This window comes from Nocardioides okcheonensis (assembly GCF_020991065.1).
Classification (GTDB): domain Bacteria; phylum Actinomycetota; class Actinomycetes; order Propionibacteriales; family Nocardioidaceae; genus Nocardioides; species Nocardioides okcheonensis.
The window spans coordinates 2,655,708-2,883,327 of record NZ_CP087710.1 but is presented as its reverse complement, the minus strand read 5'-3'; the positions used below and the strand labels follow the sequence as shown (position 1 = coordinate 2,883,327).

The 227,620-nt window shown below is 73.2% G+C and carries 215 protein-coding genes, 4 tRNA genes and 2 pseudogenes (1 of these 221 running past the window's edge); 89 read left to right on the top strand and 132 right to left on the bottom strand.

Translation table 11 applies throughout. The annotated features are described in order from the left end of the window. A protein-coding gene (locus LN652_RS14000) for a DUF2231 domain-containing protein (protein ID WP_230441233.1) crosses the window boundary here: on the top strand, positions 1–58 show its final stretch. 416 nt of this gene lie to the left of the window's left edge; 58 of the gene's 474 nt are visible here — the last part of the coding sequence; the start codon falls outside the window, past its left edge; it ends in the stop codon at positions 56–58. A 12-nt stretch (positions 59–70) separates the two neighbouring features. Here LN652_RS14000 and LN652_RS13995 read toward each other — a convergent pair whose 3' ends face one another. From LN652_RS13995 to LN652_RS13975, 5 genes are all read right to left on the bottom strand, one after another. Further along, complete coding sequence (locus LN652_RS13995) at positions 71–952, bottom strand: phosphotransferase family protein (RefSeq protein ID WP_230441232.1); 882 nt, start codon at positions 950–952, stop codon at positions 71–73. Next, positions 949–2,838 (bottom strand): glycoside hydrolase family 13 protein, encoded by a 1,890-nt coding sequence (locus tag LN652_RS13990; RefSeq protein WP_230441231.1) that lies wholly within the window; start codon positions 2,836–2,838, stop codon positions 949–951. Before LN652_RS13990 ends, LN652_RS13995 begins: the two co-directional genes overlap by 4 nt. Positions 2,839–2,846: 8 nt before the next feature. Further along, positions 2,847–3,803, bottom strand: a complete 957-nt coding sequence (locus LN652_RS13985; RefSeq protein WP_230441230.1) for a sugar ABC transporter permease — start codon at positions 3,801–3,803, stop codon at positions 2,847–2,849. Position 3,804: 1 nt separating this feature from the next. Next, the gene (locus LN652_RS13980) at positions 3,805–5,415 is read right to left on the bottom strand and encodes an ABC transporter permease subunit (protein WP_230441229.1); all 1,611 of its coding nucleotides are present in this window, start codon (positions 5,413–5,415) and stop codon (positions 3,805–3,807) included. Between the two features lie 112 nt (positions 5,416–5,527). After that, on the bottom strand, positions 5,528–6,814 hold the full coding sequence (locus LN652_RS13975; RefSeq protein ID WP_230441228.1) for a sugar ABC transporter substrate-binding protein: 1,287 nt from the start codon (positions 6,812–6,814) through the stop codon (positions 5,528–5,530). Between the two features lie 129 nt (positions 6,815–6,943). On the opposite strand from LN652_RS13975, the gene LN652_RS13970 reads away from it, so the two are divergent. Next, positions 6,944–7,963: a LacI family DNA-binding transcriptional regulator gene (locus LN652_RS13970; protein WP_230441227.1), complete on the top strand. Its 1,020-nt coding sequence runs from the start codon at positions 6,944–6,946 to the stop codon at positions 7,961–7,963. Between the two features lie 21 nt (positions 7,964–7,984). Here the strand turns inward: LN652_RS13970 and pntB are convergent, their stop codons facing one another. From pntB to upp, 3 genes are all read right to left on the bottom strand, one after another. Further along, positions 7,985–9,406, bottom strand: a complete 1,422-nt coding sequence (gene pntB / locus LN652_RS13965; protein ID WP_230441226.1) for a Re/Si-specific NAD(P)(+) transhydrogenase subunit beta — start codon at positions 9,404–9,406, stop codon at positions 7,985–7,987. A 4-nt stretch (positions 9,407–9,410) separates the two neighbouring features. Beyond that, the gene (locus LN652_RS13960) at positions 9,411–10,940 is read right to left on the bottom strand and encodes a Re/Si-specific NAD(P)(+) transhydrogenase subunit alpha (RefSeq protein ID WP_230441225.1); all 1,530 of its coding nucleotides are present in this window, start codon (positions 10,938–10,940) and stop codon (positions 9,411–9,413) included. 271 nt (positions 10,941–11,211) lie between these two features. Next, a complete protein-coding gene (gene upp / locus LN652_RS13955; protein WP_230441224.1) occupies positions 11,212–11,853 on the bottom strand; it encodes a uracil phosphoribosyltransferase in 642 nt (213 codons plus the stop codon). 133 nt (positions 11,854–11,986) lie between these two features. Here upp and LN652_RS13950 point away from each other — a divergent pair, with 133 nt between their 5' ends. Further along, the gene (locus LN652_RS13950) at positions 11,987–12,472 is read left to right on the top strand and encodes a tRNA adenosine deaminase-associated protein (protein WP_230441223.1); all 486 of its coding nucleotides are present in this window, start codon (positions 11,987–11,989) and stop codon (positions 12,470–12,472) included. Next, positions 12,469–12,918, top strand: a complete 450-nt coding sequence (gene tadA, locus LN652_RS13945) for a tRNA adenosine(34) deaminase TadA (protein WP_230441222.1) — start codon at positions 12,469–12,471, stop codon at positions 12,916–12,918. The genes LN652_RS13950 and tadA overlap by 4 nt, the downstream gene beginning before the upstream one ends. Positions 12,919–13,077: 159 nt before the next feature. Here the strand turns inward: tadA and eda are convergent, their stop codons facing one another. The 3 genes from eda to zwf are packed head-to-tail and all read right to left on the bottom strand — an operon-like array spanning position 13,078 to position 17,085. Continuing rightward, complete coding sequence (gene eda, locus LN652_RS13940; protein ID WP_230441221.1) at positions 13,078–13,728, bottom strand: bifunctional 4-hydroxy-2-oxoglutarate aldolase/2-dehydro-3-deoxy-phosphogluconate aldolase; 651 nt, start codon at positions 13,726–13,728, stop codon at positions 13,078–13,080. Next, positions 13,712–15,586 (bottom strand): phosphogluconate dehydratase, encoded by a 1,875-nt coding sequence (edd, locus tag LN652_RS13935; RefSeq protein WP_230441220.1) that lies wholly within the window; start codon positions 15,584–15,586, stop codon positions 13,712–13,714. The genes eda and edd overlap by 17 nt, the downstream gene beginning before the upstream one ends. Continuing rightward, on the bottom strand, positions 15,583–17,085 hold the full coding sequence (gene zwf / locus LN652_RS13930; protein ID WP_230441219.1) for a glucose-6-phosphate dehydrogenase: 1,503 nt from the start codon (positions 17,083–17,085) through the stop codon (positions 15,583–15,585). Before zwf ends, edd begins: the two co-directional genes overlap by 4 nt. A gap of 88 nt (positions 17,086–17,173) precedes the next feature. Here zwf and LN652_RS13925 point away from each other — a divergent pair, with 88 nt between their 5' ends. From LN652_RS13925 to LN652_RS13910, 4 genes are all read left to right on the top strand, one after another. Beyond that, positions 17,174–18,352: an ROK family transcriptional regulator gene (locus tag LN652_RS13925; RefSeq protein ID WP_230441218.1), complete on the top strand. Its 1,179-nt coding sequence runs from the start codon at positions 17,174–17,176 to the stop codon at positions 18,350–18,352. 32 nt (positions 18,353–18,384) lie between these two features. After that, positions 18,385–18,846, top strand: a complete 462-nt coding sequence (locus LN652_RS13920; protein WP_230441217.1) for a GNAT family N-acetyltransferase — start codon at positions 18,385–18,387, stop codon at positions 18,844–18,846. Positions 18,847–18,961: 115 nt separating this feature from the next. Next, positions 18,962–19,792, top strand: a complete 831-nt coding sequence (locus tag LN652_RS13915; RefSeq protein ID WP_230441216.1) for an acyl-CoA thioester hydrolase/BAAT C-terminal domain-containing protein — start codon at positions 18,962–18,964, stop codon at positions 19,790–19,792. Positions 19,793–19,801: 9 nt separating this feature from the next. Then, positions 19,802–20,392, top strand: coding sequence for a GNAT family N-acetyltransferase (locus LN652_RS13910; protein ID WP_230441215.1), 591 nt, complete (start codon positions 19,802–19,804; stop codon positions 20,390–20,392). Positions 20,393–20,395: 3 nt separating this feature from the next. Here the strand turns inward: LN652_RS13910 and LN652_RS13905 are convergent, their stop codons facing one another. From LN652_RS13905 to LN652_RS22160, 4 genes and pseudogenes are all read right to left on the bottom strand, one after another. Next, on the bottom strand, positions 20,396–21,796 hold the full coding sequence (locus LN652_RS13905) for a wax ester/triacylglycerol synthase domain-containing protein (RefSeq protein WP_230441214.1): 1,401 nt from the start codon (positions 21,794–21,796) through the stop codon (positions 20,396–20,398). Further along, the gene (locus LN652_RS13900; RefSeq protein ID WP_230441213.1) at positions 21,793–23,226 is read right to left on the bottom strand and encodes an HAD-IB family hydrolase; all 1,434 of its coding nucleotides are present in this window, start codon (positions 23,224–23,226) and stop codon (positions 21,793–21,795) included. Before LN652_RS13900 ends, LN652_RS13905 begins: the two co-directional genes overlap by 4 nt. After that, positions 23,223–23,474, bottom strand: a complete 252-nt coding sequence (locus tag LN652_RS13895) for a hypothetical protein (RefSeq protein ID WP_230441212.1) — start codon at positions 23,472–23,474, stop codon at positions 23,223–23,225. The genes LN652_RS13900 and LN652_RS13895 overlap by 4 nt, the downstream gene beginning before the upstream one ends. A gap of 11 nt (positions 23,475–23,485) precedes the next feature. Next, positions 23,486–25,039, bottom strand: a pseudogene (locus LN652_RS22160) (lysophospholipid acyltransferase); the annotation flags it as partial. Positions 25,040–25,269: 230 nt separating this feature from the next. On the opposite strand from LN652_RS22160, the gene LN652_RS13885 reads away from it, so the two are divergent. From LN652_RS13885 to LN652_RS13870, 4 genes are all read left to right on the top strand, one after another. Continuing rightward, a tRNA-Ser gene (locus LN652_RS13885) sits at positions 25,270–25,359 on the top strand. After that, on the top strand, positions 25,315–26,106 hold the full coding sequence (locus LN652_RS22050) for a sigma factor-like helix-turn-helix DNA-binding protein (protein ID WP_329958494.1): 792 nt from the start codon (positions 25,315–25,317) through the stop codon (positions 26,104–26,106). Before LN652_RS13885 ends, LN652_RS22050 begins: the two co-directional genes overlap by 45 nt. Continuing rightward, positions 26,103–26,810, top strand: a complete 708-nt coding sequence (locus LN652_RS13875; protein WP_230441209.1) for a hypothetical protein — start codon at positions 26,103–26,105, stop codon at positions 26,808–26,810. The genes LN652_RS22050 and LN652_RS13875 overlap by 4 nt, the downstream gene beginning before the upstream one ends. A gap of 582 nt (positions 26,811–27,392) precedes the next feature. Beyond that, on the top strand, positions 27,393–27,692 hold the full coding sequence (locus LN652_RS13870) for a virulence factor (RefSeq protein WP_230441208.1): 300 nt from the start codon (positions 27,393–27,395) through the stop codon (positions 27,690–27,692). Here the strand turns inward: LN652_RS13870 and LN652_RS13865 are convergent. Further along, positions 27,676–28,143, bottom strand: a complete 468-nt coding sequence (locus tag LN652_RS13865; RefSeq protein WP_230441207.1) for an aminoacyl-tRNA deacylase — start codon at positions 28,141–28,143, stop codon at positions 27,676–27,678. The two genes, LN652_RS13870 and LN652_RS13865, sit on opposite strands and share 17 nt — an antisense overlap. Positions 28,144–28,261: 118 nt before the next feature. On the opposite strand from LN652_RS13865, the gene LN652_RS13860 reads away from it, so the two are divergent. From LN652_RS13860 to LN652_RS13840, 5 genes are all read left to right on the top strand, one after another. Then, the gene (locus LN652_RS13860) at positions 28,262–28,906 is read left to right on the top strand and encodes a hypothetical protein (RefSeq protein WP_230441206.1); all 645 of its coding nucleotides are present in this window, start codon (positions 28,262–28,264) and stop codon (positions 28,904–28,906) included. Positions 28,907–28,930: 24 nt separating this feature from the next. After that, positions 28,931–29,971, top strand: coding sequence for a zinc-binding dehydrogenase (locus LN652_RS13855; RefSeq protein WP_230441205.1), 1,041 nt, complete (start codon positions 28,931–28,933; stop codon positions 29,969–29,971). A 64-nt stretch (positions 29,972–30,035) separates the two neighbouring features. Continuing rightward, the gene (locus LN652_RS13850) at positions 30,036–30,659 is read left to right on the top strand and encodes a DUF305 domain-containing protein (protein WP_230441204.1); all 624 of its coding nucleotides are present in this window, start codon (positions 30,036–30,038) and stop codon (positions 30,657–30,659) included. A gap of 34 nt (positions 30,660–30,693) precedes the next feature. Then, a complete protein-coding gene (locus LN652_RS13845; protein WP_230441203.1) occupies positions 30,694–31,332 on the top strand; it encodes a TetR/AcrR family transcriptional regulator in 639 nt (212 codons plus the stop codon). Between the two features lie 40 nt (positions 31,333–31,372). Next, positions 31,373–33,913, top strand: coding sequence for an MMPL family transporter (locus LN652_RS13840; protein WP_230441202.1), 2,541 nt, complete (start codon positions 31,373–31,375; stop codon positions 33,911–33,913). A 59-nt stretch (positions 33,914–33,972) separates the two neighbouring features. Here LN652_RS13840 and LN652_RS13835 read toward each other — a convergent pair whose 3' ends face one another. The 3 genes from LN652_RS13835 to LN652_RS13825 are packed head-to-tail and all read right to left on the bottom strand — an operon-like array spanning position 33,973 to position 37,368. Next, complete coding sequence (locus LN652_RS13835) at positions 33,973–34,734, bottom strand: phosphotransferase family protein (RefSeq protein WP_230441201.1); 762 nt, start codon at positions 34,732–34,734, stop codon at positions 33,973–33,975. Positions 34,735–34,756: 22 nt separating this feature from the next. Further along, complete coding sequence (locus tag LN652_RS13830) at positions 34,757–36,652, bottom strand: YhgE/Pip domain-containing protein (RefSeq protein WP_230441200.1); 1,896 nt, start codon at positions 36,650–36,652, stop codon at positions 34,757–34,759. After that, positions 36,649–37,368, bottom strand: coding sequence for a hypothetical protein (locus tag LN652_RS13825; protein WP_230441199.1), 720 nt, complete (start codon positions 37,366–37,368; stop codon positions 36,649–36,651). Before LN652_RS13825 ends, LN652_RS13830 begins: the two co-directional genes overlap by 4 nt. Positions 37,369–37,554: 186 nt before the next feature. Here LN652_RS13825 and LN652_RS13820 point away from each other — a divergent pair, with 186 nt between their 5' ends. Next, positions 37,555–38,331 carry an HAD-IIA family hydrolase gene (locus LN652_RS13820; protein ID WP_230444748.1) on the top strand — a complete coding sequence of 259 codons (777 nt, stop codon included), beginning with the start codon at positions 37,555–37,557 and terminating at the stop codon, positions 38,329–38,331. A gap of 24 nt (positions 38,332–38,355) precedes the next feature. Here LN652_RS13820 and LN652_RS13815 read toward each other — a convergent pair whose 3' ends face one another. The 5 genes from LN652_RS13815 to LN652_RS13795 form a co-directional block, all read right to left on the bottom strand. Further along, positions 38,356–38,595 carry a hypothetical protein gene (locus LN652_RS13815; RefSeq protein WP_230441198.1) on the bottom strand — a complete coding sequence of 80 codons (240 nt, stop codon included), beginning with the start codon at positions 38,593–38,595 and terminating at the stop codon, positions 38,356–38,358. An 82-nt stretch (positions 38,596–38,677) separates the two neighbouring features. Further along, a complete protein-coding gene (locus LN652_RS13810; RefSeq protein ID WP_230441197.1) occupies positions 38,678–39,655 on the bottom strand; it encodes an FUSC family protein in 978 nt (325 codons plus the stop codon). Then, a complete protein-coding gene (locus LN652_RS13805; RefSeq protein ID WP_230441196.1) occupies positions 39,652–40,110 on the bottom strand; it encodes a potassium channel family protein in 459 nt (152 codons plus the stop codon). The genes LN652_RS13810 and LN652_RS13805 overlap by 4 nt, the downstream gene beginning before the upstream one ends. A gap of 47 nt (positions 40,111–40,157) precedes the next feature. After that, complete coding sequence (gene cls, locus LN652_RS13800) at positions 40,158–41,624, bottom strand: cardiolipin synthase (RefSeq protein WP_230441195.1); 1,467 nt, start codon at positions 41,622–41,624, stop codon at positions 40,158–40,160. Beyond that, complete coding sequence (locus tag LN652_RS13795) at positions 41,621–42,445, bottom strand: YhjD/YihY/BrkB family envelope integrity protein (protein ID WP_230441194.1); 825 nt, start codon at positions 42,443–42,445, stop codon at positions 41,621–41,623. Before LN652_RS13795 ends, cls begins: the two co-directional genes overlap by 4 nt. A gap of 124 nt (positions 42,446–42,569) precedes the next feature. Between LN652_RS13795 and LN652_RS13790 the strand changes: the two genes are divergently transcribed. Beyond that, positions 42,570–44,477, top strand: coding sequence for a hypothetical protein (locus tag LN652_RS13790; RefSeq protein ID WP_230441193.1), 1,908 nt, complete (start codon positions 42,570–42,572; stop codon positions 44,475–44,477). A 45-nt stretch (positions 44,478–44,522) separates the two neighbouring features. Here the strand turns inward: LN652_RS13790 and LN652_RS13785 are convergent, their stop codons facing one another. From LN652_RS13785 to LN652_RS13775, 3 genes are all read right to left on the bottom strand, one after another. Then, complete coding sequence (locus LN652_RS13785; protein WP_230441192.1) at positions 44,523–44,789, bottom strand: GlsB/YeaQ/YmgE family stress response membrane protein; 267 nt, start codon at positions 44,787–44,789, stop codon at positions 44,523–44,525. 108 nt (positions 44,790–44,897) lie between these two features. After that, positions 44,898–45,464, bottom strand: coding sequence for a hypothetical protein (locus tag LN652_RS13780; RefSeq protein ID WP_230441191.1), 567 nt, complete (start codon positions 45,462–45,464; stop codon positions 44,898–44,900). Positions 45,465–45,593: 129 nt separating this feature from the next. Continuing rightward, the gene (locus LN652_RS13775; RefSeq protein WP_230441190.1) at positions 45,594–46,493 is read right to left on the bottom strand and encodes a cation diffusion facilitator family transporter; all 900 of its coding nucleotides are present in this window, start codon (positions 46,491–46,493) and stop codon (positions 45,594–45,596) included. 169 nt (positions 46,494–46,662) lie between these two features. Between LN652_RS13775 and LN652_RS13770 the strand changes: the two genes are divergently transcribed. The 3 genes and pseudogenes from LN652_RS13770 to LN652_RS13760 all read left to right on the top strand — a co-directional run bounded on the left by LN652_RS13770 (position 46,663) and on the right by LN652_RS13760 (position 49,998). Then, complete coding sequence (locus tag LN652_RS13770) at positions 46,663–47,925, top strand: MFS transporter (RefSeq protein ID WP_230441189.1); 1,263 nt, start codon at positions 46,663–46,665, stop codon at positions 47,923–47,925. Positions 47,926–48,194: 269 nt separating this feature from the next. Then, positions 48,195–49,414 (top strand): annotated as a pseudogene (locus tag LN652_RS13765) (IS30 family transposase). A gap of 251 nt (positions 49,415–49,665) precedes the next feature. After that, positions 49,666–49,998, top strand: coding sequence for a hypothetical protein (locus tag LN652_RS13760; RefSeq protein ID WP_230441188.1), 333 nt, complete (start codon positions 49,666–49,668; stop codon positions 49,996–49,998). Between the two features lie 79 nt (positions 49,999–50,077). On the opposite strand, the gene LN652_RS13755 is transcribed toward LN652_RS13760, so the two are convergent. Genes LN652_RS13755 through LN652_RS13735 form a run of 5 tightly spaced genes read right to left on the bottom strand, consistent with a single transcriptional unit; the run spans position 50,078 to position 54,118 of the window. After that, complete coding sequence (locus LN652_RS13755) at positions 50,078–51,082, bottom strand: aldo/keto reductase family protein (RefSeq protein ID WP_230441187.1); 1,005 nt, start codon at positions 51,080–51,082, stop codon at positions 50,078–50,080. A gap of 50 nt (positions 51,083–51,132) precedes the next feature. Next, positions 51,133–51,813 carry a Pr6Pr family membrane protein gene (locus tag LN652_RS13750; RefSeq protein WP_230441186.1) on the bottom strand — a complete coding sequence of 227 codons (681 nt, stop codon included), beginning with the start codon at positions 51,811–51,813 and terminating at the stop codon, positions 51,133–51,135. Positions 51,814–51,852: 39 nt separating this feature from the next. Continuing rightward, a complete protein-coding gene (locus LN652_RS13745; RefSeq protein WP_056909170.1) occupies positions 51,853–52,080 on the bottom strand; it encodes a biotin/lipoyl-binding carrier protein in 228 nt (75 codons plus the stop codon). 50 nt (positions 52,081–52,130) lie between these two features. Then, positions 52,131–53,339, bottom strand: coding sequence for a hypothetical protein (locus tag LN652_RS13740; protein ID WP_230441185.1), 1,209 nt, complete (start codon positions 53,337–53,339; stop codon positions 52,131–52,133). An 11-nt stretch (positions 53,340–53,350) separates the two neighbouring features. Further along, positions 53,351–54,118, bottom strand: a complete 768-nt coding sequence (locus LN652_RS13735; protein WP_230441184.1) for a carbon-nitrogen hydrolase family protein — start codon at positions 54,116–54,118, stop codon at positions 53,351–53,353. 37 nt (positions 54,119–54,155) lie between these two features. Between LN652_RS13735 and mobA the strand changes: the two genes are divergently transcribed. From mobA to LN652_RS13715, 4 genes are read left to right on the top strand one after another with little or no spacing between them, the layout of a single operon-like run. Further along, positions 54,156–54,734 carry a molybdenum cofactor guanylyltransferase gene (gene mobA / locus LN652_RS13730; RefSeq protein WP_230441183.1) on the top strand — a complete coding sequence of 193 codons (579 nt, stop codon included), beginning with the start codon at positions 54,156–54,158 and terminating at the stop codon, positions 54,732–54,734. 59 nt (positions 54,735–54,793) lie between these two features. After that, a complete protein-coding gene (locus LN652_RS13725) occupies positions 54,794–55,117 on the top strand; it encodes a DUF6457 domain-containing protein (RefSeq protein ID WP_230441182.1) in 324 nt (107 codons plus the stop codon). Between the two features lie 3 nt (positions 55,118–55,120). Then, positions 55,121–56,089 carry an NAD(P)H-quinone oxidoreductase gene (locus LN652_RS13720; RefSeq protein WP_230441181.1) on the top strand — a complete coding sequence of 323 codons (969 nt, stop codon included), beginning with the start codon at positions 55,121–55,123 and terminating at the stop codon, positions 56,087–56,089. Positions 56,090–56,130: 41 nt separating this feature from the next. After that, positions 56,131–56,772 (top strand): bacterial proteasome activator family protein, encoded by a 642-nt coding sequence (locus LN652_RS13715; RefSeq protein WP_329958433.1) that lies wholly within the window; start codon positions 56,131–56,133, stop codon positions 56,770–56,772. A 239-nt stretch (positions 56,773–57,011) separates the two neighbouring features. On the opposite strand, the gene LN652_RS13710 is transcribed toward LN652_RS13715, so the two are convergent. Genes LN652_RS13710 through serS form a run of 4 tightly spaced genes read right to left on the bottom strand, consistent with a single transcriptional unit; the run spans position 57,012 to position 60,532 of the window. Next, positions 57,012–57,581 carry a hypothetical protein gene (locus LN652_RS13710; RefSeq protein WP_230441180.1) on the bottom strand — a complete coding sequence of 190 codons (570 nt, stop codon included), beginning with the start codon at positions 57,579–57,581 and terminating at the stop codon, positions 57,012–57,014. 10 nt (positions 57,582–57,591) lie between these two features. Next, positions 57,592–58,407: an HAD family hydrolase gene (locus LN652_RS13705; protein ID WP_230441179.1), complete on the bottom strand. Its 816-nt coding sequence runs from the start codon at positions 58,405–58,407 to the stop codon at positions 57,592–57,594. Positions 58,408–58,434: 27 nt separating this feature from the next. After that, a complete protein-coding gene (locus LN652_RS13700) occupies positions 58,435–59,274 on the bottom strand; it encodes an HAD family hydrolase (RefSeq protein ID WP_230441178.1) in 840 nt (279 codons plus the stop codon). Next, positions 59,267–60,532 (bottom strand): serine--tRNA ligase, encoded by a 1,266-nt coding sequence (serS, locus tag LN652_RS13695; RefSeq protein ID WP_230441177.1) that lies wholly within the window; start codon positions 60,530–60,532, stop codon positions 59,267–59,269. Before serS ends, LN652_RS13700 begins: the two co-directional genes overlap by 8 nt. A gap of 59 nt (positions 60,533–60,591) precedes the next feature. On the opposite strand from serS, the gene LN652_RS13690 reads away from it, so the two are divergent. Next, the gene (locus LN652_RS13690) at positions 60,592–62,169 is read left to right on the top strand and encodes a YegS/Rv2252/BmrU family lipid kinase (protein WP_230441176.1); all 1,578 of its coding nucleotides are present in this window, start codon (positions 60,592–60,594) and stop codon (positions 62,167–62,169) included. Positions 62,170–62,175: 6 nt separating this feature from the next. Here LN652_RS13690 and LN652_RS13685 read toward each other — a convergent pair whose 3' ends face one another. The 6 genes from LN652_RS13685 to LN652_RS13660 all read right to left on the bottom strand — a co-directional run bounded on the left by LN652_RS13685 (position 62,176) and on the right by LN652_RS13660 (position 69,821). After that, positions 62,176–62,850 (bottom strand): response regulator, encoded by a 675-nt coding sequence (locus LN652_RS13685; protein ID WP_230441175.1) that lies wholly within the window; start codon positions 62,848–62,850, stop codon positions 62,176–62,178. Continuing rightward, positions 62,847–65,348: a sensor histidine kinase gene (locus LN652_RS13680; RefSeq protein WP_230441174.1), complete on the bottom strand. Its 2,502-nt coding sequence runs from the start codon at positions 65,346–65,348 to the stop codon at positions 62,847–62,849. Before LN652_RS13680 ends, LN652_RS13685 begins: the two co-directional genes overlap by 4 nt. Before the next feature lie 23 nt (positions 65,349–65,371). Continuing rightward, a complete protein-coding gene (kdpC, locus tag LN652_RS13675) occupies positions 65,372–65,947 on the bottom strand; it encodes a potassium-transporting ATPase subunit KdpC (RefSeq protein ID WP_230441173.1) in 576 nt (191 codons plus the stop codon). 36 nt (positions 65,948–65,983) lie between these two features. Next, a complete protein-coding gene (gene kdpB, locus LN652_RS13670) occupies positions 65,984–67,906 on the bottom strand; it encodes a potassium-transporting ATPase subunit KdpB (protein WP_230444746.1) in 1,923 nt (640 codons plus the stop codon). 167 nt (positions 67,907–68,073) lie between these two features. Next, on the bottom strand, positions 68,074–69,732 hold the full coding sequence (kdpA, locus tag LN652_RS13665) for a potassium-transporting ATPase subunit KdpA (RefSeq protein ID WP_230441172.1): 1,659 nt from the start codon (positions 69,730–69,732) through the stop codon (positions 68,074–68,076). Further along, a complete protein-coding gene (locus LN652_RS13660; RefSeq protein ID WP_211734286.1) occupies positions 69,732–69,821 on the bottom strand; it encodes a potassium-transporting ATPase subunit F in 90 nt (29 codons plus the stop codon). The genes kdpA and LN652_RS13660 overlap by 1 nt, the downstream gene beginning before the upstream one ends. Positions 69,822–70,006: 185 nt before the next feature. Between LN652_RS13660 and LN652_RS13655 the strand changes: the two genes are divergently transcribed. Further along, positions 70,007–70,627 carry a hypothetical protein gene (locus LN652_RS13655; RefSeq protein WP_230441171.1) on the top strand — a complete coding sequence of 207 codons (621 nt, stop codon included), beginning with the start codon at positions 70,007–70,009 and terminating at the stop codon, positions 70,625–70,627. Between the two features lie 28 nt (positions 70,628–70,655). Here LN652_RS13655 and LN652_RS13650 read toward each other — a convergent pair whose 3' ends face one another. Both LN652_RS13650 and LN652_RS13645 read right to left on the bottom strand, forming a co-directional pair. After that, entirely contained in the window at positions 70,656–71,414 is a 759-nt protein-coding gene (locus LN652_RS13650; protein WP_230441170.1) for a DUF4118 domain-containing protein, read from the bottom strand. A gap of 83 nt (positions 71,415–71,497) precedes the next feature. Continuing rightward, positions 71,498–71,890, bottom strand: coding sequence for a DUF4446 family protein (locus LN652_RS13645; RefSeq protein ID WP_230441169.1), 393 nt, complete (start codon positions 71,888–71,890; stop codon positions 71,498–71,500). A gap of 69 nt (positions 71,891–71,959) precedes the next feature. On the opposite strand from LN652_RS13645, the gene LN652_RS13640 reads away from it, so the two are divergent. The 8 genes from LN652_RS13640 (at position 71,960) to LN652_RS13605 (ending at position 78,955) form a co-directional block, all read left to right on the top strand. Continuing rightward, positions 71,960–72,796, top strand: a complete 837-nt coding sequence (locus LN652_RS13640) for a prephenate dehydratase (RefSeq protein WP_230441168.1) — start codon at positions 71,960–71,962, stop codon at positions 72,794–72,796. 14 nt (positions 72,797–72,810) lie between these two features. Beyond that, positions 72,811–73,416: a TMEM165/GDT1 family protein gene (locus tag LN652_RS13635; RefSeq protein ID WP_230441167.1), complete on the top strand. Its 606-nt coding sequence runs from the start codon at positions 72,811–72,813 to the stop codon at positions 73,414–73,416. Beyond that, entirely contained in the window at positions 73,398–74,534 is a 1,137-nt protein-coding gene (locus LN652_RS13630) for a GNAT family N-acetyltransferase (RefSeq protein WP_230441166.1), read from the top strand. The genes LN652_RS13635 and LN652_RS13630 overlap by 19 nt, the downstream gene beginning before the upstream one ends. 221 nt (positions 74,535–74,755) lie before the next feature. Beyond that, on the top strand, positions 74,756–75,682 hold the full coding sequence (locus tag LN652_RS13625) for a hypothetical protein (protein ID WP_230441165.1): 927 nt from the start codon (positions 74,756–74,758) through the stop codon (positions 75,680–75,682). A 101-nt stretch (positions 75,683–75,783) separates the two neighbouring features. Then, complete coding sequence (locus LN652_RS13620; RefSeq protein WP_230441164.1) at positions 75,784–77,010, top strand: arginine deiminase; 1,227 nt, start codon at positions 75,784–75,786, stop codon at positions 77,008–77,010. A gap of 77 nt (positions 77,011–77,087) precedes the next feature. After that, positions 77,088–77,462: a cyclic nucleotide-binding domain-containing protein gene (locus LN652_RS13615; protein ID WP_230441163.1), complete on the top strand. Its 375-nt coding sequence runs from the start codon at positions 77,088–77,090 to the stop codon at positions 77,460–77,462. Between the two features lie 4 nt (positions 77,463–77,466). Further along, entirely contained in the window at positions 77,467–78,450 is a 984-nt protein-coding gene (locus LN652_RS13610) for an adenylate/guanylate cyclase domain-containing protein (RefSeq protein ID WP_230441162.1), read from the top strand. A gap of 19 nt (positions 78,451–78,469) precedes the next feature. Continuing rightward, positions 78,470–78,955 (top strand): GNAT family N-acetyltransferase, encoded by a 486-nt coding sequence (locus LN652_RS13605; protein ID WP_230441161.1) that lies wholly within the window; start codon positions 78,470–78,472, stop codon positions 78,953–78,955. Between the two features lie 426 nt (positions 78,956–79,381). On the opposite strand, the gene LN652_RS13600 is transcribed toward LN652_RS13605, so the two are convergent. Beyond that, positions 79,382–80,314, bottom strand: coding sequence for a DUF5926 family protein (locus tag LN652_RS13600; RefSeq protein ID WP_230441160.1), 933 nt, complete (start codon positions 80,312–80,314; stop codon positions 79,382–79,384). A 40-nt stretch (positions 80,315–80,354) separates the two neighbouring features. After that, positions 80,355–81,176 carry a glycerophosphodiester phosphodiesterase family protein gene (locus LN652_RS13595; protein ID WP_230441159.1) on the bottom strand — a complete coding sequence of 274 codons (822 nt, stop codon included), beginning with the start codon at positions 81,174–81,176 and terminating at the stop codon, positions 80,355–80,357. Positions 81,177–81,399: 223 nt separating this feature from the next. Here LN652_RS13595 and LN652_RS13590 point away from each other — a divergent pair, with 223 nt between their 5' ends. Next, positions 81,400–82,149, top strand: coding sequence for a hypothetical protein (locus LN652_RS13590; protein ID WP_230441158.1), 750 nt, complete (start codon positions 81,400–81,402; stop codon positions 82,147–82,149). A 6-nt stretch (positions 82,150–82,155) separates the two neighbouring features. On the opposite strand, the gene LN652_RS13585 is transcribed toward LN652_RS13590, so the two are convergent. Together LN652_RS13585 and LN652_RS13580 are read right to left on the bottom strand one after the other, a co-directional pair. Beyond that, a complete protein-coding gene (locus LN652_RS13585) occupies positions 82,156–82,509 on the bottom strand; it encodes a UBP-type zinc finger domain-containing protein (protein ID WP_230441157.1) in 354 nt (117 codons plus the stop codon). 25 nt (positions 82,510–82,534) lie between these two features. Then, a complete protein-coding gene (locus tag LN652_RS13580) occupies positions 82,535–83,014 on the bottom strand; it encodes a DUF2087 domain-containing protein (protein WP_230441156.1) in 480 nt (159 codons plus the stop codon). 294 nt (positions 83,015–83,308) lie between these two features. Here LN652_RS13580 and LN652_RS13575 point away from each other — a divergent pair, with 294 nt between their 5' ends. The 3 genes from LN652_RS13575 to LN652_RS13565 are packed head-to-tail and all read left to right on the top strand — an operon-like array spanning position 83,309 to position 85,238. After that, positions 83,309–83,800 (top strand): hypothetical protein, encoded by a 492-nt coding sequence (locus tag LN652_RS13575; RefSeq protein ID WP_230441155.1) that lies wholly within the window; start codon positions 83,309–83,311, stop codon positions 83,798–83,800. Positions 83,801–83,849: 49 nt separating this feature from the next. Then, positions 83,850–84,473, top strand: a complete 624-nt coding sequence (locus LN652_RS13570) for a LysE family translocator (protein WP_230441154.1) — start codon at positions 83,850–83,852, stop codon at positions 84,471–84,473. 3 nt (positions 84,474–84,476) lie between these two features. Further along, positions 84,477–85,238, top strand: a complete 762-nt coding sequence (locus LN652_RS13565) for an endo alpha-1,4 polygalactosaminidase (protein ID WP_230441153.1) — start codon at positions 84,477–84,479, stop codon at positions 85,236–85,238. A 55-nt stretch (positions 85,239–85,293) separates the two neighbouring features. Here LN652_RS13565 and LN652_RS13560 read toward each other — a convergent pair whose 3' ends face one another. Continuing rightward, a complete protein-coding gene (locus LN652_RS13560) occupies positions 85,294–86,280 on the bottom strand; it encodes a TerC family protein (protein ID WP_230441152.1) in 987 nt (328 codons plus the stop codon). 177 nt (positions 86,281–86,457) lie between these two features. On the opposite strand from LN652_RS13560, the gene LN652_RS13555 reads away from it, so the two are divergent. Further along, a complete protein-coding gene (locus tag LN652_RS13555; RefSeq protein ID WP_230441151.1) occupies positions 86,458–87,897 on the top strand; it encodes a dihydrolipoyl dehydrogenase family protein in 1,440 nt (479 codons plus the stop codon). 241 nt (positions 87,898–88,138) lie between these two features. Here the strand turns inward: LN652_RS13555 and LN652_RS13550 are convergent, their stop codons facing one another. Next, positions 88,139–89,359 carry an ATP-binding protein gene (locus LN652_RS13550; RefSeq protein WP_230441150.1) on the bottom strand — a complete coding sequence of 407 codons (1,221 nt, stop codon included), beginning with the start codon at positions 89,357–89,359 and terminating at the stop codon, positions 88,139–88,141. A gap of 61 nt (positions 89,360–89,420) precedes the next feature. Beyond that, positions 89,421–89,684 carry a hypothetical protein gene (locus tag LN652_RS13545; RefSeq protein WP_230441149.1) on the bottom strand — a complete coding sequence of 88 codons (264 nt, stop codon included), beginning with the start codon at positions 89,682–89,684 and terminating at the stop codon, positions 89,421–89,423. Positions 89,685–89,729: 45 nt separating this feature from the next. Between LN652_RS13545 and LN652_RS13540 the strand changes: the two genes are divergently transcribed. Then, positions 89,730–90,611: an Fpg/Nei family DNA glycosylase gene (locus LN652_RS13540; protein ID WP_230441148.1), complete on the top strand. Its 882-nt coding sequence runs from the start codon at positions 89,730–89,732 to the stop codon at positions 90,609–90,611. An 86-nt stretch (positions 90,612–90,697) separates the two neighbouring features. Here the strand turns inward: LN652_RS13540 and LN652_RS13535 are convergent, their stop codons facing one another. The 3 genes from LN652_RS13535 to aat all read right to left on the bottom strand — a co-directional run bounded on the left by LN652_RS13535 (position 90,698) and on the right by aat (position 92,454). Then, positions 90,698–91,087, bottom strand: a complete 390-nt coding sequence (locus tag LN652_RS13535; protein WP_230441147.1) for a hypothetical protein — start codon at positions 91,085–91,087, stop codon at positions 90,698–90,700. 116 nt (positions 91,088–91,203) lie between these two features. Then, a complete protein-coding gene (locus LN652_RS13530; RefSeq protein WP_230441146.1) occupies positions 91,204–91,695 on the bottom strand; it encodes a hypothetical protein in 492 nt (163 codons plus the stop codon). Between the two features lie 75 nt (positions 91,696–91,770). Next, positions 91,771–92,454 carry a leucyl/phenylalanyl-tRNA--protein transferase gene (aat, locus tag LN652_RS13525; protein WP_230441145.1) on the bottom strand — a complete coding sequence of 228 codons (684 nt, stop codon included), beginning with the start codon at positions 92,452–92,454 and terminating at the stop codon, positions 91,771–91,773. Positions 92,455–92,516: 62 nt separating this feature from the next. On the opposite strand from aat, the gene LN652_RS13520 reads away from it, so the two are divergent. After that, positions 92,517–93,197: an EcsC family protein gene (locus LN652_RS13520; protein ID WP_230441144.1), complete on the top strand. Its 681-nt coding sequence runs from the start codon at positions 92,517–92,519 to the stop codon at positions 93,195–93,197. Between the two features lie 13 nt (positions 93,198–93,210). On the opposite strand, the gene LN652_RS13515 is transcribed toward LN652_RS13520, so the two are convergent. The 9 genes from LN652_RS13515 to LN652_RS13475 form a co-directional block, all read right to left on the bottom strand. Then, entirely contained in the window at positions 93,211–93,774 is a 564-nt protein-coding gene (locus LN652_RS13515) for a GNAT family N-acetyltransferase (RefSeq protein WP_230441143.1), read from the bottom strand. Positions 93,775–93,827: 53 nt separating this feature from the next. Then, the gene (locus LN652_RS13510) at positions 93,828–95,018 is read right to left on the bottom strand and encodes a hypothetical protein (protein WP_230441142.1); all 1,191 of its coding nucleotides are present in this window, start codon (positions 95,016–95,018) and stop codon (positions 93,828–93,830) included. Further along, complete coding sequence (locus LN652_RS13505; RefSeq protein WP_230441141.1) at positions 95,015–96,118, bottom strand: hypothetical protein; 1,104 nt, start codon at positions 96,116–96,118, stop codon at positions 95,015–95,017. The genes LN652_RS13510 and LN652_RS13505 overlap by 4 nt, the downstream gene beginning before the upstream one ends. Continuing rightward, positions 96,115–97,203, bottom strand: a complete 1,089-nt coding sequence (locus tag LN652_RS13500; RefSeq protein ID WP_230441140.1) for a hypothetical protein — start codon at positions 97,201–97,203, stop codon at positions 96,115–96,117. The genes LN652_RS13505 and LN652_RS13500 overlap by 4 nt, the downstream gene beginning before the upstream one ends. Before the next feature lie 224 nt (positions 97,204–97,427). Continuing rightward, the gene (locus LN652_RS13495) at positions 97,428–98,369 is read right to left on the bottom strand and encodes a hydroxymethylglutaryl-CoA lyase (protein WP_230441139.1); all 942 of its coding nucleotides are present in this window, start codon (positions 98,367–98,369) and stop codon (positions 97,428–97,430) included. After that, positions 98,362–100,296 (bottom strand): ATP-binding protein, encoded by a 1,935-nt coding sequence (locus LN652_RS13490; protein ID WP_230441138.1) that lies wholly within the window; start codon positions 100,294–100,296, stop codon positions 98,362–98,364. The genes LN652_RS13495 and LN652_RS13490 overlap by 8 nt, the downstream gene beginning before the upstream one ends. A 121-nt stretch (positions 100,297–100,417) precedes the next feature. Then, positions 100,418–102,007 carry a carboxyl transferase domain-containing protein gene (locus tag LN652_RS13485; RefSeq protein WP_456238064.1) on the bottom strand — a complete coding sequence of 530 codons (1,590 nt, stop codon included), beginning with the start codon at positions 102,005–102,007 and terminating at the stop codon, positions 100,418–100,420. Between the two features lie 19 nt (positions 102,008–102,026). Then, entirely contained in the window at positions 102,027–103,214 is a 1,188-nt protein-coding gene (locus LN652_RS13480; RefSeq protein ID WP_230441137.1) for a sensor histidine kinase, read from the bottom strand. Continuing rightward, positions 103,211–103,906, bottom strand: coding sequence for a response regulator transcription factor (locus LN652_RS13475; RefSeq protein WP_456238063.1), 696 nt, complete (start codon positions 103,904–103,906; stop codon positions 103,211–103,213). The genes LN652_RS13480 and LN652_RS13475 overlap by 4 nt, the downstream gene beginning before the upstream one ends. A gap of 223 nt (positions 103,907–104,129) precedes the next feature. Here LN652_RS13475 and LN652_RS13470 point away from each other — a divergent pair, with 223 nt between their 5' ends. Then, complete coding sequence (locus LN652_RS13470; RefSeq protein ID WP_230441136.1) at positions 104,130–104,780, top strand: SACE_7040 family transcriptional regulator; 651 nt, start codon at positions 104,130–104,132, stop codon at positions 104,778–104,780. A gap of 233 nt (positions 104,781–105,013) precedes the next feature. Here LN652_RS13470 and LN652_RS13465 read toward each other — a convergent pair whose 3' ends face one another. Both LN652_RS13465 and LN652_RS13460 read right to left on the bottom strand, forming a co-directional pair. Then, positions 105,014–105,739, bottom strand: coding sequence for an SWIM zinc finger family protein (locus LN652_RS13465; protein ID WP_230441135.1), 726 nt, complete (start codon positions 105,737–105,739; stop codon positions 105,014–105,016). After that, positions 105,736–108,447, bottom strand: a complete 2,712-nt coding sequence (locus LN652_RS13460) for a DEAD/DEAH box helicase (RefSeq protein ID WP_230441134.1) — start codon at positions 108,445–108,447, stop codon at positions 105,736–105,738. Before LN652_RS13460 ends, LN652_RS13465 begins: the two co-directional genes overlap by 4 nt. A 181-nt stretch (positions 108,448–108,628) precedes the next feature. Between LN652_RS13460 and LN652_RS13455 the strand changes: the two genes are divergently transcribed. Both LN652_RS13455 and LN652_RS13450 read left to right on the top strand, forming a co-directional pair. Beyond that, positions 108,629–109,819: a dipeptidase gene (locus LN652_RS13455; RefSeq protein WP_230441133.1), complete on the top strand. Its 1,191-nt coding sequence runs from the start codon at positions 108,629–108,631 to the stop codon at positions 109,817–109,819. Positions 109,820–109,860: 41 nt separating this feature from the next. Then, positions 109,861–111,444, top strand: coding sequence for a DHA2 family efflux MFS transporter permease subunit (locus LN652_RS13450; RefSeq protein WP_230441132.1), 1,584 nt, complete (start codon positions 109,861–109,863; stop codon positions 111,442–111,444). Positions 111,445–111,717: 273 nt separating this feature from the next. Here the strand turns inward: LN652_RS13450 and LN652_RS13445 are convergent, their stop codons facing one another. After that, positions 111,718–113,898: a RecQ family ATP-dependent DNA helicase gene (locus tag LN652_RS13445; RefSeq protein ID WP_230441131.1), complete on the bottom strand. Its 2,181-nt coding sequence runs from the start codon at positions 113,896–113,898 to the stop codon at positions 111,718–111,720. Positions 113,899–114,057: 159 nt separating this feature from the next. Between LN652_RS13445 and LN652_RS13440 the strand changes: the two genes are divergently transcribed. After that, positions 114,058–114,573, top strand: coding sequence for a hypothetical protein (locus LN652_RS13440; protein WP_230441130.1), 516 nt, complete (start codon positions 114,058–114,060; stop codon positions 114,571–114,573). Between the two features lie 79 nt (positions 114,574–114,652). Here the strand turns inward: LN652_RS13440 and LN652_RS13435 are convergent, their stop codons facing one another. From LN652_RS13435 to LN652_RS22045, 9 genes are all read right to left on the bottom strand, one after another. Further along, positions 114,653–115,669 (bottom strand): SGNH/GDSL hydrolase family protein, encoded by a 1,017-nt coding sequence (locus LN652_RS13435; RefSeq protein ID WP_230441129.1) that lies wholly within the window; start codon positions 115,667–115,669, stop codon positions 114,653–114,655. Positions 115,670–115,759: 90 nt separating this feature from the next. Beyond that, positions 115,760–116,581 carry a 2-phosphosulfolactate phosphatase gene (locus tag LN652_RS13430; RefSeq protein WP_230441128.1) on the bottom strand — a complete coding sequence of 274 codons (822 nt, stop codon included), beginning with the start codon at positions 116,579–116,581 and terminating at the stop codon, positions 115,760–115,762. Between the two features lie 232 nt (positions 116,582–116,813). Then, a complete protein-coding gene (locus tag LN652_RS13425) occupies positions 116,814–117,275 on the bottom strand; it encodes a universal stress protein (RefSeq protein WP_230441127.1) in 462 nt (153 codons plus the stop codon). Positions 117,276–117,360: 85 nt separating this feature from the next. Next, positions 117,361–119,304, bottom strand: a complete 1,944-nt coding sequence (locus LN652_RS13420) for a M13 family metallopeptidase (RefSeq protein WP_329958432.1) — start codon at positions 119,302–119,304, stop codon at positions 117,361–117,363. Between the two features lie 39 nt (positions 119,305–119,343). Continuing rightward, on the bottom strand, positions 119,344–120,321 hold the full coding sequence (locus tag LN652_RS13415) for an NADPH:quinone oxidoreductase family protein (protein ID WP_230441126.1): 978 nt from the start codon (positions 120,319–120,321) through the stop codon (positions 119,344–119,346). 325 nt (positions 120,322–120,646) lie between these two features. Next, positions 120,647–121,858 (bottom strand): M15 family metallopeptidase, encoded by a 1,212-nt coding sequence (locus LN652_RS13410; protein ID WP_230441125.1) that lies wholly within the window; start codon positions 121,856–121,858, stop codon positions 120,647–120,649. A 9-nt stretch (positions 121,859–121,867) separates the two neighbouring features. After that, positions 121,868–123,256 (bottom strand): MFS transporter, encoded by a 1,389-nt coding sequence (locus LN652_RS13405; RefSeq protein WP_230441124.1) that lies wholly within the window; start codon positions 123,254–123,256, stop codon positions 121,868–121,870. After that, positions 123,253–123,816, bottom strand: a complete 564-nt coding sequence (locus LN652_RS13400) for a TetR/AcrR family transcriptional regulator (RefSeq protein WP_230441123.1) — start codon at positions 123,814–123,816, stop codon at positions 123,253–123,255. The genes LN652_RS13405 and LN652_RS13400 overlap by 4 nt, the downstream gene beginning before the upstream one ends. Before the next feature lie 9 nt (positions 123,817–123,825). Beyond that, a complete protein-coding gene (locus tag LN652_RS22045; RefSeq protein WP_329958431.1) occupies positions 123,826–125,292 on the bottom strand; it encodes a fatty acid desaturase in 1,467 nt (488 codons plus the stop codon). A 246-nt stretch (positions 125,293–125,538) separates the two neighbouring features. On the opposite strand from LN652_RS22045, the gene ppgK reads away from it, so the two are divergent. Then, positions 125,539–126,294 carry a polyphosphate--glucose phosphotransferase gene (gene ppgK / locus LN652_RS13385; protein ID WP_230441122.1) on the top strand — a complete coding sequence of 252 codons (756 nt, stop codon included), beginning with the start codon at positions 125,539–125,541 and terminating at the stop codon, positions 126,292–126,294. A gap of 57 nt (positions 126,295–126,351) precedes the next feature. On the opposite strand, the gene LN652_RS13380 is transcribed toward ppgK, so the two are convergent. Next, positions 126,352–126,855: a MarR family winged helix-turn-helix transcriptional regulator gene (locus tag LN652_RS13380; protein ID WP_230441121.1), complete on the bottom strand. Its 504-nt coding sequence runs from the start codon at positions 126,853–126,855 to the stop codon at positions 126,352–126,354. Positions 126,856–127,007: 152 nt separating this feature from the next. Here LN652_RS13380 and LN652_RS13375 point away from each other — a divergent pair, with 152 nt between their 5' ends. Further along, positions 127,008–129,128: an MMPL family transporter gene (locus LN652_RS13375; protein WP_230441120.1), complete on the top strand. Its 2,121-nt coding sequence runs from the start codon at positions 127,008–127,010 to the stop codon at positions 129,126–129,128. 161 nt (positions 129,129–129,289) lie between these two features. On the opposite strand, the gene LN652_RS13370 is transcribed toward LN652_RS13375, so the two are convergent. Continuing rightward, the gene (locus LN652_RS13370; protein ID WP_230441119.1) at positions 129,290–130,669 is read right to left on the bottom strand and encodes an NAD-dependent malic enzyme; all 1,380 of its coding nucleotides are present in this window, start codon (positions 130,667–130,669) and stop codon (positions 129,290–129,292) included. A gap of 80 nt (positions 130,670–130,749) precedes the next feature. Between LN652_RS13370 and LN652_RS13365 the strand changes: the two genes are divergently transcribed. Continuing rightward, on the top strand, positions 130,750–131,031 hold the full coding sequence (locus tag LN652_RS13365) for a GNAT family N-acetyltransferase (protein WP_230441118.1): 282 nt from the start codon (positions 130,750–130,752) through the stop codon (positions 131,029–131,031). Between the two features lie 2 nt (positions 131,032–131,033). Here the strand turns inward: LN652_RS13365 and LN652_RS13360 are convergent, their stop codons facing one another. From LN652_RS13360 to LN652_RS13335, 6 genes are all read right to left on the bottom strand, one after another. After that, entirely contained in the window at positions 131,034–132,077 is a 1,044-nt protein-coding gene (locus LN652_RS13360) for a hypothetical protein (RefSeq protein ID WP_230441117.1), read from the bottom strand. Further along, positions 132,074–132,550, bottom strand: coding sequence for a glutathione peroxidase (locus LN652_RS13355; protein ID WP_230441116.1), 477 nt, complete (start codon positions 132,548–132,550; stop codon positions 132,074–132,076). The genes LN652_RS13360 and LN652_RS13355 overlap by 4 nt, the downstream gene beginning before the upstream one ends. Before the next feature lie 21 nt (positions 132,551–132,571). Further along, positions 132,572–134,260 carry a methyl-accepting chemotaxis protein gene (locus LN652_RS13350; protein WP_230441115.1) on the bottom strand — a complete coding sequence of 563 codons (1,689 nt, stop codon included), beginning with the start codon at positions 134,258–134,260 and terminating at the stop codon, positions 132,572–132,574. 228 nt (positions 134,261–134,488) lie between these two features. Further along, positions 134,489–136,213 (bottom strand): methyl-accepting chemotaxis protein, encoded by a 1,725-nt coding sequence (locus tag LN652_RS13345; protein WP_230441114.1) that lies wholly within the window; start codon positions 136,211–136,213, stop codon positions 134,489–134,491. A 231-nt stretch (positions 136,214–136,444) separates the two neighbouring features. Next, a complete protein-coding gene (locus LN652_RS13340) occupies positions 136,445–136,741 on the bottom strand; it encodes a hypothetical protein (RefSeq protein WP_230441113.1) in 297 nt (98 codons plus the stop codon). A 28-nt stretch (positions 136,742–136,769) separates the two neighbouring features. Continuing rightward, a complete protein-coding gene (locus LN652_RS13335; RefSeq protein WP_230441112.1) occupies positions 136,770–137,171 on the bottom strand; it encodes a VOC family protein in 402 nt (133 codons plus the stop codon). 75 nt (positions 137,172–137,246) lie between these two features. On the opposite strand from LN652_RS13335, the gene LN652_RS13330 reads away from it, so the two are divergent. Then, entirely contained in the window at positions 137,247–138,005 is a 759-nt protein-coding gene (locus LN652_RS13330) for a TetR/AcrR family transcriptional regulator (RefSeq protein ID WP_230441111.1), read from the top strand. Between the two features lie 16 nt (positions 138,006–138,021). On the opposite strand, the gene LN652_RS13325 is transcribed toward LN652_RS13330, so the two are convergent. From LN652_RS13325 to LN652_RS13270, 10 genes are all read right to left on the bottom strand, one after another. Continuing rightward, a complete protein-coding gene (locus LN652_RS13325; protein WP_230441110.1) occupies positions 138,022–138,519 on the bottom strand; it encodes a hypothetical protein in 498 nt (165 codons plus the stop codon). After that, entirely contained in the window at positions 138,516–138,878 is a 363-nt protein-coding gene (locus tag LN652_RS13320) for a response regulator (RefSeq protein WP_230441109.1), read from the bottom strand. Before LN652_RS13320 ends, LN652_RS13325 begins: the two co-directional genes overlap by 4 nt. 16 nt (positions 138,879–138,894) lie before the next feature. Beyond that, positions 138,895–139,362 carry a chemotaxis protein CheX gene (locus tag LN652_RS13315; protein ID WP_230441108.1) on the bottom strand — a complete coding sequence of 156 codons (468 nt, stop codon included), beginning with the start codon at positions 139,360–139,362 and terminating at the stop codon, positions 138,895–138,897. Continuing rightward, entirely contained in the window at positions 139,359–139,748 is a 390-nt protein-coding gene (locus LN652_RS13310; protein ID WP_230441107.1) for a response regulator, read from the bottom strand. The genes LN652_RS13315 and LN652_RS13310 overlap by 4 nt, the downstream gene beginning before the upstream one ends. A 1-nt stretch (position 139,749) precedes the next feature. Then, complete coding sequence (locus LN652_RS13305; protein WP_230441106.1) at positions 139,750–140,640, bottom strand: CheR family methyltransferase; 891 nt, start codon at positions 140,638–140,640, stop codon at positions 139,750–139,752. Then, the gene (locus LN652_RS13300) at positions 140,637–141,761 is read right to left on the bottom strand and encodes a protein-glutamate methylesterase/protein-glutamine glutaminase (RefSeq protein WP_230441105.1); all 1,125 of its coding nucleotides are present in this window, start codon (positions 141,759–141,761) and stop codon (positions 140,637–140,639) included. The genes LN652_RS13305 and LN652_RS13300 overlap by 4 nt, the downstream gene beginning before the upstream one ends. Before the next feature lie 25 nt (positions 141,762–141,786). Next, entirely contained in the window at positions 141,787–143,457 is a 1,671-nt protein-coding gene (locus LN652_RS13295; protein WP_230441104.1) for a methyl-accepting chemotaxis protein, read from the bottom strand. Then, complete coding sequence (locus LN652_RS13290; protein WP_230441103.1) at positions 143,454–143,885, bottom strand: chemotaxis protein CheW; 432 nt, start codon at positions 143,883–143,885, stop codon at positions 143,454–143,456. The genes LN652_RS13295 and LN652_RS13290 overlap by 4 nt, the downstream gene beginning before the upstream one ends. 9 nt (positions 143,886–143,894) lie before the next feature. Beyond that, positions 143,895–146,132, bottom strand: a complete 2,238-nt coding sequence (locus LN652_RS13285; protein WP_268932175.1) for a chemotaxis protein CheA — start codon at positions 146,130–146,132, stop codon at positions 143,895–143,897. A gap of 277 nt (positions 146,133–146,409) precedes the next feature. Further along, positions 146,410–146,496 (bottom strand) — tRNA-Leu (locus tag LN652_RS13270). A 248-nt stretch (positions 146,497–146,744) separates the two neighbouring features. Between LN652_RS13270 and LN652_RS13265 the strand changes: the two genes are divergently transcribed. The 7 genes from LN652_RS13265 to pknB are packed head-to-tail and all read left to right on the top strand — an operon-like array spanning position 146,745 to position 155,442. After that, on the top strand, positions 146,745–147,461 hold the full coding sequence (locus LN652_RS13265; protein WP_230441102.1) for an FhaA domain-containing protein: 717 nt from the start codon (positions 146,745–146,747) through the stop codon (positions 147,459–147,461). Further along, positions 147,454–147,930, top strand: coding sequence for an FHA domain-containing protein FhaB/FipA (locus LN652_RS13260; RefSeq protein WP_230441101.1), 477 nt, complete (start codon positions 147,454–147,456; stop codon positions 147,928–147,930). The genes LN652_RS13265 and LN652_RS13260 overlap by 8 nt, the downstream gene beginning before the upstream one ends. Continuing rightward, a complete protein-coding gene (locus tag LN652_RS13255; protein ID WP_230441100.1) occupies positions 147,930–149,180 on the top strand; it encodes a PP2C family protein-serine/threonine phosphatase in 1,251 nt (416 codons plus the stop codon). Before LN652_RS13260 ends, LN652_RS13255 begins: the two co-directional genes overlap by 1 nt. Before the next feature lie 19 nt (positions 149,181–149,199). Continuing rightward, a complete protein-coding gene (locus LN652_RS13250; RefSeq protein WP_230441099.1) occupies positions 149,200–150,606 on the top strand; it encodes an FtsW/RodA/SpoVE family cell cycle protein in 1,407 nt (468 codons plus the stop codon). Next, complete coding sequence (locus tag LN652_RS13245; protein WP_230441098.1) at positions 150,603–152,063, top strand: peptidoglycan D,D-transpeptidase FtsI family protein; 1,461 nt, start codon at positions 150,603–150,605, stop codon at positions 152,061–152,063. Before LN652_RS13250 ends, LN652_RS13245 begins: the two co-directional genes overlap by 4 nt. After that, positions 152,060–153,607 carry a serine/threonine protein kinase gene (locus LN652_RS13240; RefSeq protein WP_230441097.1) on the top strand — a complete coding sequence of 516 codons (1,548 nt, stop codon included), beginning with the start codon at positions 152,060–152,062 and terminating at the stop codon, positions 153,605–153,607. Before LN652_RS13245 ends, LN652_RS13240 begins: the two co-directional genes overlap by 4 nt. Then, complete coding sequence (gene pknB / locus LN652_RS13235; protein WP_230441096.1) at positions 153,604–155,442, top strand: Stk1 family PASTA domain-containing Ser/Thr kinase; 1,839 nt, start codon at positions 153,604–153,606, stop codon at positions 155,440–155,442. Before LN652_RS13240 ends, pknB begins: the two co-directional genes overlap by 4 nt. On the opposite strand, the gene LN652_RS13230 is transcribed toward pknB, so the two are convergent. Continuing rightward, positions 155,414–156,166, bottom strand: coding sequence for a DUF881 domain-containing protein (locus LN652_RS13230; RefSeq protein ID WP_230441095.1), 753 nt, complete (start codon positions 156,164–156,166; stop codon positions 155,414–155,416). The genes pknB and LN652_RS13230 overlap by 29 nt on opposite strands. Before the next feature lie 82 nt (positions 156,167–156,248). Between LN652_RS13230 and LN652_RS13225 the strand changes: the two genes are divergently transcribed. Continuing rightward, on the top strand, positions 156,249–156,701 hold the full coding sequence (locus tag LN652_RS13225) for a cell division protein CrgA (protein WP_230441094.1): 453 nt from the start codon (positions 156,249–156,251) through the stop codon (positions 156,699–156,701). A 369-nt stretch (positions 156,702–157,070) separates the two neighbouring features. Here LN652_RS13225 and LN652_RS13220 read toward each other — a convergent pair whose 3' ends face one another. Further along, complete coding sequence (locus tag LN652_RS13220) at positions 157,071–158,024, bottom strand: rhomboid family intramembrane serine protease (protein ID WP_230441093.1); 954 nt, start codon at positions 158,022–158,024, stop codon at positions 157,071–157,073. Positions 158,025–158,036: 12 nt separating this feature from the next. Further along, positions 158,037–158,549 (bottom strand): peptidylprolyl isomerase, encoded by a 513-nt coding sequence (locus LN652_RS13215; protein ID WP_230441092.1) that lies wholly within the window; start codon positions 158,547–158,549, stop codon positions 158,037–158,039. A 144-nt stretch (positions 158,550–158,693) separates the two neighbouring features. Here LN652_RS13215 and LN652_RS13210 point away from each other — a divergent pair, with 144 nt between their 5' ends. Beyond that, entirely contained in the window at positions 158,694–159,530 is an 837-nt protein-coding gene (locus tag LN652_RS13210) for a hypothetical protein (protein ID WP_230441091.1), read from the top strand. A 402-nt stretch (positions 159,531–159,932) separates the two neighbouring features. Here LN652_RS13210 and LN652_RS13205 read toward each other — a convergent pair whose 3' ends face one another. The 14 genes from LN652_RS13205 to dnaA form a co-directional block, all read right to left on the bottom strand. Then, positions 159,933–160,313 carry a DUF3817 domain-containing protein gene (locus tag LN652_RS13205; protein ID WP_230441090.1) on the bottom strand — a complete coding sequence of 127 codons (381 nt, stop codon included), beginning with the start codon at positions 160,311–160,313 and terminating at the stop codon, positions 159,933–159,935. A 10-nt stretch (positions 160,314–160,323) separates the two neighbouring features. Then, positions 160,324–161,097, bottom strand: a complete 774-nt coding sequence (locus tag LN652_RS13200) for an SURF1 family protein (RefSeq protein WP_230441089.1) — start codon at positions 161,095–161,097, stop codon at positions 160,324–160,326. A gap of 109 nt (positions 161,098–161,206) precedes the next feature. Then, positions 161,207–161,878, bottom strand: a complete 672-nt coding sequence (gene leuE, locus LN652_RS13195) for a leucine efflux protein LeuE (protein WP_230441088.1) — start codon at positions 161,876–161,878, stop codon at positions 161,207–161,209. A gap of 84 nt (positions 161,879–161,962) precedes the next feature. Beyond that, a tRNA-Ala gene (locus LN652_RS13190) sits at positions 161,963–162,038 on the bottom strand. Between the two features lie 21 nt (positions 162,039–162,059). Further along, positions 162,060–162,185, bottom strand: a complete 126-nt coding sequence (locus LN652_RS13185; protein WP_230441087.1) for a DLW-39 family protein — start codon at positions 162,183–162,185, stop codon at positions 162,060–162,062. A gap of 40 nt (positions 162,186–162,225) precedes the next feature. Beyond that, positions 162,226–162,299: transfer RNA gene (locus tag LN652_RS13180), tRNA-Ile, on the bottom strand. A 65-nt stretch (positions 162,300–162,364) separates the two neighbouring features. Continuing rightward, a complete protein-coding gene (locus LN652_RS13175; protein WP_230441086.1) occupies positions 162,365–162,907 on the bottom strand; it encodes a DUF3566 domain-containing protein in 543 nt (180 codons plus the stop codon). A gap of 3 nt (positions 162,908–162,910) precedes the next feature. Continuing rightward, entirely contained in the window at positions 162,911–165,601 is a 2,691-nt protein-coding gene (gene gyrA / locus LN652_RS13170) for a DNA gyrase subunit A (protein WP_230441085.1), read from the bottom strand. A gap of 61 nt (positions 165,602–165,662) precedes the next feature. Further along, entirely contained in the window at positions 165,663–167,846 is a 2,184-nt protein-coding gene (gene gyrB, locus LN652_RS13165; RefSeq protein WP_407941558.1) for a DNA topoisomerase (ATP-hydrolyzing) subunit B, read from the bottom strand. A gap of 313 nt (positions 167,847–168,159) precedes the next feature. After that, the gene (locus LN652_RS13160; protein ID WP_230441084.1) at positions 168,160–168,729 is read right to left on the bottom strand and encodes a DUF721 domain-containing protein; all 570 of its coding nucleotides are present in this window, start codon (positions 168,727–168,729) and stop codon (positions 168,160–168,162) included. Further along, positions 168,719–169,921 carry a DNA replication/repair protein RecF gene (recF, locus tag LN652_RS13155; protein WP_230441083.1) on the bottom strand — a complete coding sequence of 401 codons (1,203 nt, stop codon included), beginning with the start codon at positions 169,919–169,921 and terminating at the stop codon, positions 168,719–168,721. The genes LN652_RS13160 and recF overlap by 11 nt, the downstream gene beginning before the upstream one ends. Continuing rightward, positions 169,922–170,896: a phosphogluconate dehydrogenase (NAD(+)-dependent, decarboxylating) gene (gene gnd, locus LN652_RS13150; protein WP_230441082.1), complete on the bottom strand. Its 975-nt coding sequence runs from the start codon at positions 170,894–170,896 to the stop codon at positions 169,922–169,924. Between the two features lie 77 nt (positions 170,897–170,973). Beyond that, positions 170,974–172,110, bottom strand: a complete 1,137-nt coding sequence (gene dnaN, locus LN652_RS13145) for a DNA polymerase III subunit beta (protein ID WP_230441081.1) — start codon at positions 172,108–172,110, stop codon at positions 170,974–170,976. A 453-nt stretch (positions 172,111–172,563) separates the two neighbouring features. Further along, positions 172,564–174,030 carry a chromosomal replication initiator protein DnaA gene (dnaA, locus tag LN652_RS13140; protein ID WP_407941499.1) on the bottom strand — a complete coding sequence of 489 codons (1,467 nt, stop codon included), beginning with the start codon at positions 174,028–174,030 and terminating at the stop codon, positions 172,564–172,566. Positions 174,031–174,515: 485 nt separating this feature from the next. Between dnaA and rpmH the strand changes: the two genes are divergently transcribed. The 8 genes from rpmH to LN652_RS13100 all read left to right on the top strand — a co-directional run bounded on the left by rpmH (position 174,516) and on the right by LN652_RS13100 (position 179,786). Then, on the top strand, positions 174,516–174,653 hold the full coding sequence (rpmH, locus tag LN652_RS13135) for a 50S ribosomal protein L34 (protein WP_011758123.1): 138 nt from the start codon (positions 174,516–174,518) through the stop codon (positions 174,651–174,653). A gap of 26 nt (positions 174,654–174,679) precedes the next feature. Next, complete coding sequence (gene rnpA / locus LN652_RS13130; protein WP_230441080.1) at positions 174,680–175,033, top strand: ribonuclease P protein component; 354 nt, start codon at positions 174,680–174,682, stop codon at positions 175,031–175,033. Then, on the top strand, positions 175,030–175,284 hold the full coding sequence (yidD, locus tag LN652_RS13125) for a membrane protein insertion efficiency factor YidD (RefSeq protein ID WP_230441079.1): 255 nt from the start codon (positions 175,030–175,032) through the stop codon (positions 175,282–175,284). The genes rnpA and yidD overlap by 4 nt, the downstream gene beginning before the upstream one ends. A 36-nt stretch (positions 175,285–175,320) precedes the next feature. Beyond that, positions 175,321–176,265 (top strand): membrane protein insertase YidC, encoded by a 945-nt coding sequence (gene yidC / locus LN652_RS13120; RefSeq protein WP_407941556.1) that lies wholly within the window; start codon positions 175,321–175,323, stop codon positions 176,263–176,265. Between the two features lie 69 nt (positions 176,266–176,334). Beyond that, the gene (locus LN652_RS13115; RefSeq protein ID WP_456238062.1) at positions 176,335–176,868 is read left to right on the top strand and encodes a Jag family protein; all 534 of its coding nucleotides are present in this window, start codon (positions 176,335–176,337) and stop codon (positions 176,866–176,868) included. Next, positions 176,865–177,602, top strand: coding sequence for a 16S rRNA (guanine(527)-N(7))-methyltransferase RsmG (rsmG, locus tag LN652_RS13110; RefSeq protein WP_230441077.1), 738 nt, complete (start codon positions 176,865–176,867; stop codon positions 177,600–177,602). Before LN652_RS13115 ends, rsmG begins: the two co-directional genes overlap by 4 nt. Positions 177,603–177,849: 247 nt before the next feature. Beyond that, positions 177,850–178,794, top strand: a complete 945-nt coding sequence (locus tag LN652_RS13105) for a ParA family protein (protein WP_329958430.1) — start codon at positions 177,850–177,852, stop codon at positions 178,792–178,794. Next, a complete protein-coding gene (locus LN652_RS13100; RefSeq protein ID WP_230441076.1) occupies positions 178,791–179,786 on the top strand; it encodes a ParB/RepB/Spo0J family partition protein in 996 nt (331 codons plus the stop codon). The genes LN652_RS13105 and LN652_RS13100 overlap by 4 nt, the downstream gene beginning before the upstream one ends. A gap of 1,511 nt (positions 179,787–181,297) precedes the next feature. Here the strand turns inward: LN652_RS13100 and LN652_RS13095 are convergent. Next, the gene (locus tag LN652_RS13095; protein WP_230441075.1) at positions 181,298–182,077 is read right to left on the bottom strand and encodes a lysophospholipid acyltransferase family protein; all 780 of its coding nucleotides are present in this window, start codon (positions 182,075–182,077) and stop codon (positions 181,298–181,300) included. A gap of 47 nt (positions 182,078–182,124) precedes the next feature. Beyond that, entirely contained in the window at positions 182,125–183,339 is a 1,215-nt protein-coding gene (locus LN652_RS13090; protein WP_230441074.1) for a pyridoxal phosphate-dependent aminotransferase, read from the bottom strand. 41 nt (positions 183,340–183,380) lie between these two features. Here LN652_RS13090 and LN652_RS13085 point away from each other — a divergent pair, with 41 nt between their 5' ends. Continuing rightward, complete coding sequence (locus LN652_RS13085; RefSeq protein WP_230441073.1) at positions 183,381–184,025, top strand: GNAT family N-acetyltransferase; 645 nt, start codon at positions 183,381–183,383, stop codon at positions 184,023–184,025. Positions 184,026–184,138: 113 nt separating this feature from the next. Here the strand turns inward: LN652_RS13085 and trxA are convergent, their stop codons facing one another. From trxA to LN652_RS13050, 7 genes are all read right to left on the bottom strand, one after another. Continuing rightward, entirely contained in the window at positions 184,139–184,462 is a 324-nt protein-coding gene (trxA, locus tag LN652_RS13080; RefSeq protein WP_211734528.1) for a thioredoxin, read from the bottom strand. A 102-nt stretch (positions 184,463–184,564) separates the two neighbouring features. Then, positions 184,565–185,572: a thioredoxin-disulfide reductase gene (gene trxB / locus LN652_RS13075; protein ID WP_230441072.1), complete on the bottom strand. Its 1,008-nt coding sequence runs from the start codon at positions 185,570–185,572 to the stop codon at positions 184,565–184,567. A 92-nt stretch (positions 185,573–185,664) separates the two neighbouring features. Beyond that, positions 185,665–186,414, bottom strand: coding sequence for a hypothetical protein (locus LN652_RS13070; RefSeq protein ID WP_230441071.1), 750 nt, complete (start codon positions 186,412–186,414; stop codon positions 185,665–185,667). Positions 186,415–186,461: 47 nt separating this feature from the next. Continuing rightward, on the bottom strand, positions 186,462–187,130 hold the full coding sequence (gene sigM / locus LN652_RS13065; protein ID WP_230441070.1) for an RNA polymerase sigma factor SigM: 669 nt from the start codon (positions 187,128–187,130) through the stop codon (positions 186,462–186,464). After that, complete coding sequence (locus tag LN652_RS13060; RefSeq protein WP_230441069.1) at positions 187,127–189,064, bottom strand: protein kinase family protein; 1,938 nt, start codon at positions 189,062–189,064, stop codon at positions 187,127–187,129. The genes sigM and LN652_RS13060 overlap by 4 nt, the downstream gene beginning before the upstream one ends. A gap of 61 nt (positions 189,065–189,125) precedes the next feature. Then, the gene (gene murJ, locus LN652_RS13055; RefSeq protein WP_230441068.1) at positions 189,126–190,754 is read right to left on the bottom strand and encodes a murein biosynthesis integral membrane protein MurJ; all 1,629 of its coding nucleotides are present in this window, start codon (positions 190,752–190,754) and stop codon (positions 189,126–189,128) included. Next, on the bottom strand, positions 190,751–192,961 hold the full coding sequence (locus tag LN652_RS13050) for a DUF6049 family protein (protein WP_230441067.1): 2,211 nt from the start codon (positions 192,959–192,961) through the stop codon (positions 190,751–190,753). The genes murJ and LN652_RS13050 overlap by 4 nt, the downstream gene beginning before the upstream one ends. 126 nt (positions 192,962–193,087) lie before the next feature. Here LN652_RS13050 and LN652_RS13045 point away from each other — a divergent pair, with 126 nt between their 5' ends. Then, positions 193,088–194,533 (top strand): CCA tRNA nucleotidyltransferase, encoded by a 1,446-nt coding sequence (locus LN652_RS13045; RefSeq protein WP_230441066.1) that lies wholly within the window; start codon positions 193,088–193,090, stop codon positions 194,531–194,533. Between the two features lie 6 nt (positions 194,534–194,539). On the opposite strand, the gene LN652_RS13040 is transcribed toward LN652_RS13045, so the two are convergent. Continuing rightward, positions 194,540–195,169 carry an HAD family hydrolase gene (locus LN652_RS13040; protein WP_230441065.1) on the bottom strand — a complete coding sequence of 210 codons (630 nt, stop codon included), beginning with the start codon at positions 195,167–195,169 and terminating at the stop codon, positions 194,540–194,542. 267 nt (positions 195,170–195,436) lie between these two features. Between LN652_RS13040 and LN652_RS13035 the strand changes: the two genes are divergently transcribed. Beyond that, entirely contained in the window at positions 195,437–196,387 is a 951-nt protein-coding gene (locus tag LN652_RS13035) for a hypothetical protein (protein ID WP_230441064.1), read from the top strand. 114 nt (positions 196,388–196,501) lie between these two features. Here the strand turns inward: LN652_RS13035 and LN652_RS13030 are convergent, their stop codons facing one another. Together LN652_RS13030 and LN652_RS13025 are read right to left on the bottom strand one after the other, a co-directional pair. Continuing rightward, the gene (locus LN652_RS13030) at positions 196,502–197,584 is read right to left on the bottom strand and encodes an inositol-3-phosphate synthase (protein ID WP_230441063.1); all 1,083 of its coding nucleotides are present in this window, start codon (positions 197,582–197,584) and stop codon (positions 196,502–196,504) included. A 38-nt stretch (positions 197,585–197,622) separates the two neighbouring features. Next, the gene (locus LN652_RS13025; RefSeq protein WP_230441062.1) at positions 197,623–198,201 is read right to left on the bottom strand and encodes a PadR family transcriptional regulator; all 579 of its coding nucleotides are present in this window, start codon (positions 198,199–198,201) and stop codon (positions 197,623–197,625) included. A 72-nt stretch (positions 198,202–198,273) separates the two neighbouring features. On the opposite strand from LN652_RS13025, the gene LN652_RS13020 reads away from it, so the two are divergent. Then, positions 198,274–200,622 carry a transglycosylase domain-containing protein gene (locus LN652_RS13020; RefSeq protein ID WP_230441061.1) on the top strand — a complete coding sequence of 783 codons (2,349 nt, stop codon included), beginning with the start codon at positions 198,274–198,276 and terminating at the stop codon, positions 200,620–200,622. Between the two features lie 7 nt (positions 200,623–200,629). Next, positions 200,630–201,886, top strand: coding sequence for a hypothetical protein (locus LN652_RS13015; protein ID WP_230441060.1), 1,257 nt, complete (start codon positions 200,630–200,632; stop codon positions 201,884–201,886). Here LN652_RS13015 and LN652_RS13010 read toward each other — a convergent pair. The 4 genes from LN652_RS13010 to LN652_RS12995 form a co-directional block, all read right to left on the bottom strand. Continuing rightward, a complete protein-coding gene (locus LN652_RS13010) occupies positions 201,797–202,876 on the bottom strand; it encodes an alanine racemase (protein ID WP_230441059.1) in 1,080 nt (359 codons plus the stop codon). The two genes, LN652_RS13015 and LN652_RS13010, sit on opposite strands and share 90 nt — an antisense overlap. A gap of 4 nt (positions 202,877–202,880) precedes the next feature. After that, positions 202,881–204,017, bottom strand: a complete 1,137-nt coding sequence (locus LN652_RS13005; protein ID WP_230441058.1) for a lipid II:glycine glycyltransferase FemX — start codon at positions 204,015–204,017, stop codon at positions 202,881–202,883. Positions 204,018–204,192: 175 nt separating this feature from the next. Continuing rightward, complete coding sequence (locus tag LN652_RS13000) at positions 204,193–205,002, bottom strand: deoxyribonuclease IV (RefSeq protein WP_230441057.1); 810 nt, start codon at positions 205,000–205,002, stop codon at positions 204,193–204,195. After that, entirely contained in the window at positions 204,999–205,931 is a 933-nt protein-coding gene (locus LN652_RS12995) for a serine/threonine-protein kinase (RefSeq protein WP_230441056.1), read from the bottom strand. Before LN652_RS12995 ends, LN652_RS13000 begins: the two co-directional genes overlap by 4 nt. A 221-nt stretch (positions 205,932–206,152) precedes the next feature. Between LN652_RS12995 and LN652_RS12990 the strand changes: the two genes are divergently transcribed. The 5 genes from LN652_RS12990 (at position 206,153) to rplI (ending at position 208,694) form a co-directional block, all read left to right on the top strand. Next, positions 206,153–206,710, top strand: coding sequence for a hypothetical protein (locus tag LN652_RS12990; protein WP_230441055.1), 558 nt, complete (start codon positions 206,153–206,155; stop codon positions 206,708–206,710). Between the two features lie 195 nt (positions 206,711–206,905). Continuing rightward, positions 206,906–207,196, top strand: a complete 291-nt coding sequence (gene rpsF, locus LN652_RS12985; protein ID WP_211734562.1) for a 30S ribosomal protein S6 — start codon at positions 206,906–206,908, stop codon at positions 207,194–207,196. A 113-nt stretch (positions 207,197–207,309) separates the two neighbouring features. Continuing rightward, complete coding sequence (locus tag LN652_RS12980; RefSeq protein WP_230441054.1) at positions 207,310–207,915, top strand: single-stranded DNA-binding protein; 606 nt, start codon at positions 207,310–207,312, stop codon at positions 207,913–207,915. Between the two features lie 81 nt (positions 207,916–207,996). Further along, complete coding sequence (gene rpsR / locus LN652_RS12975; protein ID WP_056603689.1) at positions 207,997–208,233, top strand: 30S ribosomal protein S18; 237 nt, start codon at positions 207,997–207,999, stop codon at positions 208,231–208,233. 14 nt (positions 208,234–208,247) lie between these two features. Further along, entirely contained in the window at positions 208,248–208,694 is a 447-nt protein-coding gene (gene rplI / locus LN652_RS12970) for a 50S ribosomal protein L9 (protein WP_230441053.1), read from the top strand. 283 nt (positions 208,695–208,977) lie between these two features. Here the strand turns inward: rplI and LN652_RS12965 are convergent, their stop codons facing one another. From LN652_RS12965 to LN652_RS12955, 3 genes are read right to left on the bottom strand one after another with little or no spacing between them, the layout of a single operon-like run. Next, positions 208,978–209,409 (bottom strand): hypothetical protein, encoded by a 432-nt coding sequence (locus LN652_RS12965; RefSeq protein WP_230441052.1) that lies wholly within the window; start codon positions 209,407–209,409, stop codon positions 208,978–208,980. A 37-nt stretch (positions 209,410–209,446) separates the two neighbouring features. Next, a complete protein-coding gene (locus LN652_RS12960) occupies positions 209,447–210,631 on the bottom strand; it encodes a hypothetical protein (protein WP_230441051.1) in 1,185 nt (394 codons plus the stop codon). A 53-nt stretch (positions 210,632–210,684) separates the two neighbouring features. Beyond that, positions 210,685–212,010: an MATE family efflux transporter gene (locus LN652_RS12955; protein WP_230441050.1), complete on the bottom strand. Its 1,326-nt coding sequence runs from the start codon at positions 212,008–212,010 to the stop codon at positions 210,685–210,687. Positions 212,011–212,568: 558 nt separating this feature from the next. Between LN652_RS12955 and dnaB the strand changes: the two genes are divergently transcribed. Further along, the gene (gene dnaB / locus LN652_RS12950; RefSeq protein WP_378519473.1) at positions 212,569–213,966 is read left to right on the top strand and encodes a replicative DNA helicase; all 1,398 of its coding nucleotides are present in this window, start codon (positions 212,569–212,571) and stop codon (positions 213,964–213,966) included. 100 nt (positions 213,967–214,066) lie between these two features. Then, entirely contained in the window at positions 214,067–214,942 is an 876-nt protein-coding gene (locus LN652_RS12945; RefSeq protein ID WP_230441048.1) for an HDOD domain-containing protein, read from the top strand. A gap of 138 nt (positions 214,943–215,080) precedes the next feature. Here the strand turns inward: LN652_RS12945 and LN652_RS12940 are convergent, their stop codons facing one another. Then, on the bottom strand, positions 215,081–217,435 hold the full coding sequence (locus LN652_RS12940) for a bifunctional FO biosynthesis protein CofGH (RefSeq protein ID WP_230441047.1): 2,355 nt from the start codon (positions 217,433–217,435) through the stop codon (positions 215,081–215,083). A gap of 144 nt (positions 217,436–217,579) precedes the next feature. Here LN652_RS12940 and LN652_RS12935 point away from each other — a divergent pair, with 144 nt between their 5' ends. The 3 genes from LN652_RS12935 to LN652_RS12925 are packed head-to-tail and all read left to right on the top strand — an operon-like array spanning position 217,580 to position 220,136. After that, on the top strand, positions 217,580–218,314 hold the full coding sequence (locus LN652_RS12935; protein ID WP_230441046.1) for a response regulator: 735 nt from the start codon (positions 217,580–217,582) through the stop codon (positions 218,312–218,314). After that, positions 218,311–219,642, top strand: a complete 1,332-nt coding sequence (locus tag LN652_RS12930; protein ID WP_230441045.1) for a GAF domain-containing sensor histidine kinase — start codon at positions 218,311–218,313, stop codon at positions 219,640–219,642. Before LN652_RS12935 ends, LN652_RS12930 begins: the two co-directional genes overlap by 4 nt. Continuing rightward, entirely contained in the window at positions 219,639–220,136 is a 498-nt protein-coding gene (locus LN652_RS12925; RefSeq protein WP_230441044.1) for an NTP transferase domain-containing protein, read from the top strand. The genes LN652_RS12930 and LN652_RS12925 overlap by 4 nt, the downstream gene beginning before the upstream one ends. Positions 220,137–220,303: 167 nt before the next feature. On the opposite strand, the gene LN652_RS12920 is transcribed toward LN652_RS12925, so the two are convergent. Then, positions 220,304–220,729, bottom strand: coding sequence for a PNPOx family protein (locus tag LN652_RS12920; protein ID WP_230441043.1), 426 nt, complete (start codon positions 220,727–220,729; stop codon positions 220,304–220,306). A 133-nt stretch (positions 220,730–220,862) separates the two neighbouring features. Here LN652_RS12920 and LN652_RS12915 point away from each other — a divergent pair, with 133 nt between their 5' ends. Then, positions 220,863–222,386: an AMP-binding protein gene (locus tag LN652_RS12915; protein WP_230441042.1), complete on the top strand. Its 1,524-nt coding sequence runs from the start codon at positions 220,863–220,865 to the stop codon at positions 222,384–222,386. 112 nt (positions 222,387–222,498) lie between these two features. Next, positions 222,499–223,485: an LLM class flavin-dependent oxidoreductase gene (locus LN652_RS12910; protein ID WP_230441041.1), complete on the top strand. Its 987-nt coding sequence runs from the start codon at positions 222,499–222,501 to the stop codon at positions 223,483–223,485. Here the strand turns inward: LN652_RS12910 and LN652_RS12905 are convergent. Further along, a complete protein-coding gene (locus LN652_RS12905; protein WP_230441040.1) occupies positions 223,482–224,468 on the bottom strand; it encodes a TIGR03619 family F420-dependent LLM class oxidoreductase in 987 nt (328 codons plus the stop codon). The genes LN652_RS12910 and LN652_RS12905 overlap by 4 nt on opposite strands. 59 nt (positions 224,469–224,527) lie before the next feature. Between LN652_RS12905 and fgd the strand changes: the two genes are divergently transcribed. From fgd to LN652_RS12885, 4 genes are all read left to right on the top strand, one after another. Continuing rightward, positions 224,528–225,550 carry a glucose-6-phosphate dehydrogenase (coenzyme-F420) gene (gene fgd / locus LN652_RS12900; protein ID WP_230441039.1) on the top strand — a complete coding sequence of 341 codons (1,023 nt, stop codon included), beginning with the start codon at positions 224,528–224,530 and terminating at the stop codon, positions 225,548–225,550. Between the two features lie 85 nt (positions 225,551–225,635). Beyond that, positions 225,636–225,950, top strand: coding sequence for a hypothetical protein (locus LN652_RS12895; RefSeq protein WP_230441038.1), 315 nt, complete (start codon positions 225,636–225,638; stop codon positions 225,948–225,950). 79 nt (positions 225,951–226,029) lie between these two features. Further along, positions 226,030–226,962, top strand: coding sequence for an NADP-dependent oxidoreductase (locus LN652_RS12890; protein WP_230441037.1), 933 nt, complete (start codon positions 226,030–226,032; stop codon positions 226,960–226,962). An 83-nt stretch (positions 226,963–227,045) separates the two neighbouring features. Continuing rightward, positions 227,046–227,507: a BLUF domain-containing protein gene (locus LN652_RS12885; RefSeq protein ID WP_230441036.1), complete on the top strand. Its 462-nt coding sequence runs from the start codon at positions 227,046–227,048 to the stop codon at positions 227,505–227,507. Positions 227,508–227,620: the final 113 nt, after the last annotated feature.

Sequence of the window (227,620 nt, the reverse complement as noted above, 5' to 3'; positions counted from 1 at the left end):
GTCGTCGGTGTGGAAGGACATCGTCGCCAACACCACGCCGAGCGGCGGCGACGACTGAGGCGTCGGGCGCTCAGCGCCCGTCCCACGCCCCGACCAGGTCGAGGCACCACGTCAGGTGCCGACCCGGGTGGTCGGCCAGGCAGCTGGCGGTGACCAGCCCGTACGCCGCCCGGTGCAGCACGAGCCGGTCCGGGTCGTGGCCCAGCCGGCCGACCGACAGCTCGTCGAACGCCGCGGTCGCCGCCGCCGCGCCGGGACCGAACATGTCCTGGAGGCACGCCGCGACCGCGGCGTCGAAGGCCGGGTCGCCCACGGTGGAGACGTAGCCGAAGTCGAGCAGCCCGGTCGGGCGCCCGTCCTCGAGGAGCACGTGCACCGGGCCGAGGTCGCCGTGCACCAGGCGCGGCGGCACCGGCTCGAGCGCGCGCAGCGCGGCGGCCAGCCGGTCGACCACCCCGGGCGCGACCGCGTCGCCGAGCAGCGGTGCCCGGCGCTCGACCAGCGCCGCCATCGACCACCCGAACGGGACGGCCGGGTCGAACGCCGCCTCCCCGTCCGGGACGGGGAGCGCCGCCATGTCCGGGTGGGGCTCGACCCGCGCCAGCCACTCGAGGACCTCGACCACCGGCTCGGGGCGGGTGCCGTCGAGCGCGAGCGCCCGGCCGCGGAGCCAGGGGTGCACGGTGACGACGAGCCCACCGACCTCCGCGACCTCGAGGACCTCCGGCACCGCGAACGGCGCGCCCACGTCGCGCAGTCCGGTCGCGACGGCGGCGTAGAACGTGCGCAGCCGGTCGACCTCCGCGCGCGGGCGCCGGTCCCACGCCTTGACCACGCGCTCGTCGTCGAGCGCCGCCACCACGCCCTCCATCCCGCGCCCGACCTCGTGGGTGACCGGGAACCCGGCAGCCCGCAGGCGGTCGAGCGCGCCCCGGTCCGCTCCCGGGCTCACCCGACGCGGTGGACGGAGACGCCGGTCGTGCCGGGCAGCCGCAGCACGCCGTCGACGACGCCGGCCGCGTCGCCCGCCAGGGCGGTGAGCGAGGCGTCGGGGCCGAGCGCACCGGCCGGCAGCGCCACCGCCTCCGCCGGACGGCGTACGGCGTGGACCAGCAGCGTCTCGTCGGGGTGCTCGCGGAGGTAGGTCATCGAGTCCTCGCCGGCGTGCAGCCACCGCAGGCCACCGCGGCGCAGGGCGACGTGGTCGCGCCGCAGCGCGATCCACTGCTGGTAGGCCTCGAACGTCGCACGGTCCCAGGTGTCCGGACGGTCCCAGGGGTAGGGCGTGCGCGCGTGCTCGCCGTCGACCGCGGTGAGGCCGAGCTCGTCGCCCATGAAGACCACCGGCACGCCCGGCATCGTCATCTGCAGGCCCAGGCCGACGAGGTGCAGGTCGCGACCGGTGCCGTCGAGGTCGGTGCCCCCGCCGGTGCCGCCCCCGGTCACCGTGCGGAAGCGGGGGGTGTCGTGGGAGTCGAGGTGCATCGTCGAGCCCTGCCAGGACGCCCACGGCATCGCCCCGTGCACCTCCCGCATCGTGGCGACGGCGGCGGTGCCCGGCAGCACCGGGATGTCGACGGGCAGGCCGAGGTAGTCCAGGCCGTGCGGGAGGCCGGGACCGTCCGGGGCGCCGCCGTTGAGCCAGCACCAGACCGGCCGGGTGAACCCGGCGTAGTCCATGGTGCCGTGCCAGCCCGGGCCGGTGAGGTCGGCGGTGGCGTCGTGGCCGTGCTCGGCGAGCAGCCAGGCGTCCGGCGACACCTCGTCGATGGTGCCGCGGATCCGCTGGGCGACGGTGTGCGCGAGGTCGTCGCCGCCCAGGCGACCCGTCATGTTGGCGACGTCGACGCGCCACCCGTCGAGGCCGCGGCGCAGCCAGTGGGCGACCACGGAGTCCTCGCCGGCGTAGAGGCGCCGGGCCATCTCCTGCGAGGTGTGGTCGAGCTTGGGCAGGCTCTCGATGTCGAGCCACGCGGCGTAGCCGTGCGGGTGCTCGTCGGAGAAGCGGTAGAACGCCCGCTCGGGCGCGTCGGGGTCGGCGAGCGCACGCAGGAACCAGTCGTGGTGCTGGCCGGTGTGGTTGGTGGTGAGGTCGCCCATCAGCCGCAGGCCGTGGTCGTGGACCGCCTTCGCGAGCCGCTCGAGGGCCTCGTCGCCGCCGAGGAGCGGGTCGACGCGGTCGAAGGAGACGGCGTCGTAGCGGTGGGTGGACCAGGCCTCGAAGACGGGCGTGAGGTAGAGCAGCGTCGCCCCCAGCACGTCGAGCTGGTCGAGGTGGTCGGCGACGCCGTCGAGGGTGCCGCCGTAGAGCTGGTACGGCACGTCGGGACCCTTGTGCACGACCGGCTGGTCCCAGTCGCACTCGATCGCCCAGTCCGGCACCGGGGCGTCGGTCTCGGTGCGGCCGAACCGGTCCGGGAAGACCTGGTAGCCGACCTGGTCGGCGACCCAGTCCGGCAGCCGGTGGTCGGTGCTGATCCGGAAGTCGCCGCCGTCGGAGACGTCGCGGTCGTGCACGCCGGTGGCGGTGAGCCAGCGGAAGTCGTGGGGGCCGCGGGAGACGAGGAAGCGGTAGGAGGTGAGCCGGTTGACCAGCCGCAGGTCGACCTCCCACCACGCGCCCGCCGCGTCGGTGGACACCTGCTCGGCCTGCCCGATCGCGGGCTCGCCGTCGCGCACCGCACGGAGCACGACCCGCGTCGCCCCAGGCGTACCGTCCTCGTCGTGCGGGACCCGCACGCGCAGCGTCACCCGGCCGCCGAGGACCGAGGTGTCGCCGACGACGTAGTGGACGGAGCCGTCGTGGTGCGGGTCGAGCGGGTGGGGGTGGCGCGGCATCGGCGGGGTCAGCCCTTCACACCGCCGGCGGTGATGCCGCCGACGATGAACTTCTGGAGGTACAGGAACAGGAGCACGACCGGGATCGCGGTCATGATGGAGCCGGCGGCGAAGACGCCGAGGTTGTTGGAGCGGTCGGCGTCGATGAGGCCGTAGAGACCGGTCGCGAGGGTCTTGTTGCCCTCGTCGCGCAGGAAGATCGAGGCCATCAGGAACTCGCCCATCACGCCGACGAAGACCAGCAGGCCGCAGACCGCGAGGATCGGCTGGAGCAGCGGCAGGATGATCCGGAAGAAGACCTGCACGTGGCTGGCGCCGTCGATCATCGCCGCCTCGTCGAGCGACATCGGGATCGAGTCGAAGAAGCCCTTGATCAGCCAGACCTGGCCGAGCGAGCCGCCGCACATCATCAGGATGTAGCCGGGCAGCGTGTCGAGGCCGACGGCGGGGATCACCTCGCCGATCTCGGTGAACATCAGGTAGAGCGCGACCGCGGCGAGGAACTGCGGGAACATCTGGATCAGCAGCAGCGCGAGCAGGCCGCCGCGACGGCCCTTGAACCGGAACCGGCTGAACGCGTAGGCGGCGAACGTGCTGAACAGCAGCTGCACGAAGACCACGCAGATGCACACGATGATGCTGTTGCGGTACCACGTGCCGAACGGCTGCTCGTCGATGAGCTGGGTGAAGTTGTCGAGGCTGAACGACCTCGGGATCATCGTCGAGGTGACGACGTTGCCGAGCGGGTTGAGCGACGCCGAGACCAGGTAGGAGACCGGGAAGAGCGCCCACACCACGGCCAGCACGCCGACGAGGTGGCGCCAGCCGATCTCGCGGAACCAGCGCCCGGGGGGCATCTTCGTCCTCGGTGCCGGGTCGCGGCGACGACGTCCGCCACCCGCCTCGGTGGGCGGGGCGTCCTCGACGATGGTGGCGCCCGGCGGCGGGCCCTGGACCTGGGTCATCTCAGTTCACATCCTCGAGGGAGCGGGTGGCGCGGAACTGCAGGGCCGCCATCACGCCGGTGATGACGAACAGGACCACCGAGACGGCGGACGCGAAGCCGATCTGCACGCCTCCCGCGCCGAAGGCGAGCCGGTAGAGATAGCTGATCAGGATGTCGGTGCCTCCGGCCGTCGGGTTCTCCGGCGTGAACGGGCCGCCTCCGGTGAGGAGGTAGATGGCACCGAAGTTGTTGAAGTTGAAGGCGAAGGTGGCCACCAGCAGCGGCGCGACCGTCACCAGCAGCAGCGGGAAGGTGATCCGCCGGAAGCCGGCGAACCCGCCGGCCCCGTCGATCGTGGCGGCCTCCCGCAGGTCCTCGGGGATCGCCTGCAGGGCACCGGTCGAGACCAGGAACATGTAGGGGAAGCCCATCCAGAGGTTGGTGATGAGCACCGCGATCTTGGCGGTCGTGGCGCCGCCGAACCAGTTGACGTCGAGGCCGGTCAGGTCGTTGATCAGGCCGAAGTCGCGGTTGTAGAAGCTCGACCAGAGCAGCAGCGAGATGAAGCCGGGGATCGCGTAGGGCAGGATCAGCAGCGCCCGGTAGATCTTCTGGCCGCGCACCCGCGGGTCGTTGAGGGTGATGGCGAACAGCAGGCCGAGCAGGAACGTGCCGACCACCGACAAGGTGGCGAAGACGACGTTCCAGACGAAGATCTTCGCGAAGTCGGTGCGGATCTGGGAGTCGGTGGCGATCCGCTCGTAGTTGCGGGTGCCGACGTTGGCGGTCCACGACTGGTCGGAGATCCGCGTGCCGTCGCCGTCGACGAAGTACTCGCGGTCACCCTGCTTGGCGACGGTGTAGACCGTGTCGCTGGTCGTGTCGGTGATCGTGTCCGCGTCCTCGTCGTAGACCAGCGTCGGCGCTCCCTCGAACGCCTCGCTCGTGCCGTCGCGGACGATGAAGGTGTCGTCGTCGGTCGGGACGGCGATCTCGTCGAGCGCGTCGGACGCGGCGCTGATCTGCTTGATGTTCAGGATCGTGTAGCCGTCGACCGCGGTGACCCGGCCGTTGTCGAGGGTGACCCCGGACGGGTCCTCCTCGAGGCCGTCGGCGGTGCCCTCGAAGACGGACTCCGGGTCGTCCTGCGGCACCAGGAAGTAGGTGAACGGCCCGGACGCGGGGTCGCCGTCGGTGGCGACGGTGAGGTTGTACTGCGGCGAGTCCGCCGACCGGGTGACCGACGAGCCGACGATCTGGTCGACGGTGGTCTGCTTGTCGTTGCGGGTGCCGTCGCCGTAGTTGGTGAACGACGTCTTCGCGGTGAGCGCGATCGGGTAGACCACGAAGAGGGCCAGCATCAAGGTGCCGGGCACGAGGTACTTCGCGGGCAGCGCGCGACCGGTCGCGTAGGTCGCGACGAGGATCGCGGCGACCACCCAGATGGCGCCGAGGAAGAACCAGGACCCGTTGCCGACGAGGGCCGGGCTGAGCGCGATCGCGGTGCCGACGACGACACCGAGGAACAGCACCTTCACCAGCAGCGCAGGGACGCCGTCGCGACCGGGCTGGGTGAAGCGGCGCCGCGGCTCGGTGTCGGTCGAGGGGTCGCTGGTCTGGAGGTCCGCCATGTCACTTCCCCTTCACGGGTCCGAGCGGGCTGGGGGGGGTGGGCCGGGTGCGGGCGTGCGCGGTCCGGTCCCGGCGGGCGGCGTGGGCCGCCCGCCGGGTCCGTGCGGTCGATCAGCCGGCGTCGGCGATCGCCTTGGTGATGGTGTCGCCGGCCGACTGGATGGTCGAGACCGGGTCCTTGCCGCTGACGATCGCGGCGTAGGCCTTGCCCAGCGGCTCCCAGACCGAGGCCATGGCCGGGATGGCGGGCATCGGCGCGGCGGCGTTGGCGGCCTCGGTGAACACGCTCAGGTCGGCGTCGTCGACCTGGTCCTGCACGGCGGTCATGGCCGGCGGGAGCTGGGTGCCCTCGTAGAGCGACATCATGGCGTCCTCGCTGTTGACGCCGTTGTTGACGAACTCCTGCGCGATGTCCTTGTTCTTGCCGTTGGCGGCGACCATGAACGCCTGCGCGCCCATGAACGGCGCCGCCGCCTCCTCGCCGTCGAAGCCGGGGACCGGCTGGATGGCGTAGTCGAAGCCGGCCTTCTTCACGTCGGCCAGGGCCCACGGGCCGGAGACGAGGAAGGCGGCCTTGCCGCTGGTGAACAGGGCGATCGAGTTGTCACCGCTGATCGAGGTGCGCAGCACCTTGGCCTTGGCCAGGCGGGAGATCTCCTCGGCCGCCTTGACCGAGCCCTCCTTGCCGATGCCGACGTCCTGGGCGTCGTAGCCGGTGGCGTCGTCGTAGGAGAAGATGTAGCCGCCGAACGAGGTCAGGATCGGCTCCATGTGGTAGGCGTCGCCGAGCTCCCCGACCGGCAGGTTGAGCGCGGAGTCGACCTTGCCGGCCTTGACCGCCGCCTCGCCCGCGGCGATGGCGTCGTCCATGCTCGCCGGCTCGTCGGGCACGACCTCGGTGTTGCGGTAGAGGGCGAGCGCCTCGATGCCGTAGGGCACGCCGTAGAGCTTGCCGTCGTAGGTCGTCGCCTGCACGGCCTTCTCGGAGTAGCCCGAGAGCTCGTCGGGCGCGAGGTTGAGCGGGTCGATGGCGCCGTTCTGGACCAGGTTGCCGATCCAGTCGTGGGCGCCGACGACGACGTCGGGGCCGTTGCCGGCCGCGTCCGCGGTCACGAAGCTGCCCTGCAGGTCCTCCGAGATCGCCTGGACCTTGACGTTGATGCCGTTGGCCTCGCCGAAGTCCTCGGCGACCTGCTTGACGGCGTCGATCTTCAGCGCGTCGGTCCACACGAGGAGGTCGGCGTCGCCGCCACCACCGTCGGCGGACGGGCTCGAGCTGGACGTGCTGTCGGCGTCGGACGAGCCGGAGCCCGATCCCGAGCCTCCGCCGCAGCCGGCGGCGGTGAGGGCGAGCACCGCGACGGCGACGGGGCCGAGGGTGCGGGACAGTCTGCGCATGGGTCCTCCGAGGGGCGACAGGTGTGAGGGTCGCCACAACCTAGCAGCGGTTTGCAGTCATGGAAAGTGTCTGCAAAATTTCCCACACCAGTGGCGACGGGAGTGGCGAGGGTCACTAGAGTGACCCGCGTGAGGATCAGGCTGAGCGAGATCGCGGAGCGCTCCGGCGTCAGCATCAGCACCGTCAGCCGGGTCCTCAACGAGCAGCCCAACGTGAGCCCGCAGACCCGGCGCCAGGTGCTCACCGCCATCGACGTGCTCGGCTACGACCGGCCCGTACGCCTGCGGCCCCGCGCCGGCGGGCTGGTCGGCCTGGTCATGCCGGAGCTGGAGAACCCCTTCTTCCCGCGGCTCGCGCACCACCTCGAGCTGCACCTCTCCCGGGTGGGCCTGTCGACCGTGCTGTGCAGCCAGACGCTGGGCGGCGTGCACGAGGACGACTACGTCGCCAACCTGCTCGAGCACTCGGTGGCCGGCATCGTCTTCGTCTCGGGCGTGCACGCCCTGGTCAACAGCGACCCCGCCCGCTACCAGCGGCTGCTCGACCTGGGCCTGCCCGTCGTGCTCGTCAACGGCGCGCTCGCGGGCCTTGAGGCGCCGTGCGTCTCCACCGACGACGTGGCCGCCGTCGAGCTCGCCGTGCAGCACCTCGAGCACATGGGCCACCGCCGCATCGGCGCAGCGCTCGGCCAGCTGCGCTACGTCCCGGCGCAGCGCAAGAAGGACGCCTTCCTCGCCACCGTCGCCCGACGCGGCCTGGTCCCCGACGACCTCGACGCCGCGGACCTCGTCGAGAGCACGACGTACTCCGTGCAGGGCGGGCAGAGCGCCGCCGAGCGGCTGCTCGACCGCGGCGTCACCGGGATCGTCTGCGGCTCCGACGTGATGGCGCTCGGCGTCGTGCGCGCGGCGCGCGGGCGCGGGCTGCGGGTGCCGGAGGACGTGTCCGTCGTCGGCAGCGACGACAGCCAGATGATGGAGTTCTGCGACCCGCCGCTCACGACCGTGCGGCAGCCGGCCGAGGCGCTCGCCCAGGCGGCGAGCCAGGAGATCGCCGAGCAGATCGCCGGTTCCCCGCCGCACGGGGGCGAGGTGCTCTACCGCCCCGAGCTGGTGGTGCGTGGCTCGACCGCCAGCGCGCCGGACTGACGCCCGGCCCCGTCCCTGCGGTCAGCCCAGCGCGGAGACGATCTCGGTGACCTTGTCCTTGGCGTCCCCGAACAGCATCTGGGTGTTGTCCTTGAAGAACAGCGGGTTCTGCACGCCGGCGTAGCCGGTGGCCATCGACCGCTTGAACACGACGACGTCGCGCGCCTTCCACACCTCGAGGACCGGCATCCCGGCGATGGGGGAGCCGGGCTCCTCCATCGCGGCCGGGTTGACGGTGTCGTTGGCGCCGATGACCAGGACGACGTCGGTGTCGGGGAGGTCGTCGTTGATCTCGTCCATCTCGAGCACGATGTCGTAGGGCACCTTGGCCTCGGCGAGCAGCACGTTCATGTGCCCGGGCAGGCGGCCGGCGACGGGGTGGATGCCGAAGCGCACGTCGACGCCCTTCTCGCGCAGCTTCTTCGTCATCTCCGCGACCGGGTACTGCGCCTGCGCGACCGCCATCCCGTAGCCGGGCGTGATCACCACGCTCGAGGCGTTCGCCAGCAGCTCGGCGACCGCGTCGGCCTGGATCTCGCGGTGCTCGCCGTAGTCGCGGGCCTCGCCGCTGACCGCCCCGTCGGAGCCGAACCCGCCGGCGATCACGCTGACGAACGAGCGGTTCATCGCCCTGCACATGATCCAGCTGAGGATCGCACCGGACGAGCCGACGAGCGCGCCGGTGATGATCAGCAGGTCGTTGCCGAGCATGAACCCGGCCGCGGCCGCGGCCCACCCGGAGTAGCTGTTGAGCATCGACACGACCACCGGCATGTCTCCGCCGCCGATGGCCGCGACGAGGTGGAAGCCGAGCACCAGCGCGAGGACGGTCATGAGCAGCAGCGCCCACAGCCCGTCCCAGGCGTAGGCGTTCATGAACCAGACCATCAGCAGCACGGAGGCGACCAGGATGGCGAGGTTGAGCAGGTGTCGGCCCGGCAGCGTCATCGGGGCCGACGACATCCGGGCGCTGAGCTTGAGGTTGGCGACGACCGAGCCGGTGAAGGTGACCGCGCCGATGAAGACGCCGACGAAGACCTCGGCGTTGTGCACGCCGTCGGTCAGGCCCGGTGCGTCGGCGCCCTCGATGAAGGTGTTGTAGCCGACCATCACCGCGGCCAGGCCGACGAAGCTGTGCATCATCGCGATCAGCTCGGGCATGCCGGTCATCTCGACGCGCCGGGCGAGCCGGAGCCCGATCAGTGCCCCGACCGTGCCGGCGACCAGGACGATCACCAGGCCGGTCACGACGGGGCCCTGGTCGACGTAGTCGCGCCCGAGCAGGTCGAGGACCAGCAGCAGCGTCGCGACCAGCGCGAGCGCCATGCCCGCGATGCCGAAGGCGTTGCCGCGTCGCGCGGTCTCGTGCCGGCTCAGCCCGGCGAGCGCGAGGATGAAGAGGAGCGCCGCGAGGATGTAGGCGCCCTGGACGAACTCGACCACCGGCTCAGCCCTTCTGGAACATGTTGAGCATCCGCCGGGTGACCGTGAAGCCACCGAAGACGTTGATGCTGGCGAGCAGGACCGCGATCCCGGCGATGACCTGGACCACGACGTTGTCGGTGGGCGCCTGGAGGACCGCGCCGACCACGATGATCCCGCTGATCGCGTTGGTGACGCTCATGAGCGGGGTGTGGAGCGCGTGGTGGACGTTGCCGATGACGTAGAAGCCGATCACCACCGCGAGCACGAAGACCGTCAGGCTCGGCAGGAAGCTCGGCGGGGCGGCCGTCGCCAGCGCGAGGAACAGCACCGCCGCGAGCCCGGCGGCGTACATCCGGCGGCGGGGGTCGGGCGGGGCCTTCTGCACGACGGGCTCCGTCGCGGCCGGCGCGGCAGCTGCCGGCGCGGCCGAGACCTGCACCGGCGGCGGCGGCCACATCGTCTCGCCGTCGCGGGTCACGGTGATGCCGCGCTGGACCACGTCGTCGAGGTCGAGCGCGAGGACGCCGTCCTTGCCCGGGGTGAGCAGGGTCAGCAGGTTGACGATGTTGGTGCCGTAGAGCTGGCTGGTCTGCGCGGCCAGGCGGCCGGCGAGGTCGGTGTAGCCGAGCACCGTGACCCCGTTGGCGGTGACCACCTTCTCGTCCTTGACCGTCGCGGCGACGTTGCCGCCGTTGGCGGCGGCCATGTCGACGACGACCGACCCGGGTCGCATCGCCGCGACCGTCTCGGCGGTCACCAGCAGCGGCGCCGGGCGGCCGGGGATGAGCGCGGTGGTGATGACGATGTCGGCGGCGCGCGCCTCCTCGTCGTACATCGCCGCGGTCGCGGCCTCCTGCTCGGCGGTCATCTCCTTGGCGTAGCCGTCGGAGGAGACCTCCTGCTCCATGTCGACGGTGACGAACTGCGCGCCCATCGACTCGACCTGCTCGGCGACCTCGGGGCGTACGTCGAACGCCCGCACGACCGCGCCCAGCGAGCCCGCGGCCCCGATCGCGGCGAGCCCTGCGACGCCGGCGCCGACGACGAAGACCCGCGCGGGCGGGACCTTGCCGGCCGCGGTGACCTGGCCGGTGAAGAGCCGGCCGAACTCGTGGGCCGCCTCGATGACCGCGCGGTAGCCCGCGACGTTGGCCATCGACGACAGCACGTCCATCGACTGGGCGCGCGAGATCCGCGGCACCGCGTCCATCGCGAGCGCCGTCACGCCGGCCGCGGCGAGGCGCTCGACCAGTTCGGGGCTGCGGGCCGGGGCCAGCAGGCCGACGACGGTCGCGCCGGGCCGCAGCCGCGCGAGCTCCTCGTCGGACGGCGCGTTGACCTTCACCACCACGTCGCTCGACCACACGTCGTCGGCTTCGCCGAGGCGCACGCCGGCGCCCTCGTAGGCCGTGTCGGGCTGGTCCGCCGCCTCCCCCGCGCCGTGCTCGACCACCACCTCGTAGCCCAGGGCGGCGAGCCTCGCCGCCGTCGTCGCCGTGGCCGCGACCAGCGTCTCGCCGGGACGGGACTCGCGGGGGATGCCGATGCGCACTGCTGCCTCCTGCGTGGGGCACGGGTGTCTGGCCGCGCTCAACGTACCGAACACCGGGTGCCTGCCACGGGAGTCTCAGGTGACCGTCGTCACGGGTGGCGGGGTTGGATCGATCCAGTCCGGGACCGTCGTCCCCAGCCCCACCAGTAGTCCGCTGCGATCGGCCGCTCACGGGGCCTCCTGGACCGGCCGATCGCAGCGGACTATCGGGAGGGGTGGGGACAGGGGTGGGGACAGAAGTGGGGAGTACGGACGGTGGGGGGTACGGGCGTCAGTGCGCGACGCCGTAGAGCCGGTCGCCGGCGTCGCCGAGGCCGGGGACGATGTAGCCCTTGTCGTTGAGCTTCTCGTCCTGCGCGGCGGTCACGACCGTGACCGGGACGTCGAGGCCCTCGAGGCCGGCCTCGAGGTTGGCGACGCCCTCCGGCGCGACGAGGAGGCAGATCGCGGTGATGTCGTCGGCGCCGCGGTCGGTGAGGAACCGGATCGCCGCCGCGAGGGTGCCGCCGGTGGCCAGCATCGGGTCGAGGACGTAGCACTGGCGCCCGGACAGGTCCTCGGGCAGGCGCTCGGCGTAGGTCGACGCCTCGAGCGTCTCCTCGTTGCGGACCATGCCGAGGAAGCCGACCTCGGCGGTCGGCAGCAGCCGCATCATCCCGTCGAGCATGCCGAGCCCGGCGCGCAGGATCGGGACCACCATCGGCTTGGGCTGGGCGAGGTAGACGCCTGTGGTCGGGCCGACCGGGGTCGTGATGCCCATCGGCTCGACGCGCACCTCGCGCGTGGCCTCGTAGGCCAGGAGGGTCACCAGCTCGTCGGTCAGCCGACGGAAGGTCGGCGAGTCGGTGTTCTCGTCGCGGAGGACGGTGAGCTTGTGGGAGACGAGGGGGTGGTTCACCACGTGCAGGCGCATGGCCCTCACCCTAGTGGGCGCGGCGGTCCCGGATCGAGGCAGGAGCGGACCAGACCCGAGCCGGAACGGGGTTGGCGGGCCCCTGGGTTTCTGCGACTCTGGACGGGTCCGACGAGGCGTGGGGAGGTGGGCCGTGTCCGAGCAGAGCGACGAGGTCGACTTCGCGCTGGCCGCCTTCCGCGAGGACGGCGCCTGGCAGCTCCAGGACATCGCCTCGCCCGCCTTCGAGTCCGTCGAGTCGCTGAGCCACGCGCTGCGCCGGCTTCCGGGCGACGCGGGGGCGGTCGGGATGGTCGCCGTCGACGAGGACTTCTTCGTGCTGGTGCGGGTCGAGGGCGCCACCACCCGCGTGCTGCTCTCCGACGTGACGGCCGCCGACGAGTGGGAGCTCGCCCAGTCGGCCATCGACTTCCTCGGCCTGCCGCCCCCGGAGGACGACGACGTCGAGGTGCCGGCCGGCGACCTCGACCTGCTCGCCGACCTCGGGCTGCACGCCGTCGACCTCGGCGCGATCCTCGACGACGTCGAGCTCTACCCTGACGAGGTGCTCTCCGACATCGCCGGCCGGCTCGGCTTCGGCCAGCTCTTCGACGACACCGTCGGGCTCACGTCTGCATGAGCCACGAGGAAGCGATGCGCCTGGCCCTGGCCGAGGCGCAGGCCGCGCTCGCCGGTGACGACGTCCCGGTCGGCGCCGTCGTGCTCGACGCGGCCGGCGAGGTCGTCGGCACCGGCCGCAACACCCGCGAGGCCGAGGGCGACCCCACCGGCCACGCCGAGGTCGTCGCGCTCCGCGCCGCCGCGGCCGCCCGCGGCGAGTGGCGCCTGACGGGCTGCACGCTGGTGGTGACGCTCGAGCCCTGCACGATGTGCGCCGGCGCCCTCGTCCTCGCCCGCGTCGACCGCCTCGTCTTCGGGGCCTACGACGAGAAGCTCGGCGCCGTCGGCTCGCTCTGGGACGTGGTCCGCGACCGCCGCCTCAACCACCGTCCCGAGGTCGTGGGCGGCGTCCTCGCCGAGGAGTCCACCGCGCTCCTCGACGGCTTCTTCGCGCGCCACCGCTGACGTACGCCCGCCTGCTCCGGCCCGCCCGCCCGGGGATAGTCCAGTGAGGGTTGGCTCCCCGCCGCGGTAGTCCAGTGAGCGTTGGCTGTCCGGGAGGCCGGATGCCAGCCATCCCCCACTGGACTACACCCCGTGGGGGCGCGGGCCGCGGCCGCCTCCCTAGCCCGCGAGGGCGGCGGCCTCCCGCGCCCGGCGCTCGACCTCGGCCCAGTCGCCGCGGCCGACGACGTCGGCGGGGGTCAGCCAGGAGCCGCCGACGCAGCCGACGTTGGGGAGGGCGAGGTACGCCGGGGCGGACGCCGCGGTGATCCCGCCGGTCGGGCAGAAGCGGGCGTCCGGGACGGGGGCGGCGACCGACTTCAGCCACGGCGCCCCGCCGGCGGCCTCGGCCGGGAAGAACTTCATGTCGGTGAACCCGGCCTCGAGGACCGCGAGCACCTCCGACACCGTCGAGGTGCCGGGCAGGAACGGCAGGCCGGTGGCGGCCATCGCGTCGAGCAGCGCGGGCGTGGCGCCGGGCGAGACGAGGAACTGCGCGCCGGCGTCCTGGGCGAGCTTGGCCTGGCCGGGGGCGACGACCGTGCCGGCGCCGACCAGGATCTCGGGGACCTCGGCCGCGATGGCGGCGATCGCGTCGAGCGCGACCGGGGTGCGCAGGGTGAGCTCGATCGCGGGCAGGCCGCCCGCGACCAGCGCCCGCGCGATCGGGACGGCGTGGGCGAGGTCGTCGACGACGACGACCGGCATCACCGGGACGACGTCGAGGACGGACCGGGTGGAGCCGGCGGACGGCTCAGGCAGGCTGGACAACGGGCACCTCCGGGGTGGGCATGTCGAACGCGGGGAAGACGCTGGCGCCGGCGTCGGCCGGGCCGACGGTGGCGCGGAACGCGGCGAACAGCTCGCGGCCGGTGCCGGCGAACTCCTCGCCGACCGGCGCGCGGCCGGTGCTCGGGCGGTGCCGCAGGACGTCCTCGTCGGCCACCGTCAGCCGGCCGCCGTCGGCGTCGACGGTGATGACGTCGCCGTCGACGACCCGCGACAGGGGACCGCCGAGGGCCGCCTCGGGCGTGACGTGGATGGCCGCCGGAACCTTGCCGGACGCGCCGGACATCCGCCCGTCGGTGACGATCGCGACCTTCTGGCCGCGGTCCTGCAGGACGCCGAGGGCGGGAGTGAGCTTGTGCAGCTCGGGCATTCCGTTGGCCGCGGGCCCCTGGTAGCGGATGACCGCGACCACGTCGCGGCCGTCGAGGCGACCCTCGCCGAAGGCGGCGAGGAAGTCGGCCTGGTCGTCGAAGACCATCGCGGGCGCGGTCACGACGCGGTGCTCGGGGCGTACGGCCGACGTCTTGATGACGGCCGTGCCGAGCGGTCCGGTGAGCACCTTGAGGCCGCCGTCGACGGAGAACGGCTGGTCCGCGGGCCGCAGCACGTCGTGGTCGAGGCTGGCCTTGGGACCCTCCTCCCAGGTCAGGTCGGTGCCGCGCAGCACCGGCTCCCGCGTGTAGTGCAAGAGCCCGCGTCCGGCGATCGTCTGCACGTCCTCGTGCAGCATCCCGGCGCGCAGCAGGGTGTGGACGAGGTACGCGATGCCGCCGGCGGCGTGGAAGTGGTTCACGTCGGCCTGGCCGTTGGGGTAGATCCGGCACAGCAGCGGCACGACGGCCGACAGGTCGGCGAGGTCCTGCCAGGTCAGCGCGATGCCGGCGGCGCGGGCGATCGCGACGAGGTGGAGCGTGTGGTTGGTCGACCCGCCGCTGGCCAGCAGCGCGACGCACGCGTTGACGATGGTGCGCTCGTCGACGAGCTCGCCGACCGGCGTCGGCTCGCCGCCCTGCCGCGTGATCGCGACGGCGCGCGCGGCGGCGGCGCGGGTCAGCGCCTCGCGCAGCGGGGTGCCGGGGTTCACGAAGGACGACCCCGGCAGGTGCAGGCCCATGACCTCCATCAGCAGCTGGTTGGAGTTGGCCGTGCCGTAGAAGGTGCAGGTGCCCTTCGAGTGGTACGACGCCGCCTCCGCCTCGAGCAGCTCCTCGCGGGTCGCCTTGCCCTCCGCGTGCAGCTGGCGCACCCGGGCCTTCTCGCCGTTGGGCAGGCCGGACGGCATCGGCCCGGCCGGGACGAACACCGTCGGCAGGTGGCCGAACGACAGCGCGCCGATCAGCAGCCCGGGGACGATCTTGTCGCAGACGCCGAGCAGCAGCGCGCCGTCGAACATGTCGTGGCTGAGCGCGATCGCGGTCGACATCGCGATCACGTCGCGGCTGTAGAGCGAGAGCTGCATGCCGTCGCGGCCCTGGGTGATGCCGTCGCACATCGCCGGGACGCCGCCGGCGACCTGGGCGAGGCCGCCCGCCCGCACGGCCGCCTTCTTGAGCACCGGCGGGTAGTCGACGAACGGCTGGTGGGCCGAGAGCATGTCGTTGTAGCTGGTGACGATCGCCAGGTTGGGCTTGGTGCGCCCGCGCAGCGCGGTCTTCTCCGCGGGCTCGCTGGCGGCGAAGCCGTGGGCGAGGTTGGCGCAGCCGAGGTCGGTGCGCGCGGCCGGACCGGTGCCGGCGGCGGCGCGGACCCGGGCGAGGTACGCCGCGCGGCTCGCGCTGCTGCGCTCGACGATCCGGGCGGTCACCTCGGCGACGACGGGGTGCATCTGGTGGGTGGTCATTCGATCTCCTGCCAGGCCCGGCCCTCGCGCTCGAGGAGCATGGCCGCTGCGGTCGGGCCGGACGTACCGGCGGGGTAGCGCTTGGGAGGGACGCCGGCGGCCTGCCAGCGCCGGAGGACGGGCTCGACCCACGTCCACGCGGCCTCGACCTCGTCGCGGCGCATGAAGAGGGTGGGGTTGCCCTTGATGACGTCCATGAGCAGCCGCTCGTAGGCGTCGGGCGACCGCTCGGAGAACGCGGTCGCATAGCTGAGGTCGAGCGAGACCGGGTGGAGGCGGATGCCGCCGGGACCGGGCTCCTTGGCGGTCATGTGCAGCCGCATCCCCTCCTCGGGCTGGAGCTGGATGTGCAGCCGGTTGCCGAGGACGGCGCCCTCGGAGTGCGGGAACATCGCGTGCGGCGGCTCCTTGAAGACCACCACGATCTCGGAGAGCCGACGGCCCATCCGCTTGCCGGTGCGCAGGAAGAACGGCACGCCCGCCCACCGCCAGTTCTGCACCTCCGCGCGCAGCGCCACGAAGGTCTCGGTGCCGCTGCCGGGGGCGCCGGGCGCCAGCCCGAGGTCCTCGTCGTAGGACGGCACGACGGCGCCGTCGACGACGCCCTGGCCGTAGCGCCCGCGGACGGTGTCGCGGTCGACGTCCTCGGCCGTCATCGGCCGCAGCGCCTGCAGCACCTTGAGCTTCTCGTCGCGCACCGTCTCGCGGCCGACGTACGTCGGCGGCTCCATCGCGACCAGGCAGAGCAGCTGGAGCAGGTGGTTCTGCACCATGTCGCGCAGCGCGCCGGACGTGTCGTAGTAGGCGCCGCGCTCGCCGACGCCGAGCGTCTCGGCGACCGTGATCTGGACGTGGTCGACCCAGCGCGAGTTCCACAGCGGCTCGAGGAAGGTGTTGGCGAAGCGCGTGACGAGGAGGTTCTGGACGCTCTCCTTGCCGAGGTAGTGGTCGATCCGGAACACCTGGTGCTCCTCGAAGACCCGGCCCACGGCGTCGTTGACCCGCCGGGCGGAGGCCAGGTCGGTGCCGATCGGCTTCTCCATCACCACGCGCGACGTCGGCTCGACGACGCCGATCTCGTCGAGCCGGTCGCAGATCGGGCCGAAGAGGGCGGGGGCGACGGCGAGGTAGAACACCCGCACCTGGCCGCGGTCGTGCTCCTTGAGCAGCCCGTGCAGCAGGTGCCAGCCCTCGGGGTCGGACGCGTCGACGGTGAGGTGGTGGACCCGCTCGAGCATCCGGTCGACGGCGACCGGCTCCAGCTCGGCGGCCGGGACGTGCCGGCCGAGGGCCTCGCGGGCCATCGCGCGGTAGCCGTCGTCGTCGATCTCGCTGCGCGAGGCGCCCACGATGCGGAAGTCGCGGGGCAGCTGGTGCTCGCGCTCGCGGTGGTAGAGGGCCGGCAGCAGCTTGCGCAGCGCGAGGTCGCCGGTGCCGCCGAAGACGACGAAGTCGCACGCCGGCAGCTCGGTCGCGAGCTCGGTGGTCGGGAGGGTCACCTGATCCACGGTAGAGGACGTTGGGTTCTTTGTAACCATGTCTTCGGTCTTTTTCATGCATAAGTAGCCGGGGCTTAGGATCCCAGCGATGAACGAGACCGCCGGCGACCTGCTCGCCCTGCTGCGCAGCGGACGCGCCCACACCCGCTCCGACCTGCGCCGGCTCACCGGCATGTCGCGCACCGCCGTCGTGGCCCGCGTGTCCGCGCTCGCCGACGCCGGGCTGGTCCTGCTCGGCGAGGAGCTCGCCAGCACCGGCGGCCGCCCGCCCGGCAGCCTCGTCTTCGACGTCCACGCCGGCGTGGTCCTGGCCGTCGCGATCGGACGCTCCCGCAGCCAGCTCGCCACCTTCGACCTCGGCGGCACCGAGCTCGGCTCGGCCTCGGTGGAGCACACCGTCGGCGCCGGGCCCGACGAGGTGATGCCGCCCCTGGCCGAGCAGCTCGCCGGACTGGTCCGCGACGCCGGCCGCCCGGTGCTGGGCGTCGGCCTCAGCCTCCCCGGCACCGTCGACCCGGTGCGCGCGGTGAGCATCGACTCCCCGGTGATGGCCGGGTGGGACGGCGTCGACCTGGCGCCCTACCTCGCGCCCGTCACCGACGCGCCCCTCCACGTCGGCAACGACGCCGACGTGCTCGCGCTGTCCGAGCGCCTGGGCCACGCGGCGTCCTACGACGACCTGCTGGTGCTCAAGGTGTCGACCGGCCTGGGCCTCGGCATCATCGCCGACGGTCGCGTGGTGAGCGGCCACCTCGGCGGCGCCGGCGAGATCGGCCACGTCCGCACCGAGGCCGCTGCCGGGCACGCGTGCCGCTGCGGGGGCGAGGGGTGCCTGGAGACCGTCGCCGGCGGGTGGGCGCTGGTCGCCCAGTTCGTCGAGCGCGGCCACGAGGTCAGCCACGTCCGCGACCTCACCGCCCTCGCCCTGGGCGGCGACGCCGACGCCAAGGCGATGCTCCGCGAGAGCGGCCGGCTGGTCGGCGAGGTCGTCGCGGCCGCGATCACCCTGCTCAACCCGCACGCCCTCGTGGTCGGCGGCGACATGTCGGCGGCCTTCGACGTCTACGCCGCCGGCCTGCGCGAGAGCATCTACGCCCGCGCCACCGCGCTCGCCACCCGCGACCTGCAGGTGCTGCCCTCGACCTACGGCGACCGCGCCGGACTCGTCGGCTGCGCGGTGCTCGCGCTCGACAAGGCGCTCGCCCCGGCCGCGGTCGACGCGATGCTGCTCGAGGGCGTCCGCCTCGGCGACCCGGTCGACGACTGACCCGCCCGCACCACGCGGCGTACGCTCGCGCCATGACGCAGGTCCGCCGCGCGACCCCGGCCGACGCCGGCGTGCTCGCCCGGCTGCTGTGGGACTTCAACACCGAGTTCGAGTCCGAGACCGACGACGCCGACGTGCTCGCCGGCCGCTTCGCGCGACTGCTCGCCCTCGAGACGGCCTACGCCGTGCTCGCCGAGGACGACACCGGGCCGGTCGGCTTCGCGCTGGTCACCCTGCGGCCGGCGATCTGGTTCGACGGGCCGGTCGCCACCCTCGACGAGCTCTACGTCGTCCCCCACCTGCGCTCGGCCGGGATCGGCACGCAGGTCCTCGACCTGTCCCGCGCCCTGGCCCGCGAGGCCGGCGCCCCGGAGATGCACATCAACGTCGACGAGGTCGACGCCGACACCCGCCGGTTCTACGAGCGCCACGGCTTCGTCAACGTCGAGGACGTCGCCGACGGGCGGATGCTCTGCTACGTCGGCACCGCCTGAGGAGCGTCAGACCTCCGAAGTCCCCGGATATCCGGGGACTCTCGTGGTTCGCACCCGAGATCGCGGGTGCGAACCACGAGGTCCGGGTGCAAAGCATCGCTGCCAGACTCGTGCCGTGGAGTCTCAGTCGCTGACCGGGATCGAGGGCGTGCGGTGGGTGCCGGACGTCCCGACCGGTGTCGCTGCGCTCGTGCTCGCCGGTTCGAGCGGACGGGTGGACTCGGGGCGGGCCAGGCTCCTGGCCCAGCACGGCGTCGTTGCGGAGTCGGTCCAGTGGTTCGGCGGCGCGGGGCAGAGCTCAGGGCCGTACGACGTCCCGCTCGAGCTGTTCCTCGGCCGGGTCGCGGACCTGGCCCGGGAGAACGACACGATCGTCGTCGTCGGTACCTCCTTCGGTTCCGAGGCGGCGATGCTCATCGGCGCCCACAGCCCCGATGTCGACGCGGTCGTCGCGTTCGCGCCGTCGGACGTCGTGTGGGCCGGCGTACGTCCTGACGGCGCCACGACCTCGCACTGGACCTTCGGCGGATCCCCTCTGCCCCACGTCCCGTTCATCGACACGTGGGAGCCAGCCGACGACCCGCCCGCCTTCGTCACCCTCTACGAGGAGAGCAGGCGGCGATCAGCGGCAGCGACCTCGGGACCCGCGCTCCCCGTCGAGCACATCGACCGACTGGTGCTCGTCGCGGGCGGTGACGACCAGGTCTGGCCGTCGCTCGAGATGGCCCGCGCGATCGAGGCGCGACGCGACGCGCACGGACGCGGCACGACGCTCGTCACTGACCCGCGGGCGGGGCACCGCACCGTCCTGCCCGGGGAAGACCCGGTCGTGGGCGGCGTGAGGATGCGGCGCGACGGGACGGAGGAGGCCGACCGCAGGCTGGGCCGGGCGGCGTGGCCCCACGTCGCCGCTCTGCTCCGCGGGCCAGGCGCCACAGCGGACTAGGGTCGTCGCATGCCCGAGTTCACCTGGCGCCCGGCCAACGAGGCGACGGACGCGGACGTCGAGGCCGTCTTCGAGGCGGGCGGCGCCCGCAAGTGCCGGTGCCAGGGGCTCAAGGTGCCGGGCTGGATCTGGCGCGACACCACCCAGGAGCAGCGCGACACGGCGCTGGTGGAGCAGACGGCCTGCGGCACGGGCGGGCCGACGTCGGGACTGATCGGCTACGTCGACGGGGAGCCCGCCGGGTGGGTCGCGGTCGAGCCGCGGGAGAACTACCCGCGCATCTGGAGCCGCAGGCAGCCGTGGATGCGGATGGACCCGGACCGCGAGGGCGTCTGGTCGGTCACCTGCTTCGTCGTCCGCAAGGGCCACCGCCGGGCGGGACTGATGTACGAGCTCGCCGCCGCCACCGTCGCGTACGGCGAGCGGGTCGGCGCGCGCGTCCTGGAGGGCTACCCCACCGAGCCCGCCGACGGGAAGACGGTCATCTGGGACGAGGCGTCGGTCGGGCTGCTGCAGGTCTTCCTCGACGCCGGCTACGAGGTGGTCGCGACGCCGACCCTGCGCCGCCGCGTGGTCCGCAAGGAGCTCGCCCGGGGGTGAGGCTCAGCGCCCCGCCGCCACCATCTCCCCGACCGCCTCCTCGAGGCTGGCGCGCAGCGCGGCGAGGTCCGCGACGGCGCTCGCGTCGACGTTGACCCCGAGGCAGGCGGTGTCGCCGAGGGTGGTGAGCACGACGGTGAGCGCCGAACCCGGCAGCGGCCCGAGGACGTAGGTCCCCCGCACCTGCGCGCCGGCCATGTAGCGCCGCTTCGGCGGGCCGGGCAGCGTCAGCACGAAGGCGTCGGGCGGAGCTGCGACCCGGAGCGCGGAGGCGCCGACGAACGACGGCATCCGGTTGAGCAGCGGGGCGGCGGCGTCGAGGACCTCGAGCGCCCGCTCGGTGTGGAGCGACAGCACCTCGCCCCGCACCGCGGCGACCCGGTCGACCGGGTCCTCGATCGCCGTCGGACCCGAGATGACGGCGCCGGCGAAGCGGTTGCCGAGGTCGTCGGCGCGGCTCAGCGAGACGCGTACGCCGACCGGCACCTCGCGCACGTCGCTGCCGCGTCGCTCGTGGTAGCGCCGGAGCCCGCCGAGCACCAGCGCGACCGCGACGTCGTCGAGCGTGGCGCCGCTCCGGCGGGCCACCGTCCGCAGCGGCTCGAGCGGTGCGTCGAGGGTGAGGAACGCCCACGACCGCCCGGTGCGCGGCGCCAGCTCGGGCGACGGCGGCGCGGCCTGGGTGAGCAGCCGACGGACCGACGCGCCGTAGCGCAGGCCGGACGCGACCACCGTCGACGGCCGGGTCGACAGCAGCGACCGGGCCGCGCCCCAGGCGGACCCGGCGAGGACGGAGGCGTCGCCGCGCAGGCCCGCGACGGCCAGGTCGACCGGGTCCACCTCGGCCGGCGCGGCGTCCTCGTCGCCGAGCGGCTTGCGGGGCGTGTGGGCCCGGCGGCCGGACTGGAGCATCGAGAGCAGCTGGACGGTGCCGAGCGGGTCGGCGAGGGCGTGGTGGATCTTGAGGACGTAGCTCGCTCCGCCGTCGGTGTCCTCGAGCAGGACGCCCTCCCACAGCGGGCGCGACCGGTCGAAGGGGCGCAGCGCGACCTGCGCCGCCTCGGCCAGCACCTCGTCGCGGCCGGCGACCCGCTCGCGGCGCAGGTGGTAGCGCAGGTCGAAGGTGGGGTCGTCGGCCCAGGTGGGCGGGGCGGTCGGCACGACCGGGTCGACCACCCGCTGCCGCAGCCGGCGCACCAGCCGGGTGCCCCACTCGGTCGCCGCGACGAACCGCTGCCAGTCCGGCGCCCGGTCGAGGTCGATGACGACGGTCGTGGTCGACGACTGCACCGGGTGGCGCTCGGCCCGCCACAGCAGCGTCTGCACGGGCGTGAGCTCGGCGCCCGACGACCAGGTCGCGGCGCTGCCCCAGCGCTCGAGGTCCTCGGAGGTCGTGGGACTCACTGCGGCCACCTCGCGAGGGTGTCCTGGAACTTCTGCCGCAGGGCGGCGATCCGGTCGTCCATGTCGTCGGCGCTCCAGTCGGTCTCGGGCTCGAGGACGCAGACGTCCACGACACCGGGGTTGAGCACGAGCGAGCTGCGGCGCATCAGCTCGCCGGTGTTGCGCAGCACCACCGGCACGACCGGCACGCCGGCCTGCGCGGCCAGGTGGAACGCACCCTTGCGGAACGGCCCCAGCACGGGGGTCGCCGACCGGGTGCCCTCGGGGAAGATCATCAGCGAGGTGCCGCCGCGGATCCGGTCGACGACGCCGTCGAGGGTCGCCCGTGCCGACGCTGAGTCGGACCGGTCGATCCAGGCCGGGTCGATCACCACCGACCCGACGAAGGTGCGCGGGTCCCACCGCGCCTCCTTCTTCGCCACGATGGTGAAGTCACGCTCGAGCAGCTGGCCGAGGACCGGGATGTCCAGCGCGCTCTGATGGTTGGCGACGAAGATCGCCGGCCGGTGGGTCCACAGCCGCTCCCGGTGCAGGACGTCCACCGACACCCCGGCGATCGCCATCGGCAGGTGGGTGGCCAGCTTGACCGCCGTGTTGCGGGCCTCGCTGCGGTCGCCGCGCAGCAGCCCGTAGGCCAGGCCGGCACCGACGCCGGCGTTCATCCCGGCCAGCGCGGCGACGGTCCGGCCGGCCGCGACCAGCGAGCCGCCCACGGGGTCGGCGAGGTCGAGCACCGGCCAGCCCAGCCGCGCGGCGGCGGCACGCAGGTCGCGGTGCGGGTTGAGCGCCGTCGGGTGTCCGACGGAGGAGAGGAAGGCGACGTCCTCGTAGCCGTTGCCGTAGGCGTAGGACTCCGCCAGGTCGACGCCGTGCTCGCGCGCGAAGGCGCGGACGCCGCTGGCCTTGTGGCGTCCCCAGAGCATCGGGCCGTCGGTCTCGCCGGTGAACTGGCCGTCCTCGACCACCAGCCGCGTGCAGATCAGGTGCTCGACGCCGAGGTCCCGCGCGACCGGCGCGATCTGGTACGCCGTCGCGGCCGAGGCGACCGCGACGGTGTGGCCGGCGCGCTGGTGGGCCGCGACCAGGGCGCGCGACTCGCGCCGGATGGTGCCGGCGATCTTCGCACGGAAGAGCCGCTCGCCGAGGTCGGCGAAGGCCTCCTCCGACTCCCCGCGCATCGCGGAGAAGGCGACGTGGGCGATCCGGGTGGGGTCGCCGCCGAGCTCGCCGTCGACCGCCGTGACGACGGTGCGGAGGAACTCGGCGGGCGACACCTCGCGGCCCTTGAGCCGGTCGCCGTAGAAGGTGGCGGCGGTGTAGCCCGCGACGAGGGTGCCGTCGAGGTCGAAGAACGCCCCGACCTCCGGGCCCTGCGGGCCGGCCTCGATGGCGTCGATCGCCTCGCGGGCCGCGGTGGACAGCCCGCTCACACGGGGTCCTGCGCGGGCGACTGCTGCGGGACGGGCGGCGGCACCACCTGCACGGGCTCCCCCGCGATCTCGCCGACGATGTTGACCCGGCGCACGGTGTCGCGCAGCTCGGCGGCGAACGCCTCGCGGGCCGAGCCCACGCCGGCGCCCTCGTCGAGCAGCCCCTTGTGGCGGGCGAGCGCGAGAGCGGTGCGGAAGAGCTGAGCGAGATCGACTCGGCGCTCGCGACCCGCCGCTGCAGGGCCCACTGCTGGCCGACCGCGAGGGCGTCGGCGAGCAGCGCCTCCTCGTCGACGGGGCCGTCGCCGTGCTCGGCGAGCCGGTCGGCGACGACGAGGTAGGCGTCGAGGAACGGGCGCAGCACCAGGTGCGCGAGGTGGGGACGGGCGGTGACGAGCAGCTGGCGCGCCTTGACCGGCGTCAGCTCGGTGACGCCCTCGCCGACCAGCAGCTGCAGCTCGGCGCGCAGGTCGTCCTCGAAGTCGGCGCGGGAGGGGAAGAAGAACTCGAACTTGAGCAGGTCGCGCATCCGCTTCGCCTCCTCCCAGCCCACCTGGAGCTCGCCGCCGGGCGGCAGGTCGGCGCCGGGCTCGAGCTCGCTGACCGTGAGCAGCGCGAGCTCGCCGATCGCGCGCTCGACGAGGATGTGGATCACGGTGTTGCGGTAGAACGCCGCGACCAGGTGCTGGTCGTCGCCGATCTTCCAGACCGGCTCGGTGCCCTGGTCGTACGCCGTCAGCACCCCGCTGCGGGCCAGCTCGGCCAGCGCCCGGCGGATCGTCGAGCGGTCGCGCAGGTCGGCGGCGCCGGCGACCGGCCACCGGCGCGACTCCACGTAGGCCGCGAGCGGCTCGACCGTCTCGAGCACCTCGTCGACGGTGAGGGCGCGGTCGGCGCCGAGCAGCGCCAGCGACACGATCGCGGTGACGGTGACGGGGGTGGCGCGGTTGAGCCGGTGGGAGATGTCGAGCGCGACCCGCTCGACCGCCTGGTGCCCGGTGACGCCCTCCGCGGCGAGCTCCGCCATCCGCTCGCTCAGCGAGAACGGCTCGCCGACGGTGAGGTAGGCCCGCCCGAGACGGTTGCGCTGCAGCCGCGCGAAGCGTACGAGCCAGCGCCAGTCCTCCGGCGTCTTGCTGGCCCCGCGCGCCTCCTCGGTCATCAGCGAGACCTCGTGGAGCTGGTCGTAGACCACGGACACCGGCACGACCTGCACGTCCGGGGCGTCCGGCCCCTCGACGGTGTCGGTGAGGTACTTGAGGATGCCGTGCACCGGGGGACGCAGCTTGCCGGTGCGGGTGCGGCCGCCCTCGATCGACCAGGCCAGGTTGCGCTTGTTGGCCACCATCTGGCGGATGTAGGAGCGCAGCGCGAGCCGGTAGACCGGGATCTCCTGGGTCGAGCGGCGGATGAAGATGACGCCGGTGCGCTTGGCGATCGTGCCCAGCACGGGGAGGTTCAGGTTGGCGCCGCCGAAGGTGTAGGTCGGCGAGAAGCGCCGCGCCATCAGCACGTTGGGGATGACCATGCCGTCGAGGTACGAGCGGTGGCTGAACGCGAGCGCCAGGCTGTGGGCCCGGTCGACCTTGCGCAGCCGCTGCATCTGGTCCTCGTCGACGAGCACGTCGTAGGCGCGCAGGAACCAGTCGCCCATCCGCGCCCAGCCCTGCGAGGTGCGGTCGTCGTGGTCGGCCGCCATCTCGTGGAGGTAGCCGGTGACCTCGTCCCACACCTCGGGCTCGGGTCGGCCCTGCTCGTCGGCCCAGTCCCGGACGGCGGCCTGGAAGCGCTTGTCGTGGAGGAGCTCGGTCACCTCCTGCGGCGGCGCGGCGGGGAGCCGCTCCCCGACGCTGCGGGGCAGGCCGGCCCGCGCGAGGTCTCGGACACGTCGGACGGCGGTCACGGCCCCTCCTTCCTGCCGCGCCGGGGCGCGAGCACGGGCGTGCGCCGAAAGTTACCTGCGTCACCCACACCCTGACCATGGCCCGACCGGGACCGACCTCGGTTTCATCCTCGGCACCGCCCTCTAGTAACGTTCGGCGCGGTGACGTGTCCGAGCGGCCTAAGGAGAACGCCTCGAAAGCGTTTGTGGGCGCAAGTCCACCGAGGGTTCAAATCCCTCCGTCACCGCCAGGGGCTCCCGACGAAAGTCGGGAGCCAAGCCGACGAAAGTCGGAGAGAGCCGCCTCAGGCCCGAGAAATCGGTCGCCGGGGGCGGCTCTCGGCATTCCGGGAGGCGCTGCGGCTCTCCGCGAGCGAGCCGGGTGCGCTGCGCCGGGAGTCCGGTCGCCCGATGATGACGAGACGCCCTGCCGCAGGTGGCTGAGGCAGAGCGCTTGGCGCACTCCTGCCGACCGGCAAAAGATCAGTGTCCGGTGCAACGCTGCAGGGTCCTGCGACGACTGGACAGATGTGAAAACTACGGAGAGGCACGGGCCTGCCTTGCAGTTCGAAGATGCGTACCGAGAGCATCGGCTGACGCTCCTGCGCTTGGCGTACCTGATGTCCGGTTCACACGACGTGAGCGAGGACGTAGTCCAATCCGTGTTCACCTCCGCACACGACCGCTGGGACCAGATCGACAAGCCGCTCCCATACCTGAAACGCGCCGTGGTCAACGCCGTCAAGGACGTCCAGCGGCGTCGCTTCCGCCTCCTGTCGAGGACCCCCGAGAGGCCTCCGGTCGCTCTTCCACCGGAAGTGGACGAGACATGGGCCCACGTCGGACGGCTCTCATGGATCCAGCGCGCCGTCGTCGTCCTGCACTACTACGAAGACCTCCCCTTGAACGAGGTAGCAGCCGTCCTCGACCGCCCGGCGGCAACGGTGCGCTCCGACCACCGCCGCGCACTCGACAAGCTTCGAAAGGCACTGGCATGAACGACACCCACGACAAGCAGGGCATCGAACAACGCCTGCGGCATGACCTGCACACGGTGGCAGACACGCTCACCGAGGATGCCTTCGCAACCGCACCCCAGCGCGAGCGCCGTCCGCGTCGCAACCGACGACTCGCCCTCAGCGTGGGAGCGCTGGCCGTTCCATTGGCGCTGGCAGCGGGAGCGTACGTACAGGACGGACCCGAGTACGTCGACACCATCGCTCCTGAACGGATCGTGGCGACCGGGAGTGTGGACGGCAGTCGCTACCTGCTCATCGAGTCTGACCGCACCGACGCGTGCGGACAGCCGGTCACCGGCGTGGAACTGGTCGAAGAGCGCAAGAACCTGCTCGGCAGCGAGTGGAACACGACTGGCTACGAGTACGGGGAGTACGTCGATACCGGTTGTGGAGGTGTCGTCATCGACACGGCGCGCTACCTCAAGGACCCGGCCCTGTTCGCCGACTCAGGAGCCGAGGTGGGCGACTCGTTCGTATGGATCTACGCCGTCCACCCCGACGTGGACACCGTGCGCATCACGTCCGGTGACTACACCAAGGATCTTCGTGTCTACGAGGTCGACGGAGCCGGATACGCCCCCTTCGAGATCCCCGAGAACATCGACGAGTACACCTCCGAGCTGCTCATCGACGGGCAGGTAGTCCCCGGCTCCACAGAGGAGCAAGAGGTGATGCGACCGTGAAGGCCCTCGGACAGCTGCAAGCCGTCATCGGGCTCCTCGTGCTCGTGGTCCTCGTGACCCTCTGTGCACAGCGGGCATTCGGTAGCAGACGAGGCAGTCGGAGAACCACACACGGCAACCCTCTCGAAGTCATGGACGAGGTGTTCGCCCCGGCGCGGCACAATGCTGTGACGGAACTACGGGCACAGCAGAACAGGGGTCCCGTCACCCCAGTCCCAGATGACGACCCGACAACACACACGTCGTCGATCCAGCCCCGAACCGCCGACGAGCCGTAGCCAGCAGGCTGCTGATAACGACCGCGACAGACGCCGGTGCGTCCGTGATCGCCCTCAGCCCTCAATCAGCCAAGACCCAAGCTCCGCTAGTTCGAACGGCGCTGAACCCGCAGGTCAGAACCGGTTCACGGGGAATGGAGGGGGTACCTCACGGGGAATGGGGCCTACAGGCCCTGCGGAAAACCGCCGATGACCTGCACCAATGCACTTTCGTCGGGAGCCCGCCAGTCGATCGGGCCGGTCCCCCAGGGGCCGGCCCGATCGTCGTTCCCCGGACAGCACGCCCGGTCCTAGGCTGCCCGCCATGACGGAGTTCCAGGTCACCCGGTGGCGCGAGCTGCCCTCCATGGTCGCCGCCCGCGCCGGCGACGAGACGGTGAAGGCGGAGCTGGCGCCGCGGTTCGCCGAGGCGATCGACGAAGCCGCGATGCGGCTGGGTGACACCGGCGCGGACGACTACCTCGCCGGCTGGGAGCGGAGCCCGTGGACCGAGGCGGACGGGAGCCCCGCCGAGGTCCTCGACCGGGTCACCGCCGAGCTGGACGCGGACTGGCCGGCCGACCGGATCGCGGCCTTCCTCGACGGGCTCACGCCGGGTCGGTGACGTCCGCGACCTGCGCACCGAGGTGGCGCACGACGTCGTCGGCCGCCAGCGTCGCGGCCACGCCGTGGGCACCGGCGCCGAGCGAGATCGTGCGGCCGACGATGCGCTCGTCGGCGACGACGGGGAGCGGGACCAGGGTGCCGAACGGCGTGATGGTGCCGCGCTCGTAGCCGGTGACCTCGCGCGCGGCGTCGGCGTCCGGCATCGAGATCCGGTTGACCCCGAGCAGCGCCCTCAGCCGGGGCCACGAGATCTGCCGGTCGCCCGGCACCAGCACCAGCAGGTGGTCGCCCTCGCCGCGCCGCACGACCATCGTCTTCACGATCGCCGACGGCTCGACGCCGCGTACCGCCGCGGCCTCCGCCAGCGACCCGACGCGTCCGTGCCGGGTGACCTCGTGGGGGATCCCGGCCTCCGCCAGGGCCCGCAGGGCGGGTGTCTGCTCGTCCACGCCGTCGAGCGTAGCCACCACATCTGGTGAACCCTCGACACGAGCGACCTCGTCGGGGGCGCCGGGTGCCACGGTGCAGTGTCCGGAGGCGCCACTGCCCGCTCGAGGGGGACCACCCATGACCGTACGCACCCACGCGCGCCGCGCCGCCGCCGCGAGCGCCGTCGTCCTCACGGTCGTCGGGGCCGGGGCACCGGCGGCGCACGCGGACACCGAGACCCGGCAGCGCAGCGTCGTCGCGGAGTGGCTGCAGCTCGGCGCGGTGCCCCAGGCCGGCGGCAACGTCCACGTGGGCCGCGTGCAGGCCTGGCAGACACCCGGCTCGCCCGCCGTCGACGCCGTCTACGGCGAGACGCTCGACTACACCTGCCCCGCCGGCTTCGTGCCCGACGGCCTGTGGCTCGACGCGATCGCCCAGCTCAGCGAGACCTGCACCTTCGTGGACAACCTGGTCATCGAGACCGGTGAGCTCGACCTCCACGTCCAGGGGAAGCTCCGGTCGGCTCGCCTGACCGGAGCCCTGGGCTACATCAGCGGCGAGGCCGCCGGCCCACCCGGCACCCTCCCCGTCGACCTGCGCTGGGCCGCCCCCGGCGACAAGACCCTTGACCGCCAGGTGGTCGGCAGCCGTCCGCGAACCCTCCTGGTCACCACGTCCCGCGAGGCGGCGGTGACCGGCACCGTCGGCGCCACCGCCGTCGGTCCCGGCGACGGGACCAGCGCGGGCGAGGTGCTGCGGCTGCGGACGGTGCAGCGCGACTGACCCCTCGGTGCGAGGATCGCGGTCGTGCGAGCCGTGGTCTACGACGAGGTCAGGTCCCAGCCCGAGGTGCGGGACGTGCCGCCGCCGACGGCACCCGACGGCGGCGTGGTCGTACGCGTCGCGGCGACCGGGCTGTGCCGCAGCGACTGGCACGCGTGGGCCGGGCACGACGACGTCGCGCTCCCCCACGTGCCCGGCCACGAGCTGGCGGGACACGTCGCCGAGGTCGGCTCCGGCGTGACCCGCTGGCGCGTCGGCGACCGGGTCACCGTCCCCTTCGTCTGCGGGTGCGGCCGCTGCGAGTGGTGCCTGCGGGGTGACGCGCAGGTGTGCCCCGACCAGCAGCAGCCGGGCTTCACGCACTGGGGCTCCTTCGCCGAGCTGGTCGCGCTGCACGCCGCCGACACCAACCTGGTCGCGGTCCCCGAGCCGGTCGACCTCGCGACCGCGGCCGGGCTCGGCTGCCGCTTCGCGACGGCGTACCGCGCGCTGGTGGGCCGCGCCGCCGTGCAGGCCGACGAGTGGGTCACGGTCGTCGGCGCGGGCGGGGTCGGGCTCAGCGCCGTGATGATCGCCCGCGCCCTCGGCGCCCGGGTGGTCGCCGTCGACCGCAACCGGGAGGCCCTGGCGCTCGCCGCCGACCTCGGCGCCGAGCACACCGTCCTCGCCGACGGGACCACCGACGTACCGGAGACGGTCGCAGGCCTGACCGACGGCGGCAGCCACGTCGCGGTCGACGCCGTCGGCAGCGAGCAGACCTGCGCCGACGCGATCCTCGCGCTCCGTCGCCGCGGCCGGCTCGCGCAGGTCGGCCTGCTGCCCCCGGTCGACGGGCACCCGCGGGTGCCGATGGCGCGGGTCATCGCGTGGGAGCTCGACCTGCTGGGCAGCCACGGCATGGCCGCGGTCGACTACCCCGCGATGCTGGCCCTGGTGGAGTCCGGCGTGCTCCGCCCGCAGCGCCTGGTCGAGCGGGTCATCGGGCTCGACGAGGCCGCCGCGCTGCTGCCGGTCTTCGACACCGCGACCGTCGCGGGGATGACCATCGTCGACCCGACCCGCTGAGGACGTTCGGCACTGTCCGCCCGCCGCGATCCGACCGACCATGGTGGGGACGAGGAGGCCCACGATGAGGCGCACGGTGGCGGTGGCGGCAGCGGTCGGGGTGCTGGCCGGACTGGGCGGGACCGGGATGGGGCTCGCCCTCGCGTCGGACGGACCGGACCGGGGTCCCCTGGCCCGGACGTCGATGATGGGCGGACCGGGCTCGACGACGATGCGCGCCGCCACCAACGAGGCGACGTGGCTGCGCGAGATGGTCGCCCACCACCGCGAGGCGATCGCCGCCGCCGGCGAGCTGGCCCGCTCCGACCGCCCCGCGATGCGCGCGTTCGGTCGGCGCATCGTCGCCGACCAGTCGGCGCAGGTCGAGGAGATGGAGGCCTGGCTCCGGGACTGGTACCCCGACGAGGCGACGGAGGACCCGACCTACGAGCCGATGATGCGCGACCTCTCCGGCCTCGACGGCGACCGGCTCGACCGCGCCTTCCTGCGCGACATGGTCGGGCACCACATGGCGGCGGTGATGATGGCCCAGCAGCTGCTCGTGCGCGGCACCGCCGAGCACGACGCGGTCAACGACCTGGCCCGCACGATCCGCCACGACCAGGCCCGCGAGATCGCCTGGATGCGCGGTCGGCTCTCCGCCTGGTTCGGCGACGCCGCGGGCGGCTGGTGCGGGATGCACGGCTGACCGTCCGATTTGCACTGAGTGCAACACTGGTGCGGTGACCACGACCACCGCACGCGAGGAGCGCCGCCGCGCCATCCTCGACGCCGCGCGGACGCTCGCGACCGAGCACGGCGCGGACGGCTTCACCGTCGACCAGGTCGCCGCGCTCGCCGGCGTCTCCCGGCGCACCGTGTTCAACCACGTCGCCGGCATCGACCAGCTGCTGGTCGCGGTCTGCGAGCAGATCCTGGCCGAGGTCACCGCCGAGCTGATGGACGCCGTCGACCGCGACACCGTCGACCTGCCCGCCGGCGAGGCTGGCTCGCGCGCGGCGCTCGCCGCGGTGTGCGAGGCGGCGCGAGGCGTCGACCTCCCCACGGCGATCGCCACCATCGGCCGGGTCCTCGGCGGACCGGGCGAGGAGGACGAGCGCACCGACGCGATCTCCCGCACCGCGCTCGAGCACGTCGGCGTGCGCCTGCGCGAGCGGCTGCACGACCGCGCGCCCGCGCTCGACCCGCTCGACCTCGACCTGACCCTCGTGCTGCTGACCAACGGCCTCGCCGCCATCGCCGGCCTCTGGCTGTGCGACCACCCCGACCTCACCCCCGACGTCCCGGACGGTGCCCGCGCCGACTGGGACCGCCTCCTCGACCGCCTGCTCGTCCGCCTCGCGCGCGGCCACGCCGGCTGACCCCCGCCCCCTCCCCGCACCAGACCGAAAGGCCTCCTCCATGGCCGAGCTCCTCTACCGCCTCGGACGCTTCGCCGCGCGCCGCCACTGGACCGTGGTCGGCGCCTGGCTGGCCGTCCTCGCCGTCACCGCAGCGACGTACGTCGCCTTCGCGGGCACGCTCTCCAGCTCGATCACGCTGCCCGACACCCCCACCACGCGGGTCTCGGCGCAGCTCGAGCGCGAGTTCGAGGGCACCGGCGGCGGCAACGGCGCGATCGTCGCCGAGACGACCGACGGCGCAGCCTTCACCGCCGCCCAGCGGCGCGAGGTCGCCGCGCTCCTGGACCGCGTCGGGGAGGTCGACGAGGTCTCGGAGGTGAGCGACCCGTTCGCCACCCAGGACCAGCTCGACGCCTCCGCACGCAGGGTCGAGGACGGCAAGCAGCAGCTCAACGACGGGCTCAACCAGCTGAAGGCGGCGCAGGACCAGGTCGACGCCGGGCGCGCCGCGGTCGAGGCCCAGCGCGAGCAGGCCCGGGAGGCCGGCACCCTCGACGCCGCCGTGCGCGCCGCGCTGGCGGACGCCGAGGCGCAGCTCGACGCCGGCCAGGCACGGATCGACCGCAACCGCGCGAAGGTCGAGGAGCAGCAGCCCGCGCTGGAGCAGGGCATCACCCTGTCCCGCCTGTCGTCGGGCTTCCGCACCGTCTCCGAGGACGGCAGCGCCGCGGTGGCCAACGTGACCTTCGACGTCGCGATCAACGAGGTCAGCCTCGAGGCGAAGGGCGAGATCGAGGACCTCGTCACCGACGCCGACATCGACGGGGTCGCGCTCTACCCGTCGCAGGACATCGCGCAGACCGTGCCGTCCATCCTCGGGCCCGGCGAGGTCGCCGGCGTCGTGGTCGCGGCGATCGTCCTGTTCGTCATGCTCGGCACCCTGCTGGGCGCCGCCCTCCCGCTGGTGACCGCGCTGCTCGGCGTCGGAGTCGCGTCGCTCGCCTCGCTGTCGTTCTCCGGCGTCGTCGACTTCGTGTCGGTGACCCCGGTGCTCGGCGTGATGCTCGGCCTCGCGGTCGGCATCGACTACTCCCTCTTCATCATCAACCGGCACCGCCGCCAGCTGAAGCAGGGCGCCGACCTGCACGAGTCGATCGGGCTGGCCAACGGCACGTCCGGCAACGCGGTCGTCTTCGCCGGCGTGACGGTGATCGTCGCGCTGCTCGCGCTCAACGTCACCGGCGTCCCGTTCCTCGGCCTGATGGGCACCGTCGGCGGCGTCGCCGTGCTGGTCGCGATCCTGATGGCGGTCACGCTGACGCCCGCCGTGCTGTCGCTGGTCGGCCCGCGGATCCTCGGTCGCCGCGAGCGGGCGCGGCTCGCGTCCGGGGAGCACGCGACCGACCCCGCGGCGATCACCGCCCGCGACACCCCGATGTCGACGCGCCGCGCCCTGACCACGCTCGGCGTCGGCGTCGTCGCGCTGCTCGCGGTCGCCGCGCCGGCGACCCAGATGCGCCTCGGCCTGCCCGACGGGTCGACGCAGCCGCCGGACTCCGCGGCCTACCAGGCCTACGAGGTGCAGGCCGACAAGCTCGGCGAGGGCTCCAACGGCCCGCTGCTCGTGGTCGCGGACCTCCCCGCCTCCGTGACCGAGGACGGCGTCGTGGCCGAGCAGGCGACGGTCGCCGAGCAGATCGGTCGGACCTGGAGCGTCGACGCCGTGGTCCCGATCGGCGTCTCGCAGGACCGCACCGCGCTGGCCTTCCAGGTCGTGCCGACCGGCTCACCGTCGAGCGAGTCCACCGCCGAGCTGGTCCAGAACCTGCGCACCCTCGAGCCGGTCACCACCTCCGGCGACCGGGCCACGCTCGGTGTCGCCGGCAACGCCAGCGCCGGCATCGACATCTCCGACAAGCTCGCCTCGGTGCTGCCGGTCTACCTCGTGCTGGTGGTCGGGCTGTCGCTGCTCATCCTGGTGCTGGTCTTCCGCTCGATCCTCGTGCCGCTCACCGCGACGCTCGGCTTCGTGCTGTCGCTGCTCGCGGCGTTCGGCGGCATCACCGCGATCTTCCAGATCGGCTTCCTGGCCGACCTGTTCGGCGTCCACGCGCCCGGGCCCGTGCTGAGCTTCCTGCCGATCATCGCCACCGGCATCCTGTTCGGCCTCGCCATGGACTACCAGCTGTTCCTCGTCTCCGGGATGCGGGAGGCGTACGCCCACGGCGCACCCGCCCGGGTCGCGGTGCAGCACGGCCTGCACGCCGGGCGCTCGGTCGTCACCGCGGCCGCGATCATCATGATCTCGGTCTTCGCGGGCTTCGTGTTCTCCCACGACGCGACCATCAAGCCGATCGGTTTCGGCCTGGCCTTCGGCGTGCTGCTGGACGCGTTCGTCGTGCGGATGCTGCTGATCCCGGCGGCGATGCACCTGCTCGGCGAGGCGGCCTGGTGGCTGCCGAAGTGGCTGGACCGGATCCTGCCCGACGTCGACGTCGAGGGTGCCCGGCTCGAGCGCAGCCACCCGGTCCACGAGGACGGTGACGCCGCGACCGGCACCGACCCCGCGCCGACCGGGCGCCACGCCGCGACGAGCTGATCCGCGCGGGACGTCATGGGAATCGGCGGTGCGGACCACCGAGACCCATGACGTCGCGGCTAGCGCATGCGCTCGGTCGCTGCTTCGAGGTTCCGGACCCAGGTCTGCGCCGCGGCTGATCCGTCGGCGTGGTCGTCCAGGCTCAACAGTCCCTGGACGCACGTCGTCGGGAGGACCGCGGCGAGCCCTCCGCTCTCGCCGTACGCTCCGAGCGCCTCGTCCCAGTCGCGAGGGTCGGCGGAGGAGAGCAGGAACCACGCGACGTCTGCGATGCCGGGTCCCACCCCGACGTCCTCCCAGTCGAGAAGTGCCACCTCACCTGACGGCGACGTACGCATGTTGCGTCCGGACGCGTCGCCGTGGACCAGCGTCGCCGGTCCGGCCGCTCCGGCCCGTTCCCCGGCAGCGGCCACCCGCCCCACCAGCGAGTCGCCGAGCCGACGGACCTCGTCGGTGACGTCAGCTCGCCCCCGGACCTCTGGCCAGCGGGCAGCGTAGTAGCTCTCGACCAGGTCCGAGACGTCCGCTCGCGGAAGCCAGGGGTGCACGGTCGTCGCACGTCCGGTCCAGCGGCGGTGCAGTGCACCCAGAGCAGTGACCGCGGCCACCGGATCGGCTCCTTCGTGCCACGTCGACAGGTCCTCCAGGACGAGGAGGGTGTCGCCGTCCTCGACCTCGGCGTGCACCAGGCCGGGGACCCGGACACCGACGTCGCTCGCCACCTCGCGGTAGAACCGGACCTCGCGGGTGAACATCTGCAGACGGTCCGGGATGGAGCCGGGCTCGGGGGCCTGCCGACGCTTCACGTGGGTGATGGTCACGGCGTCAGCGTGGCACGGACGGCTACATCTGCAGCTCGGGGCTCACCGTCTTCAGCGACCACACCCGCTGCCGGCGGGCGGCGACGGTCGTCGCGAGCAGCGCCACGGCCAGCCAGCCCAGCAGGACCAGCACGTCGGAGAGCACCCGGACGTCCGGGCCGCCGTAGACCAGCTGGCGCAGGCCGTCGACGGCGTACGACATCGGCAGCGCGTGGTGCAGCGGGTGCAGCGCCGGCGGGAGGGTCTGCCAGGGGAAGGTGCCGCCGGCGGTGATCAGCTGCAGCACCATCAGCACCAGGCCGATGAACTGACCGGCCTTGCCGAACCAGGTGGCGAGCGCGTGGACCATCGCGACGAACACGGCCGAGGTGAGGACCAGGAACGCCAGCGCGCCGGGGATGTTGGCCGGCACGATGTCGAGCACCCCGAAGACGATGGTCGACATCACCACCATCTGGGCCGCCCCGAGCAGCACCGGGGCGAGCCAGCCGCCGAGCGCGACCCGCAGTGGGTGCTGGTCACCGGCGAGCGCGCGCGGCGACAGCGGGCGCACCAGCAGGAACAGCACGTAGCCGCCGATCCACGCGGCGAGGCTGAGGAAGAACGGCGCGAGCCCGGCGCCGTACGTCCCGGCCGTGGCGTCGGACCGGGAGTCCACCCGCACGGGGTCGCCGATCACGTCGGCGAGCCGCTCGCGGGTGGTGCCGTCGACGTCCGGGACGTCCGCGGCCCCCTTCTCGAGGCCCTTCTGCAGCCGCTTCGCGCCCCGGTCGAGCCTCGTCAGCCCGGTCCGCAGCTCGTCGGCGCCGTCGGAGAGGCGCGTGGCGCCGTCGCGCAGCTGCACCGCGCCCGTGCGCGCCTCCCCGATCCCGTCGACCAGCTCCGGGACGGCCGCGGCCAGTGCCTCGTTTCCGTCGGCGACCTGGTCGGCGCCGCTCGCGAGCCGGTCGAGCCGCGCGGACGTGCGCCGCACGGTGGCGGTGCCGTCGGCGACCGTGGCGCCGAGGTCGTCGTAGACCGCGAGCACGGCCTGCTGCTGCTCGGGCGTCAGGCCCTGCTGGCGCATCCGCTGGACGAGCTCGCGCCGCTGCTGCACCCGCGCGCGGTCGATCTCCCGCGCGGCGGCGGCGGCCTCGGCGCCGACGTCGGCGATCTGCGCGTTGGCGTCGGCCACCCGGCGGGCGCCCTGCGCCAGTCGCCGCGTCTGCGCCGGCAGCGAGGACGTCCGGTCGGCGATCGTGCCGAGGCCGGTGGCCAGCTCGCCCGCGCCGTCCTCCAGCCTCCCGGCGCCGTCGGCCAGCGTGGCCGCGCCGGAGCGGGCCTCGCCGAGGCCGTCCTCGAGCGTGCCCGCGCCGTCGGCGGCCTGGGCGAGCTGGGTGCGGATGTCGGAGAAGCCGGTCAGGAAGGTGGTCGCCGCCTCCGCGCCCACCTGGCTGGCCAGCGCGTCGCGCACCCGGTCGGTGACGGTGCCGGCGATGGTGGTCGAGAGGTAGGAGTTGGCGTCGTTGGTGAGGAGCGCGAGCCGGGCGCGCCTCGGGTCGAGGTCCGCGTTGCTGGCCAGGGACGCGGAGAAGTCCCGCGGCACGTGCAGCGCGAAGTCGTAGGTCCCGTCCTGCACGCCGTCCTCGGCCTGCGCGAGGGTGACCTCGCTCCAGTCGAAGTCGCCGCTGTCGAGCAGGTCGTCGGCCACCTGGCGTCCGGCGTCGAGGCGGGTGCCGTCGGGCAGGTCCGCGCCGGCGTCCTCGACCACGATCGCCGCCGGCACCTGGTCGAGGTTGCCGTAGGGGTCGTAGTTGGCCCACAGGTAGAGCCCGGCGTACATCGTCGGCACCAGCACGAGCGCGGCCACGGCGAGCTTGGGCAGCCGCCCCGCGGTGATCCGGCGCAGCTCGTTGAGCGCCATCCTGAAGCCGGTCATGCGGAGACCTCCTGCTCCGACGGGGTCGGCTGGTCGGGACGGGGGCCGATGGACGCGGTGCGGTCGGCGCGGTCGGCCACGTGCGAGGCCGCCGTGGGACTGGCGGTGACCAGCACCCCAGCGCCCGCGGCCGCGGCGTCGGCCACCACCTGCCACCAGCCGTCGGGGAGCGCGCCGTGGCGCTCGGGGAGCGCGAGGACGAGGAACGTCGGGCCCCGCAGCAGCGCGAGCCGGGTCATCAGCGCCACCCGCGCGGCCGGCTCGAGGTCGCCGAGCGGCTCGGCGCCGTCGAGGCCGAGGTCGGCGTCGGCCAGCCACGCCGCGACGTCGCGCGCCCATGCACGCCGCCCGGCCATCGCGAGGTCCTCCCCGACGACCGCCCGCACCGGCAGCACCGGCTCCGGCGCGGTGACGCCGACGACGTCGACCAGCGCCACCTCGTGCTGCAGCCGGCGGGCGTCGGCGCGGCCGTCGACGAGCACCTCCCCCTCGACGCCGGCCAGCCGCCCGGCGACCGCGAGCGCGAGCAGGGCGTGCCGGTCGTCGGGGTCGCCGACCGCGAGGGTCACCTCGCCCTGCACGACCTCCAGGCTGGTGGCCGGCAGCAGCCAGGTGCGTCGGCGGCGGATCGCCACCCCGCGCGCCTCGAGGCGTACGGCGACGGGCTGCGGCTCGGGCTGTGGCTCGGGCTCGGCGGGGGTGGTGTCGGTGTCCACGGTGCTCCTGGTGCTGGGGTCGTGCGGCGTCGTGGGGGCGCCCGGACCAGCCTGTCCCTCCGCGGCCCGCGGCACCAGTTCCCGACCCCCTCCGGCGGTGGGACGCTCCTCACGTCGTCGTGACGGGCAGGGTGCGACGATGGGCGCGTGAGCGAACAGCGACCCGTACGCACCTGGCTGACCGACATGGACGGCGTCCTCGTGCGCGAGGAGGACCCGATCCCCGGCGCGAAGGAGTTCATCGCGGCGCTGCGCGAGAACGACGTGCCGTTCCTGGTGCTGACCAACAACTCGATCTTCACCCCGCGCGACCTGCGGGTGCGGCTTCAGCGCAGCAGCGGCATCGACGTGCCGGAGGAGTCGATCTGGACCTCGGCGCTCGCCACCGCGAAGTTCCTCGACGACCAGCGGCCCGGCGGGTCGGCGTACGTCGTCGGCGAGACCGGGCTGACCACCGCCATCCACGACATCGGCTACGTGATGACCGACCAGGAGCCCGACTACGTCGTGCTCGGCGAGACCCGGACCTACTCCTTCGAGGCGATCACCCGGGCGATCCGGCTGATCAACGACGGCGCGCGCTTCATCGCCACCAACCCCGACGTCAGCGGCCCGAGCGCGCAGGGCGTGCTGCCGGCGACGGGAGCGGTGGCCGCCCTGATCAGCGCCGCGACCGGACGCCAGCCCTACTACATCGGCAAGCCCAACCCGCTGATGATGCGCAGCGCGCTCAACCGGCTCGAGGCCCACTCCGAGACCACCGTGATGATCGGCGACCGGATGGACACCGACATCATCAGCGGCCTGGAGGCCGGCATGCGCACGATCCTCGTCGCGAGCGGCCTGACCGAGCGCCACCAGGTGCAGGACTTCCCCTACCGCCCGACCCTCGTCGTCGACTCGATCGCCGACGTCGTCGAGATGGTCACCTCGATGGAGCTGCCGGAGGACGACGCGATCTAAGCGACCGCGTCGTCCCGGTCGGGATCAGGCCGCGCGGCTCGGGACCAGGCGGTGCAGCAGGGTGCGCAGCGCGCTCTGCGGGCGGGGACGCTGCAGCGGCAGCAGGTGGGTGAGGCCCTCGCGCTCGGCCATCAGCCGGACCGCGTCGTCCTCGTAGGCCTGCGCCAGGTCGTGGGCGCCGGACAGGTCGTCGCGCGCGACGGCCTCGTCGATGCGTCCGGCGTAGTGGTCGTGCAGCTCGTTGAGCTCGTCGATCAACCGCATGGTGATCTCTCCTCTGGTGGGGTCTCCTTCCAGTGTGCCGACTCGATTGGAACGATCCAATACGGCGCCGCCGTGATCTTGGTCAAGTCCCTGCCGAGCCGCCGCGACCGGGCTCGGGACGGTCGACGGTCGCCGCGTCCCAGCGGTCGAGGGCGAGGGCCGTGAGCACCGCCAGCGCCACCCCGACGACGGTGAGCAGGGTGCGCTCCAGCGCCAGCGCCACCCCGGAGCCGGCCAGTCCGGACGAGCCGAGGAGCACCAGCATCGGGGCGGCGTACGTCGTCGCGCGCAGGTTGTCGCCGGCCATCCCCCAGGCCGTGGTGAGCACCACGCAGCCGGCAGCCAGCAGCAGCAGGACCGGGAGCGGCACGAGCACCACCGCCACCACCCCGGCGGCCAGGCCGACCACCGTGCCGACGACCCGGTCGCGGGCCAGGGTCCGGGTCTCGTCGGCGGCCGGGCGCAGCACGAGGGACAGCGCCAGCACGACCCAGTAGCCGTGGGTCACCCCGCGCTCGACCGAGATCCCGAGCACCAGTCCGGCGGTCACCGCGAGGGCGACCGCGTGCCGCCAGGCGAGGGCCGCGGCAACGGGCACGGCGGGGGCGCGCAGGCCCAGCACGGTGGCGGTCACGACGATGGTGGCCACGCCGGCGGCGAGGCCGGCCGCCGCCGTCCACCGGTCGTCGGGGAGGCCGGCGGAGGCCGCGACCGCCACCAGCACCGGCACCATCGCCCCGGCGCCGGGGCAGCGCCTGCCCACCGGCGCCTGGGCCAGGGCGACGACGGCCACGGCGAGCGCCACGAGCACCGGGTCCCCGCGAGCGGCGAGCCCCAGCTCCGCCGCCACGACGACCAGCGCCGCGGTCGCGAGGCGGACCCGATGCGTGACCTCGCGGGTCGCGACGGGCAGCGCAGCGGCCACGCCGAGCACGAACCACACCACGCCCAGCGCCCCCACCAGCCAGCCCGTCGCCAGCGCCACCACCAGCACCGGGGCGAGGGCCGCCCCGGCGCCCTTGAGGGCGGGACCGGGCGGGACGCGCGGCACGAGGGTCATCGGTCGGCCCCGGGCCGTGGGCCGCGGCGCGCCCGCAGCAGCAGCCGCACCGCTGCGGCCAGCACGACCACGTCGAAGACGATGTGGGCGGTGGCCACCGCGCGCGCCACCTGCCCGACCGGGTGGACGTCGCCGTAGCCGACCGTCGCGATCGTGCTGACGGTGAAGTAGAGCGCGTCGATCCGGGTCTCGAGGCCCACCATCTGCCCGGTGCCGTGGACGGCGAGGGCGTAGTAGGTGAGGGCGAAGAGCACGAGAGCGAGCTCGATGAGCAGGGCGAGGTGGCGCCCCTCCAGCGCCGGCTCGTCCCCGGCGGCCTGCACCCGCACCTCGCGGACCACGACGTACGCCACCCAGCCGAGTGCGGCGAGGGTGAGGCCGAGCTCGACCGTCAGGCGCACCGGTGAGGGCCGGACCTCCAGCGGCACGGCGAAGTAGGCCACGAGAACCGCCACGAAGGTCGCCGTTCCCCTGGCCCAGGAGCCCCGCGTGACGGCCGGCGTCACTGCAGCGCCGCCGTGAGCCGCATGACGGTGTCGACGTAGCGCTTCCCGGGTCCGCGCTGGGTCCACTCCTCGAGCGTCAGCTCCTTCGCCATCGCGCGGTAGCGGTCCTCGACGCGGCGCACCCCGGCGACGACGTCGGAGCCGGTCATCATCAGCGACACCTCGAAGTTCAGCGCGAACGAGCGCTGGTCCATGTTGCTCGACCCGATGACCACCACGTCGTCGTCGACCGAGAAGTGCTTGGCGTGCAGGACGGACGGCGCGGGGTAGCGGTGGATCCGCACGCCGGCCTCGAGGAGCGCCTCGTAGTAGGAGTTCTGCGCGTGGCCGACCATGAACTGGTCGGAGACCTCGCTGACGAAGAGCTCGACGGCGACCCCACGCCGCGCGGCGGTCGTGACGGCGTAGAGCAGCGACTCGTCGGGCACGAAGTAGGGGCTGGTGATCGAGAGCCGGCGGGTGGCGCCGTAGACGAGCGTGGTGAAGAGCAGCAGGTTGTTCTCCGCCGCGTAGCCCGGGCCGCTCGGCACCACCTGGCAGCTCGCGCCGGCCACCTCGCCCGGCTGCGGGTCGCCGGCCGGCGGGCCGGGCACGACGTCGAGCACGCCCCCGGTCTCGAGCGCCCAGTCGGAGGCGAAGACCGCCTCGAGCGAGGCCACGACCGGCCCGCGCAGCCGGACCATGAGCTCGACCCACTCCCGACCGAGGCGGTGGTTCTTCGGCTTGTTGTAGCCGGGCTCGGTGAGGTTCTGCGAGCCGGTGAAGCCGACGAGGCCGTCGACGACGAGCAGCTTGCGGTGGTTGCGCAGGTCGGGCCGGCGGAACTTCCCCTGCAGCGGCGCGATCGGCAGCATCGGGTGCCAGTCGATCCCGGCCGCGTCGAGGGCGCGGCGCAGGTCGGGCCAGCCGGGGATGCCGCGCGACCCGAGGTGGTCGAGGAGCAGCCGGACCGCCACCCCGCGCCGCACGGCGTCGCCGAGCGCGTCGAGCAGCGGGCGGGTGAGGTCGTCGAGCGCCGTGATGTAGAACTCGACGTGGACGTAGCGCTCCGCCGCGCGCACCGCGTCGGTCATCGCGGCGATCGAGCCGGCGTAGTCGTCGAGCAGGGTGACGGTGTTGTCGTGGCTGAGCGGCAGCGACGCGAGGTGGTGGTTGAGCCGCACCGCGGAGGTGACGTACGCCGGCACGTCGCGCGGCTCCTCCCGCGGCTGGAGCGGGGTCGCGCGGTCGGCGATGACCGCGTTGATCCGGCGCAGCCGCTGCTCGCGACGCCGGCCGAGCCGCGCGCTGCCGAAGAACGCGAACGCGACCAGCCCGATCGCCGGGGTGAGCAGGACCAGCAGCAGCCACGCCATCCCGGTGGACGGCTTGCGCCGCGCCGGGATGATGCCGAGCGCCGCGACCCTGAGCGCGATCCCGACCACGACGGACAGCGACGCCAGCACGGCGAGCACGGTCGTCACGGCGCGACCGCGCTCGTCGTGGCGGTCGGGCAGGGCGCGTCGTCGGGCGCCAGCACCCGGCCGAGGACAGCGCTCGCGACGATGCTCGCCGAGACGACGATCAGCCACGAGACGAGCGCGAGGGCGGCGCCGATGACGCCGTAGTTGTCGGCGTTGCGGGTGACCAGGCCGGGCAGCCAGATCGCGGTGCCCCAGCCGACCAGCACCTGCACGACCGCGCTCGCGGCCGCGCCCGGCAGCAGCCGGCGCAGCGGCACCCGCCGGCCGAGCATCAGGTGCGAGGCGAGCGCCCAGCCGCCCACGGCCACGGCGAGCTGGACCACCACGACCAGCGGCGTCAGGAGCGGCCCCTCCTCGAGCCGGCTGCCGAGCCACGACAGCCCGAACAGGACGACGAGCAGCACGACGAGGCCGACCGTCCGCTGGCCGGTGCCGCGGATGCCGGTCCTGGGCAGCGACCACGCGGCGGCGAAGGTGCGCTGCAGCGAGCGGGCGAAGCTGTTGGTGGTCCACAGCAGCACCACGGCGCTCAGCACGGTGATGCCGCCGGTCGCGTCGGGCGGGCGGTCGAAGAGGATCCGCACCGACGCCTCGGCGCTGCCGTCGAGGTCGAAACGACGCACCAGGTAGGTGCCGACGGCGTCCGCGCCGCCAGTCCCGGAGACCGTGGCCAGGACGATCAGCAGCGGGATCACCGCGATGAACGCCTGCCCGGCGAGCATCAGCACGCGGTCGCGGCCGTCGACGGCGAGGAACACCCGGACCAGCCGCACCGGCACGGTGTGCTCGAAGCGGCGCGACATCTCGAGCGCAGTGTCCACGAGCGGGCGTGGAGCCGGAGCCGGCATGTCCCGACGATAGCGGTGGCGGGGCGCTGCCGCAGCGCGTTGCGCAGCGGCTCGACCATCCGCCACGCTTCGGTCAGGGCGGCGGAGGGAGACGGACGTGCGCAGGTGTGGACGCGGGCTCGGGCTGGCACTGGCGGCGCTGCTGCTGGCGGGCGCCCCGGCCGTCGCCGACGAGGGCGGCGGCGCCGACGAGGCGGCGGGCGCGGCGCCGGAGGCCGAGCAGCAGCTGGCGGAGGCGTACGCCCCGGTGATGATGCTCGTCGCGCAGCCCGACGCGTGCGGCCCCGGCGAGCCGTACGTCCCGAGCGACGTCGACGCGCTCTTCGACGAGCCGTCGATCGCGCTGCGGGGGCCGTGGACCGACCGCGACCTCGTCGCCGTCGGCCCGAGCGCCGAGGACCTGTCCGTGGGCCTCGAGGGCTACGCCCTCGACCAGCCGGGCGACCCGCTGGCGCCCGGCTGCACCTACGAGGAGTGGGCCGAGAGCGTCTGGGGCGCCGACCCGGAGCCCACCATCTACGCCCGGGTCGTGACCCAGGCGGGCGTCGACGACCGGCTGGCGCTGGAGTACTGGTTCTACTACCCGTTCAACGACTACAACAACAAGCACGAGAGCGACTGGGAGCGGATCCAGGTCGAGTTCCCGGTCGGCGACGCCGAGGCGGCGCTCGACACCGACCCCGACGTGGTGCTCTACTCCCAGCACTACGGCGCCGAGCGGTCCGCGTGGGACGACGACAAGCTCGAGCTCGCCGACGGCACCCACCCGGTCGTCTACGTCTCGGCCGGCTCCCACGCCAGCCAGTTCGACGAGGGGCTCTACCTCGGCCGCTCGGCCACCGAGGGGTTCGGGTGCGACACCACGCTCGGCCCGCACGACGAGGTCCGCCCGGCCGTGGTCACGATCCCGAACGACCTGACGGCCGCCGCCGAGGCGTTCCCCTGGACGACCTACCGCGGCCACTGGGGCGAGGTCGGGCCGCAGCGCTTCTACGAGGGTCCGACCGGGCCTAACATGAAGCAGTCGTGGAAGCGGCCGTTCGCGTGGTCGGCCAAGGCGCGCGACCACTCGTTCTCGCTGCCGGGCGCGGAGGTCGCCAGCAGCACCGCCGGGACGTACTTCTGCACCCTGGTCGGCGGCGGCTCCGACGTGTTCCGGAAGTTCTCCGCCTCGCCCGGTCCGACGCTGCTGGTGCTGCTGGGCGTGCTGCTGCTGCTCGCCTGGGTCGTGCGCCGCTCCGGCTGGGAGGAGGCGTCGCCCCAGCCGGTCGTGGCGCACCGCCGCCCGGGCCAGGTCGTCGCGGCGGCGCTGAAGATGCTCACCCGGCACTGGCGGGTGTTCCTGCTCGTCGCGGCCCCGGCCGCGCTGGCGTCGGTACTGTCGTCGGTCCTGACGACCGCGACGCCGGTGTCGGCGTGGTGGTGGTCAGTCCTCGGGGTCGTCGTGCTGGCGGGCTTCGCGCTGGCGCTGGCCTGGGCGCAGGTCGCCTCCGCCCAGGCCGTGGTCGACCTCGACGAGGGGCGCCGGCCCACGCTCGGGAGCCTGGTCGCGTCGACCCGTGCCCGGGTGCCCGCGCTGCTCGTGACGCTCGCCGCCTGGGCCGTGGTGCTCGTGCCGCTGCTGGTGACCGGGTTCCTCTCGCCGGTCGCGCTGGCCCTGCTGGTCGCGTGGTCGCTCGTGCTGCCGGTGGTGCAGCTCGAGGGGCTCTCCGGCTGGCGGGCGCTCGCGCGCAGCTGGCGGCTCGTGCGCCACCAGGTGCTCACCGTGCTGCTGGTGCTCGCGGTGTCGGTGGCGCTGGTGTCGGCGCTCGGGGGCGTGCTCGCGACGCTGGTCTTCATCGTCTCGCCGGCGCCGTTCGCGGTGGTGAGCGGCATCCCACAGCTGGTCACCGCGCTCGTGTGGCCGGTCACCGCACTGCTGACGACGTACGCCTGGGCCAACGGCCGCGCGCTCGAGACCGCCGACCGGTCCGAGGACGACACCGCCGCCCGCACCCCGGCCTGAGCGGCGGGGCGGGGCGGCGGGACGACGTCGCGGGTCTGGCGTCGCTCAGACGTGGGCCTTGTTGCGACCGGACAGCCCCTCGGCGACACCGATCAGGAGCACGGCGGCCACGATCGCGACGATCGCGCCGAGGACGTTGAGCTCCATGATGTCGCCGGTGCCGAGGGCGCTGGCGACGACGCCACCGATCACCGAGCCGACGACGCCGAGCAGCAACGTGGCAACGAGGCTGAGGTTCTGCTTGCCGGGCTTGATGAGACGGGCGAGCGCGCCGACGACGAGCCCGAAGACGAGAAAACCGATGATGCCCATGTGAGTGCTCCTGTGCCTCGGGAATGCCGGGACGGGTGGCCCCGGCACTTCGAGGGTAGCCCGCTCCCGCGTCCGATCCACGCACGAACGGGTGGGATGCGTCGCTGCCTACCGGACGGCCGGCGGCGGGTCGAGCAGCCGCCCGCGACGCCACGACGCGTGCACGACGAACGCCGCCACGACCGCGCCGGCGGTGCCCAGCGACAGGTCGCCCAGCGTGTCGGCGTAGGCGAACTCCCGCTCCGTGGAGCGGCTGATGAAGGCGAAGAACTCCGCGACCTCCCACGCGATCGCCGCCGTCGCCCCGAAGGCCAGGCACCGCTCGACGACGCGCCCGAGCCCGACGTCGCGGGGCAGCGTCAGCAGCACGAACGCGGCGGCGAGGAGCCCGGTGTTCATGAGGTGCATCCAGTCGTCGAACCACACGACCGTGTCGTAGAGGTCCATCCGGTTGCCGAGGATGTCGGTGAAGCAGGTGATCGTGATGAGGAGGTCCGGCAGCCAGGGGAACGAGATCCGGTCGCGCCACAGCGCCCACCACAGGACGGGGACCGTGAAGGAGATCAGCGGGTAGCCGACCGCGCGCATGCCGGCCGCCTTGTCGCGCAGGTTGCCCTGGTCGGGGTAGAGCAGAGCCAGCACCAGCAGCAGGACCAGCGCCCCCTTGGCGAACACGTTTGCCGTCCTCGCCACCGTCGGTGTCGCCGACCGGCCGATCACTGCCTCTGACACGCACGCCCCGTCCCCGGCGCCGTGCGGGTCACGCGCCGTAGGTCGGAAGTCTCCCATCCGTCCCGAGGCGCCTCACCACGAGGCGGCGTGGCACTCCCGCGCCTTGCTCGCCTCGACCTGCAGCGTCGCGTGGTCGATGCCGTGGCCCTCGCGCAGCGCCGCCTGGCTCCCGGCGAGGACGGCCTGCGCGTCGGCGCCGACCCGCAGCACGACGTGCGCGGTCGCGACGTTCATCCCCGACGTCAGCGTCCAGGCGTGCAGGTCGTGCACCTCCGCCACGCCCGGCACCGCCTCGAGGTCGCGCACGACGGCCCCGAGGTCGAGGCCCTGCGGTGCGTGCTGCCCCAGCACCGCCAGCACCTCGCGGCCGAGGACCACCGCGCGGACCGCGACGAACACGCCGATCGCGACGGCGACGACGGTGTCCCACGCCGGCGACCCGGTGAGCCGGACCAGCAGGCCGGCGGCCAGCACGCCGACACTGCCGGCGGCGTCCGCGACCACCTCGAGGTAGGCGCCCCTGACGTTGATCGACTCGCTCGCTCCGCCGCGCAGCAGGAGCAGGCAGACCAGGTTGACCAGCAGCCCGACGGCGCCGACGACCAGCATCGGGCCCGCCGCCACCTCGACCTCGGTGCCGGCGCGACGCACCGCCTCCACCACGACGTACGCCGAGACGCCGAGCATGACGAGCACCGTGAAGCCCGACGCGAAGACCTCGGCGCGGTAGGAGCCGTAGGTGCGGCGGCCGGTCCCGTCGGGTCGGGTGGCGATCTTGGTGGCGAGGAGCGCCGCGCCCAGCGCGACGACGTCGGCGGCCATGTGCCCGGCGTCCGAGAGCAGCGCGAGCGAGCCGCTGGCCAGGCCGACGACGAGCTCGACGACGAAGAACGTCGCGACCAGGCCGAACGAGACCGCCAGCCGCCAGCGGTGGCGCCCGCCGGCGTGCCCGTGACCGTGGCCGGCGCCCATCAGGCCGGACCTCCGGTCACCTCGCGCGGCGTCATGCGGTCGATGCTAGCCGCGGCGCAGGAAGCAGGCGGCGGGCCCGCCACGGGGGATGAGCGGACCCGCCTGCGCCCAGTGTGCACCACCGGACCTGCCGCCGTCCCGTCCCGGCGGGTCGCCTAGCCTGCGGGACGTGGAGAGGCGACTGCTGGCGGACACCCGCCCCCTCGCGAACCCGCACTTCCGGCGACTCTGGCTGGCCAACATAATCACGGTCGTCGGCGCGCAGCTCACCGTCGTGGCGGTGCCGGCCCAGATCTACGCGATGACCGGGTCCTCGGCCTACGTCGGGCTCACCGGCGTCTTCGGGCTCGTGCCCCTGGTCGTGTTCGGCCTCTGGGGTGGCGCGCTGGCCGACGTGTTCGACCGGCGCACGCTGCTGATGATCACCACCGCCGGCCTGATCGCGACCAGCGCGTGCTTCTGGCTCCAGGCCGCGTTCGGTGGCGAGGACGTCTGGTTGCTGCTGTCGCTGTTCGCCGTGCAGCAGGCGTTCTTCGCGGTCAACCAGCCGACCCGCTCGGCCCTCCTGCCGCGCCTGCTGCCGCCCGAGCTGCTGCCGGCGGCCAACTCGCTGAACATGACCGTCATGCAGGCCGGAGGCATCGCGGGGCCGCTGGTCGGCGGGGCGCTGATCCCGCTGGTGGGCTTCTCCTGGCTCTACCTGCTCGACACGATCACGCTCTTCGCCACGCTCTTCGCGGTCATCGGGCTGCCGGCCCTGCCGGTGATGGGCGCGACCGGCACGCCCGGCATCGGCGCGGTGATCGACGGCTTCCGCTACCTGCGTACCCAGCCCGTGCTGATGATGTCGTTCGTCGTCGACATCATCGCGATGGTCTTCGGGATGCCGCGCGCGCTCTTCCCAGAGCTCGCCCACGTCGACTTCGGCGGGCCGAGCGAGGGCGGCCTGGCCTTCGCCCTGCTGTTCGCGGCGATCCCCGCCGGCGCCGTCGTGGGCGGCGTGCTCTCGGGCTGGGTGTCCCGCGTCGAGCGCCAGGGCCTCGCCGTGATCGCCGCGATCATCGTCTGGGGCCTGGCGATGGTCGGGTTCGGGACCGCGGCCCTGCTCGCGCCCCACCTCCCCGGCATGCTCGGCGTCGCCGTCCTGATGCTCGCGATCGGCGGCGCCGCCGACATGGCGTCGGCCGCCTTCCGCACCTCGATGCTCCAGGCGGCGGCCGACGACTCGGTCCGCGGCCGGCTCCAGGGCATCTTCATCGTCGTCGTCGCCGGCGGCCCCCGCGTCGCCGACGTCGCGCACGGCGCCACCGCCGCGGTCACCGGGGCCGCCGTCGCCGCCGCCGGTGGCGGCGTGCTGGTGGTCGTCTTCACCGTCCTCGCCGCCCTCGCCGTCCCTGCCTTCGTGCGCTACCGGGTGACGCGGGTCGGGTGACGTCGGAGGTCCCCGGACATCCGGGGACCTTCCCAGCATCGTGGAGCCCCCGAGCCACCAGGTGACCCCACGACTCCACGATGTCGGGGTTGGTACGTGGCCGACGCCTCGGACGAGGACGTGCAGGCGTTCCCCGTGGTCGGCAACGGCGCCTTCTCCTGCACCGGCATCGACTGACCACCCCTGCACCGAACGTGCGGCGGCCGTGGCCCCCGTTTCCGCCTTGGGTTCAGTGGGTGATCGCAACACCTGATCATCGAGGTGTTGGTATGCAGGCACGTGGAGGGCGGCCGAGGCCGCCGGCCGAGACGGTTGCCCGGTTCTGGGCTGAGATTCGTCGAGGTTCGTCGCACGAAGATGCTGCGGTGGCTGTGAATGTGACGCGCAGGACGGGCAACAGGTGGTTCAACGAGCGTGGCGGCGTGATGCCCCCGATCGGCTCGGGTCGTCGCTCGAGGAGCTTGTCGTTCGCCGAGCGCGAGGAGATCGCGCTGCTACGCGTGCGCGGTGCAGGAGTGCGAGAGATCGCCCGAGAGCTCGATCGCTCGCCCTCGACGATCAGTCGCGAGCTGCGACGCGTCCAGCACCATGGCAAACGCCCCGCCCGACGTCGGCTGGAGTACCGGGCATCGACGGCACAGGCCGATGCCGATCGCCAGGCTCTGCGCCCGAAACAGGCGCGACTGGCGACCAACGACCGGCTGCGCGACGAGGTGCAGTCCAGACTGGTCGATGACCACAGTCCCGAGCAGATCGCCCGACGACTGCGCGAGGACTTCCCCGACGATCCGGAGATGTGGGTGTCGCACGAGACGATCTACCAGTCGCTCTACGTCCAGAGCCGCGGTGCGCTCAAGCGCGAGCTGGCCAAGCACCTGCGCACCGGCAGGACCGTACGCAAGCCCACCGCAAGAGTGACCAGCGGCGCGAACGGTTCGCCGAGATGGTGATGATCAGCGAACGCCCCGCCGAGGTCGAGGACCGCGCTGTGCCCGGGCACTGGGAAGGCGACCTGATCCTCGGCTCGGCCCAGTCGGGGTCGGCGGTGGGCACGCTGGTCGAACGGACAACCCGGTTCGTGATGCTGCTCCACCTGCCTGGCGGCCACAGCGCCGACATCGTGCAGGAAGCGATGGTCGCGAAGATGGCGACGCTGCCTGAGCAGCTGCGAGTCTCGCTGACCTGGGACCAGGGCAGCGAGATGGCCAACCACGTCCAGATCGCCGAGGCGACCGGACTCGACATCTACTTCTGCGACCCACACTCGCCCTGGCAGCGAGGCAGCAACGAGAACACCAACGGGCTCCTGCGTCAGTACCTGCCCAAGGGCGCCGACCTGAGTTTCTACGGCCCCGGGATGCTCGACAACATCGCCGCTCAACTGAACCGCCGACCACGCAAGACCCTGAAGTGGCGCACTCCTGCCGAAACCCTCGACGCGCTACTGTCCGGAGAGTCCGAACCGCCTGGTGTTGCGACCATCGGCTGAATCCGCCCGCCATCCGAGGGCAACGAGCGCCGCACGTGCGCGGGCTAGGGTCGCGGCGTGACCGCACCCGTCGTGCTCGTCGTCACCGGCGCCGCGGCGACCGGCAAGTCGACGATCGGCGACCACCTGCGCGGGCGGCCCGGGCTGCTGGTCCTCGACGGTGACGTGCTCGGCCGCGGTGCCGCACCACGGCCGCCGAGCCGCGCGACTACGTCGGCTTCTGGACCTACGTCCTCGCGATCGGCCGCGAGGTGCGGGCCAACGGCCTGGTGCCGGTGGTGCCGTGCGTCTGCCTGCCCGACCAGGTGCTGGCTGCCGTCACGGACGAGACGGTGCACTTCCTCGCGCTGCTGAGCGAGCCCGCGACGGTACGTCGGCGGATCGCCGAGCGCCCCGGCTCCTCGCCCGTCGCCTCGCCCGGCACCCACGTCACGTTCGACCGGACGCTGCGCGAGGTCGCGGGGGTGCCGCGACCGCACACGTGGGCGACCCACGACGTCGCGCGGGGCGACGTACGCGCCACGCTCGAGACCGGCGACGCCTGGGCCACGGCGCGCACCCGGGACTTGTCAGGCTCTCGCTGAACTTGTCAGGCGTTGCACGGGCCGACAAGTTCAGCGATCCCCGGCTGACCGGGGATCGCTGAAGGAGGCCACGGCAACCTCAGGCCACGCGCCCCTCGGGCACCTGGGTCAGCTTCGGGTCGCGGATGACGACCGGGCCGATGGCGTCGTCGATGCGCTTCATCACGTCGTCGTCGAGCGTCACGCCCGCGGCCTTGACGTTGTCGGCGACCTGCTCGGGGCGCGAGGCGCCGACGATGGCGGAGGCGACGTTGTCGTTCTGCAGCACCCACGCGACGGCGAGCTGGGCCATGGTGAGCCCCGCGTCGGCGGCGACCGGCTCGAGGTCCTGCACCGCGGTGAGGACGTCGTCCTTCATCCAGCGCGAGATCATGTCCGACCCGCCCTTGGTGTCGGTGGCGCGGGAGCCGGCCGGCGGCTCGGCGCCCGGCTTGTACTTGCCGGTGAGCACGCCCTGCGCGATCGGGCTCCACACGATCTGGGAGACGCCGGCCTCGCGGGACGCGGGCACGACCTCCTCCTCGATGACGCGCCACAGCATCGAGTACTGCGGCTGGCTGGAGATCAGCTGGAAGCCGAGCTCCTTCGCCATCGCGGCGCCCGCGGTGATCTGGTCGGCGGTCCACTCGCTGACGCCGATGTAGAGCGCCTTGCCCTGCCGCACCACGTCGGCGAAGGCCTGCATGGTCTCCTCCAGCGGGGTCTCCACGTCGTAGCGGTGGGCCTGGTAGAGGTCGACGTAGTCGGTCTGCAGCCGCGTCAGCGAGCCGTTGATCGACTCCATGATGTGCTTGCGGGACAGGCCGGTGTCGTTCTTGCCCTTGGGGCCGGTGGGCCAGTAGACCTTGGTGAAGATCTCCAGCGACTCGCGGCGCTCGCCCTTGAGGGCCTCACCGAGGACGGTCTCGGCCGCCGTGTTGGCGTAGACGTCGGCGGTGTCGAAGGTGGAGATCCCCTCGTCGAGCGCGGCGCGCACGCACTGCGTGGCGACGTCGTTCTCGACCTGGGAGCCGTGGGTGAGCCAGTTGCCGTAGGTGATCTCGGAGATCTTCAGGCCGCTGTTGCCGAGGTATCGGAATTCCATCCCGCCAACCTAGCCCCGCCCCGTGAACCCCACGTCCCGGCCCGGCAGCCTCAGCCGCGCACGGGCTCGGCGGGTCCGTCCACCCGGGGTCCCGGCGCGGCCGGCAGCCTCCGGTCCAGCCACCCGAACACCACGAACAGCACCAGGAACAGCACGGTGATGCCGGCGCACGCCCCGGCCACGGCACCCCAGCCCTCCTCGTCGGCGTCGAGGAACGGGTACGGCACCCAGCCGTCGACCCGGCCGACGACCAGCGTCCACACCACCCACACGACCGGCCACGCGAGGGCGTACGCCGACGTGCGCGCGGTGATCCGCGGCCGGGGTCCGGCCCACGCCCACGCGGCGAGCGCGAGGACCGGCACCACCATGTGCAGCAGCTTGTCCGCGGCCCAGCTCGCGCCCTCAAGGTCGAGCAGCGGGCGCAGCAGGAAGAAGTGCACCAGCCCGGTGACCGTGATGCCGACCAGCCCGGCCACGCGCGCCACCCGCCAGCCGCGGCGCCCGAGGAGCGGGTCCCGGGCGAGCACCGTCGAGGTGACCGCGACGAGCAGGTTGCTCTGGATCGTGAAGTAGGCGAAGAACCGGTAGAGCCGCGCGACCATGCCGGGCGGGTCGTCCTCGACCAGGACGGGGTCGCCGGTGACGACCAGCAGCAGCTGGAAGGCGACGGCGAACCACGCGACGGCCGCCACGACCACGTGCACCCTGCGGGCGCGCTCGGGAGTCATGGCTGGAGGGTAGGGCTCCGGCCGGCCGGGCGGGAGACCTCAGTCGAGCACGACGAGCACGTCGCCGTCCTGGACGACGTCGCCGACGGTGACCTTGACCGCCGAGACCGTGCCGGCGCGCTCGGCCAGCATCGGGATCTCCATCTTCATCGACTCCAGCAGCACCACGGTGTCGCCGGCCTCGACGTGGTCGCCCTCGGCGACCTCGATGGTGAGGACGTTGGCGACCAGCTCGGACACGATCTCCAGCGACTTGGTGCGGGCCATGCTCCGACGCTAGCGGTTACCCGGGCGTACGCGCGGATCCGGGTGGCGGCTCAGAGCTCGGCGAACCGGCTCGGCTCGGGGCGGTGCGGCCCGGCCTCCTCGGCGCGCCGGCCGCGCCGGCCCTTGGGGCCGGTCAGCGCGAGGTCCGCCCGGATGACGAGGTAGCCGACCAGCAGCCCGAGCACGAGCGAGTACGCCACCCGCAGCCCGGCCTCGAGGTAGGAGCTGTCGGGCGGGACGAGGCCCGACGCCATGGGCACGGTCGCGGCGACGCCGAACGCGCACACCCACCAGCCCTGGCGGCGCCGCGCGCGGACGTGGGTGCCCCACACGATCGCGGGGATGCCGAGCAGCACGACGAGCGGGCGCGGGAACGCCCCGATGACGTCGGCGGTGTCGTCGGCGAAGTCCAGCACGGACGACACGAAGCTCTGCGCGCCGTAGCGCCGCAGGAGCTCGGCGTAGGCCAGCGTCACGACGAGCACGACCAGGCCGATCGCGACGATCACCGCACCCCGCCGGCCGAGCCCGTGCAGACCGGCGCCGAGCCGGTAGACCACCGTGAAGAGCAGGCCGAGCGCGAGCACCAGCGCCGCGAACTCGAAGCGCTCGGTGCCGACGGTCGGCTCGAAGCCCACCACCGCGAGCGCCGTCACGGCGGCGACGACGGCCGCGACGAGCGCCTCCCGGACCGCCTTCCACCACGTCACCGCGGGGACGGTGGCCATCACCGCGTAGACGCTGCCCACGACGCAGGTCATGACGGCGGCGCCCGTGGGCAGGACGCGCCCGCCCACGAGGACGCTGGCCGTCCCCAGTGCCAGCGCGAGCCCGGCCGAGACCAGCGCCCGGCCGGCCGTACGGGTCGCGAGGAGCCAGGACAGGGAGGTCACGACGGCGACCGACCCGGCGCCGTCGAGCCAGGCGGGTGCCGCCGGCACCGGGTCGCCGTCGAGCGCGACGCCGACCGCCGACCAGAGCAGCGCGAGCGTGCCGACGACCATCAGGGCCAGCCAGAGGGCCACCAGCCTCAGCGGGGGGCCGTCGTCGGGGACGATCGGGCCGCCGATGACCGGGGAGGGGATCGGCTCGGGTGCGGGGTCCGGTGCGGGCGCGGGATCCGGTGCGGGCGCGACCGGCTCGGGCCGCTCGGCGGGGGCCGCCACCTTCGGGGCGCGACGCCACCGCGAGGGTGGGCGCTCGGCCGCGCGCTTGCCGCGCGAGGACCCGCGCGCGCCGCCGTTGGTGGGGGAAGACACGTCGGACGAGGTTACAGCCGACGGTTGGCCAGCGACGGATTGGTGCGACGGGCCGCGACCAGGCTGGCCCGGTCCAGCGAGGCCTCCAGCGTGGTCTCGGCGCCGTCGGCCTCGGCCAGCACCTCGCCGAGCGGGCCGAGGACCGCGGAGTGGCCGACGTAGCGCGGCTCCGGCTGGCCGGCGCCGACGACGAAGCAGGTGTTCTCGATCGCCCGGGCGGCCAGCAGCGTGCGCCAGTGCTCGACCTTGCGGTCCCCCGGCAGCCATGCCGACGGCACGACCAGCACCTCCGCGCCCGCGTCGACGAGCCGCCGGGCCAGCTCGGGGAAACGCAGGTCGTAGCAGGTCATCAGGCCGACCTGCCATCCCGCGACCTCGACCACGACCGGCTCGGTGGCGCCGCCGGTGAGCCGGTCGGACTCGCGGTAGCCGAACGAGTCGTAGAGGTGGATCTTGCGGTACGCCGCCCGCGCGGACCCGCCGACGACGAGGGTGTTGTAGGGCCGGGCGGCGTCGTCGGAGACCTCGAACATCCCGGCGACCACGGCGCACCCGCCGGCGTCGGCGGCCCGGGACACCTCCCGGGCGAACGGTCCGTCCAGCGGCTCGGCGAACGCGCTGACGTCCGACCCGGCCTCGCCGAAGTCGCGGGCGAAGGCCTCCGGGAGCACGACCAGGTCGGCACCGGCCGATGCCGCGGCGTCCAGCCGCTCGCGGTTGGCGGCGGGGTCGAGCCCGCTGCCCCACTGGTGGACGCGCACGCGCAGCCGGTCGCTCATGGGTCCAGCGTGCCAGCAGCACGGGCAGGATGGGGGCATGGATCCCGACGTCGCAGCAGCCGGCTTCTGCGCCGTCGTCCTCGCCGGCGGCACGGCGGCCCGGATGGGCGGGGTGGACAAGGCCGGCATCGAGCTCGACGGCCGCACCCTGCTCGACCTCGCCGTCGACGCCCTCGTCGACGCCGACGAGGTGGTCGTGGTGGCGCCGCGGAGCGTGCCGACCGCCCGGCCGGTCACGTTCGTCTGCGAGGACCCGCCCCGCGGCGGCCCGGTCGCGGGGCTGCTCACCGGCGTCGACGCGCTGCTGCGCACACCGCGCGTGGTGGGGGTGGTGGCCGTGGACATGCCCCGGGTCACGGCCCGCACGTGGCGGCGGCTGCGCGAGGCGTGCGCCGGCCACGACGGCGCCTTCCTCCACGACCACGACGGACGACGCCAGCTCGCCGGGGTGCTCGACGCCGGGCGGCTCGCGCAGGTGCGTCCCGACCTCGAGGGCCAGCACGCGATGGCGCTGCACCGGCTGCTCGCCCCGCTGCGCCTGGCCGAGGTCGGCGCGGACGGCGACGAGGCCGTCGACGTCGACTCGTGGGACGACCTGCGCGACCTCCGCGGCTGACCCGCGCACCCGCCGGGGGCCGCTTGCCGACGGGCGGCGACGTGGTGGAGATTGGACCCGTGAACCTCCACGACTGGATCGACGAGCTCAGTGACGTGCTCGACGTCGACACCGAGCTCGACGAGGGCCTGGTCCTCGACCTCGCGCGGACGGCGGCGCAGAACGTGCAGAAGACCGCCGCACCGATCACGGCGTACCTCCTCGGCTTCGCCGCCGGTGCGAGCGACGCGAACCCGGAGCAGGTCGAGCGGCTCGCCGCCCGGGCGCAGGCGCTCGCCGAGGGCTGGGACAAGCCCGCCGACGCCCCCGACCCGGACGACATCGACGACGACGTCCCGGACGACTCGACGGTCGACCACACCGACGACGAGTACGAGGACTGAGGCGTGCGCGCTGTCGTCGCCGCCGGGACCGGCGGTCCCGAGGTCCTGTCCGTCGGGGAGGTCCCCGAGCCGACGCCCGCCGCCGGTGAGGTCGTCGTCGACGTCGTCGCCACGGCGGTCAACCGGGCCGACACCCTGCAGCGGCAGGGCTTCTACCCGCCCCCGCCCGGGGCGTCCGACACCATCGGGCTGGAGTGCAGCGGCCGGATCTCCGCCCTCGGCGAGGGCGTCGAGGGCTGGTCGGTCGGCGACGAGGTGTGCGCCCTGCTCGCCGGCGGGGGCTACGCCGAGCGCGTCGCGGTGCCCGTCGGGCAGGTCATGCCGGTGCCGGGCGGCGTCTCCCTCGTCGAGGCCGCGGCGCTGCCCGAGGTGGCCGCCACGGTCTGGTCGAACGTGTTCATGACCGCCCACCTCGCGCGCGGCGAGCGCTTCCTCGTCCACGGCGGGGCCGGCGGGATCGGCACGATGGCGATCCAGCTCGCCTCGGCCCGCGGCGCGGAGGTGCTCGCGACCGGCGGCTCCCCGGACAAGCTCGAGCTGTGCCGCTCGCTCGGCGCCACCCGCGCGATCAGCTATCGCGACGAGGACTTCGTCGAGGTGCTGGAGGAGGTCGGCGGCGCCGACGTGATCCTCGACAACATGGGCGCGAAGTACCTCGGCCGCAACGTCGCCGCGCTCGCCACGGGCGGCCGGCTGGTGATCATCGGCATGCAGGGCGGCGCGAAGGGCGAGCTCGACATCAACGCGCTGCTGCGCAAGCGCGCCTCGGTCACCGCGACGTCGCTGCGGGCCCGCCCGCTGGAGGAGAAGGCGGCGATCTGCTGCGGCGTGGTGGAGAACGTGTGGCCGCTGGTCGCCGCGGGCCAGGTGCGTCCGATCGTGGAGAACACGATGCCGCTCGAGGACGTCGCGAAGGCCCACCGGCTGATGGACGAGGGCGGCCACAGCGGCAAGATCGTGCTGACCCTCTGAGGCGTTCCGGGCCGTTCCCGGAGCGCGTCTAGGGTGGGCGCATGACCCAGCAGCCCTCTGCCCCCATCACCGGCGACGGGGAGGACCAGGTCGTGGTCCTCGGCCCCGACGGCCAGCCCATCGGGACCATCCCGGCCAGCGCCCTGCCCGCCATGGCGCAGGCCGCGGGGTCGGACGACGGGTCCGACGAGCAGGAGCGCGGCGAGCGGCACGTGACCGAGCTCGTCGAGCAGCCGGCGAAGGTGATGCGGATCGGCTCGATGATCCGCCAGCTCCTCGACGAGGTGAAGGCCGCCCCGCTCGACGAGGCCAGCCGCCAGCGGCTCAAGGAGATCCACGCCGCGTCGATCAAGGAGCTCGAGTCGGGCCTGGCCCCCGAGCTCGTCGAGGAGCTCGAGCGGCTCTCGCTGCCCTTCACCGAGGACGGCACCCCGTCCGAGGGCGAGCTGCGGATCGCCCAGGCCCAGCTGGTCGGCTGGCTCGAGGGCCTCTTCCACGGCATCCAGACCGCGATCTACGCCCAGCAGATGGCCTCGCGCGCCCAGCTGGAGCAGATGCGCCGCGCACTCCCGTCCGGGGGCGGCCAGGCTCCGCACCAGCCGATGGGGATGCCCACCATGCCCGGTGACGACGCCGACGACGCCGGGGACGGCCACGGCGGCACCGGGGGCATGTACCTCTGATCCGACCGACCGCCGTCGGGCCCGGGTCGGTCGAGGAGGTCGCACAGGCCGCTGGTCAAGGAGGTCGCGCAGCGACCGTCACGAGACCCGGTCACCCCGAACCGCCGTGGGGAACGACCTGCAGGCAGACGGGCGTCCCGAGCCTGCGTCTCGTTCCCCAGCGATTGAAGGACCACCGCTCAGGGGTCTCGTGACACGACTTCGTCGTTCCGCGACCAGCGAGGGCGAGGGCGGTCGGGCTAGCGGCGCGCGAGGCGGCGCACGACGACCAGGCCGAGCAGCCCGATCAGGGCGGCGGCCGCACCCGGCGCGGCCATCCGCGTGAAGCGCGGCGGCGCGGACTCCTCGACCTTGGTGAGCACGGCCTCCGGCGGGGGCGGCGGGGCGACGGGCGTGCCCTCGCCGAGCAGCGTCTCGACCTTCTGGACCTTGGTGGGGTTGGCCACGCCGGTGCCGCCGCAGCTGTCGGCGGTGTAGGGCGACGCGGTGCCGGTGGCGAGCCAGACGTACGTCGTGCCGACCTTGAGCGCGCCGAGGCCGCAGGCGTCCGGGCCGGGCGAGGTGACGAGCGTCGACCGCTCGGGGGTGCCCTGGTAGGCGCGCGAGGCGGTGACCGTGTAGGTGTGGCCCTGGCCCTCGCTGCCGACGGCGTCGACCGTGCCGATGAAGACGACGTCGGCCTTCTTCACCTGCTGGGCGAGCTGGCCCTGCTTGCACGTGCACGCGGCCGAGGCAGGGGCGGACACGCTCAGCACCAGGCCGGTGCAGGCGATCACCATCGCGGCGACGAGTCGGAGGGCGCGGGACATGGCCCACACCCTAACGAGGCAGGTCGAAGAGCTCGCTGAGCACCGTGGCGACGCCGTCCTCGTCGTGGTGCGGGGCGAGGTGGTCGGCGACCGCGCGCACGGTCGGGTGGGCGTTGGCCATGGCGTACGCCGTCCCGGCCCACTCCAGCATCGGCAGGTCGTTGGGCATGTCGCCGAACGCCACCACCTCCGCGGCACCGACACCCATCTCCTCGGCCACGACCGCGAGGGTGGTGGCCTTGGTGACGCCGGCGGCGCTGATCTCGACGAGCGTGCCGGTCGAGGACCAGGTCGTCACGACGTCGGCCCCGGCCGCGGCGGCCACCCGCTCCCAGTAGGGCTCCGGCTCGTGGTCCTCGTGACGCGCGAGCAGCTTGACCACGTCGCCGTCCACGAGGTCCTCCAGCGGCGCCGTCGGCACGTCGGGGGCGAGGTTGACCGCCAGCCGCGGCATGAAGTCGGGCTCCTTGGCGAAGCCGGTGGTCTTCTCGACCGCGAACACGGTGCCGGGCAGGTCGGCCCGCAGCCGGGCCGCCACCTCGACCAGCACCTCGACCGGGATGGCGCGGGTGGTGCGCACCTCGCGGCGCGCGACGTCGTAGACGATGCCGCCGTTGCTGCAGATCGCCAGGCCGTGGCCCCCGACGTCGTCCCAGAGCTCCTCCATCCAGCGGATCGGGCGACCCGTGGTGAACACCACCGGCACGCCGCGCGCGTCGAGCGCGTCGAGGACCGCGCGCGTACGCGCCGACACCCGGCCCTGCGCGTCGAGCAGCGTGCCGTCGAGATCGGTCGCGACCAGGCGCGGCGCCGGGGCCCGGGTCACGCCGGGTCCCGCAGGGAGGCCGTCACCTCAGGCACCGGCGGGCGGGAACCAGCGCGAGATCTCCACGGCCGCGCCGTCCTCGTGGACGGGCGCCGTGACGTGGTCGGCGGCCGCGCGGACCTCCTCGACGGCCTGGCCCATCGCGACCCCGCGACCGGCCCAGCGGAGCATCTCGATGTCGTTGCGGCCGTCGCCGACGGCGAGCACGTCGGCGGCCGACAGCCCAAGCGCGGCGCACACGTGCTCGAGGCCGGACGCCTTCGACACCCCGACCGGCGACAGGTCGAGCCAGGCCGTCCAGCCGACGACGTAGTCGGTGCCGTGCAGGCCGAGGCGGGCGCCGAGCTCGACGAAGTCCTCGGCGGTCGCCTCGGGGTCGCGGATGATGACGCGGCTGACGGGCTCGCCCACGATGTCGGCGACCTCGGTGATGATCTGCTCGCCGGAGATCTCCCCCTCGGGGAAGACCCGGTTGACGCGGTAGCCGCCGACCTCGCGCTCCTCGACCGCGACCAGCGCGTCGGGGTGGTGCTCCAGCACGGCCGCGACGGCCGGGGCGGCGTCGAAGGTCTCCTCGTGGACGACCTCCATCGGGGGGTAGCGGAAGACCACGGCGCCGTTGGAGGCCACCACCCAGAGCCGGTCGGAACCCTCGCGCGGCAGGCCGAGCAGGTCGGCGATGCGGGTCATGCCGTGCGGCGAGCGGCCGCTGGCCAGCACGACGTGCGCCCCCGCGTCGAGGGCGCGGTGGACCGCGTCGTGGACGGCGGGGGTGACGGTCTCGTAGTCCTCGGTCTGCCCGTCCACCCACGCGAGCAGGGTGCCGTCGATGTCGAGCGCGACGACCTGGGGGCGCCAGTCAGCCAAGGGGCTTCAGCACTTCCAGGCCGCCCATGTAGGGGCGCAGCGCCTGCGGCAGCGTCACCGAGCCGTCGGCGTTCTGGTGGGTCTCGAGGATCGCGACGATCGCGCGGGTCACCGCGGTGAGCGTGCCGTTGAGGGTGGCGACCGGCCTGGTCTGGCCCTCCACGCGGGTGCGGACGTCGAGGCGGCGGGCCTGGAACTCGGTGCAGTTGGAGGTCGAGGTGAGCTCGCCCCAGCCGTTGCGGGTCGGGATCCACGCCTCGCAGTCGAACTTGCGGGCGGCGCTGAGGCCGAGGTCGCCGGCCGCGGTGTCGATCACGCGGTAGCAGAGCTCGAGCTTGTCGAGGAACTCCTTCTCCCACGCCAGCAGCCGCTGGTGCTCGGCGTAGGACTCCTCGAGCGTCGTGTAGACGAACATCTCGACCTTGTCGAACCAGTGGACGCGCCAGATGCCGCGGGTGTCCTTGCCGTGCGAGCCGGCCTCCTTGCGGAAGCACGGGCTGAACGCGGCGTAGCGCAGCGGCAGCGCGGCGGCGTCGAGGATCTCGTCGGAGTGGAAGGCCGCCATCGGGACCTCGGACGTGCCGACGAGGTAGAGGTCCTCGCCCTCGATCCGGTAGACGTCGTCGGCGGCCTGGCCGAGGAAGCCGGTGCCCTCCATGGCGCGCGGGCGCACGAGCGAGGGCGCGGCGGCCTGGATGAACCCGGCGGCGCGCGCCTGGTCCATGGCCATGTTGACCAGCGCGAGCTGGAGCTGCGCGCCGACGCCGGTGAGGAAGTAGAAGCGCGAGCCGCTGACCTTCGCGCCGCGCTCCAGGTCGAAGGCCCCGAGCAGCTGGCCGAGCTCGACGTGGTCGCGCGGCTCGAAGTCGAACTCGCGCGGGGTGCCGACCTGCTCGATGACGGTGTAGTCGTCCTCGAGGCCGGCGGGCGCGTCGTCGTCGGCGAGGTTGGGGATGGCCTTCATGGCCTCCTCCCACGCGGCCTCGGCGGCGGCGCGGGCGGCCTCGGCCTCCTTGACCCCGGCGGCGAGCTCCTTGACCTGCGCGAGCAGGGCCTGCTTCTCCTCGCCCTGCGCCTTCGCGACCAGCGCGCCGCTGGCCTTCTGCTCGGCCCGCCTGGCCTCGAAGTCGGCGATCGCCTGGCGCCGCGCGGAGTCGGCGGCGAGCGCCCGGTCGACCACGTCGTCGGACAACCGACGCTTGGCCTGCGCGGCACGCACACGGTCGGGGTCGTCACGGAGGATGCGCGGGTCGATCATGGCGTGAGGCTATCCGGAGGGGCGTACGCCGCGGCAATCGTCTTGGGCATACTTCGCGGGTGACCCCCGCCTCTCGCAACCGCTCCCTCACGCTGGCCGGCGTCTGCCTCCTCGGCTTCGCGGGCCTCGGCTGGGCGGTGACCGGCGACCGCGCCCCCCTCGACACCTTCGACGTGGAGGGCCGCCGGCTCGAGGACTGGGCGGACGGCTCGCCGCTGTTCCTCGACGTCCTGCGGTGGGTCGAGCACCTCTTCGGGACCCTCGGCATGACGGTGCTGACGGTCGTCCTCGTGCTCGGGCTCCTGCTCCGTCGCCAGCGCTGGGCCGCGCTCCTCGCCCTGGTCGTGATGGTCGCGACCTCGCTGGCCACCTCCGGCCTCAAGGTGTGGCTCGGCCGCGACCGCCCGGAGTGGCAGGGCGCCGACTTCAGCCCGCTGAGCTCCTACAGCTTCCCGTCCGGGCACGCGTCGTCCACCGCGGCGTACGCCTGCCTGCTGGTGACGCTGCTCGTGCTGTTCGTCCGGCGGGCGAGCCTGCGCCGCCTCGGGATCACGCTGGCGGTCGCGTGGTGGCTGGCGGTGTGCCTCGACCGGGTGCTGCTCGGGCGGCACTACCCCACCGACGTGATCGCCGGATCGCTGCTGGCGGTCGGGATCTTCGCGCTCGCGCTGGCGGTCATCGACCCGCGTCCGCGCTCGACCGCCGCCCACGCGGAGCCGCTGCCCGAGGTCTACGCGTCCGAGCGCCGGCTGGCGGTGATCCTCAACCCGATCAAGGTCGAGGACGTCGGCCAGTTCCGCGCGACGGTGAGCGCGATGGCGAAGGAGTCGGGCTGGTCGGAGCCGACCTGGCAGTACACCACCGTCGAGGACCCCGGCACCGGCATGGCCGAGCGGGCCGCGGTGTCCGGTGCGGACCTGGTGATCGTCTGCGGCGGCGACGGCACCGTGCGCGAGGTGTGCGCCGAGCTCGCCGGCACCGGCATCCCCGTCGGCATCATCCCCGCCGGCACCGGCAACCTGCTCGCCCGCAACCTCGACGTCCCGCTCTACCTCCGCTCGGCCATCGACGTCGCCCTCAACGGGCAGGACCGCGCGATCGACCTCGTCGAGGTCGGCGGCGACGGCCTCGACGACACCCACTTCATGGTGATGGCCGGCATGGGCTTCGACGCAGCGATCATGGAGGGCGTCAACGAGGACATCAAGAAGAAGATCGGCTGGGTGGCCTACGTCGTCTCGGGCCTGAAGTCGCTGATGTTCCCCGCGATCCGGGTCGAGATCCAGATCGACGACGAGGAGCCCACCACCCACCGCGCCCGCACCGTCGTGGTCGGCAACGTCGGCTTCCTGCAGGCCGGGATGCCGCTGCTGCCCGACGCCGCGATCGACGACGGCGTCCTCGACGTGGTGATCATCCACCCGCGCCAGTTCCTGTCCTGGATCACCGTGGCGATGCGGGTGCTGCGCAAGAGCCCGGTCGTCGACGAGACCCTCGACCGGCGCACCGGCTCGCGGGTCCGGATCACCGCGACCTCCGACACCCCGCGCCAGCTCGACGGCGACTCCGTCGGCGAGGGCCGCGAGCTGCGCATGGAGTGCGTGCACGGCCGGCTGCTGGTCCGCGTCCCCCGCTGAGTCGGCTCAGGGGAGGAAGCGGTAGCCCATGCCCGGCTCGGTGACGAACAGCACCGGGTGGGCGGGGTCGGCCTCGAGCTTGCGCCGGATGCTGGCGAGGTGGACCCGGAGGTAGTTGGTCTGCCGCTCGTACTGCGGCCCCCAGACGGCGGTGAGCAGCTCGCCCTGGCGCACCAGCCGGCCGCGGTGGCGGGCGAGCACCTCGACGATGCGCCACTCCGTGGGCGTGAGGTGCAGCTCGACCCCGTCGCGGGTGGCGCGCGAGTCGGTGACGTCGAGGCGCAGCCCGTCGACCTCCACGACCAGCTCCGGCTCCTCGCGGCCGACACGGCGCGAGGTCGCGCGCACCCGGGCCAGCAGCTCCTCGATCGAGAACGGCTTGGTGATGAAGTCGTCGGCGCCGAGGTCGAGCGCCTCCACCTTGTCGTCGGACTCCGAACGCGCCGAGACCACGATCACCGGGACCTGGGTGAAGGACCGCAGCCGGGTGAGCACGGAGATGCCGTCGAGGTCGGGCAGCCCGAGGTCGAGGAGCACCACGTCGGGCATCCGCTCGTCGACGATCTGCAGCGCCGAGCGGCCGTCGCCGGCGGTCTCGACGTCGTAGTCGCGCGCCCGCAGGTTGATCGACAGCGTGCGCCGCATCGCCGGGTCGTCGTCGACGACGAGCACGAAGGTCATCGGGCCTCGCTCTGGTGGGTGGGGGTGGGGAGCTCGAGGACGAAGGTCAGCCCGCCGCCGGGCGTGTCCTCGGTCGCGATGGTGCCACCCATCGCCTCGGTGAGGCCGAGGGCGACCGCGAGCCCGAGGCCGACGCCGTCCTGCTGCGGGACGTCGCCGAGGCGCTGGAACGGCGCGAACAGGCGCTGCTGGTCGTGGTCGCGGACCCCCGGCCCGGTGTCGGCGACGCGCAGCGCGACCCGGTCGCCGACGACGTCGGCGTCGACCCGGACCCGCGCGGACTCGGGGGTGTACTTCAGGGCGTTCTCGCAGATGTTGGCCAGCACCCGGTCGAGCAGTCCGGCGTCGGCCAGGGCCAGGACGTCGGGCGCGACGTCGACCTCGATGCGCTCGCCACCCACCAGCGGCGCGATGCTGGCGCGGACCGCCTCGGCGAGGTCGACCTCGGCGAGCGCCACGCTCACCGACCCGGTGCTGATCCGGCTCATGTCGAGCAGGTTCGCCACGAGCGCCGACAGCCGGTCGGTCGACTCCTCGATCGTCTCGAGCAGCTCGGCCTCGTCCTGCGGCGACCACGTCACGTCGGTGCTGCGGAGGCTGGCGACCGCCACCTTCACCGCCGCGAGCGGGTTGCGCAGGTCGTGCGAGACCGCCGCGAGCAGGGCCGTACGGGTCCGGTCGAGCTCGGCGAGCCGCAGCCGCTCGACGTCGGCGAGGGTCGCGAGCCGGCGCTCCTCCATCACCTTGGCGTAGGCGGCGTACGCGTTGAGCAGGCCGCGCTCGCTCGCCGGCAGCGTCGCGCCGGCCAGCACCAGCGTGCTCCGCTCGTCGACGGCGGCCGCCATGTCGGCGCGCTCCACCGTCGTCGGGGCGTCGCCGCAGGAGGCGACCACGACCTCCGCACCGGACTCCTCGCGGCGCAGCAGCGCCGCGCCGCGCGCGCCGAACAGCCGGCAGGCCGACGACAGCAGGCCGGCGGTGTCCTGGCTGGAGGTGAGCAGGCTGTGCGCGAGCACGGTGAGCGCGTCGGCCTCGGACCGGGCCGCGCGGGCCTGCGCCGTGCGCCGTGCGGCCAGGTCGACGACGGTGGCCACCGCGATGCCGACCGCGACGAAGATCGCGATGGTCACGACGTTCTCTGGCTCGGCGATGGTGAGCGTGTAGAGCGGTGGGGTGAAGAGGTAGTTGAGCAGCACCGCGCTGAGCAGCGCCGAGACCACCGCCGCCGCGAGGCCGCCGATGAGGGCGGTCGCGACCACGACGACCATCAGCGACATCGCCTCGATCGGCAGGCCGTGCAGGTCCTTGGTGAGGTGGAGCAGCAGGCTCAGCACGCACGGCACCACCACGCCGAAGACGATCCCGGCCACCCGCCGCCGGGTCCCGAGGCTGTCGGTGCGCGGCCGGAACGAGGAGCGCCCGACGTAGTCGTGGCTGACGATGTGGACGTCCATGTCGCCCGAGCCGATGACGACCCGCTCGCCTACGCCCGGGCGCAGCAGGGTCGAGATGCGACCGCGCCGGCTGGCGCCGATGACGACCTGCGTGGCGTTCTCGGCGCGGGCGAAGGACAAGATCGCCTCCGCGGCGTCGTCGCCGACGACGGTGTGGAAGCTGCCGCCGAGCTCCTCGGCCTTGGCGGCGAGCCGGGTGAGCTGGTCGGGGGCGATGCCGGTGAGGCCGTCCTGCCGGGTGACGTAGAGCGCCTGCCACTCCCCGCCCGAGCGGCGGGTCGCGATCCGCGCCGCGCGCCGCATCAGGGTGGACGACTCCGGCCCACCGCTGACCGGCACGACGATCCGCTCGCGGGTCGCCCAGGTCGAGTCGATCTCGTGCTGGTCGCGGTAGCGCTCGAGCCCCTCGTCGACCCGGTCGGCGAGCCAGAGCAGCGCCAGCTCGCGCAGCGCGGTGAGGTTGCCCTCGCGGAAGTAGCGCGAGAGCGCGGCGTCGATCTTCTCGGCGGTGTAGATGTTGCCGTGGGCCATCCGGCGCCGCAGCGCCTGCGGGCTCATGTCGACCAGCTCGATCTGGTCGGCCGAGCGGACCACGTGGTCCGGCACCGTCTCGCGCTGCCGGACCCCGGTGATCTGCTCGGTCACGTCGTTGAGCGACTCGAGGTGCTGGACGTTGACGGTCGTGATCACCTCGATGCCCGCGTCGAGGAGCGCCTCCACGTCCTGCCAGCGCTTCTCGTGGGCGCTGCCGGGCACGTTGGTGTGGGCGAGCTCGTCGACCAGCACGACCTCCGGCCGCCGCGCGAGGACGGCGTCGAGGTCCATCTCCTCCTGGACGGTGCCGCGGTAGGACACCTGGGCCCGGGGGACGACCTCGAGGCCCGCGAGCCCGGCCACCGTCTTCGGCCGGCCGTGCGTCTCGACGTAGCCCACGACGAGGTCGGTGCCCCGCTCGACGCGGCGGTGCGCCTCGTCGAGCATGGCGTACGTCTTGCCGACCCCGGGCGCCGCGCCGAGGTAGACGCGCAGCCGTCCACGATCCATGGGCCCAGTCTCCCCTGCGCGGCTCAGCCGGCAGCAGCCCGGACCGCGACGTTGAGCTCCAGGACGTTGACGCCGGGCTCACCGAGGAAGCCGAGGCTGCGCCCGTCGGTGTGCTGCTCGACGAGGCGCTCCACCTCCTCCAGCGACAGCCCGTTGGCCTCCGCGACCCGCGGCGCCTGGATCGCGGCGTAGGCCGGCGAGATGTGCGGGTCGACGCCCGAGCCGGACGCGGTGACCGCGTCCGCCGGGACCTCCGACTCCGCAACGCCCTCGCGGGCGGCCACCTCGGCCTTGCGGTCCTCGATGGCGGCCATCAGGTCGGGGCTGAGCGGACCGAGGTTGCTCGGCGCGGTGGCCAGGGTGTCGTAGCCGCCCGCGGACGGGCGGGACAGGAACCACTGGTCGCCCTCGAACTGCTGGCCCAGCAGCCGGGAGCCGACCACCTGGCCGTCGACGCGGACCGGGGACCCGTCGGCCCGGTCCCCGAAGGCCTGGCCGGCCGCCCACACGGCGGTCGGGTAGCCGACGCCGAGCAGGACGGTCATCACGAGCAGGAGGCGCAGCCCGGCGAGGGACTGGCGGGCGAGGTCGGTGAACATGTCAGCACGCTTTCTTGGATCCGGCCGGGGTCCGGGTCAGGAGCCGAGGCCGGGGATGGTCGAGACGATCAGGTCGATGAGCTTGATGCCGACGAAGGGCACGACGATGCCGCCCAGGCCGAAGACCAGGAGGTTGCGGCGCAGCACCGCCGACGCCGACGCGGCGCGGAACCGGACGCCGCGCAGGGCGAGCGGGATCAGCGCGACGATCACCAGGGCGTTGAAGATGACGGCCGAGAGGATCGCCGACTGCGGCGTGGCCAGGCCCATCACGTTGAGCCGGTCGAGCGAGGGGTAGGCCGCGACGAACATCGCCGGGATGATCGCGAAGTACTTCGCCACGTCGTTGGCGATCGAGAACGTCGTCAGCGCACCGCGGGTGATGAGCAGCTGCTTGCCGATCTCGACGATGTCGATGAGCTTGGTCGGGTCGGAGTCGAGGTCGACCATGTTGCCGGCCTCCTTGGCGGCCGCCGTGCCGCTGTTCATCGCGACGCCCACGTCGGCCGCGGCCAGGGCGGGGGCGTCGTTGGTGCCGTCGCCGGTCATCGCGACCAGCCGCCCGCCCTCCTGCTCGCGGTGGATGTAGGCCATCTTGTCCTCGGGGGTGGCCTCGGCCAGGAAGTCGTCGACCCCCGCCTCCGCGGCGATCGCCTGCGCGGTGAGGGCGTTGTCGCCGGTGATCATGACCGTGCGGATGCCCATCGAGCGCAGCTCGGCGAACCGCTCGGCCATGCCCTCCTTGACGACGTCCTTCAGGTGGATCACGCCGAGCACCTGGCCCGCGCCGGTGGCGTCCTTGCGGCCGATCACCAGCGGCGTGCCGCCGCTGCGGGAGATGGAGTCGACGATCTGGTGGACCTCGTCGGGCTGCTCGATGCCGAGCCAGGCGGCGATCGCGGACCCAGCGCCCTTGCGGACCTGGGTGCCGTCGGCGAGGTCGACGCCGGACATCCGGGTCTGGGCGGTGAACTCGACGAACTCCGCGCCGGCCGGCAGCGCGCTGTCGTCGGCGCCCTGCGCCAGGGCCAGGTCGACGACCGAGCGGCCCTCCGGGGTCTGGTCGGCGAGCGACGACAGCCGCGCGGTGTCGCGCAGCTCGCCGCGGTCGACGCCCGGGGCGGGCACGAACCGGCTGGCCTGGCGGTTGCCGTAGGTGATGGTGCCGGTCTTGTCGAGCAGCAGGGTGCTGACGTCGCCGGCGGCCTCGACCGCACGACCCGACATGGCGAGCACGTTGACCCGCACCAGCCGGTCCATGCCGGCGATGCCGATCGCCGAGAGCAGGGCGCCGATGGTGGTGGGGATCAGGCAGACCAGCAGCGCGACCAGGACGACGACGTCCTGCGGCGCACCGGCGTACGTCGCCATCGGCGCGAGCGTCGCGACGGCGGCGAGGAAGACCAGGGTGAGGCTCGAGAGCAGGATCGACAGTGCGATCTCGTTGGGCGTCTTGCGGCGCGACGTGCCCTCGACGAGCGCGATCATCTTGTCGAGGAAGGTCTCGCCCGCGGCGGCGGTGATCCGCACGACGATGCGGTCCGACAGGACCCGCGTGCCGCCGGTGACGGCGCTGCGGTCGCCGCCGGCCTCGCGGATCACCGGTGCGGACTCGCCGGTGATGGCCGACTCGTCGACCGAGGCGATGCCCTCGACGATGTCGCCGTCGCCTGGGACGACGTCGCCGGCCTCGACGACCACCAGGTCGCCGACCGCGAGCCGGGTCGCGGGGACCTCGCTCTCGGAGCCGTCGGCGGCCAGCAGCCGGGCGACGGTGTCGGTGCGGGTGGCGCGCAGCGACGCCGCCTGGGCCTTGCCGCGGCCCTCGGCGACGGCCTCGGCGAGGTTGCCGAAGACCACCGTCAGCCACAGCCACACGGCGATGGAGATGGTGAAGAACCCGGGGTCGCGGACGGCCGCGACGGTGGTCACGACCGAGCCGACCAGGACGAGGAACATCACCGGCGAGCGCCACATGTGGCGCGGGTCGAGCTTGCGGATCGCCTCGGGCAGCTGCCGGGCGCCCTGCGCGAGCAGCCCGCCGAGGGTCATGCCGGTGGCCGGTCGCGCGGTGCGCGTGGCCTCGGGCTCGTGGCCGGTGCCGGTGGGTGGGGTGAGGGTGGCGGTCATACCAATGCCTCCGCGATCGGTCCGAGGGCGAGCGCCGGGAAGTAGGTGAGGCCGGTCATGATGAGGATGACGCCGACCAGCATCCCGACGAAGAGGGGCTTGTGGGTGGGGAGCGTGCCGGCGGTCACCGGCACCGTGCCCTGCTCGGCGAGCGAGCCGGCGAGCAGCAGGACCAGGACGATCGGCAGCAGCCGGCCGACGAGCATCGCCAGGCCGAGCATGATCTGGAAGAAGTCCGAGGTCACGGTGATGCCGCCGAAGGCGCTGCCGTTGTTGTTGGCGGCCGAGGTGAAGGCGTAGAGCACCTCGGAGAAGCCGTGGCCGCCGGCGTTGCCCATCGCGTCGGCGGTCGAGCTGCGCGAGATCGCGATGCCGGTGCCGACCAGGACGAGCGCGGGCGTGGTCAGGGTGTAGAGCGCGACGTAGGTCATCTGCTTCGCGCTGATCTTCTTGCCGAGCAGCTCGGGCGTGCGACCGACCATCAGGCCCGCCACGAACACCGCGAGGACGGCCATCACGAGGATGCCGTAGATGCCGGCGCCCACGCCGCCGGGCACGATCTCGCCCAGCATCATGTTGACCATCACCGTCCCGCCGCCGGTGGCGGTGAGGGAGTCGTGCGAGGCGTTCACCGCGCCCGTCGAGGTGCCGGTGGTGGCGACCGCGAACAGCGCGGACGCCCACTCCCCGAAGCGGGTCTCCTTGCCCTCCATCGCGGCGCCCGCGGCCTGGGCGGTCGGCGAGTGCGCGCCGACCTCGGCCCAGGTCGTGACGACCAGCGAGACGGTCCACAGGATGCCCATCACGCCGAGCACGGCCAGGCCCTGGCGGCGGTTGCCGAGCATCGTGCCGAGGGTGCGGGTGAGCGCCACCGGGAGCACCAGGATCAGGTAGATCTCGAGGAAGTTGGTCCAGCCCGTCGGGTTCTCGAACGGGTGCGCGGAGTTGGCGTTGAAGAAGCCACCGCCGTTGTTGCCGAGCTCCTTGATCGCCTCCTGGCTGGCCACCGGGCCGCCGGTCAGCACCTGCGAGTGCCCGGCGAGCGTCGACATCGTGGAGTCGGTGAAGCTCTGCACGACACCGCCGGCGACCAGCAGCACGGCAGCGACGAAGGCGAGCGGCAGCAGGATCCGGACGGTGCCGCGGGTCAGGTCGACCCAGAAGTTGCCGAGCGAGCCGCTGCGCGAGCGCGCGAAGCCGCGGACCAGCGCCACCGCCACCGCGATGCCGACGGCGGCGGACAGGAAGTTCTGCACCGCCAGCCCGGCCATCTGGGCGGTGAACCCGAGGGTGGACTCGCCCGCGTAGGACTGCCAGTTGGTGTTGGTGACGAAGGAGATCGCGGTGTTGAACGACATCCAGAACGGCACGCCCGGCAGGTCGCGGTCCATCGGCAGCGCCGCCTGGCCGAGCTGGATCGCCATCAGCACCACGATGCTGACCAGGCTGAAGCCGACCACGCCGGTGGCGTAGGACCGGGCGCCCTGCTCGGCGTCGGGGTTCACGCCGCTGAGGCGGTAGACCGCCCGCTCGACGCGCAGGTGCCGGGTGCTGGTGAAGACCCGCGCCATGTAGTCGCCGAGGGGGACGTACGCCGCCGCGAGCAGCGCGACGAGGAGGGCGATCGTCAGCAGACCGCCGAGGGTGTCAGACACTAGAAACGCTCCGGGAAGATCAGGGCTGCCAGGACGTAGAGCGCGGCGAGCACCACCGCGACCACCAGCAGACTGGATTCGATGCTCATGGGCCCAGCGTCATCCCGTCGCAGGCCCGCACCGCCCGTCTTGACGCGATCTTTGCGGCCGTTGACGGCCACTTGTCGCCGGTGTGGCGCGCGCCGCACGGGCGGTGCCAAGGACCCGACAAACCCCTGTCAGGACGCCGTCAGGCGGCCCCGCGGCAGGCCGGTCCGTGGTCAGGATCGGTGCCATGACGACCCTCGAGCCCGACCCCCGCCCCGCCGACCGGACCACCGACCGCCCCACCGACGCCCCCACCGAGCTCGCCGAGCTGCTCGAGCTCACCTCGGACGCCTGGCGCGACGCGCTGGACGCCGTGGTGTTCCACGACTGCGAGGTGGCCCGCCGGGTGCTGGCCGGAGCCCGCGAGCGGCGGGTCGCCGCCGTCCGGGCCCGTGCCCGCGCCCAGGCGCAGCTGTCCGAGGCGCGCATCGTGCTGACCGCCCGCCGGCTGGTGCGCTCGGTCAACACCCTCCAGCTCGTCGCCGACGTGGAGCGGCTCGAGCAGCTGATCGTCGCGACCGCCCGGCGGGTGCTGTCCGGTCGCGCCCACCTCGCCCAGGACCTGCGCCCGGAGGTCGCCACCCTCGGCCGCGCCGGCGCCCAGCGGCTGCACGACCTGGCCCTCGGCCGCCGTCCCGGCCTGCTCGAGGCCGACTACCTCGCCTGCGGCCGCGAGCTCGACGAGGTCTCCCAGTGCCTGGCCCGTCACGCACGGGCCCACCGACGTCCCGACGAGGCGGTCGGCCTGTGCGCCGCGCTGACCTCGGGCGTCCTCGAGGCCTCACGCCACGCATCGCGCGCGGCGTGAGGCCTCGCCCCGACCCCGGGTGGCCGCCTCACGCGTCGACGAGGGCGGCCACCTGGTCGGCGAGGAGGACCGCGACGCGGCACTGCTCGCGGGTGGGGTGGGCGATGCGGGTCGCGCAGGCGACCTCGAAGTGGCCGACGACCCGCGCCGCACGGCGTACCTCCACCGCGACGAGCTCGTCCACCGGCAGGCCGGTGCGCCCGACGTCGCGCTGGTGACCGTTCTGCGTGAGCACGCCGTCGTGGTCGAGCACCGCGAGCCGCCGGTCGTGGACCGCGCCGGGGACGTAGCGGCACCGGTCGGCGCCCAGCACGTCGGCGATCGCGGCGGCGACCACGTCGACCACCTCGTCGGGGCCGGTCTCCCCGCGGCTCACCGTCGCGGCGGCGGAGAGCACGCCGTCGAGGTAGCCGGAGCGGCGCGCGGACTCCGCCTGCTGGCGCCGGCCCCAGATCGCGAGCTCGGTGACCGACAGCCCGATCAGCACGAGCAGCACCGCGACCTGCACGTCGCCGGGGTCGTGGATCGCGAGCCGGAGGAAGGGCTCGGTCAGGAAGACGTCGAACCACGCGCCGCTCGACAGGGCGGCGACGAAGCCGGCCAGCCGGTCACCCGTCGCGGCGACCGCGACGACGCACAGCACCAGCACCAGCGCGGCGACCGCGGGCGGGACGCTGTCGCGGAAGCCGGCGAGCACGCCGCAGACGGCGAGCGGGGACAGGACGGCGGCGGCCCGCACGGAGGAGGGCGTACGCCACCACGGGACGGGAGGACGAGAAGTGACCATCTCGCCAGTGCACCACCGCCGCACCGCCCCCGGCGGAGCCTTGACGCGTTGCTGACGCGACCCTGTCGCGGCGCCGACGCGCGTCAGGGACGGGCGTGCTCGATCGCCTCCTCCTCCTCGGGCGAGAGCTGCTGCTCGCACGACCAGGAGGAGATCGACTTGGCGTAGGTGCGGGCCTCGCTGCGCCCGTGGATCGAGGTCAGCACGACGCCGTGACCGGCGTCGTCGAGCAGCGCGAGGCTCCAGCTGAGGTGGCCGCCGACGTCCCCGAAGGCGTCGTAGCGCACGACCGAGAGGTGCCGCAGCGCGTCGGCGCTCTCCGCCTTGAGCGCGGCGACCTCCTGGCGCAGCCCGTGCACGTCCTCGGGCAGGGCGTCGACGCCGTCGCCGGTGGGTCGGGCGGACGTACGGCGCAGGGCGAGGCCGGCGAGGACGCAGGCGACGGCGGCGAGGAGGACGGCGACGGCGGACAGCACCCCCGAACCCTATGTTCGGGGTGCGGTCACGGCCCGGTGGACACGGCCGGAGGTGACAGACTCGCCGGCGTGACTCGACGCATCGCCTACCAGGGGGAGCCGGGCGCCAACTCCCACCTCGTGTGCCAGCAGGCCTACCCGGACTGGGAGCCGCTGCCCTGCGCGTCGTTCGAGGACGCCTTCGCGGCCGTGGAGAACGGCGACGCCGACCTGGCGATGATCCCGATCGACAACTCGATCGCCGGCCGGGTCGCCGACATCCACCACTTCCTCCCCACGTCGTCGCTGCACATCGTCGGCGAGCGGTTCCTGCGCATCCAGTTCTCGCTGATGGCGCTGCCCGAGGCGTCGGTCGACTCGCTGCGCACCGTGCACAGCCACGTCCACGCGCTCGGCCAGTGCCGCGGGGTGATCCGCGAGCTCGGCCTGACGCCGGTCGTCGCCGGCGACACCGCGGGCGCGGCGCGGGAGGTGGCCGAGTCGGGCGACCCGACCCAGGCCGCGATCGCGCCGCCGCTGGCCGCGTCGATCTACGGCCTGCAGGTGCTGCGCGAGGAGATCGAGGACGAGGACCACAACACCACGCGGTTCGTGGTGCTCTCGCGCGACTTCGAGCAGGCCACGGCCGGCGAGGGACCGGTGGTCACGACGTTCATCTTCAACGTCCGCAACCTCCCCGCCGCCCTCTACAAGGCGCTCGGCGGCTTCGCGACCAACGGCGTCAACATGACCAAGCTCGAGTCCTACATGGTCGGCGGCCACTTCACCGCCACCCAGTTCCTCGCCGAGGTCGACGGCCACCCCGACGACCCGGGCGTGCGCAACGCGCTGGAGGAGCTGGCGTTCTTCACCACCGAGGTCAAGGTGCTGGGCGTCTACCCCGCAGACGCGTTCCGCGACGCGTAGGACACACTCGAGCGGTGATCGATCTCCTCGTCGTGGCCCTCGCCTTCGGAGCCATCTTCGTCGTCGAGCTGCCCGACAAGACCTTCATCGCCACCCTCGTCATGTCGACGAAGATGCGCCCGCTCCTCGTCTGGATCGGCGTCGGGCTCGCGTTCCTCGTCCAGACCGGCGTCGCGGTCGGTCTCGGCAAGGCCGCGTCGTTCCTGCCCGAGCAGCTGATCCACACGGTCGCCGCGCTGATGTTCGTCGTCGGCGCGATCATCCTGTTCCGCGAGGCGCGCTCGGCCGACGCCGACGAGGCCGGGCAGGAGGAGGAGTACGCCGCCCGCGCCGACGCCACCGCCCACGGCCTCAAGGTCGTCGTCACCTCCTTCCTCGTCCTCTTCGCCGCCGAGTGGGGCGATCTCTCGCAGCTGCTGACCATCTCCCTGGTCGCGAAGTACGACGACCCCGTCTCGGTCTTCCTCGGCGCCTGGGGCGCGCTGCTCGCGGTGTCCGGCCTCGCGGTGATCGTCGGGCGGCTGCTGCTGCAGCGGGTCCGGCTGTCGGTGCTCCACTACGTGGGTGCGACGGTCTGCGTGCTCATGGCAGGGTTGACGGTGTGGGAGATGACGCGCTGACGGAGGCGGTCCGCCGCCGCTACGTCGAGGTCAACGGGGACCACCCGATGACCCCGGCCGACGACGACTACGTGCGCGAGCACTTCGTCCCCGCCACCGCCGAGGCGATGGAGCACATGCTCGCCGGGCGGCTGCCGCTGGCGTCGTACGTCCTGTCCGACGGCACCCCGATGGTCCCCGCCGACCACGGCGACCTGGCCGGGTTCGCCGGCGGGCTCGACCGGCTGCACGCCTGGTTCGTCGCGTTCTGGGGAGACGACGCCGCCACCGGCGAGGCCGAGTGGGGCCACTACCTGTCCGGGCGCTACACCTGCCTCAAGGAGGTCTCGCCCGTCCGGATCCGGCAGAAGACCGAGCGGGTCGCGGAGGCCGAGGCCGCGGTCGCGCGGCTGCGCGGCGACCGGAGCGACCCGCTGGGGCGCGGCATGCTCGGCGAGGCCGTCGACGGGGTGCTGGGGGTGCCGGGGCTCGACTGGCTCCTGCTGCCGATGACGGCGTACGACCGCTTGCGCTTCGGCGGGCCCACGGTCCGCGAGCGCTGGGTCGACGCGCCTCGCGAGGCGTTCCTGACCCCGGTCGCGCCGGAGTGGCCGCTGCGCACCGAGCGGCTGCTGCTGCGCCCCCACGAGCCCGGCGACGCCGACGCCTTCGCCGACGCGTGGGCCTCCGAGGAGTGGACCAGCCTGCTGCTCACCCGCCCGCAGAACCGCGCCGAGGTGGCCGAGATGATCCGCCGGCGGACCGCCGCCGCCGATCCCGCGTTCGTCAGCGTCGTCGTCACGCTCCACGACGGCACCGTCGTCGGCGACTCCCTGCTGCACCTGCAGGGCACCGGGCTCAGCGAGGGCGAGATCGGCTGGACGGTGCTGCCCGAGCACACCGGCCACGGCTACGGCACCGAGGCCGCCCGCGAGCTCCTGCGACTCGGGTTCGAGCACCACGGGCTGCGGCGCATCGTCGCGAACCTCGACGCGCGCAACGTCCGCTCGGCCGCGATGTGCGAGCGCCTCGGCATGCGCCGCGAGGTGCACCGGCTCGGCGACTTCTGGTCCAAGGGCGAGTGGACCGACTCCTACGAGTACGCGCTGCTGCGCGAGGAGTGGCGGGCGCAGGCCTGACGCCCGCCGCACGTGCGGCGGATGTGGCCCTCGCCCGGGGCGTACCCGGGCAGCACACGTGTCCGGGTTGTCGCCCTCGCGTCGCCAGACCCGTACACGTGTCCGGGTTGTCGCCCTCGCAGCGCCGATCGACGGGCAACTTCTCGGACACGTGTACGCCGGGGGGCGGGGGCTGTGGAGGACGACCGACACGCCGCCGCGGAATCCTCGACGCTGTCGGCATGGACTTCGACCCGACGCGACCGTTCCTCCGTGCCGAGGCCCTCGCACACGGGCTGACCGACAAGGTGCTCCGCGGGCCGGGCTACCGGCAGCTCTTCCGCGGAGTCCTTGTCGCGTCGTCCACCCCCGCGACGCCGCTCCAGCGCGTGTGCGGCGCGCTCCTGCTCCAGCACGAGCTGGCCTGGGCGAGCCACGCGTCGGCCGGGCGGGTGAAGGAAGCACCGATCCCGACGATCGCTGACGAGCACGTGAGCGTCGCCCACCAGAAGATGCGGCGCCACCACCGTGGTCTGCGGTGCCACGTCGGCGATCCCACCGGCGTGGTCGTCGAGAGGGGCGTGCGCGTGTCCGGCGACGTCGAGATGTTCATCGAGCTCGGCGGCCAGCTGGGGCTGGTCGACCTCGTGGTCGTGGGCGACTGGCTCGTGCGCCGCCGCGGCGCCTCGCCAGCCCAGCTCGTCCGCGCGTGCGAGCTCAGTCGTCACAAGGACGCGCGCAAGGCCCTGGCCGCCGCGAGCTACGTACGCCGGGACGTCGACTCCCCCATGGAGACCCGCCTGCGGATGCTCCTCGTCCTCGCGGGACTGCCCGAGCCGCGGGTCAACCTCACGATCCGCGACGAGGAGGGTGGCGTGGTCAGGCGGTACGACCTCTGCTACCCCGACTGCCGGGTCGCCGTCGAGTACAACGGCAAGGTGCACGTCGAGGTCCTCGCCACCTGGGAGGACGACCTCGAGCGTCGTGCCGACATCGACGAGGACGAGTGGCGACTCGTGGTCGTGGTGAGCTCGGGGATCTACCGGGACCCGCTCCGCACGCTGCGGCGCATCCACCGGGTGCTCCTGGCGCGCCACCACCCGGGCGTCGGGCCGCGGCTGCTGGACGACTGGCGACCGCACTTCCCCGGCCACGCGGACGCCGCCTGAGGGCGTTCGCCGACACGTGTCCGCGATGTCGCCCTCGAGCCCCGAACGACGGGGCAACTTCTGGCACACGTGTCCGGGCCCGGCACCGATAGAGTCCGGCCATGGTCACCACTCCCCACGGCGCTGACAGCGAGGTCGGCCGCCTGGCCACCGTGATGCTCCACCGCCCCGGCAACGAGCTCAAGCGCCTCACGCCGCGCAACAACGATCGCCTGCTCTTCGACGGCATCCCGTGGGTCAGCCGCGCCCAGGAGGAGCACGACGCCTTCGCCGAGACGCTGCGCAACCGCGGCGTCGAGGTGCTCTACCTGACCGAGCTGCTCACCGAGACCCTCGAGAGCGAGCTGGCCCGCAACCACGCGATCACCAGCGCGCTGTCCGGGCTGCACCTCGGCGACACGATGCGCCGCTACCTCGCGACCGCCCTGCGCGAGCTGGCCCCGGCCGAGCTCACCGGCGTGCTGACCGCGGGCATCCGCAACGACGAGGTCAAGGGCGGCCACGGGCTGGTGACCAGCCTGCTCGACCCCCACGACTTCCTCATCGACCCGCTCCCCAACCTGCTCTTCACCCGCGACTCCAGCGTGTGGGTGCGCGACCGGGTCGCCGTCACCAGCCTCGCGATGCCCGCGCGCAAGCGCGAGACCCAGCTGACCGAGCTGATCTACACCGAGCACCCGCGCTTCGCCGGCACCCGCAAGATCCACGGCTGGCACAACGAGCACGTCGAGGGCGGCGACGTGCTGCTGCTCGCGCCCGGCGTGATCGCGGTCGGCGTCGGGGAGCGTACGACCCCGGCGGGCGTCGAGCGGCTGGCGCGCCAGGTCTTCCACTCGGGCCTCGCCCACACCGTGCTGGCGGTGCCGATCGCGCAGGAGCGCGCGACGATGCACCTCGACACGGTCTGCACGATGGTCGACGTCGACAAGGTCGTGATGTACCCCAACGTCGCCGACACCCTCCGCGCGGTGACCGTGACGCTGGCCGACGCGGGCTCCGACGAGTCGGACCTGACGCTCCAGGTCAGCGAGTCCGAGCCGTTCCTGGTCGCGGCCGCCAAGGCGATGCAGATCGACACGCTGCACCAGATCGACACCGGTCTCGACCCGGTCACCGCCGAGCGCGAGCAGTGGGACGACGGCAACAACACCCTGGCGCTCGCGCCGCGGGTGGCCGTGGCCTACGAGCGCAACGACGAGACCAACGACCGGCTCGAGGACGCCGGCATCGAGGTGGTCCGGATCGCCGGCTCCGAGCTCGGCTCCGGCCGCGGCGGCCCGCGCTGCATGAGCTGCCCGATCTCGCGCGAGCCGCTCACCGTCGACTGAGGAGCGTTCTCCACAGGTCGGTGCACACCTGTTGACCGAAGGCCGTCACCCGGGGTCGGCCGGGTCGTTGAGCAGGCATGACCGACTCCATCCTGGACTCCCTGGACCCGGCCGACCGCCAGCGCGTCCTGGCGGCGGGGACCGCGCTCACCCTCCCGCAGGGGTGGTCGCCGATCGCCGAGAGCACCCCTGCGGACAAGGCGTACCTGATCACCGAGGGCGAGGTGTCCGTGCGCCGCGGCGGCGTGGAGGTCGCCACGCTGGGGCCCGGCGCGGTGGTCGGCGAGGCCGCCATCGTCAACCGCACGCTGCGCTCGGCCAGCGTCGTCGCCCTCACCCGGCTGCGGGTCGTGCACTTCACCAGCGAGCGGCTGTCCGCGCTCGCCGACGAGGTGCCGGCCTTCGGCGAGGCGCTGCGGGCGGCCGCCGCGGGGCGTACGGGCCGGGGATGAGGCCGTGACCGAGCGGGCCGTGGCCGACGCGATGGAGGCCTTCCTCCTCGGCCAGGAGCCGACCCTGACCCGCGTCGAGGTCGCCGAGCGGGCCGGCGTGCCGCTCGACCTCGCGGTCACGCTGTGGCACCAGCTCGGGTTCCCGCACCGCGGCGACGACGACGTCGCCTTCGTCGAGAGCGACGTCGAGGCGCTGCGGCTGAGCGCCGACCTGGTCCGGCTGGGCATCCTGCCGCCGGAGTCGCAGGCCGCACTGGTGCGAACGTGGGGCCGCAGCTACGCGCGGCTCGCGGAGTGGCAGACCACCCTCCTCGCCGGCCTCGCGCTCGACGCCCCCGACGGTGGACGCGACCCGGCCGGGCAGCTCACCACGCTGACCGCCGACGTGCTGCCCCGGGTCGAGGCGCTGCAGACCTACGTGTGGCGCCGCCACCTCGCCAGCGCCGCCCAGCACCTGCTCGGCGACCCCGACGGGCTCGACCGCGGCGAGGCCGTGCTGTCGGTCTGCTTCGTCGACATCGTCGGCTACACCACCCGCAGCCGCGCGCTCGACGGGGCCGAGCTGGTCGCGTGGGTCGACGGGTTCGAGCAGGACACCACCACGCTCGTCGTCGACCACGGCGGCCAGGTCATCAAGACCATCGGCGACGAGGTGCTCTTCACCGCCCCCGAGCCGGCGGCTGCGCTCGCGGTCGCGCTGGCGCTCACCGCACGCGGCGACGACCCCGACGACCCGTTCCCGGCGGTGCGCGCGGGACTCGCGCACGGTGCCGTCGTACGCCGCCTCGGCGACGTCTTCGGCTCGACCGTCAACGCGGCCGCGCGGCTGACCTCGGCCGCCCGCCCGGGGTCCGTGCTCGTCGACGCCGGGGTCCACGACGCGCTCGGGGACGACGGGACGTGGCGGTTCCGCCGGGCGCGCCGGGTCCAGGCGAAGGGCTTCTCGCACCTCGAGGCGTGGCGCGCGCGGGCGAGCACCGACGACTGACCGGCCGTACGCTCCCGGCATGGAACCCGTGCTGCGCGTGATCTCGGGCGAGGACTGGGCGGCGTTCAGGAGCCTGCGCCTGCGCGCCCTCGCCGACTCGCCGACGGCCTTCGGCGCCACCCTGGCCGAGGCCGAGGCGCAGCCGGAGTCCGTGTGGCGCGAGCGGGCAGGCGGCCCCGGCCCGCTGCTGATGGCGTTCGACGGCGACGACCCGGTCGCGATGGGCGGCCTGTTCGTCCCGGAGGGGGCCGGCGAGGCGTTCGTCTGGGGCATGTGGACCGCCCCCGAGGCGCGCGGTCGCGGACTCGGCGCCCGGCTCCTGCGCGAGCTCCTCGACCACGCCCGCCGGCTCGGTCGCACGGTCTCGCTGCACGTCACCGAGGGCAACGACGGCGCGCGCCGGCTCTACGAGGCCCACGGCTTCACCGGCACCGGCGAGCGCGAGCCGCTGCGCGAGGGGTCGGACCTGCGCATCGAGCGGCTGGAGCGGCCCGCGGGCGACTGACCCGGGGCACGGCTTCCTCAGCGTGGACGCGGCGGTGCGCCAGCGTCGTACAGGTGTCCGAGATCTTGCCCTCGAGCTGGTGGACGAAGGGCGACATGTCGGACACGTGTGCCCGGACCGGCTGCACGCGACCTCGAGGTCCGCTCATCAGCGATCAGCGTTCGGATCCGCTGAGAGCAGCGCCGTCACGCGGAGCTCGCGGACGGTGTCCGCGACGTGGCCGCTTCCCGCGTCAGGTCCGTCATGTCGTCATCCTGCCGACCGCTGCGCGGCGACGCACCCGACTATCGACGGACATGGAAAGCCCGGCCGTTGTTGACGGGGGAAACAACAACGACCGGGCAATGACCAATCTACTCGCACCGCGAGGGCGGGCACAACATTCGAGCAGGTTGTGTTCGCGCGGTGGAGAACGTGGGCCAGTCCTTACCGGATCGTCACCTGACGGTTGGCGAGTCCGGCCCGTGCGGAGCGCTCGGCGGCCGTCAGCTCGCCGCCCTCGAGCGCCTCGGCGAGGTCGGCCGCGAAGCGCGCAGCCGGCTCCTCGAGGACGTCGGCACCGGTGCCGACGGGGAGGTCCCACACGGGGGCGAGCAGGCCGTGGGCGCGGAACATGCCGACGAAGCGGGAGCCGTCGGCGACCGAGTCCTGGCCGGCGGCGTGCAGCCGGGCGAGGGCGTCGAGCAGCCGGTCCTCGTCGTGCGGCATCACCCAGCGCAGGTGCTCCTTGGTGCCCACGTTGGTCCAGTACGCCGCCTCGACCGACGACAGGCGCGAGGTCGGCATGACGCCGCTGTTGGCCTGCTCGAGGGCCGCCTCCATGCTCGCGTCGCGCTCGGGGATGTCGTCGATCCAGTACTCGAAGCCGTCGTGGACGGTGATGTCGAGCGAGTCGCCGGTGATGAGGTCCTGGATGCTCGGACCGTCGCCGGGGGCGTTGACCAGCCCGACGATGCCGGGCTCGTCGGTGGCCAGCGCCAGCTCGAGGACGGCGCCGAGGTCGCGCGCCGGGTTGCCGTAGGCGTGCTGGACCTGCAGGCCGAGCCACACGTCGCCGGACTCGCGGACCATCGCGGGCGCGGCGCCGGGCAGGAGCGTGGCCAGCCGGACGGTGCGCGAGCCCTCCTTCAGCGTGAGCGGGGCGGTGGCCGCCGGCACCAGCTCGCGCAGCGCGATCACGTCGCACTCGCTCGGCATCCCCTCGAACGGACGCGCCACGAACGTGGGCGCGGCGCCGCCGGCTGCGCCGTGGCAGGCCTTGTAGCGCTTGCCGGAGCCGCAGGGGCAGGGCTGACGGGGGCCGACCTCGCCGGGAGCGGTGGCTGCGGGCTGGGTGCGGTTGCGGGACTTCTTGGCCATGGCGCGAGCCTAGTTGGCGCCCCGCACGGGCGCGGAGCCGCTAGGCGCCGAGCAGGTCGAGCATGTAGGCCGGCCGGTCGGAGATCACCGCGGTCACCCCGAGGTCGAGGCAGACCTGCAGGTCCTCGGCGGTGTTGACCGTCCAGACGTGGATCTCGCGGCCCGCCTTCACCAGGTGGCGCCCGAGACCCGGGTGGTCGCGCAGCTCCTCGACGCCCGGCCCGATGATCCAGTCGTCGCCGACCACCGGCCGCAGCACCGGCCAGTGGTGGGCCTTGTCCACCAGCATCACCACGTCGAGGTCGGGGGCGAGCTTCTTCACGCGGTTCATCGCGTTGAGCGAGAAGCTCATCACCCGGGCCGGCGACCCGGCGCGGTCCCAGCCGAAGTCGCCGAGCGTGTCGACCAGGCGCCGCTCGACCAGTCCGCCGTAGCGGGTGGGGTGCTTGGTCTCGATCGCCATCTCGACGTGCCGGTCGTAGTCGGCCACGGTCTCGAGCAGCCTGCGCAGCGTCAGCACGCGCCCGCGCTCGGGGTCGGTGGTGGGCGACTCGTCGTCGAGCTCGGCCCACGGGTTTTTCCACGACGCGAAGTCGAGCTCGTCGAGCTCGGCCAGGTTCATCGTCGAGACCAGCCCCGGCGTCGACGCCGTACGCCGCAGGTCGCGGTCGTGGACGCAGACGAGGTGGCCGTCGGCCGTGAGCCGGACGTCGCACTCGAGCGCCTCCGCGCCCTCGTCGAGCGCCTTCACGTAGGCCGCCAGCGTGTGCTCGGGCGTGTCATGGCTGCTGCCGCGGTGGGCGACCACCTGCGGACGGTCGCGGGGCGGGCGGGCGCGGCGGATGCGCGGTGCACGACGCATGCGACGAGCATCGCACGCCCGGAGGGGTGGACGGTGCGGGACGCCCCGACGCGCGGCGGTCGGTGGTCTGGACCTCTGCGACGGCGCCGGTGAACGGATCCTCAACGTTCGTCGAAGGAAGTCCCAAGACGCTGCAGCGCGACGACGCGCCCGCGAGAGTCGGGGATGCACTGATCGACTCGACGCGTGGGGGACGCGGCCGGCCGCACCGAGGAGCACCCCCGTGACCGACCTGACCACCCCCACCCGACGCACCGTCGTGCGCTCGGCCGCCTGGACCGTGCCCGCGGTCGCGGCGAGCACCGCCGCCCCGGCCTTCGCCGCCTCGCCGTGCGGGACGTCGTACGCCTGGCGCGTCGACTGGGGCGCCACCGGGACCTCCTACACCCGCGGCAGCACCGTCAGCGGCGTCCAGACCGGGTCCGCGGTCGTGACCGGCCCCACGGGCACCGCGCCGATGACGGTGACCTTCAGGAGCGTGATGACCGGGACCATGCAGCGCGACGCCGACAACCTGCGGCTCTCCACCGACCTCACCCAGACCGCCGCGGTCGCCAACGTCGGCGCCACGGGCGGCCCCGGCCTCAACATCTCCCACGCCGCGGCGATCCCGTCGGGCAGCGCCAACGCGCAGGAGCTGTCGATCTCGTTCGACCGCGCGGTCACCGGCCTGGCGTTCACGATCACCGACATCGACATCAGCAACGGCGACTGGAGCGACCGGGTCGAGCTCACCGGCACGCGCACCGGCACCGCGACCGGGGTGACCGGTTCGGGGACCGGCGCCGACCCGTGGCGCGCGACGAACGCCGGCAACGCGGGCAACGGCGCCAACACCCGCAACCTCGACGTCGTCTACACCGCGGCGATCGCCGCCAACACCCCGATCGTGCTGCGGTTCTGGAACGCCTCCGGCAACAGCAACCAGCGCATCTTCCTCAGCGACATGACCTTCACCGCGCTGGGCTGCTGACCGGGCTCAGCGGGCCTGGTCCCGCCAGTCGGACGGGACCCGGCCCGCCGGGCCGGGCACCGGCTGGTCGGCGGGGTGCGCCTGCGGGTCGGCGAGGCGTGGACCCTCGAGGCCGACCTCGCGGGCGAAGTCCCAGAACCAGTCCTCGCCGGGCTCGAAGCTCTGCATGACGGGGTGGCCGGTCGCGCGGAAGTGGGCGGTGGCGTGCTGGCCGGGGCTGCTGTCGCAGCACCCGACGTGGCCGCACTGCGCGCAGCGGCGCAGGTGCACCCACCAGCCGCCCGCCTCCTCGCACTCCACGCAGCCGGTGCCGGACGGGGGGACGGAGGGGTCGATGCCCTCGGGGGCAGCGGTGCTCATGGCACCAGACTGCCCCCTCGGCGACTCACTGACCAGAGGCACGACCGGCGAGGAAGCCGGGCAGCCAGTGCTCCTCCCACGCCGGGATCTCCTGGCGCTGCTGGGCCGTACGCTGCGGCGCGGCCGCCGCGGTGCGGTAGCGGCCGTCCTCGCGCCGGAGGTAGTGGTAGTTCACCAGCTCGCGGCGCAGGTAGGCGAAGTCCTCGTGCACGCCGAGCAGCACCTCGTTGACCTCCTTCTCGGAGTACGTGCGACCCGGCTCGAACCGCGCCAGCACCTCCAGCAGCACCGCGGCGCGCACCTTGCGCCTCGCCGGGACCCGCTCGATGCGCCCGTCGGCGAAGAGCCGGCCGACCAGCCGCTCCTGCTCCGCGCGGGCGGCGGCGTACGCCTGTGCGCGCGGGTCCGGCGTCGCGAGCACCGCCGCGCGCGCGGCCGTGTAGGTCTCCCCGGTCCGCGCCATCCGGGCGCGCACGACCTGCTTGACGTCGCTGTCCTTCGTCATCCTTTGATCACCTCGGCTGCACCGCGCCCCCAGTGCGCCACCGCAGCGGGCGTCGCGTGAACAACTCGTCTCGGACCGCCCGAGGATCTGCTCCCCTTCGCCACCTCGCGCGGACTGGGGCCGTCGCGTCGGCTGGGCGCTGGACGTCGCCCTCGGACCTGAGTCTCCCAGAGACTCACGTCGGAGGCGAGCCGAATTCACCGCGCGTGCCTTGACCCGGACCACCCGGATCGGGTCGGGTGGACGGCAGCGGCGAGACCATCGGGGGTCTCGCCACGACGTACGGAGCAACGCATGCGCAACCACGCCATCCGGGCCGCCCTGGCCCTGACCGGGTCCCTCGTCGCCGTCACCGGCCTCGCCGGACCCTCGTTCGCGGTCACCAAGCTGACCGACTCGCAGGCGGCCAGCCAGCTGTCCGCGGCGGGCATCTCCCGCTCGTCCAGCGGCGGCTGCACCAACCGCAACGTCGGCACGTGCACGTCCTACGAGCAGATCAACCAGGCGACCGTCGACGGGATCAAGACCTTCAAGTCGATCAGCGGCTGCGCGATCACGATCACCGGCGGCACGGAGACCGGGCACGCCTCGGGCACCTACAGCCACTGGAACGGCTACAAGGTCGACGTCAGCCCCACGACCTGCGTGAGCAGCTACATCACCAGCCACTACTCCTACTCCGGCACCCGCGGCGACGGCGCCGCGCTCTACACCGCGCCGTCCGGCAACGTGTACGCCCGCGAGAGCAACCACTGGGACATCACCTACTACTCCTGCGGCTGCTGATCGGCGGAACGCGGCTGACACGGCGACGGGGTGGCCCCACACTGGTGCCATGCCGTCGTCGAGCCAGTGGATCGCCTTTCTCGTCGCGTCGATCCTCTTCATCCAGGTGCCGGGTCCGAGCCTGCTGTTCACCATCGGTCGCGCCCTGACGGTCGGGCGGCGCGAGGCGCTGCTGTCGGTCGTCGGCAACGCGCTCGGCCTCGTGGTGCAGGTCGCCCTGGTCGCGGTGGGCCTCGGCGCGGTCGTGGCGGCCAGCGCGACGGCGTACACCGTGGTCAAGGTGCTCGGCGCCGGCTACGTCGTGTGGCTCGGGGTGCAGGCCATCCGGCACCGCGCCGACGCGCGGGTGGCGATGCTGACGGCGACCCCGGTCCGCCGGGGCCACCCGGTGCGGATCGGCTTCACCGTCGGCGCGACCAACCCCAAGACGATCGTCTTCTTCGTGGCCTTCCTGCCGCAGTTCACCGACCCGGGCGGCGCGGTCGCGGCGCAGACGATGATGCTCGGGCTGGTCTTCGGCGTGATGGCCGCCGCGTCGGACAGCCTCTGGGCGCTGGCCGCGGGCGCGGCCCGCACCTGGTTCGCCCGCAGGCCCACCCGGCTCGACGCGCTGAGCGCGACCGGCGGCACGATGATGATCGGTCTCGGCGCCACGATGCTGACGGTGGACTGAGCCGTGCGCCGCGTCCTCGCGACCCTCGTCGGCGCCCTGCTGGCCGTCCCGGCGGTCGCCCACGCGGAGCCGACGCCCCTGCCCGTCGGGACCGACGTCGACTACCAGCTCGGCGGCCCGGCCTACGTGCCCGACAACGTCGGCATCGTGGTGCGCGACCGCACGGAGACGCCCGCCCCGGGCGCCTACAACATCTGCTACGTCAACGGCTTCCAGACCCAGCCCGGCGCGCGGCGCTCGTGGCTCGCGCGCCGCGACCTGCTCCTGCAGGGCGCGGACGGCCGCCTCGTCGAGGACGAGGCCTGGGGCGAGTGGCTGCTCGACATCCGCACGCCCGCGAAGCGGCAGCGGCTGGCCAGGATCGTGGGCCGCTGGACCGCGGGCTGCGCGCGCGACGGCTTCGACGCCGTGGAGTACGACAACCTCGACTCCTTCACCCGCAGCGGCGGGCTGCTGCGGGCCCGGCAGGCGACGGCCTACGCCCGGCTGCTCGTCGCCGGGGCGCACGACGCGGGCCTGGCCGCCGGGCAGAAGAACCGCGCCGGCTGGGACGGCACGCGGGTCGGCTTCGACTTCGCGGTGGCCGAGGAGTGCGGGCGCTACGACGAGTGCGGCGCCTACACCGACGTCTACGGCGACCAGGTGCTGGCCGTGGAGTACCGCGTCCGCGACTTCGACCGCACCTGCGCCGACGTCGGCGACCGGCTCGCGGTGGTGCTGCGCGACCGCGACCTCACGCCGGACGGCGTACGCCGCTGGTGCTGACGTACGCCGTCCGGGTGTCGATGTCGGTGCCGGTGGCGGCGCCGCGAGGTGCGGGTCAGTGCGTGCCGACGGCCTCGTCGGAGCGCGACGCCTTCTTGCGCTTGTTGGCGATCAGGCTGGTGGTGACGGTGATCGCGAGGATGCCGACGATCACGAACAGCGACATCAGGGTCGGCACGTCGGGGACCGACGGCCACACCAGGTGGGCCCAGTGCAGGACCAGCTTGAAGCCGATGAAGCCCAGGATCGCGGCGAGGCCGTAGGACAGGTGCTCCAGCGCGCCCAGCGCACCCTCGAGCACGAAGTAGAGCGCGCGGAGGCCGAGCAGCGCGAAGGCGTTGGTCACGAAGACGAGGTACGGGTCACCGGTGATGCCGTAGACCGCGGGGACCGAGTCGACCGCGAAGACCACGTCGGTGGCGAACACGGCGATCGTGACCAGGGCGAACGGGGTGAGCGCGCGGGCGCCGTTCTTCACGACGGTGAGCTTGGCGCCCTCGTAGTCGTCGGTGACGGGCATCAGGCGGCGGACCACCTTGACCACGCGCATCTCGGAGACCTCGACCTCGTGCTCCTGGCCCTTGATCGCGTCACGCAGCAGCTTGACGCCGGTGGCGAGCAGGATCAGGCCGAAGATGAGGAACACCCAGTCGAAGCGGGACAGCGCGGCAGCGCCGAGCGCGATGAAGATGCCGCGCAGCACCAGCGCGCCGACGATGCCGTAGAGCAGCACCCGCTGCTTGAGCACCTCCGGGACCGCGAAGGCCGCGAGCAGCAGCATGAAGACGAAGAGGTTGTCGACGCTCAGCGTCTTCTCGACGAGGTAGCCCGTGTAGTACTCCAGCCCGCGGTCACCGCCGTGGGCGGACCAGACGTAGAGGCCGAAGGCCAGGGGCAGCGCGACGTAGAACGCGGACCAGCCGATGGCCTCCTTCATCGACACCTCGTGCGGCTTGCGCGTGGCGATGAAGTCGACGACCAGCAGGGCCAGCACCACACCGATGGTGATGAACCACAGGGTGGGTGAAGCGATGGACGACATGGGTCTCCTCAGGATTGTGTCCTGAGGTCTCCCCCACCGCTCCGAGAGGCGGCCTCCGCCGGGGCGCCCGCGGGGGCGCCGTACTGACCGACGGATGTTGGATGGGGTACTCCCCTCAGGGAGCATTCTAGTTGAACCAGCAAGGGCCTCGCCAAATCCGCGGCGTAGGGTCACATCATGACGACCCCTTCCAAGCAGGACGTCCGGGAGTTCGACGTGGTGGTCCTCGGCGGTGGACCCGCCGGCGAGAACGCCGCGCAGTACGCCGTCGAGGGCACCGGCATGACGGCCGCGATCGTGGAGGCCGAGCTGCTCGGCGGGGAGTGCAGCTACTGGGCGTGCATGCCCAGCAAGGCGCTGCTGCGACCCGTGGCCGTCGCCGACCTGACCGGCGACCTGCCCGGCGTCTCGACCGCCCACGTCGCGCCGAAGGCGCTGCTCGAGCGCCGCGACGCGTGGGTGTCGCACTACGACGACGCCGGCCAGGCCTCGTGGGCGGAGGGCGCCGGACTGACCGTGCTGCGCGGCCATGGCCGGCTCACGGGTGAGCGCACCGTGTCGGTCACCTCTGCGGACGGCACGACCACCGTCCGCGCCCGGCGCGCCGTCGTGCTCGCCTCCGGCAGCGTGGCGCGCGTGCCCGACCTCTACGCCGACGTGCAGGCGTGGGACTCCCGCGACGCCACCGGCGTGGTCGAGGTCCCCGACCGGCTCGCGGTCGTGGGCGGCGGGGTCGTGGCGTGCGAGGCCGCCGTCTGGATGACCGCCCTCGGCTCGCAGGTCACGCTGCTGGTCCGTGACCGGCGGCTGCTCGGCCGCGTCGAGCCCTTCGCCTCCGACGCCGTCCTCGAGGGCCTGCGCGAGCGCGGCGTGACGGTGCACCTCGGCGTCGAGGTGACCGGCGTACGCCGGGACGCCGCGGAGGCGACCGGCACGGGGCGGGTCCACGGCGGGACCGTCACGCTCGCCACGTCGACCGGTGAGGTCGAGGCCGACGAGCTGCTGCTCGCGATCGGGCGCTCGCCCCGCCTGCACGACGTCGGGCTCGACGCGGTCGGCCTCACCGCCGACGACGTCACCGGCGGACAGCTCCCCGAGTGGCTGCACGCCGTCGGCGACGCGAGCGGCGGGCCGCCGCTGACCCACTGGGGCAAGCACCAGGCGCGGGTGGTCGGCGCGCGGATCGCCGCGGCGGCCGCCGACGAGGTGGCGTGGGAGCCGGACCGCGAGGCGCCCGTGCCGCAGGTCGTGTTCACCGAGCCGGAGGTCGCCTCCGTCGGGATGACCGAGGCGCAGGCCCGTGACGCCGGGCACGACGTGGTCACCTCGCGGGTGCCGACCTCGTCGGCCGCCGGCACCGGCCTGCTGCGCGACCACGTCGTCGGCGACGCCCAGATCGTGGTCGACTCCCGGTCGCGGCTACTGCTCGGCGCCACGTTCGTCGGCCCGGAGGCGGGCGAGCTGGTCCACGCCGCGACCGTCGCGATCACCGGGGGCGTGCCGGTCCACGTGCTGCGCCACGCCGTCGCGTCGTACCCCACCGCCGCCGAGCTGTGGCTGCGGCTGCTCGAGGAGCTGCCCCGCGAGCTCCGGGTCCCGCCCACCCTCGCTGGTTGAGGTGCGAGGAGCGCCAGCCTCCTTCGCTGGTTGAGGTGCGAGGAGCGCCGGCCTCCCTCGCTGGTTGAGGTGCGAGGAGCGCCAGCCTCCTTCGCTGGTTGAGGTGCGAGGAGCGCCAGCCTCCTTCGCTGGTTGAGGTGCGAGGAGCGCCAGCGACGAGCCTCGAAACCTGCGAGTACCGGAGGTCTCGAGGCTCGCTGCGCTCGCACCTCGACCACCGAGGCGGAGGGAGGTCTCGAGGCTAGCCGCGCTCGCGCAGGTAGCGGCCGAAGTGGGGGACGGTGAAGGCGATCCGGCCGCGCTCGCCGGAGTAGACCAGGCCCTTCTTCAGCAGCGAGTCGCGGGCGGGCGAGAGCGACTGCGGCTTCTTGCCGAGGGCCGCGGCGACGTCGGCGCTGAGCACCGCGCCGCCGTCGACGTCGGCGGCGGCCTCGGACCCCTCGGCCGCCTGGGTGGCGGCGACGTCGGCCATCGCCATCAGGTAGTCGCGCTCCCCCGGCGTGGCGCGCTCGTAGCGCGAGCCGAAGAAGCCGACCGCGAGCTCCGACTCGGCCTCGGGCGCGGCGACCGCGACGTCGGCCGCGGTGATCGGCGAGCGGGGCGCGAGGTCCCACACGGCCTTGCCGTAGGCCTGGATGAAGTACGGGTAGCCGCCGGTGGCGGCGTACATCGCGGCCAGCGCGTCGGGCTCGTAGGCGGCGTCCTCGTCGGCGGCCGGCGCCTCCAGCGCGCGGTCGGCGGCCTCGCGGGTGAGCCGGTCGATGCGCTGGTAGCGGAAGAGCCGCTCGCTGTAGGACTTGCTGGCGCTGAGCACGGCGGGCAGGTGGGGCAGCCCGGCGCCGACGACGATGACGGGCAGCCCGGTCTGGCTGAGCTCGTGGCACGCCGCGCAGAGCGCGGACACGTCGTCGGGGCCGAGGTCCTGCATCTCGTCGATGAAGACCGCGACGCCCTTGCCGACCTCGGCGGCGAGCCCGCCGAGGTCGGTGAACAGCTCGACGAGGTCGATCTCGATGTCGCCGGAGTCGGCGCGTCCGCGCACCGCCGGTACGTCGATCCCGGGGCTCCACTGGTCCTTGAGCTTCGCGCCCGCTCCCGCGTCGCGCTGGGCGAACGACCGCAGCACCCCGAGGACGTGGTCGACCGACTCCTCGTCCGAGCGACCCAGCTCGCGCACGGCCTGGTGCAGCGCGCTGCTCAGCGGCCGGCGCAGCCCCTGCCCGGGGCGGGCCTCGAGCTTGCCGGTGCCCCATCCCTTGCGGACCGCGGTGCCGCGCAGCGCGTTGAGCAGCACCGTCTTGCCGACGCCGCGCAGGCCGGTGAGCACCAGGCTCCGCTCGGGGCGCCCCTTGGCCACCCGCTCGAGCACCACGTCGAAGGCGGCGAGCTGCTCGTCGCGACCGGCCAGCTCCGGCGGGCGCTGGCCGGCGCCGGGGGCGTACGGGTTGCGGATCGGGTCCATGATCGGACGCTATCGGGGAATCTAGGCCGAGCCCTAGATTGCCGGATAGTCCGCGAGTCGCTCAGCCTGCCTCCGACGCACGGTCGACCCGCTCGACGCGCGTGCGGGCGGTGTCGTAGGCCTCGTCGAGGCCGCGGCGCAGCAGCGCGATCAGGTCGGGGACCTCGTCGGCGGCGAGCCGGAACGTCCCGGCGCAGACGTTGTCGCGCCACAGCGACAGCACCACCAGCTGCGACTCGTGGTGCCAGGTCACCCGCAGCGACCGGTCCTCACCGCGGGGGTCGAGGAAGACCGTCGCGGTGCGAGGGGTGCGCTGCTGGGCCATGTTCCATTGTGACCCCGACCACACGCCGTTGCCTAGACTCGACCCGTGCCCGAGCTGCCCGAGGTCGAAGCCCTCGCCCAGGACCTGCGCGGCCGCCTCGTCGGCCGCGCGATCAGCCGCGTCGACCTGGCCGCGTTCAGCGCGCTCAAGACCTTCGACCCGCCGTTGCAGGCGCTGCACGGCACGCTGGTCGACGACGTCACCCGCCACGGCAAGTTCCTCGACGTCGACGCCAGCGGCGTCCACCTCGTCGTCCACCTCGCCCGGGCCGGGTGGATCCGCTGGCGCGACGCGGTGCCGGCGACCCCGGCCCGCCCGGGCGGGAAGAACCCGCTGGCCGCGCGGGTCGTGATCGACGACCCCGACCTCGACGCCCAGCCCGGCCTCGACATCACCGAGGCCGGCACCAAGAAGGGCCTCGCGATCTACGTCGTCCGCGACCCGCAGGAGGTCGAGGGCATCGCCCGGCTCGGCCCCGACCCGCTCTCCGACGACTTCACCCCGGAGGTGCTGCGCGCGATCCTCGACCGGGAGGGGCGCAAGCAGATCAAGGGCGTGATGCGGATGCAGTCGATCATCGCGGGCATCGGCAACGCCTACTCCGACGAGATCCTGCACGCCGCGCGGATGTCGCCGTTCAAGCCGGCCAACAGCCTCGAGGACGACGACCTAGCCACGCTCCACGACGCGATCCGCACCACCCTGGGCGACGCGGTGGCCCGCTCGAGCGGCCTGGCCGCGAGCGAGCTCAAGGGCGAGAAGAAGAGCAACCTCGCGGTGCACGGACGCACCGGTCAGGCGTGCCCGGTCTGCGGCGACGTGGTGCGCGAGGTGTCGTTCGCCGACTCGAGCCTGCAGTACTGCGCGACCTGCCAGACGGGCGGGAAGCCGCTGGCCGACCGACGGATGTCGCGGCTGCTGAAGTAGCCCCGACAGCAGTGTTGGTCGGGCTCACCCCCGTGACAGCCCGACCAACACTGACGTCAAGTCTACCTTGACGTCGGTCGATCCTGTCACGCAGTTGCCCTCTTCTTCGACGGCTTTTTCGCGAACCGCTCCCAGGCGGCCTGCCGGGAGACGCCGAGGACCCGGCCGATCTCGGCCCAGGTCACCCCGCGCTGGCGCAGCATCTCGACCCACTCCTGGGCGAACTCGGCGTTCTGCTCGGCCGAGGCGAGGATCTGCGGGAGCGTGGCGAGCAGCTCGGTCTCCGGCATGGTGTCCCACGGCATGCCGCGCCTGGCGGTGGCCAGGCGGTCGGTGTCGTGCACGATCGCGTGGAAGTGGTCCAGGCAGCCGACGCAGATCTGCGCACCGAGTCCACCGACCAGCGCGACGTCGGTGCCGGGACCTCCCGGGGTCGCGCAGAAGGAGCAGATCTTGCCTTCACGGGTGATCGCCACGGGCGCCTGCCTCTCGAGTCCTCTGCACGTCGTGGTTGCGATGGTACGCGGGCACCGGGGATCGCGGGCGGTTCCGCGCCAGCCCGCCGAGCGGGCCGGGACGCCGGCCGGGACGCTCAGCCGGCCTCGGGGGTCTCCGAGAGGTCCGGCACCTCGGGCATCTCGAGGTCGCCGAACATCGACCCGCAGGTGTCGGTGACGTAGGTCGAGAACGCCTCGACGTTCTTCTTCGCGCTCTCCGACATGTCGGCCTCGAGGGCGTCGAGGTCGGGGGACTTCAGGTCGGCCTCGGAGATGTCCTGCGCGGCCTTCACCGTCTCCTCGAACCCGTCGCGGGCCTCGTCGGAGATCCCCTCGGGGGTGCCGACCTCGGAGATCTTGTCGGCCCACCGGTGCATCGCGTCGGCCATCTCCTTCTCCGACGGCAGCCCCGCCTCGGGGTCGGTCAGGTCGATGTCGAGGTCGGTGAACAGGCTGGTCTGGGCCTTGCAGAAGTCGTCCTTGCTGGCGCTCTCCGGTGCGCCACCGCCGGAGCCCCCGCACGCCGCGGTCACGGCGCCGACCAGCAGGACGGCGGCGGAGGTGGAGAGGCGGGTGCGGACGGTCATCGGGTTCCCCCTTCGCTGGGACGCGACGGTCGCGTCACCGAGTGGCTCAGGGTCCCTACCCTGTCGTGGCGCCGGTCAATCGTCCATTCCGAGCCGGGCCGGCGGCGGCAGCCGGAGCGCCACCGCGAGGGACTCGAGGTACTCCGCGCGCGGCCGCCGCACCACGCCGAGCGTGGCCAGGTGCGGGGTCTGCCACTGCACGTCGAGCACCCGCTCGTCGGCGTGCTCGTCGCCCAGCAGCTCGACGAGGCCGAGCAGGGCGACCTTGGAGGCGTCGCGCTCGCGGTGGAACATCGACTCCCCGGCGAACAGGCCGCCGATGCACACGCCGTACAGGCCCCCGGCGAGCCGGCCGTCGCGCCAGGCCTCGACCGAGTGGGCCCAGCCGAGCCGGTGCAGGCGCCCGTACGCCCGGGCGAAGTCCGGGGTGATCCAGCCGTCCGGGCGGTCCGGGCTGCCGCACCCGGCGACGACCTCGTCGAAGGCGGTGTCGACCCGGATCTCGAAGGTCCGCGCGGCCCGGCGCAGCGAGCGCGACACCTTCATCCCCCCGACGGGCAGCACACCGCGCTCGACCGGCGAGAACCAGCCCAGCTCCTCGCGCTCGAGCGTCACCGGCATCGGGAACAGGCCCAGGGCGTAGGCGGTGAGCAGCGTGCCGGCCTCCAGGTCCGCGCCGAGCGCGACCAGGTCGTCGTCGGGGTCCCACGTCGTGTGGTGCGGGAACGCCCACGGCGTCGGATCGGGGGCGAGGGGCACGTCTCGCACCGTAGCGAACAACGACCCGCCCGGGGCTGCGGCACGGACCGTAGGATCGGGCCATGGGCCTGAAGCAGACGGTGGGGCGCCAGCTCGCGCCGAGGATCCAGGAGCTCACGCCCGGTCTCAGCACCGGGTTCGTCCGTGAGGCGCTGAACCGCGCGATCGACGGCATCGGTCCGCTCGCCCCCGCCGCCGAGGCTGCCGACAAGCAGCTGCGCGAGCAGCGCGGGGACGTCGAGCGCGCGATCCACGAGGTCATCGAGAACAACGTCCGGATCGCCGGCGCCCAGGGCTTCGCGACCAACGTCGGCGGCCTCGTCACCGCGACGCTCGCGATCCCGGCCAACGTCACCGGGCTGGCGATCATCCAGTGCCGGATGGCCGCCGGCATCGCCCACCTGCGTGGGCACGACCTCACCGACCCGCGGGTGCGCAACGCGGTCCTCGCGCTGCTGCTCGGTGAGGAGACCGTCACCGAGATGGTGAAGGCCAAGAAGCTGCCCGCGACCCCGATGGCGCTGGCCACCGCGCCGGTCCACGACCCGTCGCTCGACGGCACGATCGCCTCGGTGGTGGCCTCCGACATCTTCACCCGCGTGGTCGGCAAGCGGCTCGCCACGACCGTCGGGCGCCGGGTGCCGGTCGTCGGCGGCGTGGTCGGCGCGGGCGCCGACGGGTTCGCCACCTGGAAGGTCGGGCGCTACGCCGACCGCGAGCTGCTCGTGCGCCGTCGCACCTGACGCCGGCGCCGGGTCAGGCCGGCCGCGCCGCCCACTCCTCGGCGAGCACGGCGTAGCCGACCTCGTCGATCCAGCCGAGCTCGGCGTGCCACAGAGCCTGGCGTGACAGCCGCTCGCGCCGCATCCCGACGGCCTCGAGGATGCGCACCGACGCCGGGTTGTCGGCGTACGCCGCCGCGCTGACCCGGCGCAGCCCGAGCCGCTCGAAGCAGGCGCGGAGCAGCTCGTGCGCCGTCGCCCGGCCGATCCCCTGCCGCGCGTGCCGCGGGTCGACGACGTAGCCGATCAGGCCGTCGGTCCCGGTCGGGGCGCCGGGCTGCCCCGGCCCGTCGACCACCTCGAGGAAGCCGATGGCGACCACGCCGCCGTCGCGCTCGACGACGCAGGTGTGGTCGGTCGCGCTGTCCGCCAGGCCGCGCAGGTCGCGGCGCAGGTCGTCGGGGTCGACGTGGGTGTGGACCATGAACCGGTTGACGTCGGGGTCGTTGCGGAAGGCGAGCAGGGCCTCGGTGTCGGCCTCGACGGGGTCACGCAGGAGCAGGTCGTGGACGCGGACGGGCCAGGGGCTCGGGTGCATGGCGTCGAGCCTCGCAGCCCGGCACCGGTCGGGCCACCGGGTTTCGTCCGGGCTCAGCCGCGGCGCCGCACCCGGCGGTAGGCGTCGAGGGTCCCGCGTCCGGCTGCGCTGTCCTCCAGCGTGGTGACGATCCTGCGCCGGACCCGGTGCCCGGGGCCGGCGTGCGCGCGGTCGGCCGCCTCGCGGGCCTCGCGGAGCTCCTCGTGCAGACGCTCCTCGACCGCCCGCAGGCGCGCGGCCTCGACCAGCAGAGCGCTGATCGCGTCGAGCGCGGGCGGCAGCAGCTGGTCGGCGGTGGCCGCGTCGGGGTCGGCGAACTCGCCGGCCTCCGGCCCGACCAGGTCGTCGAGGTCGCCGGCCACGTCGTAGCCGCGCGCGCGGAGCGTCTCCACCCAGCGGGTCGAGAGGTCGCGCGCCCAGGCGTGGTCGTCGGGGGAGAGGCCGAGGCGGGCGGAGGACACGCTCTGCGACAGGGTCTGGTGGGCCAGCACCTCGCGGACCAGCGGACGGTAGTCGGGCGGCGCGATGATCGAGGTGACGCGCTGGTTGATGGTGCGCAGCAGCGACGTCTCGGGCACCCCGAGCGAGGGGTTCTCGCGCTCGGCGGTGAGGTCGAGCGGGAGGTCGTCGAGGCCGAACGTGCGGGAGAACCGCCGCCACAGCTCGCCCCGGTCGGACCCGGGCGGCGGCACCGTCACCAGGTGCACCCGCTCCGGCGGCAGGGTGGCGCCCCAGCGGTCGAGGATGTCGGGCACCTCCTGCACGGCCCAGAACCACGAGCCGATCTTGGAGTCCCGGGCGGGGTCGCGGATGGTGTCGAGGAACGCCGCGTAGGTGATGTGGCTGCGGTGCTTGACGTTCTCCTGCCACTCGGCCGGCACCTGGCGGACCAGGTCGCGGGCGGAGAGCACGAGGTGCACCTCGGCGTCGCCGAGGGAGGCCAGCGCCCGGGAGACCTGCGTGGGCGTGGCCCGCGCGAAGATCTCGTGGCTGATGATCGCCGTGCCGTGCCAGTCGCGGACCTGCGCGGCGAGCCGGTCCCAGGCACCGACGGCCTCGGTCTCCAGGCCGCCCCAGGGCAGGGTCATCAGGTCGAGGGCGGCGAGGAAGTGGGCGTCGAAGCGGTCGGCGGCGTAGAGCACGTCGTGCTCGCGCAGCAGCGCCTGGTTGCGGAAGAGCACGTCCTGGAGGTAGGACGTGCCGGTCTTCGGGCAGCCCACGTGCAGCAGCACCCGCCTGCTCACCGCTCCACCTGCCCTTCGGTCCGTCCGCGTGCGCCGGTCGCACGCCACCCGGTGTCGACGACCATCCGGAGGGCCAGGTCGAGCACCTGCCCGTCCGACGCGCCGGGCGCCGTCGCGCCCCCGGCCCTCGGCTCGAGGTCGGCGAGGTCGCCGACCACAGGGTAGCCAGCCCGTGCGATCGCCCGGGTCTCGCGTGCCGACGCGGCCGCCACCCAGTCGCGGTGCCGGTCCGGCACCGCGATCGGCGCGACGTCGCTGCCCGGCATCCGGTGCTGCAGGGTGCGCATCAGGGCCGGCCGCTGCTCGGCGGGGACCTTCAGGCCCACCACCGCGGCCACGCGCCGGGCCAGCTCGGCCTGGTCCGCGCCCGGCACCGCCACGGTCGGGAGGTGGCGTACGCCGACCTGCCGCGGCAGCCGCTCGACGTCGGTCACGACCCGCACCAGCGCCCGGCGGCCGTGCCAGCGGCGCACCGAGTCGACGAGGTCGGCGCGGGCCGGGAGCTGGTCGCGCTCGCGCCAGAACCGCAGCCACTCCGGCCACGGCTTGGTGCCGGTCTCGAAGCAGCGCTGGGTCCAGGTGCGGGCCAGCAGCTCGTCGAGCGGCTGGGCCACCGCGACGACGAACGGCCGGGAGCCGCCCTCGGGTCGTCCGCGGGCGAGCAGGTCGGCGCGCAGCGCGGTCACGGTGACGGGGTCGCCGACGAGCCGGAAGCGCCGACGCCAGGGCCGGGCCCACGCGCTCGCGACCGGGTCGGGCCCGAGCGCGACCAGGTCGTCGGCGAGCAGCACGCTCGCCACCCGCAGCAGCTCGTGGGCGCTGACCGAGGCGGGGTCGACCGGCCGCGGTCCGAAGTCGGGGGTCGCCTCACCGAGGAGCGGGAGGTCGGCCTTCCCGCGGCCGGCGGCGGGCGTGGCGAGCACCCGGTCGGCGAGGCCGGGCGCGGCGGCACCGGCGAGGTTGATCCGGCGCAGCAGCTCGAGCTGCTGGGCGCCGGGCAGCGGACCGGCCGCGCGCTCGGTCGTGGCGGTCCAGTCCCGCCACGGCGTCGTACCCCCCTCGCGCAGGTGCGCGACCCACGCGTGGGCGCGGCCGCTCAACGGTCGCGCAGCCGACGGGCCGTGGTGCGGAGCTTTCCGCCCAGCGACGACCGTGCCCGGCTCTCGGCCGCCTCGCGCGTCATCACCGCGAGCGCGTCGAGGGCCGCGCCGAGCTCGAGCTTGGCGCGCACCCGGTCGGGGTTGCGCCACTCATCGTCCGCGCCGGGGCGGCGCGGGCGCAGGTCGTCGAGGTCGCCGACGACGTCGACGCCGCTGCCCCGGATCCACTCGATCCAGCGCTCCCCCTGCTGCTCGGCGAGGTCGTAGCGCTCGGGCGGCAGCTGCACCGGCCACGCGTCGCGGGCCACCAGCACCTCCTGGGCGAGCAGCTCGCGGATCAGGTTGTCGTAGACCGGGTCGCGGTGCACGCCGAGCTCGAGGCGACGGTTGAGCTTGCGCAGCAGGGACGTCTCGGCGATGCCGAGGGAGCGGTTGTCGCGCTCGGAGTCGAGCGGCGCCCACGCCGGGTCGATGCCGAACGCGCGGCAGAAGCGCAGCCAGAGCTCGTCGCCGTTGGGGCCGCGGTCGTGCGGGACGGTGACCACGTGGATCCGCTCCGGCGGCAGCTTGGCGCCCCACGCGGTGAGGACCTCGGGCAGGTCGAGCGCCTGGCGGAAGAAGAACGTGCGGCCGCCCTCGTAGCGGTTGATGAAGCGCCGGAAGCTCCACGTGCGGCCCTGCTTGATCGACTCCTGCCAGGCCGCCGGCATCTGGCGGGCCAGGTCGCGCGCGGAGTAGACGACGTGGACCTCGTGGTCGGCGAGGTCGTTCATCGCCTTCGCGATCTTGTCGGGCTTGGCGCCGGCGAGGATCTCGTGGCTGATCACCACGTTGCCCTCGGCGCGGTCGACGCGGCGCAGCATCGCGTCCCAGGCGCCCTTGGCGTGGCCGGGCGCGCCGCCCCAGTCCTGGTCGAGGAGGTCGAGCGCGGCGCGGAAGTGGAACATGTCCGTCTGGCCGGGCCGGGTCGCCGGGATGGTCACGCCGTGCTTCGCCAGTCCGGCGGTGTTGAGCCGGAGCCGGTCCTGGAGGTACGTCGTGCCGGTCTTGGGAGCCCCGATGTGCAGGTGGACGACGCGACTCATGGGGCTGATTGTGCCCGAGCCCGGCGGGCCGGCGGGAAGCGGCTGGCCGAAGGGGCCGGGCCGCCCCACGGTGGCGGCACACGACACCCGTCCGCCCATCGTGGCGGCACACGACACCCGTACGCGCCCCGCCGGTGTCGTGTGCCGCCACCCTCGCCCCGCCGATGTCGTGTGCCGCCACCCTCGGGCGCCGGTCGGACCTCGACGGTGCCGGACGTCGGGCGTCAGGCGGAGCCGAGGGCGCGCACGACGGCGCTGGGGCTCGGCCGGCCGAGCTCGCCGGCCATCCAGACGCTGGTCGCGACGACCGCGTCGAGGTCGACCCCGTGCTCGATCCCGAGACCGGTGAGCATCCAGACCAGGTCCTCGGTGGCGAGGTTGCCGGTCGCCGACTTCGCGTAGGGGCAGCCGCCGAGGCCGCCGGCGCTCGCGTCGAAGGTGGTGATGCCCGCCTCCAGCGCCGAGTGGGTGTTGGCGAGCGCCTGGCCGTAGGTGTCGTGGAAGTGCATGGCGAGCCGGTCGACGCCGACGCCGGCGTCGGCGAACGCCGCGACGAGCGCCTTCACGTGGCCGGCGGTCGCGACCCCGATGGTGTCGCCCAGGCTGAGCTGGGAGGCGCCGAGGTCGAGCAGCCGGGTGCCGGCGGCGACGACCTGCGCGAGCGGCACCGCACCCTCCCACGGGTCGCCGAAGCACATGGAGACGTACGCCCGGACGTCCATCCCGGCCTCGCGGGCGCGGGCGACGGTGGGCTCGAACATCGCGAACTGCTCGTCGAAGGTGCGGTTGAGGTTCTTCGCGGCGAAGGTCTCGGTCGCGCTGCCGAAGATCGCGACGTGCTCGAGGCCGAGCTCGAGCGCCCGGTCGAGGCCACGCTCGTTGGGCACCAGCACCGGCAGGTGGCGTCCGGCCTCGCCGAGCTCGGCCATCAGCTCGGCGGCGTCGGCCAGCTGGGGCACCCAGCGGGGGTGGACGAACGACGTCGCCTCGACGACCGGGAGCCCGGCCGCCACCAGGCGGCGGACGAACTCCGCCTTCACGGCGACCGGGACGATCGCCTGCTCGTTCTGCAGGCCGTCGCGGGGGCCGACCTCGTAGATCGTGACCGCCGACGGCAGCCCGTCGGCGCGGACGGTCATCGGCAGCCCCGGCGTGCGGTCACCCATCGGACGGCTCCACGACGAACAGCGCGGCACCGAGCTTGACGAGGTCGCCGGCCGCCGCGCCGACCGTGGTGACCGTGCCGGCGAAGGGCGCCTTGAGCGCGAGCTCCATCTTCATCGCCTCCATGACGCCCAGCGTCTCGCCCTCGGCGACGGTCTGGCCCTCGGCGACGTCGACCGCGAGGACGGTCCCGGGCATCGGCGCGAGCAGCGTGCCGTCGCCGGCCGCCGCAGCGTGGTCGCCGAACGGGTCGGGGCGCTCCCAGACCCAGCGCTGGCCGCGGTGCGAGACCTCGACGAAGTCCCGCTGCACGTCGAGCACCGCGTGCTCCGGGACGCCGTCGACGACGAGGTGGACGGTGTGGTCCTCGGCCGAGACCATCTCGACGACGTGGTCGTCGACCCGGCCCCGGTGACGGTCGACCACGACGAGGGTGTCGCCGAGGACGACGGGGTCGGGCGCGGGGTCGGCACCCATCCGCCAGCCGTCGGCCCGCCACGGGCCCGACGAGCGGCCGGCGGTGTCGAGGAGCACCTCGGTCCACGCGCCGAGCACGCGGGCCGGCCCGGGGTCGGGCTCGGGGACCTCGTGGCGGTCGAGCCACGCGGTGTCGATGGCGCAGTCGCGGAACTCGTCGGACTCCGCCAGCACCCGCAGGAAGCCGGTGTTGGTGGTGATGCCGAGGACCGCCGTCTCCTCCAGCGCACCGACCAGCGCGTGGCGGGCCGCCTCGCGGTCGGCGCCCCACGCGATCACCTTGCCGAGCATCGGGTCGTAGGAGGTGGAGACCTCCTGGCCCGGCTCCAGCGCGTGGTCGACGCGGACGAGCGGGTCTCGAGACAGGCGCTGCGCACCTTCCTCGACCAGCGAGTGTGGCCACCGGACGATCGAGGTCCGGCCGGCCTGCGGGAGGAAGCCGTGGAAGGAGTCCTCGGCATAGACCCGGGCCTCGATCGCGTGGCCCTCGAGGGTGACGTCGTCCTGGGCGATGCGGAGCGGCTCGCCGGTCGCGACGCGCAGCTGCAGCTCGACGAGGTCGACCCGCTCGCCGCGGACCCGGGTGACCTCCTCGGTGACCGGGTGCTCGACCTGGAGGCGGGTGTTCATCTCCAGGAAGTAGAACTCGCCGGTCGCGTTGTCGAGGAGGAACTCGACCGTGCCGGCGCCGACGTAGCCGCACTGCTCGGCCAGCGCGACGGCCGCCGAGGTGATCGCGGCGCGCTGCTGCTCGCTGATCGTCGGCGCGGGGGCCTCCTCCAGCACCTTCTGGTGACGGCGCTGCGTGGAGCAGTCGCGCTCGAAGAAGTGGAGCACGGTGCCGTGGGTGTCGCCGAGGACCTGGACCTCGATGTGCCGGCCGGACTCGACGTACTTCTCGATGAGCAGGGTGTCGTCGCCGAACGAGCTCGCGGCCTCCCGGGCCGCGGCGGCGCGCGCCTCGGGCAGCTCGGCGGCGCGGCGCACCACCCGCATCCCCTTGCCGCCACCGCCGGCGGCGGCCTTGACCAGCACCGGGTAGGCGAGCGACGCGGGGTCGTCGGCCAGGGCGTACGACGGCACGACCGGCACGCCGGCGGCCACCGCGACCTCGCGGGCGGCGTCCTTGCGGCCCATCGCGTCCATCACGTCGGCTGACGGGCCGACCAGCGTGACGCCGGCCTCGGCCAGCGCGCGGGCGAACGGCGCGCGCTCGGAGAGGAAGCCGTAGCCGGGGTGCACGAAGCCGGCGCCCGACTCGCGGGCCGCGGCCACCACCTCGTCGACGTCGAGGTAGGAGCCGACCCGCACCGCGACGTCCGCGGCGCGCACGTGCGGCGCCCGGGCGTCGAGGTCGGTGTGGATCGCGACGGTGCGCCAGCCCAGGCGGTGCGCGGTGCGCATGACCCGGAGGGCGATCTCGCCGCGGTTGGCGATCAAGACGGTGTTCATGAGGTGATTCCCTTCAGTGGGTTTCGTCGCGCACGTCGCGACCTCGTGCCTCGGTCGCGGTGCTTGCTCAACCTGGTCGCGCCCACGCGACGCGCTCGTTCCTCGCCCGTCGCTGCGCGCCTCACATACGAAAGATCCCGTACTTCGGCTCGGGGATCGGGGTGTACGACGTCGCGCCGAGCGCCATGCCGAGCACGCGACGGGTGTCGGCGGGGTCGATGATGCCGTCGTCCCAGAGCCGGGCGCTGGCGTAGTAGGGCGACCCCTGCGTCTCGTACTGCTCGCGGATCGGGGCCTTGAAGCCCTCCTCGGCCTCGGCCGACCACTCCTCGCCGCGCGCCTCGATCCCGTCGCGGCGCACGGTCGCCAGCACGCCGGCGGCCTGCTCGCCGCCCATCACCGAGATGCGGGCGTTGGGCCACATCCACAGGAAGCGCGGGTCGTAGGCCCGACCGCACATGCCGTAGTTGCCGGCGCCGAACGAGCCGCCGATGACGACGGTGAACTTCGGGACCACCGAGCAGGCGACCGCAGTGACGAGCTTGGCGCCGTCGCGGGCGATGCCCTTGTTCTCGTACTCGCGCCCGACCATGAAGCCGGTGATGTTCTGCAGGAACACCAGCGGGATGCCGCGCTGGTTGCACAGCTCGATGAAGTGGGCGCCCTTGAGGGCCGACTCGCTGAACAGGATGCCGTTGTTGGCGACGATCCCGACCTCGTAGCCGTGGATCCGCGCGAAGCCGCAGACCAGGGTGTCGCCGTAGAGCTTCTTGAACTCGTGGAACCGGCTGCCGTCGACCACGCGGCGGACCACCTCGCGCACGTCGTAGGGCGTACGGGTGTCCGTGGGCACCACGTCGTAGATCGTCTCGGGCGCCTCGTGCGGCTCCTCGACGTCGGCGGCGGGGGTGCGTGCGGGGGTCGCGGGCGGCAGGGTGTCGACGATCGAGCGGACGATCGCGAGCGCGTGCGCGTCGTCCTCCGCGAGGTGGTCGACGACGCCCGACGTGCGGGCGTGCACGTCGCCGCCGCCGAGGTCCTCGGCCGTGACGACCTCACCGGTCGCGGCCTTCACCAGCGGCGGGCCGCCGAGGAAGATGGTGCCCTGGTTGCGCACGATGACCGTCTCGTCAGACATCGCCGGGACGTAGGCCCCGCCGGCGGTGCAGGAGCCCATCACGCTGGCGATCTGCGGGATGCCCCTGGCCGACATGGTCGCCTGGTTGAAGAAGATCCGGCCGAAGTGCTCGCGGTCGGGGAACACCTCGTCCTGCATCGGCAGGAACGCACCGCCCGAGTCGACGAGGTAGATGCAGGGCAGGCCGTTCTCGGCGGCGACCGCCTGGGCGCGCAGGTGCTTCTTGACCGTCATCGGGTAGTAGGTGCCGCCCTTGACGGTCGCGTCGTTGGCCACGACCACGCACTCGCGCCCCGACACCAGGCCGATGCCGGCCACGACGCCGGCGGACGGGACGGCGTGGTCGTCGCCCTCGCCGGAGCCGTACATCCCGTACGCCGCGAGCGGCGCGAGCTCGAGGAACGGGCTGCCGGGGTCGAGCAGCCGGTCGACCCGGTCGCGCACCAGCAGCTTGCCGCGGTCGGTGTGCTTGCGGCGCGCGCTCGCCGACCCGCCCTCGCGCACCCGGGCCAACCGGGAACGCAGGTCGTCGACGAGCTCGCGCATGGACGGTGGGTTCTGGGGGTCGGGCACCACCTCAGGTTAGCGATCGTTAACCCACAGCGTCCAGTACGGGGAACTCGCCCACCACCGTCGTGCCGCGTCCCGGCGCCGCGTCGAGGACCAGCGTGCCGCCGGCGGCCTCCATCCGCGCCGCCATCCCCTCGAGCCCGCCGCGGGTGACGCGCGCCGGGTCGAAGCCGCGCCCGTTGTCGGTGACGCGGAAGGTCAGGTGCGGCCGGCCGCGCAGGACCACGAGCAGCTCGCCGGCACCCGCGTGCTTGGCGGCGTTGGTCATCGCCTCGAGGATGCAGAAGTAGGCCGCCGCCTCGACCTGCTGGGTGTGCCGCTCGACGTCGGCGACGTCGAGCGTCACCGGGACGGCGGCGCGCCGGGCGGTCGCCTGCAGGGCCGCCACCAGGCCGCGCTCGGCGAGCAGCGGCGGGTAGATCCCGCGCGCCAGCTCGCGCAGCTCGACCAGCACCTCCCGGTTGTCGACGGCCACCTGGTCGAGCAGCCGGGCGGCGCCGTCGTGGCGTCCGGCGAGGAGCTCCTTGCGGGCGCGCTCGACGGTCACGCTGATCGCGAGCAGCCGCTGCTGCGCGCCGTCGTGCAGGTCGCGCTCGAGGCTGCGGCGCGCGGCGTCGGCGACCGCGACGATGCGGGTGCGGGAGTCGGCGAGCTCGTCGGCCTGGTCGCGCAGCCGGACGTAGGCGTCGCGCACCAGGTAGACCACGATCACCACGCCGGCCGGCAGCGACGCGGCGACCACCACCGCGTTGACCCACCAGGAGTCGTTGAGGTTGTCCACGCGCCGCCACTCCCCCAGCGCCGCGACCGAGGCGCTGCCGATCACGGCCACCACCATCAGCGCGCGGATCCACCGCCGGGACAGGTACGGGAAGCCGACCAGCAGCGGCACCATCGTCAGCAGCGCGGTCAGCGGGCTGAGGTTGGGCGTCGCCCACGTGCCGCCGATCGCGAAGATCAGCGACGACAGGGTGAGGCCGACGATCGCGGCGGTCGCGCCGTAGCGCCGGCACAGCGGCGGGGTGACCAGCATGATCACGATCGAGGTGGCCATGACGCCGAGGTCGATCTCCACGGCCGTGTGCTTGAAGCCCAGGAAGTACGCCGCCGCGAGCAGGGTCGTGGCGGTCGTCAGCGCGACCAGGTTGATCCGCAGCAGCCAGCGCAGCGCGGGGTCGAGGCCGTCCCAGCCCGCGAGCAGCCGGCTCATCCGCGCGGCACCACCGCGCCGCCGACGCCGGCCTCGCTGAGGAACACCAGCGTGGCGGCCACCCGGCGGTGCACGGGGGCGTCGGCCGGCAGGTCCAGCTTGGTCAGGATCGAGTTGATGTGCTTCTCGACCGCCCGGTCGGTCACCACGAGGTCGGTCGCGATCGCGGCGTTCGTCATCCCGCGCGCGACCATCGCGAGCACCTCCAGCTCGCGCGGCGTGAGCCGGTCGAGCAGCGAGTCCTGGTGGCGCGCGCCGGTGGCCACGAGCGCGTCGACCACGATCTGGTCGATCACCGAGCCGCCGGCGGCGACCGTCCGCAGCGCGGAGACCAGCTCGTCGACGTCAGCGACGCGTTCCTTGAGCAGGTAGCCGCGCCGGTCGCTGCCCTCGCGCACCAGGTCGAGGGCGTACTCCACGTCGGAGTACTGGGTCAGCGCCACCACGCCGACGTCCGGGTGGGTACGCCGGAGGCGGGCGGCCGCGCGGATCCCCTCGTCGGTGAAGTCGGGCGGCATCCGGATGTCGGTGAGCAGGACGTCGGGCCGGTGCCGGTCGACGGCGGCCAGCACCTCGGGCAGGCTGGTCGCGGTGGCGACCACCTCGATGTCGTCGAAGCCGGACAGCAGGGCGAGCACCCCGGCGCGCAGCAGGTCCCCGTCCTCGGCCAGGACCACGCGGATGGGAGCCATGGCGGCAGGGTAGCCACGTACGGGCCCTGCTGTCGGTGGGGCGGGCACCACCCTGGGACGACCGGGGCGGATCCGGGACCACCGGCCCGTCGGGCGGTGGTGCTGGCACCACTGACACGCCACTGCGGCGGACGGCAGGATGCTCCGCGTCGGCACGGACCGTGGGGGTCGCGGTGGCCGCTGGGGGGAGCGGCCACACGTGCCGACCCCCGGGGAGGACGTCGTGATTCCACTCGCCGTGTGGGAGGCGCCGGTGCGCCGCGCGCCGTCCACCCTGCGGCGGTGGCCGCCGATCGGGTTAACCACCACTAACCTCGACCTCGTGACCCCGCGCCGGCAGCAGATCCTCGGCATCGCCGCCGAGCTGTTCGCCGCCCGCGGCTTCCACGGCGTCTCCGTCGCCGAGCTCGGCTCCGCGTGCGGCATCTCCGGCCCCGCGCTCTACAAGCACTTCGAGTCCAAGGACGCGATGCTCGCCGAGATGCTCGTCTCCATCAGCGAGACACTGCTGTCACAGGGGCGCCGCCGCGTCGAGAGCGCCGACGGCCCGCGCGCGGCGCTCGAGGCGCTGGTGGAGTGGCACATCGAGTTCGCCATCGACCACCGGGCGCTGATCGTCGTGCAGGACCGCGACTGGAGCAGCCTGCCCGACGAGGCGCGCGAGCGGGTGCGGTCGCTGCAGCGTGCGTACGTCGACGTGTGGGCCGACCAGGTGCGGCTGCTCGACCCCGCCATCACGCCGGAGGCCGCGCGCACCCGCGCCCACGTGCTCTTCGGGCTGCTGAACTCCACCCCGCACTCCGGCCGCCTCCCCGACCCGCAGCTGCACGACGTGCTGCGCGAGATGGCCCACGGGGCGCTCGGGCTCTCCTGACCCTCGGCGGCGGGCCCGGTGGCGCGCCGCCCACCGGTTGGCAACCGGCGGGCGCGGGTTGGGGTGGCCTGGCCCGGACCGGACCGGTCGGGAGTCATCTGAGGACGTGGTGCAGGCGGATGACCCCTTCTCGGCTGCAGGACGTCCTCAGACAGCTCCGGCGGAGGGGTTGGCGGTGGGAGGAACGGCGGCTCGTCGTCCGGGCCGGGGGACGGGAGCCTCGTCGTGCGGCGTCACCAGGTGTCGGCTGCCGCGCCCAGCTCGAGCAGTCGGGCGGCGCGCGCGGCGGCCTCCTCGGCGACGGCCAGGTCGTCGACCTCGTCCGGCCCGCGATCCCCGGCAGCCCCGGCAGCCCCGGCAGCCCCGTCGGGGTCGGCGGGCGCGCCGCGCGGTCGGGTGATCCGGTGCAGCTCGCGCAGCACCCGCTCGCGCGGCAGGCCGCGCAGGTGGGTGAGCACGAAGGGGTCGGCCTGGATCAGCCAGGCGAGCTGGGTCAGCACCGCGAGCGCGTGGGGGCAGGGGTCGAGCCAGGAGTCGCAGGAGCAGGCCGAGCCCAGCTCGCCGCCGTAGGGCAGCAGCTCGACGCCCGCCTCGTCCACCGCCTCGACGAGCGCGTGCGGCAGCTGGCCGGAGAGCAGGGCGGCGACGCGCCCGGACTCCGCGGCGACCAGCTCGGTGAACGCCGCCGCGTCGCCCTCGTCGAGCACCGGCACGGTCACCTCGACGGTGAAGGCGTCGTCGCCGTCGTGGACCGCGGCGACCGCCGACCCGTCGGCGACGGTGATCGCGCCGACCGCCCCGGCGCGGGCGAGCGCACGTCCGGCGCGCAGCTCCTTCTCGCCGAACGCCGCCTCCTCGACCGCCCGCAGCACGGCCTTGCTCCACCAGGTGCCGCCGCCGGCGCCGCGCCGCGGCGCGAGGCGCGGGTAGGTGGTCGCGTGGCCGTCGGGGGTCGTCATCGGCGCGGCCCGGATCTCAGCTCGACGAGGTCGCGGAGCTCGGCGTCGGAGAGCTCGGTGAGCGCCGCCTCGCCGCGCGCCAGCACCGAGTCGGCCAGCGAGCGCTTGCGGGCGAGCAGCTCGGCGATCCGCTCCTCGATGGTGCCCTCGGTGACGAACCGGTGCACCTGGACCGGCCGGGTCTGGCCGATCCGGTGGGCGCGGTCGGTGGCCTGGTCCTCGACGGCGGGGTTCCACCAGCGGTCGACGTGGATGACGTGGTCGGCGCGGGTCAGGTTGAGGCCGGTGCCGCCGGCCTTGAGCGACAGCAGGAAGACCGGGACCTCGCCGGCCTGGAAGCGCGCGACCATCGCCTCCCGCTCGCGCACCGGGGTCCCCCCGTGCAGGAGCTGGTGGGGTACGCCGGTGGTGGCGAGGTGGCGCTCGACGAGCCGCGCCATCGCGACGTACTGGGTGAAGAGCAGCACGGCACCGTCCTCGGCCACCACCGTCCCGACCAGCTCGTCGAGCAGGTCGAGCTTCTCCGAGCGGCCCCGGAGCCGCGGGCTGGTCTGGCGCAGGAAGTGGGCCGGGTGGTTGCAGATCTGCTTCAGGCCGGTGAGCAGCGCGAGCACCAGCCCGCGACGGGTCTCCTCGTCGGCCTCCTCGATGCGGCGCATCGACTCGCGCACGAGCGTCTCGTAGAGCACGACCTGCTCCCGGGTCAGGCCCAGCACGTGGTCGGTCTCGGTCTTGGGCGGCAGCTCGGGCGCGATGCCGGGGTCGGACTTGCGGCGGCGGAGCAGGAACGGGCCGACCAGGTCGGCGAACTGGCGCGCCTTGGTCGGCTCGAGACCGGACTCGATCGGCCCGGCCCACACCTTGCGGAAGGCGTTGCGGCTGCCGAGCAGCCCGGGGATCGCCCAGTCCAGGATCGCCCACAGCTCGGTCAGGTCGTTCTCGACGGGCGTGCCGGTCAGCGCCACGCGGGCCGCGCTCGGGATGGTCCGCAGCGCGCGGGCCGCGGCCGAGCGGGCGTTCTTGACGTGCTGCGCCTCGTCGGCGACGACGAGGTCCCACGGCACCTCCGCGAGCATCGCGGCGTCGTTGCGCATGGTGCCGTAGGTCGTGAGCACGAAGCCCGACCCGACGTCGTCGAGGTCGCGGGCGCTGCCGTGGTGGCGGCGTACGGCGACACCGGGCGCGAAGCGTCGGATCTCGGCCTCCCAGTTGCCGAGCAGCGACGCCGGGCAGACCACGAGCGTCGGGCCGCTCGCGCCGCGCTCGCGGCGGTGGAGGTGGAGCGCGATGACAGTGATGGTCTTGCCCAGGCCCATGTCGTCCGCCAGGCAGGCGCCGAGCCCGAGCGAGGTGAGCTCGGCGAGCCAGGACAGGCCGCGGCGCTGGTAGTCGCGGAGGTCGGCCCGCAGGGCCGCGGGCACCTCGACCAGCTCGCCGGTGGTGGCTGCGGCGAGGCGCTCGCGGACCTTCAGCAGGCTCGCGCCGACGACCGCCTCGTAGGGCACGTCCTCGATGTCGACGACGCCGGTGAGGGTGGCGGCGATCGCCTGGACCGGGGTGACCGTGCGGATCAGCCGCTTGCGCGCCCGCTTGATCACGCCCGAGTCGACCGCGACCCAGTTGTCGCGGAGCCTGATGATCGGGCTGGTCGTGCGGGCCAGCTCGTCCATCTCCTCCTCGGTCAGCTCGTCGCCGTGCAGCGAGAGCTGCCACTCGAAGCCGAAGAGCGCTTGCGGCCCGAAGAGCCCGTCGTGCAGCGCCTCCTCCCGCGGGCCGGCCGACTGCCGCCGGCCGAGCTCGACGCGCTGGGTGACGTCCCGGTCGAGGTACTTCGGCCACATCACCTGGTGGCCGGCCTCGTCGAGCGCGGTCGCGCCGCCGTCGAGCAGCGAGAGGATCTCGTCGGAGTCGAGGGTGATCTCGTCGGGCACGCGCAGGTCGAGCAGCCGCTCCAGGACCGGCCAGGCGTCCGCGGCCGACCGGAGCGCGATCGCGGCGTGGGTGCGCGCCCGCTCGCCGAACCCGTGGGCGGCGTCGGGTCCGGTGTCCTCCCAGAGCTCGACGGCGTCGGCGACGTGGGCGGCGTTGTCCACCGCGTGCACCTGGGTCACGAGGCGTACGGCGCCGGCGACCAGCTCCTCCTCGTCGGCCTCGATCCGGAACGACACCGACACGAGCTGGGGCCGGTCGTCGCGGCCGCGCGAGCGGATCCGGGCGATCCGCTGCTGGAGCGCGTCGCTGAAGTCGTCGGGACGCACGGGCGCCGCGGGCCGGGTGGTCGCCCGGGCCCGGTGGCGCGAGGCGGCCGGCGAGGTGCGGGGCACGGTGTCGGCTATGGCGTCGAGCAGCGCGCGGACGGTGCCCTCGACGGTCGCGGGGTCGGAGCCGTCGCCGGAGCGGGCCCGCACCAGGTCGGCGATGCGGCGCTCGTCGTCGGCGTCGAGGCCGGCGACCTGCCAGTGCCGCCCGCCCGGCTCGGGGGCGAAGCGGCCCGCCGCGACGAGCTGGAGGCCCATCAGCGCCGCGCCCGCGAGCAGCGCGACCGAGGGGTGGAGGTCGTCGTGGTCGCGGACCTTGGCGAGCACCGGGAGCGCACCGCGCACCGGCAGCACGATGGTGCGCCGCGCGTCGGTGAACTCGATCGAGCCCTCCCGGGGCGGCTCCCCCGCCAGCAGCCTGGCGGGACCGGTGACCGGTACGAAGCTCATGCACGTGCTCGCTTCGTCCGGTGCGCGCACGAGGCACGAGTCGCACGGCTTCGCTCGCTCATGAGGACCCTTCCGTGACCGCTGGCTGCGGGCACGATGACGCTAACGCGCCGGACCGACACGGCGTTCCCCAGGTTCCCCGGTTCCCCGCCGCTGGCGCCGGGCGTTAGCGTCGCCACCCATGGACGTCTCCGCGCTGCTGGCCGCCCACCCCGTCATCGACGGGCACAACGACCTGATGTGGGAGGCCCGGGAGCAGGTCGGCTACGACTTCGACCGGCTCGACGTCGGCGTCGGCGGCACCCCCACCCACACGGACCTGCCTCGCATGCGTGCCGGCGGGATGGGCGCGCAGTTCTGGTCGGTCTACGTCCCGACCCGACTGGCCGGCGACGCCGCGGTCGCCGCGACCCTGGAGCAGGTCGACGCCGCCCGCGAGCTGACCCGCAGGTACGCCGACCGGCTGGCGTGGGCGACCACCGCCGACGAGGTCGAGCAGGCCTGGGCGGAGGACCGGATCGCGTCGCTCGCCGGCGCGGAGGGTGGGCACTCGATCGGCTGCTCCCTGGCGACCCTGCGCCAGCTGCACCGGCTCGGGGTGCGCTACCTGACCCTCACCCACAACGCGAACACCCCGTGGGCGGACTCCGCGACCGACCGGCCGGTCGCCGGCGGGCTGACCGCGTTCGGGCACGAGGTGGTCCGCGAGATGAACCGGGTCGGGATGATGGTCGACCTCTCCCACGTCTCGGCCGACACGATGCGCGACGCGCTCGCGGTCGCCGAGGCGCCGGTGATCTTCAGCCACAGCTCGGCCCGCGCGGTCACCGACAGCCCCCGCAACGCGCCCGACGACGTCCTGGAGGCGATGGCCGCCGCCGGAGGCGTGTGCATGGTGACGTTCGTGCCGAAGTTCGTGAACGCCGCGTGCGCCGACGCCCACCGCGAGATGGTCGCCGCGGCGGAGGCCGAAGGGATCCCCGAGGCCGACGGCGCCCGGTTCGGGCCGTTCGCCGACCGCTGGGAGGCCGAGCACCCGCCGCCGACCGCGACGCTGGCCGACGTCGTCGCCCACTGCGAGCACGTGCGCGAGGTGGCGGGGATCGACCACGTCGGCCTCGGCGGCGACTACGACGGCGTCGCGGTGCTGCCGACCGGCCTCGAGGACGTGTCGACGTACCCCGCCCTGCTGTCCGCGCTCGCGGACCGGGGCTGGTCGGCGGCGGACCTCGCGCGGCTGACCTGCCGCAACACGCTCCGGGTGATGCGGGACGTCGAGGACGCGGCCCGCGGCCTGCAGTCCGTCCGGGGCCCGAGCCTGGCGCGGATCGAGGACCTCGACGGTCCGCGGGGTGACGCAGCCCACCCGTAAATCGTTGGGTGGTTGTCCTCGTCAACCAATATCCTGACCCGGTGACCAGCACCCAGACCTCCCCCGGCGAGATCCAGCCGGACAGCTCCGACAAGCTCGACAAGGGCGTCCTGATGGTGGCCGGCGTCGTCGTCCTCGGCGCCATCATGTCGATCCTCGACATCACCGTCGTCTCCGTCGCCCTCAACACCTTCCAGCAGGAGTTCGACGCCACCGCCGCCGAGGTCGCGTGGACGATGACCGGCTACACCCTCGCCCTGGCCAGCGTCATCCCGCTGACCGGCTGGGCCGCCGACCGGTTCGGCACGAAGCGCCTCTACCTGCTGGCGGTCGCCCTCTTCACCGCCGGCTCGGTGCTGTGCGCCGCGGCCACGTCGCTGGAGATGCTGGTGCTCTTCCGGGTCCTGCAGGGCCTCGGCGGCGGCATGCTGATGCCGCTCGGCATGACGATCCTGACCCGCGCGGCCGGCCCGGAGCGGGTCGGTCGGGTGATGGCCGTGCTCGGCATCCCGATGCTGCTGGGCCCGATCTTCGGCCCGATCCTCGGCGGCGCGCTGATCGAGAGCGCGTCGTGGCACTGGATCTTCCTCATCAACCTGCCCATCGGCATCGCCGCGCTCGCCTACGCCTGGGTGGTGCTGCCCAAGGACGAGGTGGAGCCGTCGGAGACCTTCGACTGGCTCGGCATGCTGCTGCTCTCCCCCGGTCTGGCCGCGTTCCTCTACGGCGTCTCCTCGATCCCCGAGGAGGGCACCGCGATGGCGGCCCGGGTGATGGTGCCGATGGTGCTCGGCGCGATCCTGATCGTGGCGTTCGTGCCGTGGGCGCTCAACCGCCGCAACATCCACCCGCTGGTCGAGCTGCGGCTGTTCGCCAACAAGAACATGACGGTCGCCGTGATCGCGATGACCCTCTTCGCGATCGCGTTCTTCGGCGCCTCGCTGCTGTTCCCGCTCTACTTCATCCAGGTCCGCGGCGAGGGCACCCTCTTCACCGGCTGGCTGCTGGCCCCGCAGGGCGTCGGCGCCATGCTGACCATGCCCGTCGCCGGCATCCTGGCCGACAGGATCGGCCCGGGGAAGATCGTGCTGGTCGGGATCACGGTGATCACCGTCGGCATGGCGATGTTCACCCAGATCGGCGCGGACACCTCGTACGCCTACATCCTCGGTGCGCTGTTCATCATGGGCCTCGGCATGGGCGGCACGATGATGCCGATCATGACGGCGGCGCTCGCGACGCTCACCGCCCACAACGTGGCCCGCGGCTCGACGCTGCTCAACATCACCCAGCAGGTGGCGGCGTCCATCGGCACCGCGCTGTTCTCGGTGATCCTGACCAACCAGATGAAGGGCAGCGACGCGATCGGCCAGGCCGGCGCCGTCAGCGCCGCGGCGAACGGCAGCGACGACCCCGGTGCCCTGGCCCAGGCCGCCCAGCAGCTCGGCATCGACCCCGCGTCGCTCGAGCAGCTCTTCGCCCGCGCCACGCAGGACATGGCCGACTCGTTCGCGACGGTCTTCATCGTCGCCACGGTCCTGGTCGCCTGCTGCCTGATCCCGGCGGCCTTCCTGCCGCGCAGGAAGATCGCCCCGGCCGACCCCACCGCGGTGATGATGCACTGATCGCCGGCTCACGCGACGTCCGCGGCCCGTCCTCCCTCCGGAGGGCGGGCCGCTGTCGTCCCGGGACCCGCGCCCGCTGCCGTCCCGGCCGCCCCCGGGGGTCATCTGAGGACGTCCTGCAACCCAGGAGGGGCCTTCCGGCTGCACCACGTCCTCAGACAGGTCCAACCACGGGCACCCCCGCGCGTGCCGCGACCACCGCCGCTGCGGCCGTCGCCGGTGCGCGCCGACCGCGACGAGCAGCCCGCCAGCCGGCGGCGGGCGGTCGCGGGCTCAGCCCTGGGTGGCGAGGGCCAGCGGCAGCACGGCGGAGGCGCCGGCGGAGCGGATCGCGGCGGCCGCGACGGTGAGGGTCCAGCCGGTGGCGACGAGGTCGTCGACGAGCAGGACGGTGGCACCCGGCGGGATCTGGGCGTCGAGGCCGCCGCGGCGGCGCACGGCGGCGACCCGCTGGGCCGAGTTGGACTGCCCGGCACGCGGCGGGACCGTCTCGTCGCGGATCGCCCAGGTGCCGACGAGCGGGATCTGCATGACGCGCGAGAGGTTGTCGGCGAGGTCGCGGGCGAGGGTGGGGCGGGTCGCTGACTCGACGACGACGATCGCGTCGGGCCGGCTCGGCCACTGCGGGGCCCAGTCCTTCATCACGTCCATCACGGCCTGGGCGAGACCCGGCGGGACCGGCCCGTCGGGGGTGTCCTCGCGGAACAGCGCCCGCAGCGCCTGCCCGTGGCCGAGGTCGGTGAGCCGCGCGACCACCCGGCCCGGCTCGGCGGCGTCGCTGATCTTGCCCTTGAGGTCGAGGCCGAGGTTGGCCAGCGCGGTCGGCCACATCTTGCGCGGCTCGAGCACCACCCCGGGACGCGAGAGCCGGTCACCCGCCTCCGCGACGGCGGCCTCGCTGACCGAGGTCGACAGGCTCAGCCCGCCGCAGTTGTCGCAGCGTCCGCAGTCGGTGGCGTCGGGGTCGTCGAGCTGCTCGCGGAGGTAGCGCATGCGGCACTCGGTGGTGCGGAGGTAGCCCAGCATCGCCTGCTGCTCGCGCTCGCGGGCCTCCGCGACGCGGGCGTAGCGCTCGGCGTCGTAGTGCCAGGGCCGCCCGGTGGCGACCCACCCACCCTGCACCCGCTGGACGGCCCCGTCGACGTCGAGCACCTTGAGCATCGACTCCAGCCGGTTGCGGCCGAGCTCGACCCGGGTCTCGATCGTGGCGGTGGACAGCGGCCGGTCGGACTCCGCGAGCGCCGCCAGCGTCTCGCGGACCTGCTCCTCGCGCGGGAACCCCAGCGAGGCGAAGTAGGCCCAGATGTCGCGGTCCTCGACCTGGGGCAGCAGCACGACGGTCGCCTCGTCGGTGCCGCGGCCGGCGCGACCGACCTGCTGGTAGTACGACACCGGCGACGACGGGGCGCCGAGGTTGATGACGAAGCCGAGGCTGGCGTCGAAGCCCATGCCGAGGGCGCTGGTGGCGACCAGCGCCTTGACCCGCCCCTCGACCAGCGCCTGCTCGAGGGCGTGCCGCTCGTCGGCCTCGGTCTGGCCGGAGTAGGCCGCGACCTCGAGCCCCCGGTCGCGGAGGTAGCCCGCGACCTCCTGGGTGGCGGCGACGGTGAGGCAGTAGACGATGCCGGAGCCGGGCTGCTCGGCGAGGTGGTCGGCGAGCCAGGCGAGGCGCTGCTCGGGGGTCTTGAGCTGCACCACGCCGAGCCGGAGGGACTCGCGGTCGAGGGTGCCGCGCTGGACCAGGACCTCCGAGCCGGGGTCTCGTGACAGGCGCTGCGCGCCTTCCTCGACCAGCGGGGTTCCGCGCACCCCCAGCTGCTCGGCGACGTCGGAGGTGACGCGCGCGTTGGCGGTGGCGGTGGTCGCCAGCACCGGGATCCCCGAGGGCAGCTCGGCGAGCAGCGTGCGGAGGCGCCGGTAGTCGGGACGGAAGTCGTGGCCCCAGTCGGAGATGCAGTGCGCCTCGTCGACGACCAGCAGGCCGCACGTCGCGGCGAGCCGCGGCAGCACCTCGTCGCGGAAACCGGGGTTGTTGAGCCGCTCGGGGCTGACCAGCAGCACGTCGACCTCGCCGCCGTTGATCTGGTCGTGGATCGGCTGCCACTGGTCGATGTTGGTGGAGTTGATGGTGACCGCCCGGATCCCGGCGCGCTCGGCGGCGGCGATCTGGTTGCGCATGAGGGCCAGCAGCGGGCTGACGATCACGGTCGGACCGGCCCCGCGCTCGCGGAGCAGCTTGGTGGCGACGAAGTAGACGGCCGACTTGCCCCAGCCGGTGCGCTGCACGACCAGCGCCCGCCTCCGGTCGACCGCCAGCGCCTCGATGGCCGACCACTGGTCCTCGCGGAGCACCGCGTCGTCGCGCCCGACGAGGGCCCTCAGGTGGCGCTCGGCGGACTCCCGCGCCGCGAGGCGCGCCTCGTCGGTGACGGCTTCGTCGGTCCCGGTGGTCATGGCCCCTGTCTACCAACCGGCACCGACGCCCCGCCGCCCGGTCCCCGCGCCCTGTGGACGAGGAGGCCGGAGAGGGAGCCCGCCTTGCGGCCGGGCCGTGCGCCCACCATCCTCGACCGGGTCCCCGGCCGGGGACGGCCAGGTCGGAGGGGGAGATCGGTGAGGGCGACGGACCCGCAGGGCGGGACGTACTCGGTGACGCGGCGGTGGGTGCCGTGGCGACGCCGGATCCGCGACCTCGCCCAGCAGGTCGAGCACGGGAGGTTCGCGGCCGGCGCGCTCGGGGACCTCGTCGTGACGCGCGACCCCCTGCGCCCGGAGGAGACGCTGCGGGGCGACGACCCGGTGCTCGAGGTCCCGCTCGACCTGCCGTCACGCGGCACACAGGTGTCGCGGGTGACGGACGCCCTGCGGGCCCGCGGGCCGGTCGTGGGCACGGTCCGCGACCGCCCGACCGCGTGGGTGCTGCGCGAGGGCGGGGCCGACGGCCCGCCCGGACGGGCCCTCGCCGGAGTCGACTCGCAGTCCGGCTACGGCGCCTCGCAGGTGACGCTCCTCGTCGACCCGCGCACCCGGCTGGACCGGGGCGTCCGACTGCACCTCCACCGGGTCGCGTACGACGACCTCGGCGCGGTCGTCGAGCGCGAGCGGCACCGCAACGGCTGGACCGGCTGACCCGGACCGAGACGCCTGGGAACCGCGACGGCCCGGCCCCGTCACCGGGACCGGGCCGCCGCAACGGTCGGCGGACGACTCAGCGCGTGGTGCGCTCGACGAACCGGTCGATGTCGATGCCGGCCTTGCGCGCCGCGCGCCGCACCTCGGGCGTGGTCAGGTCGGGCGCCTGCACGACCTCGGGCTCGATGGTGCGGTCGGCGGCGGCGTACTGGCGCTGCAGCGCCGCCTGGTCGGCCCCGGAGGCCTCGGACGCGGCGACCACGTCACCGGTCACGGCGAGCGCGACGCCGACGGCGCCGCTGACCACGGGGGTGTAGCCGTTGGCGTGGCCGAGGACGTTGGGGTGGTAGCTCTCCGAGATCGGGTTGGACAGCCCGTTGAGCCACTCGGGGTCGTCGCACACGGCGTGGCCGATGAAGGCGCTGGTCGGGTTCGCGAACGAGAAGCCGGCCGCCGAGGCCGCCGCGCTGGTGCGGGTGTTGATCAGGTCGGCCATCTGGTTGAGCCGCGCCTCCTCCTCAGGGGAAAACCAGGTCAGCGCGTTGCAGTCCTCGCCCTGGAAGATCCGCGGGTAGCCCACGACGACGACCTTCGCCTGCGGGGCGCGGGAGCGGATCGAGGAGTAGAGGCCGGCGAGCTGGCCGGGCAGCGAGCCGTTGACGTAGGCCTGGGCGCCGTCGATCGCGCCGTTGCAGTCGCTGGCCCAGCCGGGCAGCGCGCACTCGGTGAGCACGTCGGCGAAGCCGGCGTCGTTGCCGCCGACGGAGATGGTGACGTAGGTCGTCGCGCTGGTGAGCGCGTCGAGCTGGGTGCCGGTGACGTCGGGGATGGTGGCGCCGGAGCAGGCGCGGAAGTTGAGCGCGTAGCCGCGGGCGGCCGCGATCAGGCTGGGGTACGCCGAGGTGGAGCGCTGGCACGACGTGCCGTCGGCGATGTAGGAGCGGGTGCCGGTGCCGGAGGAGTAGGAGTCGCCGAGCGCGACGTAGACCGGGGCGGCGGCCTGGGCCGGCTGGACGAGGAGCGGGCTGATCAGGCCCACGAGGGCTGCGCCGAGGAGGGCGAGCCGTGAGGACGTGCGTGCATGGCGGTGCATGGTCAGGAGACCTCCCGAGAGATGTGGCCACCCGAGTGTGGCCGGGATCACCCTAGGCACGGCCGGGGACACCGCACCAGTGGCGGCCCGTCAGGTCGACGGGTCGTCGACGCGGCGCAGGTGGCGGGCGCCCGCGTCGTCGTCGGGCACGGAGGCGTCGCGGAAGGACTCGCCCGCCAGCACCGGCACCACGGTGCTGACGTCGTGCTGCGCGGCGATCTCGACGTCGGCGACGAACCCCACGTCGGCCAGCTCGCGCCCACCCGCGCAGCCGAGCAGGTCGGCGGGCAGGTCGACCGCCCGCCAGGCCGCCATCGCCGCCCGCGCCTCGGGGCTGGCGTCGGCGTCGGCGCCGAGCAGGTCGACGAGCGCCTGCAGCACCGCCCCGGCGCCCCAGAGGTCCTCGACCGCGGGGCGCAGGGTGTCGTCGGGCCACCGCTCCCCCGCCGGTACGACGACCACGCTGGCGCCGGCGGCCACCTGCGGCGCGAGCCACGCCGCCACCGCGGAGGCGTTGCGCAGGCACGCCCCGACGACGCGGGCACCGGCCTCGGCGAGCGAGAAGGCGATCGTCGACCCGTTCGGCGAGGGCAGCACCAGCCGGGCGACGCCCTCGACCTCGGCCAGGCTGGCCGGCGACAGCGACACGTGCCGGGCGTCGCCGCGCGAGAGCGCCTCGAAGCGGCCCACCGCGAGGGTCGCGCCGTGCCGCATCGCGTGCGCGGCCGCGCGCGAGTCCTTCCAGCGGAACGGGAAGACCTCGATGCCGCGCTCGACCGCGACGCTCAGGGTGGTGGTGAAGGAGAGCACGTCGACCACGACGGCCACGTCCGCCGGGACGGCCTCCGCGCCGGTGGGACCCCACTCCGTGCGCAGGCGGTGGCTGGACTGGTCGTGGCCCGGGATCGTCACCCGCCCATTCAACCGCGGCCGTCCCCCGGTCCAGACACGAGCAGGGAATTCGACGCCGGGGGTCGCGGTACGGCCGCGCGCGACGTACCGTTGGGGAAACGCACGTGAACAACCACCCCACGGCCCGTCCACACGGGCCACTGCCGATCCTCCTCACCCACTCGTCCCCACCGGGTGGATCCGCAGGACGGGCCCGCCCCGGCTCGTCCTGCGAGGAGGACCGGAGAGACGCTCAGGACGTCGCGGTCGGGACGACCAGCACCGGCACCGCGCAGTGCCGCACCACCTGGCTGACCGTCGACCCGACGCTCAGGCCCGGGAAGCCTCCGGCGCCGCGCGCGCCGATCACCAGCATCTCGGCCTCCGCGGCGAACGCCACCAGCCGCTCGGCGGCCTGGCCCTTGAGGGCGTGCAGGTGCACCTCGGCGTCCGGCCCGAGGTCGAGCACCCCGACCTGGGCGGTCAGCGCCGCCACCACGGCCTGCTCGAACTCGGCCAGAGGAGGGACGTAGGTCGTCGTCATCGACGCGGGTCGCGGAGCCGTCGCCAGCGACCACACCCGGACGACGTGCAGCGGGAGCCCAAGGCGGCGTGCCAGGCCGGCGGCTCGGACCACCACGGTGTCGCAGCGGTGGGACCCGTCGTGCCCCACCACGACCCCGTCGGGGGTTGAGGTGTCCGTGCCGCCGGCCATGGACCGAGCCTAGGGACGGGGCCTGGCCCACCACCCGGGCCGAAGGGGCCGTCCTGCGGGGGTCGGAGGTCCCGACCTCAGCGGGTCACCAGATCCGCACGCGGTCCTGCGGCTCGAGCCACAGGCCGTCGCCGGGCGCGGTCTCGAACACCTCGTGGAACTCGTCGAGGTTGCGCACGATGTTGGCACGGAACTCGGCCGGGCTGTGCGGGTCGATGGTGAGGTACTGCAGCTCCTGCTCCTTGCGCCGCTTGGTGCGCCACACGTGCGCCCAGTTGAGGAAGAGCGTGCGGCGCTCCTCCGTGCTGGCCTCGCCGCCGCGGGCGATGACGTACGCCTTGTGCGCGATGGTGAGGCCGCCGAGGTCGCCGATGTTCTCCCCGACGGTGAGGCTGCCGTTGACGTGCTCGCCGGGCAGCGTGCGCGGCTCGAAGGCGTCGTACTGCGCGACCAGGGCCTGCGACTTCTCCTCGAACGCGGCCTTGTCGTCGGCGGTCCACCAGTCCTGCAGGTTGCCGTCGCCGTCGTACTGCGCGCCCTGGTCGTCGAAGCCGTGGCCGATCTCGTGGCCGATCACCGCGCCGATACCGCCGTAGTTCTCCGCCTCGTCGGCGTCGGGGCTGAAGAAGGGCGGCTGGAGGATGGCGGCCGGGAAGCAGATCTCGTTGGTGCCGGGGTGGTAGTAGGCGTTGACGGTCTGCGGGAGCATCAGCCACTCGTCGCGGTCGACCGGCTGGCCGACCTTCTCGAGCTGGCGGTCGGTCTCGAACGCCGACGCCGACGCCACGTTGCCCATCAGGTCGTCGGCGGAGACGGTGAGGCTGGAGTAGTCGCGGAACTCCGTGGGGTAGCCGATCTTCGGGTAGAACCGGTCGAGCTTGTCGTAGGCCCGCTGCTTGGTGTCCTCACCCATCCAGTCGAGCGCCTCGATCGAGCGACGGTAGGCGGTGACGAGGTTGGCGACCAGCTCGTCCATCATCTGCTTCGAGCTCGGCGGGAAGTGCCGCGAGACGTAGACCTTGCCGACGGCCTCGCCGATCGCGCCCTCGACGAAGTCGACGCCGCGCTTCCAGCGGGCGCGCAGCTCGGGGGTGCCGTTGAGGGTGCGGCCGTAGAAGTCGAAGTTGGCCTCGACGAAGGGCTCGGGCAGGTAGGGCGCCGAGCTGCGCACGACCCGCACCTGGAGCACGTCGTGCCACGTCTCGATCGGGGTCTCCTCGAGCACCGTGGAGAGGTGGCTGAAGAAGTCGGGCTGCATCACGATGGTGCGGCGCAGCGTCTCCTCGGTGCCGCCGAGGGCGGTGACGAAGGCGACCCAGTCGAAGGCCGGGCAGAGCTCGCGCAGCTCGTCGAGCGACTTGTGGTTGGTGGTCTTCTGGACGTCGCGGGTCTCCGCCGCCTCCCAGTGCCCCTCGGCGAGCCGGGTCTCGTAGGCCAGCACGCGCGCGGCCGCGCCGGCCGGGTCCTCGTGCTCGCTGAGCTCGAGCAGGGTGGTGAGGTAGGCGACGTACTTCTCGCGGATCTCGGCGAACTTGTCCTCGCGGTAGTAGGACTCGTCGGGCAGGCCGAGGCCGCCCTGCGCGAGGTAGACGATGTTGCGCGAGGCGTCGCCGCGGTCGGGGGTGATGTAGGAGCCGAACAGGCCGGGCCCGCCGATGCGCTCGAACATGCCGACGAACGCCGCGAGCCCGGTGAGGTCGCCGACCGCGCGGGCCTGGGCGAGCAGGCCCCGGACCGGGTCGAGGCCCTTGGCCTCGATGGTGGCGGTGTCCATGAAGGAGGCGTAGAGGTCACCGATCTTGCGGGCGTCCTCGTCGAGGTCGTCCGCGGGCCGGTCGGCCAGCTCGGTGATGATGTCGCGCACCTGCTGCTCCGCGTCGTCGGCGAGCGCGATGAAGGCGCCCCAGCTCGACTTGTCGGACGGGATGTCCGTCTCGTCGAGCCACCGGCCGTTGACGTGGCCGAACAGGTCGTCCTGGGGGCGGATGTCGGGGTTCATGCCCTCGCGGGCGGCGTCGAGGATCGTCACCCGCCCGACCCTAGCCCCGCACACCACCCCGCGTGGCCCTCAGCGCACCCGGACGACCGACTTGCCCAGGGTGCGGCGCTCGTCCATGTCGACGAGCGCCGCGCCGAAGTCGGCCAGGTCGTAGGTCGCGCCGACCGGCGGGCGCACCACGCCCGCCTCGATCATCGGCGCCAGCCGGTGCCACTGCTTCTGCATGTAGCCGGGCCTGGTCATCGCGTAGGCGCCCCAGCCGACGCCGCGCACGTCGGTGTTGGCGAGCAGCAGCCGGTTGACCTTCACCTCCGGGATGCCCTGGCCGGCCGCGAAGCCGACCACCAGGATCCGGCCCTGCTCGGCCAGGCAGCGCAGCGAGTCGGTGAAGGCGTCGCCGCCGACGACGTCGAGCACCACGTCGACGCCCCGGCCGCCGGTGAGCTCCTTGACCGCGTCCTTGAAGTCCGGACCGACGACGACCTCGTCGGCACCGGCCGCGCGGGCGAACGCGGCCTTCGCCTCGGTGCTGACCACCGCGATCGTGCGGGCGCCGAGGCCCTTCGCGACCTGGAGGGTGGCGGTGCCGACGCCCCCGGCCGCGCCGTGCACCAGGACGGTCTCCCGGTCCCGCAGCCCGCCGCGCTCCTCGAGCGCGAAGAGGGCGGTGAGGTAGTTCATCGGCAGCGCCGCGCCCTCGTCGTACGACAGGGCGTCCGGCAGCGCGAAGGTGAAGATCGCCGGGTTGGCCACCTGCTCGGCCGCGCCGCCGTGCAGGTTCACGCCCGCGACCCGCTGGCCCACAGTGAAGCCGCTCGACTCCGGCGAGCCGGGGTCGAGGACGACGCCGGCGAAGTCCACGCCGAGCGTGAACGGCGGCTCGGGCCTGAACTGGTACTCCCCGCGGCTCAGCAGCAGGTCGGGGAAGGAGATGCCGACGCTGTGCACCTCGACCAGCACGTCGTGCGGACCCGGGCTGGGCTCGGGCACCTCCCGCACCTCGACGTCGGTGGGACCGGTGAGCGTGACGACCTGGGCTGCGCGCATGCGCCGACCCTAGTCACCCGGGCCCTTCCCGCTGGTCGAGGAGGTCGCGCAGCGACCGTCGCGAGACCCGGCCGACCCGTCCCGCTGGTCGAGGAGGTCGCGCAGCGACCGTCACGAGACCCCGCCGACCCGTCCCGCTGGTCGAGGAGGTCGCGCAGCGACCGTCACGAGACCCCACCGACCCGTCCCGCTGGTCGAGGAGGTCGCGCAGCGACCGTCACGAGACCCCGCCGACCCGGAGGCTGAGGGGTCTCGTGACAGGACTCCGTCCTTCCTCGACCAGCGGAAGGGCGGAACTCCGTCCTCCCTCGACCAGCGGTGGTCGTCACCCGGGCCGCTTCACCTGGCGGAGCTCGAAGTGCATCGGGTCGGTGTACTTCCAGTCGCCGCCCCAGGCGAAGCCCCAGGTCTCGAAGATCGCCACCACGTCGCGGTCGATGTCGCCCACCGTCCCGCGCTGGTTGCCGGGGACGTTGAGGTCGAGCGCGAGGCCGAAGGAGTGGTTCGACAGCGTGGTGGTGCCGGCGATGAACCGCGGGTAGTAGCACCCGGCGTACTCACCGGGATGGATCTCGTCGGCCAGCCCGCGCTGCTGCACCTCCAGCAGCGCCGCCCGGAGCTGCGGGAAGAGGTCCCGGTGGCAGGTGACGCTCCCGAGGATCGGGACCACCTCGGTGCGGATGTTGGCCGCCACCCAGGCCGGGTCCGGCGCGATCCGGCCGCCGCCCAGGACGCGGTAGCGGTAGGTGCCGACCAGGCTGCCGAGCGTGCCGCCGGTGGGGATCGCGGTGAGCCTCGCGTCGGGGTCGAGCCCGAGCCGGGACGCGACGTCGAGCATCTGGACCGACGCGCCCTTGCCCACGAGGCGCTCCAGGGGCTTGCGGATGCTGGCCGGCGTGGCGTTGTCGGTGGAGATCAGCAGCCCGTTGTCGGTGGACATCTCGATGTCCGGCGCCCAGGCGGTGTTGACGACGAGGTCGATCGTCGGGACCTGCGGGGCGTACGCCCCCACGTGCAGGACGGGCGCGGAGTCGTCGGTGCCCAGGCGGATCATCGCGTCGTCGTCGGCCAGCCGTCGGGCGACCTTCTCGTCGGTCGCGAGCTCGCCTCCCGCGACCCGGTCCCACGCCTCCTGCAGGTCGGCGACGTCGGAGCGGGTGAAGAGCCGGTAGGCCCCCGGGTCGACCGCGGCGACGGTCAGCACCCGGTTCTCCAGGCTGACCTGGCCCAGCCCGATCCGCTCGGTGTGCGCGACCCCGTCCAGCCGCTCGATCCGCCTGACGGTCGCGGCGTCGATCGACCGGTCCCACTGCACGAGGACGTCCGCGCTCCACAGCCGGTCCTTGCGGGGTCCGGGCGGGTCGACGGCGTGGGCGGGGTCGGCGACGGGCACGGTCGGCTCGCCGGAGGTCGGGGTCGACGGGCTCCCCGTCGCCGGGGCCGGTCCGGGATCGGCGCGCTCGCTGCACGCGCCGAGCAGCAGGACCAGGGCGGCCGTCGCCGCCAGTCGTGTCCCAGCCCCCCTCCGTGCACCCATGCGAGAAGCCTAGGCAGGCTCCGGACGCAACCGGTGCGGGATGGTGATCCAGGAGACCAGCCCGCCGAGCACGAGCAGGGCGGCGCAGATCATCAGGGCCGCGTCGTAGGACGCGTCGAACACGATCGGGTCGCGGTAGTCGTCGCCGGAGAGCCCGACGGCCATCGGGAGCGCGGCGACCGCGAGCAGGGAGCCGGCGCGGGCGACGGCGTTGTTCACGCCGCTGGCGATGCCGGTCAGCTCGTCGGGCGCAGCGGCCATCACGGCCGCCGTCAGCGGCGTCGCGGTGAGGGCGAGTCCGAGACCCAGGACGGTCAGGCCCGGGGCGACGTCGCGCCACCACACGACGTCACGGCCGACGACGACGAGCCACGCGGTGCCGACCGCCATGACCAGGGGTCCGACCGTCATCGGCACCCGCGGCCCGATCCGCTCCGCGAGGGCGCCCGCGCGGGAGGAGAGCAGCAGCATGCACGCCGTGATCGGCAGGGTCGCGAGCCCCGCCTGCAACGCGTCGTAGCCACCCACCGTCTGCAGCTGCAGCACCAGGAAGAAGAGAACTGCCCCGATCGCCGCGTAGACCAGCAGCGTCATGGCGTTGGCAGCGCTGAAGGTGCGCTCGGCGAACATGCCCAGCGGCACCATCGGCGCGGACGAGCGGCGCTCGACGACGACGAACGCGACCGCCGCGACCGCGCCGACCGCGACCGCGAGCCAGGTGGTCGGGCCGCCGGCGTCGGTCAGCGCCCACGTCGTGCCGGCGAGCGCGAACGTGGCCAGCACGGCTCCGTGGACGTCGAAGCGTCCATGGGCTCCCGGGTCGCGGGTCTCCGGCACCCAGCGCAGCGCGAGCCAGACCGTAAGCGCCGCGAGCGGCAGGTTGATGAGGAAGATCCAGCGCCACGACGCGTGGTCGACCAGGACGCCGCCCACCAGGGGGCCGAGCACCGTCGCCACGCCACCGAGCCCGGCCCATGCGCCGATCGCCCGGCCGCGATCCTCGACGCGGAAGGCACCCTGGATCATCGCCAGGCTGCCGGGGGTCAGCAGCGCGCCACCGACTCCCTGCAGCACGCGGGCCGCGACGAGCACCCCGGCCGTCGGTGCGAGCGCGCACAGCAGCGCGGCGGCCGCGAACCAGACCGTCCCGACGACGAAGACCCGCCGCCGCCCCAGCCGGTCGCCGAGCGCGCCACCGAGCAGGATCAGCGAGGCGAGGGAGAGGAAGTAGCCGTTGGTGATCCACTGCAGCTGCGCGAGCGAGGCGTCGAGGTCGGTGCCCATCGTGCGCAGCGCGACGTTCACGACGGTCCCGTCGAGCAGTGTCATCCCGGAGCCCAGCACGGCCGCCGCGACGACGCCACGCGCCGTCGGCGTGCCCCACGCGACCTGTGTCATGTCGCCTTCAGGACGCGCCCGGCGAGCCAGGCGAGGTCGGCCCCGGTCTGCTCGGGCGACGACGAGGGCTGCATGACGTGGCTCAGCACGACCCGCACGACCATGTCGATCGCGGGGTCGAGGTGGGCGGCGTCGATCCCGGGGGCGTACGGCACCACGCGGGCGCCCACGACCTCCTTGGCGACGCCGAGCAGCGAGCCGGCGTTGGTGGTCAGCAGCGGCAGGAGCTCGGTGTCGGCGCCGTGGGTCGCGCTCACCACCGCGTGCAGCAGGGTGTTGGCGCGGGCATGGGTGAGCACGTCGCGCACCGCCCGCTCGATCGCGCGGGTGAGGTCGTCGGGCTCGGCGTCGAAGGCCTGCTCGACGACGCCGAGGAAGCGGGCCAGCTCGTCGAGCACCATCACCTCGGCCAGCGCCGGCTTGGAGCCGACCTCGTTGTAGACCGTCTGTCGGCTGACCCCGGCCGCCGCGGCCAGCCGCGCCATCGTCACCGCGGCCCACCCCTCGGAGGTGGTCAGCTCCACGGCCGCGGCGACGATGCGGTCGCGGGTGGTCGCCATGCGCGCAGTCTAGGCAGCGCGCTCCGGCTCGCAGGGCACGAAGTCGACCTTCTCCCGCACCCCGCAGTCGGGGCAGCACCAGTCGGCCGGGATGTCGGCCCACGCCGTGCCGGCCGCGAAGCCCTCGTGCTCGTCGCCCGCGGCCACCTCGTAGACGTACTCGCAGCCGGGGCAGCGGGCCGCCATCACCTCCTGCGCCGCGGCCGCCACCCCCTCGTCGGTCGAGGTGCGAGCGGAGCGAGCCTCGAGACCCGCGGCCCCGTACCGGCGGACGTACGCCTCCCGCCTGCGCGGGCTGATGTTGGCCAGCGTCACGTCGCCACCGAAGTGGTCCACGACCCGCTGGTCCATCACCCGGCGCCACACCGGCGGAACGAGGGCCAGCACGATCATCCCGGCGTAGCCGGTGGGCAGCACCGGGCTCTCCTCGAAGTCACGGAGCGTCTGGTAGCGACGGGTCGGGTTCGCATGGTGGTCGCTGTGCCGCTGGAGGTGGTAGAGCAGGACGTTGGTCGCGATGTTGTTGGAGTTCCAGCTGTGGCTGGGCAGCACCCGCTCGTAGCGCCGGCGCTCGCCCTCGCCGACCTTCTGCCGCAGCATCCCGTAGTGCTCCATGTAGTTGACGACCTCGAGCAGCGAGAACCCGACGACCGCCTGGACGAGGAGGTACGGCAGCACCTCGACGCCGCACGCGACGACCACCACGGCCCAGAGCGAGACGCTCATCAGCCACGCGTTGAGCACGTCGTTGTCCAGGCGCCACGGGCCCTGCTCGCGGCGAGCGAGGCGCCGCTTCTCCAGCCGCCATGCCGAGCGCAGCGAGCCGCCGACCGTGCGCGGCCAGAACCGGTAGAAGCTCTCCCCCAGCCGCGAGCTCGCCGGGTCCTCCGGCGTCGCGACCCGGACGTGGTGGCCGCGGTTGTGCTCGATGTAGAAGTGGCCGTAGAACACCTGCGCCAGCGCGACCTTCGACAGCCAGCGCTCGTTGGCCTCCTTCTTGTGGCCGAGCTCGTGGGCGGTGTTGATGCCGATGCCGCCGATGCAGCCGATCGAGATCGCCAGGCCGACCTTGTCGAGGGTGCCGAGCGGGTCGTCGGCGAGGACCCCGAAGGCGTCCCACCCGCCGACGACCGCCATCGCGCCGAGGAACCCGGCGTACTGGATGGGGAGGAAGAGGTAGGTGATCCAGCGGTAGTAGCGGTCCTGCTCGAGCGCCTCGATCACGTCGTCGGGCGGGTTCGAGCGGTCGAGCCCGGCGACGAGGTCGATCGCCGGGACGATGCCGAGGATGACGATCGGGCCGACCCAGAACCACACGCTCCAGCCGGTGGCGACGTAGCCGCCGAACGCGACGAACGCCAGGCTCGGCACGACCAGGCCGATCAGCCACAGGTAGCGCTTGCGGTCGGTCCACAGCGCGGTCGTGCCCTCGGGCACCGTGCCGCTGGGGGCGAGTCGAGTGGGGTAACCGGGCATCTGCGAACCTCCTGCCGTGGGGTTTACAGGACCATAGGTTCTGTACACCTCGTTTGACAAGAGGGGCTCCTTTGTCAACTTCAGCGATCCCCGGCTGACCGGCTCTCGCTGAACTTGTCGGCCTTTGCAACGCCTGACAAGTTCAGCGATCCCCGGCTGACCGGGGATCGCTGAACGCATCCCACACGTCTCACACGCCTGTTGCCGGCGTCACAGTGGGCGGGCGCTGGCGATAGGTTGTGCGCCATGGATCACCCCTTCGGCATCGACTTCGGCGGCACCGGGATCAAGGGCGCGCCCGTCGACCTCGAGGTCGGCGACTTCGCCCACGACCGGGTCCGCATCGACACGCCCAAGCCCGCCACCCCGGCGGCAGTGGCGCAGGTCTTCGAGCAGATCGTCGGCTCGTTCCCCGCCTCCAGCACCCCGGTCGGCGTGACCGTGCCCGGCATCGTGCGCCGCGGCGTGGTGCTGTCCGCCGCCAACATCGACAAGTCGTGGATCCGCGAGGACGCCGACGCGATCTTCACCGAGGCGCTCGGTCGCGAGGTCCACGTCGTCAACGACGCGGACGCGGCCGGCCTCGCGGAGGCGGAGTTCGGCGCCGCGAAGGGCCGCCGCGGCCAGGTGCTGGTCATCACCCTCGGCACCGGCATCGGCTCGGCGATGATCTGGGACGGCGAGCTCGTCCCCAACACCGAGCTCGGCCACCTCGAGCTCGACGGCGCCGTCGCCGAGGTCACCACCGCCACCAGCGCACGCGAGCGCGAGGGCCTCTCGTGGGAGGACTGGTCGGCGCGGCTCACCCGCTACTTCCGCCACGTCGAGCGGCTCTTCACCCCCGACCTGTTCGTCGTCGGCGGCGGCGTGAGCAAGTCGTGGGAGAAGTTCGGCCACCTCATCGAGATCGACACCGAGATCATCCCCGCCAGCCTGCAGAACCGCGCCGGCATCGTCGGCGCCGCGCTCGTCGCGCACCGCAAGGCCGGGCTCGCGGACTGACCGCCCGCGCGGCGTCCCCACCGGCGTACGCCCCTCGCAACCGGGCCGGGCGACCCGTCAGCCGCCGGGGCGCGGCATCGGGCCGCTGACCTGCTCGAAGGCGGCGGTGGCGCCGCGCAGGTAGCGCTCGACGATCGCCTTCTCCTCCTCGGAGAACGACGCGTCGTGCCGGTCGAGCGCCGCGAACATCGGCATCAGGTGGCCGACGATCTCACCGCGCCCCGAGTCGGTGATGTGCAGCTCGGTGCGGCGCCGGTCGACCTCGTGCGGGCGCCGCTCGACGTGGCCGCGGGACACCAGCCGGTCGACGATGCCGGTGGCGGCGGCGGTGGAGACCTCGAGCCGGCGCGCGACCTCCGCCGGACCGATCTGCTCGCGGCTGAGGTGCTCGAGGGTGACCAGCTCGGACTCGCTCAGCCCGGCCCGGCGGGAGACCACGTGGGTGACCCGGCTGCCGGCCGACACCAGGTCGCGCAGCGCCATCAGCGTGGGCGGCTGGTGCTGCTCGGCACCGCGCTCGACCCACACGGGCGCAGCCGGAGGCTGCGGCTGGTCGCTCATGACCCACCTCGCACTCGGATGACCTTCTCTCGCTCACCTCCGGGGGTGACGCCGGTCGCCCCCGTACTTGCCTGTCGTCAGAGTATACCGCTAACTTGATGAGTAACTTGGTTAGCAACCACCCTGACTAGCAATACGTCCGAGGAGCCCCTGTGTCCCCCCACCGAACTCCCGCCGCGGCGCGGTTCATCGCCGGACGGCGTACGGCCTGGGTCGTCGCGCTCGTGCCGATCCTGCTCGCGCTGGCCGTCCTCGCGTTCCTCCCCGAGGGCGAGCGCGAGACGACCAGCACCGACACCTCGCCCATCGGCGCCGACAGCACGCTGGCCGCCCAGCTGCTCGACGACCTCCCCGACGACGAGGGACAGGTCGCCATCGTGCTCTGGACCGCCGAGGACGGGGAGCTCTCCGAGCAGGTGCAGGGCGACCTCACCCAGCAGGCCGTCGCGCTGCTGTCCGACGCCGGGGGCTCCGGGGAGTCCGGCCAGGGCGGCGGCCAGGGCGGTCCCCCGCCGGGCGCCACGGAGGGCGGCCAGGGCGGCGGCGGGCAGCAGTCCCCCGTCGTCGTCGCCGAGGACGGCACCGCCGCGTTCGTCGCCGTGCCGGTGACGTCGTCGTCGGCCACCGACAACATCCGCAAGGTCGAGAAGCTCCGCGACACGCTGCGCGAGGACGCGCCCGACGGCGTCGAGGTCCAGGTCACCGGCCCGGCGGGCATCCAGGCCGACATCGGCCAGGTCTTCGACGGCGCGGACTTCCGGCTGCTCGGCGCGACCGCGCTGGTCGTCGCGATCCTGCTGATCATCACCTACCGCAGCCCGGTGCTGTGGCTGGTGCCGCTCATCGTGGTCGGCATCGCCGACCGGTTCGCCGCGATCATCGCGACCAACGTCCTCGAGCTCACGGGCGTCGCGTGGGACGAGTCGACCGTCGGCATCCTCAGCGTGCTGGTGTTCGGCGCCGGCACCGACTACGCGCTGCTGCTCATCTCGCGCTACCGCGACGAGCTCAAGACGACCGACAACCGCTTCGAGGCGATGGCCCACGCGCTGAGCCGCACGTTCGAGGCGGTGCTGTCGAGCGCCACCACGGTCGTCCTCGGCCTGCTGACCCTGCTGCTGTCGAGCATCCCGACGACCCGCGGCCTCGGCCTCGCCTGTGCCGTCGGCGTGCTGATCGCCGCCACCTTCGCGCTGGTCGTGCTGCCCGCCGCGCTGGTGGTCTTCGGTCGCTGGGTCTTCTGGCCCCGGGTCCCCCACGTCGGCGACACCGTCCTGGTCGACTCCAACTCGCTGTGGCACCGCGTCGGCGAGGCGGTCTCCCGTCGACCGCGCACCTTCGTGGTCGGCACCATCGTCGCCCTCGCCGTGCTGGCCAGCGGCACGTTCTCGATCAGCACCGGGCTCAAGCCGTCCGACCAGTTCCTCGAGCGGCCGGAGGCGATCGCAGCCGCCGAGCGGCTCGGCGAGTCCTTCGCCGCCGGCACCAGCGACCCGATCCAGGTCGTCACCCGGGCCGACGCCGACCAGGTGCTCGGCGCGGTCGAGGACGTCGACGGCGTCGACTCGGCGCGGATCACGACCAGCGCCGACGGCATCTCCCAGATCGACGCGATCCCCGACGCCGAGCCCGGCAGCGAGCAGGCGCGGGCGCTGGTCGCGGACGTACGCGCCGCGGTGGCCGACTTCGACGACACCCACGTCGGGGGCGGCGACGCCGAGGCGGTCGACGCCAAGGACTACGCCGCGCAGGACCGGCTGCTGATCCTGCCGCTGATCCTGCTGCTCGTGCTCGGTGCGCTGGTGGTGCTGCTGCGCTCGGTGGTCGCGCCGCTGCTGCTGGTCGCGACGGTGCTCGCGACCTACGCAGCCGCGATGGGCGCGTCGTGGTGGCTGTTCCGCACGGTCTTCGACTTCGCCGCGATGGACACCGGGGTGCCGCTGCTGGCGTTCCTGTTCCTCGTCGCGCTCGGCGTCGACTACAACATCTTCCTCGTCACCCGGGCGAGGGAGGAGGCGCGCGAGCACGGGACGCGTACGGGCATGCTGCGCGCACTGACCGCCACCGGCGGCGTGATCACCAGCGCCGGCATCCTGCTGGCGGCGGTGTTCGCGGTGCTCGGCGTGCTGCCGCTCGTCGTGCTGGCCCAGCTGGGCGCGATCATCTTCGTCGGCGTGCTGCTCGACACGCTGGTGGTCCGCACCGTGCTGGTGCCCGCGCTCGCGATGACGCTCGGCGAGAAGTTCTGGTGGCCGCGCAAGGTCACCGGCTGAGCGAGACGGGCGCCGAGCCGCGGAGGCTCGGCGCCCCACGTCGCCTGGACTGACGAGCGAGCAAGCGCGACGAGCGCAGCGAGGCAGCGCCGTCGAGCGAGGAGGGAAGGCGACGTCCTCCGGGGCGCCGAGCACGCGCGAGCGGAGCGAGCGCCAGACAGTCAGCCCACGCGACCGCTGATCGCTGCGGCGACGCGCTTGGTCACGTCGGGGTGGAAGACGCTCGGGATGATGAACGCGGCGTGCAGCTCGTCGGGGGTCACGGTGTCGGCGATCGCCTGGGCCGCGCGCAGCAGCATGTCGGTGGTGACCTCGTCGGCGCCGGCGTCGAGCAGGCCGCGGAAGACACCCGGGAAGGCGAGCACGTTGTTGATCTGGTTCGGGTAGTCCGACCGGCCGGACGCGACGACCGCGGCGTAGCGGTCGGCCTCGGCGGGGTCGACCTCCGGGTCCGGGTTGGCCAGCGCGAAGACGACCGGCTTGGGGGCCATGGTCGGGATCCACTCGGGGTCGAGGATGCCGGGCGCGGAGACGCCGATGAAGACGTCGGCGTCGACCAGCACCTCCTGCAGCGAGCCGGTGGCGCGCCGCGGGTTGGTGGCGCCGGCGAGGTCGCGGTGGGCCGGCGAGAGGGTCTCGTCGTCGGCCGACAGCGCGCCGAAGCGGTCGACCACGACCACGTCGTGGGCACCGGCCGCGAGCAGGAGGGTGACGATGGCCGTGCCGGCCGCACCCGCGCCCGAGACCACGATCCGCACGGACGGCAGCTCCTTGTCGACGCAGCGCAGCGCGTTGGTCAGCGCGGCGAGGACGACGATCGCGGTGCCGTGCTGGTCGTCGTGGAAGACGGGGATGTCGAGCGACTCGCGCAGCCGCCGCTCGATCTCGAAGCACCGCGGCGCGGCGATGTCCTCGAGGTTGATGCCGCCGAAGCCCGGCGCGATCATCTCGACGGCCTTCACGATCTCGTCGGTGTCCTGGCTGGCGAGACAGATCGGCCACGCGTCGATGTCGGCGAAGCGCTTGAACAGCGCGGCCTTGCCCTCCATCACCGGCATCGCGGCGCCGGGGCCGATGTTGCCCAGGCCGAGCACGGCGGACCCGTCGGTGACGACCGCCACCGAGTTGCCCTTGATGGTGAGCTTGCGGACGTCCTCGGGGTTGTCGTGGATCGCCATCGACACCCGGCCGACGCCGGGCGTGTAGGCCATCGACAGGTCGTCGCGGGTGCGGAGCGGGACCTTGGAGCTGACCTCGATCTTGCCGCCGAGGTGGAGCAGGAAGGTCCGGTCGCTGACCTTGTGGACGGTCACGTCGGCGACCGCGTCGACGGCGGCGACCAGCTCCTGGGAGTGGCTGGCGTCGGCGGCCGAGCAGGTCACGTCGACGGTCAGCCGGTCGTGGCGCGACTCGGTGACGTCGATCGCGGTGACGATGCCGCCGTTGCGCGCGATGGTGGTCGCGACGTGCCCGACCACGCCGTGGTCGGGGGCGGTGTACAACCGCATGGTGATCGAGTACGACGACGCGGTTGCTGCCATGCCCCGACCCTCTCGTCCCGCCGGGGTTACGGGCAAGTCACCTCGGTGGTCGGCGGGGTTGTGGTCGTAGTGTTCGCCGGATGGACACCGTCTTCTCCGACGCCCCCTCGCGCAGCCGCTTCGAGCTGCGGGCCGGTGACGAGCTGGTCGGCTTCGTCGACTACCTGTTGCGCGACGGCACGATCGTGCTGGTGCACACCGAGGTCGACCCGGCCCACTCCGGCCAGGGCCACGCCTCGACGCTCGCCCGCGGCGCCCTCGACGCGGCCCGCGCGCGGGGCCTGGCCGTGCGCCCGACCTGCCCCTACGTCGCGTCGTGGATCGAGAAGCACCCCGACTACGCCGACCTCGTCGCGGGCTGAGGTCAGCGCACCACCGAGCCGGTGATCGAGCGGCTCGCCCCGAGGAAGAAGATCCCGGGCAGCGTCTCGAAGCCGTCGCTGGGGTTGTCGGCGAGGCGGGAGTCGCGGATGGTCAGCGTGCCGGTGCGGTCGTTGGAGACGAAGAAGATCGCCCCACCGCCCTCGCGCGCGTGGTTGCCGGTGAGCGTCGAGCCCTCGAGGGTGAGGTGGATGTCGTTGCCGTCGAGGTAGATCGCCCCGCCCGAGCCGCCGCCGGGTGTCCCGGGGCGCGCCGGGTTGGCGCCGCGGCCGACCGCCCGGTTGTCGGTGAAGGTCGAACCGGAGATGCGCCACGAGACACCGATCGAGCTGAGCGCGGAGCCGTTGCTGCACCGTCCGCCGGTGAAGGTCGAGCCGCGCACCACGACGGGCCGGTCGCGGTGCTGGTCGAAGACCCGGACGGCTCCACCGCCGACGTCGGGCCCGGTGCGGCGGCAGCGGTTGTCCTCGAAGACGGAGTCGAGGATCCGCAGCCGGCCGCCACGGGCGTACACCGCACCACCGCCCTCGTCCTCGCGGGCCGCGCTGCCGTCGACGAGGCGCATCCGCCGCACCACCAGCCGCGGCGTCGCCTGGTCGTCGCAGTGGTCGCTCGTCCAGACCTGGGCGCGGTCGCAGGTGTCCATGTAGAGGATCCGCCGCTGGCCCTGCCCGCTCAGGGTGACGAGCCCGCCACCGTCGAGGACGACCCGCGCGGAGGTGTTGACGACCTTCGCGGTCCGCCGCATCGCGATGGTGACCGGGTCGGGCCCGCAGTCGAAGGAGATCCGGCCGCCGGCGGCCACCGCCCGCACGACCGCGCGCGACGTGCAGGACGCGGGGGTGCCGGCGCCGACGACCGTGCCGGCCGCCCGGCGAAGGGGTCTCGTGACAGGCGCCAGAGCGCCTTCCTCGACCAGCGGGTGCGGCCGGGCGCCTTGCTCGACCAGCGGCGCGGCCGCTGCGGGAGCAGCCGACGCCACCACCGCGGCGACGAGCGTCGCGGCGAGGGCGCCGGCGGTCCTCACAGCGCCTTCTCGATGTCCTTCGACAGCTTCTCGGGCTCCGTGGTGGGGGCGTAGCGGTCGATCACCTGGCCGTCGCGGCCGACGAGGAACTTGGTGAAGTTCCACTTGATCTTGCTGCCGAGCAGCCCGCCCTTGGAGTCCTTGAGCCACTGGAAGAGCGGGTGCGCGCCGTCGCCGTTGACCTCGACCTTGGAGAACAGCGGGAAGGTGACCCCGAAGTTGCGCTCGCAGAACTCCGAGATCGCCGCCTCGTCGCCCGGCTCCTGGTTGCCGAACTGGTCGCAGGGGAAGCCGAGGACCACCAGGCCCTGGTCGGCGTAGGTGTCCTGGAGCTGCTGGAGGCCCTTGTACTGGCCGGTGAAGCCGCACTGCGAGGCGGTGTTGACGACGAGGACGACCTTGCCGTCGTACGCGGACAGGTCCGTGTCGGTGCCGTCGATCGCCGTCGCGGAGAAGTCGGAGAGAGTGGTCATGCCCCCGAGTCTGCCAGCAGGTCAGTACTGGAACTGACCCACCAGGACCCGCATCTCGGCCGCCATCCGGGCCAGCTCGTCGGCCGCCTCGTTGGTGCTGCTCGCCGCCGCCTGGGTGTCGGAGGCGGTGCGGGCCACGCCGGTGACGTTCTGGGCGATGTCCGTGGACCCGGTCGCGGCCTCGGCGATGTTGCGGCTCATCTCGTTGGTGGTGGCGGTCTGCTCCTCCACCGCCGACGCGATGACGGCCTGCGTGTCGTTGATCCGCCCGATGATGTCGGCGATCTCGGCGATGGCGACGACGACGGCCTCGGTGTCGGCCTGGATCGCCTGGATCCGGCGGCTGATGTCCTCGGTCGCCTTGCCCGTCTCCTGGGCGAGCTCCTTGACCTCGTTGGCCACCACCGCGAAGCCCTTGCCCGCCTCGCCGGCGCGCGCCGCCTCGATCGTGGCGTTGAGCGCGAGCAGGTTGGTCTGCTCGGCGATCGCGTTGATCACCTTGATCACGTTGCCGACCTCGGCCGAGGAGTCCCCGAGCTTGGCCACGGTCGCGTTGGTGGACTCGGCCACCACCACGGCCTGCGCCGCGACGCCGGCCGCGTTGGACGCGTTCTGCGCGATCTCGCGGATCGAGGCGGACATCTCCTCGGTCCCGGTCGCGACGGTCTGCACGTTGCGCGACACCTGCTCGGCGGCCGCCGAGACGACTCCCGCCTGGGCGGAGGAGTCCGCGGCCGAGCCGCTCATCTGGCCCGACACCGCGGACAGCTCCTCGGAGGCGGAGGCCAGCGAGTGGGCGTTGTGGTCCATCTGGGCCATCATCTCGCCGAGCTTGGCGACGGTCGCGTTGAGCGCACCGGCCATCCGCCCGATCTCGTCGGTCGAGTCCACGTCGAGCCGCTGGTCGAGGCGGCCCACCGCCACCTGCTCCAGCATGCCGACGGTCCCGCGCAGCCGGCGGACGATGCCGCGCGCGATGAGGCCCGCGACGGACGCGCCGGCCACCACGCCGAGCAGCACCAGGCTGATGAAGATCGCGTCCGCGGTCCTCTCGGCACCGGCGAAGTCCCGCTCCCGCTCGGCGATGTCGGAGTCGACGACCGCCCGCAGCTCGTCGAGGGTCGCGTCCATCGCGTGGTTGGCGTCGATGACGTCCACCTCCGACAGCGTCGGGCCCTCGCCGTCGGCAGCGTCGGCCACGAAGGCCTCGGTGAAGTCGTAGTACTCCTCGGCGGCGGGCACGAGGTCGGCCAGGGCGGCGCGGACGTCGGCCGGGAGCTCGAGCTCCTCGATGGTCGCGATCACCTCCCGCGCGCTTGCGACGTCGTCGGTGGCGTCGGCCACCGCGACCTCGATGTCGGCGCCCGGGACCAGGGCGCGGAAGGCGTCGGCCTTGACCTCGCTGTTGCGGTTGTCGAGGTGGAAGAGCTCGCCCGACGCGATGCGCATGGCGTCGATCGTGTGGGTGTCCTCGGACAGCCGGTTCATCGTCGAGTAGCCGACGACGCCGATCAGCACGGACGGCACCAGGCACACGGCGGTGAGCAGGGCGAGCTTGCGTCCCGTGTCGAGGTCGACGAGCGCCTGCCCGACCCGGTTCCGCTTCCCGCGCGAGGTGACGGACGGGCCGACGGGCGGCCGCGACCCGGTCGCGGTCCGCGACGCGGTGGAAGGACGGGTGGCTGGTGCCGACGTGGACAGCAAGGTCATGGCGTTCCTTCGTTCAGGGTGCGCGGATGCTCGGCCACGCGTGCGGGGGTCAGCTCCCTCGTCGGCCGCTCGAGCGTCCCGGTGAGGACCGGACCACACGTCGGGACCATCGCCGGCAGGCTCGGGACGTTGGTCGGGCGTCGACTGGTCCGTCCGGTCGCGCCGCGCTGGCCCCAGGGGTCCGGTCCGGCGGGACGTTGGTCCCGGGGCGTCGCCACGCCGGAGGGCTCAGTACTGGAACTGGTTGACGAGGGTGCGCATCTCGGCCGCCATCCGGGCCAGCTCGTCAGCCGCCTGCGACGTCGAGTTCGCCGCCGCCTGCGTGTCCGAGGCACTACGCGCCACACCCGTCACGTTCACCGCGATGTCACTCGACCCCGTCGCCGCCTCCGCCACGTTCCGGCTCATCTCGTTCGTCGTCGCCGTCTGCTCCTCCACCGCCGACGCGATCGTGGCCTGCGTGTCATTGATCTGACCGATGATCTCCGCGATCTCAGCGATCGCCGCCACCGCAGCCTCCGTGTCCGACTGGATCGCCTCGATCCGACGCCCGATGTCCTCGGTCGCCTTCCCCGTCTCCTGCGCCAGCTCCTTGACCTCGTTGGCCACCACCGCGAAACCCTTGCCCGCCTCACCCGCACGAGCCGCCTCGATCGTCGCGTTCAACGCCAACAGGTTCGTCTGCTCCGCGATCGAGTTGATCACCTTGATCACGTTCCCGACCTCCGCCGACGAATCACCCAGCTTCGCCACCGTCGCGTTCGTCGACTCCGCCACCACCACCGCCTGCGCCGCCACACCCGCAGCATTCGACGCGTTCTGCGCGATCTCGCGGATCGACGCCGACATCTCCTCGGTCCCCGTCGCCACCGTCTGCACGTTCCGCGACACCTGCTCCGCCGCCGCAGACACCAGACCCGCCTGCGACGACGACTCCGACGCCGACCCACTCATCTGACCCGACACCGACGACAGCTCCTCCGACGCCGACGCCAACGACTGCGCGTTGTGGTCCATCTGACCCATCGCCGACGACAACTTCCCCAACGCCGCGTTCAACGCCACGGCCATCTCGCCGACCTCGTCGGCGGACTCCACCGCCAGCCTGTCGTCGAGGCGGCCCTGGGCCACCTGCTGCAGGACGGCGACGGTGCGCTGCAGGGGACGCGCCACCATCCGACCGATGCCGATCGCCAGGGCGACCCCCAGCATCCCGGCCACCACCACCAGGCCGATGATCAGCGCGCGCGCCGACGTGTAGCCCGTGCGGGACTCCGCGAGCGAGCCCCCGGCGATGCCGGTCTCCATCGAGGTCAGCTCGTCGAGGGCGTCGGACGCGGCCTTCTCGGGCTTCTCCAGGCCCTCCTGGAGGGTCACGATCGCGTCGTCGACCTGCCCGGCCTCCAGCTGCGCCACCAGGGTGTCGTCGCGCAACGACCGGTAGTCGGCGACCGCCGCGGCGAAGGCGTCCCGGGCCTCCTCGCGACCGGTCATGTCGGTGCCGGTGTAGAGGGCCCAGGACTCGTCGAGGGCCGCGTCTGCCTCGGCGAGGGTCGAGCGCAGGTCAGGGATGGAGGCTCGCTCCCCCGAGATGACGGCGTCGTGCAGGGCGTCGGTGCTGCTGGACATCGCGTCGGCCGTGTCCGCGAGCCACAGCGTGGCCTCGAAGTTGTCGCGGTACATCACCTCGACGCGGTCCTGCGCCGAGGCGAGCCGCACGATCCCGAGACCGCCGACCACGGCCATCAGGGCGACCATCAGCAGGAAGCCGATCATCAGCTTGCGCGCCGTCGGCAGGTCCTTGAAGCGGCCCAGCAGTCCGGGTGAGGTGGCGCGGGGCGTCTCGGTCGCGCCCGCGCGACGACGGGTCGCTCGCGGGGCGGGCGGGGACGTACGGGTGGCGGGCGGGGTGAGGACGGCGGTCACGACGTTTCTCCGTGGTCTGGTCCGCATCCGAGATGTTGCCGCGGATTCCGTGGAGAACCAGCGTCAACTTGCAGAGAAAGGATGGTCGATCAGGGACAGGACCATGGAACGGCAATCTCGACGTCGAGATACCTACTTCGGGGGCAGATCGGGACCTTCGGCCCTGTCACACCACCCGGACGAACGATGCGCGCGCGCCATCGGGTGCGTCCGGACGTGACCGGGCTTCCCTAGCCTCCGCGTCCTCAGAGGTCTCGCTCAGTCGTCGAGGGCGTCCAGCTCGGCCAGCGCCGACTCCCACCGCTCGCGTCGCTCGTCGTCGGACTGCTCCCACCAGGGCGTGCCGCGCTCGCCGAGCCCGACCTTCGCCAGCTGGGTGCGGTGCCGCGTCGCGGCCAGCGCGGCGTCGTCAGGAGCGGAGCGGACCCCGGAGCGGCCCCGGCCCAGGTGGGACTTCAGCCGCGCGAGCGCGTCGGCGGGGACCGCCGGGTCCGTACGCCGCCAGCGCCGGCCGTCGACGACCAGCCACTTCTCGTCCTCCGTCGGCTCGCCCATCCGACGAGGATGCCAGCCCGGGCCCGGCTCAGCCGGCGTACTGCGGGTCGGGCGCCTCGACCCACTGCACGAGCTGGAAGACCACGCCGTTCGGATCGGTCATCTGGAAGTAGCGCTCGCCCCAGGGCTCGGTCTCCAGGGGGGTGACCACCTCGACGCCCTCCCGCACCAGCCGGGCGTGCTCGGCGTCGACGTCCTCGACCGTGAGGACCACCAGCAGGCCGTCGGCGCTGCCGGCCGCCAAGGACGGCTTGAAGGACGCCAGGCCGGTGCGCAGGAAGATCAGGTGGAACCCCGCGTCGGGATGGGCCAGGGAGCAGAAGCCGTCGGCCTCCATGGCGGTGGTGAAGCCCAGGTGCTGCCGTGCCCACGCGGCCGACGCCTCCACGTCGGGCACGTTGAGCGACAGGGCGGAAGCGGTGACGTGCACGGGGTCCTCCTCGGTTGCTGTACCGTACTTTGTACGGTGTACACCGTACAACGAACGCGTGCCAGAATGGTTCCCGTGAGCGAGAGGACCGGGGCCGGCGAGCCCAGCCGGACGCTGGCGCTGCTGTGGGGCACGGCGCCGGACGCGCCCCGCAAGGGGCCGGCGCGGTCGCTGACGGTGGACACGGTCGTCGGGGCCGCGGTCGGGATCGCCGACGAACGGGGCCTCGCCGCGGTGACCGTGCGGGCGGTGGCCGAGCGGGTCGGCGTCTCCGCCATGTCGGTCTACACCTACGTCCCCGGCAAGCCCGAGCTGCTCGACCTGATGGTGGACCGCTGCTACCTCGCGATGGACCGGACGCCCTGGACGGACCAGCCCTGGCGCGACCGGCTGCGGGCCGTCGCGGAGGACAACCGGCGGCTGCTCACCGCCCACCCGTGGCTCACCGAGGTCGCCGCGCTGAGCCGCCCGCCGCTCGGCCCCGGGGTGATGGGCAAGTACGAGCACGAGCTGGCCGCGCTCGACGGCACCGGCCTGCCCGACGTCGAGACCGACGCGGCGCTGGCGCACCTCCTCGGGTTCGTCCAGCAGCACTGCCGCGCGGTCCACGACGCGGCGCGGGCGACGACGGACTCGGCGATGAGCGACGCGGACTGGTGGGCCGCCAACCGGCCCGTGCTGGAGCGCGCGCTCGACCCGGCCGCCTACCCGCGGGCGGTGCGGGTCGGCACCGCTGCCGGCGAGGCACAGGGCAGCGCGTGGTCGGCCGACCACGCCTGGGCGTTCGGCCTCGAGCGCACCCTCGACGGGCTCGCCGCCCTCGTCGGGCGCTGATCCTGCGTCGACCGGGTCAGCGCACCCCGACGATCGAGAGCCGGCCGGCGCCGTAGAGCGGGATGGTGACGGAGAGGTCGAGGCGCCGACCGGTGGCGGCGGCGTCCGCGCAGACCTGCGGGCTCGGCCAGGCGCCGACGTGGTGGACGTCGGCCAGCTTGACGTGCGGACGGCCCTCCTCGTTGAGCAGCGCCGCCATCACGTTGAGCACCTCGGCGAGGTTCTCCTTGAGGATCGGCGTCAGGTCGCGCTCGGCGACCGCGTCCTGGGCCCCGCCGGCCGGCAGCAGGCCGACCGCGGCGCCGGCGTACGCCGACAGCGGGAGGTCCACGACCGCCACCGCACGGGTGGTGAGCCGGTCGTCGACGTAGACGGCGAACGTCGACCCGGCGGCGGAGTCGCCGCTGAAGCCCTCCGCCGGCTCGAGGCTGACGTCACGGCCCAACAGCCCGCTGAGCAGCTCGCGCACCTCCAGCGCGCTGGGCGAGCGGACCAGGTCGAGGTCGGTGCTCATGCGACCACCGCGTCGAGCTGGTCGCGGAAGGAGTCCGCGGTGAACGGCTTGGCGATGAGGAACAGCGCGCCCGACGACATCGCGCGGTCCACCATCTCGGGGGTCCCCTCGGAGGTGACGAACCCGAACGGCACCTGCTGGCCGCTGGCGCGCAGCGCCCGGAGCAGGTCGATGCCGTTCATCTCGGGCATGTTCCAGTCGGACAGGACGAGGTCGGGCGACTGCGTGTGCACCAGCTCGAGCGCCACGGCTCCGTTCTCGGCCTCGATCAGGTCGTGGCCGCCGTAGCCGGCCTGGCGCAGCGTGCGGATGACGATCTGGCGCATCACCCGGCTGTCGTCGGCGATGAGGATCTTCATGGGGGTGTCTCCTGGTTCAGAGGGCGGGGCGGACCGGGTCGGCGCCCCAGACGCGGACTTCGACGGGGTGGCCGGCCCACCACAGGAGGGCCTGGCAGATCTCGACGTGGGGCCACTCGGCGGCGTCGGCGTCGAGGACCTCGGGGAGGCCGAGGACGCTGCCGTCGACGAGCAGGCTCTTGACGTTGCCGCCGAGCACGTTGACGAGCTCGCCGACGGCGTCGCGGACGTCCTCCTCGCTGACCTCGGGGTCGCTCAGCATGCGGCGGGTCAGGTCGGCGGCGGCCGCGCGGGACACCTCGAGGGTGATCCACCCGGTCCACTGGCCGTGCACGGCGACCGAGGCCCGCAGCCGGCCGGTCTGCTCCTCCTCCGGCGACGACGCGGGCGGGGCGTCCTGCAGCAGGAACGCGGTGAGCACCTCCTCGCCGAGGAGGTGGAGGTCGTCCGGCGTGACCGGCGACTCCTGGACGTTCGAGCTCATGCGACACCCCTTTGCGGGTTGAGGCCGAGGTAGTCGATCTTGTCGACGAACGCCTCGGCGGAGAACGGCTTGATCAGGTACTCGTGGGCGCCGGCGGCGAGTGCCCGCACGATCTGCCCCTGCTCGGCCTCGGTGGTCACCATCATCAGCGTGACGTCGCGCAGGCCGAGATCCGCACGCACGGCGTGCACGAACTCCAGCCCGTTCATCACCGGCATGTTCCAGTCGACGGTCGCGAGCACCGGGAGATCGCCGCGGTGCTCCTCGAGCACCTCGAGCGCCTCCTTGCCGTCGCCGGCCTGGAGCACGTCGAAGCCCAGGCTCTGGAGCTGGCGCGCGAGCATCATCCGCATCGTGCGGGAGTCGTCGATCACGAGGGCGTGCATGTCAGATCGCTTCCTGTCGGGTCGGTCGTACGAGGCCGGGCACGGTGCGCGGCGGGACCGGAGCGGGTGTCGCGGGGGGGCGGGGACGGTTGAGGGTGAGCCGGCCGACGGGCTGTCGGTGCCAGGTGTCGTCGATGCCGAGCGTGGTCTCCGCGCCCCCGAGGAAGAGGTAGCCGTCGGGCGACATCACCTGGCGCACCCGGCTGAGCACCGAGCGCTTGGTCGGCTGGTCGAAGTAGATGAGCACGTTGCGCAGGAAGACCAGGTCGAAGACCGGCATCGGCGGGAACGGGGCCGCCAGGTTCATCACCTGGGTCCGCACCATCGAGCGCAGCTGGTCGGAGACCTGCCACTGGGTGCCCTGGCGCTGGAAGTGCTTGACCATCAGCGGCGCGGGGAGCCCGCGGCCGATCTCGAGCTGGCTGTAGCTGCCGGCGCGGGTGCGGGCGACCATGCTCGGTGCGATGTCGGTGGCGAAGATCTCCACCTGCCAGCCGCGCGGCACCACGTGCTCGGCCAGCAGCATGGCGATCGTGTACGCCTCCTGCCCGCTCGAGCAGGCGGCCGACCAGACGGTGATCTTGCGCCGGGCGGCGTTGCGGGCGAGCAGGTCCGGCAGCACGTGGGAGGCCAGCACGTCGAAGGGCTCGCGGTCGCGGAACCACGACGTCTCGTTGGTGGTCAACGCCTCCACCACCGCCGCGCGACCGGGGTAGCCGGCGCCGGACTGCAGGTGGGTGACGTAGGCGTCCAGGTCCGCGAACCCGGCGGCACGGGCGAGCGGCTGCAGCCGGGCCTCGACGAGGTACTCCTTGCCGGACTCGAGCACGATCGCCGCCTCACGGCGGACCAGGTCGGCCACGAAGGTGAAGGAGCGGGGGGACAGGCTCATGCGAGGGCCGCCTCTCGGGGGGAGTAGGGGCCGCGGCGCCCGCGGCGCACGCGGTCGACGATGGCTGGACCGATCTGGTGGAGCGGCAGGACCTGCGCGGGGACGCCGGCCTCGACGACCGCCCGGGGCATCCCCCACACGACCGAGGTGGCCTCGTCCTGCACGAGCGCGGAGCCGCCGGCCGCGACGACCGCGGCACACCCGCTGGCCCCGTCGGAGCCCATGCCGGTGAGCACGACGGCCAGCACGTGGCCGCCCCACGTCTCGACGACCGACCGGAACATCACGTCGACGGCCGGGCGGCAGTAGTGCTCCGGGGTGCCCTGGTCGAGGGCCGCCACGATGCCCGAGGGGAGGGCCCGCGTGCCGCGGAAGCGGAGGTGGTGGTCACCGGGCGCGACGAGCACGCCGCCGGCCACCACGGGGTCGCCGGCACTGGCCTCGCTCACGTGGAGCGGGACCTTGCCGTTGAGCCGGTCGGCGAACTGCCGCGTGAAGACCGGGGGCATGTGCTGCACGACCACGACCGGGACGCCGAGGTCGGCGGGCAGGGCGGCGAGCACCGCGGACAGGGCGTCGGGGCCTCCGGTGGAGGCCCCGATCGCCACCACGTCGACCTGGTTCGTGGCCGTCGCGGGCCGGCCACGGGGTGCGAGCGGTGCGACCGGGGCGGTCAGCAGGGGCCGCGGCGGGGCGGGCGGGGCGATGATCCGGCGGCACAGGCCGTGGATCTTCGGCACCAGCTGCTGCCGCACAGCCTCCATCGAGGCCATCACGCTGCCGACGTTGGCCGGCTTGGTGACGTAGTCGCTCGCGCCGAGCTCGAGGGCGTCCAGGGTCGCGGTGGCACCACGCTCGGTGAGGGTGGAGAACATCACGACCGGCAGCCGCGGGTGGAGCGGGCGCAGGTGCCGCAGGGTCTCGAGCCCGTCCATCACGGGCATCTCGATGTCGAGCGTGACCAGGTCCGGGTTCACCTGGGCGATCTTGGCCAGTGCCACGCGGCCGTTGGCGGCCGTGCCGACGACCTCGATCTGCGGGTCCGCGGCCAGTGCCTCGGCGACGAGCCGGCGCACGACGACGGAGTCGTCGACGACCAGCACCCGTACCTTTCGCGACATCGCGTCCTCCTCCTCGGTCCGTCGCTCAGTACTGGAACTGGCCGACGAGGGTGCGCATCTCGGCCGCCATCCGGGCCAGCTCGTCAGCCGCCTGCGACGTCGAGTTCGCCGCCGCCTGCGTGTCCGAGGCACTACGCGCCACACCCGTCACGTTCACCGCGATGTCACTCGACCCCGTCGCCGCCTCCGCCACGTTCCGGCTCATCTCGTTCGTCGTCGCCGTCTGCTCCTCCACCGCCGACGCGATCGTGGCCTGCGTGTCATTGATCTGACCGATGATCTCCGCGATCTCAGCGATCGCCGCCACCGCAGCCTCCGTGTCCGACTGGATCGCCTCGATCCGACGCCCGATGTCCTCGGTCGCCTTCCCCGTCTCCTGCGCCAGCTCCTTGACCTCGTTGGCCACCACCGCGAAACCCTTGCCCGCCTCACCCGCACGAGCCGCCTCGATCGTCGCGTTCAACGCCAACAGGTTCGTCTGCTCCGCGATCGAGTTGATCACCTTGATCACGTTCCCGACCTCCGCCGACGAATCACCCAGCTTCGCCACCGTCGCGTTCGTCGACTCCGCCACCACCACCGCCTGCGCCGCCACACCCGCAGCATTCGACGCGTTCTGCGCGATCTCGCGGATCGACGCCGACATCTCCTCGGTCCCCGTCGCCACCGTCTGCACGTTCCGCGACACCTGCTCCGCCGCCGCAGACACCAGACCCGCCTGCGACGACGACTCCGACGCCGACCCACTCATCTGACCCGACACCGACGACAGCTCCTCCGACGCCGACGCCAACGACCGCGCATTCGCATCCATCTGACCCATCGCCGACGCCAGCTTCCCCAACGCACCGTTCAACGCCGTGCTCATCCGCCCGATCTCGTCGGCCGAGTCCACCTCCAGGCTCTGGTCCAGGCGACCGGCGGCCACGAGCTCCAGCACCTCGACGGTGCGCTGCAGCGGACGCGCCACCAGGCGACCCAGGAACACGGCCAGGGCGATGCCCAGGGCGCCGGCCACGAGCACCAGGCCGATGATCAGCACCCGTGCGTTGGCGTACGCGCTCTTGGACGCGGTGATGAGGTCCTTCGAGATGGCCTTCTCGGTGTCGATGACGGTGCCGAGGTCGTCGGTCAGCTGCTGTGCCGCCGGGTCGAGCTGCTCGTGCTTGGCGGTGTTGGCCTGGCCCAGCTTGCCGTCGGCGAGGAGGGGCAGGACGGTGTCGTCGCGGACCGAGCGGAAGGCGGCGAGCGACTTCTCGAACTGCGCGATGACCTTCTCGCGGCCGGTGGTGTCGGTGGCCAGGTAGGCGTCCCAGTTCGCGTTGACGTCGGTGGCGAGCTTGTCCATCTCGGCCTTGAGCTCAGGCGTCATCCCGTCGAGCATCGCCTCCTCCAGCACCGCGGAGACGTTCGCCTCGTCGACGTTGATGGCGGCGAGGTTGAGCGAGGCCTCGTAGCTGTCGGTGTAGAGCGACTCGATCCGGTTCTCGGACGCGCTCAGCTGCTGCAGCCCGATCGCGCCGACCACCGCCATCATCGCGACGAGGACGAGGTAGCCGACGAGCAGCTTGCGTGCGGTCGGCAGGTCCCGGAAGCGGTCCAGCAGGCCGCGCCGCGAGGTGGGAGCGGCCTGGGCGCGCCCGCTGCGGGCACGGACGGCCTGCGTGCGGCTGGCCGGGGGGTTCAGCACGGTCATGACATTCCTTCGGAGGTGACTGCGCGCTCGGTGTCGAGCAGGAGCATGAGGTGGGTGTCGAGCTTGCAGACGCGGGTCACGAGGCTGCGGATGGAGGCCGGCACGGTGTCCGGCGGTGCCTCGAAGGCGTCCCTCGAGGGAGCGAGGACGTCGCCGATCTCGTCGACGACCAGGCTGACGGCGCTGCCGTCCGGCGACTTCACGACGACGTTGACCGACGGGGCGTCGGGCTCGCGGGGCGGGAGCCCCAGCCGGGCCCGGAGCTCGAGCATCGTGACGATCTGGCCGCGGAGGTTGAGCAGGCCGGCGATCTCGTCGGGTGCCAGGGGCACCACCGTGAGGTCCTGCGAGCGCAGCACCTCCTGGACGGAGGAGACCGGGACGCCGAAGACGTGTCCGTCGAGGGCGAAGGTGCAGTACTGGGACATCAGGGCCTCCTAGGCCGACCAGGCCAGGCGGTCACCGGACGGGAGTCCGGCGAAGACCTGGGCGATGTCGACGAGCTCGGTGACGTGGCCCGACACGACGGCCGAGCCGTCGCCGCCGGTGGAGTCGAGGGGCGTACGCGCGTCCAGCGTGGCCTCGACGATGTCGAGGATCGCGTTGACGACCACCCCGGCCTGCTGCTCGCCCTGGCGGCACACCACCACCTGGAGCGTGGAGAGCCCCTGGTGGCCGGCGTCGCCGTGGAGCACGTGGTCGAGGCGCACCAGCGGGAGGATCTGGCCGCGGTGCTGGACGACCTCGTGGTGGCCGGCCCGCTCGATGCGGCCGCGCTCGATCTCCTCGAGCCGGTCGACCGCCGCGACGGGGATCGCCGCGCGACGACCGTCGCCGAGCTCGACGAGGAGCAGGGAGGCCGCGTCCTCGCTGGCGTCGGCGCCGTGCGCGGCGAGCGTGCCGAGCTCGGCCTCGGGGGTCATGCCGGCGCGCCGGGCGAGGGCGGTGGCGTCCAGGATGAGCGCGACCGCGCCGTCGCCCATGATGGTGGCGCCGGCGTAGAGCGGCAGCTGGCGCAGGTGCGTGCCGAGCGGCTTCACCACGATCTCCTCGGTGTCGAGGATGTCGTCGACGACCAGGCCGTACTGCTGGTTGTCGGCCTTGAGCACCGCGACGTAGGTCGTCTCGCGCTCGACGCCGGGGAGGTCGAGGGTCTCGCGCAGGTCGACCAGCGGGAGCAGGCGACCGCGCAGCCGGTAGACCGGCGAGCCGTGCACGCTCTCGATCGCGGTCGCGGCCTGCGCCGCGTCGAGGCGGACCAGCTCGAGCAGGTTGACCTGCGGGATCGCGAACCGGTGCCCGGCCGCGGAGACCACCAGGGCGGGGATGATCGCCAGCGTCAGCGGGATCCGGATCCGGACCGTCGTGCCCGAGCCGGGCTCGCTGGAGAGGTCGATCGCGCCGCCGATGCGCTCGATGTTGGTGCGCACCACGTCCATCCCGACGCCGCGGCCCGACACGTTGGTGACGCCCTCGGCGGTGGAGAACCCGGGCGTGAAGATCAGGTTGACGGCCTCGTGGTCGCTCAGGCGCGCCGCGGTCTCGCGGTCCATCAGGCCCTTCGAGACGGCCTTGTCGCGCAGCCGGGCGGGGTCGATGCCGGCGCCGTCGTCGGTGATCTCGATGTTGACCTGGCCGCCCTCGTGGAAGGCGCGCATCGACAGGGTGCCGTGGGCCGGCTTCCCCTGCGCGGTGCGGACGTCGGGCTTCTCGATGCCGTGGTCGATGCTGTTGCGGACCAGGTGGGTCAGCGGGTCGCGGACCGCCTCGAGGATGGTCTTGTCGAGCTCGGTCTCCTTGCCGCGCATGTCCAGCTCGACGCTCTTGCCGAGCTGCACCGAGAGGTCGCGGACGACGCGGGGCAGCTTGCTCCACAGCGTGTCGATCTGCTGCAGGCGCATCTTCATGACGCTCTCCTGCAGCTCGCCGGCCACCAGGTTGAGCCGGTGGGTGGTGCGGGCCAGCTCGACGTCCTCGCGCGTGGCGACGCGCTGGAGCATCTGGTTGCGGGTGAGCACCAGCTCGCCGACCAGGTTCATCAGCGAGTCGAGCAGCGCGACGTCGACGCGGATGGTGCTGTCGGCCACCGAGCGGCGGCCCTCGGCCGGCTCCTCGGCGGCGGCGGTGTCCGGCACGTCGGCGGCGTCGGTGCGGGCCGGGACGACACCCAGCGTCGCGGGGGCGGGCAGGTCGTGCTCCGACTCCTCGGCCGGCTCCTCGGCCGGCTCGTCGGAGTCGGTCTCGTCGGCAGCCTCGTCGGCCTCGGGCGCGGCGGGGTCCTCGGGCAGCTCGCCGTCGAGCACGGCCGCGAGGCGCGCCACCAGCCCGTCGTACGTCTCGGTGCCCTCGGCCCCGGTGTGCTCGATGTTGGTGAGCAGGGAGCGGACGGCATCGACGACCTCGAGCAGCAGGCTGGTGAGGCCGGGGGTCAGGGCCAGCTCGCCGTCGCGCAGGCGGGCCAGCAGGCTCTCGCCGACGTGCGTCACCGACTCCAGGATCGAGAACGCCAGGAAGCCGCTGGTGCCCTTGATCGTGTGGATGGTGCGGAAGACGCTGGCGAGCAGCGTGGAGGAGGAGGGGTCGCGCTCCAGCGCGATGAGGTCGCGGTCCAGCTGGTCGAGGTTCTCGTGGCTCTCGACCAGGAACTCGCCGATGATCTCGTCGAGGCCGTCCATGGCATCCAACGTGGGCTCCGTCCGCAGGGAAGACCAGAGAGGTCTTGTCGAGCCTCGGATCGGCCCCGGCGGGGGGCTCCTGAGGGGCGCGGGAGCGATCGGGCCCATGGTCCCGGCGCCCGCGGGACGGAGGTCCCGACGCGGGTGACCCGTGCGTGCCACCCCCTCGACGCGCCCGGGTGGGGGCGGCGCGCCGGAGGTCCCGGCGGTCGGACGCGCGCTGGCAACGCGGTCGGGAACGACGAAGGCCCCGGACGATGTCCGGGGCCTTCGATGCTGGTGCGCGAGGGGGGAGTTGAACCCCCACGTCCTTTCGGACACACGGACCTGAACCGTGCGCGTCTGCCTATTCCGCCACTCGCGCCAGAAGCGGGCTCAGGCTACCCCACGGCGCGCGCGGCCTCCCAATCGGCCGCCTCGCGCGACGTCATGGTGCGTGGTCGTGCCGGCGACCGCGCACCGTGACGTCTCGCTCGGACGGGTGGGCGACCGGGGCGGCTGAGTGGCGCGACGGCGCTCGGCCGGTACGCTCGGCCGCACCGGCCGGGCGGTCCAGTGACGCCTGCCCACCACGACGACGCGACCCGAGCGCAAGGAGAGGAGGCCCCGCCGATGAACGCCCTGCAGCGCTTCGAGCAGCGGCTCGAGGGACTCATCTCCGGAGTCTTCGCCCGCGCCTTCCGCAGCGCGGTGCAGCCCGTCGAGATCGCGGCCGCGCTGCAGCGCGAGTGCGACAACAACGCCCAGGTGATGAGCCGCCAGCGCCGCCTGGTGCCCAACGACTTCCACGTCGAGCTGTCCGCGACCGACCTCGAGCGCATCGGCGGCCTCGGTCGCGCGCTCGAGCAGGACCTCGTCGACCAGCTGCAGGACCACGCCGACGCGCAGGGCTACGTCTTCACCGGTCCGGTCACCATCGCCTTCGAGGAGGCCGACGACCTCACCACCGGCCGCTTCCGGATCCGCAGCAAGGCGCAGGCCAGCGTCACCGACAACGACCAACGCACCCGCACGCGTGCCTCGCACGCGACCCTCGAGGTCAACGGCACCCGCCACCCGCTGCGCCCGCCGGGCCTGGTCGTCGGGCGCGGCACCGAGGCCGACCTGCGGATCAACGACCCGGGCGTGAGCCGGCGCCACCTCGAGCTCGAGGTGTCGGTCGACGGGGTCGAGGCGGTCGACCTCGGCTCGACCAACGGGATCCTGGTGGACGGCTCCAAGGTGGCCCGGGCGCGCCTGCGCGACGGCTCGACCATCCGGATCGGCCACACCGACATGACGGTCCGCATCGACGGCGGCCGCGACGAGGCCGGGGGCTGGAATGTCTGAGCTGACCCTGTTCCTGATCCGCGCGGCGTTCCTCGCCGTGCTCTGGATCTTCGTCCTCTCGGCGATCTCGGTGATCCGCTCGGACATGTTCGGGGCCCGCGTCCCCGAGACCGCCCGCGGCTCCGGGCCGGTCCCGACCGGGCGCAAGCCCAAGGCGCCGCGCAAGCCGCGCCGCGGCGCGCCGACCCACCTGCTGGTCGTCGAGGGCGAGAACCCCGGCGTCCGCGCCGAGCTCGCCGACGCGCCCCTCCTCATCGGGCGGGGCAGCGACGCCGCGATCAAGCTCGACGACGACTACGTCTCGACCCGCCACGCCCGCATCGCCAGCAGCGGCGACGAGTGGTTCGTGGAGGACCTCGGCTCCACCAACGGCACCTACGTCGGTCCCGTGCGCATCACCCAGCCCACCACGATCGGTCTCGGGGTGCAGGTGCGCGTCGGGAAGACGATCCTGGAGCTGCGCAAGTGATGTACCTCCACTACTCGGCGATCTCCGACGTGGGGCGGGTGCGTCGCGAGAACCAGGACAGCGGCTACGCCGGTCCGTGGCTGCTCACGGTCTGCGACGGCGTCGGCGGCGCCGTCCGCGGCGACCTCGCCTCCAGCACCGCCGTCCAGGCGCTCCGCAAGCTCGACCGCGAGCCCGACGACGACGTCGTCGGCCAGGTCGCCGGGGCCCTGCACCGCGCCGACGACCGGATCGCCGAGCTGGTCGAGGAGGACCCCGCCCTCAACGGCACCTCCACCACCGCCACGGTCGCGCTCTTCGACGGCACCCGGTTCGCGATCGGCCACATCGGCGACAGCCGGGCCTACCTCCAGCGGCGCGGCCAGCTGCGCCAGCTCACCCACGACCACACCTTCGTCCAGTCGCTCATCGACGAGGGCCGGATCACCGAGGAGCAGTCGCGGACCCACCCGCACCGCAACCTCATCCTCAAGGCCCTCGACGGGATCCGCCACGAGGAGCCCGACCTCTTCGAGTTCCCCGCCGAGCCCGGCGACCGGGTCCTGGTCTGCAGCGACGGCGCCTGCGGCACGCTCACCGACGACCGGATCGCCGACATCCTCGCCAGCGGCACGCCCGACTACGCCGCGGTCGAGCTGGTGCGTGCCAGCCTCGAGGCCGGCAGCACCGACAACGTCACCTGCGTGGTCGCCGAGGTCAGCGAGCAGCCGCCCGCCGAGGACCTGGCGCCGCTGCTCGTGGGTGCCGCGGCCGACCTGCCGCGGCGTACGCCCCTCTCCGGGGCCGCGGGCGCCGTCGGCGGCCTGTTCCGCGGGCACCGCTCCGGCGACACCGGCGAGATCCCGCCCGTCCCGGGCGACGTGCCCGAGGGTGCGTTCGCCGCCGACCCGATCGACCACGAGACCGCCCGCTACGCCCCGCGGCCCCCGCGCCGCTTCGCGTGGCTGCGCCGGCTGCTCGTCCTCGCCGTCGTGCTCGGCGTGGCGTGGGTGGTGCTGGCCGCCGGCTGGTCGTGGAGCCAGCAGCAGTTCTACGTCGCCGAGCAGGACGGCAAGGTCGCGATCTTCCGCGGCATCGACGCGTCCCTGCCCGGCGTCTCCCTGTCCCACCCCTACGAGACCACCGACGTCGACCTCGACCGGCTGAGCGACATCGACGCCGAGCAGGTGCGCGAGGGCATCGAGGCCGACTCGCTCGACGACGCGCGCCTCACCGTCGACAACTACGCCGCGCGCCAGGACGTCGGCTGAGCGTGACGGGAGGCACTCGATGAGCCAGAACGGCACCCTGATGGGCTTCGTGCACCGGCGCCGCCGGGGCGCGGAGCTGTTCCTGCTGCTGCTCGCCCTCGCGGTCGGCATCGGCGCCTACGCCGCGGTCGGGCTCGGCGTCGAGGGCGTCGTCCCGGCCGACCTGGTCGGCTACGGCGGCTGGCTGACCGGGCTGATCGTGGTCGCCCACGTGACCGTCCGCCTCGTCGCGCCCTACGCCGACCCGGTGCTGCTGCCGCTCGTGGCCGCGCTCAACGGCCTGGGCCTGGCCGTCATCCATCGGCTCGACCTCACCTACGCCGCGCTCGACCGCGCCAACCAGGACTTCGCCCGCCAGCAGCTGGTCTGGATGACCCTCGGCGTCATCCTCTTCGTCGCGACGCTGGTGCTGCTGCGCGACCACCGCGTCCTGCAGCGCTTCACCTACACCGCCGGCCTGGGCGGCATCCTGCTGCTGGTCCTGCCGTTCCTGCCGGTCATCGGCAGCGGCAAGAACGGCGCCAACATCTGGATCAACGTCGCCGGGTTCAGCTTCCAGCCCGGCGAGGTCGCCAAGGTCCTGCTGGTCATCGCGTTCTCCGGGTACCTCGTGCTCCACCGCGACGCGCTCGCGCTCGCCGGACGGCGGGTGGTCTTCGTCGACCTGCCGCGTGGGCGCGACCTCGGCCCGATCCTCGCCATGTTCGGCATCTCGATGATGATCCTGGTGCTCCAGAACGACCTGGGCTCCTCGCTGCTGTTCTTCGGCCTGTTCCTCGTGATGCTCTACGTCGCCACCGAGCGGCCCGGCTGGCTGGTCGTCGGCGGGCTGCTGTTCGCGGCCGGCGCGGTCGCGGCGTACACCTTCGTCGGCAACGTGCAGAACCGGTTCAACTTCTGGCTGCACCCGATGGACTACTACGACGCCTCCCCCGGCAGCTACCAGCCCGTCGAGGCGCTCTTCGGCATGGGCTGGGGCGGCCTGATCGGCCGCGGCCTCGGCAACGGCTTCCCCGAGCGGATCACCTACGCCGAGTCCGACTACATCATCGCCGCGATCGGCGAGGAGCTGGGCCTCACCGCCGTCATGGCGATCGTGCTCTGCTACGGCCTGATCGTCGAGCGGGCGCTGCGGATCGCGCTGATCTCGCGCGACGGCTTCGGCAAGCTGATGGCCGTCGGCCTCGGCGCGATCGTCGCGCTCCAGGTCTTCGTCGTCATCGGCGGCGTCACCGGCCTGATCCCGCTGACCGGCCTCACCACCCCGTTCCTGTCCTACGGCGGCTCCTCGCTGGTCGCCAACTGGGTCGTGGTCGCGCTGCTGCTGCGCATCTCCGACCAGGCCCGCCGTCCCGCTCCCCGCCTCGACCCCGTCGACGACGCCGAGGCGGACAGCGAGCACACCCAGGTGGTGAAGCTGAAGTGAACAAGCCCATCCGCGTCGTCTCGGTCTTCTGCCTGCTGCTCTTCCTCGCGCTGCTGGTCAACGCCACCTACCTGATGGCCGTGCGCTCCGACGACCTCGCGCAGGACCCACGCAACCGCCGGATCATCACCGCGACGTTCTCCCGTGAGCGCGGCGCGATCCTCGTCGGCAAGGAGGCGATCGCGCGCAGCGTGCCCTCCGACGACCAGTACAAGTTCCAGCGGACCTACTCCGAGCCCTTCAAGTACGCCCCCATCACCGGCTACTTCTCCTGGTTCAGCCAGACCGGCGTCGAGCGCTCGCAGAACGACGTGCTGTCCGGCGACGACTCGCGCCTGTTCGTCACCCGCCTGGTCGACCTGCTCAGCAACAGCGACCCCAAGGGCGGCAACGTCCAGCTCACCGTCAACGCCGCCGCGCAGGACGCGGCCTGGAACGGCCTGGAGAACCTCCCGGGCGACGCCCAGGGCGCCGTGGTGGCGCTCGAGCCCACCACCGGGCGGATCCTGGCGATGGCCTCGACGCCGACGTTCGACCCCAACAACTTCGCCTCCCACGACTTCACGGCCGTGGGCGAGCTGGGCGAGAAGCTCAACGCCGACCCGCGCCAGCCGCTGATCAACCGCACCATCGGCACCACGCTGCCGCCCGGCTCGACGTTCAAGCTGGTCACCGCGGCCGCGGCGATCGAGTCCGGCAACTACGACGCCGACTCGATGGTCCCCGGCGGCTCCGGGTTCAAGCTGCCCCAGTCGTCCACCGTCATCGGCAACCACGACGGCGGCGACTGCGGCGGCCGCCGGATCACCATGACCCAGGCCATGCAGGTCTCCTGCAACGTCACCTTCCTCAGCCTCGCCAACGAGCTCGGCAACGACGCGATGGCCGACCAGGCCGAGAAGTTCGGCTTCAACGACACCTCGCTGGAGGACCTCGGCGGCCAGGCGAGGTCGCTCTACCCGCGCGACATGGACGCCCCGCAGACCGCGATGTCCGGCATCGGCCAGTCCAGCGTGACCGCGACCCCGCTGCAGATGGCGATGGTGGCCGCCGCGATCGCCAACGACGGCGACGTGATGCGCCCCTACGTCGTCGACGAGGTGCGCGCGCCCAACCTGTCGGTCCTCGACCGCACCGAGCCGCAGAGCATCAGCAAGGCGATCTCCAGCACCACCGCCGACGAGCTCACGAAGATGCTGGTCGCGACCGTCGACACCGGCACCGCCACCCCGGCGCAGATCCCGGGCGTCGAGGTCGCCGGCAAGACCGGCACCGCGCAGTCCACCGCCGAGCGCCCGCCCTACGCCTGGTTCGTCTCCTTCGCCCCGGCCGACGACCCCCAGGTCGCGGTCGCGGTGCTCGTGCAGTCCAGCGACACCGCCCGCGAGGAGATCGCCGGCGGCCTGCTCGGCGGCCCGATCGCGAAGGCGATCATGGAGGCGGTGATCAACCGGTGAGCGCCCTCGCCCCGGGCGAGGCCGTCGACGGCGCCGGCCGCTACGTCCTCTCGTCCCGGATCGCCACCGGCGGCATGGGCGAGGTCTGGGCGGGCCGCGACACGGTGCTCGGGCGGTCCGTGGCCGTGAAGGTGCTCAAGCCGGAGTACGCCGACGACCCGCTGTTCCGGCAGCGGTTCGAGACCGAGGCCCGCCACGCCGCCGGCCTGCAGCACCCCGGCATCGCCGCCGTCTTCGACTTCGGCGAGAGCGAGGTCGACGACTCCTCCGGCGCCCCGCGCCCCTACCTCGTCATGGAGCTGGTCGAGGGCCAGCCGCTCTCGGCGCTGCTGCGACCCGACGCGCCGCTCGACGCCGCCGCCGCGGCGGCGCTCCTCGCCCAGGCCGCCGATGCCCTCGGCCAGGCCCACGCGGCGGGGATCGTGCACCGCGACGTCAAGCCGGCCAACCTGCTCGTCACCCCCGACCGGCGGATCAAGGTCACCGACTTCGGCATCGCCCGCGCCACCGACGGGATGGCCCTCACCGAGACCGGCCAGGTCCTCGGCACGCCCGCCTACATCTCGCCCGAGCAGGCCGAGGCCGCACGGCCACGCCGGCCTCCGACGTCTACTCCCTCGGCGTCGTGGCCTTCGAGTGCCTCGCCGGGCGCAAGCCCTACGTCGCCGACACTCCCGTCGCGACCGCCCTCGCGCACCTGCGCCAGCCCGTCCCCGAGCTCCCCGAGCGGGTGCCGGCCGACCTGGCCGCCGTCGTGCGCCGCGCCCTCGCCAAGTCCCCCGAGGAGAGGTTCCCCGACGGCACCGCCCTCGCCCGCGCGCTGCGCGACCCCTCCTCCGTGGCCGGTGCCGGTGCCTCGACCGCCACCGTCGCCGCCCCGATGCCCGCGGCGAGGCCACGCAGGTGATGGCGGCCGCGCCGGCGGGCCGCCCGCGCCGATCCCGACGCCCGCTCCGACGCCGGCTCCCACGCCGCGGCAGGCGCGCGAGCGGCGTACGCCGTGGCCCCTGCTGGTCGGTCTCCTCGCCGTCGCGGCCGCCGTGCTGCTGGCCGTGTGGCTCGGCTCCCGCGGCGGCGACACCACCGACACCGGGGCCGGCTCGCAGGACCCGACGCGCAGCGCGAGCCAGCAGCCCTCGCAGACGCCGTCCGAGACCCCGTCGGAGACGCCGTCCGAGACCCCCAGCGAGACCCCCAGCGAGACGCCGAGCGAGACCCCCACCGAGGAGCCGGCGACGGTCGAGGTGGACCCCGCGGCCTACGTCGGTCGCGACCGCAAGGACGTCGAGAAGGAGCTGCGCGACCTCGGCCTCGAGCCGGTGCCGGTGGAGCTGGAGAACCCCGGCGACCAGGAGGACGGCGTCGTCGCGTCGGTCGAGCCGTCCGGCACCCTCGAGGAGGGCGCCCAGGTCACGGTGAGCTTCTGGGGCAAGGTCCCGCCCGGACAGGAACCGGGCGGACCCGGCAGCCCCGGCGGACCGGGCACCGGGCCCGAGGGCGCACCCGGTCAGCAGAAGGACGAGGAAGGTGGCACACAGCGATGACGCAGTCGGAGCCGACGCTGATCGGCGGACGCTACGAGCTCGGCGAGCTGCTGGGCCGCGGTGGGATGGCCGAGGTCCGCAAGGGCCGGGACCTGCGCCTGGGCCGCACGGTCGCCGTGAAGCGGCTGCGCACGGACCTGGCGAGCGACGCGACGTTCCAGGCGCGCTTCCGGCGTGAGGCGCAGTCGTCGGCCTCGCTCAACCACCCCGCGATCGTGTCCACCTACGACACGGGCGAGGAGATGGCCACCGACGGCTCCGGCGTGGCCCAGCCCTACATCGTGATGGAGTGCGTCGAGGGCCGGACGCTGCGCGACATCCTGCGCGAGGGCCGCAAGATCCTGCCCGAGCGAGCCCTGGAGATCACCGCCGGCGTGCTGTCCGCGCTGGACTACAGCCACCGCGCCGGGATCATCCACCGCGACATCAAGCCCGGCAACGTGATGCTGACCCCGGCCGGCGACGTCAAGGTGATGGACTTCGGCATCGCCCGCGCGATCTCCGACGCGTCCTCCACGATGACCCAGACCGCCGCCGTCGTCGGGACCGCCCAGTACCTCTCCCCCGAGCAGGCGCGCGGCGAGACCGTCGACTCGCGCTCGGACGTCTACTCCACCGGCTGCCTGATGTACGAGCTGCTGACCGGGCGCCCGCCGTTCGTCGGCGACAGCCCGGTGGCGGTCGCCTACCAGCACGTCCGCGAGCCGGCCTCGCCGCCGTCGGACCTCGACGACCAGCTCGACCCCGAGATCGACGCGATCGTGATGAAGTCGCTCGCCAAGCGCGTCGAGGACCGCTACCAGAGTGCTGCCGCGATGCGGGCCGACATCGAGCGCTACCTCGCGGGCCACCCGATCCAGGCGCCCGCCGTGGCACCCGCCCCCGCGGCGACGGCGTACGTCCCGCCGGTGCCGCCCCCGGACGCCACGACGACCCTGGCGGGGATGGGTGGCGCGGCAGCCGCCGCACCGCCCCCGCAGGAGCCACGACGCGGCGGACGGGCCGGATGGGTGCTCGGCGGCCTGCTCCTCGTCCTGCTCCTCGGCCTCGGTGCCTGGTTCCTCAACGGGCTGCTGTTCGACGACGCGCCCGAGCGCACCGCGGTGCCGAACCTGGTCGGGATGACCGAGGACGAGGCGCGCGCGGCGATCGGCGACGCGGGCTTCTCGGTCGGCCGGATCACCCGGGAGACCTCCGACACCGTCCAGGCCGACCAGGTGATCAGCCAGGACCCGGCGCGCGACGTCTTCCGCGACCCCGGCGACTCCATCAGCTTCGTGCTCTCCCTCGGCAAGCCCGAGGTGGAGGTGCCCTTCGTCGTCGGGAGCCTCCGCAAGGAGGCCCGTGCCCGCCTGGTCGAGGCCAGCCTCAGGGTGCGCTTCCAGGAGGAGGACTCCGACGAGGACAGGTTCCAGGTCTTGCGCACCGAGCCGGCCGCCGGCACGCCCGTCGCGGAGGGCACGACCGTGACGGTCTACTACTCCGACGGCCCGGAGAAGGTGCCGGACGTCCGCGGGCTCAAGCAGGGCGAGGCCGAGCGCACCATCCGCGAGGCCGGCTTCGTGCCGGACGTCCGCGTCGACGCCACCTCGGTCGAGCCCAAGGGCACCGTGGTCGACCAGATCCCGGTCGGCGGGACGGCCGACCAGAACAGCACCATCACGCTGTTCGTCTCCGCCTACGAGGAGCCGGTCACGCCGACCGAGACCCCGACGGAGACGCCCACCGAGACGCCGACGGTGCCGACGGAGACCCCCACCGTCCCGACCGAGACGCCGACGACGGGCCGGGTCGTCCCGGGGCGCGTCACTCCGGGATCGGCGTCGCCCAGGTGAGGTCGAGCAGGCCGGTGTAGGCGGGAGCGGTGGCCGACTCGAGCTCGGTCATGTCCCACGAGACGCCTCCACCGGGCTCGTCGGTGTAGTCGCGGTAGGTCGCGAGGATCGGGTCGGTGGTGAGCTCGGCCTCCATCCGCAGCGGGTCGCCGATGCCGACGACGACGTAGGGCGGGGAGTAGGACAGGCCGTTGAGCTTGACGACGTTGCCCTCGCACTTGATGCCGGTCGTGGAGATCACCCGCTGGCCCTGGATCGTCACCGCGACCGCGCCGGCGTTCCACATCGCGTTGGCGACGGCCTGGATGTCCTGCTGGTGCACGACGAGGTCGTTGGGGTCGCCCTCGTAGGCCACCCGGGCGTCGAAGGACGCGTCGTCGAGCGTCACCTGCACCGCCGGGCCGGACTTCTCGGTGAGGCCGGCCGGATCGACGAGCGTGGCGATCTCGTCCTGGGCCCGCGCCACCGACCGGTCGCCGAGCTCGGCGCTGAGCGACTCCACCTCCGTGGTGAGGTCGGCCACCTGCGCCGTCAGGTCGCCCGCCTCGTCGCGCTCGGCGCGGACCACCGAGCCGAGGTCCGTGAGGCGTCCGCCGCGCAGGTCCGTGCCGTCGCTCTGCTCCGCGCTGACCGCGAAGAGGGTCCCGCTGAGGATCACCACCACCGGCGTCGCCACCCGCCAGACGCGGCGGCGTCCGGGGGATGCGTGGGACTGCGAGGCCATGGCGACTACGCTAACCCCCCGTCGGGCGCCACGCGCCCGCGACCGCCGTACGCAAGCCGCAGGCCGATCCCCAGGAGCACCCGTGTCGAAGTCCACGAACCTCGCTGCCGAGAAGAAGAGCAGGCTCTTCTCCGTCAGGTTCCTGATCACCCTCGTGCTCGTCGTCGCCGGCATCGGCTGGCTCGTCTTCTACTACACCCAGGCCCGCGGCAACCCGCTCGCGTTCCCGCCGGTGGAGGGCTCGCCCAAGGCGGTGGCCGACCTGGGCCGCTGGAACTACGCGATCGGCTTCGGCCTGTTCATGCTCGGCCTGATGGTCGGCGCGCACCCCTCGACCCCGCTGGGGCGCGGCCGCGGCGTCGTCATCGGGATGCTCGGCTGCTTCCTCGTCGGCCTGCTGTGGATCTGCACCTTCTACGTCTTCTCCGACGACCTGTCGAAGCTGTGGATCTTCAACGACCTCGGCCAGTGGAACCTCGTCGTCGGCATCGCGTTCATGGCGGTCGGCTTCAGCTTCGCGACCAAGTGGGAGTAGGTTCTCCCTGACCGGTGCGCCGGTCCCGCGCCTCGAGCGGTGAGTGAGGCGCCTTCCTGGGGAAGGGAAGGCGTCTCTCTCACCGCTCGAGTCGATTTCGGGGCACCCCGGCACGTCCCCGGACGAGCGCCCCGTGCGCCGACTGTGCACAACCGACCCGGCCCGCCGCCCCGGTTGTCCACAGGCTGTCCCCCGCCGTAGTCCCGCTCCCGAGCGGGTCGTCGTTCTCCACACTGTGGATAACTCCTGTGGAGAATTACACCGGTGTAGTTGTCCACAGTTGTGTGCACACCTGTGGGAAATGCAGCGGCCCCCGCCCCCTGTCGTACGACGGGGAGCGGGGGCCGATGGGTCGGACCGGGCCAGGCGTCAGGTCAGCGCCGTGACCCGCACCAGGACGAGCACCACCAGCGCGATGGTGAGCATCGCCAGGCCGCCCCACTGCACGAGCGCGCGTTGCCGCTTCGGCGCGAAGGCGATCACCGCGGCGGCTGCGGCGCCGGCGACGAAGCCGCCGAGGTGGCCCTGCCAGGAGATCCCGCCGGTGAACAGGCCGTAGACCGTGATCACGATGCCGAGCATCAGGTTCTGCACGAGCGCCTGGGAGTTCAGCCGCGCCTTGCGGGCCACCACGAGCAGGGCGCCGAGCAGGCCGAACAGGGCCCCGGACGCGCCCACGGTGGACCCGCCGGGGCTGCTGAGCAGCATCACGGCCGCCGAGCCGCCGAGCGCGCTGACGAGGTAGACCGCGAGGAAGCGGGTGCGGCCGATGATGGCCTCGAGGGTGGGGCCGAAGAGGAACAGCGCGAACATGTTCATCGCGATGTGCCAGACCTGCACGTGGGTGAAGGCGCTGGTGAGCAGCTGCCACCACGCGCCGTCCGCGACGCCGGGGTGCCACGACGTCGTCGGGAGCGTGCCGCAGAGCGCCTCGCTGCCGACGCCGGGGTAGTAGCGGCCCGATCCGTCGGCGAGCTCGCAGCGCCCGCTCGGGGTGAGCCCGAGGAGGGCGAGCACGCGGGAGGACCCGCCGCCGGTCGCGGAGATCGACAGCCACACGAGCGCGTTGAGGGCGATCAGGACGAACGACGTGAGCCGCGGGTCCCCGCTGCGCTGGCCGCCGTACATGGCCCGGTTCTGCCGCGAACCCCGGTTGGCCTCCGCGACGCACTGCGGGCAGTGGAAGCCCACGGCGGCGTCGCGCATGCAGTCGGGACAGATCGGGCGGTCGCAGCGCTGGCAGCGGATCCAGGTCTCACGACCGGGGTGCCGGTAGCAGGTGGGCACCCCGGTCGCGGGCTGGCCGTCGGACGGCTGGGTCATCGTGCGGGTGGGTCAGCGCTCGACGGTGACGGACTCGATCACCACGGGCTCGACCGGGCGGTCCATCGCGCCGGTGGCCGTGGTGGCGATCGCGTCGACGACGTCGCGGCTGGCCTGGTCGGCGACCTCGCCGAAGATGGTGTGCTTGCGGTTCAGCCACGGGGTCGCGCCCACGGTGATGAAGAACTGCGAGCCGTTGGTGCCGGGGCCGGCGTTGGCCATGGCGAGGAGGTACGGCTTGTCGAAGACGAGCTCGGGGTGGATCTCGTCCTTGAACGTGTAGCCCGGGCCGCCGGTGCCGGTGCCGAGGGGGCAGCCGCCCTGGATCATGAAGCCGTCGATCACCCGGTGGAAGCCGAGGCCGTCGTAGTACTTCTCGCCGCTGCGGCCGGCGTCGTCGCGGTAGTCCTTGGTGCCCTCGGCCAGGCCGACGAAGTTCTCGACGGTCTCGGGGGCGTGGTTCGGGAACAGGTCGATGACGATGTCGCCCCGGTTGGTCTTCAGGGTCGCCTTCAGGTCGGCCATGGATGTGCCTCTCGGTGTGGGTCGTGCTTGCGGCCCCGATCCTCCCACGCACCACCCACCCGCCGGTCCTTCACCCGGACGGGCCTGTTGGCCCTAGGGGCGGCATGGTGAGATGGAGCCACACTGATCACAGGAGGTCACCGCATGCGTTTCGGCCGCAAGAAGTCCCTGAAGGACCGTGCCCAGGACTACGTCGAGCAGCTCTCGGACACCGTGCTGCCCCAGCTGGAGCACGCATGGGAGCAGGCCGTGGACAAGGCCGGGCCGGCGATCGCCGACGCCCGCGACAAGGCGGCCCCGATCCTCGCCGACGCCCGCGACAAGGCGACGGAGACCGCGCACGTCGGCGCTGCCGTGGCCGCGGCCAAGGCGACCGAGGCCCGCGAGAAGGCCGGCCCGGTCCTGGCCGCGAAGGCCACGGAGGCCCGCGACAAGGCGGCGCCGCTGCTCGCCGAGGCCCGCGCCACCGCCGCCGACAAGGCGTCCGTGGGTGCGTCGCTCGCCGCGGAGAAGGCGGCCGCGAGCCGCGAGATCGCCGCCGCGAAGGTCAACGAGCTGCGCGGCATCGAGCCCGAGCCCAAGGGCGGCAAGCTCAAGAAGGTCCTGCTGCTCGGCGGCCTGCTGGCCCTGGGCGGTTTCATCTTCAGCAAGCTCAAGGGCAAGCAGGACGACGGCGCGAACTGGCAGTCGACCTACGTGCCGCCCGCCCCGCCGAAGCCGGCGTCGCCGGCCGCTCCCGCCACCCCGGCCTCGCCGGCCGCCCCCGCCTCAGGTGCGACCCCCGACCCGCTGACGGACCCGCTCCTCGAGGCGCCGACCGCCGACGACGTCGTCACCCAGGACCCGCCCGCCTCCGACGACATCGGCGGCGGCGCCCCCGGTGAGGCGATCAGCGACTCGGTCGAGGAGGCGCACCCCGCCACCACGCCCGACGACCCGGCCGAGGTCATCGACGTCGACGACGTCCCGAAGAAGGACTGACCCCGACTTCACGCCACCCGGGCGGTGCGTGAGGAGGATTCCCCGAGCGGAAAACCCCCTTCACGCACCGCCCGGTGTCGTGTCCGGGGCCGACCCGCCCATGAGCGGTGCGTGAGGGGGATTCCGGTGCTCGAGAAGCCCCCTCACGCACCGCTGGCGGTGTCCCACCCACTTTCCGCGCGTACGGAACGTGGCTGGCGCACCGCTCCCGGCGTATCCGCGAGCGACGCGCGGCCCAGCGGTGGCCCACCCACACTCCGTGCGTACGGACTGTGGCTGGGGCACCGCTCGTGGCGTGTCCGGGGTCGACACACCCGCGAGAGGTGTCCCACCCACATTCTCCGCGTACGAAAGGTGGCTCACGCACCGCTAGGCGACGGGGCGGGCTGTACGCGCGGCGGCTCAGGAGAGCTCGGGGTGCTCGGCGCGCACCCGACGGGTGGCCCGGTGCTCGGCCCAGAACGACAGCACCGGGACGGTGCCGCACACCAGCGTGACCAGCGTGAACGGCAGGCCCCAGCGCGCGCGGCGCGAGAGCATGAAGGCGCTGAACAGGAAGATCATGTAGAGCCAGCCGTGCGCCACGCCGAGGTAGGTCGTGATCAGCTCGCCGGCCTCCTGGACGTCCGAGCCGGGCGTCACCCACGACGGCGTGCTGTCGAAGAAGCCCCACATCGAGGAGCCGTCGAAGTTCGCGAGCGGGACGCCGATCAGGCAGAGGACCACGAGCAGCACACCGACGATGGTGGCCATGACGCGGTACGCGGTGAGGTTGCGTTGCACGGCCGCCAACCTATCCGTCGACCGGTTGGTCGATCCGCTCACGGTCGGTGGGAGCGTCCGTCCCCGTGACCGGGGTCTCCTCCGCGGTCGTGGCGTCGCGTCGCCAGCGCCACCAGATGAAGGCCGCGAACGCGCCGAAGATCCACCACTCGAAGGCGTAGAGCAGGTTGCGCACGCCGGTGAAGGTGCCGGGGTCGGGCAGCGACGCGAGCTCGGCGACCTCGAGGCCGGGGCCGGGCTCCTGGTCGACGACGAAGGCGGAGTAGAGGTCGACGTCGACGCGCTGGACGGCGTCGGCGACCCGGATCTCCGGGAAGACGTCGTCGGTGGGGTCGTCGTCGACGGCGAGGCTCCCGTCGGGCGGCTGCAGCCAGCCGGTGAGGTCCGCCGACCCGTCCACGGCGAGCAGCCCCGCGTCCGGCTCGGGCGCCCAGCCGCGGACCACCAGGATCGCCTCGTCGCCGACCTGCAGCGGGTTCACCGCCCAGAAGCCGTCGCGGCCGTCGAAGGCCCGGTCGGCGACCCAGAAGCCGCCGTCGAGCCAGTCGCCCGACACGTCGACGGGCCGCCCCACGTCGGGCGCGGGGAACGGGTCGTCGTTGCCCATCACGTCGTCGAGCGGCACCGGCGCGAGCTCGGTGAGGTCGCGCGCCTCGTTGACGCGGTGCGCCTGCCAGGCGTCGTACTGCCACAGGCCGAGGCGACCGGCGAGCGCCACGAGGACCAGTGCCAGCACCGCGGCACCGAGGTCGGTGAGCAGCGGCGGCCGGCGGGTGGAGGTCACGACCTCGATTGTCCCAGCCGCCCGGTCACGCGACTCCAGCGGCCGGGCCGACGGGGCCCGCGCGTGTGACCGCCGCGACCCCGATGGCCCGAGGACGTCCGAGCCGGGCTCAGGCCGAGGCGAGCGCGAGCTTGACCGCGAACCCGACGAACACCGCGCCCACCGCGGACGTCGCGCCCGCAGAGAGCGCCCTGCGCCGACGGAACGCCTCCGCGAGGTGGGTGCCGCTGACGATGAGCACGCTGAGGTACGCCGCGCTGGCGAGCGTCGCGAGGGTGCCGAGCACGAGGAACGACACCACGGGACGCGGGTAGGCGGGGTCGACGAACTGCACGAAGAAGGCGACGAAGAACAGGATCGCCTTGGGGTTGAGCAGGCTGATGAGCAGCGCCCGGCGGTACGGCCGCTCGCCGCGCGCCCGCGCCTCGACGCCGGCCTCCGCGGTGGCGTCGGCGAGCTGGTCGCCCACGCTGCGCCGCGAGCGCCACATGCCCCACGCCGCGCGCAGCATGCCGACCGCCAGCCACAGCAGGTAGGACGCGCCCACCCACTTCACCACGCCGAACGCGGTCGGGTTGGCCTGCAGCAGCGAGGCGACGCCGGCCGCGGACAACGTCATCAGCACCGCGTCGCCCGTCCACACGCCCGCCGCCGCGGCGTACCCGCTGCGCACCCCGCGTCGCGCGGCGACGGAGAGGACGTAGAGCGAGTTCGGCCCGGGCAGCAGGACGATCAGGACCAGGCCGACGAGGTAGGTCGGGAGGTCGGTGATGCCCAGCACGGGACCAGTGTGGGGCTCGACGTGCCGGGTGCTGCGCGATTCCCGAGGGATGGGCGCGAGATCACACCGGAGCGGGAGGAGAGCTGGTGGAGCCTAGGGGACTCGAACCCCTAACCCCCTGCTTGCAAAGCAGGTGCGCTACCAATTGCGCCAAGGCCCCTGGTGGTGAAGCGTGGAAGGCTCAGGCCCGCTCGACGGTGTCGGTGGCCTCGGCCCAGAGGGCCTGCTCGGACTTGCCCTCGTCCATCTTGCGCTTCGCGAACGCCGCGCCGGCGGCGGCGATGACGACCAGCAGGAGCTTCTTCACGGACTCTCTCCTTGCGTCGAGGACGTCGAGGGGTGTGCGGTGGGCCTAACAGGACTTGAACCTGTGACCTCTTCCTTATCAGGGAAGCGCTCTAACCGTCTGAGCTATAGGCCCGCATCCGCCGCAGTGCGGCGACGCCAGAGGTTACCCGACCTCGGTCGGGCGGTGCCAATCGGGGATCAGCGCTCGTCCTCCGCGAGGGTGACCTCGATGCCGCCGAGCAGCGCGGCCGCGAGGTTGTAGAGGAACGCGGTCAGCGTGGCGATCGCCGTCAGCAGCACCACGTCGAGCACCGCGACCAGCAGCGTGAAGCCCAGGACCCGCGACATGCCGACGTAGTCGGTGACGTCGAAGGTCGAGTTGCCGCTGTCGCCCTCGACGATGCTCGCGACCGCGGAGTTGATCGAGTCCCAGACGCCGGCAGCGCCCAGCACCGACCACACCATGAAGATCGCGACGAACGTCACCACGCCGAACGCGACCGACAGCAGGAACGAGGTCTTCATGACCGACCACGGGTCGACGCGGGTCAGCCGGAGCCGGGCCCGGCGAGGCTGGCGCGAGGGACCCGAGCCCGAGCGCCGGCCCTTCTTCGCGGGCGCGGCGTTGGCCCGGTGCTCCTCGGCCGCGCCGGCCAGGGTGTCCTGGAGCTTCCCGGCGAACGAGCGGCGGGCAGGCTCACTGTCCGACGGACGACGCGGAGTCGCGGTGCGGTCCGACATGGATCACTCCTCGGTGTTCTCGTCGGCGGTCTCGGGACTGGTGTCGGCGGGCGCCTCGACGGCGTCCTGACCATCGATTGTTGCACCGTCGACCACCTCGGGCGATTCGGCGCCGGCCTCCTCGGCCTCCTCGACGACCTTCGCCTCGACCGAGCGGGCCACCACGGCCACCGTGTCGCCCTTCTTCGGCGTCACGAACTTCACGCCCATGGTGGAGCGACCCGTGGGACGGAAGTTGGCGTCGATCGGGCTCCGCACGACCTGCCCGCTGCTCGTGATCGAGAGGACCTCGTCCTCCTCCTCGACGATGAACGCGCCCACCAGGCCGCCGCGGTCCTCGTTGGACAGCGACATCGCCTTGATGCCGATGCCGCCGCGCGACTGCAGGCGGTACTCCGAGATCCGGCTGCGCTTGGCGAAGCCGCCGTCGGTGATGGTGAAGACGTACTGCTCCTTCACCTCGTCGGACTCCGCGGCGTCGCCCTCGACGGCCTCCTCGGCCTCGACCTGCGCGGCGCGGATCACCGACATCGACAGCAGCGAGTCGCCGTCGCGGAACTTCATGCCGCGTACGCCGCCGGTGGCGCGCCCCATCGGACGCAGCTGCTCGTCGTCGGCCTTGAACCGGATCGACTGGCCCTTGCGGGACACCAGCAGGATGTCGTCGTCGCCGTTGACCAGCTCGGCGCCGATCAGCTCGTCGTCGTCCTCGCGGAAGTTGATCGCGATGACGCCGGCCTGGCGCGGGCTGTTGTAGTCGCCGAGCTTGGTCTTCTTGACCAGTCCGGTCCGGGTGGCAAGCACGAGGTAGGGCGCCTGCTCGTAGTCGCGGATCGCCAGCACCTGGGCGATGTCCTCGTCGGGCTGGAAGCTCAGCAGGCCGGCCACGTGGCCGCCCTTCGCGTCGCGGGCCGCCTCGGGGAGGTTGTAGGCCTTCGTGCGGTAGACCCGACCGGCGGTGGTGAAGAACAGCAGCCAGTGGTGGTTGGTGGTGGAGATGAAGTGCTGCACGACGTCGTCGCCGCGCAGCGTCGCCCCGCGTACGCCCTTGCCGCCGCGCTTCTGCAGCCGGTACTGGTCGGCGCGGGTGCGCTTGGCGTAGCCGCCGCGGGTGATGGAGACGACGAGGTCCTCGTCGGGGATCAGGTCCTCCATCGACAGGTCGCCGTCGGCGGCGATGATCTGCGTGCGCCGCTCGTCGCCGTACTTGTCGGTGATCTCCTTGAGCTCGTCGGCGACGATCTGCCGCTGGCGGGGCTCGTTGGCCAGGATGTCCTCGAGGTCGGCGATCACGCGCTCGAGCTCGGCGAGGCGGTCCATGATCTTCTGCCGCTCGAGGGCCGCGAGGCGGCGCAGCTGCATCTCGAGGATCGCGTTGGCCTGGACCTCGTCGATGTCGAGCAGCCGGATCAGGCCGCTGCGGGCCTCCTCGACGTCGGGGCTGCGCCGGATGAGGGCGATCACCTCGTCGAGCGCGTCGAGGGCCTTGGCGAGGCCGCGGTAGATGTGGGCCTGGCGCTCGGCCTCGGCGAGGCGGAAGCGCGTACGCCGCTGGATGACCTCGATCTGGTGGGTGACCCAGTTGGAGATGAACTGGTCGATCGGCAGCGTGCGCGGCACGCCGTCGACCAGCGCCAGCATGTTGGCGGAGAAGTTGCTCTGCAGCTCGGTGTGCTTGAACAGGTTGTTGAGCACCACGCGGGCGACGGCGTCGCGCTTGAGGATGATGACCAGGCGCTGGCCGGTGCGCGAGCTGGTGTCGTCGCGGACGTCGGAGATGCCCTGGATCCGCCCGGAGTCGGCGAGCTCGGCGATCTTGAGCGCCAGGTTGTCGGGGTTGACCATGTACGGCAGCTCGCTGATGACGAGCATCACCCGGCCCTTGGCGTCCTCGTCGATCTCGACGACCGCGCGCTGGGTGATCGAGCCGCGTCCGGTGCGGTAGGCCTGCTCGATGCCCTGGCGGCCGACGATGAGCGCGCCGTTGGGGAAGTCGGGGCCCTTGATCCGCTCGACGAGCGCGTCCTGGAGCTCCTCCTTGGTGGCGTCCGGGTGCTCGAGCGCCCACGTCGCGCCCTCGGCGACCTCGCGGAGGTTGTGCGGCGGGATGTTGGTCGCCATGCCGACGGCGATGCCGGCCGAGCCGTTGACCAGCAGGTTGGGGAACCGCGAGGGCAGGATGGTCGGCTCCTGCGAGCGACCGTCGTAGTTGGGGCGGAAGTCGACGGTGTCCTCGTCGATGTCGCGCACCATCTCCATCGCCAGCGGCGCCATCCGGCACTCGGTGTAACGCATGGCGGCGGCGGAGTCGTTGCCCGGCGAGCCGAAGTTGCCCTGGCCGTTGATCAGCGGCGCGCGCAGCACCCACGGCTGCGCGAGGCGCACCATGGTGTCGTAGATCGCGGTGTCGCCGTGCGGGTGGTACTGGCCCATCACGTCGCCGACGACGCGCGAGCACTTCGAGAAGCCGCGGTCGGGGCGGTAGCCGCCGTCGTACATCGCGTAGAGGATGCGGCGGTGCACCGGCTTGAGGCCGTCGCGCACGTCGGGCAGCGCGCGCCCGACGATGACCGTCATCGCGTAGTCGATGTAGGACTGCTGCATCAGCGTCTGCAGCTCGATCGGCTGGATGCGGTCGTCGCCGAAGCCGAAGCCGTCGCCGCCGCCGGCGTTGTCCGTGGGGATCTCAGTCATGATTCGTCTCTCTGAAGCGTTCTAACGATGTCTAGGGCTGGTCGTAGAGGCGACTAGCGGCCTAGATATCGAGGAAGCGCACGTCCTTGGCGTTGCGCTGGATGAACGAGCGGCGCTGCTCGACGTCCTCGCCCATCAGGATCGAGAAGATCTCGTCGGCCTGGGCGGCGTCCTCGAGCGTGACCTGCTTCATCAGCCGCGCGTCGGGGTCCATCGTGGTCTCCCACAGCTCGTCGGCGTTCATCTCGCCGAGGCCCTTGTAGCGCTGGACCGGGTTCTCCTTGGGCAGCTTCTTGCCCTGGGCCTGGCCGTCGCGCAGCAGCGCGTCGCGCTCGGCGTCGGAGTAGACGAACTCGTGCTCGGCGGGCTTGTTCCAGCGCAGCCGGTAGAGCGGCGGCTGGGCCATGTAGACGTAGCCGTGCTCGATGAGCGGCTTCATGAAGCGGAACAGCAGCGTGAGCAGCAGCGTGTTGATGTGGTGGCCGTCGACGTCGGCGTCGGCCATCATCACGACCTTGTGGTAGCGCAGCTTCTCGAGGCTGAACTCCTCGTGGATGCCGGTGCCGAGCGCCGAGATGATCGCCTGGACCTCGGTGTTGGCCAGCACCTTGTCGATGCGGGCCTTCTCCACGTTGAGGATCTTGCCGCGGATCGGGAGGATCGCCTGGATGCGGGGGTCGCGGCCCTGGCGGGCGGAGCCGCCGGCGGAGTCGCCCTCGACGATGAAGACCTCGCACTCGGCCGGGTTGGTCGACTGGCAGTCGCTCAGCTTGCCGGGCAGGCCGCCGCCGCCGAGCAGGCCCTTGCGGTTGCGGGCGAGCTCGCGGGCCTTGCGCGCGGCCATGCGGGCGTTGGCCGCGGCCTGCGACTTGCGCACGATCTCCTTGCCCTCGGCCGGGTTCTGCTCCAGCCAGGCGCCGAGCTGGTCGTTCATGATCCGCTGGGTGAAGCCCTTGGCCTCGGTGTTGCCGAGCTTGGTCTTCGTCTGGCCCTCGAACTGCGGCTCGCCGAGCTTGATGGAGATGATCGCGGTCAGGCCCTCGCGGATGTCGTCGCCCGAGACGCGGTCCTCCTTCTTCTTGATCAGGCCCCACTCCTCGCCCCAGCTGTTGACCAGCGAGGTGAGGGAGGCGCGGAAGCCCTCCTCATGGGTGCCGCCCTCGTGGGTGTTGATGTTGTTGGCGAAGGTGTGGACCGACTCGGTGTAGGAGGTGTTCCACTGCATCGCGACCTCGAGGCTCATGTGCTGGCCCGTGGCGCCCTCGGCGGTCTCGGCCTCGAAGGAGATGACGGTCGCGTTGGCGACGGTCTTGCGGCGGTTGAGGTGCTCGACGTAGTCGACGAGCCCGCGGTCGTACTTGAAGACCTGCTCGAGCCCGCCGGTCTCCGCGCGCTTGATCGCGTCGTGGCCGGCGTTGTCGATGGTGTTGTCGATGGTCTCGTCCTCCACCGCGTCGACCCGCGACTCGGCGTCGGCGCGCTCGTCGCGGACGACGAACTCGACGCCCTTGTTGAGGAAGGCCATCTCGCGCAGCCGCGAGGTGATGGTCTCGAGGTGGTACGTCGTGTGCTCGAAGATGTCCTCGGAGGCGTACCAGGTGACGGTCGTGCCGGTCCGCTCGCCCGGCTCCATCGGCCGGACCTGGGCCAGGTCGGCGTCCGGGACGCCGAGCTGGAACGACTGGCGCCACACGTGGCCGCGGTTCTTCACCTCGGCGACGAGGTGGGTGGACAGCGCGTTGACGACCGAGACGCCGACGCCGTGCAGACCGCCGGAGACCTTGTAGCCGCCGCCGCCGAACTTGCCGCCGGCGTGGAGCATGGTCAACGCCATCGTGAGGGCGGGCATCTCCTGGCCGGGCGCGGTGTCGGTGGGGATGCCGCGGCCGTTGTCCTCGACCCGCACGCCGCCGTCGGCCTGCAGGGTCAGCACGATCCGGTCGGCGTAACCCGCGAGCGCCTCGTCGACGCCGTTGTCCACGATCTCCCAGATCAGGTGGTGCAGGCCGCGCTCACCGGTCGAGCCGATGTACATGCCCGGACGCTTGCGGACCGCCTCGAGCCCCTCGAGGACCTGGATGGCGGACGCGTCGTACTCGGTGCCCTCGTCGACCGCGGTGCTCGAGCGCTTCTCGACGGCCTCGGTCGCGTCGGCGACGGACTCGGCGAGCGCCTCGGCGCGCTCGGCCTCGCTGGGACCCTCGGAGGGGGAGGCGGACTGTGGGTCTGGAGCGGAGTCGGAGATCTGACCTGGGGTGAACTCGGGGTTCTCTTCGCTCAAGGCACGGCCTTCTGCTCTTCGCCCACGGGGCGCTCGACATGAGTCGAGTCGCTGCGGCTGCGCGAGCAGATCCGACTGCGACTCGTTGCTCCATACTACCCGTGGGAGGCCCTGAACCCCAGTACCAACCCGGCAGCAGGGGAGGACGGGACCACATTTCTTCCCTCAGGGGGCCCACAGGGCCGCGTCTCGCGGCCGAACAGGGGGGTTGGTGGGGCCCCCCACCACCGCGAGGCCCGCAGATCGGCAGATCTAGCCTCGCGTCGGCGCGGCGCCCTCAGCCGTAGGTGTCGCGCGGGCCGCGGCCGTCGCGGCTCGAGAGCCGGCCCTTGGTCCAGGTCGGCAGGTGCGGGCCGAGCACCTCGATGAGGGTGACCGTCCCGTGCCCGAGGTCCTCGTTGAGCCGGCGCACGACGGTCGGCGCGAGCAGCTTGAGCTGGGTCGCCCAGGCCGTCGAGTCGGTGCGGACGACCAGCCGGCCGTCGTCGAAGGACTCCGGGGTGCAGTGGGCCGCGACCTCCTCGCCCACCAGCTCGGCCCAGCGGCCGAAGACGCCCTGCACCCGCAGGTCGACCTCCCAGCCGTGGCTGGCGATCAGGCGACCCATCGCCTGCTCGAGCAGCTGCGGGTCGCGGTCGTCGGACGCGCCCCGGTCGCCTTGCCGGGCGTACGCCGCCGCGCCGGGCCGCGCCGCCGCGCCGGGGGCGTGCCGGGGCTGGCCGCGGCGCGCGGCGGCGGCCCGGGCGAGGTCGAGCCCGTCGGGCTGGTGCTCGGGCACCGCGGTCTCCGGCGTCTCCGGCACCTCCGGCGTCCCGGACCCCTCGTCCGGCCCGTCCTCAGTCGTCACGGGTGACCTGCCCGTCGGCGACCCGGAACCGGGTGCCGCGCAGCGCCTCGGGGACGTCGGCGGCCACCGCGGCGGTGACCAGCACCTGCTCGGCGCCGGCGACCAGCTGGGCGAGCTGGCTGCGCCGCTCGGTGTCGAGCTCGGCGAAGACGTCGTCGAGCACCAGGATCGGGTCGTCGCCGTCGGCGCGGAGCAGGTCGTAGGAGGCCAGCCGCAGCGCGAGCGCAAACGACCAGGACTCGCCGTGCGAGGCGTAGCCCTTGACCGGCAGGCGCAGGTCCCCGGGATCGGGTCCCGTGCCGAGGGTCAGCAGCAGCTCGTCGCGGTGCGGGCCGACCAGGGAGATGCCGCGGTCGAGCTCGTCCTTGCGGCGCGCGGCGATGGCGTCGAGCAGCGCCTGCTCCAGGGGAGGCCGCGAGCCTTCGTCAGGGCGCTCGGGAGCCTCCGCCTCGACCACCGCATCGCCGGTCACCGAGGGGACCTCGATGCTCGCGCGGTACTCCAGGTCGGCGTCGTCGCGGCTCGCGCCGCGGGCCACGGCCTCGTAGGCCTTGCCGAGGTAGGGGCGCAGCTCCTCGACCAGCGCCAGGCGGGCGCCGAGCAGCTCCGCGCCGACCCGCGCCAGGTTCTCGTCCCAGATCTCGAGGGTGGCCAGCGCCGCGTCGCGCGACCCGCCGCGGGCCAGGCCCGCGGTCTTCAGCAGGCTGTTGCGCTGCTTGAGGACCCGGTCGTAGTCGCTGCGCACCCCGGCGAGGCGGGGCGTGCGCAGCACCAGCAGGTCGTCGAGGAGCTTGCGCCGGTCGGACGGGTCGCCCTTGACCAGCGTGAGGTCGTCGGGGGCGAAGACCACCGTCCGGACCAGGCCGATCAGCTCCCGCGGCCGGGGGAGGGGGGACCGGTTGATCCGGGCGCGGTTGGCACGTCCGGGGTTGAGCTCGACCTCCAGCAGCGCGGTGCGCCCCTCCTTGACCACGGACGCCCGCACGATCGCCTGGTCCGCGCCGGCGCGGACCAGCGGGGTGTCCGTGGCGACCCGGTGCGAGGAGAGCCGGGAGAGGTAGTCGATCGCCTCGACGAGGTTGGTCTTGCCCTGGCCGTTGCGTCCGATGAACGCCGTCGCCCCCGGCTCCAGCGCGACGTCGAGGTCGGCGTACGAGCGGAAGTCGTGCAGGGAGAGGTGGGCGACGTGCACTTAGCTCTCGCCGGGCTCCGCGCCGTCGCCCGCGCCGGCCTTCCTCGAGGTCTCCGACTGCTGGGCACCGGCCGAGCCCTCGGCGTCGCCGCCCTTGGGGGCCGACGACCGCACCGCGTGCCCGCCGAACTGGTTGCGCATCGCGGCGACGGCCTTCATCGTCGGCGAGTCGTCCTGCTGGGAGACGAACCGGGCGTAGAGCGCGGCGGTGATCGCGGGGGTCGCGACGCCGTGCTCGATGCCGGCCTCGACGGTCCAGCGTCCCTCGCCCGAGTCGGCCGCGTAGCCGGCGATCCTGCTCAGCCCGGGGTCCTCGTCGAGGGCGTTGACCATGAGGTCGAGCAGCCAGGACCGGATGACCGTGCCCTCGCGCCACGAGCGGAAGACCTCGGTCACGTTGTCGGTGAGCTCGGCCTTGTCGAGCAGCTCCCAGCCCTCGGCGTAGGCCTGCATGATCGCGTACTCGATGCCGTTGTGGACCATCTTGGAGAAGTGCCCGGCGCCCACCTTGCCGGCGTGGACGGCGCCGAAGTCGCCCTCGGGCTTGAGCGCGTCGAACGCGGGCTGCACCTTGGCGATGTCGTCGGCGTCGCCGCCGTACATCAGCGCGTAGCCGTTCTCCAGGCCCCAGACGCCGCCGGAGACGCCGCAGTCGACGTAGCCGATCTTCTTCTTCGCGAGCAGCTCGGCGTTGGCGATGTCGTCGGTCCAGCGCGAGTTGCCGCCGTCGACCACGACGTCGCCCTCACCGAGGAGCTCGCCGAGCTCCTGGACGGTGGCGCGGGTCGCGTCGCCGGCGGGGACCATCACCCACACGACCTTCGGGCTCGGGAGCGCGTCGACCAGCTCGGCGAGGGAGCCGACGTCGCTGACGTCGGGGTTGCGGTCGTAGCCGACGACCGTGACGCCCGCGCGGCGCATGCGCTCGCGCATGTTGCCGCCCATCTTGCCGAGACCGATCAGTCCGATGTCCATACCGGGAGCCTAGCCGTGCCGCTCACGTCGCGGCACCGGTGCTCGGGGGTGCCGGCCGGCCCTGGCGGGGCAGCGTGTCAGGACAGCAGCCGGCGCGGCATCAGCAGGTAGCGGAACGAGCTGGTGTCGTCGTCGGCGTCGGTGCCGGAGATGACGACCGGCTTCGTCGCCTGGGTGAAGGACAGGTCGACGAACTCCCCGTCGATGGCGGTCAGGCCGTCGAGCAGGAACTGCGGGTTGAAGCCGGTGGTGAGGTCGTCGCCGGTGATCTCGGCGTCGACCGCCTCGGTCGCCATCGCCTCGTCGCCGGACCCGGCGTCGAGGACGATCTGGTGGTCGGCGAACTTGAGCTGGACGGCGGTGTTGCGCTCGGCGACGAGCGCGACGCGCTTGACGGTCTCGATCAGCTCGGCCTTGTTGACCTTGGCGACGGTGAGGTGCTCGGCGGGGAACAGCGAGCGGACCTTGGGGAACTCGCCGTCGAGGAGGCGGGTCGTGGTGCTGCGTACGCCACCGAGCCCGGTGCCCTCGAAGCCGATCAGGCCCTCGCCGGCACCGCTGGCGCTGAGCGCGATGGTGACCTCGACGCCCGAGGTGAGGGACTTGGCGGTGTCGCCGAGCACCTTGGCGGGCACGAGCGCGGCGACGGACTCGTCGGGCGACTGCGGGTTCCAGGTCAGCTCGCGGTGCGAGAGCCGGAAGCGGTCGGTGGCCAGGAGCGCCATCGTGGAGCCGTCGATCTCGATCCGGACACCGGTCAGGACCGGCAGCATGTCGTCGCGGCCGGCCGCGGTGACGGCCTGGGACACGGCGTGCGCGAAGTCGGCGCTGGAGACCGTGCCCGTGGCCGAGGGCATCTCGGGCAGCGTCGGGTAGTCCGACACCGGCATCGTCTGCAGGCTGAAGCGCGCGGAGCCGCAGGTGAGCGAGACCCGCGGACCCTCGAGCGTGAGCTCGACCGGCTTCGCGGGGAGGCTGCGGCAGATGTCGGCGAGGAGGCGGCCGCTCACCAGGGCGCGGCCCTCGTCGTTGACCTCCGCGGTGAGCGTCGCGCGGGCGGAGGTCTCGTAGTCGAAGGTCGACAGCACCAGGCCCGCGTCGCTGGCCTCGATCAGCAGGCCGGCGAGGACCGGGGAGCTGGGGCGGACCGGCAGGCTGCGGGCAGCCCAGGCGACGGCGTCGGCGAAGACGTCTCGTTCGACGCGGAACTTCACAAGGGTCTCCTCGGGAGAGGTGGGTGAGCGACGGTTCGACCGGCAGGCGCGGTCGGGCGACGCGCATGCGCGTGGGAAGTGCATCCTGCCACGCGCACCGAGCCGACCGGCAGGGTTCTCCCCAGAGGAGGGGCCGTTCGGTGTTGGTGGGAGATCTGGCCAGTCTTGAGGTTCACAGTCGTCGTAGGGTCCGTGGAAACTGTGGATGAGCGGGGTTTGCGCTGGTCAGCGGGCCACGACCCTGTTGACGACGGGTGTGTACGACCTCGGCCGCCCATGGCACCGGGTGTGGACGGGACCGGGATCCGTGTAGTTCGTCCCGAGGTGTCCACAGGGGGTGGGGAGGAACGGCGGGACCGAATCACAACTTCTCCACACGACAGCGGCCGCCGCGACGCGGGTGCGTCGGGCGGCCGTGACGGTGGTCGTGGTGCGGGTGCGTCGGGTGGGGGCTCACCCCTGGCGGGCCTGCATCTTCACCCGGTTGGTGAGCTCGCTGACCTGGTTGAAGACCGCGCGGCGCTCGGCGAGCAGCTGGCGGATCTTGCGGTCGGCGTACATGACGGTGGTGTGGTCACGCCCGCCGAACTCGCGCCCGATCTGCGGCAGCGACATCGAGGTGAGCTCGCGGCACAGGTACATCCCGATCTGCCGGGCCATGACGAGGTGGCGCCCGCGCGAGGGGCCGGTCAGGTCCTCGAGCGAGACGCCGAAGTACGCCGCGGTCTGGGCGATGATCAGGGCGTGGGTGATCTCGGGCTCGCCGCCCTCGGGGATCAGGTCCTTGAGCACGATCTCGGCCAGGGTCATGTCGACCTCCTGGCGGTTCAGGTTGGCGAAGGCGGTGACCCGGATGAGGGCGCCCTCGAGCTCGCGGATGTTGGTCTGGATCTTCGAGGCGATGAACTCGAGCACGTCCGGCGGCGCGGTGAGCCGGTCCATCGCGGCCTTCTTGCGCAGGATCGCGATGCGGGTCTCGAGGTCGGGCGGCTGGACGTCGGTGATCAGGCCCCACTCGAACCGGTTGCGCAGCCGGTCCTCGAGCGCCTCGAGCCGCTTGGGAGCGCGGTCGGAGGTCAGCACGATCTGCTTGTTGGCGTTGTGGAGCGTGTTGAAGGTGTGGAAGAACTCCTCCTGGGTCTGGGTCTTGCCCTCCAGGAACTGGATGTCGTCGATCAGGAGCACGTCGACGTCGCGGTAGCGCCGCTTGAACCGGTCCTGCCGGTCGTCGCGGATCGCGTTGATGAACTCGTTGGTGAACTCCTCGCTGGAGACGTAGCGCACCTTCGCGTTGCTGTAGAGGCTGCGGACGTAGTGGCCGATGGCGTGCAGCAGGTGGGTCTTGCCCAGGCCGGACTCGCCGTAGACGAGGAGCGGGTTGTACGCCTTGCCGGGCGCCTCGGCGACCGCGACGGCGGCCGCGTGCGGGAACCGGTTGGACGAGCCGATGACGAAGGTCTCGAACGTGTACTTGGGGTTGAGCCGGGTCTCCAGCGCGGACGGCCGACGCTCACCCGTCGAGGCGCCGGCGCCGGAGGGCTCGGTCGCCTCGGCGTGGGCGGAGTGGTCCGTCGCGAGGTCGAGGGAGTCATTTGTCGACAAAGCGACATGTCGATCAGTCGACTCCTCCGGCACCAGGGGAGAGTCCTCCAGCGCCGGGTTGACCGTGACCAGCATCCGGATCTCACGACCGAAGCCCTCGGTGAGCGCGTCCTCGATGTGGTTGCGCAACCGGCCCTCGAGCTGGTTGCGGGTGAAGTCGTTGGGCACCGCGATGATCGCGGTGTTCTCGTGCAGCGTCATCGGCACGCTCGGGCGCAGCCAGGCGCGCTGGTTGGGCTGGAGGTCCTCGACGATCTGCTGCCATGCCGTCCCGAGGTCTACCTGCTGCTCGTCCACCGGACCGCCTTCGTTGGTCACCGTCGTCTGGGTCCTGCCGGGCTCGGCCTGACCAGTTGGTCCACAGAGTTGTCCACAAGCTGTGAACTCGTTGCGCCCCGCGCGGGGGCTGAGTTCTCCACAGCTCGTGCTTCGCCGCCCGTCCCCCTGTCGGTGCAGGTCAGCAGGCATTTCCGGGGTTCACCGCAGCGACGTGCACCCGAGCGGGGAACCGAGGCGGCCGGCGAATTCCACAGGCCGTGGAGGCGGGAAACGTAACAACCCGGCGAGGGGGTGGGCAAGACGTCATCCACAGGGGTCCGCGACAGGGGGCCGCGCGGGTTTGACCCCCTGTTCGGCCACCGCGTACCGTTGGCCGGTCGCTCCGTGTCGACGGGTGCCGCATGTCCACGATCCACCACCAGGTGGCCACGTGGGTGGGCGGTGCCGGCCGAACGTGCCCGATCTGGGCCAGCACCTCCCGCGCAGTGGAGTGGACATCCCTCGAAACCTTCGGAGAAATAGCCGTGAGCAAGCGTACGTACCAGCCGAACAACCGTCGCCGTCACAAGGTGCACGGCTTCCGCCTGCGGATGCGGACCCGCGCCGGTCGCGCGATCCTGTCGAGCCGTCGCCGCAAGGGCCGCAAGAGCCTGGCTGTCTGACGGCCCCGGCCCACGGCCAACCCGCCGTGCTCCCCCCGGCCCACCGCCTGACCGACAGCGACGGATTCCGTCGCGCGGTCCGTGGCGGACGCCGCGCCGGCTCGTCGACGCTCGTGGTGCACCTCTGGGTGGACCCGGACGGTGTCGCCGGCCCGGTCGAGGTGGGGTTCACGGTCAGCAAGGCCGTGGGCAACGCCGCCACACGCAACCGCGTGAAGAGACGACTTCGTCACCTGACCCGGGAGCACCTCCCCTCGCTGGAGGAGCTTCCGGGTCGTGCTGCACTCGTGGTCCGGGCACTCCCGGCCGCGGCCGGGGCGTCGTACGACGCGCTCGCCGCGGACCTGGGTCGTAGCCTCGAGCGCGTGAGCAGAGCATGAAGCACGTCCTGATCGGCCTGATCAAGGCCTGGCGGTTCGCCATCAGCCCGCTCTACGGCCAGGTCTGCCGCTACCACCCGACCTGCTCGGCGTACGCCCTCGAGGCGGTCACCGAGCACGGGGCGGTCCGCGGCACCTGGCTGGCCCTGCGCCGGATCACCCGCTGCCACCCGTGGGCCGCCGGCGGCTACGACCCCGTTCCCTCCCGCGCCACCAAGGCCGCGGAGTCACCTGCAACTCGAGGAGCTTGAGTGCTCGACTTCTTCGGAACCATCGGCGGCGCGATCATGACGCCGCTCTACTACGCGGTGTCGTTCGTGCTGGTGGGCTTCCACAGTCTCTTCTCGACCTTCCTCGACCCGGCGAGCGGTGCCGCCTGGATCCTGTCGATCGTGGGCCTGACGCTCACGATCCGGGCCGCGCTCATCCCGCTGTTCGTGAAGCAGATCAAGTCCAGCCGGAACATGCAGCTGATCCAGCCCAAGGTGCGCGAGCTGCAGAAGAAGTACGGCCACGACCGGGAGCGTCTCGCCCAGGAGACGATGAAGCTCTACAAGGACTCGGGCACCAACCCGTTCGCGTCCTGCCTGCCGATCCTGCTGCAGATGCCGATCTTCCTCGCGCTGTTCCGGATGCTCGACCAGGCGTCGAAGAAGGGCAAGGCGCACGGGTTCCTCGACGAGACCCTCGCGCGGCAGTTCGGCGACTCCAAGCTCTTCGACACGATCCCGGTCTCCGGCACGTTCCTCGACTCCGGCGGGGTCGTGGGCGTGATGGTCCTCGCCGCCCTGCTGGTCCTCGCCATGACGGCCACGACCTTCCTCACCCAGCGCCAGCTGATGAGCAAGAACATGCCGGCCGACGCGCTGTCGGGCCCGTACGCCCAGCAGCAGAAGCTCCTGCTCTACGTCCTCCCGGTCGTCTTCGCCGTCGGCGGCATCGCCTTCCCGATCGGCGTGCTCGTCTACTGGACCGTCTCGAACCTGTGGACGATGGCCCAGCAGTTCTACGTGATCCGCAACAACCCGGCCCCGGGCACCCCGGCGGCCGACGCCAAGGAGCAGCGCGACCGCGCGAAGGCCGAGCGCAAGGGCGTCAAGACGCCGGCCCAGCTCGAGGAGGAGCGCCTGGCCGCCGAGGCCGAGGCGCGGCGCGAGGAGAAGTCGCAGACGCGCGTCCAGCCCCAGCGGCAGACGAAGGCGCAGCGCACCAACAAGAAGAAGAAGCGCTGACCCCACGAACCCCACGGTGGCGGGCTCGCCCGGTCCACCGTCCCTGCACGACACCACCAGGAGATTGACGTGACCGAGCAGATCACCGACGCCGCGGGCGGCACCGAGGCCGAGCAGGACGCTGCCGCGGCGGCCCGGCCCTCCAAGCTGCAGCGCCTCGAGCACGAGGGTGACATCGCCGCCGACTACCTCGAGGAGCTCCTCGACATCGCCGACCTCGACGGCGACATCGACATGGACGTCGAGGGCGACCGGGCCAGCGTCCAGATCGGCGGCGCCGACCTGAGCCAGCTGGTCGGTCGCGACGGCGAGGTGCTGGAGGCCCTCCAGGAGCTCACCCGGCTGGCGGTCTACCGGGAGACCGGAGAGCGCTCGCGGCTGATGCTGGACGTCGGCGGTCACCGCGCCGAGCAGCGTACGCGTCTGGTGGCGCTGGCCGAGACGTCGATCGCCGAGGTCAAGGAGTCGGGCGAGGCCCTCTCCCTCGAGCCGATGAGCGCCTTCGAGCGCAAGGTCGTCCACGACGCGGTCGCCGCCGCCGGCCTGACATCGGAGTCCGAGGGCGCCGAGCCCAAGCGCCACGTGGTGATCCTGCCTTCGTGAGCGACGACGTTTCACGTGAAACACCCTCCGTGCCCGAGGTGGCGCGGAGGGTGTTCGCGTCCGAGCGCCTGCCGCTCGCCGAGCGCTACACCGCGCTGCTGGCGACCGAGGGGGTCGTACGCGGCCTGATCGGTCCGCGGGAGGCTCCCCGGTTGTGGGAGCGCCACGTGCTCAACTCCGCCGTGATGGCCGAGGCGATCCCCGACGGAGCCTCGGTGTGCGACATCGGCACCGGGGCCGGGCTGCCCGGGCTGGTCCTGGCGATCGCGCGGCCCGACACCCGGGTGACCCTGGTGGAGCCGTTGCTGCGGCGGACGACCTTCCTCGAGGAGGTCGTCGCCGAGCTCTCCCTCGACCACGTCCGCGTCGTCCGGGGGCGGGCGGAGTCGCTGCACGGCGTCGACACCTTCGACGTGGTCACCTCACGCGCGGTCGCCCCGCTCGAGCGGCTGCTCACGTGGTCGATGCCCCTCGTGGCCGCCCACGGGGCGCTGGTGGCGATGAAGGGCCAGAGCGTCACCGACGAGATCGAGGCCGCTGGATCCGTCCTCGCGCAGTACCGGTGCGGCACCCCGGAGGTGAGCGTGGTCGGCGACGGGATCGTCGATCCGCCGACGACCCTGGTGCGGGTGCCGTGGGCGGATCCGTCCCAGATAGGTTGGCCCCTGGCAGGCAGCACGCGTGCGGGTTCGCAGCGCCGGGGTCGGCGTACCGCCCAGCGAAAGGTGAAGTGACGTGACCGACGGTCCGGAGCAGGGTTCGCGCCCGGCCTCCCAGGAACGTGACTCGGAGTTTTCCACCGGTTGGAACACGGGTGCTGAGCGGGAGTCTCCACAGGTTGGGGCAGTTCATCCACAGGCTGGGTCGTCCGCGGAGGTCTCTGGTGGCACGACGCCGGCCGGCGTTTCACGTGAAACCGCTGCGAACGTTTCACGTGAAACCGGCGCCGATGTTCCACGTGAAACCAAGCCGGCCTGGCAGGTGCGTACGGCGGCCGACCTGGCCGCCGGGCACGACGACTTCGAGCACCACAACACGCCGCTCGCGCAGGCCGCGCAGCACTCCGTGCTGGCGCGCACGGGCGGCCTCCGACGCCAGGGCGTCCCGCGCCCCGACGCCACCCGGGTCTTCGTCGTGGCCAACCAGAAGGGCGGCGTCGGCAAGACCACCTCAACCGTCAACGTCGCCGCGGGCCTCGCCCAGCTCGGCCAGAAGGTCCTGGTCATCGACCTCGATCCACAGGGCAACGCCTCCACGGCGCTGAGCATCGACCACCACCGCGGGGTGCCGTCGACCTACGACATGCTCGTCGACGGCCACGCCCTCGCCGACGTGATGACCGAGTGCGGTGACCTGCCCGGGCTCTGGGTGGTCCCGGCCACGATCGACCTGGCCGGCGCCGAGATCGAGCTGGTGAGCGTCGTCGCGCGCGAGCAGCGCCTCGCCCGTGCGATCAACGCCCACCCGCTCGTCGGCAGCGCCGCGGAGGTCGGAGACGACCGGTTCGACTACGTCTTCGTCGACTGCCCGCCTTCCCTCGGCCTGCTCACCCTCAACGCACTGGTCGCCGGACGGGAGATGTTCATTCCGATCCAGGCGGAGTACTACGCGCTGGAGGGGCTGGGCCAGCTGCTCGAGACCGTCGAGATGGTGCGCCAGCACCTCAACCCGCAGCTCGAGGTCTCGACGATCCTGCTGACCATGTACGACGCGCGCACCCGCCTCGCGGCGGGCGTGGCCGAGGAGGTGCGGTCGCACTTCGGGGACCAGGTGCTCCGCACGGCCGTGCCCCGATCGGTGCGCGTGTCGGAGGCGCCGTCCTACGGGCAGACCGTCATGACCTACGATCCTGCGTCGGCAGGCGCGCTCTCCTACCTGGAGGCGGCCCGCGAGATCGCCGGCAGGAGCAGAGGAGCCACCGCATGAGCAGCACCCCGCCGCGTCGAGGCCTGGGCCGAGGGCTCGGTTCGCTCATCCCCACCGGTCCCGCGCCGACGCCGGCCGAGGCGCCCACGTCGGCGACCACCGCGGCCGTCGAGGCGGCAGCCGCGGGTGATCGGACGGCTGGGGGCGCGGCCGGACGGCCGGATGCGGAGCCGGCGACGGTGGCCGGGGCGTACTTCGCCGAGCTGCCGATCGGCCAGGTGCGGCCGAACGCCCGCCAGCCGCGCCAGGTGTTCGAGGAGGAGGCGCTCGCCGAGCTCGTCCACTCGATCCGTGAGGTCGGGCTGCTGCAGCCGGTCGTGGTGCGGCGGACCGGGGACGAGGCCTATGAGCTGATCATGGGTGAGCGGCGCTGGCGTGCGTCGCAGGAGGCGGGACGCGACACGATCCCCGCCATCGTCCGGGAGACCGACGACGACGACATGCTCCGCGACGCGCTGCTGGAGAACCTGCACCGCAGCCAGCTGAACCCGCTCGAGGAGGCGGCCGCATACGGCCAGCTCCTGGAGGACTTCGGCTGCACCCACGACGAGCTCGCGCAGCGCATCGGTCGATCGCGCCCGCAGATCTCGAACACGCTCCGGCTCCTCAAGCTCTCGCCCGCCGTCCAGCGCCGGGTCGCCGCCGGCGTGCTGTCCGCCGGCCACGCCCGCGCGCTGCTCAGCGTCGACGACGACGGCCTGCAGGACCGTCTCGCGGCGCGGGTCACGGCCGAGGGTATCTCGGTGCGGGGCCTCGAGGAGATCGTCTCGATGGGCGTCGAGGAGGCCTCGCCCCGCGTGCAGCGCAAGCGCCCGGTGGCCCCCGGTCTCGAGGACCTCGCCGAGCGGCTCTCGGACCGCCTCGAGACCCGGGTCAGGGTCGACCTCGGCAAGGCCAAGGGGAAGATCACCGTCGAGTTCGCCAGCATGGACGACCTGCGCCGCATCGTCGACGTGATGGACCCGCGCAACCGCAACGACCGCCCGATCTGACCGGGACCGGGCGCCGCCTGCCGGCCTCCAGCACCGCCCCTCGGTCATCTGAGGACGTGGTGCAGCCAAGAGGGGCCGTTCGGGTTGCAGGACGTCCTCAGACAGCGTCGGCTGGCTCTCTCGTGGCCCAGGGGCCGGCGACGTCACAGCCCACCGGTGACGGCGTCTCCTGACGTCGCAGGGCGTCCGTCGGATCTTCGCGAGCCGTCGGGGCGGAGCCGGCGGCGAGCGTCTCGGGCGGCGGGCGAGTCCGACCCCAGATCCTTCCGACGACCAGCTGTCTGAGGACGTGGTGGGACTCGGGGGGTCGTTCTGGTCCCGAGGCGTCCCCAGACAGCCCGGTGTGGCGGTGGTCCGCGGTGGTCGCGCTCCGGCGGCCTCGGGGTGGCTGCGACGGTGTCGCCGGCTCTCGCCGGGCGAGGGACCAGCTGTCTGAGGACGTGGTGCAGCTGGGGACGGCGTTCCGGGCTGCACGGCGTCCTCAGATTACCCGCAGGTGGTGGCCGGGTGATCACGTGCCGGCTGTGCGTGGGCGGTGCCGGGGTCGGCGTTGAGCGGTTGGCGGCGCGCGGGTGTCGGCGTGCGGGTGTCGGCGTGCGGTGCGGACCGCGCCATGGGAGGCCCCGCAGACGAGCTGTCTGAGGACGAGTGGGAACCCAGGAGAGCCCGTCTGGGTCCCAGGGCGTCCTCAGGCAGCGCTGGCGGCTTCGTGGGCGCCGGCTTCCGGAGCTGGTCCGGGCGGTTCCAGTGCCTGCTTCGGTCGGCCGACGGCGGAGCGTGCCGCGGCGGGTGGCCGGGGAGCCATGCCCGGAGGAGCCCCGGTTAGACATCTGGGGACGTGGTGCAGCTGGGGGCGGCGTTCCGGGCTGCAGGGCGTCCTCAGATGACCCGCAGGTGGTGATCCGGTGTTCGACCGCCGGCTGCCGGTGGGCGCTGCGGGGTCGGCGTCGACGGGTTGTCGGCGTTGCAGGTGTGGGCGCGCGGTGCGCGCCTGCCCTTGGAGGCCCCGCAGACGACCCATCCGAGGACGGGTGGGACCCAGGAGAGCCGTTGTGGTCCAGGGCCGTCCTCAGACACCTGCTGGCGGCTTGTCGGACCCGGCGCCGCAGTGGTGGTTCCCGCGGCGGGAGCGTGCCGCGGCAGGTGGTCCGGGAACCATGCCCTGGAAGGCCCGTGCCAGACGTCTGAGGACGTGGTGCAGTCCCGGAGGGCCGTTCGGGCTGCAGGACGTCCTCAGATAGACCGCGGTGGCGGGGTGCGGGCGTCCGTCGAACGCGTAGCGGGGACGGCCCGGAGGTCGTCGCTTGGCCACCGGGGGCTGCGGTGCCGACTGCGACGGTGCCGCAGGCCTGCGGGATGGCGGAGCGGTCCGGTGCGGACCATGCCCGCGGCGGCGCCGACGCCGGCCGCCCGAGGGCGTGACAGGGCCTGGGCGGGCTGGTCAGCCCACGCGCTGGATCAGGACAAATGTCGACAAAGCGACAGATCGACCTGTCGACAAGTCGAGATGTCTACGAGTCGGCCTGTCGCTTCGCACGCTTCTCGGCACGCTTGCGGGCCCGCTCCCGCTTCTCCTCGGCGTCGAGGCGGGCGGCCTCCTCGAGGGTGGGGGCGCTGCCGCCCATCGACGCCGGGACCCACCAGGAGCCCGGCGGCTGCTCGTCGGCCGGGTACTCCGCCACCGTGGTCGCGAGCATGGCGGACATCCGGTCGCGGAGCTCGGCGGTCTCCGCGACGGGGTCGGCGCCCGTGGGGTGCATCGCCTCGCCGACCCGGATCGCGATGGTCGTGCCCCGGGAGAAGTCGCGGGGGTGGTCCTTGGTCATCATCCGCTGGGTGCCCCACAGGATCACGGGCACGAGCGGTACGCCGGCCTCGGCCGCGATGCGTACGGCACCGGTCTTGAGCTCCTTGAGCTCCATCGCCCGCGAGATGGTCGCCTCGGGGAAGATCCCGACGGCCTCCCCCTGGCGCAGGTAGTCGACGGCGGTGTGGAAGCTCGCGACGCCCTCGCCCCGGTCGACCTCGATGTGGTGCAGCGAGCGCATCAGCGGACCCACGTAGCGGTGGTCGAAGAGCTCACGCTTGGCCATGAAGCGGACCAGGCGGCCGGACGGGTTCGCCGCGAAGCCTCCGTAGACGAAGTCCACGTAGCTGATGTGGTTGAAGGCCAGCAGCACGCCGCCGTCCCGCGGGACGTGCTCGGTTCCGGTCATCTGGAAGTTCTGGCCCAGCGCCCGGAACGCCGCCTTGGCCGTGACGATGATCGGGGGGTAGGTCACGTCGCGCATGGCGAGGAGCCTAGGGTCCGGCGAGCCGTGCCCGCGACCCTTCGTGATCAGCGTCGCGTCGCGAGGAAGTCGGCGATCCGGCCGATCGCCTCCTCGAGCACGCTCGCCTCGGGCAGCGTCACGAGCCGGAAGTGGTCGGGGGCGGGCCAGTTGAAGCCCGTGCCGTGGGTGACGAGGATCTTCTTGGCCCGCAGCAGCTCGATCACGAAGTCCTGGTCGTCCTCGATCGGGTAGACCGCGGGGTCGAGGCGCGGGAAGCAGTAGAGCGCGCCGCGCGGCTTCACGTTGGAGACGCCGGGGACCTCGTTGAGCAGCCGGTGGGCCAGCATCGACTGCTCGTAGAACCGGCCGCCGGGACCGATCAGCTCCTCGACCGACTGGTAGCCGCCGAGCGCCGTCTGGATGGCGTGCTGGGCGGGCACGTTGGCGCACATCCGCATGTTGGCGATCAGCGTCAGGCCCTCGAGGAAGTCGGTCGCGAGCTCCTTCGGGCCCGAGACCATCACCCAGCCCGCGCGGTAGCCGCACACCCGGTAGGCCTTGGACAGCCCGGAGAACGTCAGCGTCAGCACGTCGTTGCCGGCGTGGGTCGCCGCGTGGTGGTGGACGGCGTCCTCGAACAGGATCTTCTCGTAGATCTCGTCGGCCATCACGACCAGCTCGTGGCGCCGGGCGATGTCGACGAGCCCCTTCACCGTCTCCTCGCTGTAGACGGCGCCGGTGGGGTTGTTCGGGTTGATGATCACCAGGGCGTGCGTGTTCTCGGTGATCTTCGACTCGATGTCGGCGAGGTCGGGGTTCCAGTCGTCCTCCTCGTCGCACCGGTAGTGCACCGGGATGCCGCCGGCGAGGGTGACCGCCCCGGTCCACAGCGGGTAGTCGGGCGAGGGGACGAGGATCTCGTTGCCGTCGTCGACGAACGCCTGGAGCACCATCGAGATCAGCTCGGACACGCCGTTGCCGATGAAGACGTCCTCCACGCCCACGTCACGCAACCCTCGCGACTGGTAGTAGTGCATGACGGCCGTGCGCGCCGACCAGATCCCCTGCGAGTCCGCGTAGCCCTGGGCCTGCGGGAGGTGGTGCATCATGTCCGCGAGGATCTGCTCGGGGGCCTCGAAGCCGAACGGTGCGGTGTTGCCGATGTTGAGCTTGAGGATCCGGTGCCCCTCTGCCTCGAGCCGCTGGGCCTCGACGAGGATCGGTCCGCGCACGTCGTAGCGGACTCCCTGCAGCTTCTTGCTCTGTCGGATCGGGCGCACACCCCATCCTCTCAGGCGCTGCGTCCCGCTAGCATCGACGTGTGTCCCGCAAGACCGCGCGCCTGACGGTCGACCACCTCGCGGAGCTGGCCGACCCGGTCCGGTCGTGCCTGTTCTGGGAGCTCGGGCCGGTCGACCGGGCACGGCTCGACGTCGCGGAGCGCACCGCCCAGAAGGAGCAGTGGCTCTCCGAGGTGCTGCGCGACTGGGGATCGTGCGGACGCGTGGTCCGCGTCGACGGCCGCACCGTCGGGCACATCGTGTACGCCCCCGCCTCCCGGCTGCCGGGGGCCGCGACACTCCCGACCGCGCCGACCTCGCCCGACGCGGTGCTGGCCGCGACCGCCTGGGTCGACCCCGCGTGGCGCCGCGGCGGTCTCGGGCGGCTGCTGGTGCAGGCGATGGCCGCGGACCTCGTGCCGCGCGGCCACACCGCGATCGAGGCGTACGGCGACACCCGCGGCCGCCCGGACGGGTGCGTGCTGCCGGCGGAGTTCTGGGGGAGCGTGGGGTTCAAGACCCAGCGCGCGCACCCCACGACGCCGCGGGTGCGGATGGAGCTGCGCACCGCGCTCAGCTGGAAGGACGAGGTCGAGGCGGCGCTGGAGCGGGTGTGGGGCGCGGTGCGGCCCACGCAGAAGGCGACCCGCCCGATCGGATCGGTGCGGGCCGCCTCGAGCGACTAGCGGGCCTGGGAGACTTCGACGCGTCCGTCGCGGCTTCGTTCCTCAGCCGCGGGACTTGCTCAATCTGGCCGAGCCCACGCTGGCCGCTCGTTCCTCGCGGCCAGCTGCTCGTCTCAGATGATGCCCTCGAGCTCCTTGAGCAGCGCAGCCTTGGGCTTGGCGCCCACGATGGACTTCACGACCTCGCCGCCCTGGTAGACGTTGATGGTCGGGATGCCGGTCACGCGGTAGGAGGACGGCGTGACGGGGTTCTCGTCGACGTTCATCTTGAGGAACGTCAGCTTCTCGCCGTGCTCCTTGTTGAGCTCGTCGAGGATCGGGGCGACCTGGCGGCACGGGCCGCACCACTCAGCCCAGAAGTCCACCAGGACGGGCTTGTCGGACTTGAGGACCTGCGCCTCGAACTCGGCGTCGGTCACGGCGGCGATGTCGGCCACTGCACTTGCCCCTTTCATCGGAAGTGTCGGGTTGCCGCGGGAGCGGCGACGTCCTAGTCAACACCGCCCCGGGGACATCTGTTCCCCGCCGCGGTGGCCGGCTCAGGCGCCGGCGGTCTGCACCTGCTCCTCGATCGCCTCGACCGTCGCGGCGGCGTCGCCGGCGGTGGAGGCCTCGTGGTCGAGGGCGGCGATGAAGCGCTCCGCGTCGAGGGCGGCCGCGCAGCCGGTGCCGGCGGCGGTGATCGCCTGGCGGTAGTGGTGGTCGACCAGGTCGCCCGCGGCGAAGACACCGGGCAGGTTGGTCTTGGTGGAGGGGTGCTCGACGAGGACGTAGCCGTCGTCGTCGAGGTCGACCTGGCCGGTGAGCAGCTCCGAGCGCGGGTCGTGGCCGATCGCGATGAACAGGCCGGTCACGTCGAGGCCGCGCTCCTCGCCGGTGACGGTGTCGCGCAGCGTGATCGACTCGAGCTTGTCGGCGCCGTTGATCTCGGCGACCTCGGCGTTCCAGACCATCTCGAGCTTGGGGTCGGCGAAGGCGCGCTCCTGCATGATCTTGGAGGCGCGCAGCTCGTCGCGGCGGTGGATCAGGTAGACCTTCGAGGCGAAGCGGGTCAGGAACGTCGCCTCCTCGATGGCGGAGTCGCCGCCACCGACCACGGCGATGGCCTGCTCGCGGAAGAAGAAGCCGTCGCAGGTCGCGCACCACGAGACGCCGCGCCCGGACAGCTCGTCCTCGCGGGGCAGGCCGAGCTTGCGGTAGCCCGAGCCGGTGGACAGGATCACCGAGCGTGCGGTGTAGGTGTCGGTGGCGGTCTTCACGACCTTGACGTCGCCGGTGAGGTCGACCTCGACCACGTCGTCGGCGATCAGCTCGGCGCCGAACCGCTCGGCCTGGGCGCGCATCTCGTCCATCAAGGCCGGACCCATGATGCCGTCGCGGAAGCCGGGGAAGTTCTCGACCTCGGTGGTGTTCATCAGCGCGCCGCCGGCGGTGACGGAGCCCTCGAAGACCAGCGGCTGCAGCGCCGCGCGGGCCGCGTAGACGGCTGCGGTGTAGCCCGAGGGCCCCGAGCCGATGATGATGACGTTGCGCGTCTCGGTGCTCATGAGAACTGGTTGCTCCTGGCTGTGCTCGGTGGTGTGCGTACGACGGTGTCAACCGATCGTAGGCCAGCGTTCTTCCCGGCGCGGCCGACGCCTCAGGGAGCCGGGAGGGTGACGGTGCGCACAGGCTCCGGGGTGCCGCAGACGTAGACCACGGCGTCCTGGTCGGCGCCGGCCGGGGCGCGGTAGACGACGAGGCCCACCTGGCCGTCGACCTCGACGGGGAGGCGTCGACCGGGACCGGTGGCCGTGGTGCGGCACGCGCTGGCCGCCTGGAGCTGGTCGAGCGCGGCCGGACCCCGCGCCGCGCCGGATCGCAGGGCCAGCAGCCGATCGCGGAGCCCCGCGTCGGCGCTCGACAGGCCGGGGAGCCCGGACTGGGGCGTGATCTCGCGCTTGGTCTCGGCCGAGCCCAGCTCCTCGTCGCCGTCGGAGGGGCCCGCCTCCGCGCCGAAGGAGTCCTGCTGGGAGGACGTGGCCCCCGGCTCGCCGCCGCCCTCGGCGGAGGAGGCCGAGTCGCCGCCCGAGTCGTCGGAGCCGCCCCCGGTGGGGAGGACCTGGCCGACCGCGACGCCGGCGACCACGACGGCCGCGGCGGCGACGAGCAGGCCCGCGCCGGCGCGCCGACGACGGCGCGCGGCCAGGTCGACGACGGAGGCCGCCGGGCTGCGGTCGTCGGCCGGTGTCGGCTCGGCGGACGGCGTCGCCCGCTCGGCGACCAGGCCGGCGAGCGCCTCGTCGAGGCGGGCGACGACCTCGGGAGGCGTGGCGTCGCGGTGGCGGGCGTCGGCCAGCATCCGGCGTACGGCGTCGTGCTCGGGCGGCAGGTCGGGTGCGTCGGTCATCGGGTCACCTCCTCGGGGCGCGCGTGGATGGTCGGGGGTCGGGGTGCTCAGGGCGCCGGCGGGCCTCGCGGGCGCACCGTGGTTGGGACGGGCCCGTCCGGCGGAGGGTTCCCGTGAGGCACCTCACCCGGGGGTCGGTGCAGGTCGACCAGCAGGGCGGCGAGCCTGGACCGGCCCCGGGAGCAGCGGGACTTCACGGTGCCCTCCGCACAGCCGAGCATCTCGGCCACCTCGGCGACGGGGTAGCCCTCCATGTCGACCAGCACCAGCGCGGCGCGCTGGTCGGGCGGCAGGGTGGCGAGCGCGTCGAGCACCCGCTGCCGGCGCTCCGCGGCCTCCGCGGCCGCGTCCGGCTCGTCGTCGTGCTCGGCGGTCGCGACCAGCGATCCGCGGTCCTCGACGTCGTCGGGGAGCGCCTCGAGACGGCGGATCTTCGCCGCGCGGATCCGGTCGAGGCACGCGTTGACGACGACCCGGTGCAGCCACGTCGTGACGGCGGCCTCGCCACGGTAGGAGCCGGCGCGCCGGAAGGCCGCGATCATGCCGTCCTGGAGGCCGTCGGCAGCGTCCTCGGGGTTGCCCATGGTGCGCAGCGCGACGGCCCACAGCCGGTCGCGGTGGCGGGCGAACAGCTCGCCGAAGGCGTCTGCGTCACCGTCGACGTGGGCCCGGAGCAGGTCCTGGTCGGAGCGTCCGGGGGTCTGGTCGTCGCTCACCCGAGCACCTGCACCTCGGAGATCGTGCCGCGGAAGCCGTCGCCCGTCTCGGGCAACACCGTGAGCCACACGGTCACGTAGCGCCCGGAGACCGCCTCGGACAGGTCGACGGCCAGCTCGCCGGTGCCCGACGCCGTGCCCACGGGGCTCAGGTCGGCGACGGCCGTCGGGGCCTCGCTGGTGACGTAGGCCGCGAACGCGGTCTGCCCGCCCTCGGTGGTGACCACCACGCGTCGTACGTCCTTGGCGGCACCGAGGTCGACGACCAGGCCCACGCCGGTCTTGAGGCCGCCGGGGCCGAAGTTCTGCCGGTAGGTGGAGGTGGTCCACGTGGTCGCGGGGTCGCCGTCGACGACGTTCGGGACAGACTCCGGGTTCTCCTCGCGGGGCTCGGAGCCCTGCGGGTCGAAGTCGTCGGCGACGAGGCCGGTGAACGGCGTCGGCGCCGCGGCGCTCGGCGAGGTCGAGGTGGTCGGGTCGTCCGTGGCGTCGTCGATCGCGGCGGGCAGGCCGAGCTGGTAGGCCGCCACGGCCGCGACCGCGACGACGGCCAGCACGGCGACCACCAGGGCCAGCCGGAACCAGCTGCGGCCCGGCACCTGGTCGCCGGTGTCCTGCAGGCCGTCGCCGGTGCCCCAGCGGTCGTCGGACCACGAGCCGGTGCCCCAGCCCCCGGTGTCGCGCGAGACGGGGCGCACGCCGGAGTCCGGGCCCGGCGAGGAGGCGTCCCACGGCCAGTAGTCCGGGCCCGCCGACGCGGCCCGGCTCCCGGGACGGGGACGGCGGACGGGCTCTCCCTCCGGGGGGTCGGGGGCGAACAGCGGCTTGGGCGCGGGCTCGTCGAGCGGCGGCGGCGGAGCCGGCCTGTCGGTGCGCGCGCGCAGCCAGTCGACCTCGTCGTCGTCGTGGAACACCGGCATCCCGGCCTGGGTGGGCAGGTCGGTCGACGACACGTCGCCGGTGGCCGGCGCCTCGAGCGGCTCCGCGGGGGTGACGGGCGTCGTGGGCGGGGTCGTGGACCCGATCGCCTCGGTCGGGTCCGCCGGCTCGCCCTCCGCGGCGGGCGTGACGGGCGGCGTGACCGCGGTCGCGTCGGCGTCCGGGGTGGCCGGCCGGAGGCGGGTGCGGCGGGACGCCGGGGACGCCGGGGGTCGGGTGCCGGCGACCGGGACGTGGGTGCCGGTCAGCTCACCGACGTAGTCGGCCAGCAGGTCGCGCACGGCCCGGGCGCTGAGGTCGGAGGCCGCCGCCGACGAGTGCTGCGGGGCGAGCACCTGGTCGCACAGCGCGTCGAGGACGCGTGGGATGCCGGCGCGGACCCGGCGCGGGCGCAGGACGGTGCCGTGCGCCTCCGGGGCGGGCGGGAGCGTCGACTGCGAGACGCCGGCCCAGCGGCCGGTGAGGGCGGCGTAGAGCAGGCCGACCAGGTCGATCTCGTCGACCCCGGTGCGGCCGGGGCCGAGGCCGCGCAGGGCGGCGTCGACGCCGAAGCCGATGATCCGGACCTGGCCGTGCTGGTCGACGAGCACGTTCTCCGGGGCGAGCCGGCCGTGGGCGAGCCCCTGGGCGTGCGCCTCGGCGATGCTGTCGGCCACCTCGGCGACCAGCCACGCGGCCCGGCGGGGCGGCAGGGGGCCCTCGCGGGTGAGCAGGACGTCGAGGGAGTCGCCCTGGCCCCACTCGTTGACGACGTAGCAGCGCCCGTCGGCGACCTCCGCGTCGAGCACGCGCAGCAGTCGGCGGTCGATGACGGGTCCGGCGCGGCGGGCGGCCTCGAGCAGCGGCTCGGCGCGCTCGTCGTCGGCGGCGAGGACGTGGACCGCGACGGCGCGGTGCAGGACGCGGTCGTAGGCACGCCAGAAACGGCCGGTGCCGTTCTCGGCGAGCAGGTCGTCGAGCCGGTAGCGGTCGGCGAGGACGTCTCCGGCCTGCATCGACCTCACCTCCTCACCTCGTTCCGCTCGACCCCACCCCGGAGGTTCATCGTAGGGAACCTCAGCGACGACGCACCCTCGCCGCGACGGTGTCGACCAGACTCGTGACCTCCCGCACGTGGAGCAGCCGGGCCCCGGCCAGCACGACCACCATCCCGGCGGCCGCGCTCGCCCCGCCCCGCACCAGGGACAGCAGCGGGCCGGGGGACGCGCCGAAGCCGGCGAGCGAGCGCTCCACCAGCCACGCGACCACGCCGGCCACCAGCAGCACCAGCGCCATGCGGACCAGGAACCGCACCAGCTGCGGCGTCTGGAGGCCACCGACGGTGCGGCGGAGCACCACGAAGCTCACCACGGCACCCACGACGTAGGACGCGAGGTAGGCCACCACGAGCAGCGGCGCGGTGTCGTCCGGCGACCCCAGCGGCACCAGCACGCTGGCGACGACGACGTTGGTGGCCGACACCGCGACCTGGATGAGGAAGACCAGCCGGGTGCGCTCCATCGCGTAGAAGCCGCGGAGCATGAAGTAGTGGACGGTGAAGAAGACGAGGGCGGGCCCGAAGACGGCGAGCGTGGGGGCGAACCGGGCGGCCTGGTCCGCGTCGACCCAGCTGAAGGCGACGCTCGCGACGTCGACGGCGGTGATCGGCAGCAGCACCGCGAACGGCAGCACGAGCGCGAGCGCGGTGCGCAGGGTGGAGCCGACCGTGCTGCCGAGGTCGGCGAGCCGGCCCTCGTGGGCGTACGTCGACAGCCGCGGGAGGATCGCGGTCGCCAGCGAGACGGTGATGATCGCGTGCGGCACCATCATGATCAGCAGGCTGTTGGAGTAGACGACGAAGCCGGTGCCGCCCTCGGCGCTGCCGCCGGAGGCGAGCTGGACCACCCGCAGGTAGGCCAGCTGGGTGACCACGACGAACAGCACGGTCCACTTGCCGAGGCTCAGCGTGTGCCGCAGCTCGGGGTCGCGGAAGTCGAAGCGCGGACGGTAGAGGAAGCCCGAGGACCGCAGGTAGGGCACGAGCACCGCGAGCTGGGCGACGATGCCGAGCGTCGAGCCGAGGCCGAGCAGGGTCTCGGCGCCGGTCCCAAGGGCGTCCTGCGCGGCGCTCGAGCCGGTCGGGCCGAACACCAGCAGGTAGGCCAGCAGGACCGCGACCGCGATCAGGTTGTTGGCGATCGGCGCCCACATCATCGGGCCGAACCGGCCGCGGGCGTTGAGGACCTGCCCGACCAGCACGTACATGCCGTAGAAGAACACCTGCGGCAGGCACCACCGGGTCAGGTCGACGATGGACTCCAGCTGGGCCTCGAGCTCGGGGCCGTAGAACGACGCGTCGAGGTAGAGCCGCAGCACCAGCGGCGCGGCCAGGGCCAGGAGGAGCGTGACGGAGCCGAGGAAGAGCGCCGAGAGCGTGATGACCCGGCTCGCGTAGGCGTCGCCACCGTCCGGGTCCTCGGTGATCCGGCGGACCAGCTGGGGCACGAGGACGGCGTTGAAGATGCCCCCGGCCAGCAGGATGTAGACCATGTTGGGCAGCGTGTTGGCGATCGCGAAGAGGTCACCGCGCACGCCCGACCCGAGCGCCACCACGAGCAGTCCCGCACGGACGTAGCCGGACGCGCGGGACACCACCGTGCCCGCGGCCATGACGGCCGAGGAGGCCAGCACCTTCTGGTCGCTCACACCTGTCCCATCGCGGCGTCGGAGGGGTTGCCCGGGGCCGGCTCCGGGTCGGGCTCGGCGGCCGCGCGGTGCTCGCTGGCCCTGAGCTCGGCACGACGGGCACGGATCTGGCCGGGCAGCCGGTAGCCGATCATCCCGAACAGCACGAGGGCACCCGCGGCCATGACGATCCAGATCAGCGCGCTGACCCGGGCCGCGCGGATCGGCAGCTCGTCCGCCGAGCCGAGCGGGACGCCGTCGACGCTCGTGACCCGCAGCCGCACCAGGTGGATGCCGGCCTGGCCGGTGGTGGCCGTGAACCGCACCACGCTGCGGGCCCGGGGACCGAGGTCGCGCACGCTGTCGCCGGTGAGGGTCAGCTCGCCGTCCGTGGTGATGCCGATCCCCACCGACACCGGCTGGTCGAGGCCGTTGACCAGCGTGGCGCCGAGGCCGCCCGAGTCGCCGGAGAGCGTGACCCGGGTGGGTGCCTCGATGGTGATCAGGCCGAGGTCGGAGCGCAGCGCGTCGTCGACCCGGGCGGCGGCCGCGCGGGCTCCGCGCGGGCGCTGGCGGTGCTGCTCGGAGAGCGTGACGAGCACCTCGTCGCCCACCTGCTGCCCGAGCCGGGTCTGCAGGGTGAGGACCTGCTCGAGGAGCGCGGCGGACTCGTCGGCGCGGTCGGCGGCCGCGAAGCCCGGCGCCGGGAGCTCGGCCTCCACGTCGAGGGTCTCGTAGGCGAGGTTCGCCGCGTTCACGCCGGTGGCCCGGCGCGCCGCGATCCAGGTCGCCGGGACCGTGTCGAGCCACGGCTGCTCGAGGCCGTCGAAGAACGACTCGGCGTCCTGCTCGCGCCACGTCGTCGGCAGCGTCACGACCAGCGGCGCCTGCTCGTCGCGGGCGATCCGCAGCGCGGCCTCGCTCAGCACCCGCTGGCGCAGGGCCAGGGGGTCGGTGGGGTCCGTCGGGCCGGGCCCGCCGGACTCGGCGCCGGTGCTGGTCAGCAGCGCCTCGTGGCCGAGCAGCCGGACCACCGAGGTGGTGGTGCTCGGCGGGACGGCGAACGCGCTGTCGCCCAGGATCAGCTGGACGTCCTCGGGGGTGGCCGCGATCGCCTCGGGGCTCAGCCGTCCGCCCGCCGGGGCGACCGCGAGGTCGGCCGGGACCTGCAGGCTCGCCATCGCCTCGGCGCTCCGGGCCAGCGCCTGGGTGTAGCGCTCGGGTGCCTGGCGCACCGCCGCGGAGACGTCGAGGTCGCCGAAGGGCAGCGCGAGCACGCTGCCCGAGCCGACCAGCGTGCGGAAGCGGGTGAGCCACGCGGACGCCGCCTCGGCGAGCGCGGCGTCCTCCGGGTCGACCTGGCCGCCGGGCGGCACCGCCGGGTCGAGGGCGACGGGCGCGGGCTCCTCCGACTCCGACGGGCTCGGCTCCTCGGTCGGCTCCTGGCCGGGGACCGTCGGGTCCGGGGCGAGCGAGCGCTCCGGGTTGCCGAGCGAGAGCCGGGTGATCGCGAGCAGCACGGCGGGGTCGACGAGCCAGGTGTACGGCGTGGTGCCGGCGGCGTCGGCGGTGTCGAGGACGCCCGACAGCGTGCCGCCGTCGGAGAGCCGGCGCAGCCAGCGCTCGGTCCCGCCGATCCGGCCGTCCGCGTCGTACCAGACCCGGTTGCGCACGGGCAGCACGAAGGAGGCGTCGAGGTTGCCGTCGCCGCGCGGGAGGACGGGGATGAAGGTGCGGGCCCGGCCGTCGGCGACCAGGTCGCGCGGCACCGCGCCGTCGCCGAGCGCGTGAACCCCGATCCAGTAGACGCCCGCCTCGTCGGGGATGCCGAGCAGGTCGACCGGCACGGAGTCGGTGAACGGCGCGGTCTCACCGGGCGCGAGGGTGTCGATCGTGTCGAAGGTCCCCGGGACGGTCACCCGGGGGCCGACGTCGGCGGAGGCCGGGATGGCGGCGGCGTTGGTCAGGGAGTCCAGGATCGGGCTCTGCGAGGCGAACGCGTGCATGTTGACCCGGGTGAAGGTGTCGTCGCTCGTGTTGGTGACGGTGCCGCTGATCCGGATGTCGCCGCGGCGCGGGACCGTCGGGTCGATCTCGTCGAGGTGGACGACGAGGGGCTCGGCCTCCTCGGCGGCGGCCGCGGGCGGTGGCGTCGAGACGCCCGTCGCGACCACGCCCAGCGCCGCCAGTCCCGCCAGGGCAGCACGGAGGACGGACGGGCGGGGCACGGACGAACTCTAGATGACCGGTGGGGACCCGTTCCGGGTGACGCGCACGCCCCGGCGCCCCGTCACCGGCCGGGCGACCGCGCTCGGATGAGGGCGCCCGCCGATCTCCCCCTAGACTTGGCCGCCGTGTCCGACGTCGCCTCGCCCCCGCTCACGATCGTGGAGATCCAGCACCGTGTCGGCGCCGAGCTGGACCGGATCGGGTCGGTGATCGACGAGCTCGGCACCCGCTTCGCCGACGCGGGCGAGGAGCTCGCCCTGGTCGGCGGCCCGGTGCGGGACGCGATGCTCGGCCGGCTGCAGAACGACCTCGACTTCACCACCTCCGCGCACCCCGACGTCACGGAGCAGCTGGTCTCCGGGTGGGCCGACGCGGTGTGGGACATGGGTCGCGCGTTCGGCACGATCGGCTGCCGCAAGGGGCCGTGGCAGGTCGAGATCACGACCTACCGCTCGGAGAGCTACGACCCCTCGTCCCGCAAGCCCGACGTCGACTTCGGCGACAGCCTCGAGGGCGACCTCGGCCGCCGTGACTTCAGCGTGAACTCGATGGCCGTGCGCGTGCCGGGCCGCGAGTTCGTCGACCCGTTCGGCGGCGTGGTCGACCTCGCCGAGCGGGTGCTGCGCACTCCCGGCACCCCCGAGGACTCGTTCTCCGACGACCCGCTGCGGATGATGCGCGCCGCCCGCTTCGCCGCCCAGCTCGGCTTCGACGTCGCGCCCGAGGTGGTCGCCGCGATGACCGAGATGGCCGGGCGGATCGACATCATCTCCGCCGAGCGGGTGCGCGACGAGCTGGTCAAGCTGGTCTGCGCGCCGCACCCGCGCCGCGGCCTGACCCTCCTCGTCGAGACCGGGCTCGCCGAGCACGTGCTGCCCGAGCTGCCGGCGCTGGCGCTCGAGCGCGACGAGCACCACCGGCACAAGGACGTCTACGAGCACACCCTCACCGTGCTGGAGCAGTCCATCGACCTCGAGCACCGCCTCGGCGGCGGTCCCGACTTCGTGAGCCGGTTCGCGGCGCTCATGCACGACGTCGGCAAGCCCCGCACGCGCCGGTTCGAGACCGGAGGCGTGGTCACCTTCCACCACCACGACGTCGTCGGCGCCAAGCTCACCCGCAAGCGGATGCAGGCGCTGCGCTTCTCCAACCACGACATCGACGCCGTCGCGCGCCTCGTCGAGCTGCACCTGCGCTTCCACGGCTACGGCTCGGGGGAGTGGACCGACAGCGCGGTGCGTCGCTACGTCCGCGACGCAGGCGACCAGCTCGAGCGGCTGCACATCCTCACCCGCGCCGACTGCACCACCCGCAACCAGCGCAAGGCCGACCGGCTGCGCCGGACGTACGACTCGCTCGAGGAGCGGATCGCGCGGCTCTCCGAGGAGGAGGAGCTCGCCGCGGTCCGGCCCGACCTCGACGGCAACCAGATCATGGGGCTGCTCGGCATCGGACCGGGCCGCGAGGTCGGCGAGGCCTACCGGTTCCTGCTCGACCTGCGCCTCGACGAGGGGCCGAAGACGCCCGAGCAGGCGGAGGCGGCGCTGCGGGAGTGGTGGGCCGCTCGCTGAGCGGCCTCAGGCGCGGCGCTCGGTGAGCTGGCCGTCGAGCCAGGCCGGGAACTGCGTCAGGTCGTCGAGGACGACGTCGGTGCCGGCGGCCACCAGCTCCTCGCGGGTGCACCCGCCGGTCAGCACCGACACGCTCAGCACCCCGGCCGCCCGGGCTCCCTCGACGTCGTGGACGTGGTCGCCGACGTAGGCCAGGGCGCCCTCGCGGCGCAGCACGTCGGCCTTGCCCACGCCCCACACCCAGCCCTCGAGGTGGTCGGCCTCGAGGCCGAGGTGGTCGAGGTGCAGCCGGGCGTTGGGGGTGTACTTGCCGGTCACCACGAGTACCCGGCCGCCGCGCTCCCGCACGGCCGCGAACGCCTCGTGGGCGCCGGCCAACGCCGGGACCGTGGTGATGGCGTGATCGGGGTAGAGCTCGCGGAACCGGTCGCCGGCCGGGCCGACCTGCTCGGCGGGCAGGTGGGGCGCCAGCAGGTGGTCGAGCGGCGGGCCCAGCCGGGAGGTCATCTCCTCGACCGGGAAGTCCACGCCCAGCTCGTCGCCCAGGGCTCGCAGCACCTGCCGGAACCCGGACGCGGTGTCGATCAGCGTGAGGTCGAGGTCGAAGCCGACCACGAGGGGGGTGCGTGCGGTCACGCCGGCGAGCGTACGTGCGGGGCCCGACCCCGGGCTCGCCCCCCGGTCCGGTGGATGCACGAAGAACTGCGGCCGCACGACCACTCCGGACGGATCCGGGTCGTCGTACGGCCGCAGTTCTCCGCGTCCCGGCTCGGCCCGGTCCTCCGGGTCTCCCCCCTGGGGTCCGGGTCAGGATCCGTCCACAGGTCGTGGCACGCGGCCGTCCTCCACAGGCCGGGGACGGGCCGGGTGCGCCGACCCGGCCGGACACGGCACGGTCGGCCGGTGGCGCAGGCAGGGGACCAGGACGGCGCGGTGGTGACGGTCGGCTGCCGCCGCGGTCGGGAGTGGGTACGCGTCAGCCGGGGGCTGCACCGTCGCGCTGACGTGGCCGACCCCGCGGGCGCGGACCTGCTCGCCTGGCAGGCGCTCCTCCCGGACGAGGCCGCCTTCTCGGCCCTGACCGCCGCCGACCGGCGCGGCTGGGACCTGCCTCCCCTGCCCGAGCGACTGCCGGTGTGCGTGGCGATGCCCTACGGCGTGACGGCGCCCGTCCGCCCCGGAGCCCTCCGGGTCACCCGTCATCGGCTGGTGCCCCCGCACGACGTCCGGGACGGACTGCGGCTGACCACCGCGGCGGAGACCCTGCTGAGCTGCGCGCCTCTGCTCAGCCTGCTCGACCTGGTGGTGCTCGTGGACAGTGCGCTGCGCGCCAAGGACATCGAGCTCCTCGAGCTGCACCTGGTGTGTCGCCACCACCGCAGGGGCGTGGGACGGTTGCGGGACGCCGTGGCGCTGGCCGATCCCGAGGCCGACTCGGTCATGGAGACCCTGCTGAGGGTGCTGCACGTGGTGTGCGGCATCGAGGTGGAGACCCAGCGCACGGTGCGCGACGAGCAGGGCGGGTTCGTGGCGCGCGGCGACCTGTGGCTGGTCGGCACCAGGACCCTGGTCGACTACGACGGCGCGGTCCACGCCGACCGGCGCCAGCAACGCAAGGACCGTCGGCGGGACCGACGGGTCAGCGGGGCGGACTGGGTGCTCAAGGCGTACACCGACGAGGACGTGCTCCGTCGACCGGCGAGCATCCTGCGCGAGGCCGACGCCGTCCTCGGGCGCCCACACGAGCCGCAGCGGATCCGCGCGTGGACCACGCTCTACCGCGAGTCCTGCTGGACCGAGGCCGGCCGCGAAGCCCTCGCCCGACGCCACGGGGCGAGACGTCCGGCCGGGTGATGGAGCCGGGTGATGCACGAAGAACTGCGGCCGCACGACCACTCCGGACGGATCCGGGTCGTCGTACGGCCGCAGTTCTCTGTGGCTGAGCGCCGCGGGGGCGTCAGCCGGGGGTCACTCGCCCCGGATGAACTTCTCGAGCTCGGCGCGACCGACGTCGTCGGGCATCTGCACCGGCGGGGACTTCATCAGGTAGGTCGAGGCCGGGATGATCGGGCCACCGATACCGCGGTCCTTGGCGATCTTCGCGGCGCGCACGGCGTCGATGATGATGCCGGCCGAGTTCGGGGAGTCCCAGACCTCGAGCTTGTACTCGAGGTTGAGCGGGACGTCGCCGAACGCGCGACCCTCGAGGCGGACGTAGGCCCACTTGCGGTCGTCGAGCCACGCGACGTAGTCGGACGGGCCGATGTGGACGTTCTTGCTGTCGATCTTGTCGGCCAGCTCGCCGGTGAGGTTGGACGTCACGGCCTGGGTCTTGGAGACCTTCTTCGACTCCAGGCGCTCGCGCTCGAGCATGTTCTTGAAGTCCATGTTGCCGCCGACGTTGAGCTGGTACGTGCGGTCCAGCGCGACGCCGCGGTCCTCGAACAGCTTGGCCATCACGCGGTGGGTGATGGTGGCGCCGACCTGGCTCTTGATGTCGTCGCCGACGATCGGGACGCCGGCGTCCTCGAACTTCTTGGCCCACTCGGGGTCGGAGGCGATGAAGACGGGCAACGCGTTGACGAAGCCGACGCCGGCGTCGATGGCGCACTGGGCGTAGAACTTGTCGGCCTCCTCCGAGCCCACCGGGAGGTAGGAGACGAGGACGTCGACCTCGGCGTCCTTGAGCGCCTGGACCACGTCGACCGGCTCGGCGGCCGACTCCTCGATGGTCTGGCGGTAGTACTTGCCGAGGCCGTCGAGCGTCGGGCCGCGCTTGACCTCGACACCGAGGGTCGGGACGTCGGCGATCTTGATGGTGTTGTTCTCGGAGGCGTTGATGGCCTCGGAGAGGTCCTTGCCGACCTTCTTGTCGTCGACGTCGAAGGCGACGACGAACTCGACGTCCTTGACGTGGTAGTCACCGAAGACGACGTGCATGAGCCCGGGGACGGTGCCGGACGGGTCCGCGTCCTTGTAGTACTCCACGCCCTGGACGAGGGAGGTGGCGCAGTTGCCGACTCCGACGATCCCTACTCGTACCGAACCCATGGGGCTCTCCTTCTCGTTGCTGGGTCTGTGATTGCTGGTTAGCTGGACTGCTGGCTGGTCGGCGGTGCCGCCGGGGTGTCGTCGCCGCGCTCTGCGCGGATCAGGTCCGACAGCCACCGCACCTCGCGCTCGACGGACTCCACGCCGTGGCGCTGGAGCTCGCCGGCGTACCGGTCGACCTCGGCCTGGGTGCGTTCGAGCTCGGCCTGGACCCGTGCCAGGCGCTCCTGGAGCCGCGAGCGACGTCCCTCGAGGACGCGCAGGCGGATCTCCATGTCGGTGGAGGAGAAGAAGGCGAACCGGATGTCGAAGTTGTCGTCCTCCCACGCGGTGGGACCGACCTCCGACATGAGGCGGTGGAACTCCTCGTGCCCCGCCTCGGTGACCTCGTAGACGATCCGCGGACGGCGGCTCGTCGTGGTGGTCGTCGTCGCGGCCTCGGTGATGAGGGCGGCGCGCAGCATCTTCTTCAGTGCCGGGTAGAGCGAGCCGTAGGACAGCACCCGGCCCCACCCCAGCATCAGGTTGAGCCGCTTGCGCAGCTCGTAGCCGTGCATGGGTCCCTCGTGCAGCAGTCCGAGGACTGCGAGCTCGATGGTGTCACCACGGCGTGCCATGCGATCTATCGTACCGATATATCCGAGAACGACGAATCAGGGATCTCCGAGCGCCACCCGTACCCTTTCCGGGTGACTGCGAAGAAGAGGAGGGCCATCGGTCCGGCACAGAAGCGTCGACCGAAGCCCCGCCGCACTCCGCGCCAGCGCCTCGCCAAGGTCGCGAAGATCGTCGCGATCCTCGGCGTCGTCGGCGCCCTCGTGCTCGCGGGTGTCGTGGTGGTGCTCTACCAGGCCATCTCGATCCCGACGCCGAACTCCGCGTTCCAGGCGCAGACGACCTTCGTCTACTACCAGGACGGCAAGCAGGAGCTCGGGACGTACTACGAGGACCAGAACCGCGAGTCGATCCCGCTCGCGGAGATGCCGGACACGATCCAGGACGCGGTGGTCGCGGCCGAGAACCAGACCTTCTGGACCGACAAGGGCATCGACCCCAAGGGCATCCTGCGCGCGCTGTTCTCCAACGCGCGCGGCAACGCCCGCCAGGGCGCGTCGACGATCACCCAGCAGTACGTGAAGATCCTCTACCTGACCAGCGAGCAGAGCTACAAGCGCAAGATCAAGGAAGCGATCGTCTCGCTCAAGATCCAGCAGCAGCTCAGCAAGAAGGAAGTCCTCGAGGGCTACCTCAACACCATCTACTTCGGCCGCGGCGCCTACGGCATCCAGGCCGCCTCCGAGGCCTACTTCGACCACCCGGCCTCCGAGCTCAACCTGCGCGAGTCCGCGGTGCTGGCGACGGTGCTCAACAACCCCCAGCAGTACGACCCGGCGAACGGCAAGGAGGCCAAGGAGGACCTCAAGGGGCGCTACGAGTACGTCCTGGACTCCATGGAGAAGATGGGCACCATCACCGCCGACCAGCGCGACACCGCGCTCAAGCGGCTGCCCAAGTTCCCCAAGATCGCGGCGCAGAGCCAGTTCGGCGGCCAGAAGGGCCACATGCTGGCGCTGGTCAAGAAGGAGCTGCTCGCGCGCGGCATCGCCTCGGAGGAGGAGATCGACGGCGGCGGCCTGCGGATCACCACGACGTTCGACCCCCAGGTGATGAGCGAGATCCAGGCGTCGGTCGACGAGCAGCGCCCCGACGCCGGCATGCCCGGTGAGGCCGGCAACGCCGACCTGCACATCGGCGCCGCCACCGTCGACACCCGGACCGGCGCCCTGCTCGGCTTCTACGGCGGCCAGGACTACCTCGACTCGCAGATCAACTGGGCCGTCGCCGGCGGCATGGCCGGCTCGACGATGAAGGCCGCGACCGACGTCGCCGCGATCCGCGACGGCTTCTCGCTCAACGACACCTTCGAGGGCAACAGCCCCATCGACATCGCCGGCACCGAGTTCGAGAACCAGGGCGACGAGGACTACGGCTCGGCCGTCTCGATGATCACCGCCACCGAGAACTCGGTGAACACCGCCTTCGTCGACATGGTCGACTCGATGGACGACGGCCCGCAGAAGGTCATCCAGGCCGCCGAGGACCTCGGCATCCCGGGCAACGACGGCGCGTCGTGGGGCATCCCGCGCGCCTCGAGCGACCTGCAGGACAACGTCGGCGTCACGCTCGGCACCGCGCAGGTCAGCCCGATCAACATGGCCAACGCCTACGCCACCCTCGCCAACGGCGGCAGCCGCAACGAGGTCCACGTCGTGCAGAAGGTCGTCAACAAGGAGGGCGAGACGATCTACGAGGCCCAGCCGCGCAGCAAGCGGACGGTCGACGAGGACATCACCTCCGACGTGACCTACGCCCTCGAGCAGGTCGTCCAGTCGGGCTCCGGCTCCGAGGCGCTCGCGCTCGGCCGCCCGGCCGCCGGCAAGACCGGCACCGCCACCAACGACGACGGCGGCGTGTCGTCCTCGTGGTTCGTCGGCTTCACCCCGCAGGTCTCGACCGCGGTGATGTACGTCCGCGGCAAGGGCCGCGAGTCGCTCGACGAGCTGCGCCCGGACGGCGCCGACCTGTGGCTGCCGACGAGCTCCGACGGCCGCTCGGGCTACTTCGGCGGCAACTACCCCGCCAAGACCTGGACCTCGATCATGGGCAAGGTCATGGAGGGCATGGAGGTCGAGGACTTCCCGGAGCCGGCCTACGTCGACGGCGACGCGCCCGAGGACGGCCACGAGTACGTCCCGCCGCCCCCGCCGCCGCCGAAGCCCTCGCCGACGAAGAAGCCGACCGGCGGCGTGACGATCACGCCGACCGAGACGCCGAGCCCGACGGAGACGCCCAGCCCGACGGAGACGCCGACCACGCCGGTCCCGACGACGCCGGTCCCGACGACGCCCGTGCCGACCACGCCCGTGCCGACCACGCCGGTCCCGACCACGCCGGTCCCGACCACGCCGACCGAGACCCCGCCGCCGACGACGACGCCGCGGCAGGCCGCGCGGCCGGGTGCCGACGTCCGACCCTGACGCCGCGATGGACGAGACCGCGGTGGAGTCGCCGACCCGGGCCGACCCGACCGCGGCCCGGCTCTCGGAGGTCGTCGGCGGACCCCTCGGCGAGCACGCCGGGACCCACCCGTGGTGGACCCCCACCCGCATCCTGCTCGGCGCCACCGGCGTCGCGCTCGCGGCGGGGATGGTCAGCAAGTCGGCCTGCGTGCCGTCCGGGTGGGGCAACGAGGAGCAGCCCTACGCCGAGCTCTGCTGGACCGCGCTCGCCGGCCGGCCGGTGACCTCGGCCGGCCCGCCCGAGGTGACGGGGTTGCTGGAGCGCGTCGCGGGGCTGGTCCCGGGGTCGGGCACCGTCGCGACGGCGGTCGGCCTCGCGCTCCTGCTCGCGCCGCTCCTCCTGCTCGCCACCGCTCTCCTCGCGCGGGTCGACCCGCGGCGGCCGTGGGCAGCGGCCGGCTGGGCGATGGCGCCCGTCCTGGTCGTCCACTGGCTGTCGTGGGAGGCGCTCGCCGCGGTCGGCGTCGCGGTCCTGCTCTGGGGGTGGACCACCGGGCGGCCCTGGCTCGCCGGCGTCGGCGCCGGGATCGGCGCGGCGGTGGCCCTGCCGGTCGCGGTGGCCCTCGCCGGTGTCCTCGCCGTCGGCCGCCGCGACGGCCGGGCCGGGCTGCGGGACCGGTTCGACGCGGTGCTCGCCGCGGCGGCGGCGTACGTCGTGGTCACCGTCCCGGGGCGCGCCGACCTCGAGCGGGCCGACGTCGGCTCGCTCTGGCTGGTCCTCCAGCAGGCCGGCCACACCCCGTCGCGCACCACCCGCACCGTCGTCGCCGTCGCGGTGCTGGCCCTGGCCGCCGCCGCGGTCGCGTGGATGGTGGCCCGGACCGGTCGCCGCGGACCGCGCACCGCCGCCGGCGCGGGGCTGGTCCTGCTGGTGGCGGCGATCCTCGTGTCCGGCTCGGCGGCACCCGAGCTGGGCCTGGTCGTGCTGCCGCTCGCCGCCCTCGCGGTGCGCCGCTGGCGCGACCTGCTGGTGTGGCAGGCCTGCGAGGTGGTGAGCTGGGTGGTCACCGGCTGGTACGTCGGCGGGGCGATCGAGCCGACCGTGACCGACGACGTACGGGCCTACTGGCTGGCCGTGCTGGTCCGCACGGTGGGGCTGCTGTGGCTGGTGGTGGCGGTCCTGGCCGACGCGTCAGTCGACGACGACGCGGTCGACGTCGGTGGCGGTGAACCGCACCCGGACGTCGACCTGCTCACCGATGCGGGGCGTGCGCGCGCCTGAGGGCAGGAACAGCATCGACGCCTGCATGTGCGGCGGCTCGGCGAACAGCCGCTGCTTGCCGTCGATGGAGAACGGCGAGCGGACGAAGCCGGCGGCGTCCATGCCGCCGCGGGCCAGCGTGGCGGCCCGCGCCCGCAGCGACTGGTCACCGGTGGGTGCCTCGAGCCCGATGCCGTGGGCGGTGCCGCCGCTGACCACGACGATGTGCCCGCTCTTGGGGGCGCTGCGGCCGCGGTAGCCGAACACGTCGCCCCGCTCGACCGGGTGCACGTCGAGCACCGTGGCGGTGACCCGCAGCGCGCCGCGGTCGCCGAGCCAGAGGTCGGTCCCGATCCGCGGGCGGATCGTGAAGTCCGGGTAGCGGCTGGAGAGCGTGCCCATCTCGGCGTGCGTGAGGTGCGAGACGTAGACCGTGCGGGTGGGCAGCCCGGAGGCCACCACGTCGTTGACCAGCCGGCTCACCTCGCCGAGGTGGGAGGTGGTGCCCAGCGGCAGGTGGAGCGCGACGCCGCGCAGGCCGCTGCGCGCGGTCCCGAGCGCCTGGGCCGCCGCCTCGAGCTCGCGCCGGGTCATGCCGTGGCGCCGCATCGAGGTGAGCTGCTCGAGGACGAACCGGGCGGACGGGTGCCGCTCGCGCAGCGCGGCGAGGTCGTCGGGCCGGCTGACCGTGTGCACCACCCGGGCGGCCGTGCGGTCGTCGAGGTCGAGGGCGGCGCCGAAGGGCCGCCACGGGGTCATCACCAGGACGTCGCCGTCGTAGCGCGGGGTCACCTCGCCGAGCTCGTCGTAGGTGCCGACCGCGAGCAGGTCGAGGGGGGCGCCGGTCTCGGCGACGTGGTCGGCCAGCCACTGGGCCCGGCGGGCGAGGCGCCCGAGCGACAGGCCGTAGCCGTTGCCCTTGGCCACCGGGACCAGGCCGGGGCTCCGGGTGGCGGTGGCGAGGAGGTGGGCGCGCCAGCGCGCGCCGTCGACGGTCAGGGTGAGGCTCACGTCGTCACCCCCTCCGGGCCAGGTAGAGCTGGAACGCCTTGTAGATCGCCCGGTTGAGCGGCAGGTCCCACTCGCCGGCGTGCTCGACCGCCTGGCCGCCGGTGCCGACCTTGAACTGGATCAGCCCGACGTGCGGGTCGTCGGCGTCGAGGGTCTCGGTGATGCCGCGCAGGTCGTAGACGGCGGCCCCCGCCGCGAGGGCGTGGCGGATCATGGCCCACTGCACGGCGTTGGAGCCGCGGACCTCGCGCTTCTCGGTCGAGGAGGCGCCGTAGGAGTACCAAGCGTGCGTGCCGACGCGGATCGCGATGGTGGCCGCCACGAGGTCGCCCTCGTGGCGGGCCAGCCAGAGCTGGATCCGGTCGGGGTCCTCGGCGCCGAGCGCGTCGACCATCGTGCGGAAGTAGGACAGCGGGCGCGGGGTGAAGTGGTCGCGCTCGGCGGTGTGGGCGTAGAGGGCGTGGAACGCCTCGAGGTCCTCGGGACCGCCACGACGCACCTCGACCCCCGACTTGTCGGCCTTCTTGATGTTGCGCCGCCACAGCTGGTTCATCCCGGCGAGCACGTCCGCCTCGGTGCGCGGCGCGCCGTCGTCACCGACCAGCGGGACCTGGAAGTTGAACTGCGGCTGGCCGGCCGCGAAGCCGCCCTCGGTGCCCTGCTGCTGCCACCCGAGCTCGTGCAGCTGGGCGACCACCCGGGCACCCTGCTGGCAGCGCTCGAGCGGCGGGACGTCGCCGAGGCGGCGTACGGCCGGGTCGGCGATGCCGGCCTTGACCTGCTCGGCCGACCAGCGGCGGGTCACCACGGGCGGACCCATCCGCACCGCGAAGGCGCCGTTGGCCTTCAGGTGCGACACCAGCGGGGCCAGCCAGGCGGCGAGGTCGTCGTCGGCCCAGTCGATGACCGGGCCCTCGGGGAGGTAGGCGAGGTAGCGCTTCACCTTCGGCAGCTGGCGGTAGAGCACGAGGCCGACGCCGACCAGCGTGTCGCCGTCGTGCCAGCCGACCGACTCCGAGCGCCACTCCGCCTTCACCGACGCCCACGCGGGTGTCTGGAGGAAGCTGGCGGACGACTGGCCGGCGATGAAGTCGCGGTGCTCCTGCGCGGAGATCGGGCGGAGCGTCAGGCGGGTCGTCACTCCGGAGAGGCTACAAGGGACCAGACACGACCCCCGTACGTGTCTGGTCCCTTCACCGGTACAGACGCCGCTCGCACCGCTTTGGTTGCACCCGTGTCAGAACTTTCTTGACAGGTTTTCCCGATCGCCGTCGCCCGCGCCCTCGCCGCGCTCTCCTCGAGCGCGGGGACCCGGGTCAGAGGCGCTCGCGCAGCCAGGCGAAGTCGGCGGCGTGCTCGGCGGCACCGCCGGGCGTCTCGCAGATCACCGGGGCGCCGGCCTCGCGGACCACCGCGGCGAACTCGTCGGGCGGCAGGTGGCCCTGGCCGAAGTTGGCGTGCCGGTCGGCGCCGGAGTCGAAGGCGTCGCGCGAGTCGTTGGCGTGGACCAGGTCGATGCGGCCGGTGATGGCGCGGATCCGCTCGACCGCGTCGCCGAGCTCGATGCCGCCCGCCCAGGCGTGGCAGGTGTCGAGGCAGAACCCGACCCGGTCGGCGCCCTCGGCGGAGGAGACCGCGTCCCAGACGCCGGCGATCCGGTCGAGGTGGCGGGCCATCGCGTTGTCGCCGCCGGCGGTGTTCTCGATGAGCAGCGGGATCTTGAGGTCGGTGGCCTCGATCGCCTTGCGCCAGTTGTCGAAGCCGACCGCCGGGTCGTCGTCCTTGCCGACGTGGCCGCCGTGGACCACCAGGCCCTTCGCGCCGATCTCGGCGGCGGCGTCCATGTGCTGCTGCAGCAGCTTGCGGCTCGGGATCCGGATCCGGTTGTTGGTGGTGGCGACGTTGACGACGTAGGGCGCGTGGACGTAGAGGTCGACCCCCGCCTCCGCAGCCGCCGTGCGGAGCGCGGCCGCGCCGCCCTCGAACCGGATCTCGGGGCCCTTGTAGCCCTGCGGGTCGCCCAGGAAGAACTGCACGAGCGTGGTCTGCCGGGCCACGGCCTCGGCGACCGGGTCGGTCTGCTCGACGTGGGCGCCGACGGGGAGGGCGGGCGACGGGGTGCTCATGCCCACCACCCTAGGAGGACCCACAGACAGCCCGCGATCACGGTGAGCAGGCCCGCGACCGCCGCCCAGCCGACGACGTCGGCACCGGGCGTCCCGGGGCCGGGGGCACCGGTGGACGCGCGGTCGAGGCGGTCCGGGACCGCGGGGCACTCCGGCGGCGGCACCGGCAGGCGGCGCAGCAGGCGCAACGCGGCCTCCGCCGAGACGATCCGCTGCTCGGGGTCGGGCACGAGCAGGCGCTCGAGCAGCGGTCGCAGCGGGTGGGACGGGATCTCGCGCTGCTCCAGCGGCGGCAGCCCGGTGACCAGCTCGAGGGCGACCCGGCCGACCGCGTAGAGGTCCTGCGTGGGGTCGGGCGCGGCGCCGCGTGCCTGCTCGGGCGCCATGTAGCCGTCGGTGCCGATCGCGCCCGGGACGGTGGTGAAGCGGCGGTCGGCGACGGGTGCGGCCACCCCGAAGTCGCCCAGGCGCAGGTGCGGCCCCCCGTCGCAGGTGGCCTCGAGCATCAGGTTGGCGGGCTTGACGTCGCGGTGCACCAGCCCGGCGGCGTGCACCGCGCCGAGCCCCATCAGCAGCTGCTCGACCAGCAGCGCGACCGTCCCGGCGTCGAGCGGACCGTGCTCGCGCAGCAGGTCGGCCACCGAGCCGCCGCGCACCAGCTCCATGGCCAGCACCACCAGGTCGTCCTCGGCCGCCCAGCCGTGCGGTGCGACGACGTGCGGGTGGCGCACCCGCACCGCCTGCTCCCGCACGAAGCGGGCGAGCAGCGCCGACCCGGGCCTGCCCAGCACCTTGACCGCGACCTCGTCGCCGGTGCGCTCGTCACGGGCCCGCCACACCGACCCCATGCCGCCCGCGCCCACCTGCTCGAGGAGGGCGTAGCGCCCGGCCACCACGGTGCCGGACCGGGAGCGTGGGTGCGTGGACACGTCCCGACGCTACGGCGCCTCGGCCGTCCGTGGGCGTTCCTCCACAGGGTGCCCGGCGCACGAACGCGCGGAGCCCTCGTCGCGCGGCCCGACCACCCCGTCGACCACCGTGACCGGCTGGTCCGGACCTGGTGCCAGCACCCTTGCCGACGGGCCGGGGCGTACGCCATCGTCGTCGCGTGCACGGCCCCGGTCGCGGGCCACCCAGAGGGGGAGAGCCCATGTCCGACACCACTCCCGGCGCCGAGCCGACGCCCGAGCCGACGCCCGATCCCGCGACCCCGGGGTCGGGCTGGTCGAGCGCGGACGCCTCGCGCCGGGCCGACGAGGCCGTCGCCACGCTGAGGAAGGCGAACCCGCTCGACCTCGCGACGATCGGTGCCGGCCTGCTGGTGTTCCTGGGCTCCCTCCTGCCCTACTACACGTGGTCGGTCGACGTGCCGATGCCGGCGTCGAACACCACCTCGATCACGGCCTGGCACGGGGCGTGGGGCTGGCTGGGGGCACTGCTCGCCCTCGCCGGCGCTGCCGTTCTGGTGCTGCACCTCGTGGGCTCAGCCATCCGGTTGCCCGCGCGCACGGTCGTGCTCGCCCTCTTCGCGCTCGGCACCCTGCTCACCCTGCTCGCCCTGGTGACGACGCCGGGGCCCGACTGCAGCAAGGACCTCGGAGCGCTGTGCGACCTCTTCGACGAGGGTCGCGGCGTCGGCTACTGGCTCGCGCTGCTGGGCTCGATCGCGGGCACCGCGCTCGCCGCGCTGCGCCGCGCCGCTCCCTGACCCACGCCTCGCCGTGCCGGCCACCGCGGTCGGCCCACGACGATTCCGGCGCGCCGGCCGCGCGCTGGTAGCCTCTCCCGGTTGCCTCCGGGCGACCGACCGCGGGTCCGGCCCCATGCCAGGCGCCGCGGACGCACAGCCCTCCTGCCACGGAAAGCCCGTGGCCGCTCTAGCCCAGAGGAGGTGGAGACCGCTATGCGTGCCTATGAAGTGATGGTCATCCTCGACCCGAGTCTCGACGAGCGCACCATCGAGCCCTCGCTCGACAAGTACCTCAACGTGATCCGCAAGGACGGCGGCTCGGTCGAGTCCGTCGACGTGTGGGGTCGTCGCCGGATGGCGTACGAGATCAAGAAGAACGCCGAGGGCATCTACGCCGTCGTCAACCTGACCGCGGAGCCCGCGACGGTCAAGGAGTTCGACCGCCAGCTCGGCCTGAACGAGTCGATCCTGCGCACGAAGGTCATGCGTCCCGACGCCCACTGATCGCCCTCGCGGCATCTGTGGATAGCACCTTCCCGCTGTCGGTCCGTGCCTGTTTGATGGGCATGGCACCGGGAGCACCCCGGATCAACAGGGACATCTAGAGGAGACCTGACATGGCAGGCGAGACCACGATCACCGTTGTCGGCAACCTGGTCGACGACCCGGAGCTGCGGTTCACCCCCTCGGGGGCACCCGTCGCGAACTTCCGGATCGCGTCGACCCCGCGCACCTTCGACCGCCAGAGCAACGAGTGGAAGGACGGCGACACGCTGTTCCTCTCCTGCGCTGTCTGGCGCCAGGCCGCGGAGAACGTCGCCGAGTCCCTCCAGCGAGGGATGCGCGTGATCGTCCAGGGTCGCCTCAAGTCGCGTCAGTACGAGACCCGTGAGGGCGAGAAGCGCACCGTCTTCGAGATCGACGTCGAGGAGGTCGGCCCGTCGCTGCGCTCCGCATCGGCGAAGGTCACCAAGACGCAGCGGTCCGGCGGCGGTGGCGGCGGCTACTCCGGCGGTGGCGGCGGCTACGCGGGCGGTGGCGGTGGCGGGCAGCAGTCCGCACCGGCCGACGACCCGTGGGCCAGCCCGGCACCCGCCCAGGGCGGCGGCGGCTGGGGCGGACAGTCCCAGGGCCAGCCGCAGGGTGGCGGCCAGTCCGCGCCCGCCAACGACCCGTGGGCCACGCCCGGGGTCAGCGGCGGCAACGACGAGCCCCCCTTCTGATCCGGAAGACCCAGCAACACATTCATTCCATTCCGTCCCTGATTGCCTTCAGGGCCGGGCTCACTGAAAGGGAGCACCACAATGGCCAAGGCAATTCTGCGCAAGCCCAAGAAGAAGGTTTGCCAGTTCTGCAAGGAGAAGGCGACCGGTGTCGACTACAAGGACACCACGCTGCTCCGCAAGTTCATCTCCGACCGCGGCAAGATCCGCGCCCGTCGCGTGACCGGCAACTGCGTCCAGCACCAGCGCGACGTGGCCATCGCCGTCAAGAACGCGCGCGAGCTCGCCCTGCTGCCCTACACGTCCACCGGTCGCTGAGAGGAGCACGGAACATGAAGCTCATCCTGACCCAGGAAGTCGACGGGCTCGGCGCCCCCGGTGACGTGGTCGAGGTCAAGGACGGCTACGGCCGCAACTACCTCGTCCCCCGTGGCCTCGGCATCAAGTGGACCCGCGGCGGCGAGAAGACCGTCGAGTCGATCAAGACCGCCCGCTCGGCTCGCGCCGCGCGCGACGAGGGCCACGCCCAGGAGATCAAGACCAAGCTCGAGGCGAGCGGGGTCAACGTGAAGGTCCGCGCCGGTGCCGGCGGCCGTCTGTTCGGTGCCGTCACGACCGCGGAGATCGCCGACGCGATCGCCGAGGTCTCGGGCGAGAAGGTCGACCGCCGCACCATCGTGGTCGTCAACCCGATCAAGTCGCTCGGCGCCCACGAGGTGTCGGTGAAGCTGCACGACGAGGTGTCGGCCACGGTCGCCCTCAACGTCGTCCCGGCCTGATCACCGCCTGACGCACGACCCAGTCGCACGGCCCGCCCCTCCCCGGAGGTGGCGGGCCGTTGCGCGTCCGCGGCCGCCCGCTGCCCGCTCGTGAGCCCGCGCTATGCCCGCGCGTACGCCCGTCCCCGCGCGCCCGCCGTCCACACCCTCCCCGATAGTCCGCTGCGATCGGCCGGTCCGCAGGCGTGCTGAACCGGCCGGTCGCAGCGGACTATCTCGAGGGATGTGGACAGCGGGGGCGGGCAGAGACGGGGAGGCGGGGGCAGGCGGGGAGGGCAGCGGGCTACTCGGTGGGCTGCTCGCAGGGCGTCGGCGGCTGGCCGCCGCCGGAGTGGTACTCGTGGTCGGTGCCGTCGGCGCGCAGCGTGATCCGCGTCCCCTCGACCAGCGCCTGGGTGTACATCGTGCCCGGCTCGGCGCAGCCGCGGCTGCCGTCACGCCAGGTCACGTCCTCGACCGCGACCACCTCCACGTCGCCGGGCTCGAGGCCCAGCCGCTGCGCCAGGTCAGCCACCGCCTCGCGGGTCGCGCCGGTGACCGGGGGCGAGCCGTCCGCGGGGCTGGACGAGGGGCTGGACGAGGGGCTGGACGAGGGGCTGGACGAGGCGCTGGGGTCCACGGCGTCCTCCGGGGTCGGGTCGCTCGATCCGCCGCAGGCGGTGAGCAGGGTGGCGCACGTGGCGAGGACGATGAGGTGACGTACCGAGATCGTCATGGGGGTCGGACGCGCGGGCGGGGCGCGACGTTCCGCGTCAGCCGTCGGCGCCGGTGCGCTGGTGGCCGGCGGGGAAGCGGTTCGGGCGGGCGACGACGGCGTCGACGACCACGGGCCGTGCGGAGAGCGACTCGATGACGATGCGCCCGGTGCGCATCCCGGAGTAGCGGTCGATGACGACGTGCTGCACGAGCGGGGACCGGGGGCCGGAGAGGTCGACGACGTGCCAGTCGCGCCGGCCGACGCGCACCCGCACCGAGCCCAGGCGCTGCCCCGAGGCCGCGATCAGCCGCAGCTCGCCGACCGCGGTCCGGGGCAGCACCAGCCGGGCGCCACGACGGGTCGCCCGGAGTGCGTCGCCGTCGACGTAGCCATCGCCGCGGACCTTCGTCCAGCCGCGGGTCCGGCGCAGGTCCGACGGCACGAAGAACTCGACGGGGTCGGCCCACTCGCTGACGTTGCCGCCGCCGTCGACGGTGCGGGCGGTGAAGACGTGGCGCCCGGGTCGCGGGTCCGCCAGCGACCAGCGGCCGCCGGTGCAGGCGACGGCCCGCTCGCCGTCGCGGCACTCGAAGGTGCTGCCGGGCTCGTTGCTGTCGAGCCGCAGCGGGACGCTGGGGGTGGTGATGACCGGCTGGGTGGGGGTCGCCTCGTCGTAGGCGCTGCGGGTGATGAAGACGAAGGGCGCCTTGGTGTCCTGCCCCCAGGTGAGGGAGGCCGGGGTGGGGTCCTCGTCGGGGGTGTCGGCGACCTGCGGCGGCAGCAGCGGGTTGGTGTCGGGGGTCCGCGAGCGGTCACCGAGGTCGACGGCGCGGACGCGGAAGCCGTACGAGCCGGCCGGGGCGTCGGCCTGCGCCGGCAGCGCGACCGGGCTGGTGCACGCCTCCCAGGCCGGGGACGGAGCGGCCGGGGTGGCGAAGGCGCACTCGAAGCCGAAGGGCCCGGCGTCGGCGTCGGAGACCGCGGCGGTGAAGCTGAACGACATGGTCGCGGTCGGCACCATGCCGGCCCCGTTCGGCGCGGTGGAGGGCGTGAGGAGCGTGTCCGGCGGCGTCGAGTCGTCGCAGCCGTTGCCGCTCGGGAGCCCGATCACGGTCGGCGGCGACTCGTCGAGGCAGCCGGGCTCGGCTCCCGCCGGAGCGGTGCCCGCGACGAGCAGGGTAGACGTGGCCAGGACGAGCACGAGGGCGCTCGCCGGTCGGCGTGCCCGGGTCGTGGTCATGGTGGACTCCCTCCGGTGCGCCCAGCCGGGTGCCGGCGCTCCCTCCGAGAGGCTCAACGGGCGAGCGTCGCCCCGGTTACGAGCCAGGCGTCGCCGCGCGCCCGCCACCACAGCAGCGCCCCGCGCGAGCCCATGAAGACCACGGTCATCGCGACCCAGACCATGACCAGGCCGTGGGGGAGGGTCGCGGCGAACAGCGCGGCAGGGGCGTACGCCGCGAGCACCACGAGGCCGGCCCGGGCGAGGAAGGTGCCGTCACCGGCGCCGATGAGCACGCCGTCGAGGACGAACACCAGCCCGGCGAGCGGCTGCCCGGCGGCCGCGACCAGGAGCACCGGGACCAGGGCGGCGCGGACCTCGGGGTCGGTCGTGAACAGGGCTCCGACGAACGGGGCGGCGGCCGCGAGCGCGAGCCCGGCCACCAGCCCGCTGCCCCACCCCCACTGCACCATCCGGCGGGTGAGGCGGCGGGTGGTGGCGACGTCGCCCTCGCCGAGCGCGCGGCCGGTGAGGGCCTGGGCGGCGATCGCGATGGCGTCGAGGGCGAAGGCGAGGAAGGACCAGAGCGTGATCGCGACCTGGTGGGTGGCGATGTTGACGTCGACGTCGTGGCCGCCGGCGCGGGTCACGGCGTACGTGCCGACCAGCAGGCAGGCGCGCAGCGCGAGGGTGCGGACGACGAGCGCGACGGCGGCGTGGGCGGCGGCCCGGATGCCGGCCCGGTCGGGGGAGAGCGGGGCGTCGTGCTCGCGGGCCGCCCGCACGACGACGGTGACCAGCCAGGCGGCGGACAGCACCTGCGCGACGACCGACCCGATCGCGGAGCCGGCGATCCCGAGGCCCAGGCCGTAGACCAGGACGACGTTGAGCACGATGTTGAGGCCGTTGCCGGCGACCGCCACGAGCAGCGGGGTCCGGGTGTCCTGCAGGCCGCGGAGCACCCCGGTGGTGGCGAGCATGACCAGCAGGGGCGTGGTGCCGAGGAAGGCGATGGCGAGGTAGGTCTCGGCGTGGTCCGCGACCTCGGCCCCCGTGCCGAACGCACCCACGAGGGCCGGGGTCAGCGCGATGCCGAGGACCGTCGCGATCGTGCCGATCAGCACCGCGAGCCAGACGCCGTCGACGCCCTGGGCGAGCGCGGCGCGCAGGTCCCCGGCGCCGAGGTGGCGCGCGACGCTGGCGGTCGTGCCGTAGGCGAGGAACACGCACAGCCCGACCACGGTCTGCAGGACGACCGCGGCGACGCCGAGGCCGGCGAGCTCGGGGGTGCCGAGGTGCCCGACGACCGCTGCGTCGGAGAGCAGGAAGAGCGGCTCGGCGACCAGGGCGAGGAAGGCCGGCACGGCCAGGCGGAGGATCTCCCGGTCGACGGCCTTCACGGCTCCACCCTAGGAACCGCCCCCGGCCAGGGGCCACCGGCCGTCCGCGGGGGCCGTTACCGAACCGGCCCGGCGGGTGTACATAGCCCGTTCGGACCACCTGTGAATGGCGGTGTGGATGAGCGACGGGTGGCCGGGGTCACGACGCCGTGTCGACAAAGCAACAGGCGTCTCCCAGATGGCGGACGGGTGAACGACGACATCCGGGAGAAAACTTTGCGTCCACAGCCCGACCGAGGCGTTTGCGCAGGTCAGAGCGCTACACCCGGCCGGTTCCCGCGTTCTGTCCACAGGTCTGTCCACGCTGTGTACGCAGCCCGCGGCGTGTCGTCCACGGTCGTACCCAGCTTGTCCACATGGCCTGTGGATAACTCGGGCTCGTCGGCTTCCCGGAACGCCCCGCCAGCGCGTACGGTCTCGCGCGGACCAGCAGTCGGGCCAGGTGCCGGTGACCCGGACGTGCGTCGGTCGCGACATGCGGTCCCGGGATCCGGCGACGGTGTCGGAGGTCTGGCCTAGCGTCGGGTCCAGCGAGCAGGGAAGGGAGCAGCGGTGAGCATCGCCTTCGAGGGGGACACCGACGAGGCGTGGGGCGACGGCCCCGCGGCCTACGAGCCGGGCGAGTCCCCGCGCTCCCCGGGCGACCGCACCCCGCCGCAGGACAACGCGGCCGAGCAGAGCGTGCTCGGGTCGATGCTGCTGTCGAAGGACGCCATCGCCGACGTCGTCGACGTGATCAAGGCCGTCGACTACTACCGCCCGGCCCACGAGGTCATCCACGACGCGATCATCGACCTCTACGGCCGCGGCGAGCCGGCCGACCCGATCACCGTGGCCGCCGAGCTGCAGAAGCGGGGCGAGCTGCAGCGCATCGGCGGTGCGCCCTACCTCCACACCCTCTCGGCCAACGTCCCGATCGCGGCCAACGCCGGCTACTACGCCGAGATCGTGCGCGACAAGGCGATCCTGCGCCGCCTGGTCGAGGCCGGCACCCGCATCGCCCAGCTCGGCTACGCCGGCGAGGGCCAGATCGACGACGTCGTCGACTCCGCCCAGGCCGAGGTCTACAAGGTCACCGACCGGCGCGCGGCCGTCGACTACGCGCCGCTGAGCGACATCATGAGCGGCGTCCTCGACGAGATCGAGGCGATCGGCAACCGGGAGGCGGGGCTCTACGGCGTGCCGACCGGGTTCGCCGACCTCGACGACCTCACCAACGGCCTGCACTCCGGCCAGATGATCATCGTCGCGGCGCGACCCGCCATGGGAAAGTCGACCCTCGCCCTCGACTTCTGCCGCGCGGCGTCGATCCACAACAACCTGACCAGCGTCTTCTTCAGCCTCGAGATGACGCGCTCGGAGATCATGATGCGCCTGCTCTCCGCGGAGGCGAAGGTGCCGCTCAACCACATCCGCAACGGCACGATGCGCGACGACGACTGGGAGAAGCTGGCGCGCAAGATGGGCCAGGTCTCCGGGGCACCGATGTTCATCGACGACAGCCCCAACATGACGATGATGGAGATCCGGGCCAAGGCCCGCCGGCTCAAGCAGCGCCACGACCTCAAGCTCATCGTCATCGACTACATGCAGCTGATGAGCTCGGGCAAGAAGGTCGAGTCCCGCCAGCTCGAGGTCTCGGAGTTCTCCCGCAACATCAAGCTCCTCGCCAAGGAGCTCGAGTGCCCGATCATCGCGCTGTCCCAGCTCAACCGTGGTCCCGAGCAGCGTGGCGACAAGCGCCCGATGATGAGCGACCTGCGTGAGTCCGGCTCGCTCGAGCAGGACGCCGACATGGTGATCCTGCTCCACCGCGACGACGTCTACGAGAAGGAGTCGACCCGCCCCGGCGAGGCCGACCTGCTCGTGGTCAAGCACCGCAACGGCCCCACCCGCGACCTCACCGTCGCCTTCCAGGGTCACTACTCCCGCTTCGTGGACATGGCGGCCGGCTGAGCGACGTCCGGGGCGCGGTGCTCCGCGCGCTCGACCCGGAGCGCCGGCCGGTGTGCCGCAATGCCCTCAGGTCACGGCCGGTCCGGCCGATGTCACGGACATGACCACCCCCCCGCTGGTCGACCGCGCCGACCTGCTGGCGGCCGCCGAGTCCGTCGAGCCGCTCCCGCACACGGTCGCGCGCCTCGCCACCCTGGTCGCCGACCCCGACTGCGACGTCCGCGAGATCGCCGAGACGGTGTCGCTCGACGTGGTGCTGACCGCCGACCTGCTGCGCCGGGCCAACTCCGCCGCCCTCGGCGGCCGGATCAAGGTCACGTCGGTGCGGTCCGCCGTCGTCCGGCTGGGCCCGAGCACGCTGCTGTCCCTGGTCCTGGCCTCGCGCGTAAGCGGTCGGATGGGGCAGGCGCTGCCGGCCTACGGGCTGCAGCCCGGTGCGTTGTGGCGGCGCTCGGTGGCCGCGTCCATCGCCGCGGAGGTGATCCGCTCGCGTGCGCACACGCCGGTCCCGGCGGAGGTCGCGACCGCGGCCCTTCTGCACGACTTCGGCATGGTCGTGCTGGCCAGCCACTTCGGGAAGCAGATCGTCCAGATGCTGGCCCTGGCCTCGGAGACCGATGGCGTCGACCAGCTCGAGACCGAGCGCGTGGTGTTCGGCCTCACCCACGCCGACATCGGGAGCACCGTGGCCGAGGCGTGGGGCCTGCCCCGCACGATCGTCGCCGGCATCCGCGACCACCACGAGGTGCACGACGAGCTGTCCGTCGTGAGCGCGGCCGTGGGCCTGGCGTGCGTGATGTCGTACGAGATCACCTCCCCCGAGGGCAGCGTCGAGCGCGGGGCGCACGCCGCCCAGCACGGCGACATCGCACCCCTGATGCGGATCCTGCACCTCGACGAGGAGGACGACTTCTCCACCATCGTCGCCATGTCGCGCGAGCGGTTCGAGGCGGTCGCCGACCGGTACGCCGGCTGACGCCCGCTGCCCGTCGAGGACGATCCCGCAGACCCCCTCGGGGTAGTCCAGTGAGGGATGGCTGTCAGGACGGCCTCCGGGCAGCCATCCGTCACTGGACTACCCCCGGTCGGGGACGGGGTTGCCCCCCGCGCGACCTCAGGCCACGGGCGCCGCCGCCGGCACCTCGCCGTAGAGCGTCGTGCGCTGGCGCAGCGGACGTCCAGCGTCCCGGGCGATGTCGGCGAGGTCGGCGGGGGTGAGTCCCTGGCCGTGGCTGGCGCCGGCGGCGCGGCTGATGTTCTCGTCCATCAGCGTCCCGCCGAGGTCGTTGACGCCCGCGGCGAGCAGCTGCCGGGCGCCGACGGGGCCGAGCTTGACCCAGGACGCCTGCACGTTGCGGATGTCCGAGGCGTACGCGATCCGGGCGACGGCGTGGACCAGCACGGTCTCGCGCCAGGTCGGCCCGCGGCGGGCGGCGCGCTTGAGGTAGACCGGCGCGGCCATGTGCACGAACGGCAGCCCGACGAACTCGGTGAAGCCGCCGGTCTCGCGCTGGAGGGCGCGGGTGCGCAGCAGGTGGGTGACCCAGTGCCGCGGGTGCTCGACGGAGCCGAACATCATCGTGACGTTGCTGCGCAGCCCGACCGCGTGCGCCTGCCGGTGCACCTCGAGCCACTCCTCGGTGGTCACCTTGTCGGGGCACAGCACCGCGCGCACCTCGTCGTCGAGGATCTCCGCGGCGGTGCCGGGCAGCGAGCGCAGGCCGGCGTCCTGGAGCCGGCGCAGGTAGTCGGCCAGCGGCTCGCCGAGCCGGCGCGAGCCCTCGAGCACCTCGAGCGCGGTGAAGCCGTGGATGTGCATCCCCGGCACCCGCTCGTGCACGGCGCGCGCCACGTCGACGTAGAAGTTGCCGTCGAAGCTCGGGTGGATGCCGCCTTGCAGGCAGACCTCCGTCGCGCCGAGCGCCGCCGCCTCCGCGCTGCGCTCGGCGACCTCCTCGAGGGTCAGCAGGTACGGCTTGCCGCGCAGGTTGAGCGACAGCGGGCCCTTGGAGAAGCCGCAGAAGGTGCACCGGTAGGTGCAGACGTTGGTGTAGTTGATGTTGCGGTTGACCACGAAGGTCACCTCGTCGCCGGCCACCCGCCGGCGCACCTCGTCGGCGACCTCGGCGACGGCCGCGACCTCGCCGCCGCGGGCGGTGAAGAGGGCCAGCAGCTCGTCGGCGCCGACCTCCTGCCCGAGGCGTACGCCGTCGAGCACCTCGCGCACCGGACCGCCGATCGCCGCGGTCCCGGCGCGGACCGGGACGGGGTCGACGCCGGCCCCGGAGAACCACGCGGTCGACCGTCGCCCGACCTGGACCACCTCCGCGCCGGTGCCGACGTTGGCGGCGTCCTGGTGCCGCTCCGGCCACAGCGCGCCCGGGTCGTCGCGGCCGAGCAGCTCGGCGTCGGCGCGGTCGAGGACCGGGAACCGCAGGGCGGGGTCGAGCCAGCGCCCGGGGTCGGCGGCGAGGTGGGGGTGGATCGTGAGCCGCGGCGCGAGCTGGTGGCCGGCCGCCTCGGTCGCGCCGCGCAGCACGTCGAGGGAGGGCCAGGGCCGCTCGGGGTTGACGTGGTCGCGCGTGACCGGCGAGACCCCGCCCCAGTCGTCGATGCCGGCGGCGAGCAGCCCGGCGAGCTCCTCGGGCGCGGAGAGGTTGGGCGGCGCCTGGACGCGCACGTCGTCGGGCAGCACCAGCCGCGCCAGCGCGATGGCCCGGACGTGGTCCTCGTGCCGGGCCGGTGGCGCGTCGCGCATCGCGGTGCCGGGCTTGGGCAGGAAGTTCTGGACGATCACCTCCTGGACGTGGCCGTGCTCGGCGTGCGAGCGGGCGATCGCCTCCACCGCCTCGAGCCGGTCGGCCTCGTCCTCGCCGATCCCGACGAGGATGCCGGTGGTGAACGGGATCCGCAGCCGGCCGGCCGCGTCCAGGGTCGCGAGCCGGCGGGCCGGCTCCTTGTCGGGGGCGCCGCGGTGGGCGGCGAGGTCGGGGCGCAGGCTCTCCAGCATCATCCCCTGCGACGCGCTGACCGTCCGCAGCAGCGCGAGCTCCTCGCCGGCCAGCGCGCCGGCGTTGGCGTGGGGCAGCAGCCCGGTCTCCTCGAGCACGAGCCCGGCCACCTCGGCGAGGTAGGACACCGTCGAGGCGTGGCCGTGGGCGTCGAGCCAGGCGCGGGCCTCCGGGTAGCGCAGCTCGGGTGCCTCGCCCAGCGTGAAGAGCGCCTCGTGGCAGCCCGCCGCGGCGCCCTGCCGGGCGACCGCCAGCACCTCCTCCGGCGTCATGTAGGGCGCGCGGGCGGTGCGCGGCGACTCCGCGAACGTGCAGTAGCCGCAGCGGTCGCGGCACAGCGTGGTCAGCGGCACGAAGACCTTGGGGGAGTACGTCACCCGCGTCCCGAACAGGGCGTCGCGGCGCGCCGCGGCCCGCCCGAGGAGCTCCGCGGTCGGCAGCTGCAGCAACGAGGTCATGCGCGCATCATGCGCGGTCGCCGGCCGTCATGGCAGCCAGTCTGGGGCCTCCGTCTCACCTCGTGGCCAACGCGACCTCAACGCACGCACAACGCGTCGCTCGGCTCGCGTGACCGGCGCGCCCGCCTGTGGTACCCATCACCCATGGGTCAGGCAGCGACCGAGCGCAGCGGCGACGCCCGCGCGCCCGTCGTGCTCGTGGTCGACGACGACGAGGCGATCCGCACGGTCGTGCGCTGGCAGCTCGACGACGCCGGCTTCCGGGTGGTCGAGGCCGACGACGGCCCGACCGCGCTGCGCCGGATCCGCGACGACCACCCGACCCTCGTCGTGCTCGACCTCTCCCTGCCCGGCCTGGGCGGCCTCGACGTCCTCCGCTCGGTCCGGGGCGGGCGGGTCGGCCGCTCCGACACCCCGATCATCGTGCTGTCCGGGCGCAACGGCGAGACCGACCGCATCGTCGGCCTCGACCTCGGCGCCGACGACTACCTGGTCAAGCCGTTCTCCCCGGGCGAGCTCGCCGCGCGGGTGCGCTCGGTCCTGCGGCGGACGTCGCCCGAGCTGGCCGAGGAGGCGGTCGAGGTCGCGGACGTGCGGATCGAGCCGGCCAGCCGCCGGGTGACCCGCGGCGGCACCGACGTCGACCTCACGCCCAAGGAGTTCGACCTGCTGGTCTTCCTCGCCACCCACCCGCGCCACGTCTTCTCCCGCAGCCAGCTGCTCGACCGGGTGTGGAACTCCTCGTCGGAGTGGCTGGGCGAGGCGACCGTGACCGAGCACGTCCACCGGCTGCGGCTGAAGCTCGAGCCCGACCCGTCCGCGCCGCGGCTGCTGCGCACCGTGCGCGGCGTCGGCTACCAGCTCGTGGACGAGCCGTGAGCGCCCTGCCGCGCGAGCCGTCCGCGGGGCTGGCCCTCGACGACGTCCAGGCACTGCTCGACCGCCAGACCGCCGTGCTCGAGCTGATCGCCGGCGCGGCACCGCTGGCCGACGTGCTCACCGAGATCCTCACCTCGCTCGAGGACCTGATGGGGGGCGGGCGCTGCTCGGTGCTGCTGCTCGACCGCGAGCGCGGCACCCTCCACCACGGCGCCGCGCCGAGCCTCCCGGAGGCCTACGTCGCCGCCATCGACGGGCTCGCGGTCGGCGACGGCGAGGGCTCGTGCGGCACCGCCGCCGCCACCAACGCACCGGTCGTGGCCGTCGACGTGCTGACCGACGCGCGCTGGCCGCGCTACCGCGCGCTGGCGACCGACGCCGGGCTGCGCAGCTGCTGGTCGACCCCCATCGACGGCCGCGACGGCCTCCCGGTCGGCACCTTCGCCGTCTACCACCCGCTGCCGCACGCCCCCACCGAGCGCGACCAGGCGCTGGTGGACCGCTTCACCCACCTCGCCTCGGTCGCCATCGACCACGCCCGGCTGATCGAGGAGCGCCGGGCCCGGCTCGAGGCCGAGACCGCGCGCCGCACCGCCGAGGAGCTCTCCCACGCCAAGTCCGAGCTGCTCGCCGCCGTCGGCCACGAGGCCCGCACCCCGATCCAGGCGATCGTCGGCTTCGCCGAGCTGCTCGGCACCATCGACCTCGACGAGGCGCGCCGCCGCGAGGCGCTCGGGCACATCGGCGCTGCGGCCGGCCACGTGATGGACCTGCTCTCCGACGTCCTCGACCTGAGCCGGCTGGAGGCCAACGCGCTGCCGCTGCGGCTGGAGCCGGTGCTCGTGCCCGAGGTCGTGGCCGAGGCGTACGCCCTGCTGGCCGCGCGCGCCGAGCAGCGCCGGGTGGTGCTGGGGTCCGCCTGCGGCGACGTCGTGGTGCTCGCCGACCGGCGTCGGCTCCGCCAGGTCGTGCTCAACCTCGTGGCCAACGCGATCCGGCACGGCCACCCGGGTGGGCGCGTGGAGGTCCGTGCGGCCGGCGGCCCCGACCGCACGGTGCTGGTGACGGTCGCCGACGACGGTCCCGGCATCCCCACCGAGCTGGTCGACCGGATCTTCTCGCCGTACGCGCGCGGCGTCCCCGCGCCGGGGCGCACCGCGGTCGACGCGCTCGACGAGGGGGCGCAGGAGGAGAGCATCGGCCTGGGCCTGGGCCTCGCGCACGGGCTGGTGTCCGCGATGGGCGGGGACCTGCGGGTCGGCGCGACCGGGTCGGCCGGGACCACGATGGAGTTCCGGCTGCCCGACGGGGCGGGGGTCGGTCCGTGACGCGGCGCGCGACCGCCGTGGTGCCGGTGAAGCGGCTGGACCTGGCGAAGTCCCGCCTCGCGCTCGCGGACGAGCACCGCCGCGACCTCGCGCTGGCCTTCGCCCTCGACACGGTGGCCGCGCTCGCGGCCAGCACCCGGGTCGCCGCGGTCGTCGTCGTCACCGGTGACGCGGTCGTCGCCCAGCAGGTCGAGGCGCTCGGGGCGCGCGTCGTGCCCGACCGCGGTCGCGACCTCGTGGCGTCGGTGCGGACCGGGACGCGCGCGCGGCAGGCCGACCCGCACGCGTGGGTGGTGGTCGTCCCCGGCGACCTCCCGTGCCTGCGGGCCGCCGACGTCGACCGGCGACGCGGCGGCGGCGCTCGCCCCGCGGACCGGTGCCTTCGTGGCCGACCGCGCCGGCACCGGGACCACGATCGTCCTGCAGGCGCCCGGCGGGCCGACCGCGACCGCGTACGGTCCCGCGTCGCGGCGGTCACCGCGGCCTCGCACTGACGTCCCTCGACGACGTCCCGGCGGCCGCCCGCCTCGACGTCGACACCGTGGAGGACCTGCGCGACGCGGTGCGCCACGGCGTCGGGCCGGCCACCGCGGCGGCGCTCGCCGCGAGCGGGCTGCCCGACCCCGCGCGGCAGGCGTCCGCCTCCTGAGCCGACCGGGGCTCAGTCCTCGCTGGCCGCCCAGCCGGTGAGGTTCACGATCCGGCACACCAGCACCCGGTGGAACGGCTTGTCGGCGTACTGCCGCACGGTGCCGGCGAGCGCGTCGGCGAGCCGCTCGACCAGCGCCGGGTCCGGGTCGGGCACGTGCTCGGTGTCGGCACGCACCCACCACAGCCGCGACCAGTCGTCGGGGTCCCAGTGCTCGACGAGGAGGGAGCCGCGCGGGTCGGCGGCGAGGTTGTCCTCGCGCTGGAGCCGGGAGGACTTCTTCGGCTTCACCGAGTCGATCGGCACCCCGACGTGGCCGTCGACCACGGCGTAGACCACGGGCAGCGGGGCCGGCCCGCGCTCGGGGTGGAGGGTGCAGAACACGCCGTGCACGTGCGCGTCCAGACGGGCCGCTGCCGTCTCCTGGTCCAGCCGCATGGGGTCCTCCCGGTGGGTCGCGGTGCCGGTGCCCCCCAGCCTCGCCGACGTCGGCGCCGAGCACCATCACGCGTTGCTCAACGTCGCCCCGGACCGCTTGACCCGCCGGGGGCCAGGGGCGAGGTTGTCGTCCATGAACCTCGCCTCGTGGGTGGCGCGCAACGGTCGTCGGCTGGGCGACCGGCCCGCCCTCGCCGAGGGCGCGCGCGTCACGGCGACGTGGACCGGGTTCGCGGCGCGGGTCGCCGGTGGCGCGGCCGGGTTCCGCGCGATGGGGCTCGAGCCGGGCGACCGGGTCGCGATCGTGATGGCCAATTGCCCGGCCTACCTCGAGGTCCAGCACGCCGCGTGGCACGCGGGGCTGGTCGCCGTGCCGGTCAACGCCCGCCTGCACCGCGACGAGGTGGCGTTCATCCTGGCGAACAGCGGCACCCGGGTCGTCGTCACCGACGACGCGCACGCCGCGGACGTGGAGTCCCTGCTGGGCGAGGTGCCGTCGCTCGAGGCGGTCGTGCGCGCCCCCGGCCCGCAGTGGGACGAGCTGCGCGCCCGCGACCCGCTGCCGCTGGCCGACCGCGGCCGCGACGACCCGGCCTGGCTGTTCTACACCAGCGGCACCACCGGACGGCCCAAGGGCGCGACGCTCACCCACGGCAACCTCCTGATGGCCTCGCTCAGCTACTTCGCCGACATCGACCCGGTCGCCGCCACCGACAGCGTCCTGCACGCCGCGCCGCTGTCGCACGGCTCCGGGCTCTACGGCCTCCCGCACGTCGCCCGCGGTGCCGTCAGCGTCTTCCCGACCGGCAGCCCGATGGACGGCGCCGAGCTGCTCGAGCTCACGAGGGCCTGGCCGGGGCTGTCGTTCTTCGCCGCCCCGATCATGGTCAAGCGGCTGGCCGCCGACCCGGCGCTGGTGGACGCGGGCCCGTCGGGACTGGCCGGCCTCAAGACGATCATCTACGGCGGCGCGCCGATGTACCTCGCCGACCTCGAGGACGCGCTCGCGACCTTCGGGCCGCGGCTGGCGCAGATCTACGGCCAGGGCGAGACCCCGATGACGATCACCGGCCTGTCCAAGGCCGACCACGCCGACACCGGCCACCCGCGGTGGCGCGAACGGGTCCAGGGCGTCGGCTTCCCGCGCACCGACGTCGAGGTGCGCGTCGTCGACGAGGACGACCGCGAGCTGCCGGCCGGCGAGGTGGGCGAGGTCGTCGTCCGCGGCGGCGTGGTGATGTCGGGCTACTGGGAGCAGCCGGACGCGAGCGCCGAGACGCTGCGCGGCGGGTGGCTGCACACCGGCGACGTCGGCAGCTTCGACGACGACGGCTTCCTCACCCTGCGCGACCGGTCGAAGGACCTGATCATCAGCGGGGGGATGAACATCTACCCCCGCGAGGTCGAGGAGGCGCTGCTGTGCCACCCGGGGGTCGCCGCCGTCGCCGTGGTCGGCAGGCCCGACCCCGAGTGGGGCGAGGCCGTGGTCGCCTTCGTGGTGGCCGACGGCGACGAGCCGCCCACCGACGAGCTCGACCGCACCTGCCTGGACCGGATCGCGCGCTTCAAGCGGCCCAAGGAGTACCGCTTCGTGGCGTCCCTGCCCACCAACAACTACGGCAAGGTCCTCAAGCGCGAGCTGCGCGAGCTGCTCTGACGCGCGTTGAGGAAACCATGAGCGGTCCCACCCTTGCGGGCGGTGCGGCGCTGAATGTGTCATACGTCACAAGGGCCCGACCGGCCGAGTCCGCTCCCGAGGAGACCACCCGATGAAGCTCGCCCTCTACCTGCCGACCTACCGCAACCACGTCACGGTGCAGGAGCTCGCCGACCTCACCGACCTCGCCGAGGAGCTCGACTTCGACTCCGTGTGGACCCTCGACCGGCTGGTCACGCCCGAGGCGTCCGACCGCGGGGAGCTGCAGTACCCCTTCGGCATGATGAAGGAGTTCCCGACCCAGCTCCCGGTCGAGTCCCACGGCAAGTGGTTCCAGGGCTGGCCGATCCTGCCGTGGCTCGCGGCGCGCACCGAGAAGCTGCGCTTCGGCATGAGCATCACCAACACGCCCTTCCGCAGCCCGGCGCTGTTCGCCGCCGAGTGCGCCACCATCGACCACCTCTCCAACGGCCGGCTCAACGTCGGCATCGGGTCGGGCTGGATGCCCGAGGAGTTCGCGGCGGCGAGCGTCCCCGAGCGGTTCGCGCGGCGGCACTCGCACGTCCGCGAGACGATCGAGATCTGCCAGGGCATCTGGACCAACGAGACCTTCGAGTACCACGGCGAGCACGCCGACTTCGAGCCCTGCGGCTTCGGCCACAAGCCCGTGCAGGACCCGCACCCGCCGATCTACTTCAGCGGCCTGCGCGACCCGAAGCGCTCGGCCAACCGGGTCGCCAAGTACGGCCTGCACGGCTGGATCGGCATCCAGGACACCCCGCGGGAGTTCACCGAGTGGCGCACCGCGATCGGCCGCGAGCTCGAGGAGCTCGGCAAGTCGATCGACGACCTCGACATGTGCTCGATGATCTGGTTCACCATCACCGACGAGGACGTCGACCAGAGCGACAACGGCAAGGTGTCGAACATCCTCGTCGGCAGCGAGCGTCAGATCGTCGACATGCTGAAGACCTACCAGGAGGCGGGCATGACGATGCCGCTGCTCTGGCCGCCCTTCGCCGACGTCCCGGTCTCGAAGACCCTCGACGACCTCAAGCGCCTCAAGAACGACATCATGCCGAAGGTCGAGGCGTCCTAGTCCCCCGCGGAGCCGTGGCGGGCCGGAGCGAGGGAGTCGAGCAGGTGCTCGGCCCGCCCCACGGCCCGCCCGGCGTCGTCGTGGGTCGCGGCGGAGAGGTTGAGGTCGGCGAAGACCTCGGTGGCCCCCGCCGCGCGGACCAGCGCCAGGTCGTCGAGCACCTGCGCGACCGTGCCGCGGAAGGGACGGCGCGAGCGCCCCGGGTCGGCGTCGGTCAGCTCCACGACGGCCCGCAGCACGATGCGTACGCCCGCCGGGTCGCGCCCGGCCTCCTCGGCCCCCGACCGGACCAGGCCCACCGAGTGCTCCAGCCGGTCGAGGTCGGTCGCGGTGCTGCCGATCCAGCCCTGCGCCAGCCGACCGGCCCGGCGCAGGGCGGCGTCGGCGGCGCCGCCGACGAGGAGCGGCGGGTGCGGGTCCTGGACTGGACGGGGCCGCACGTGCGAGCGCGGCACCGCGTAGAACTCCCCGGCGTGCTCGACCGGGTCGTCGGTCCACAGGGCGACCAGGCAGCGGAGGTAGTCCTCCATCCGGGCGCCCCGGCGCTCGAACGGCACCCCGGCGGCCGCGTACTCCTGCGGCAGCCAGCCCAGGCCCAGCCCGACCGTCACGCGGCCGGCGCTGAGGTGGTCCAGGGTGGCCATCTGCTTGGCCAGCACCACGGGAGGCACGAACGGCGCGCAGAGCGTTGCGGTGCCGAGGCCGATCCGCGACGTGTGGCCGGCGACGAGGGCGAGCGGGAGCACCGCGTCGTGCACCGCGGCGTACGCCTCGTCACCGATCGGCCGCGCCGACGGGTTGTGCGTGGCCTCCCACCCCGGGTCCAGCGCGCCGTCGACCGGCTGCAGGAGCCGCTGGAAGGTCCACAGCGACGCCCAGCCGAGGTCCTCGGCCATCCGGGCGAGGTGGATCATCGTCGCGGGGGTCGCCCACCGGCCCGAGACCGGCAGCCCCAGGCCCAGCACCGGGAGGTCGTCGCTCACCCGACCACCCTCCCACCCCGCACCCGCACCCACAGCCCCCGAAGGGACAGGATCGACCCATGACGCTCTCGATCGGCTACAAGGCCTCGGCCGAGCAGTTCGGCCCCCGCGACCTCGTCGAGCTCGGCGTCCGGGCCGAGGAGGTGGGGCTCGACAGCGTCTGGGTGAGCGACCACCTCCAGCCCTGGCGGCACGAGGGCGGCCACGCCCCCAACGCGCTGGCCGCGCTGGCCGCGATCGGCGAGCGCACCGAGCGGGTGGTGCTCGGCACCAGCGTGCTCACCCCCACCTTCCGCTACAACCCGGCGGTGCTGGCCCAGCAGTTCGCCACGCTGGCGCTGCTCAACCCGGGCCGGGTGGTGCTCGGCATCGGCAGCGGCGAGGCGCTCAACGAGATCTCGGTCGGGCTCCGGGAGTGGCCCGACTTCAAGGAGCGCTGGGCCCGGATGCGCGAGGCGGTGCGGCTCATGCGCGCGCTGTGGGAGGGCGAGCGGGTCACCTTCGACGGCGACTACTACCGCACCGTCGACGCCACGATCTACGACCGACCCGAGGGCGGCGTCCCGATCTACGTCGCCGCCGGCGGCCCGCAGATGGCGAAGTACGCCGGCCGGGTGGGCGACGGCTTCATCTGCACCAGCGGCAAGGGCATGGACCTCTACACCGACAAGCTCCTGCCGGCCGTCGAGGAGGGCCTCGCGGCCGCCGACCGCTCGCCCGGCGACCTCGCCCGGATGATCGAGATCAAGCTGTCCTACGCCCCGACCGAGGAGGAGGCGCTGGAGAACTGCCGGTTCTGGGCGCCGCTGTCGCTCAGCGCCGAGCAGAAGCACCAGCTCGACGACCCGGTCGAGATGGCGGCGGCCGCCGACCGGCTGCCGATCGAGCAGGTGGCGTCCCGCTGGATCATCGCCACGACCCCCGAGCAGGTCGTCGCCGCGGTGCGGCCCTACGTCGACGCGGGCTTCGACCACCTCGTCGTGCACGCACCCGGCCACGACCAGGAGCAGTTCCTCTCCTCCTTCGGCGCCGACGTGCTGCCCCTGCTGCGCGACCTCGGGGGCGCGCCCGGGACCGACTGACCGGCCGGCGAGGCCCGCGGGGGTGAGGTGGGGCCGGGCGGGGCGTGCCTAGCGTGGGCGGGACCCGACCGACGAGGAGGAACACGTGGGACACCAGCCCCCCAAGGACGTGCAGGAGGCCGCGCAGCGGGCCGTGCGCTGGATCGAGGACGGCAAGGCAGGCAAGGGGTTCACCGACACCGGTCGTCGCCGCGCGACGCAGCTGGCGGGTGGCTCGGAGGTCAGCGACGACGTCGTGCGCAAGATGCAGGCGTACTTCTCGCGCCACGAGGTCGACAAGGACGCGGAGGGCTTCAGCCGCGGTGGCGACGGCTTTCCCTCACCGGGCCGCGTCGCGTGGGACGCCTGGGGCGGCGACCCCGGTGAGCGCTGGGTCGGCACGATCGACCTCGACGACTGACCCCGCCGCTCGCCGGAACATCCACCACCGGGTGTGGCGTTGCACCGGCGCCCGATCCCCTGCCCCCGAGGAGACCCCCATGCGCGCAGCCAGCTACGACCGCTTCGGCGGACCCGAGGTCCTCACCGTCGGTGAGCGGCCGGACCCGCCCGTCGGTCCCGACACCGTGCTGGTGCGGGTGCGCGCCACCAGCGTCAACCCGGTCGACTGGAAGGTGCGCGAGGGCTACCTGCAGGGCGCGTTCCCGCACCACCTCCCGATCATCCCGGGCTGGGACGTCGCCGGCGTCGTCGAGGCCGTGGGCCCGGCGGTCCGCACCGGGCTGCGGGTCGGTGACGAGGTCTGGGGCTACGTCCGGCGCGACGACGTGCACGCCGGCACCGCCGCCGAGCTGGTGCCCGCCCCGGAGCGCACCGTCGCACTGAAGCCGGAGGGCCTCTCCTTCGAGGAGGCCGCGTCCGTGCCGCTCGCCGGGCTGACCGCGTACCAGGCGCTCACCGAGGCCCTCGAGGTCGGACCGGGCGACAGGGTGCTCGTGCACGCCGCGTCCGGCGGCGTCGGCCAGCTCGCCGTCCAGATCGCCGTCGCGCTCGGCGCCGAGGTCATCGGCACGGCGTCCGCGCGCCACCACGACCTGGTCCGCAGCCTCGGTGCCTCCGTGCTCCTCGACCACACGGCCGGACCGGTGAGCGAGCAGCTCGCCGGGCACGGCGGTCCGGTCGACGCGGTCCTCGACCTCGTCGGCGGCGACGCGCTGGCCGACGCCCCGGCGCAGGTGAAGGACCCCGCGCGGATCGCGACGGTCACCGACGCCGACGTCGTGGCGGGCTTCGGCGGCCACTACGTCTTCGTGCGCCCGGACCGCGACGGCCTCGACGCGCTCGCCGACCTGGTCGAGCAGGGACGGCTGCGGGTGACCGTGGCCCGCACCTTCCCGCTCGAGCAGATCGCCGACGCCCACCGGCTCTCCGAGGAGGGGAGCCCCGGCGGCAAGATCGCGATCACCGTCTGAGATCGGGATCACCCCGCGAGCGGCCGCGCCCCCACCCACGGGTGTGGTCCCGGCCGCTCGGGTGTGCCTACCGTGCTCGGGCTATGAGTGCGATGACCGCCGAGCCGGAGGCCCACGTCGAGGGTGCCGTGCTCACCCTGACCTACACCAGCACCGCCACCGAGCTGCTCACGGTGCACGAGCTGGTCGAGCTGATCGAGCAGATCCGCCCGAAGAACGAGCAGCTCGGCGTCACCGGCCTGCTGCTCTACAGCGGCGGCAACGTGATCCAGACGCTCGAGGGCTCCGAGGCCGACGTGATGAGCGTCTTCGACGCGATCTGCGGTGACGAGCGGCACACCCGCATCGAGGTCCTCGACCGCCGCACCGTGGCGGCCCGCGCGTTCGCCACCTGGTCGATGGGATTCCGCAACGTGAGCGCCCGCGAGGTCGCCGACACGGTCGGCTACACCGCGTTCGTCAAGCACTCGGTCGGCCGCGACCTCGACACCCACGCCGAGTCGGCCTTCGAGCTGCTCGAGCGGTTCCGCCGCACCGCGGTCTGACCCCGGGTGTGACGCAGCCCTCGCCCGCTCGGCTGGGCGCACGGGCCTGAGCGTGCCTAGGGTGGAGGCTGAAAGGGAGTAGTCCCCAACAGCTGCGTCGACACACTGACCTC

Coding starts and splice junctions, on each gene's coding strand:
- LN652_RS13815 (WP_230441198.1), bottom strand. CDS start 38,595: ATGCGGTTGATCGACGAGCTCAACGAGCTGCACGACCACTACGCCGGA.
- LN652_RS13660 (WP_211734286.1), bottom strand. CDS start 69,821: ATGAGCATCGAATCCAGTCTGCTGGTGGTCGCGGTGGTGCTCGCCGCG.
- LN652_RS13220 (WP_230441093.1), bottom strand. CDS start 158,024: ATGACCCAGCCGTCCGACGGCCAGCCCGCGACCGGGGTGCCCACCTGC.
- LN652_RS13025 (WP_230441062.1), bottom strand. CDS start 198,201: ATGGCACGCCGTGGTGACACCATCGAGCTCGCAGTCCTCGGACTGCTG.
- LN652_RS13575 (WP_230441155.1), top strand. CDS start 83,309: ATGCGCAACCACGCCATCCGGGCCGCCCTGGCCCTGACCGGGTCCCTC.
- LN652_RS22045 (WP_329958431.1), bottom strand. CDS start 125,292: ATGCCCGGTTACCCCACTCGACTCGCCCCCAGCGGCACGGTGCCCGAG.
- LN652_RS13785 (WP_230441192.1), bottom strand. CDS start 44,789: ATGGGCATCATCGGTTTTCTCGTCTTCGGGCTCGTCGTCGGCGCGCTC.
- LN652_RS13015 (WP_230441060.1), top strand. CDS start 200,630: ATGGACGAGACCGCGGTGGAGTCGCCGACCCGGGCCGACCCGACCGCG.
- LN652_RS13255 (WP_230441100.1), top strand. CDS start 147,930: ATGTACCTCCACTACTCGGCGATCTCCGACGTGGGGCGGGTGCGTCGC.
- LN652_RS13285 (WP_268932175.1), bottom strand. CDS start 146,132: ATGGACGGCCTCGACGAGATCATCGGCGAGTTCCTGGTCGAGAGCCAC.
- LN652_RS13975 (WP_230441228.1), bottom strand. CDS start 6,814: ATGCGCAGACTGTCCCGCACCCTCGGCCCCGTCGCCGTCGCGGTGCTC.
- gnd (WP_230441082.1), bottom strand. CDS start 170,896: ATGGACATCGGACTGATCGGTCTCGGCAAGATGGGCGGCAACATGCGC.
- LN652_RS13030 (WP_230441063.1), bottom strand. CDS start 197,584: ATGGGTTCGGTACGAGTAGGGATCGTCGGAGTCGGCAACTGCGCCACC.
- mobA (WP_230441183.1), top strand. CDS start 54,156: ATGGATCCCGACGTCGCAGCAGCCGGCTTCTGCGCCGTCGTCCTCGCC.
- trxB (WP_230441072.1), bottom strand. CDS start 185,572: ATGAGCACCGAGACGCGCAACGTCATCATCATCGGCTCGGGGCCCTCG.
- LN652_RS13325 (WP_230441110.1), bottom strand. CDS start 138,519: ATGAGCACCGACCTCGACCTGGTCCGCTCGCCCAGCGCGCTGGAGGTG.
- LN652_RS13445 (WP_230441131.1), bottom strand. CDS start 113,898: ATGACCACCGGGACCGACGAAGCCGTCACCGACGAGGCGCGCCTCGCG.
- LN652_RS13210 (WP_230441091.1), top strand. CDS start 158,694: ATGCGTTTCGGCCGCAAGAAGTCCCTGAAGGACCGTGCCCAGGACTAC.
- LN652_RS13850 (WP_230441204.1), top strand. CDS start 30,036: ATGAGGCGCACGGTGGCGGTGGCGGCAGCGGTCGGGGTGCTGGCCGGA.
- LN652_RS13650 (WP_230441170.1), bottom strand. CDS start 71,414: ATGGTCACTTCTCGTCCTCCCGTCCCGTGGTGGCGTACGCCCTCCTCC.
- fgd (WP_230441039.1), top strand. CDS start 224,528: ATGACGCTCTCGATCGGCTACAAGGCCTCGGCCGAGCAGTTCGGCCCC.
- LN652_RS12990 (WP_230441055.1), top strand. CDS start 206,153: ATGTCCGACACCACTCCCGGCGCCGAGCCGACGCCCGAGCCGACGCCC.
- LN652_RS13545 (WP_230441149.1), bottom strand. CDS start 89,684: ATGGCCCAGCAGCGCACCCCTCGCACCGCGACGGTCTTCCTCGACCCC.
- LN652_RS13310 (WP_230441107.1), bottom strand. CDS start 139,748: ATGCACGCCCTCGTGATCGACGACTCCCGCACGATGCGGATGATGCTC.
- LN652_RS13290 (WP_230441103.1), bottom strand. CDS start 143,885: ATGTCCCAGTACTGCACCTTCGCCCTCGACGGACACGTCTTCGGCGTC.
- LN652_RS13380 (WP_230441121.1), bottom strand. CDS start 126,855: ATGAGCGACCAGCCGCAGCCTCCGGCTGCGCCCGTGTGGGTCGAGCGC.
- LN652_RS13625 (WP_230441165.1), top strand. CDS start 74,756: ATGGACTTCGACCCGACGCGACCGTTCCTCCGTGCCGAGGCCCTCGCA.
- LN652_RS13465 (WP_230441135.1), bottom strand. CDS start 105,739: ATGACGACCCCCGACGGCCACGCGACCACCTACCCGCGCCTCGCGCCG.
- LN652_RS13410 (WP_230441125.1), bottom strand. CDS start 121,858: ATGGGTGCACGGAGGGGGGCTGGGACACGACTGGCGGCGACGGCCGCC.
- kdpC (WP_230441173.1), bottom strand. CDS start 65,947: ATGTTCACCGACCTCGCCCGCCAGTCCCTCGCCGGGCTGCGCCTCCTG.
- LN652_RS13745 (WP_056909170.1), bottom strand. CDS start 52,080: ATGGCCCGCACCAAGTCGCTGGAGATCGTGTCCGAGCTGGTCGCCAAC.
- LN652_RS13910 (WP_230441215.1), top strand. CDS start 19,802: ATGCCCGAGTTCACCTGGCGCCCGGCCAACGAGGCGACGGACGCGGAC.
- LN652_RS13215 (WP_230441092.1), bottom strand. CDS start 158,549: ATGGCCGACCTGAAGGCGACCCTGAAGACCAACCGGGGCGACATCGTC.
- LN652_RS13415 (WP_230441126.1), bottom strand. CDS start 120,321: ATGCGCGCAGCCCAGGTCGTCACGCTCACCGGTCCCACCGACGTCGAG.
- LN652_RS13985 (WP_230441230.1), bottom strand. CDS start 3,803: ATGACCCAGGTCCAGGGCCCGCCGCCGGGCGCCACCATCGTCGAGGAC.
- LN652_RS13455 (WP_230441133.1), top strand. CDS start 108,629: ATGGACGTCTCCGCGCTGCTGGCCGCCCACCCCGTCATCGACGGGCAC.
- LN652_RS13840 (WP_230441202.1), top strand. CDS start 31,373: ATGGCCGAGCTCCTCTACCGCCTCGGACGCTTCGCCGCGCGCCGCCAC.
- LN652_RS13530 (WP_230441146.1), bottom strand. CDS start 91,695: ATGACCGTCCGCACCCGCCTCTCCACCTCCGCCGCCGTCCTGCTGGTC.
- LN652_RS13365 (WP_230441118.1), top strand. CDS start 130,750: ATGGACACCGTCTTCTCCGACGCCCCCTCGCGCAGCCGCTTCGAGCTG.
- LN652_RS13520 (WP_230441144.1), top strand. CDS start 92,517: ATGGGCCTGAAGCAGACGGTGGGGCGCCAGCTCGCGCCGAGGATCCAG.
- LN652_RS13340 (WP_230441113.1), bottom strand. CDS start 136,741: ATGGGCGAGCCGACGGAGGACGAGAAGTGGCTGGTCGTCGACGGCCGG.
- LN652_RS13315 (WP_230441108.1), bottom strand. CDS start 139,362: ATGAGCTCGAACGTCCAGGAGTCGCCGGTCACGCCGGACGACCTCCAC.
- LN652_RS13755 (WP_230441187.1), bottom strand. CDS start 51,082: ATGGAATTCCGATACCTCGGCAACAGCGGCCTGAAGATCTCCGAGATC.
- LN652_RS13710 (WP_230441180.1), bottom strand. CDS start 57,581: ATGTCCCGCGCCCTCCGACTCGTCGCCGCGATGGTGATCGCCTGCACC.
- yidD (WP_230441079.1), top strand. CDS start 175,030: ATGAAGCACGTCCTGATCGGCCTGATCAAGGCCTGGCGGTTCGCCATC.
- LN652_RS13475 (WP_456238063.1), bottom strand. CDS start 103,906: ATGGCTCCCATCCGCGTGGTCCTGGCCGAGGACGGGGACCTGCTGCGC.
- LN652_RS13355 (WP_230441116.1), bottom strand. CDS start 132,550: ATGACCACTCTCTCCGACTTCTCCGCGACGGCGATCGACGGCACCGAC.
- LN652_RS13685 (WP_230441175.1), bottom strand. CDS start 62,850: ATGACCTTCGTGCTCGTCGTCGACGACGACCCGGCGATGCGGCGCACG.
- LN652_RS13615 (WP_230441163.1), top strand. CDS start 77,088: ATGACCGACTCCATCCTGGACTCCCTGGACCCGGCCGACCGCCAGCGC.
- LN652_RS12980 (WP_230441054.1), top strand. CDS start 207,310: ATGGCAGGCGAGACCACGATCACCGTTGTCGGCAACCTGGTCGACGAC.
- edd (WP_230441220.1), bottom strand. CDS start 15,586: ATGACCACCCACCAGATGCACCCCGTCGTCGCCGAGGTGACCGCCCGG.
- LN652_RS12910 (WP_230441041.1), top strand. CDS start 222,499: ATGAAGCTCGCCCTCTACCTGCCGACCTACCGCAACCACGTCACGGTG.
- LN652_RS13980 (WP_230441229.1), bottom strand. CDS start 5,415: ATGGCGGACCTCCAGACCAGCGACCCCTCGACCGACACCGAGCCGCGG.
- LN652_RS13990 (WP_230441231.1), bottom strand. CDS start 2,838: ATGCCGCGCCACCCCCACCCGCTCGACCCGCACCACGACGGCTCCGTC.
- LN652_RS12935 (WP_230441046.1), top strand. CDS start 217,580: ATGGGTCAGGCAGCGACCGAGCGCAGCGGCGACGCCCGCGCGCCCGTC.
- LN652_RS13405 (WP_230441124.1), bottom strand. CDS start 123,256: ATGACACAGGTCGCGTGGGGCACGCCGACGGCGCGTGGCGTCGTCGCG.
- LN652_RS13300 (WP_230441105.1), bottom strand. CDS start 141,761: ATGTCGCGAAAGGTACGGGTGCTGGTCGTCGACGACTCCGTCGTCGTG.
- LN652_RS13345 (WP_230441114.1), bottom strand. CDS start 136,213: ATGCGGACCAGACCACGGAGAAACGTCGTGACCGCCGTCCTCACCCCG.
- gyrA (WP_230441085.1), bottom strand. CDS start 165,601: ATGACTGAGATCCCCACGGACAACGCCGGCGGCGGCGACGGCTTCGGC.
- ppgK (WP_230441122.1), top strand. CDS start 125,539: ATGGATCACCCCTTCGGCATCGACTTCGGCGGCACCGGGATCAAGGGC.
- LN652_RS13350 (WP_230441115.1), bottom strand. CDS start 134,260: ATGACCTTGCTGTCCACGTCGGCACCAGCCACCCGTCCTTCCACCGCG.
- LN652_RS13400 (WP_230441123.1), bottom strand. CDS start 123,816: ATGGCGACCACCCGCGACCGCATCGTCGCCGCGGCCGTGGAGCTGACC.
- upp (WP_230441224.1), bottom strand. CDS start 11,853: ATGCGCCTGCACGTGGTGAACCACCCCCTCGTCTCCCACAAGCTCACC.
- LN652_RS13750 (WP_230441186.1), bottom strand. CDS start 51,813: ATGACTCCCGAGCGCGCCCGCAGGGTGCACGTGGTCGTGGCGGCCGTC.
- tadA (WP_230441222.1), top strand. CDS start 12,469: ATGAGCCACGAGGAAGCGATGCGCCTGGCCCTGGCCGAGGCGCAGGCC.
- LN652_RS13265 (WP_230441102.1), top strand. CDS start 146,745: ATGAACGCCCTGCAGCGCTTCGAGCAGCGGCTCGAGGGACTCATCTCC.
- LN652_RS12915 (WP_230441042.1), top strand. CDS start 220,863: ATGAACCTCGCCTCGTGGGTGGCGCGCAACGGTCGTCGGCTGGGCGAC.
- LN652_RS13435 (WP_230441129.1), bottom strand. CDS start 115,669: ATGCACCGCCATGCACGCACGTCCTCACGGCTCGCCCTCCTCGGCGCA.
- LN652_RS13295 (WP_230441104.1), bottom strand. CDS start 143,457: ATGACCGTGCTGAACCCCCCGGCCAGCCGCACGCAGGCCGTCCGTGCC.
- serS (WP_230441177.1), bottom strand. CDS start 60,532: ATGATCGACCCGCGCATCCTCCGTGACGACCCCGACCGTGTGCGTGCC.
- LN652_RS13830 (WP_230441200.1), bottom strand. CDS start 36,652: ATGACCGGCTTCAGGATGGCGCTCAACGAGCTGCGCCGGATCACCGCG.
- LN652_RS13810 (WP_230441197.1), bottom strand. CDS start 39,655: ATGACCCTCGTGCCGCGCGTCCCGCCCGGTCCCGCCCTCAAGGGCGCC.
- LN652_RS13715 (WP_329958433.1), top strand. CDS start 56,131: ATGACCCAGCAGCCCTCTGCCCCCATCACCGGCGACGGGGAGGACCAG.
- rpsR (WP_056603689.1), top strand. CDS start 207,997: ATGGCCAAGGCAATTCTGCGCAAGCCCAAGAAGAAGGTTTGCCAGTTC.
- LN652_RS13460 (WP_230441134.1), bottom strand. CDS start 108,447: ATGAGCTTCGTACCGGTCACCGGTCCCGCCAGGCTGCTGGCGGGGGAG.
- LN652_RS13515 (WP_230441143.1), bottom strand. CDS start 93,774: ATGCACCCGAGCCCCTGGCCCGTCCGCGTCCACGACCTGCTCCTGCGT.
- LN652_RS12945 (WP_230441048.1), top strand. CDS start 214,067: ATGACCACCCCCCCGCTGGTCGACCGCGCCGACCTGCTGGCGGCCGCC.
- LN652_RS12890 (WP_230441037.1), top strand. CDS start 226,030: ATGCGCGCAGCCAGCTACGACCGCTTCGGCGGACCCGAGGTCCTCACC.
- yidC (WP_407941556.1), top strand. CDS start 175,321: ATGACGCCGCTCTACTACGCGGTGTCGTTCGTGCTGGTGGGCTTCCAC.
- LN652_RS13560 (WP_230441152.1), bottom strand. CDS start 86,280: ATGTCGTCCATCGCTTCACCCACCCTGTGGTTCATCACCATCGGTGTG.
- LN652_RS13875 (WP_230441209.1), top strand. CDS start 26,103: ATGAACGACACCCACGACAAGCAGGGCATCGAACAACGCCTGCGGCAT.
- LN652_RS13555 (WP_230441151.1), top strand. CDS start 86,458: ATGACGACCCCTTCCAAGCAGGACGTCCGGGAGTTCGACGTGGTGGTC.
- LN652_RS13480 (WP_230441137.1), bottom strand. CDS start 103,214: ATGAGCCGGCTGCTCGCGGGCTGGGACGGCCTCGACCCCGCGCTGCGC.
- LN652_RS13925 (WP_230441218.1), top strand. CDS start 17,174: ATGAACGAGACCGCCGGCGACCTGCTCGCCCTGCTGCGCAGCGGACGC.
- LN652_RS13230 (WP_230441095.1), bottom strand. CDS start 156,166: ATGGCCTCGCAGTCCCACGCATCCCCCGGACGCCGCCGCGTCTGGCGG.
- LN652_RS13870 (WP_230441208.1), top strand. CDS start 27,393: ATGACGGAGTTCCAGGTCACCCGGTGGCGCGAGCTGCCCTCCATGGTC.
- LN652_RS13490 (WP_230441138.1), bottom strand. CDS start 100,296: ATGAACACCGTCTTGATCGCCAACCGCGGCGAGATCGCCCTCCGGGTC.
- LN652_RS13060 (WP_230441069.1), bottom strand. CDS start 189,064: ATGCAGGCCGGAGACGTCCTCGCCGACCGCTACCGGCTCGACGACCTG.
- LN652_RS13680 (WP_230441174.1), bottom strand. CDS start 65,348: ATGGATCGTGGACGGCTGCGCGTCTACCTCGGCGCGGCGCCCGGGGTC.
- LN652_RS13500 (WP_230441140.1), bottom strand. CDS start 97,203: ATGAGTCGCGTCGTCCACCTGCACATCGGGGCTCCCAAGACCGGCACG.
- LN652_RS13000 (WP_230441057.1), bottom strand. CDS start 205,002: ATGAGCACCCCGTCGCCCGCCCTCCCCGTCGGCGCCCACGTCGAGCAG.
- LN652_RS13920 (WP_230441217.1), top strand. CDS start 18,385: ATGACGCAGGTCCGCCGCGCGACCCCGGCCGACGCCGGCGTGCTCGCC.
- LN652_RS13175 (WP_230441086.1), bottom strand. CDS start 162,907: ATGTCGGACCGCACCGCGACTCCGCGTCGTCCGTCGGACAGTGAGCCT.
- LN652_RS13305 (WP_230441106.1), bottom strand. CDS start 140,640: ATGAGCCTGTCCCCCCGCTCCTTCACCTTCGTGGCCGACCTGGTCCGC.
- LN652_RS13425 (WP_230441127.1), bottom strand. CDS start 117,275: ATGGCCGGCGGCACGGACACCTCAACCCCCGACGGGGTCGTGGTGGGG.
- pknB (WP_230441096.1), top strand. CDS start 153,604: ATGACGCAGTCGGAGCCGACGCTGATCGGCGGACGCTACGAGCTCGGC.
- LN652_RS13585 (WP_230441157.1), bottom strand. CDS start 82,509: ATGAGCACCGCTGCCCCCGAGGGCATCGACCCCTCCGTCCCCCCGTCC.
- rpsF (WP_211734562.1), top strand. CDS start 206,906: ATGCGTGCCTATGAAGTGATGGTCATCCTCGACCCGAGTCTCGACGAG.
- LN652_RS13095 (WP_230441075.1), bottom strand. CDS start 182,077: ATGCGCGACGTGACCTACCCCCCGATCATCGTCACGGCCAAGGCGGCG.
- LN652_RS13570 (WP_230441154.1), top strand. CDS start 83,850: ATGCCGTCGTCGAGCCAGTGGATCGCCTTTCTCGTCGCGTCGATCCTC.
- kdpB (WP_230444746.1), bottom strand. CDS start 67,906: ATGTTCCTCGTCCTGGTCGGCTCGGTCGTGACCACCGTCGCGGCCGTC.
- LN652_RS13775 (WP_230441190.1), bottom strand. CDS start 46,493: ATGGGCGCCGGCCACGGTCACGGGCACGCCGGCGGGCGCCACCGCTGG.
- LN652_RS13860 (WP_230441206.1), top strand. CDS start 28,262: ATGACCGTACGCACCCACGCGCGCCGCGCCGCCGCCGCGAGCGCCGTC.
- LN652_RS13320 (WP_230441109.1), bottom strand. CDS start 138,878: ATGAAGATCCTCATCGCCGACGACAGCCGGGTGATGCGCCAGATCGTC.
- LN652_RS13495 (WP_230441139.1), bottom strand. CDS start 98,369: ATGGGTGACCGCACGCCGGGGCTGCCGATGACCGTCCGCGCCGACGGG.
- LN652_RS13550 (WP_230441150.1), bottom strand. CDS start 89,359: ATGGACCCGATCCGCAACCCGTACGCCCCCGGCGCCGGCCAGCGCCCG.
- LN652_RS13620 (WP_230441164.1), top strand. CDS start 75,784: ATGGTCACCACTCCCCACGGCGCTGACAGCGAGGTCGGCCGCCTGGCC.
- LN652_RS13655 (WP_230441171.1), top strand. CDS start 70,007: ATGACGACCCTCGAGCCCGACCCCCGCCCCGCCGACCGGACCACCGAC.
- LN652_RS13735 (WP_230441184.1), bottom strand. CDS start 54,118: ATGAGCGACCGGCTGCGCGTGCGCGTCCACCAGTGGGGCAGCGGGCTC.
- LN652_RS12940 (WP_230441047.1), bottom strand. CDS start 217,435: ATGACCTCGTTGCTGCAGCTGCCGACCGCGGAGCTCCTCGGGCGGGCC.
- LN652_RS13580 (WP_230441156.1), bottom strand. CDS start 83,014: ATGACGAAGGACAGCGACGTCAAGCAGGTCGTGCGCGCCCGGATGGCG.
- LN652_RS13820 (WP_230444748.1), top strand. CDS start 37,555: ATGGACGGCGTCCTCGTGCGCGAGGAGGACCCGATCCCCGGCGCGAAG.
- LN652_RS12965 (WP_230441052.1), bottom strand. CDS start 209,409: ATGACGATCTCGGTACGTCACCTCATCGTCCTCGCCACGTGCGCCACC.
- LN652_RS12885 (WP_230441036.1), top strand. CDS start 227,046: ATGAGTGCGATGACCGCCGAGCCGGAGGCCCACGTCGAGGGTGCCGTG.
- LN652_RS13260 (WP_230441101.1), top strand. CDS start 147,454: ATGTCTGAGCTGACCCTGTTCCTGATCCGCGCGGCGTTCCTCGCCGTG.
- LN652_RS13595 (WP_230441159.1), bottom strand. CDS start 81,176: ATGCGTCGTGCACCGCGCATCCGCCGCGCCCGCCCGCCCCGCGACCGT.
- LN652_RS12920 (WP_230441043.1), bottom strand. CDS start 220,729: ATGCGGCTGGACCAGGAGACGGCAGCGGCCCGTCTGGACGCGCACGTG.
- LN652_RS13600 (WP_230441160.1), bottom strand. CDS start 80,314: ATGGCCAAGAAGTCCCGCAACCGCACCCAGCCCGCAGCCACCGCTCCC.
- LN652_RS13100 (WP_230441076.1), top strand. CDS start 178,791: ATGAGCAGCACCCCGCCGCGTCGAGGCCTGGGCCGAGGGCTCGGTTCG.
- LN652_RS13070 (WP_230441071.1), bottom strand. CDS start 186,414: ATGACCGACGCACCCGACCTGCCGCCCGAGCACGACGCCGTACGCCGG.
- LN652_RS12960 (WP_230441051.1), bottom strand. CDS start 210,631: ATGACCACGACCCGGGCACGCCGACCGGCGAGCGCCCTCGTGCTCGTC.
- LN652_RS13370 (WP_230441119.1), bottom strand. CDS start 130,669: ATGGCAGCAACCGCGTCGTCGTACTCGATCACCATGCGGTTGTACACC.
- rplI (WP_230441053.1), top strand. CDS start 208,248: ATGAAGCTCATCCTGACCCAGGAAGTCGACGGGCTCGGCGCCCCCGGT.
- LN652_RS13250 (WP_230441099.1), top strand. CDS start 149,200: ATGAGCCAGAACGGCACCCTGATGGGCTTCGTGCACCGGCGCCGCCGG.
- LN652_RS13605 (WP_230441161.1), top strand. CDS start 78,470: ATGGAACCCGTGCTGCGCGTGATCTCGGGCGAGGACTGGGCGGCGTTC.